This is a genomic window from Methylovorus menthalis (assembly GCF_020523625.1).
Lineage (GTDB): Bacteria > Pseudomonadota > Gammaproteobacteria > Burkholderiales > Methylophilaceae > Methylovorus > Methylovorus menthalis.
On sequence record NZ_JAJAQH010000006.1, the window covers coordinates 627,662 to 858,347 of the forward strand.

203 protein-coding genes, 3 tRNA genes and 1 other RNA gene (2 of these 207 cut by a window edge) are annotated in these 230,686 nt (G+C 54.0%); 151 read left to right on the plus strand and 56 right to left on the minus strand.

The genetic code is table 11. The annotated features are described in order from the left end of the window. The 5 genes from LG204_RS08825 to tilS all read left to right on the plus strand — a co-directional run. A protein-coding gene (locus LG204_RS08825; protein WP_230336926.1) for a methyl-accepting chemotaxis protein crosses the window boundary here: on the plus strand, positions 1–1,199 show its 3' portion. 487 nt of this gene lie to the left of the window's left edge; the window shows 1,199 of its 1,686 coding nt (coding positions 488–1,686); the start codon falls outside the window, past its left edge; the stop codon is at positions 1,197–1,199. Positions 1,200–1,224: 25 nt separating this feature from the next. Next, on the plus strand, positions 1,225–6,528 hold the full coding sequence (locus LG204_RS08830) for a hybrid sensor histidine kinase/response regulator (protein ID WP_230336927.1): 5,304 nt from the start codon (positions 1,225–1,227) through the stop codon (positions 6,526–6,528). Positions 6,529–6,718: 190 nt separating this feature from the next. Continuing rightward, on the plus strand, positions 6,719–10,168 hold the full coding sequence (dnaE, locus tag LG204_RS08835) for a DNA polymerase III subunit alpha (RefSeq protein WP_230336928.1): 3,450 nt from the start codon (positions 6,719–6,721) through the stop codon (positions 10,166–10,168). Positions 10,169–10,207: 39 nt separating this feature from the next. Next, complete coding sequence (locus LG204_RS08840; RefSeq protein ID WP_230336929.1) at positions 10,208–11,176, plus strand: acetyl-CoA carboxylase carboxyltransferase subunit alpha; 969 nt, start codon at positions 10,208–10,210, stop codon at positions 11,174–11,176. 20 nt (positions 11,177–11,196) lie between these two features. Beyond that, positions 11,197–12,567, plus strand: coding sequence for a tRNA lysidine(34) synthetase TilS (gene tilS, locus LG204_RS08845; protein WP_230336930.1), 1,371 nt, complete (start codon positions 11,197–11,199; stop codon positions 12,565–12,567). Here the strand turns inward: tilS and LG204_RS08850 are convergent. Beyond that, on the minus strand, positions 12,564–13,205 hold the full coding sequence (locus LG204_RS08850; protein WP_230336931.1) for an arylesterase: 642 nt from the start codon (positions 13,203–13,205) through the stop codon (positions 12,564–12,566). The genes tilS and LG204_RS08850 overlap by 4 nt on opposite strands. Between LG204_RS08850 and LG204_RS08855 the strand changes: the two genes are divergently transcribed. The 6 genes from LG204_RS08855 to LG204_RS08880 all read left to right on the plus strand — a co-directional run bounded on the left by LG204_RS08855 (position 13,204) and on the right by LG204_RS08880 (position 22,153). After that, positions 13,204–13,893 (plus strand): ABC transporter ATP-binding protein, encoded by a 690-nt coding sequence (locus tag LG204_RS08855; RefSeq protein WP_230336932.1) that lies wholly within the window; start codon positions 13,204–13,206, stop codon positions 13,891–13,893. The genes LG204_RS08850 and LG204_RS08855 overlap by 2 nt on opposite strands. After that, positions 13,890–16,379 (plus strand): ABC transporter permease, encoded by a 2,490-nt coding sequence (locus tag LG204_RS08860; RefSeq protein ID WP_230336933.1) that lies wholly within the window; start codon positions 13,890–13,892, stop codon positions 16,377–16,379. The genes LG204_RS08855 and LG204_RS08860 overlap by 4 nt, the downstream gene beginning before the upstream one ends. Positions 16,380–16,581: 202 nt before the next feature. After that, positions 16,582–18,996: a TonB-dependent receptor gene (locus LG204_RS08865; protein ID WP_230336934.1), complete on the plus strand. Its 2,415-nt coding sequence runs from the start codon at positions 16,582–16,584 to the stop codon at positions 18,994–18,996. A gap of 13 nt (positions 18,997–19,009) precedes the next feature. Further along, positions 19,010–20,443, plus strand: a complete 1,434-nt coding sequence (locus LG204_RS08870; protein WP_230336935.1) for a sigma-54-dependent transcriptional regulator — start codon at positions 19,010–19,012, stop codon at positions 20,441–20,443. Between the two features lie 97 nt (positions 20,444–20,540). Next, positions 20,541–21,740, plus strand: a complete 1,200-nt coding sequence (gene purT / locus LG204_RS08875; protein WP_230336936.1) for a formate-dependent phosphoribosylglycinamide formyltransferase — start codon at positions 20,541–20,543, stop codon at positions 21,738–21,740. After that, a complete protein-coding gene (locus LG204_RS08880) occupies positions 21,740–22,153 on the plus strand; it encodes a group II truncated hemoglobin (RefSeq protein ID WP_230337873.1) in 414 nt (137 codons plus the stop codon). The genes purT and LG204_RS08880 overlap by 1 nt, the downstream gene beginning before the upstream one ends. Before the next feature lie 76 nt (positions 22,154–22,229). Here LG204_RS08880 and LG204_RS08885 read toward each other — a convergent pair whose 3' ends face one another. Together LG204_RS08885 and LG204_RS08890 are read right to left on the minus strand one after the other, a co-directional pair. Then, complete coding sequence (locus LG204_RS08885) at positions 22,230–23,609, minus strand: DEAD/DEAH box helicase (RefSeq protein ID WP_230336937.1); 1,380 nt, start codon at positions 23,607–23,609, stop codon at positions 22,230–22,232. Positions 23,610–23,647: 38 nt separating this feature from the next. Further along, entirely contained in the window at positions 23,648–25,054 is a 1,407-nt protein-coding gene (locus tag LG204_RS08890) for a DEAD/DEAH box helicase (RefSeq protein WP_230336938.1), read from the minus strand. A 341-nt stretch (positions 25,055–25,395) separates the two neighbouring features. Between LG204_RS08890 and typA the strand changes: the two genes are divergently transcribed. Continuing rightward, positions 25,396–27,204, plus strand: coding sequence for a translational GTPase TypA (gene typA / locus LG204_RS08895; protein ID WP_230336939.1), 1,809 nt, complete (start codon positions 25,396–25,398; stop codon positions 27,202–27,204). A gap of 87 nt (positions 27,205–27,291) precedes the next feature. Here the strand turns inward: typA and LG204_RS08900 are convergent, their stop codons facing one another. The 3 genes from LG204_RS08900 to LG204_RS08910 are packed head-to-tail and all read right to left on the minus strand — an operon-like array spanning position 27,292 to position 30,425. Further along, the gene (locus LG204_RS08900; protein ID WP_230336940.1) at positions 27,292–28,188 is read right to left on the minus strand and encodes a M48 family metallopeptidase; all 897 of its coding nucleotides are present in this window, start codon (positions 28,186–28,188) and stop codon (positions 27,292–27,294) included. Beyond that, a complete protein-coding gene (locus LG204_RS08905) occupies positions 28,185–28,694 on the minus strand; it encodes an SH3 domain-containing protein (RefSeq protein ID WP_230336941.1) in 510 nt (169 codons plus the stop codon). Before LG204_RS08905 ends, LG204_RS08900 begins: the two co-directional genes overlap by 4 nt. A 3-nt stretch (positions 28,695–28,697) precedes the next feature. Then, positions 28,698–30,425, minus strand: coding sequence for a CHASE2 domain-containing protein (locus tag LG204_RS08910; RefSeq protein WP_230336942.1), 1,728 nt, complete (start codon positions 30,423–30,425; stop codon positions 28,698–28,700). A gap of 114 nt (positions 30,426–30,539) precedes the next feature. On the opposite strand from LG204_RS08910, the gene rmuC reads away from it, so the two are divergent. From rmuC to LG204_RS08940, 6 genes are read left to right on the plus strand one after another with little or no spacing between them, the layout of a single operon-like run. Next, a complete protein-coding gene (rmuC, locus tag LG204_RS08915; protein WP_230336943.1) occupies positions 30,540–31,895 on the plus strand; it encodes a DNA recombination protein RmuC in 1,356 nt (451 codons plus the stop codon). Between the two features lie 28 nt (positions 31,896–31,923). Further along, complete coding sequence (locus LG204_RS08920) at positions 31,924–32,100, plus strand: hypothetical protein (RefSeq protein WP_013442507.1); 177 nt, start codon at positions 31,924–31,926, stop codon at positions 32,098–32,100. Then, positions 32,097–32,348: a molybdopterin converting factor subunit 1 gene (gene moaD, locus LG204_RS08925; protein WP_230336944.1), complete on the plus strand. Its 252-nt coding sequence runs from the start codon at positions 32,097–32,099 to the stop codon at positions 32,346–32,348. The genes LG204_RS08920 and moaD overlap by 4 nt, the downstream gene beginning before the upstream one ends. A gap of 6 nt (positions 32,349–32,354) precedes the next feature. Then, entirely contained in the window at positions 32,355–32,810 is a 456-nt protein-coding gene (gene moaE / locus LG204_RS08930; protein ID WP_230336945.1) for a molybdopterin synthase catalytic subunit MoaE, read from the plus strand. A gap of 48 nt (positions 32,811–32,858) precedes the next feature. Continuing rightward, positions 32,859–35,012: a Lon protease family protein gene (locus LG204_RS08935; protein ID WP_230336946.1), complete on the plus strand. Its 2,154-nt coding sequence runs from the start codon at positions 32,859–32,861 to the stop codon at positions 35,010–35,012. Then, positions 35,009–35,407 (plus strand): RNA-binding S4 domain-containing protein, encoded by a 399-nt coding sequence (locus tag LG204_RS08940; protein WP_230336947.1) that lies wholly within the window; start codon positions 35,009–35,011, stop codon positions 35,405–35,407. Before LG204_RS08935 ends, LG204_RS08940 begins: the two co-directional genes overlap by 4 nt. 79 nt (positions 35,408–35,486) lie before the next feature. On the opposite strand, the gene LG204_RS08945 is transcribed toward LG204_RS08940, so the two are convergent. Both LG204_RS08945 and LG204_RS08950 read right to left on the minus strand, forming a co-directional pair. Then, positions 35,487–36,629 carry a PA0069 family radical SAM protein gene (locus tag LG204_RS08945; RefSeq protein ID WP_230336948.1) on the minus strand — a complete coding sequence of 381 codons (1,143 nt, stop codon included), beginning with the start codon at positions 36,627–36,629 and terminating at the stop codon, positions 35,487–35,489. Next, positions 36,604–37,302, minus strand: coding sequence for an SDR family oxidoreductase (locus tag LG204_RS08950; protein ID WP_230336949.1), 699 nt, complete (start codon positions 37,300–37,302; stop codon positions 36,604–36,606). The genes LG204_RS08945 and LG204_RS08950 overlap by 26 nt, the downstream gene beginning before the upstream one ends. Before the next feature lie 415 nt (positions 37,303–37,717). Here LG204_RS08950 and LG204_RS08955 point away from each other — a divergent pair, with 415 nt between their 5' ends. The 5 genes from LG204_RS08955 to LG204_RS08975 all read left to right on the plus strand — a co-directional run bounded on the left by LG204_RS08955 (position 37,718) and on the right by LG204_RS08975 (position 43,881). Next, positions 37,718–38,884, plus strand: a complete 1,167-nt coding sequence (locus LG204_RS08955; RefSeq protein WP_230336950.1) for a nucleotide sugar dehydrogenase — start codon at positions 37,718–37,720, stop codon at positions 38,882–38,884. Positions 38,885–39,074: 190 nt separating this feature from the next. Further along, the gene (locus tag LG204_RS08960) at positions 39,075–41,009 is read left to right on the plus strand and encodes a polysaccharide biosynthesis protein (RefSeq protein ID WP_230336951.1); all 1,935 of its coding nucleotides are present in this window, start codon (positions 39,075–39,077) and stop codon (positions 41,007–41,009) included. Between the two features lie 68 nt (positions 41,010–41,077). After that, positions 41,078–41,629: a hypoxanthine-guanine phosphoribosyltransferase gene (locus tag LG204_RS08965; RefSeq protein ID WP_230336952.1), complete on the plus strand. Its 552-nt coding sequence runs from the start codon at positions 41,078–41,080 to the stop codon at positions 41,627–41,629. Between the two features lie 73 nt (positions 41,630–41,702). Further along, on the plus strand, positions 41,703–42,911 hold the full coding sequence (locus tag LG204_RS08970; RefSeq protein ID WP_230336953.1) for an O-antigen ligase family protein: 1,209 nt from the start codon (positions 41,703–41,705) through the stop codon (positions 42,909–42,911). After that, on the plus strand, positions 42,904–43,881 hold the full coding sequence (locus LG204_RS08975; RefSeq protein WP_230336954.1) for a glycosyltransferase family 2 protein: 978 nt from the start codon (positions 42,904–42,906) through the stop codon (positions 43,879–43,881). Before LG204_RS08970 ends, LG204_RS08975 begins: the two co-directional genes overlap by 8 nt. 203 nt (positions 43,882–44,084) lie before the next feature. Here LG204_RS08975 and LG204_RS08980 read toward each other — a convergent pair. Continuing rightward, positions 44,085–44,169 (minus strand) — tRNA-Leu (locus tag LG204_RS08980). 76 nt (positions 44,170–44,245) lie between these two features. On the opposite strand from LG204_RS08980, the gene rnr reads away from it, so the two are divergent. The 13 genes from rnr (at position 44,246) to der (ending at position 58,468) form a co-directional block, all read left to right on the plus strand. Beyond that, entirely contained in the window at positions 44,246–46,696 is a 2,451-nt protein-coding gene (gene rnr / locus LG204_RS08985; protein ID WP_230336955.1) for a ribonuclease R, read from the plus strand. Positions 46,697–46,702: 6 nt separating this feature from the next. Then, positions 46,703–47,452 (plus strand): 23S rRNA (guanosine(2251)-2'-O)-methyltransferase RlmB, encoded by a 750-nt coding sequence (rlmB, locus tag LG204_RS08990; RefSeq protein WP_159355434.1) that lies wholly within the window; start codon positions 46,703–46,705, stop codon positions 47,450–47,452. A 126-nt stretch (positions 47,453–47,578) separates the two neighbouring features. Beyond that, positions 47,579–48,004 carry a nucleoside-diphosphate kinase gene (gene ndk / locus LG204_RS08995; protein ID WP_230336956.1) on the plus strand — a complete coding sequence of 142 codons (426 nt, stop codon included), beginning with the start codon at positions 47,579–47,581 and terminating at the stop codon, positions 48,002–48,004. A gap of 6 nt (positions 48,005–48,010) precedes the next feature. Beyond that, positions 48,011–49,114 carry a 23S rRNA (adenine(2503)-C(2))-methyltransferase RlmN gene (gene rlmN / locus LG204_RS09000; protein WP_230336957.1) on the plus strand — a complete coding sequence of 368 codons (1,104 nt, stop codon included), beginning with the start codon at positions 48,011–48,013 and terminating at the stop codon, positions 49,112–49,114. Then, entirely contained in the window at positions 49,111–49,866 is a 756-nt protein-coding gene (gene pilW, locus LG204_RS09005) for a type IV pilus biogenesis/stability protein PilW (protein ID WP_407664203.1), read from the plus strand. Before rlmN ends, pilW begins: the two co-directional genes overlap by 4 nt. Continuing rightward, entirely contained in the window at positions 49,863–50,837 is a 975-nt protein-coding gene (locus LG204_RS09010; RefSeq protein WP_230336958.1) for a RodZ domain-containing protein, read from the plus strand. Before pilW ends, LG204_RS09010 begins: the two co-directional genes overlap by 4 nt. 2 nt (positions 50,838–50,839) lie before the next feature. Then, positions 50,840–52,126: a flavodoxin-dependent (E)-4-hydroxy-3-methylbut-2-enyl-diphosphate synthase gene (gene ispG / locus LG204_RS09015; RefSeq protein ID WP_268868029.1), complete on the plus strand. Its 1,287-nt coding sequence runs from the start codon at positions 50,840–50,842 to the stop codon at positions 52,124–52,126. Between the two features lie 15 nt (positions 52,127–52,141). Then, positions 52,142–53,398, plus strand: a complete 1,257-nt coding sequence (gene hisS / locus LG204_RS09020; RefSeq protein ID WP_230336959.1) for a histidine--tRNA ligase — start codon at positions 52,142–52,144, stop codon at positions 53,396–53,398. Between the two features lie 4 nt (positions 53,399–53,402). Continuing rightward, positions 53,403–54,239: an ATP-binding cassette domain-containing protein gene (locus LG204_RS09025; protein ID WP_230336960.1), complete on the plus strand. Its 837-nt coding sequence runs from the start codon at positions 53,403–53,405 to the stop codon at positions 54,237–54,239. Further along, a complete protein-coding gene (locus LG204_RS09030) occupies positions 54,236–55,075 on the plus strand; it encodes an ABC transporter ATP-binding protein (protein ID WP_230336961.1) in 840 nt (279 codons plus the stop codon). The genes LG204_RS09025 and LG204_RS09030 overlap by 4 nt, the downstream gene beginning before the upstream one ends. A gap of 22 nt (positions 55,076–55,097) precedes the next feature. Next, entirely contained in the window at positions 55,098–55,724 is a 627-nt protein-coding gene (locus LG204_RS09035; protein ID WP_230336962.1) for a tetratricopeptide repeat protein, read from the plus strand. Positions 55,725–55,726: 2 nt separating this feature from the next. Continuing rightward, entirely contained in the window at positions 55,727–56,893 is a 1,167-nt protein-coding gene (bamB, locus tag LG204_RS09040; protein ID WP_230336963.1) for an outer membrane protein assembly factor BamB, read from the plus strand. A 3-nt stretch (positions 56,894–56,896) separates the two neighbouring features. Then, positions 56,897–58,468 (plus strand): ribosome biogenesis GTPase Der, encoded by a 1,572-nt coding sequence (der, locus tag LG204_RS09045; RefSeq protein ID WP_230336964.1) that lies wholly within the window; start codon positions 56,897–56,899, stop codon positions 58,466–58,468. Positions 58,469–58,492: 24 nt separating this feature from the next. On the opposite strand, the gene LG204_RS09050 is transcribed toward der, so the two are convergent. Then, positions 58,493–59,299, minus strand: coding sequence for an outer membrane protein assembly factor BamD (locus tag LG204_RS09050; RefSeq protein ID WP_230336965.1), 807 nt, complete (start codon positions 59,297–59,299; stop codon positions 58,493–58,495). A gap of 40 nt (positions 59,300–59,339) precedes the next feature. Here LG204_RS09050 and rluD point away from each other — a divergent pair, with 40 nt between their 5' ends. After that, a complete protein-coding gene (gene rluD, locus LG204_RS09055) occupies positions 59,340–60,404 on the plus strand; it encodes a 23S rRNA pseudouridine(1911/1915/1917) synthase RluD (RefSeq protein WP_230336966.1) in 1,065 nt (354 codons plus the stop codon). Then, positions 60,391–61,131: a peptidoglycan editing factor PgeF gene (pgeF, locus tag LG204_RS09060; RefSeq protein ID WP_230336967.1), complete on the plus strand. Its 741-nt coding sequence runs from the start codon at positions 60,391–60,393 to the stop codon at positions 61,129–61,131. The genes rluD and pgeF overlap by 14 nt, the downstream gene beginning before the upstream one ends. Before the next feature lie 19 nt (positions 61,132–61,150). Here pgeF and LG204_RS09065 read toward each other — a convergent pair whose 3' ends face one another. The 3 genes from LG204_RS09065 to LG204_RS09075 form a co-directional block, all read right to left on the minus strand. Beyond that, complete coding sequence (locus LG204_RS09065; RefSeq protein WP_230336968.1) at positions 61,151–63,301, minus strand: TonB-dependent receptor plug domain-containing protein; 2,151 nt, start codon at positions 63,299–63,301, stop codon at positions 61,151–61,153. A 166-nt stretch (positions 63,302–63,467) separates the two neighbouring features. Continuing rightward, a complete protein-coding gene (locus LG204_RS09070) occupies positions 63,468–64,148 on the minus strand; it encodes a PEP-CTERM sorting domain-containing protein (RefSeq protein WP_230336969.1) in 681 nt (226 codons plus the stop codon). Positions 64,149–64,279: 131 nt separating this feature from the next. Continuing rightward, positions 64,280–64,504, minus strand: coding sequence for a hypothetical protein (locus tag LG204_RS09075; protein ID WP_230336970.1), 225 nt, complete (start codon positions 64,502–64,504; stop codon positions 64,280–64,282). Between the two features lie 132 nt (positions 64,505–64,636). Between LG204_RS09075 and LG204_RS09080 the strand changes: the two genes are divergently transcribed. Next, positions 64,637–65,425 (plus strand): ZIP family metal transporter, encoded by a 789-nt coding sequence (locus LG204_RS09080; protein WP_230336971.1) that lies wholly within the window; start codon positions 64,637–64,639, stop codon positions 65,423–65,425. Here LG204_RS09080 and LG204_RS09085 read toward each other — a convergent pair. Further along, entirely contained in the window at positions 65,369–65,605 is a 237-nt protein-coding gene (locus LG204_RS09085; RefSeq protein ID WP_230336972.1) for a hypothetical protein, read from the minus strand. The genes LG204_RS09080 and LG204_RS09085 overlap by 57 nt on opposite strands. Before the next feature lie 60 nt (positions 65,606–65,665). Here LG204_RS09085 and rimO point away from each other — a divergent pair, with 60 nt between their 5' ends. Next, on the plus strand, positions 65,666–66,991 hold the full coding sequence (rimO, locus tag LG204_RS09090; protein ID WP_230336973.1) for a 30S ribosomal protein S12 methylthiotransferase RimO: 1,326 nt from the start codon (positions 65,666–65,668) through the stop codon (positions 66,989–66,991). A 5-nt stretch (positions 66,992–66,996) separates the two neighbouring features. Here the strand turns inward: rimO and LG204_RS09095 are convergent, their stop codons facing one another. From LG204_RS09095 to LG204_RS09105, 3 genes are all read right to left on the minus strand, one after another. Further along, positions 66,997–67,338, minus strand: coding sequence for a hypothetical protein (locus LG204_RS09095; protein WP_230336974.1), 342 nt, complete (start codon positions 67,336–67,338; stop codon positions 66,997–66,999). 48 nt (positions 67,339–67,386) lie between these two features. Continuing rightward, on the minus strand, positions 67,387–69,426 hold the full coding sequence (locus LG204_RS09100; protein ID WP_230337876.1) for a putative bifunctional diguanylate cyclase/phosphodiesterase: 2,040 nt from the start codon (positions 69,424–69,426) through the stop codon (positions 67,387–67,389). Between the two features lie 313 nt (positions 69,427–69,739). After that, positions 69,740–70,375, minus strand: coding sequence for a TetR family transcriptional regulator (locus tag LG204_RS09105; RefSeq protein WP_230336975.1), 636 nt, complete (start codon positions 70,373–70,375; stop codon positions 69,740–69,742). 118 nt (positions 70,376–70,493) lie between these two features. Between LG204_RS09105 and LG204_RS09110 the strand changes: the two genes are divergently transcribed. Genes LG204_RS09110 through LG204_RS09120 form a run of 3 tightly spaced genes read left to right on the plus strand, consistent with a single transcriptional unit; the run spans position 70,494 to position 76,249 of the window. Then, on the plus strand, positions 70,494–71,708 hold the full coding sequence (locus LG204_RS09110) for an efflux RND transporter periplasmic adaptor subunit (protein ID WP_230336976.1): 1,215 nt from the start codon (positions 70,494–70,496) through the stop codon (positions 71,706–71,708). A gap of 12 nt (positions 71,709–71,720) precedes the next feature. Beyond that, positions 71,721–74,834, plus strand: coding sequence for an efflux RND transporter permease subunit (locus LG204_RS09115; RefSeq protein WP_230336977.1), 3,114 nt, complete (start codon positions 71,721–71,723; stop codon positions 74,832–74,834). Then, complete coding sequence (locus LG204_RS09120; RefSeq protein ID WP_230336978.1) at positions 74,831–76,249, plus strand: efflux transporter outer membrane subunit; 1,419 nt, start codon at positions 74,831–74,833, stop codon at positions 76,247–76,249. The genes LG204_RS09115 and LG204_RS09120 overlap by 4 nt, the downstream gene beginning before the upstream one ends. Before the next feature lie 8 nt (positions 76,250–76,257). Here the strand turns inward: LG204_RS09120 and LG204_RS09125 are convergent, their stop codons facing one another. Next, the gene (locus LG204_RS09125; protein ID WP_230336979.1) at positions 76,258–77,898 is read right to left on the minus strand and encodes a hypothetical protein; all 1,641 of its coding nucleotides are present in this window, start codon (positions 77,896–77,898) and stop codon (positions 76,258–76,260) included. A gap of 273 nt (positions 77,899–78,171) precedes the next feature. Here LG204_RS09125 and gltX point away from each other — a divergent pair, with 273 nt between their 5' ends. From gltX to LG204_RS09205, 16 genes are all read left to right on the plus strand, one after another. Next, complete coding sequence (gene gltX / locus LG204_RS09130) at positions 78,172–79,581, plus strand: glutamate--tRNA ligase (RefSeq protein WP_230336980.1); 1,410 nt, start codon at positions 78,172–78,174, stop codon at positions 79,579–79,581. 238 nt (positions 79,582–79,819) lie between these two features. After that, a complete protein-coding gene (gene hfq / locus LG204_RS09135) occupies positions 79,820–80,062 on the plus strand; it encodes an RNA chaperone Hfq (protein WP_013442468.1) in 243 nt (80 codons plus the stop codon). 24 nt (positions 80,063–80,086) lie between these two features. After that, positions 80,087–81,226 carry a ribosome rescue GTPase HflX gene (hflX, locus tag LG204_RS09140; protein WP_230336981.1) on the plus strand — a complete coding sequence of 380 codons (1,140 nt, stop codon included), beginning with the start codon at positions 80,087–80,089 and terminating at the stop codon, positions 81,224–81,226. A gap of 27 nt (positions 81,227–81,253) precedes the next feature. After that, entirely contained in the window at positions 81,254–82,438 is a 1,185-nt protein-coding gene (gene hflK, locus LG204_RS09145) for an FtsH protease activity modulator HflK (RefSeq protein WP_230336982.1), read from the plus strand. A gap of 15 nt (positions 82,439–82,453) precedes the next feature. Further along, complete coding sequence (hflC, locus tag LG204_RS09150; protein ID WP_230336983.1) at positions 82,454–83,326, plus strand: protease modulator HflC; 873 nt, start codon at positions 82,454–82,456, stop codon at positions 83,324–83,326. 3 nt (positions 83,327–83,329) lie between these two features. After that, positions 83,330–83,518 carry a DUF2065 domain-containing protein gene (locus LG204_RS09155; protein ID WP_230336984.1) on the plus strand — a complete coding sequence of 63 codons (189 nt, stop codon included), beginning with the start codon at positions 83,330–83,332 and terminating at the stop codon, positions 83,516–83,518. A 186-nt stretch (positions 83,519–83,704) separates the two neighbouring features. Continuing rightward, entirely contained in the window at positions 83,705–84,874 is a 1,170-nt protein-coding gene (locus LG204_RS09160; protein ID WP_230336985.1) for an ATP phosphoribosyltransferase regulatory subunit, read from the plus strand. Positions 84,875–84,938: 64 nt separating this feature from the next. Beyond that, positions 84,939–86,255, plus strand: coding sequence for an adenylosuccinate synthase (locus LG204_RS09165; protein WP_230337877.1), 1,317 nt, complete (start codon positions 84,939–84,941; stop codon positions 86,253–86,255). 2 nt (positions 86,256–86,257) lie between these two features. Next, positions 86,258–86,806, plus strand: a complete 549-nt coding sequence (locus LG204_RS09170) for a flavoprotein (protein WP_230336986.1) — start codon at positions 86,258–86,260, stop codon at positions 86,804–86,806. Continuing rightward, complete coding sequence (locus LG204_RS09175) at positions 86,782–88,182, plus strand: DUF6513 domain-containing protein (RefSeq protein WP_230336987.1); 1,401 nt, start codon at positions 86,782–86,784, stop codon at positions 88,180–88,182. The genes LG204_RS09170 and LG204_RS09175 overlap by 25 nt, the downstream gene beginning before the upstream one ends. A gap of 44 nt (positions 88,183–88,226) precedes the next feature. Beyond that, positions 88,227–88,802 (plus strand): DUF447 domain-containing protein, encoded by a 576-nt coding sequence (locus tag LG204_RS09180; RefSeq protein WP_230337878.1) that lies wholly within the window; start codon positions 88,227–88,229, stop codon positions 88,800–88,802. Beyond that, positions 88,799–89,503 carry a (5-formylfuran-3-yl)methyl phosphate synthase gene (locus tag LG204_RS09185; RefSeq protein WP_230336988.1) on the plus strand — a complete coding sequence of 235 codons (705 nt, stop codon included), beginning with the start codon at positions 88,799–88,801 and terminating at the stop codon, positions 89,501–89,503. Before LG204_RS09180 ends, LG204_RS09185 begins: the two co-directional genes overlap by 4 nt. 83 nt (positions 89,504–89,586) lie before the next feature. Further along, positions 89,587–90,657 (plus strand): OmpA family protein, encoded by a 1,071-nt coding sequence (locus tag LG204_RS09190; RefSeq protein WP_230336989.1) that lies wholly within the window; start codon positions 89,587–89,589, stop codon positions 90,655–90,657. Positions 90,658–90,712: 55 nt separating this feature from the next. Then, positions 90,713–92,044 carry a TRZ/ATZ family hydrolase gene (locus tag LG204_RS09195; RefSeq protein ID WP_230336990.1) on the plus strand — a complete coding sequence of 444 codons (1,332 nt, stop codon included), beginning with the start codon at positions 90,713–90,715 and terminating at the stop codon, positions 92,042–92,044. Then, positions 92,011–92,730: a bifunctional 2-polyprenyl-6-hydroxyphenol methylase/3-demethylubiquinol 3-O-methyltransferase UbiG gene (ubiG, locus tag LG204_RS09200; RefSeq protein ID WP_230336991.1), complete on the plus strand. Its 720-nt coding sequence runs from the start codon at positions 92,011–92,013 to the stop codon at positions 92,728–92,730. Before LG204_RS09195 ends, ubiG begins: the two co-directional genes overlap by 34 nt. Before the next feature lie 2 nt (positions 92,731–92,732). Next, positions 92,733–93,383, plus strand: coding sequence for an HAD family hydrolase (locus LG204_RS09205; protein WP_230336992.1), 651 nt, complete (start codon positions 92,733–92,735; stop codon positions 93,381–93,383). 120 nt (positions 93,384–93,503) lie between these two features. Here the strand turns inward: LG204_RS09205 and recR are convergent, their stop codons facing one another. The 4 genes from recR to ffs form a co-directional block, all read right to left on the minus strand. Beyond that, the gene (recR, locus tag LG204_RS09210) at positions 93,504–94,103 is read right to left on the minus strand and encodes a recombination mediator RecR (protein ID WP_230336993.1); all 600 of its coding nucleotides are present in this window, start codon (positions 94,101–94,103) and stop codon (positions 93,504–93,506) included. A gap of 26 nt (positions 94,104–94,129) precedes the next feature. Beyond that, the gene (locus LG204_RS09215) at positions 94,130–94,438 is read right to left on the minus strand and encodes a YbaB/EbfC family nucleoid-associated protein (RefSeq protein ID WP_202943926.1); all 309 of its coding nucleotides are present in this window, start codon (positions 94,436–94,438) and stop codon (positions 94,130–94,132) included. Between the two features lie 24 nt (positions 94,439–94,462). Further along, entirely contained in the window at positions 94,463–96,304 is a 1,842-nt protein-coding gene (gene dnaX, locus LG204_RS09220) for a DNA polymerase III subunit gamma/tau (RefSeq protein WP_230336994.1), read from the minus strand. A 117-nt stretch (positions 96,305–96,421) separates the two neighbouring features. Further along, positions 96,422–96,519: signal recognition particle sRNA small type (gene ffs / locus LG204_RS09225), an RNA gene on the minus strand. A 142-nt stretch (positions 96,520–96,661) separates the two neighbouring features. Here ffs and LG204_RS09230 point away from each other — a divergent pair. The 4 genes from LG204_RS09230 (at position 96,662) to LG204_RS09245 (ending at position 99,332) form a co-directional block, all read left to right on the plus strand. Next, positions 96,662–97,933, plus strand: coding sequence for an adenylate/guanylate cyclase domain-containing protein (locus tag LG204_RS09230; protein ID WP_230336995.1), 1,272 nt, complete (start codon positions 96,662–96,664; stop codon positions 97,931–97,933). Positions 97,934–97,979: 46 nt separating this feature from the next. After that, positions 97,980–98,070, plus strand: a tRNA-Ser gene (locus LG204_RS09235). Positions 98,071–98,391: 321 nt separating this feature from the next. Then, entirely contained in the window at positions 98,392–98,949 is a 558-nt protein-coding gene (locus LG204_RS09240; RefSeq protein ID WP_328442014.1) for a tyrosine-type recombinase/integrase, read from the plus strand. A gap of 140 nt (positions 98,950–99,089) precedes the next feature. Further along, positions 99,090–99,332: a hypothetical protein gene (locus LG204_RS09245; RefSeq protein ID WP_230336997.1), complete on the plus strand. Its 243-nt coding sequence runs from the start codon at positions 99,090–99,092 to the stop codon at positions 99,330–99,332. A 106-nt stretch (positions 99,333–99,438) separates the two neighbouring features. Here LG204_RS09245 and LG204_RS09250 read toward each other — a convergent pair whose 3' ends face one another. After that, positions 99,439–99,810, minus strand: a complete 372-nt coding sequence (locus tag LG204_RS09250; protein WP_230336998.1) for a hypothetical protein — start codon at positions 99,808–99,810, stop codon at positions 99,439–99,441. A gap of 608 nt (positions 99,811–100,418) precedes the next feature. Here LG204_RS09250 and LG204_RS09255 point away from each other — a divergent pair. The 5 genes from LG204_RS09255 (at position 100,419) to LG204_RS09275 (ending at position 106,401) form a co-directional block, all read left to right on the plus strand. Further along, positions 100,419–100,949, plus strand: coding sequence for a glutathione peroxidase (locus tag LG204_RS09255; protein ID WP_230336999.1), 531 nt, complete (start codon positions 100,419–100,421; stop codon positions 100,947–100,949). A 167-nt stretch (positions 100,950–101,116) separates the two neighbouring features. Beyond that, the gene (locus LG204_RS09260) at positions 101,117–102,142 is read left to right on the plus strand and encodes a serine/threonine protein kinase (protein WP_230337000.1); all 1,026 of its coding nucleotides are present in this window, start codon (positions 101,117–101,119) and stop codon (positions 102,140–102,142) included. Positions 102,143–102,330: 188 nt separating this feature from the next. Next, positions 102,331–104,634 (plus strand): FdhF/YdeP family oxidoreductase, encoded by a 2,304-nt coding sequence (locus LG204_RS09265; protein WP_230337001.1) that lies wholly within the window; start codon positions 102,331–102,333, stop codon positions 104,632–104,634. Continuing rightward, the gene (locus LG204_RS09270) at positions 104,621–104,893 is read left to right on the plus strand and encodes a hypothetical protein (protein ID WP_230337002.1); all 273 of its coding nucleotides are present in this window, start codon (positions 104,621–104,623) and stop codon (positions 104,891–104,893) included. Before LG204_RS09265 ends, LG204_RS09270 begins: the two co-directional genes overlap by 14 nt. A 92-nt stretch (positions 104,894–104,985) precedes the next feature. Beyond that, a complete protein-coding gene (locus tag LG204_RS09275) occupies positions 104,986–106,401 on the plus strand; it encodes an aminotransferase-like domain-containing protein (protein ID WP_230337003.1) in 1,416 nt (471 codons plus the stop codon). A gap of 21 nt (positions 106,402–106,422) precedes the next feature. Here the strand turns inward: LG204_RS09275 and LG204_RS09280 are convergent, their stop codons facing one another. Further along, positions 106,423–109,161 (minus strand): bifunctional diguanylate cyclase/phosphodiesterase, encoded by a 2,739-nt coding sequence (locus tag LG204_RS09280; protein ID WP_230337004.1) that lies wholly within the window; start codon positions 109,159–109,161, stop codon positions 106,423–106,425. A gap of 379 nt (positions 109,162–109,540) precedes the next feature. Here LG204_RS09280 and LG204_RS09285 point away from each other — a divergent pair, with 379 nt between their 5' ends. From LG204_RS09285 to LG204_RS09320, 8 genes are all read left to right on the plus strand, one after another. Further along, complete coding sequence (locus tag LG204_RS09285) at positions 109,541–110,878, plus strand: PQQ-dependent sugar dehydrogenase (protein ID WP_230337005.1); 1,338 nt, start codon at positions 109,541–109,543, stop codon at positions 110,876–110,878. Positions 110,879–110,924: 46 nt separating this feature from the next. Continuing rightward, positions 110,925–111,068, plus strand: a complete 144-nt coding sequence (locus LG204_RS09290; protein WP_013442439.1) for a DUF3096 domain-containing protein — start codon at positions 110,925–110,927, stop codon at positions 111,066–111,068. Between the two features lie 256 nt (positions 111,069–111,324). Then, a complete protein-coding gene (locus LG204_RS09295) occupies positions 111,325–111,741 on the plus strand; it encodes a hypothetical protein (RefSeq protein ID WP_230337006.1) in 417 nt (138 codons plus the stop codon). 417 nt (positions 111,742–112,158) lie between these two features. Continuing rightward, positions 112,159–112,932 carry an alpha/beta hydrolase gene (locus LG204_RS09300; protein WP_230337007.1) on the plus strand — a complete coding sequence of 258 codons (774 nt, stop codon included), beginning with the start codon at positions 112,159–112,161 and terminating at the stop codon, positions 112,930–112,932. Between the two features lie 195 nt (positions 112,933–113,127). Beyond that, positions 113,128–113,715 carry a biliverdin-producing heme oxygenase gene (locus LG204_RS09305; RefSeq protein ID WP_230337008.1) on the plus strand — a complete coding sequence of 196 codons (588 nt, stop codon included), beginning with the start codon at positions 113,128–113,130 and terminating at the stop codon, positions 113,713–113,715. Beyond that, entirely contained in the window at positions 113,705–115,897 is a 2,193-nt protein-coding gene (locus LG204_RS09310; protein WP_230337009.1) for an ATP-binding protein, read from the plus strand. The genes LG204_RS09305 and LG204_RS09310 overlap by 11 nt, the downstream gene beginning before the upstream one ends. Before the next feature lie 55 nt (positions 115,898–115,952). After that, a complete protein-coding gene (locus LG204_RS09315) occupies positions 115,953–116,315 on the plus strand; it encodes a response regulator (protein WP_230337010.1) in 363 nt (120 codons plus the stop codon). Between the two features lie 29 nt (positions 116,316–116,344). After that, positions 116,345–117,025 (plus strand): hypothetical protein, encoded by a 681-nt coding sequence (locus LG204_RS09320; protein ID WP_230337011.1) that lies wholly within the window; start codon positions 116,345–116,347, stop codon positions 117,023–117,025. Between the two features lie 47 nt (positions 117,026–117,072). Here LG204_RS09320 and LG204_RS09325 read toward each other — a convergent pair whose 3' ends face one another. From LG204_RS09325 to LG204_RS09335, 3 genes are all read right to left on the minus strand, one after another. Continuing rightward, entirely contained in the window at positions 117,073–117,798 is a 726-nt protein-coding gene (locus LG204_RS09325) for a Crp/Fnr family transcriptional regulator (RefSeq protein WP_230337012.1), read from the minus strand. An 87-nt stretch (positions 117,799–117,885) separates the two neighbouring features. Continuing rightward, positions 117,886–119,454, minus strand: coding sequence for a peptide chain release factor 3 (locus LG204_RS09330; protein ID WP_230337013.1), 1,569 nt, complete (start codon positions 119,452–119,454; stop codon positions 117,886–117,888). 52 nt (positions 119,455–119,506) lie between these two features. Further along, the gene (locus tag LG204_RS09335; RefSeq protein ID WP_230337014.1) at positions 119,507–120,202 is read right to left on the minus strand and encodes an MBL fold metallo-hydrolase; all 696 of its coding nucleotides are present in this window, start codon (positions 120,200–120,202) and stop codon (positions 119,507–119,509) included. 102 nt (positions 120,203–120,304) lie between these two features. Between LG204_RS09335 and LG204_RS09340 the strand changes: the two genes are divergently transcribed. The 8 genes from LG204_RS09340 to LG204_RS09375 all read left to right on the plus strand — a co-directional run bounded on the left by LG204_RS09340 (position 120,305) and on the right by LG204_RS09375 (position 129,597). Continuing rightward, the gene (locus tag LG204_RS09340; RefSeq protein WP_230337015.1) at positions 120,305–120,619 is read left to right on the plus strand and encodes an ArsR/SmtB family transcription factor; all 315 of its coding nucleotides are present in this window, start codon (positions 120,305–120,307) and stop codon (positions 120,617–120,619) included. A 49-nt stretch (positions 120,620–120,668) separates the two neighbouring features. Beyond that, positions 120,669–120,923 (plus strand): beta-lactamase hydrolase domain-containing protein, encoded by a 255-nt coding sequence (locus LG204_RS09345; protein WP_230337016.1) that lies wholly within the window; start codon positions 120,669–120,671, stop codon positions 120,921–120,923. Positions 120,924–121,126: 203 nt separating this feature from the next. Next, a complete protein-coding gene (locus tag LG204_RS09350; protein ID WP_230337017.1) occupies positions 121,127–121,918 on the plus strand; it encodes a sulfite exporter TauE/SafE family protein in 792 nt (263 codons plus the stop codon). Between the two features lie 117 nt (positions 121,919–122,035). Next, positions 122,036–122,542: a sigma-70 family RNA polymerase sigma factor gene (locus LG204_RS09355; RefSeq protein WP_230337018.1), complete on the plus strand. Its 507-nt coding sequence runs from the start codon at positions 122,036–122,038 to the stop codon at positions 122,540–122,542. Further along, positions 122,542–123,534 (plus strand): FecR domain-containing protein, encoded by a 993-nt coding sequence (locus LG204_RS09360; RefSeq protein WP_230337019.1) that lies wholly within the window; start codon positions 122,542–122,544, stop codon positions 123,532–123,534. The genes LG204_RS09355 and LG204_RS09360 overlap by 1 nt, the downstream gene beginning before the upstream one ends. Positions 123,535–123,579: 45 nt before the next feature. Further along, on the plus strand, positions 123,580–125,739 hold the full coding sequence (locus LG204_RS09365) for a TonB-dependent siderophore receptor (RefSeq protein WP_230337020.1): 2,160 nt from the start codon (positions 123,580–123,582) through the stop codon (positions 125,737–125,739). Positions 125,740–125,899: 160 nt separating this feature from the next. Further along, complete coding sequence (locus LG204_RS09370) at positions 125,900–128,386, plus strand: TonB-dependent siderophore receptor (protein WP_230337021.1); 2,487 nt, start codon at positions 125,900–125,902, stop codon at positions 128,384–128,386. After that, positions 128,386–129,597, plus strand: a complete 1,212-nt coding sequence (locus LG204_RS09375; protein ID WP_230337022.1) for a PepSY-associated TM helix domain-containing protein — start codon at positions 128,386–128,388, stop codon at positions 129,595–129,597. Before LG204_RS09370 ends, LG204_RS09375 begins: the two co-directional genes overlap by 1 nt. 141 nt (positions 129,598–129,738) lie before the next feature. On the opposite strand, the gene acs is transcribed toward LG204_RS09375, so the two are convergent. Further along, a complete protein-coding gene (gene acs, locus LG204_RS09380) occupies positions 129,739–131,700 on the minus strand; it encodes an acetate--CoA ligase (protein ID WP_230337023.1) in 1,962 nt (653 codons plus the stop codon). A gap of 174 nt (positions 131,701–131,874) precedes the next feature. On the opposite strand from acs, the gene glnE reads away from it, so the two are divergent. Next, positions 131,875–134,610, plus strand: coding sequence for a bifunctional [glutamate--ammonia ligase]-adenylyl-L-tyrosine phosphorylase/[glutamate--ammonia-ligase] adenylyltransferase (gene glnE, locus LG204_RS09385; RefSeq protein ID WP_230337024.1), 2,736 nt, complete (start codon positions 131,875–131,877; stop codon positions 134,608–134,610). A 68-nt stretch (positions 134,611–134,678) separates the two neighbouring features. Here glnE and LG204_RS09390 read toward each other — a convergent pair whose 3' ends face one another. From LG204_RS09390 to LG204_RS14100, 4 genes are all read right to left on the minus strand, one after another. Continuing rightward, the gene (locus tag LG204_RS09390; protein WP_230337025.1) at positions 134,679–135,425 is read right to left on the minus strand and encodes a TerC family protein; all 747 of its coding nucleotides are present in this window, start codon (positions 135,423–135,425) and stop codon (positions 134,679–134,681) included. Positions 135,426–135,515: 90 nt separating this feature from the next. Beyond that, complete coding sequence (locus LG204_RS09395; protein ID WP_230337026.1) at positions 135,516–136,025, minus strand: HPP family protein; 510 nt, start codon at positions 136,023–136,025, stop codon at positions 135,516–135,518. Positions 136,026–136,052: 27 nt separating this feature from the next. Further along, the gene (locus LG204_RS09400) at positions 136,053–136,454 is read right to left on the minus strand and encodes a hypothetical protein (protein WP_230337027.1); all 402 of its coding nucleotides are present in this window, start codon (positions 136,452–136,454) and stop codon (positions 136,053–136,055) included. A gap of 116 nt (positions 136,455–136,570) precedes the next feature. Then, complete coding sequence (locus LG204_RS14100) at positions 136,571–139,606, minus strand: methyl-accepting chemotaxis protein (RefSeq protein ID WP_328441584.1); 3,036 nt, start codon at positions 139,604–139,606, stop codon at positions 136,571–136,573. Between the two features lie 883 nt (positions 139,607–140,489). Here LG204_RS14100 and LG204_RS09415 point away from each other — a divergent pair. The 4 genes from LG204_RS09415 (at position 140,490) to LG204_RS09430 (ending at position 144,280) form a co-directional block, all read left to right on the plus strand. Continuing rightward, a complete protein-coding gene (locus LG204_RS09415; RefSeq protein WP_230337028.1) occupies positions 140,490–140,786 on the plus strand; it encodes a hypothetical protein in 297 nt (98 codons plus the stop codon). A 375-nt stretch (positions 140,787–141,161) separates the two neighbouring features. Next, on the plus strand, positions 141,162–141,425 hold the full coding sequence (locus LG204_RS09420; protein ID WP_230337029.1) for a hypothetical protein: 264 nt from the start codon (positions 141,162–141,164) through the stop codon (positions 141,423–141,425). 498 nt (positions 141,426–141,923) lie between these two features. After that, complete coding sequence (locus LG204_RS09425; protein WP_230337030.1) at positions 141,924–143,642, plus strand: PAS domain S-box protein; 1,719 nt, start codon at positions 141,924–141,926, stop codon at positions 143,640–143,642. Next, positions 143,639–144,280 carry a response regulator gene (locus tag LG204_RS09430; RefSeq protein ID WP_230337031.1) on the plus strand — a complete coding sequence of 214 codons (642 nt, stop codon included), beginning with the start codon at positions 143,639–143,641 and terminating at the stop codon, positions 144,278–144,280. The genes LG204_RS09425 and LG204_RS09430 overlap by 4 nt, the downstream gene beginning before the upstream one ends. 6 nt (positions 144,281–144,286) lie before the next feature. Here LG204_RS09430 and LG204_RS09435 read toward each other — a convergent pair whose 3' ends face one another. The 3 genes from LG204_RS09435 to LG204_RS09445 form a co-directional block, all read right to left on the minus strand. Then, positions 144,287–144,940, minus strand: coding sequence for a hypothetical protein (locus LG204_RS09435; RefSeq protein ID WP_230337032.1), 654 nt, complete (start codon positions 144,938–144,940; stop codon positions 144,287–144,289). A 100-nt stretch (positions 144,941–145,040) separates the two neighbouring features. After that, on the minus strand, positions 145,041–145,922 hold the full coding sequence (locus tag LG204_RS09440; protein ID WP_328441588.1) for a DMT family transporter: 882 nt from the start codon (positions 145,920–145,922) through the stop codon (positions 145,041–145,043). Then, positions 145,919–147,022, minus strand: coding sequence for an aromatic ring-hydroxylating oxygenase subunit alpha (locus LG204_RS09445; RefSeq protein ID WP_230337034.1), 1,104 nt, complete (start codon positions 147,020–147,022; stop codon positions 145,919–145,921). Before LG204_RS09445 ends, LG204_RS09440 begins: the two co-directional genes overlap by 4 nt. A 361-nt stretch (positions 147,023–147,383) precedes the next feature. Between LG204_RS09445 and LG204_RS09450 the strand changes: the two genes are divergently transcribed. From LG204_RS09450 to LG204_RS09575, 26 genes are all read left to right on the plus strand, one after another. Continuing rightward, positions 147,384–147,875, plus strand: coding sequence for a urate hydroxylase PuuD (locus tag LG204_RS09450; RefSeq protein WP_230337035.1), 492 nt, complete (start codon positions 147,384–147,386; stop codon positions 147,873–147,875). A 66-nt stretch (positions 147,876–147,941) separates the two neighbouring features. Further along, complete coding sequence (locus LG204_RS09455; protein ID WP_230337036.1) at positions 147,942–149,123, plus strand: aspartate aminotransferase family protein; 1,182 nt, start codon at positions 147,942–147,944, stop codon at positions 149,121–149,123. A gap of 16 nt (positions 149,124–149,139) precedes the next feature. After that, complete coding sequence (gene argF, locus LG204_RS09460) at positions 149,140–150,057, plus strand: ornithine carbamoyltransferase (RefSeq protein ID WP_230337037.1); 918 nt, start codon at positions 149,140–149,142, stop codon at positions 150,055–150,057. Between the two features lie 12 nt (positions 150,058–150,069). After that, positions 150,070–150,381: a hypothetical protein gene (locus LG204_RS09465; RefSeq protein ID WP_230337038.1), complete on the plus strand. Its 312-nt coding sequence runs from the start codon at positions 150,070–150,072 to the stop codon at positions 150,379–150,381. 43 nt (positions 150,382–150,424) lie between these two features. Then, positions 150,425–151,648, plus strand: a complete 1,224-nt coding sequence (locus LG204_RS09470) for an argininosuccinate synthase (protein ID WP_230337039.1) — start codon at positions 150,425–150,427, stop codon at positions 151,646–151,648. 13 nt (positions 151,649–151,661) lie between these two features. Further along, the gene (ppnP, locus tag LG204_RS09475) at positions 151,662–151,973 is read left to right on the plus strand and encodes a pyrimidine/purine nucleoside phosphorylase (protein ID WP_230337040.1); all 312 of its coding nucleotides are present in this window, start codon (positions 151,662–151,664) and stop codon (positions 151,971–151,973) included. Between the two features lie 3 nt (positions 151,974–151,976). Then, positions 151,977–152,471 (plus strand): DinB family protein, encoded by a 495-nt coding sequence (locus tag LG204_RS09480; protein ID WP_230337041.1) that lies wholly within the window; start codon positions 151,977–151,979, stop codon positions 152,469–152,471. 18 nt (positions 152,472–152,489) lie between these two features. Next, positions 152,490–152,984, plus strand: a complete 495-nt coding sequence (locus LG204_RS09485) for a YajQ family cyclic di-GMP-binding protein (RefSeq protein ID WP_230337042.1) — start codon at positions 152,490–152,492, stop codon at positions 152,982–152,984. Positions 152,985–153,064: 80 nt separating this feature from the next. After that, a complete protein-coding gene (leuC, locus tag LG204_RS09490) occupies positions 153,065–154,465 on the plus strand; it encodes a 3-isopropylmalate dehydratase large subunit (protein ID WP_230337043.1) in 1,401 nt (466 codons plus the stop codon). 94 nt (positions 154,466–154,559) lie between these two features. Further along, positions 154,560–154,682, plus strand: coding sequence for an entericidin A/B family lipoprotein (locus tag LG204_RS09495; protein WP_013442395.1), 123 nt, complete (start codon positions 154,560–154,562; stop codon positions 154,680–154,682). Then, entirely contained in the window at positions 154,682–155,320 is a 639-nt protein-coding gene (gene leuD, locus LG204_RS09500; protein ID WP_230337044.1) for a 3-isopropylmalate dehydratase small subunit, read from the plus strand. Before LG204_RS09495 ends, leuD begins: the two co-directional genes overlap by 1 nt. Positions 155,321–155,355: 35 nt before the next feature. Next, entirely contained in the window at positions 155,356–156,411 is a 1,056-nt protein-coding gene (leuB, locus tag LG204_RS09505) for a 3-isopropylmalate dehydrogenase (protein ID WP_230337045.1), read from the plus strand. Between the two features lie 61 nt (positions 156,412–156,472). After that, positions 156,473–157,585 carry an aspartate-semialdehyde dehydrogenase gene (gene asd / locus LG204_RS09510; RefSeq protein ID WP_230337046.1) on the plus strand — a complete coding sequence of 371 codons (1,113 nt, stop codon included), beginning with the start codon at positions 156,473–156,475 and terminating at the stop codon, positions 157,583–157,585. Between the two features lie 143 nt (positions 157,586–157,728). Beyond that, a complete protein-coding gene (locus tag LG204_RS09515) occupies positions 157,729–160,932 on the plus strand; it encodes a FimV/HubP family polar landmark protein (protein ID WP_230337047.1) in 3,204 nt (1,067 codons plus the stop codon). 110 nt (positions 160,933–161,042) lie between these two features. Further along, positions 161,043–161,828, plus strand: a complete 786-nt coding sequence (gene truA / locus LG204_RS09520) for a tRNA pseudouridine(38-40) synthase TruA (protein ID WP_230337048.1) — start codon at positions 161,043–161,045, stop codon at positions 161,826–161,828. A gap of 96 nt (positions 161,829–161,924) precedes the next feature. Next, entirely contained in the window at positions 161,925–162,548 is a 624-nt protein-coding gene (locus LG204_RS09525; RefSeq protein ID WP_230337049.1) for a phosphoribosylanthranilate isomerase, read from the plus strand. Further along, complete coding sequence (gene trpB / locus LG204_RS09530) at positions 162,535–163,737, plus strand: tryptophan synthase subunit beta (protein WP_013442388.1); 1,203 nt, start codon at positions 162,535–162,537, stop codon at positions 163,735–163,737. The genes LG204_RS09525 and trpB overlap by 14 nt, the downstream gene beginning before the upstream one ends. A 26-nt stretch (positions 163,738–163,763) precedes the next feature. After that, positions 163,764–164,564, plus strand: a complete 801-nt coding sequence (gene trpA, locus LG204_RS09535; RefSeq protein ID WP_230337050.1) for a tryptophan synthase subunit alpha — start codon at positions 163,764–163,766, stop codon at positions 164,562–164,564. 12 nt (positions 164,565–164,576) lie between these two features. Beyond that, positions 164,577–165,443, plus strand: coding sequence for an acetyl-CoA carboxylase, carboxyltransferase subunit beta (gene accD, locus LG204_RS09540; RefSeq protein ID WP_230337051.1), 867 nt, complete (start codon positions 164,577–164,579; stop codon positions 165,441–165,443). Positions 165,444–165,455: 12 nt separating this feature from the next. After that, positions 165,456–166,748, plus strand: coding sequence for a bifunctional tetrahydrofolate synthase/dihydrofolate synthase (gene folC, locus LG204_RS09545; RefSeq protein ID WP_230337052.1), 1,293 nt, complete (start codon positions 165,456–165,458; stop codon positions 166,746–166,748). Between the two features lie 12 nt (positions 166,749–166,760). Further along, positions 166,761–167,495, plus strand: coding sequence for an SPOR domain-containing protein (locus LG204_RS09550; RefSeq protein WP_230337053.1), 735 nt, complete (start codon positions 166,761–166,763; stop codon positions 167,493–167,495). Positions 167,496–167,508: 13 nt separating this feature from the next. Then, the gene (locus LG204_RS09555) at positions 167,509–168,000 is read left to right on the plus strand and encodes a CvpA family protein (protein WP_230337054.1); all 492 of its coding nucleotides are present in this window, start codon (positions 167,509–167,511) and stop codon (positions 167,998–168,000) included. A 70-nt stretch (positions 168,001–168,070) separates the two neighbouring features. Then, positions 168,071–169,609, plus strand: a complete 1,539-nt coding sequence (gene purF, locus LG204_RS09560) for an amidophosphoribosyltransferase (protein WP_230337055.1) — start codon at positions 168,071–168,073, stop codon at positions 169,607–169,609. 211 nt (positions 169,610–169,820) lie between these two features. Continuing rightward, on the plus strand, positions 169,821–170,990 hold the full coding sequence (locus LG204_RS09565) for an O-succinylhomoserine sulfhydrylase (RefSeq protein WP_230337056.1): 1,170 nt from the start codon (positions 169,821–169,823) through the stop codon (positions 170,988–170,990). A gap of 107 nt (positions 170,991–171,097) precedes the next feature. After that, positions 171,098–171,382, plus strand: a complete 285-nt coding sequence (locus LG204_RS09570; protein WP_230337057.1) for a sll1863 family stress response protein — start codon at positions 171,098–171,100, stop codon at positions 171,380–171,382. A 40-nt stretch (positions 171,383–171,422) separates the two neighbouring features. Next, positions 171,423–171,644, plus strand: a complete 222-nt coding sequence (locus LG204_RS09575) for a hypothetical protein (RefSeq protein ID WP_013442379.1) — start codon at positions 171,423–171,425, stop codon at positions 171,642–171,644. Between the two features lie 102 nt (positions 171,645–171,746). Here LG204_RS09575 and LG204_RS09580 read toward each other — a convergent pair whose 3' ends face one another. Further along, entirely contained in the window at positions 171,747–172,349 is a 603-nt protein-coding gene (locus tag LG204_RS09580; protein ID WP_230337058.1) for a peroxiredoxin, read from the minus strand. A gap of 198 nt (positions 172,350–172,547) precedes the next feature. Here LG204_RS09580 and gyrA point away from each other — a divergent pair, with 198 nt between their 5' ends. The 12 genes from gyrA to LG204_RS09640 all read left to right on the plus strand — a co-directional run bounded on the left by gyrA (position 172,548) and on the right by LG204_RS09640 (position 185,652). After that, the gene (gene gyrA, locus LG204_RS09585; RefSeq protein WP_230337059.1) at positions 172,548–175,094 is read left to right on the plus strand and encodes a DNA gyrase subunit A; all 2,547 of its coding nucleotides are present in this window, start codon (positions 172,548–172,550) and stop codon (positions 175,092–175,094) included. Between the two features lie 21 nt (positions 175,095–175,115). Beyond that, entirely contained in the window at positions 175,116–176,198 is a 1,083-nt protein-coding gene (serC, locus tag LG204_RS09590) for a 3-phosphoserine/phosphohydroxythreonine transaminase (RefSeq protein ID WP_230337060.1), read from the plus strand. A gap of 9 nt (positions 176,199–176,207) precedes the next feature. Then, positions 176,208–177,284 (plus strand): prephenate dehydratase, encoded by a 1,077-nt coding sequence (gene pheA, locus LG204_RS09595; protein WP_230337061.1) that lies wholly within the window; start codon positions 176,208–176,210, stop codon positions 177,282–177,284. A 131-nt stretch (positions 177,285–177,415) separates the two neighbouring features. Then, positions 177,416–178,483, plus strand: coding sequence for a GGDEF domain-containing protein (locus tag LG204_RS09600; RefSeq protein WP_230337062.1), 1,068 nt, complete (start codon positions 177,416–177,418; stop codon positions 178,481–178,483). Between the two features lie 86 nt (positions 178,484–178,569). Further along, positions 178,570–179,664: a histidinol-phosphate transaminase gene (gene hisC / locus LG204_RS09605; RefSeq protein ID WP_230337879.1), complete on the plus strand. Its 1,095-nt coding sequence runs from the start codon at positions 178,570–178,572 to the stop codon at positions 179,662–179,664. Between the two features lie 32 nt (positions 179,665–179,696). Next, on the plus strand, positions 179,697–180,716 hold the full coding sequence (gene aroF / locus LG204_RS09610) for a 3-deoxy-7-phosphoheptulonate synthase (protein ID WP_230337063.1): 1,020 nt from the start codon (positions 179,697–179,699) through the stop codon (positions 180,714–180,716). A 186-nt stretch (positions 180,717–180,902) separates the two neighbouring features. Beyond that, positions 180,903–180,974, plus strand: coding sequence for a pyrroloquinoline quinone precursor peptide PqqA (gene pqqA / locus LG204_RS09615; protein WP_013440845.1), 72 nt, complete (start codon positions 180,903–180,905; stop codon positions 180,972–180,974). Between the two features lie 162 nt (positions 180,975–181,136). Then, positions 181,137–182,054 carry a pyrroloquinoline quinone biosynthesis protein PqqB gene (gene pqqB, locus LG204_RS09620; RefSeq protein ID WP_230337064.1) on the plus strand — a complete coding sequence of 306 codons (918 nt, stop codon included), beginning with the start codon at positions 181,137–181,139 and terminating at the stop codon, positions 182,052–182,054. Positions 182,055–182,095: 41 nt separating this feature from the next. After that, entirely contained in the window at positions 182,096–182,827 is a 732-nt protein-coding gene (gene pqqC / locus LG204_RS09625) for a pyrroloquinoline-quinone synthase PqqC (RefSeq protein WP_230337065.1), read from the plus strand. Beyond that, positions 182,802–183,086 (plus strand): pyrroloquinoline quinone biosynthesis peptide chaperone PqqD, encoded by a 285-nt coding sequence (pqqD, locus tag LG204_RS09630; protein ID WP_230337066.1) that lies wholly within the window; start codon positions 182,802–182,804, stop codon positions 183,084–183,086. Before pqqC ends, pqqD begins: the two co-directional genes overlap by 26 nt. A 48-nt stretch (positions 183,087–183,134) precedes the next feature. Further along, complete coding sequence (gene pqqE / locus LG204_RS09635; RefSeq protein ID WP_230337067.1) at positions 183,135–184,322, plus strand: pyrroloquinoline quinone biosynthesis protein PqqE; 1,188 nt, start codon at positions 183,135–183,137, stop codon at positions 184,320–184,322. Positions 184,323–184,443: 121 nt separating this feature from the next. Then, complete coding sequence (locus LG204_RS09640) at positions 184,444–185,652, plus strand: multidrug effflux MFS transporter (protein WP_230337068.1); 1,209 nt, start codon at positions 184,444–184,446, stop codon at positions 185,650–185,652. A gap of 93 nt (positions 185,653–185,745) precedes the next feature. Here the strand turns inward: LG204_RS09640 and recQ are convergent, their stop codons facing one another. The 8 genes from recQ to LG204_RS09680 form a co-directional block, all read right to left on the minus strand. Then, a complete protein-coding gene (recQ, locus tag LG204_RS09645) occupies positions 185,746–187,575 on the minus strand; it encodes a DNA helicase RecQ (RefSeq protein ID WP_230337069.1) in 1,830 nt (609 codons plus the stop codon). Positions 187,576–187,749: 174 nt separating this feature from the next. Beyond that, positions 187,750–188,073: a ferredoxin FdxA gene (gene fdxA / locus LG204_RS09650; RefSeq protein ID WP_230337070.1), complete on the minus strand. Its 324-nt coding sequence runs from the start codon at positions 188,071–188,073 to the stop codon at positions 187,750–187,752. Positions 188,074–188,184: 111 nt separating this feature from the next. Further along, the gene (gene cysN, locus LG204_RS09655) at positions 188,185–189,483 is read right to left on the minus strand and encodes a sulfate adenylyltransferase subunit CysN (RefSeq protein WP_328441607.1); all 1,299 of its coding nucleotides are present in this window, start codon (positions 189,481–189,483) and stop codon (positions 188,185–188,187) included. A 72-nt stretch (positions 189,484–189,555) separates the two neighbouring features. Beyond that, the gene (cysD, locus tag LG204_RS09660; protein WP_230337072.1) at positions 189,556–190,491 is read right to left on the minus strand and encodes a sulfate adenylyltransferase subunit CysD; all 936 of its coding nucleotides are present in this window, start codon (positions 190,489–190,491) and stop codon (positions 189,556–189,558) included. Between the two features lie 17 nt (positions 190,492–190,508). Beyond that, on the minus strand, positions 190,509–191,279 hold the full coding sequence (locus LG204_RS09665; RefSeq protein ID WP_230337073.1) for a phosphoadenylyl-sulfate reductase: 771 nt from the start codon (positions 191,277–191,279) through the stop codon (positions 190,509–190,511). Continuing rightward, positions 191,276–191,896, minus strand: coding sequence for a DUF934 domain-containing protein (locus LG204_RS09670; protein WP_230337074.1), 621 nt, complete (start codon positions 191,894–191,896; stop codon positions 191,276–191,278). Before LG204_RS09670 ends, LG204_RS09665 begins: the two co-directional genes overlap by 4 nt. Next, complete coding sequence (locus tag LG204_RS09675; RefSeq protein ID WP_230337075.1) at positions 191,889–193,559, minus strand: nitrite/sulfite reductase; 1,671 nt, start codon at positions 193,557–193,559, stop codon at positions 191,889–191,891. Before LG204_RS09675 ends, LG204_RS09670 begins: the two co-directional genes overlap by 8 nt. Positions 193,560–193,575: 16 nt before the next feature. After that, on the minus strand, positions 193,576–194,370 hold the full coding sequence (locus LG204_RS09680) for a sulfite exporter TauE/SafE family protein (RefSeq protein ID WP_230337076.1): 795 nt from the start codon (positions 194,368–194,370) through the stop codon (positions 193,576–193,578). 147 nt (positions 194,371–194,517) lie between these two features. Between LG204_RS09680 and LG204_RS09685 the strand changes: the two genes are divergently transcribed. Genes LG204_RS09685 through LG204_RS09695 form a run of 3 tightly spaced genes read left to right on the plus strand, consistent with a single transcriptional unit; the run spans position 194,518 to position 197,475 of the window. After that, entirely contained in the window at positions 194,518–195,453 is a 936-nt protein-coding gene (locus LG204_RS09685) for a CysB family HTH-type transcriptional regulator (protein WP_230337077.1), read from the plus strand. A 34-nt stretch (positions 195,454–195,487) separates the two neighbouring features. Further along, a complete protein-coding gene (locus tag LG204_RS09690) occupies positions 195,488–195,967 on the plus strand; it encodes a DUF302 domain-containing protein (RefSeq protein ID WP_230337078.1) in 480 nt (159 codons plus the stop codon). An 11-nt stretch (positions 195,968–195,978) separates the two neighbouring features. Continuing rightward, positions 195,979–197,475, plus strand: a complete 1,497-nt coding sequence (locus LG204_RS09695; RefSeq protein WP_230337079.1) for a helicase HerA-like domain-containing protein — start codon at positions 195,979–195,981, stop codon at positions 197,473–197,475. Between the two features lie 10 nt (positions 197,476–197,485). On the opposite strand, the gene LG204_RS09700 is transcribed toward LG204_RS09695, so the two are convergent. Then, positions 197,486–198,106 carry a DUF4124 domain-containing protein gene (locus LG204_RS09700; protein WP_230337080.1) on the minus strand — a complete coding sequence of 207 codons (621 nt, stop codon included), beginning with the start codon at positions 198,104–198,106 and terminating at the stop codon, positions 197,486–197,488. A gap of 103 nt (positions 198,107–198,209) precedes the next feature. Here LG204_RS09700 and LG204_RS09705 point away from each other — a divergent pair, with 103 nt between their 5' ends. Next, positions 198,210–198,776, plus strand: coding sequence for an IMPACT family protein (locus tag LG204_RS09705; protein ID WP_230337081.1), 567 nt, complete (start codon positions 198,210–198,212; stop codon positions 198,774–198,776). A gap of 60 nt (positions 198,777–198,836) precedes the next feature. On the opposite strand, the gene LG204_RS09710 is transcribed toward LG204_RS09705, so the two are convergent. From LG204_RS09710 to LG204_RS09730, 5 genes are all read right to left on the minus strand, one after another. Then, positions 198,837–199,505 (minus strand): OmpA family protein, encoded by a 669-nt coding sequence (locus LG204_RS09710; RefSeq protein WP_230337082.1) that lies wholly within the window; start codon positions 199,503–199,505, stop codon positions 198,837–198,839. A gap of 139 nt (positions 199,506–199,644) precedes the next feature. Then, positions 199,645–200,451 (minus strand): formylmethanofuran dehydrogenase subunit C, encoded by an 807-nt coding sequence (locus tag LG204_RS09715; RefSeq protein ID WP_230337083.1) that lies wholly within the window; start codon positions 200,449–200,451, stop codon positions 199,645–199,647. Beyond that, positions 200,448–201,356: a formylmethanofuran--tetrahydromethanopterin N-formyltransferase gene (gene fhcD / locus LG204_RS09720; RefSeq protein WP_230337084.1), complete on the minus strand. Its 909-nt coding sequence runs from the start codon at positions 201,354–201,356 to the stop codon at positions 200,448–200,450. Before fhcD ends, LG204_RS09715 begins: the two co-directional genes overlap by 4 nt. Continuing rightward, complete coding sequence (locus LG204_RS09725; protein ID WP_013442348.1) at positions 201,353–203,032, minus strand: formylmethanofuran dehydrogenase subunit A; 1,680 nt, start codon at positions 203,030–203,032, stop codon at positions 201,353–201,355. Before LG204_RS09725 ends, fhcD begins: the two co-directional genes overlap by 4 nt. Positions 203,033–203,058: 26 nt before the next feature. Next, the gene (locus LG204_RS09730) at positions 203,059–204,357 is read right to left on the minus strand and encodes a formylmethanofuran dehydrogenase subunit B (protein WP_230337085.1); all 1,299 of its coding nucleotides are present in this window, start codon (positions 204,355–204,357) and stop codon (positions 203,059–203,061) included. Positions 204,358–204,699: 342 nt separating this feature from the next. On the opposite strand from LG204_RS09730, the gene LG204_RS09735 reads away from it, so the two are divergent. From LG204_RS09735 to fae (LG204_RS09785), 11 genes are all read left to right on the plus strand, one after another. Further along, positions 204,700–205,710 (plus strand): beta-ribofuranosylaminobenzene 5'-phosphate synthase family protein, encoded by a 1,011-nt coding sequence (locus LG204_RS09735; protein ID WP_230337086.1) that lies wholly within the window; start codon positions 204,700–204,702, stop codon positions 205,708–205,710. Between the two features lie 116 nt (positions 205,711–205,826). Continuing rightward, positions 205,827–206,738, plus strand: coding sequence for an NAD(P)-dependent methylenetetrahydromethanopterin dehydrogenase (locus LG204_RS09740; protein WP_230337087.1), 912 nt, complete (start codon positions 205,827–205,829; stop codon positions 206,736–206,738). 27 nt (positions 206,739–206,765) lie between these two features. Further along, positions 206,766–207,932 (plus strand): ATP-grasp domain-containing protein, encoded by a 1,167-nt coding sequence (locus LG204_RS09745; RefSeq protein WP_230337088.1) that lies wholly within the window; start codon positions 206,766–206,768, stop codon positions 207,930–207,932. Beyond that, the gene (gene mch / locus LG204_RS09750; protein WP_230337089.1) at positions 207,895–208,878 is read left to right on the plus strand and encodes a methenyltetrahydromethanopterin cyclohydrolase; all 984 of its coding nucleotides are present in this window, start codon (positions 207,895–207,897) and stop codon (positions 208,876–208,878) included. Before LG204_RS09745 ends, mch begins: the two co-directional genes overlap by 38 nt. A gap of 21 nt (positions 208,879–208,899) precedes the next feature. Continuing rightward, complete coding sequence (locus LG204_RS09755; RefSeq protein ID WP_230337090.1) at positions 208,900–209,820, plus strand: ATP-grasp domain-containing protein; 921 nt, start codon at positions 208,900–208,902, stop codon at positions 209,818–209,820. Further along, on the plus strand, positions 209,821–210,663 hold the full coding sequence (locus tag LG204_RS09760; RefSeq protein ID WP_230337091.1) for a triphosphoribosyl-dephospho-CoA synthase: 843 nt from the start codon (positions 209,821–209,823) through the stop codon (positions 210,661–210,663). A 352-nt stretch (positions 210,664–211,015) separates the two neighbouring features. After that, the gene (gene tal / locus LG204_RS09765; protein WP_230337092.1) at positions 211,016–211,969 is read left to right on the plus strand and encodes a transaldolase; all 954 of its coding nucleotides are present in this window, start codon (positions 211,016–211,018) and stop codon (positions 211,967–211,969) included. Between the two features lie 182 nt (positions 211,970–212,151). Next, a complete protein-coding gene (hxlA, locus tag LG204_RS09770) occupies positions 212,152–212,781 on the plus strand; it encodes a 3-hexulose-6-phosphate synthase (protein ID WP_230337093.1) in 630 nt (209 codons plus the stop codon). Between the two features lie 119 nt (positions 212,782–212,900). After that, positions 212,901–213,437 carry a 6-phospho-3-hexuloisomerase gene (gene hxlB / locus LG204_RS09775; RefSeq protein ID WP_230337094.1) on the plus strand — a complete coding sequence of 179 codons (537 nt, stop codon included), beginning with the start codon at positions 212,901–212,903 and terminating at the stop codon, positions 213,435–213,437. 276 nt (positions 213,438–213,713) lie between these two features. Next, positions 213,714–214,250, plus strand: a complete 537-nt coding sequence (gene fae / locus LG204_RS09780; RefSeq protein WP_015830180.1) for a formaldehyde-activating enzyme — start codon at positions 213,714–213,716, stop codon at positions 214,248–214,250. Positions 214,251–214,349: 99 nt separating this feature from the next. Next, positions 214,350–214,931, plus strand: a complete 582-nt coding sequence (gene fae / locus LG204_RS09785) for a formaldehyde-activating enzyme (RefSeq protein ID WP_407664204.1) — start codon at positions 214,350–214,352, stop codon at positions 214,929–214,931. A 71-nt stretch (positions 214,932–215,002) separates the two neighbouring features. Here the strand turns inward: fae (LG204_RS09785) and LG204_RS09790 are convergent, their stop codons facing one another. Further along, the gene (locus LG204_RS09790; RefSeq protein WP_230337095.1) at positions 215,003–215,701 is read right to left on the minus strand and encodes a HisA/HisF-related TIM barrel protein; all 699 of its coding nucleotides are present in this window, start codon (positions 215,699–215,701) and stop codon (positions 215,003–215,005) included. An 18-nt stretch (positions 215,702–215,719) separates the two neighbouring features. Between LG204_RS09790 and LG204_RS09795 the strand changes: the two genes are divergently transcribed. Genes LG204_RS09795 through LG204_RS09815 form a run of 5 tightly spaced genes read left to right on the plus strand, consistent with a single transcriptional unit; the run spans position 215,720 to position 220,196 of the window. Then, positions 215,720–216,709, plus strand: coding sequence for an ATP-grasp domain-containing protein (locus tag LG204_RS09795; protein ID WP_230337096.1), 990 nt, complete (start codon positions 215,720–215,722; stop codon positions 216,707–216,709). Next, entirely contained in the window at positions 216,702–217,760 is a 1,059-nt protein-coding gene (locus LG204_RS09800) for a hydantoinase/oxoprolinase family protein (RefSeq protein WP_230337097.1), read from the plus strand. Before LG204_RS09795 ends, LG204_RS09800 begins: the two co-directional genes overlap by 8 nt. Continuing rightward, on the plus strand, positions 217,753–219,123 hold the full coding sequence (gene pabB, locus LG204_RS09805; protein WP_230337098.1) for an aminodeoxychorismate synthase component I: 1,371 nt from the start codon (positions 217,753–217,755) through the stop codon (positions 219,121–219,123). Before LG204_RS09800 ends, pabB begins: the two co-directional genes overlap by 8 nt. A gap of 1 nt (position 219,124) precedes the next feature. Further along, a complete protein-coding gene (locus LG204_RS09810; RefSeq protein ID WP_230337099.1) occupies positions 219,125–219,751 on the plus strand; it encodes an amino acid kinase family protein in 627 nt (208 codons plus the stop codon). Positions 219,752–219,800: 49 nt separating this feature from the next. Further along, positions 219,801–220,196, plus strand: a complete 396-nt coding sequence (locus LG204_RS09815; protein WP_230337100.1) for a 4a-hydroxytetrahydrobiopterin dehydratase — start codon at positions 219,801–219,803, stop codon at positions 220,194–220,196. Here LG204_RS09815 and LG204_RS09820 read toward each other — a convergent pair. The 5 genes from LG204_RS09820 to LG204_RS09840 all read right to left on the minus strand — a co-directional run bounded on the left by LG204_RS09820 (position 220,193) and on the right by LG204_RS09840 (position 227,781). Then, a complete protein-coding gene (locus LG204_RS09820; RefSeq protein ID WP_230337101.1) occupies positions 220,193–221,704 on the minus strand; it encodes a diguanylate cyclase domain-containing protein in 1,512 nt (503 codons plus the stop codon). The two genes, LG204_RS09815 and LG204_RS09820, sit on opposite strands and share 4 nt — an antisense overlap. 28 nt (positions 221,705–221,732) lie before the next feature. Then, complete coding sequence (locus LG204_RS09825; RefSeq protein ID WP_230337102.1) at positions 221,733–224,852, minus strand: efflux RND transporter permease subunit; 3,120 nt, start codon at positions 224,850–224,852, stop codon at positions 221,733–221,735. 82 nt (positions 224,853–224,934) lie between these two features. Further along, positions 224,935–225,993, minus strand: coding sequence for an efflux RND transporter periplasmic adaptor subunit (locus LG204_RS09830; RefSeq protein WP_230337103.1), 1,059 nt, complete (start codon positions 225,991–225,993; stop codon positions 224,935–224,937). A 25-nt stretch (positions 225,994–226,018) separates the two neighbouring features. Continuing rightward, positions 226,019–227,410 (minus strand): TolC family protein, encoded by a 1,392-nt coding sequence (locus LG204_RS09835; protein WP_230337104.1) that lies wholly within the window; start codon positions 227,408–227,410, stop codon positions 226,019–226,021. 122 nt (positions 227,411–227,532) lie between these two features. Next, positions 227,533–227,781, minus strand: a complete 249-nt coding sequence (locus LG204_RS09840; RefSeq protein WP_230337105.1) for a hypothetical protein — start codon at positions 227,779–227,781, stop codon at positions 227,533–227,535. A gap of 298 nt (positions 227,782–228,079) precedes the next feature. Here LG204_RS09840 and LG204_RS09845 point away from each other — a divergent pair. From LG204_RS09845 to clpX, 4 genes are all read left to right on the plus strand, one after another. Then, positions 228,080–228,164: transfer RNA gene (locus tag LG204_RS09845), tRNA-Leu, on the plus strand. A gap of 31 nt (positions 228,165–228,195) precedes the next feature. Then, positions 228,196–229,497 (plus strand): trigger factor, encoded by a 1,302-nt coding sequence (gene tig, locus LG204_RS09850; protein ID WP_230337106.1) that lies wholly within the window; start codon positions 228,196–228,198, stop codon positions 229,495–229,497. Beyond that, positions 229,497–230,123 (plus strand): ATP-dependent Clp endopeptidase proteolytic subunit ClpP, encoded by a 627-nt coding sequence (gene clpP, locus LG204_RS09855; RefSeq protein ID WP_013442317.1) that lies wholly within the window; start codon positions 229,497–229,499, stop codon positions 230,121–230,123. Before tig ends, clpP begins: the two co-directional genes overlap by 1 nt. Positions 230,124–230,157: 34 nt before the next feature. Continuing rightward, positions 230,158–230,686, plus strand: partial view of an ATP-dependent Clp protease ATP-binding subunit ClpX gene (clpX, locus tag LG204_RS09860; RefSeq protein WP_230337107.1) — the beginning only. The gene runs 743 nt beyond the window's last position; 529 of the gene's 1,272 nt are visible here — the first part of the coding sequence; the start codon lies at positions 230,158–230,160; its stop codon lies off the right edge, out of view.

Here is a 230,686-nt window from a genome sequence, read left to right on the forward strand (position 1 = left end):
AGCTCATCAGCATCGTGAATACCAGTGATGAGATTGTTGCCACCGCCCGGCGCATGGTGGATCAATACAAGCAGCAAGGACGTGCCAACCTGTTCCTGATTCTCTCGGTATTGTCCGGGCTGCTGGCTTTGCTGATGTTGATTGTGGTGGGCTATCGCCAGGTGCTGTCGGCGCGCCGCCAGTTTCTGGACATCGAACAGACCAACCTCGGCAATCAGGAGGCCATTCTGCACTTGCTGGATGAAATGGGCGACCTGGCCGATGGTGACCTCACGGTCAAGGCGCAAGTGTCGGAAAACATTACTGGCGCGATTGCCGATTCCATCAACTACACGATCGACAGCCTGCGTGACCTGGTGGCCGAGATCAACCGCGCGACCGAGCAGGTGAACCAGGCCACGGCGCAAACCCGTACCACTTCCGATTATCTGTTGAAAGCGACCGAAGAGCAGTCCAAGCAGATTGGCGAAACCAGTGACGCCATCAACAACATGACGCGTTCTATCCTGCATGTGTCCAGCAACGCCGGGCAGGCCTCGCAAGTGGCGCAACGCTCGCTGCAAGCTGCCACCCAGGGCGCCAAGGCGGTGCAGAACACCATCTCCGGCATGAATGAAATCCGCACGCAGATTCAGGAAACCTCCAAGCGTATCAAGCGCCTGGGTGAAAGCTCGCAGGAAATTAGCGAAATCGTGGAGCTGATTTCCGACATTACCGAGCAGACCAATATTCTGGCGCTGAATGCCGCGATTCAGGCCGCCTCGGCGGGTGAAGCCGGACGTGGCTTCACCGTGGTGGCGGAAGAAGTGCAGCGACTGGCTGAGCGTTCATCCGAAGCGACCAAGCAGATCAGCGCCATTGTGAAAACCATTCAGACTGATACCAACAGTGCCGTGGTGGCGATGGAAAAAAGCACCGAGGGTGTGGTCGATGGGGCTCGCCTCTCCGATGCTGCCGGTCAGGCCCTGAATGAAATTGAAACGGTGAGTACCAACCTGGCGCGCCTGATCCAGGCGATTTCTGAAGCGACGGTGGCCCAGACCGAAGTGGCGTCTACCGTCAGCCGCAACATGCAGAAGATCCAGAACATCACCTCGCAAACCACGGAGGGCACCAAGCTGACCGCACAATCGGTGGAACAGCTTGCCACGCTTGCCGAAGAACTCCGCGCCTCGGTGGCCGGCTTCAAGTTGTCCTGATGGTCGGGCCGCACAGGAGCTAGCCGTGGTTGACGATTTCGACATAGGGCCTCTTAACTGGGTCAAGGGCGAGATAGACCAGGCGCTGAAAAGCGTGCTGGAGAATCTGGCTACTCTGCAGCAAACTCCGGAAGATGCCGCCAGCCTGAAGTTTTCGCAAACCCATCTCTACCAGGTGAGCGGTGCGCTCGACATGGTTGGGCTGGAGGGTTGCAAGCGATTCTGTGCCGAGATCGAACATGTGGCCGCGGGGCTGCAAAAGGGCGAGATTGCCATGAGCCCCGTCGCACTGGGGGCTATGATGGACGCCGTCCAGGCCTTGAGTCGTTATCTGCAGGCGCTGGTGGATGGCGCGTCGGATCGTCCTCTGTTGTTATTTCCCGCTTTTGCTGCGTTGCAAGCCCTGCATGGCGAAGAGGCTGAAGAAAGCGAACTGTTTTTCCCCGATACCGATGTGCGGGCGCCGCGTGATTTGCCCACACAATCCCTGCCGGATGATGCTTTGGGCGCTTTCTTTGCCGAGCAGCGCACGGCATTCCAGAAAGGCCTGCTGACCTGGCTGAAATCGCAAGGTGCCGAGGGCCAGGACATCTTGCGTGCCGCGCTGCAGCAAGTGCAGCAGGTACAAAAGCAGGGTGGTCAGAAAACACTGTGGTGGGTCGCCAGTGTGTTTGTCGATATCCTGCAGCAACCCGAGCATGCGGCCAATGCAAGCATCAAGAAGCTCTGCCGCCGCATAGACCAGCAACTGCGCAGCCTGTATGACGGCGCTACCCGCGCCAGTGGCAATCTGTTGCGTGACCTCTTGTATTTCATCGCCATCAGCCCGGCTGAGTCCGCCGCCCTGCAGCAGGTGCAGACGGCATTTGAGCTGGAGGCCTATCTGCCCGAACCGCCCCGTACGGCGCAGGACGTGAAGGTCGAGAGCGATGATCGCGAGCTGGCAAAGCGCATGCTGGCATTGCTGCGGGCCTTGCAGGATGCCTGGGCAGCCTATGAGGAATACAAATTCAAGGCGCTGCTGGAGCAGTTCAGCATCCAGCTGCGCGATAGCCTGGTCAAGCAGACGTTTCGCTACGATAGCCTGAACGCCTTGCTACAAGCCTTGCAGCGCATGAATATGCGCGTGCTGGCAGGCGCGGATGTCGTCAGCAATTCGGCCATGCTGGAGGTCGCCTCCACCCTGGCGCTGCTGGAAGAAACCTTTCACCATTATGTGGACTTGAGCGATGCGCTGATCCAGCGCCAGCATCAGCAGGCTGCCCGCCTGCAGGAGCTGGCCGAGGGGCGTCAGCCCTCGCCGGGAGCCGATCTCAGCGGAACGCCGCTGTCTTCTGACTTGCTGGCGACCATGGGCAAGCATATCCACCAGGTGCTGGAAACCATCGAGCCCTTGCTGGATGGCTATTTCCGCAAACCGGACCAGCGCGATGCGGTGCTGCCATGTCAGCCACTGTTGACCCAGGTTACCGGCGCGTTTGATTTGCTGGATCTCACGCTGCCAGCTACCTTGTCGCGCTTCACTGAGGCTACCCTCGAAAGCTTGCAGCATGATGCGGTTGCACCTTCTACCGGGATTTTTGAGGCACTGGCCGAAGCGCTGAGCGCCATGGATTTTTATGTGAGCGGCTTCCCGCGGTTGCGCCCCGAGGCCGAGACCGCCATGCGGGTGGCGCTGGAAATGCTACAGGCCCAGATGTCGCCCGATGCGCTGGCCGATGACGCTGAAGATGATATGCATGCGCTGGTGGAAGACCATGTCCCCACGCTGCAGGAAAGCTTTGCTGCGGCAAATGAAGCAGCCGCCAGCGCCGCACAGGAGGAAGAGGCCCCTGAACCCGAGCCCGCTCTGGTGCCAGATCGTGCCCACGATGCCGAGCTGCTGGATGTGTTCCTGACCGAATCCGAAGAAGTGCTCGCCAGCATTGCGCAGCAGCAGCAAGCCCTGCGCGTCAATGCCACCGACCGTCGCGCCATGATGGATTTGCGGCGCGGCTTTCATACGCTGAAAGGCAGTGGCCGCACCATAGGCCTGGCGAATCTCGGTGAAGTTGGCTGGGCGGTGGAAAAACTGCTGAATCGCGTGATTGATAGCCGCGTGGTGCCCAGCCCCAACCAGCTGGCGTTTACCGAATCCGCTGCCAGTGCCTTTGCCGGATGGGCCGATACCCTGCGCCAGAGCGCTGAAGTCACCATAGACCCAGCCCCCTGGCTTGCCCAGGCCGCCGAACTCGAAGACGAGTGCGCCAGCCAGCCCGGCCTCAGCAGCGCAGCCGAAGTCATTATTGGCGGCACCCGCAAGCTCAGCCGTGCGCTGTTTGATATTTTCATGGGCGAAGCCAATCAGCATCTCGCCATGCTCAAGGCCTGGGTGGATGGCCTACCGGAAAAAGACGAAGCCCCGCCCGAGGCGAGCCGCCGCGCTGCCCACACGCTAGCCAGCAATGCCGGCACCGCAGGCTTCAAAGCCATTGCCGATCTCGCTCGTGCCCTGGAGCATTGGCTGGATGTGCAAGGCGCCGAATGGACGCCACAGCAGCGCAAGCTGGCCGACAACGTGGTATCGGTATTGGCCGATATGCTGCGCAAGGCAGGTCAGTTCCGCCAGCCACGCCAGAACATGGGCCTGCTTGCCGCCCTGCGCGAGGCCATTGAGGCAGCCAATGCCCCAGCAGAAGCTGATGTTGGGGTCGCAGAAGAGGTGCAAGCTGAGCTCGAGGAAGATGTCGACGCCGAGGTACAAGCCGGCAGCGATATCGAGACCGAGGCTTTCCCATCCGATGTGACGGCAGTTGCCCAAGAGCTGGATACAGAAGAGCTTGCTGAAGAAGAACCAGAGGCTGAAGAGGAACCAGAGGAAAGCACGACTGAAGATCAGTCGGACTCTGGCCCGTCCGATGTAGCCACGGGCGCAGCGGCTAAAGTGATCGAACTGTTCAAGGATATTGATTTCGGGCCAGAGCCAGAGCCAGAGCCAGAGCCAGAGCCAGAGCCAGAGCCAGAGCCAGAGCCAGAGCCAGAGCCAGAGCCAGAGCCAGAGCCAGAGCCAGAGCCAGAGCCAGAGCCAGAGCCAGAGCCAGAGCCAGAGCCAGAGCCAGAGCCAGAGCCAGAGCCAGAGCCAGAGCCAGAGCCAGAGCCAGAGCCAGAGCCAGAGCCAGAGCTGTCTATCGAGAGTGAGTTGCATGGCATCTTCATGATCGAAGCGCATGAGCTGGTGCCGCGCATCGGTTCCGAGTTGCGCGCCTGGCGTCACGCACCGGAGGTCAATGAACACCCTGAAGAGCTGCAGCGCGCGCTGCATACCCTGAAGGGCAGTGCCCGCATGGCGGGCCAGATGGCCCTGGCCGATGTGGTACACGATATGGAAGACACCATCGTGCGTGCCCGCAAGCAGGATGGACAGGCGCTGGATTTTGAGCATTTGTTCAATGATCTGGACCAGATTGGCAGCCTGCTGGAAGCCGCCGAGCAAGGTCCGGTGGCGGCCGATGCGCTGCCTGCAGCCTCCGGCATGCCTGCCGAGCATCAGGCGCAATACCTGCGCTTGCGTGGCGATGTGCTGGACAGGCTGATCAACGAAGCCGGGGAAATCAGTATTGCCCGTTCGCGCATGGAGCGCGAGATGCTGGCATTCAAGCAATACTCGCAGGATCTGACCGAGAGCGTGGCACGTTTGCGCAACCAGTTGCGTGAAATGGAAATCGAGGCCGAAAGCCAGATGCAGTCGCGCATGGCGCATCTGCAGGAAACCAGCGAGACCTTTGACCCGCTGGAGTTTGACCGCTTTACCCGCCTGCAGGAACTGACCCGCATGATGGCGGAGAGCGTGAACGACGTTTCCACCATTCAGCATGGCCTGCTCGGCAATCTGGGCGAGACCGAATCCGCGCTGCAGCAGCAGGCACGCATGAACCGTGAGCTGCAATATGGCCTCATGGATGTGCGCATGGTGCCGTTTTCCATGATCACCGAGCGGCTGCAACGCATTGTGCGGCAGACAGCCCGTACGCTGGGCAAGCCCGCCGAACTGCAGATCGAGGGCGAAACAGTGCAGATTGATCGTACCGTGCTGGACAAGATAGGGGCGCCGCTGGAGCACCTGTTGCGCAATGCGGTCGCGCATGGCCTTGAGTCCATGCCGGAGCGCAGGGCGACCGGCAAGCCCGAGGCGGGCACCATACAGTTGCACGTCAAGAGTGAAAACGATGAAATCACCCTCACCGTGACCGATGATGGCGCGGGCATTCCACTGGCGCAGGTGCGGAAAAAAGCCATAGAGCGCGGTTTGCTGGTGGCGGATCAAAAGCTTAGCGATGCGGCTTTGCTGGCGGTGATTTTCGAGCCTGGATTTTCGACGGCCGATAACGTCACGCAGATTGCAGGCCGAGGCGTGGGGCTGGATTCCGTGCGCAGTGATATTACCGGTCTGGGCGGGCGCATTGATATCGCCAACCAGGCCGGGCAGGGTGCAACCTTCAGTATTTACCTGCCAGTGACGCTATCAGTGGCGCAGGTGGTGATGGTGCGTGCTGGTCAGCATGTGTTTGCCTTGCCTGCAGTCATGGTAGAGCAAGTGCAGAAGCTGAAGCCCGATGCGCTGGCCCAAGCCAAGTCCGAGGGGCTGCTTACGTGGGCCGAGCAGTCTTACGGGCTGTATTACCTCGCGCAGCTGATTGGCGACAACGCGACACAGCCGCAAGACCAGCGCTATACGCCGGTGATTTTGCTGCGCAGCGGCAGTTACCACATTGCGCTGCATGTGGATGAGGTGCTGGGCAATGTCGAAGTGGTCATGAAGCCGATAGGCCCGCAACTGGCGCGGGTGCCGGGCATGGCCGGAGCCAGTGTGATGGGCGATGGCAATATCGTGCTCATCATCAATCCGGTGCAGCTCGCTAACCGTGAAGCGCTGGCCGTGGGCAGCGTGCAGGTGGTCAATGTGGAAGCCGTGCCGCCACGTGCGCCCGAAATCATGGTGGTGGATGACTCGCTGACCATGCGCAAGGTGCTGAGCCGTCTCCTGGAGCGCGAAGGCTATCGGGTGGTGGTCGCCAAGGATGGCATGGATGCCCTGCAACTATTGCAGGATAGCCTGCCCGACCTGATTCTGAGTGACATTGAAATGCCGCGCATGGATGGCTTTGAGCTGGTGCGCAATATCCGGGGCGATAGTCGTACAGCCAATATTCCGCTCTTGATCATCAGCTCGCGCACGGCAGAAAAGCATCGCAGCCTCGCCCGTGAGCTGGGGGTTAATGCGTATCTCGGCAAACCCGTGCAGGATGACGAGTTGCTGGCGCAAGTGAAGGTGCTGTTGGCCGCCCAGTAGCACCTTCATGATGGTGGGCTGCCAGGCCCGCGGTTGCATGCTTGCCCTTGGCTCGTGCCGGGTGAGCGCCGCTTTGCCATTATTCGGTCCCCGGTGCTCCCGTAACGGCGGCCAAAGTCAAGTTAGATCTCTCGTTTTTTGTGCACGCGCAGGGCGGAAAAAGCGCCCCGAATCGGGTAAAATTGAGCCCATGTCACAACCCACTTTCATACACCTGCGTTGCCACAGTGAATACTCCGTGGTGGATGGCACGGTGCGCATTGGCGACTATGTCAAGGCGGCCGCGGCTGACCGCATGCCAGCGCTGGCGCTGACCGATCTCAGCAATCTCTTTGGTGCCGTCAAGTTTTACAAATCCGCCCGCGGTAAAGGCCTGAAACCCGTGCTGGGCTGCGATCTGTGGCTGGAAAATGAAACCAACCGTGACCAGCCGTATCGATTGCTGCTGCTGTGCCAGACGCACGCAGGCTATCTCAAGTTATGTGAATTACTCAGTCGTGCCTATCTGGAAAACCAGCACCGCGGCCGCGCCGAAATCAAACGCCAGTGGCTGGTAGAGGCAGGCAGTGATGGCCTGATCATGCTTTCTGGCGCCATGGCGGGCGATGTTGGTCAGGCGATATTGCAAGGCAATCAGCAGGCTGCGCTCGCCCTGGCCCAGCAATGGGCAACGCTATTCCCCAACCGTTTTTATATCGAGCTGCAACGTGCAGGCCATGCCCACCAGGAGTTTTATATTGCTCGCGCGCTGGCGCTGGCAGGAGAGCTGGATCTGCCAGTGGTGGCCACGCATCCTGTGCAGTTCATGCAGGCGGATGACTTCAAGGCACATGAGGCCCGCGTCTGTATCGCTGAAGGCTATGTGCTGGCCGATAACCGTCGTCCCAAGCATTTCACGCCAGAGCAGTTTTTCAAGACCCAGGCCGAGATGGCGGCCCTGTTTGCCGATGTGCCGCAGGCATTGGCCAATAGCGTGGAAATCGCCAAGCGCTGCAACCTGACGCTGACGCTGGGCAAAAACTATCTGCCGCAGTTCCCTACGCCGAATGGCGAAAGTCTGGATGAATATCTGGTGGTGCAGGCCAAGCTGGGGCTGGAGAAGCGCCTGCAGGTACTGTATCCGGATGAGGCCGTACGCGATGAAAAACGCCCTGTCTACCTTACCCGGCTGGAGTTCGAGACCAATATCATCATCCAGATGGGGTTCCCCGGCTATTTCCTCATCGTGGCCGACTTTATCAACTGGGCCAAGAACAATGGCGTGCCAGTGGGGCCGGGCCGGGGTTCCGGTGCGGGCTCCGTCGTGGCCTACAGCCTGGGCATTACCGATCTGGATCCGCTGCAATATGCCTTGCTGTTTGAGCGCTTCCTGAATCCTGAGCGGGTTTCCATGCCCGACTTCGATATCGACTTCTGCCAGGAAGGCCGCGATCGCGTCATTGATTACGTAAAGCACAAATACGGCCTGGCATCGGTATCGCAAATCGCCACTTTCGGGACCATGGCCGCCAAGGCCGTGATCCGCGACGTGGGCCGGGTGCTGGACCTGCCGTTCAACTTTGTCGATGGCATTGCCAAGCTGATTCCCAATGAGCTGGGTATTACCTTGTCCGATGCGCTGGAAAAAGAGCCGCAACTCAAGGAGCGGCGCGAGCAGGAAGAAGAGGTCAACGAACTGCTGGAGCTGGCGCTCAGGCTGGAAGGCCTGACCCGCAATATCGGCATGCACGCTGGCGGGGTGCTAATCTCGCCCGGCAAGATATCTGATTTTTCGCCTGTGTATTGCCAGCAGAATGGCGAAAGCCTGGTCAGCCAGTACGACAAGGATGATGTGGAAGCCGTCGGCCTGGTGAAGTTCGACTTTCTGGGCTTGCGCACGCTGACCATTCTGGCGATGGCACTGGAGAATGCCAACGCCCAGCGCGCGCTCAAAGAGCTGCCGCCACTGGATTTCGAGACCTTGCCGATCAACGACAGGCCGACCTACCAGTTGCTGAAGTCTGCCAATACCACGGCCGTGTTCCAGCTGGAATCGCGCGGCATGAAGGACATGCTTAAGCAGGCCAAGCCGGATTGCTTTGAGGACATCATCGCGCTGGTGGCGCTGTATCGTCCGGGCCCGATGGACCTGATCCCCGATTTCTGCCGCCGCAAACACGGCCAGCAGCGGGTGGAATATCCACACCCGGCGACTGAGCCCATCCTGAAAGAAACCTACGGCATCATGGTGTATCAGGAACAGGTGATGCAGATTGCCCAGGTGGTGGCGGGTTACAGCCTCGGTGGCGCCGACTTGCTGCGCCGCGCCATGGGTAAAAAGAAAAAAGAGGAAATGGACGCGCAGCGTGCCGTTTTCGTCGAGGGTGCAGTTAAAAATGGCACGCCGGAAAAGCAGGCGGCCGAGCTGTTTGACCTGATGGAGAAGTTTGCCAGCTACGGCTTCAACAAGTCGCACGCGGCAGCTTATGCCTTGGTGGCGTACCACACGGCTTATCTCAAAGCGCATTACCCGGCGGCTTTCCTCGCTGCCACCATGTCGGCGGACATGAACAATACCGACAGCGTGCACATCTTTTACGATGATTGCGCGGCAAATGGCGTGGAAGTGCTGGCGCCGGATATTAACCAGAGCGAATTCCGCTTCAAGCCAATCAGCGACAAGCAGGTGCTGTATGGCCTGGGTGCCGTCAAAGGCACTGGCTGGGCGGCGATTGAGGTGATCCTCGCCGCACGCGAAGCCGAGGGGCCATTCAAGGACCTGTTCGATTTCTGCCGCCGTCTGGATCTGCGCAAGGTCAACCGCCGCGTGATCGAGTCGCTAATCCGCGCTGGCGCATTCGATAAGCTGGAACCCAATCGCGCCGCCTTGCTGGCCGGCGTCAGCCTTGCCATCAGCGCGGCGGAGCAGAGCGGTGCGGCCAGTGGGCAGGATAGTCTGTTTGGGGAAATGTCGGATAGCGTGGCGCACACCCTGCCCAAGGTCAATGCCTGGACTGAGCAGGAAAAACTGCAACAGGAAAAGTCAGCCCTGGGCTTCTACTTCAGTGGCCACCCGTATGAAGGCTACAAGCGTGAGCTGGCAACCTTTGTCCGCACCACGCTGGGCAACCTCAAGCCGCAGGATCAGCCACAGCTGCTGGCTGGCGTGGTGATGGGTATCCGCATCCGCATGACGCAACGCGGCAAGATGGCGATTGTGACGCTTGATGATGCGACATCGCGCATAGAAATCGTGGTAGGTAATGAGTTGCTCAACCAGAGCCAACACCTGTTGAAGGAAGATGCGCTGGTGATCGTGGAAGGGCGCGTTAGCAATGATGACTTCTCTGGCGGTTTACGCGTGAATGCGCGCAAGGTCTACGATCTGGCGGCCGCCCGTAGCGCCAATGCCAGCCTGCTCAAGATTTCGTGCAATGGTCAGGCCGATGCCGGACGCCTGCGCGAGATTCTGGCGCCATACTGCCGCCAGGGCGGCGAAGAAGAGCGCCGCCATTGCGCCGTGAAGATCGAATATCACAACGGCAGTGCCCGCGTGGAGCTCATGCTGGGCGAGCAATGGCGGGTGGAATTGCATGACGAGCTGTTAAGCAATCTTAAGGGCTGGTTAAGCGAAGATAATGTTAAAATCCTTTATAATTAAACCAGTTTAGAAAACGGTAGAGTTTGCATGGCCAAAGATATGAAAACGAGTTTCCTGGAATTTGAGCAGCCGATTGCCGAGCTGGAAGGCAAGATCGAAGAGCTGCGTTACGTTCAGGATGACTCTGCGCTGGATATTTCGGAAGAAATTGACCGCTTGCAGCAAAAAAACCAGACCCTGACCAAGGAAATCTACAGCAAGCTCAATGCCTGGCAGATTTCCCAGGTGGCACGCCATCCGCAGCGCCCCTACACCCTGGATTACATTCAGGGCATGTTTACCGATTTTGAAGAATTGCACGGTGACCGCGCATTTGCCGATGATCCTGCGATTGTTGGCGGCCTGGCCCGGTTTGAAGGCCAGCCCGTGGTCGTGATCGGCCATCAAAAAGGCCGTGATGTGAAAGAGCGGCAATACCGCAACTTTGGCATGCCGCGGCCTGAAGGCTATCGCAAGGCGCTACGTCTTTATCGCCTGGCCGAGAAATTCAGCCTGCCCATTATTACCCTGATTGATACCCCGGGCGCTTATCCCGGAATTGGCGCGGAAGAGCGCGGCCAGTCCGAAGCCATTGCACGCAACCTGTTCGTCATGGCTGAGCTGAAGACCCCTATCATCGGTGTCATTATCGGTGAGGGTGGCTCTGGCGGCGCACTGGCACTGGGCGTGGTCGATCATCTCATGATGCTGCAATACTCCACTTATTCCGTAATCTCACCTGAAGGCTGTGCTTCCATTCTGTGGAAAAGCGCGGACAAGGCATCGGTTGCTGCTGAAACACTCGGAATTACCGCTACCCGTCTCAAGACTGCGGGCCTGGTGGACCGTATCGTCAGTGAACCCATGGGCGGCGCACACCGCAATCCCGAAGTCATGATGCAGAATTTGCGTCGTGCCATTGGTGAAGAGCTCCTGCGCTTGCAGGCCGTGCCTGTTGATCAGTTGCTTTCGATTCGTTATGACCGCCTGATGAGCTACGGTGAGTTCAAGGAAGTTACTCTCAAATAGACAAATCGCCGCCTCCGTCGATGTCACATCCTGCCGCCCCGGGTTCTGCCGGGGCGCTTGCTTCCTCCCGCTTGCAGCAACACCTGCAGCAATTCATTACCCATCACTCTATTGAAGGTCATTTGCTCATCGCACTTAGCGGTGGTCTGGATTCCTGCGTTTTGCTGCATCTGTTCGCGGCTTTTCACAATAGCCCCGGCATCCGGCTGTCCGCCATGCATGTGCATCATGGCTTGAGTCCGCATGCCGATCAGTGGGCGGAGCATTGCCGGCGCCTATGCGCCAGCCATGCTATCCCCTTGCAAGTCGTGCGTGTGCATGTGCCGTGCGATAGTGGGCAGGGGCTGGAAGCTGCTGCGCGGCATTTGCGTTATGAAGCCCTGCGGGGGGCGCAAGCCGATTATGTGGTGCTGGCCCATCATCAGGATGACCAGGCGGAAACTGTCATGCTGCAGCTGCTGCGCGGGGCGGGCATGCGCGGTCTTGCCGCCATGGCGAGCCATGATGCCCAGCAACGTCTGCTGCGCCCCTTGCTGGATATTTCACGCGCGCAGCTGGCCGCTTACGCAGCTGAGCATCAGCTGGGATGGGTGGAGGATGAAAGCAATCACGACACCCATTACGACCGCAATTTTTGCCGTCAGCAAGTGTTGCCCATGCTGGAGCAACGATTTCCTGGCGCACGCAAGGCGCTGGCGCGCAGTGCGCTGCATGCGGCTGAAGCCGAGAGCCTGCAGATGGCGCTGGCGGAGCTGGATGCGGCGGAGGCCTTGCGCGGGGATGCTTTGAACGTCGCCAGCTTGCAGGCGCTGGGCGAGGTGCGTGCGCGCAATCTGCTGCGCTGGTGGCTATCGTCCCGCTTGCGTTACCTGCCGCACCGCGAGCATCTGCAGGAAATGCTGCGGCAATTGCTAACAGCAGCAGACGATGCCAAGCTCGCCTTGCTGCTGGATGGCGAGCTTGGGCTGTGGCTACGCCGTTACCGCGGGTATGCCCATGTGGTAGTCGACCTCAAGACCGCAACCATGGATATTGCATGGGATCAACAGCCTGTCGTCGCCTTGCCCGACGGCAGTCAGCTTTACTTTGAACAACGGCGCGGTGTCGGATTGGCGCTTGATCGCCTGTCCGGTAAAACCCTCCGTATTCGTCACCGGCAAGGCGGCGAGCATTTCAAGCCCCATGCCAATCGGCCAGGCCGATCACTCAAGCATTGGCTGCAGGACGCTGCGATGCCTCCGTGGCAGCGCGAGCAGTTACCGCTGGTGTTTGGTGATGATGAACTGATCTGGGTGCCGGGTATCGGCATGGCGAGCCATTTGCAGGCGGAAGCACATGAAGACGGGCTGGTCATCCGCTGGAGCGGCAACCCTTGGATGGACTCGAATTAAGGCGTGATTTTCAGCGCGGGCGCCAGCACTTTCCATACATTATCCAGCAGTCGCTCCTGGGCTTCGGCACGCGGGTGCAGGCCATCATCCTGATTCAGACTGGCATTGCCTGCTATGCCTTCCAGCAGAAATGGCACTAGCGGCAATTTATGCGCTTCAGCCAACTCGCGAAAACTGGCATTGAACGATTGCGTATAACGAGGGCCATAGTTGGGGGGAATCATCATGCCGATCAGGATAGTCTTGGCCTTGGCAGCCTCGTTGGTGGCGATGATCTTGTTGAGGTTTTGCTGCATCTGCTCGACGGGAAGCCCGCGCAGGCCATCATTGGCGCCAAGTTCCACCAGTACCAGGGAAGGTTGATGCGTGCGCACGGCCTCGGCGATGCGGCTCAGCCCACCGCTGGTCGTTTCGCCGCTGATGCTGGCATTGACGACGCGATGTGGCAGCCCGCGTTGTTGCAGGCGCTGTTGCATAAGGCTTACCCAGCCCGATTCACGCGGAATCCCATAGCCAGCCGACAGGCTGTCACCGAACACCAGAATGACGGGTGCAGTATTGCTGGATGGCGGAGCCGCCAGTGCGGTGAGCGCCATGCAACACGAAAAAAACGTAATGATCAGTAAACGGAAAATCATGCAGAAACCTTTGGCAGTTGAAGCAGTAAAACTCGATAAACATGTTAACAGCAATGGTAATCCGCTGGTCATCCTGAGCGGATTAGACCTGGTGATTGCGGCAGGTGAGCGGATTGCCATTGTGGGCAGTTCCGGCTCTGGCAAATCGACCTTGCTGGGCTTGCTCGCCGGGTTGGACAATCCCAGCCAGGGGAAAGTGCTGATTCAGGGGCAGGATATCGCCCCGCTGGATGAAGATGGTCGCGCTGCCTTGCGCGCACGCTGTATGGGCTTTGTCTTTCAGTCGTTTCAGCTCTTGCCTACGCTGACGGCGCTGGAAAATGTCATGCTGCCCTTGCAGTTGGCTGGTCGTAACGATGCAAAATCACAGGCCACGGCTGCCCTGGAGCGTGTCGGGCTAGCGCATCGCCTCTCGCATTATCCACGCCATCTATCAGGTGGCGAGCAGCAGCGCGTCGCCATCGCGCGGGCATTTGCTCCGCGGCCTGCCATCCTGTTTGCCGATGAGCCAACAGGCAATCTGGATGCGGCCACCGGCGAAAACATCATCGAGCTCTTGTTCGCGCTCAATGCGGAATTCGGCACCACGCTGGTACTGGTGACGCATGATCTCAAGCTGGCGAATCGGTGCGGCCGGGTGCTGAGCCTGCAACAGGGCCGTATTGTTGAGCTGGCAGGTGTGGCATGAGTCTGGCATTCAATCTGGCCTGGCGTCAGCTTCGCAGCCAGTGGGCAGCAGGCGAAATACGGGTACTGCTGCTGGCCCTGATCATGGCGGTGGCGGCGACCACCTCCGTTGGTTTTTTTACTGACCGTATTCAATCTACCTTGGCGCGGCAGGGCGCCATGCTGCTAGGCGCAGATGCCGTGATCGCGGCCGATCACCCAATTCCTCCTCGCTTTGCCGAAGAGGCCAGGCAGGCGAATATACAGATCAGCAATACGCTGGAATTCCCCAGCATGGTCTTGAGTGGTGACCGCAGCCAATTAAGTGAAATCAAGGCGCTGGGCGCAGGCTTTCCTTTACGTGGCTCGTTGATGATTCAGCAGGGCGGTGGCGATGCGCATGAGGCACAAGGGATTCCCTCTCCGGGCACGGTATGGATAGGACCCCGGCTGGCGAATAGCCTGCAATTGCAGGAGGGGGATAGCCTTGAGCTTGGCAATAGTCATTTCAAGGTGAGCGCTATTCTTTATAGCGAGGCATCCCGTGGGGGCGATATGTTCAGCTTTGCCCCCAGGGTGATGATGAACGCGGCGGATGTGCAGGCGACGGGTCTTGTCCAGTTTGGCAGTCGGGTGAAATACCAGCTGCTGCTGGCAGCCGATGCCGGTGCCATGAAAGCCTATACCGACTGGGCGCAGCCGCAGCTGGCACGCGGTGAACGGTTGCAGGATCTGGCGACAGCCCGGCCGGAAATCCGCAATGCCCTGGAGAAAACCCAGCAATTCCTGGGTCTGGCCGCCATGGTGAGCGTGGTGTTGGCGATGGTAGCGATGTTTCTGGCGGCCATGCCGTATGTGCAGAGCAGTCAGGATAGCTATGCGCTGATGCGTTGCTTTGGCGCATCCGGCCAGCTGATCTCCCGAATACTTTTGTTACAGACGCTGATGCTGGCTGTGATCGGCAGTGCGCTGGGCAGCCTGCTCGGGTTTGTCGGGCAGCTCGGCCTGGGCTGGCTGGCGGGCAAGCTGTTTGTGGAAACGCTGCCAGCGCCGAGCTGGCAACCTGCACTTGCTGGATTTGTTGTCGGCTTTGCTACCTTGCTGGCGGTGATGTGGCCCAGCCTGCTGCGTTTGCGCAACGTTCCTGCCTTGCATATCCTGCGGCAGGATATCGCTTTGCCCTCATGGTCCGCGCTCTGGCAATACGCCCCCAGCGTGTTGCTGGCCTTTGGTCTGATCGCCTGGCATGCCGGGGATGTCAAGCTCGCTCTGGCTGCAATTGGTGGTTTCTCGGCTCTGGTTGTCGCAGTACTGGGATTAACCCGATTGTTGCGGCGCTTGCTGCTCGCATTGCCGCAACAGCAATCTGGCGCAGTGCAACTGGGTCTTGCCGCCATACGGCGTCGGCCGCGGCTATTCATGGCGCAGGTGCTGGGTTTCAGCTTGGGCATGGCGGCGCTGATGCTGCTCGCTCTGATACGCGGCGATTTGTTGCACAACTGGCAATCGTCACTGCCACCAGATGCGCCAAACAGGTTTGTGATCAATATTCAGGCAAACCAGCTGGATGCGATCAAGGCATTTTTCAAGCAGGAAGGCATGCCTGCGCCGGAGCTGCATCCCATGGTTCGCGCACGCCTGACGGCGATTAACGGCAAGCCGCTGGATATTGCCAGCTACAAGGATGAGCGGGCCAAGCGGCTGGCAGAACGCGAATTCAATTTATCTTGGGCTGCTGACATGCAAGACGATAATCGCTTGCTGGCAGGGGAATGGTGGACGCCAGGACAGGCGGGCCAACCGTTACTTTCTCTTGAACAAGGTATCGCCGATATGCTGCATGTGAAGCTAGGTGACCATCTGAGTTATGACGTCGCCGGGCAACCGCTGGAGCTGACGGTCAGCAGTTTGCGCAAGGTGGAGTGGGACACCATGCGGGCGAATTTCTTTGCCCTGACACCGCCGGGTGTGCTGGATGCCATGCCGGCCAATTACCTGACCAGCCTGCATGTACCGCGAGATCAGGAAAACATGCTTAACCGACTAGTGCAGCAATTTACCAATCTGACCGTAATTGATGTGGCGGCAGTGCTGGAGCAGGTGCAGGCGATCATCGACAAAATGACGAGCGCTCTGCAGTATATTTTTGCCTTTAGCGTATTGGCAGGTTTGACCGTGCTCTATGCTGCCTTGATAGCGACACGCCGAGAGCGCGTGAAAGAGGCGACCCTGTTGCGGGTGCTGGGCGCCTCCACCCGGCAGATCCGGCAAAGTGTATGGGTTGAGTATCTTGCAGTGGGCTTGATGGCGGCTTTGGTTGCCAGCCTGATTGCCAATGGCCTGGCTTTTTATATCAGTCGGCAGGTGCTTAACATTGCTTTCAGCTTTAACTGGCAGACCAGCCTTTTCACTATTGGCTTGGCGATGCTATTGATTCCGATGGCGTCCTGGTGGGTGTTGCGGCGCTTTTTGCGCTTTTCGCCACGCGAAATTCTGCATAGTACCTAACCACCAAAATGGTTGTAATTGGTTGTATATAGCCAATATGGTGGTTATATACAACCAATTTGGTTGTAGAATGCAGCCATGTCATCCGTGCTGAATTTTATTTCCATGTTTAGTATTAAAGGCTTATCTCTTTCCCTTGTTCACTGGCATGAAACTTGTGTAACAGCTAACGTTTTTAACAGTGGAAATTAGTGGAGAGACCATGAATCAAACAACCAAATTCCGCCTAAACGCGGGAGCGGTGATAGTGGCCAGTTTGTTTGCCCTGCCGCATTTTGCGGTGGCGGAAACAACAACGCAATCTGCCGAAGAGCAGAAAGCCGACACGCTCAAAGTCAAAAAGCTGGAAGTTGTCAGCACGACGCCCCTTCCTTCTATCGGTTTGCCGCTTGAGCAAGTGCCTGCCAATATCCAGATCGTCAAAGGCGAGGATATGCGCAATCAAGGCAGCCTGACCATTGCCGACTACATGAACCAGAACCTGGCCGGTGTAAACGTCAATGACACCCAGAACAATCCTTTCCAGCCAGATATCAACTTCCGTGGTTATTCTGCCTCTCCATTGCTTGGCACGCCGCAAGGTCTGTCTGTATTTGTCGATGGCGTGCGTGTGAATGAGCCCTTTGGTGACGTTGTCAGCTGGGATCTGATCCCGATGAATGCCATTCAGGGCATGTCGCTGATCCCCGGTTCCAATCCATTATTTGGTTTGAATACCCTGGGCGGTGCTATTTCTATCCAGACCAAGAGCGGTCGTACCAACCCGGGTGGTGCAGTGGAAGCCTATACCGGCTCCTGGGGTCGCAAGGCAGCTTCCGCCGAATACGGCGGTGTGTCCAAGGATGGTTCGGTGGATTACTTCTTCTCCGCCAACTCCTTCACGGAAGACGGCTGGCGTAATTACTCCCCCACCGATGTTCGCCAGGTATTTGGCAAGGTGGGCTGGCAGAATGAAACTACCCAGATCAACCTCAGTTACACCGGTGCTGACAATGACATGATCGGTAACGGCCTGACGCCCAACAACATGTTGCGCACATTGGGTCGCGATACCATCCTGACCCGTCCTGACCAGACCCGTAACACCATGTCCATGCTGAATCTGAATGGTGCACACTGGTTCAGCGACGATGTGATGCTGAGCGGCAATGCCTATTTCCGTCATGCCAAGACCAAAACACTGAATGGTGATGGTAATGATGATGTGGTATCCGAGGATAATGCTACCGAAGATAATGGAGGTGTTACTCCGACTAGCGGATTTTTCGGTGATGGAACTTGTGTTGCTGGCGCAGATGGCGAAGATGCTGAAAAGTCCTGTGCTGGTGCTCTTAATCGCAGCAAGTCAAAGAAAAACAGCTACGGCTTTACCACTCAGCTGACATTCAACCAAGATTGGTTGCAGAAAAAGAACCAATTCATTGTCGGTTTTGGATATGACTACAGTAAGACACGTTTTAGCCAGTCGACAGAATATGGCAACCTGAATGGGTCACGTGGCATTGACGGCCTTGGTATTCTGTCCGAGGAAGCGGCCGTCAATCTGACCGGCAAGACCAAAACCTGGAGCGTATTTGCGACCGATACCCTGTCGCTGAATGAGTTCTGGCATCTGACTGGTTCTGCCCGTTACAACCACACCAAGGTTGAAAACACGGACCATCTGATCCCAACTGGTGAAGAGTCCTTGTCCGGTGACCATAGTTTCAATCGTATCAATCCAGCAGTGGGCATCAACTTTACGCCTACACGTGATCTGACGGTTTATGGTTCCTACAACGAAGGTAGTCGTGCGCCAACCGCGATTGAACTTGGCTGCGCCAATCCTGCTCAGCCCTGCAAATTGCCCAATGCCATGGCGGGTGATCCACCACTCAAGCAAGTCGTTGCCAAGACATATGAAGCAGGTATGCGTGGTAACCTGACGCAAGATGTGCGCTGGAACGCCAGTGTATACCGTGCGCAGAACACGGATGATATCCAGTTCATCTACGCTAACTCTACTGGTCTTGGTTATTTTGATAACGTAGGCAAGACCCGTCGTATTGGTTTGGATACCGGTTTGAGTGGTCGATATGGTGCATTTGACTGGAACGTGGGTTATAGCTATATCAAGGCCACCTATGAAAGCGACTTCACGATTGCCAATGAAGTGAATACCTCTTCTGATGGTGACTCGATCCAAGTACGCAAGGGCGATAACATGGTAGGTATCCCACGTCATCAGTTCAAGCTCCGTGGTCAATACTCCATCACACCTAAGTGGGTGGTTGGTACCAATATTGTGACCTTCTCTGACCAGTATGCCCGTGGTAACGAAAACAACCAGGACGAAGGTGAAGGCGCCAAAATCGGCGGTTACACCATTGTCAACCTGGATACCCGTTACAACATCGGCAAGGGCTGGAGTGTGTTTGCCAAGGCAATCAATGTCTTTGATCGTGAATACAGCAATGGCGGCATGATCGGAGAAACGTTCTTTGGCGCCAATGGTGCTTATTTGGCGGGCGAAGATGAACGTGCAAGCCTGCGTTCTCCTGGCGCTCCTCGTGCTGGCTGGATCGGCGTACGTTGGGAATTTGGCGGTGCCAAGCCTAGTGTTGCAGATGCCAACTAAAAGCTGATTCCTCATGCAAGCAATGATCATGGACGAACCTGGTGCAATGAATGCAAGTGTGAAGCCAAGAATGCGGATATTGCTTGTAGAGGATGAAGCAGTATTTGCTCGTGCCGTAGCTAAACGTCTGCAAAAGGCGGGCTACGAGTGCGAGCATGCTGAGTCGATAGCAGACGGTCGTGCATTGGCACGGCAGTTTGCTCCCGACCTGGCATTGCTTGATATGCGATTGCCGGATGGAAACGGACTTGAACTGCTTTCTGATCTGGTAGCAAAAGGTGTTGCCGTGATTGTGCTCACGGCCCATGGCGATGTGATGGATGCCGTCAATGCCATGAAGCAAGGGGCGACCGATTATATTAAGAAACCGGTGGACCTTGAAGAACTACTCTTGGCGATAGAGAAAGCTGAAAACGCGACGCATCTCAAACGCCAGCTGGACTACTCGCGCCAGCGCAATTCCCACGAAACTGAAAATATCGAAATGCTGGGGGAAAGTGCCCCCATACAAGCTATCCGAACACAGGTGGAGCGCATTGCCCAATTGGTTTCTGTTGAGGCCGCTCCGCCTACCATCCTGATTTCCGGCGAAACCGGTACCGGAAAGGACGTGGTGGCACGCCTGCTACACCAGTCCTGCAAGAATAGTGATCGCCCGTTTGTGCATGTGGATTGTGCATCCTTGCCGAGCGAGCTGATCGAAAACGAATTGTTTGGTCATGAGAAGGGCGCATTCACCAGTGCGCAGAATGCGCGTTGTGGCCTGATTGAGGCCGCGGAAGATGGCACGCTTTTTCTGGATGAAATTGGCGAGTTGCCATTGACCCTGCAAGCCAAGTTGCTGAATGTGCTGGAGCGGCGCGTGGTGCGCCGCATCGGCTCTACCAAAGAGCGCCCGGTGATGGCGCGCTTTATTGCCGCCACCAACCGTGACTTGCAGCAGATGGTGATTGATGGGCGCTTTCGCTCCGATTTGTTTTATCGTTTGAATGTCTTATCCCTTAGCATGCCGCCTCTGCGTGAGCGTGGCGGTGATGTGCTTTTGCTCGCACAGCATTTTGCGACGCAGACCGAGCGCCGGTATGGTCTTGAGAAGCGGGTGTTTTCGCCCGAAGTGACCGATATGCTGATGCGCTATCGCTGGCCTGGCAATGTGCGCGAGTTGCGCCATCAGATCAGCCGAGCAGTACTGCTCAGCAAGACGGCACAGGTCAGGATTCAGGATGTGGCGCTGCCCGTCGAACTGGTGGCGAACGTCAAACTGACGACCACCGCAACGGAAGACGTTGCTGCGGCTACCCGCATGACACTGGATGCCGCCGAAAAGCTCATGATAGAAAAAACCCTGGAACAAACGCATTTCAATATTTCCGAAGCGGCACGTCAGCTCGGCATTACCCGCATGGCGATGCGCTACCGCATGGAAAAACATGGCATTCGTGCCTGATCCATCCCCGATCTCCTAATCAAAACACGCTTCACGCGGCATAGGTGAAGCACCTGCCCGCATGATAAAATGCACGCTTCATTCCGCCGGAGCGATCATGAATATTGGTACCCCCCTCACGCCCAGTGCAACCCGCGTCATGCTGCTTGGCAGCGGTGAGCTAGGCAAGGAAGTCATTATCGCCTTGCAGCGCCTTGGCGTTGAAGTGATCGCCGTTGATCGTTATGCAAATGCGCCTGGACATCAGGTTGCCCATCGCAGCCATGTGATCGACATGACCGATGCCGATGCCCTGCAAGCGCTGGTCGCCCTGGAAAAGCCCCATCTGATCGTTCCCGAAATCGAGGCCTTGAATACCGAGATACTCGCTCGCATTGAGGAGCAAGGCCTGTCAACGGTGGTGCCCACCGTGAAAGCGGTGCAGCTCACCATGAATCGTGAGGGCATACGCCGTCTTGCCGCTGAAACCTTAAGCCTGCCTACTTCCCCTTATTCCTTTGCCCGTAGCGAGCAGGAGCTGCAGGCGGCGATTGACAACGGTATCGGCTATCCCTGTTTTGTGAAACCGACCATGTCATCCTCCGGCAAGGGGCAATCGCGCATTACCTCGCCAGATCAGGTTGCAAAGGCCTGGGATTACGCTGCCAGTGCAGGGCGGGTCAATCAGGGGGTCGTGATTGTGGAAGGCCAAATTGATTTTGATTTTGAAATTACCCTGCTGACCTTGCGTGCTAAAGACTCTACCGGTGCTACCCAGACCTATTTTTGCGAGCCGATCGGCCATCGCCAGGAAAGTGGCGATTACGTGGAAAGCTGGCAGCCGCAGGCCATGACGCCTCAGGCCTTGGTCGAAGCGCAGCGTATTGCCAAAGCCGTGACCGATAGCCTGGGAGGGCTGGGCTTGTTTGGGGTGGAGCTATTTATCAAAGGTGACCATGTCTGGTTCTCCGAAGTCAGCCCGCGTCCGCATGATACCGGCATGGTGACTATGGCCAGCCAGCGCTTTAACGAATTTGAACTGCATGCCCGCGCCATTCTGGGCTTGCCGGTTGATACGCGCATGCTGGCACCAGGGGCCAGTGCCGTTATCTATGGTGGTGTAGATAGCGATGCCCTGGTGTATGAAGGACTGGACGCCGCCTTGCGCGTACCAGAGGCTGATATTCGTCTGTTTGGCAAGCCCGAGTCATTTGTACGTCGCCGCATGGGGGTAGCACTGGCAACAGCACCTGGCGTGGACGAAGCGCGCGCCCGAGCCCACCTCGCCGCCTCCTTGGTCAAACCCAGGGCGGCATGATGCTGGACAAGATAGGCGAACCCGGCAGCAGCAAGGCCACGTTTTTTGAATTGTTGGGTGGTGTGGAGCAGATTCGGGCGCTGGTGGAGCGTTTTTACGATGTAATGGACAGCGACCCCAAGGCCGCCAATCTCCGCGCTATCCACGCGGCTGACCTCACCGAAGCGCGTGAGAAGTTATTCATGTTCCTGACGGGCTGGACTGGTGGTCCACAGCTTTATATCGAGCGCTATGGTCATCCATTTTTGCGTCGTCGCCATATGCCCTTTGAGATTGGCGAAGAGCAGCGCGATCAATGGATGTACTGCATGGTGCGTGCCATGCACGATATAGGCGTGGAAGAAGAGGTTATGCGCAAACTGGCAGAGGCCTTGTGGGGCGTGGCCGATTTTATGCGGAATAAGCCTGGTTGATTTAACGGGCAATTGAATAAAGAAAAGGCCGCGAATGCGGCCTTTTAATTTTTACATCATGATGCTCTGCTGAGTGCTAGTCGCGTTTCAGCAAGCCACCAAGCAATGCTGCCACTTCTTTCTTCTGCTTGTTGCGTGCCAGGCCCATGGATTGTTTCACCTCGGCATTGCCGGAAGGTTCATAGGGCTTGTCAAACCAGGGGTCCTGATTTTTGCGTGGGGCAGGTGAGCGCGGAGCGGCGGGTTTGCGATCTGTGGATTCGGCGCGTGGCTCACGGGCTTCTCTTGCGCGCTCGCGAGGCCTTTCTGCTACCACAGCAGTTTCCCGGGGAATCTCGCGCTTGATCAGCTTTTCGATTTCCTTCAGGTATTTTTCTTCTTCAGGGCATACCAGCGAAATTGCCGTGCCTGAAGCGCCAGCCCGGCCAGTACGACCAATGCGATGCACATAGTCTTCTGGCGCGCTTGGCAGTTCAAAGTTGATCACCATGGGCAGCTGGTCAATATCCAGTCCGCGTGCAGCAACATCCGTTGCTACCAAGGTGGTTACCTTGCCCTGCTTGAAGGCTTCCAGTGCCTGCATGCGTTCCTGCTGACTTTTGTCGCCATGGATCGCATCTGCTGCAATGCCTTCGCGTACCAGTTGCCGCGCCAGACGACTCGCCGTCAGCTTGGTTTTGGTGAATACGATGGTTTGCTCGCTGTTGCTTTCCAGCAGCAGCTTGGCCAGGAAGCTATCCTTGCCATCTTTGTCGAGCTGATACACCTTCTGCGTCACTTTGTCAGACGCTGCATTGCTGCGAGCGACTTCGATCAGCTTGGGGTTGGTCAGAAACTCTTCGGACAGTTTTTTGATGTCGTTGGAGAAGGTGGCCGAGAACATCAGGTTTTGCCGCTTTTTAGGCAGCAGCGCCAGAATGCGCTTGAGGTCAGGCATAAAGCCCATGTCCAGCATACGGTCCGCTTCATCCAGAATCAGGATCTGCACTTGCCCCAGTTGCACGGTGCGTTGTTCCACGTGGTCCAGCAAGCGACCAGGGGTCGCTACCAGAATTTCCACGCCCTTCATCAGGCTGGGAGTTTGCGTCTTGATATCAACGCCGCCGAATACCACCAGCGAGCGCAAGGCCGTATGCTTGGCATACACCTTGACGCTTTCCTCTACCTGAATGGCGAGCTCCCGTGTAGGCGTCAGTATCAACGCCCGCACCGGATGGCGGGCTGGCGATGCACTGCTGCTCGCCTGCGGCAATAGCTTTTGCAGCAAGGGCAGTGAAAAAGCGGCTGTTTTACCAGTACCGGTCTGAGCACCGGCCATCAGGTCGTGCCCTTGTAGCACGACGGGAATGGCCTGCGCCTGAATCGGCGTTGGTACGGTGTAGCCAAATTCTTCCAGCGCCTTGAGAATTTCAGGCGCCAACCCCAGGTCTGCGAAACGAATGTTTTCTGTACTCAATGTAGTCTATGGGCTTTATTGTTGGTTAACAGGGCATTTTACGCAAAATTGCGTGGACGGCGAGGCGCATCAGCACGCTTCTGGCCACCGAACTTGTCATTGCCACGGTTGCCTTCGCTGCGATTACCTTCGCTACGGCCACCAAAGCCACGATTGCCTTCGGAATTGCCTGTGCCGGACGCGGAGCGTGGGTTGTTGCCAGCATAGCCACCTTGACCGCGTGGCTTGAAGCCACTCTTGCTGCCAGGATTGCCGCTGCGTGGACGACCATTGCTGCCGCGGTCATCGGTACGAGGAGCCGGACGCTTGGGTTCAAAGCCTTCGATCACCGTGATTTCAATGCGCTGACCAGTATATTGCTCAATTTTGCGTAATTGATGACGGTCTGCATGCGAAGCAAAAGAAACCGCGACACCGGTGTTGCCAGCGCGGCCAGTACGGCCGATGCGGTGAACGTAGTCTTCTGCAAATTTAGGCAGATCGTAATTGATGACGTGGGTGATGCCTTGTACGTCAATACCGCGGGCTGCCACATCGGTGGCTACCAGTACGCGTACATCGCCATGACGCAGCTTGGTCAGGGTGCGGTTGCGCGCGCCCTGAGTCATGTCGCCATGCAATGCCGCAGACTTGTGGCCGGCAGCATACAGATCTTCAGCCAGCAGGTCAGCGTGACGCTTGGTGGAGGTGAATACAATAGCCTGGTTAACATCAGGAGCGATCAAGAGATGTTCCAGCAGTTTGTTCTTGTGGTTCATGTCGTCCACAAAATGCAGGCGCTGTTCGATATTGGCGTGCTTTTCTTTTTGTGCGGCGATCTGGATGACTTTCGGATCCTTCAGCAGCGTTTTGGCGATGTTGGCGATCGGGCCTTCAAAGGTTGCCGAGAACATCAGGGTCTGACGCTCGCGTGGCAGGGCTTCGTTGATGCGTTCGATATCGGGCATGAAACCCATGTCCAGCATACGATCCGCTTCATCCAGGATCAGCATTTGCAGACGGGACATATCAATGCGGCCGCGTTCCATATGGTCTAGCAGGCGGCCTGGAGTAGCTACCAGAATATCCAGTGGCTGCGACAGCAGCTTGTTTTGCAGTGGGTAAGGCATGCCACCGACGATGCTGACGGTACGGGCACGCATGAACTTGCCATATTTGCGGGCAGCATCATTCACTTGGGCTGCCAGTTCGCGGGTTGGGGTCAATACCAGAATACGTGGGCCACGGCTCTTGGACGGATGGATGTCGGCCAGGAGGTTCAGGGCTGGCAGCGTGAACGCTGCGGTTTTGCCAGTGCCGGTCTGGGCAGAGGCCATCAGATCGTGACCAGCCAGGACTTCAGGAATTGCCTGAGCCTGAATAGGAGTAGGGGTGGAATAGCCAGCTTCCTCCAGCGCACGCAGGATGGAAGGATGCAGATTCAAAGTTTCAAAAGTTACGGACACAATTTTCCCTTAAGGTGAATTACTAAAACAAAGGGCGCAAGCAGGACGCGATCAGCTACACAACAGAGTTGTAAGCAACGTTAGGCGCAATACACTAAATTTGGAGGTGTATTTCTACCGGCGCACGGGCATAGCCACTAACCGGTAAAAAACTGGAGAGCCACAAATACAGCAATGGGCTTCGAGAGGGCTAGGGCGATGAATTACCGAAATATTTGCAGAACAGGCCTTTGAGGGCTACGCTACAAATTCATCGAAGGCCGAAGTATATAGATAGTCATCAGTTTGTCAAAGCTTTTGTGTTAAAATCGCGCCCTTTCTAATGGACTGGCTCAAAACACATGTCGCGCAATCTTCGTAATATCGCCATCATCGCTCACGTTGACCATGGCAAAACCACTATGGTGGACAAGCTCCTGCAGCAGGCAGGCACATTCGCATCGCATCAGCAGGTATCTGAACGCGTGATGGATTCCAACGATCTGGAAAAAGAGCGCGGCATTACCATTCTTGCCAAGAACACCGCTGTTAACTATGAAGGCACCCACATCAATATCGTGGATACGCCAGGGCACGCCGACTTCGGCGGCGAAGTTGAGCGCGTTCTCGGTATGGTGGATGGTGTGGTGCTGCTGGTTGACGCAGTTGAAGGTCCCATGCCTCAAACCCGTTTCGTGACCAAGAAGGCACTTGCCCTGGGTCTGCGTCCTATCGTGGTCATTAATAAGGTGGACCGCCCAGGCGCACGTACTGACTGGGTGATCAACCAGACCTTTGATCTGTTTGCCAATCTGGGTGCTACGGATGAACAGCTGGATTTTCCGGTGGTTTATGCTTCCGCGCTGAATGGTTTTGCGACGCTGGACCTCAAGAACGAGTCGGACAATATGCGTCCGCTGTTCGAAACCATCCTGAGCCACGTACACCCTCCACAAGGCGATAGCAATGCGCCTCTGCAATTGCAGGTTTCTGCGCTGGATTACTCCAGCTACACCGGTCGTCTGGGCGTTGGCCGAGTGCTGAATGGCCGTATCAAACCAGGCCAGGTCGTCGTTGTCATGAATGGCGATACCCAAACCGGTCAGGGCCGTATCAATCAGGTGCTGGGTTTCCGCGGCCTTGAGCGTGTGCCAGTGGAAGAAGCCGAAGCTGGCGACATCGTGATCATCTCTGGTATTGAAGAAATCGGTATTGGCGTGACCATTGCTGACCGCGAAAAGCCGGTTGGCCTGCCGATTCTGGGTGTGGATGAGCCTACCCTGACCATGGACTTCATGGTGAACTCCTCTCCATTGGCCGGTACTGAAGGCAAGTTCATCACCAGCCGCCAGATTCGTGACCGCCTGACCAAGGAGCTGCTGGTTAACGTGGCGCTGCGCGTTGAAGATACTGCTGATGCTGACGTATTCCGCGTTTCCGGTCGTGGTGAGTTGCACCTGACCATTCTGCTGGAAAACATGCGCCGTGAAGGTTTCGAAATCGCCGTGGGCAAGCCACGCGTGGTATACCGTGAAATCGACGGCCAAAAGTGCGAGCCTTATGAAATCCTGACCGTGGACCTGGAAGATGATACCCAGGGCGCCGTGATGGAAGAACTGGGTCGTCGTCGTGGCGAACTGCAGAACATGGAATCGGATGGCAATGGCCGTACCCGTCTGGAATACAAGATTCCTGCACGTGGCCTGATCGGTTTCCAGAGCGAGTTCCTGACCTTGACCCGCGGTACTGGTCTGATGGCGCATATTTTTGATGAATACGCACCGGTAAAAGCCGACATGCCAGGTCGTCGCAATGGTGTGCTGATTTCTTCCGAGCAGGGTGAAGCTGTTGCCTACGCATTGTGGAAACTGCAAGACCGTGGCCGTATGTTCTCCGTGCCCGGTGATCGCCTGTACGAAGGCATGGTGATCGGTATCCATAGCCGCGACAATGATCTGGTGGTTAACCCAATCAAGGGCAAGCAGCTGACCAACGTGCGTGCTTCCGGCACTGACGAAGCAGTCCGTCTGGTTCCTGCCGTGCAGTTAACGCTGGAATCCGCAGTGGAGTTTATCGATGATGATGAACTGGTTGAATTGACACCTAAGTCCATCCGTATCCGCAAGCGCTACCTGCAAGAACATGAGCGTAAGCGCGCATCTAAGGACTAAGTTCCAAGGGTTACACGGTTCCTGACAAGGGATAAAAAAAGGCACTGCGTTGGCAGTGCCTTTTTTATTGCCTGAATGTCACTGAAGCTATGGTAGCGGTAGCAAGCGTTTTTCCAGGGTCTTGCCCGTGGGCAGGTTGCCGGATCTTGCCGTAGCCGCACCCAGTGCCGTCAGGCGCTCTTCAGGTGCCGGGTGTGTCTTGAACAGCAAGGCGATGCTGCCATCATTGCTGCTGATATCTGCCAGCCCGCTTAACACCTCTGGCAAGCCATAAGGGTCATAACCTGCGCGTGCTGCCAATATCAGCCCCATGCGGTCAGCTTCGTATTCGGCATCTTTGTCCAGGCTGCGTGCGCTGATTTCGGCGCCACGGCCGATGACTTTCTCGATAGCCTGATTGCCTTTGGCAACCTTGCCGCTAAGCAGGCCTGCACCCAAGCTGAGCAATTGCTGTTTTTGCAGTACCTTAAGCTGATGTTTTTGCACGATGTGGGCTATTTCATGCCCTAGCACACCGGCCAGCTGGGCTTCGTTTTGCAGGCGTTTATACAAGCCTTTGGTAATCAAGACATAGCCGCCAGGTGCGGCAAAGGCATTGATATCGTCGCTATCAATCACGCCAAAGTGCCATGGCAGATCGCTGCGTTCACTCTGGCTGGCCACCCAGCGACCTACGCGGTTGACGTATTGTTGCAGTGCCGGATTTTTCACCAGAGGCGCGGCGCCCAGCAGATTGCCTGCAATTTCACGCCCGAGTTTGATTTCTTCGTCCTTGGTCGGACTTTTCCAATTGATGTTGGCAAGGCTGTTGGCTTCCGGCTTGGCTTGCGTGGTATCGGCGTCGTTCGAGTTCTTGTTGTTGATCAGGTCGCCCGCGTTGTTTTCCACGGCATCTTTCAGCGCCCCCCCAAGGTCAAACGCCATTGCCTGTGGTGGCAAGCTCAAGAGCGAGGTGAGGAGGCATGCCCATGCAGGATTTCTCATGGATTTTCTCCCTGCGTTGCCACAGGCTTGGGTAAGTAACCCAGCTTGACAGGTTTGAGGCTGGCCGCCTTGGCATATTGCGCGCCATCGGCTGCCGATACGCTGTAGCTTTCCAGCAGCTTGATTTCTGGCTCGCTGAATTGCGCCTGCTTAAGTTCATCTTCCGTCAAACCACGTACTCCGGTGGTGGCGACTACCTGGCCAGTGCCTGCACGGCCACTGGCGACACTCAGAACTCCAGCGGCCTGATTGCCGGTGCTGGAGGCACGCTTGACCGAGAGTAACCTCACCCAGCCAGAAGCTTTGGGTGATTTGACTTGTAGCCAGGCGCCTTGTTTTCTGACGATATCGACCTTGTCGCCACGCTTCAGCTGGCCGCTGGTTTTTGCGTCGTTATAGGGTTCCTTGCGCAAGGTGTCGTTTTTGAGCGCAGTGCCGCTTTCGGCCTGTGCCAGACCGCTGGCGAGCAAGACGGCTGCCAGGCTGGCGGACAGAAAATATCGCATATCTTAAAGCTCCGGAGATGATGTCGGGGTGTTGTTATTGGCAGGGGCTGCCTCGGACTGCACAGCCTCAAGTTGTAACAGCGCGGCGGCAAAGGCGCTGCGCCATTGCCTGCCGAGCGGCATTTTTGCATTCAACCTGTTCTCATATAGTGTGTGGATAGGCTTGAGTTTGCCTGGAACCTCCAGGCTGGCCAGGATTCGTGGCAGTTGGCTGGCAATCAGCTGCGCATCCTTGTGCGCTTCGCTGGCATATTCCTGGCGGCCTTCGGCAAAGGTCCAGCTCACCACGGTCAACTCGCCAAACAGGCCCCAGATGCCGGATTGCACGCCCTTGAGAATATCCACGCTGCTTGGCGTGCGGCTGGTCAGCTCAATCTGGCGCTTCAGCTTCTTCATGATGCTGTCACCCAGCGGCTCATCGCTTTCAACCAGGATTGGCATGATCAATACGTGGGTGTCGCTGGCGCCTTCTTTGACGCCATAGGCCAGCCAGCGTTGCAGGGCGCGGTCTGTCGCCAGGGCGTATATCTTGGCAATACTGAAGTAAAACAACGCCCAGGTAATCGGCCCGGTAAAGTCGAGGTAGAAGTTGCTCAGGTTGATGCCAATATAAGACAGCACCAGCAGCCCGATCTGACTGAAACTGAACAGCTTGTTGAAGCGGTCGCGGTCGGCATTGAGGTAAAACGCCAGGGTGGTGAGCCAGATCAGCAACAGGCTGATCAGTATATAGGGCGTGGCGCCGCGCCAGACTTTCAGATAATCCTGATGTTTGACGTTGTCGATTGCCGTTGCCAGAATTTCCACTCCGGGATGCGCCTTGGCCATGGCGGTTGCCTTGAGGTCAAACAGGCTGGGCGCGGTGGAACCGATGATGACGATTTTGTCGGTGAACTCGTTCTGTGGTCGCTTTTTGTCTTTGCTGCCCATGTCCTGCATGACATCGCTAAACGACACATACTGATAGCTGAATGGCTTGCCGCGCCAGTTGAGCAGAATGTTCTGATCTGGCGGCAGTGTGTAACCAAGCTTGCCTCCCACCGTCATGGGCAGCGAAGGCAGGCGCCAGCCGTAATCATCCTGATACAGCTGGTATTCACGGACAATGCCATCCTTGTCCGGATAGATATTGTGCGTGCCCAGCCGCCCCGAATTCAACGCAGCATCAAAGTGCGGCAACACCACCGCGATCGTTGCCTGCATATCGCCCTGGCTGGGCTGGCTTTCGCTGATACCGGCAATCATGCTGGGTTTGACCTGGCTCAGCTTATCGCTCGATTCTGGCAGGCGTAGAAACGGGAAGAAGGTGTTGTCCGTGCCACTAATCACGTCATTGAAGTACGTGTCGCTATCCGGGTTATAGACATCGGCATCGCTGAACAGGATATCGAAGATCACCGCCTTGGGGTGCTGGGCTTCAATGCTTTCAAGGAATTCACCGAATACCTGGCGTGGCCAGGGCCAGCGGCCATACTCCTTGGCCATGGCGGCCAGGCTGGCCTCATTGACATCCACGATCACGATGTCTTTGTCAGGCGCGGGCGCCAGCACACGGCTGCGCACCATGAAATCAAACGCTTTTTGTCGCATGTTTTCGCCCACATGAAACAGGCCTGCGTCCAGCAGCACAAAGACGGTAAGCAATGCTGCAAGGTAAATATAGAAATTGTTGCGCAAGCGTCGGGTAACGTTGGCCAGCCATTGCCCCATGAGCAGTTTGAGTCGGATCACCGGAGGGCTCCTGCGTTTTGAAGAGCCTGAGTGTGGCATAAATGCGGCGGGTTTTAAAGGCTGATCCCGGCGGTGGGCGGGGATATCGCCAGCGCTTCAGGTATAATTTCACGCATGATGCAAATTGTGATTTTAGTGCTTGTGATTGCCTGCCTGCTGGCATTGATCGTGTTGTTGATACGTCAATCCAGAACCCCGGATGCTGCCAGCGAGCTGCTGGCGCAGCTTATGCCGCAGTTTGAGGAAAAGCACCGCGCCATGCTGCGCGACCTGCATGACGGCCTCAATAAACTCGGCGACCGCTTGAGTCTGTCTTCAGTGGATAGCAGCGAGCGTCTGCGGCAAGCCGTCGCACAGGAGCTGAAGGAAACGCGCGATGCCATGCAGGCCTTGCAGGCCGCGCAAACCAACAGCCTTGCCCAGACCCGTGAAACCGTGCTGGAAAAATTGCATACCACCCTGGCCGAGCAGGGCAAGGCCGAGCAAACCCTGATTCAGGACACCATGCTGAAAGCCACCTCGCAACTGACCGCCAGCATTGAAACGCTGACCAAGGCCGTGGATGCCCGTCTGGAAGAAATCGGCGGCAAGGTGTCGGAGCGCCTGGATGAAGGCTTCAAGAAAACTAACGACACCTTTGTGCGCGTGATGGAGCGTCTGGCGACTATCGACGAGGCGCAGAAAAAGATCGATGGCCTGACCACCAATGTGGTCAGCCTGCAAGAGCTACTGGGTGACAAGCGTTCGCGCGGTGCCTTTGGCGAGGTGCAGCTGGAAGCACTGGTGCGTAATGTCATGCCCAATGCCAGCTTTGCCATGCAGTACGTATTGCCGAACGGTACGCGCGTGGATTGTGCCTTGTTTCTGCCCGAGCCTACCGGCATGGTGGCGGTGGATTCCAAATTCCCGCTCGAGAATTATCACCGCATGCTGGAAAGTGGTATTTCGGAAGTCGAGCGTGCCCTGGCGCAACGGCAGTTCAAGGCCGATGTCAAAAAACACGTGGATGACATTGCCAGCAAGTACATTATTCCCGATGTCACTTCCGATGGTGCGGTGATGTTTATCCCGGCTGAAGCGGTGTTTGCCGAGATTCACGCCTATCACCCCGATGTGGTCGATTACGCCATGGCCAAACGGGTGTGGGTGGTGTCACCGACCACGCTGATGGCGGTGCTGAATACCGCGCGTGCAGTTTTGAAAGATGTGGAAACCCGCAAGCAGGTGCATATCATCAAGGATGAGCTGGGCAAGCTGGGCAAGGAGTTCAGTCGCTTTGATGTCCGCATGAAGAAGCTGGCCGATCATATTCGCCAAGCCCATGAAGATGCGCTGGATGTGCATACCACCAGCCAGAAGATTTCGCGGCGTTTTGCCCAGATCGAGCGGGTAGAGTTGCAGGGTGATGCCGAGGCAGCTTTGGCCTTGCCAGATTTACCGGACGATATACTCGCAGACGACAACCAGTAAGACGATTTGCCGGAATGAAAGGAACACCATGAGCGACGAATCCACCATGATCATGCTGGTGCAGCAATACGCTGCCCGGTTTGGCATTACCTTTAGCTCCAGCCTGATGGCCGACGAGCAGCACAAGGCACGCGTCATCACGCTGATGGCCGAAGCCCTGAGCGGCAAGCGCGGCGCATTTACTGACGAAGATGTGCTGCAATGATACGACTCCTGTATTTCGCACGTTTGCGCGAAGCATTGGGGTCCGCCGGTGAGGAGCTTGCCGTGGCCGGTGGCATTACCGTGGAGGCGCTCATGCAGCAGCTGGCGGCGCGCGGTGGTGTCTGGGCCGAGGAATTCGCCGGTGACAAATCCCTGCGCGCGGCCGTTAACCAGACGCTCGCTCCGGTGACTGCCGAGATTCGGGATGGCGACGAGGTGGCGTTCTTTCCACCTGTGACGGGCGGTTAGGCACGCATGACCATCCGTGTGCAAACTGAGGATTTTGATGCGGGGGCAGAAATAAACCGCCTGCGCCTGCAACGCCCCGATATTGGTGCCGTGGCGGCATTTATCGGTCAGGTGCGCGATCTGAACCAGGGCGATGCAGTGGCTGGCATGACGCTGGAGCATTATCCCGGCATGACCGAAAAAGCGCTGGAAGCCATTGTGCAGCAAGCCAGTAACCGCTGGGATATCATGGATGCCCTGGTCATTCATCGTATCGGCAGCCTCAAACCATCTGATCAGATTGTGCTGGTGGCAGTAGCAGGCGCCCATCGCGGCGAGGCATTCCATGCCTGCGAATTCATCATGGATTACCTGAAAACCGAAGCACCATTCTGGAAAAAAGAGCAGACCACGAACGGCGAGCGCTGGGTGGATGCCCGGGCCAGTGACGATGCGGCGCGGGCGCGCTGGCACAAGGCTTAAGCCATCTTCTCTCTTATTCATTTACCCTTTAAAGCAAGCTAATCCCACATGCTACACAGGCTTAACTCTTCTTCTCTTACTGCCACAGTGATCCCGCAATCGCTAGGGTTTGATGACACCTCCCAGCTGGATGGACAGGCCGATGCCACTTGGCTGGGGCAGTCGGATGCCCAGCGCGCGGCCGAGTTCGGGCTGGGCATGCGTGCCCCCGGATTCAATTTGCTGGTACTCGGCGAGCCGGGCAGTGGCCGCACCGTATTGATGCAAACCGCCATGCAGGCGGCGGCTGCGCAATGGCCGGTTGCGCCCGATCTGGTTTTGCTGATGAATATCGAGCAGGCGGACCAACCCATTAACCTTTACTTGCCTGCTGGCTTGGGTGTGCGCTTGCGTCAGGCCATGGAGCAGTATCTTCGCCAGTTGGGCAAGGGATTGCCTCAATTGCTGGGCGAGCTGGATACTGCCGCCAATGCGGGTGATAAGACTCTGCAGGATAAAGGGCGTCAGGATGCCGCAGCCTGGGTAGACCAGCAGCAAGCAGCACTGCGTGAGGTGCTGGCGGATGTTGAGCACGATAGCGCGCTGTTTGAACAGTATTTGCAAAGCCTCAAGCGCGATACGCTGGAAAATCTGGAGGTGTTTGTCCCGGTGCAGACCAGCGAAAACGAAGGTTTGCTGGAAAGCTTTCTGAATCGTTACCGGGTTAACCTGCTGGTAGACAATCGCCAGCTGCAGATGGCGCCCGTCATTTATGACAATGACCCGACCTTCCACTCCTTGTTCGGTGGTTTTGATGCGGGTATGGATAGTGCGACCACGCCTGACTTCCTGCGTTTGCGCGCAGGTAATCTGCTGCGTGCTCATGGCGGCATGCTGATGCTGCATTTGCGTGATCTGGCTTCTGACCAGCAAAGCGGTAGCCAGATTGTCGAGAAGCTTTTCCGATTCTTGCGCAATGGCCAGGTACTGATTGAGGACTCGAATGGCAGCAGTGGACATGGCGGCTCAGGTCATTTCTGCCCGCAACCGCTGGCGGCTGATGTAAAGCTGGTATTGATTGCCACGCCGGAAGAGTATTACGAGCTACATGACGAGATGCCGGGCCTGGCGCGTTATTTCCCGGTCAAGGTGGATTTTGTCGATAGCTTTGCGGCGACGCCAGAGGCTTACGCTGCCATGGCCAGATTTATTGCCTACCAGACGCGCGAGCTGCGTTTGCCAACATTCAGCGCAGCTGCCGTAACCGCCCTGATACGTGCCATGCACAGACGTGTGGAGGATCAGGCACGCATCAGCACCCAATATGCTGCTCTCAGTACCTTGATGCAGGAGAGCGCTTCGTTCATGCGCAAGGCACCATCTGCCGCTACCTCACATGGCATTGTGCAGCCTGAGCATGTACGCGCGGCGCAACAAGCCCGCTTGGCACGGCACCAGATACCGGAGCAGCAGCTGCGCGATTCGATTGCGGAAGGCGAACTCATGTTGCGCCTGCATGGCAGCGCGGTAGGGCAAATCAACGGTCTTAGCCATATTGATCTGGGCGATGCCAGCTTTGGCTCGCCGATTCGTATCTCGGCACGCTGCTTTGCCGGGGCGCAAGGCCTCATCAATATCGACCGCGAGGTCAAGATGAGCGGCCCTAACCACGATAAGGGCGTGTTCATTCTGCAAAGCTGGCTGTCTGCCAGCTTCCCCATGCTGACGCCACTCTCATTAGCGGCTTCCATGGTGTTTGAGCAGGAATACCATGGGGTTGAAGGGGATTCTGCATCTTGTGCCGAACTATTTGTGCTGCTTTCGGCCTTGTCTGGACTGCCCATTTCGCAAGGCATTGCCGTGACCGGAGCGCTGAACCAGCATGGCGAGGTGACGGCGATTGGTGGCGTGAATGAAAAGATCGAAGGCTATTTCCGTGTCTGCCAGCGTGTCGGTCTGGATGGCAGCCAAGGCGTGGTGATTCCCAAAGCCAATATGCGGCATTTGATACTGGATGACGATGTGGTGGCCGCTGTGGAGCAGGGCCGTTTCCATTTATATGCGATTGAGCATGTGCTGGAAGGCATGGCGCTCCTGACCGGCATGGAGGCTGGTAACGTGATTCACGAGGGCGAATATCCGGCGGGTAGCATCATGGGGCGAGTACAGCAAAGTCTGGAGGCCTTCCGTCAGTATTACTTCAACAATACGCCATCACGATGAACATGCAGGAAGACAACAAGTGCCGGTTGGACAAGTGGCTGTGGGCAGCACGCTTTTTCAAGACACGCAGCCTGGCGACTGATGCCATTGATGGTGGCAAGGTGCATGTGGATGGAGACAGGGCGAAGCCAGCCAAAGAGGTGCGGATAGGGCAGCACATTTATATCCGCCGCAAAGAGCTGGAAATGGAAGTGGAAGTGATGGCTTTGTCTAATCAGCGGCGCGGCGCTCCCGAAGCGGCCTTGCTGTATCAGGAAACCCCGGAAAGCGCCCGCAAGCGTGAGGATGCTGCCGTCACGCGGGAAGCCGACCATGGCAAGCGCGAACGCGGTGCCGGACGTCCCACCAAGCGTCAGTTGCGCGATATCAAACGGTTTACTGGCGGAAGCTGGTAAACATTCATTATTAGGCTTGGCCGCATGCAGTAAATGTTGCGGGCCTGCTCAGCTTCCCACGCGATATTCCAACGCTGTACTACTCGAAGAGATCGCCTTGCGGTGAGGGTTGTTTAGCCTTCATGTTTGCAGTGCGGGCAGGTGGCCGGAATAGCGTGGTATTCAAGGGGCTGCGTTCCTGCATGAAACCAAGCTTGCTGGCGGCCAGGCGGAAGCGTTGCGCCAGCAAGTCGGCAAATATGCCTTGCCCGCGCATGCGCTGATGGAACTGGGCATCGTAAGCCTTGCCACCACGCGATTGCCGGATGATGCTCATGACATGCGCTGCCTTGAGCGGGAAGTGATGCTGCAGCCATTCTTCAAATAGCGGAGCTACTTCCAAAGGCAAGCGCAACAGTACATAGCCAGCGTAGCGAGCTCCAGCGTCATGCGCATGCTGCAGGATACTTTCCATCTCTGCATCGTTCAGGGCAGGGATCATGGGGGCGGTCATCACTCCGCACGGAATACCGGCTTGCGCCAGTTTTTCCAGGGTTTGCAATCGACGTTGAGGGGCGGCGGCGCGTGGCTCCATGACGCGACTGAGATGACGATCCAGGGTGGTGATCGAAATGAATACGCGGGCCAGATTCTGGGCCGCCATGGGCGCCAGCAGATCGATATCACGCTCCACCATGGCCGATTTGGTGACGATGGTGAGGGGATGCTGGTGCTCTGCCAATACTTCAATGATCTGGCGCGTAATGCGCTGCTGGCGTTCCAATGGTTGATAGGGGTCGGTGTTGGTGCCCATGGCGATTGGCTGGCAGACATAGGCTGGCTTTGACAGCGCCTGATGCAGCAGGGCAGCGGCATCGGGTTTTACCAGTATGCGGCTTTCAAAATCCAGCCCGGCAGAAAAGCCAAGATAGGTATGGCTGGGGCGGGCATAGCAGTAGGTGCAGCCATGCTCGCAACCGCGATAGGGGTTGATGGAGCGGTCAAACGGGATATCAGGCGAGTCGTTGTAATGCAAGATGCTGCGGCTGTTGTCGTGGATGATCTCGGTGATCAGGCGTGGCGTTTCGGTTTCGGATTCCTCCTGTGCCCAGCCATCATCAAAGGCTTCGCGCTGTAATCGCTCGAAACGTCCGCTTTGATTGCTGGTACTGCCGCGGCCCTTGAATATCAAGGGCCTGACCGGCAGCTCGGCATCATCACCAGGGAATGGATTGTCCGTCATACGCGCTAAATTGCCCGCTTTGCTTGACGCTCAGTTTGGCGATCACTTGCCGCATGCCGCTGACACTCTGCTCAGCGTTGATCAGCCCATTGGGGCCACCCATATCGGTTTGCACCCAGCCTGGGTGCAAGGCCAGCACGCTGATGCCCTGGGGAGCCAGATCAATCGCCAGACTTTTTGTGACGCTATTCAGGGCGGTTTTGCTGGAGCGGTAAATGTAGCTGCCACCGCTGCCATTGTCGGCAATACTGCCCATCTTGCTGGTGATGTTGATGATTTTCTTCTCGGTACTTTTTGCGACCAAGGGCGCAAAGGTCTGTGCTATTTTTAACGGAGACATGCTGTTGATACGGAATGCCATCAGCCAGGCTTCGTAATCAGCCTCGCTTAGGCGGCTTCCCGCATGGTCGGGGTAAACGCCTGCATTATTGAGCAGTACATCAATCGGTGTATCGCCGAGAGTCTCGGCCAAGGCATCAATCTGTTTGAAATCGGCGACATCCAGCTTGTGCAGGGTAATGCGGTCAAGGTGAGCAATATGCAGCGCCTTGAGCGCGGTACTGTCTTCGGGGTTGCGACTGCAGGCATGTACCTGCCAGCCAGCCTCGGCATATTGGCGGGTAAACTCCAGGCCCAGGCCACGATTGGCGCCTGTAACAAGTAATGTTGGCATTGGGTATGGTCTCCATGGACTATTGCGGTGGGTTACTTGGAATTATATAACTTGTGGCATCACAAATAATCTTGATTACTTGCTAAGACTGTCGGTGGTGGTGGACAGTTGCAGTCAGGCGCCGGTGTATCCGATGTAAACCAACACACAGCTTTTGCAGTTGAATATCACTGACAAATTATGAGCGAACTAAATTGTGGCGGGGCTAGGCAGCGGATTACAATGTGACAGGCGCATACGTTGCGTGCCACACCCAAAAAAACAAAATTCCTCAATCTGGAAAAAAGAGATGGCAAACGATTCTTTACAGCCAGCAGCGTATGACATGGGATTTTTCCCTGGCTGTCACGATTTTTGCTTAGCAGATTATGTCATTGATGACCTTAATAAATTCCACAGACTCAGGAGTCACTAGATGAAGATAGCAATTGCCGGTACCGGCTACGTAGGACTTTCCATGGCAGTGTTGCTGGCCCAGAAAAACGAAGTGGTCGCGCTGGATATCGTGCCAGAGAAGGTGGAGATGCTTAACCGCAAGCAGTCACCGATTGCCGATGCCGAGATTGAAGAGTATCTCGCCACCAAGACCCTGAACTTCAAGGCCACCATGGACAAGAAGGCGGCTTATGAAGGCGCCGACTATGTCATCATCGCTACCCCAACGGATTACGACCCTGAGACCAACTACTTCAACACGGGCTCGGTAGAGGCCGTGATTCGCGATGTCATCACCTACGCGCCGAATGCGGTGATGATCATCAAATCCACCATCCCTGTCGGCTTTACCGTCGGAGCCCGTGAAAAATATCAGACCAATAACCTGATCTTCTCGCCAGAATTCCTGCGCGAAGGCAAAGCGCTTTACGACAATCTCTATCCTTCCCGTATTGTGGTGGGCGAAAAGTCGGCCCGTGCCGAAACCTTTGCCCGTCTGCTGCAAGAAGGTGCACTGAAAGAGAATATCCCGCTGCTGTTTACCGATAGCTCTGAAGCCGAAGCCATCAAGCTGTTTGCCAACACCTATCTCGCCATGCGCGTCGCCTATTTTAACGAGCTGGACAGCTATGCCCTGACCCATGGTCTGGACACCAAGCAGATTATCCAGGGCGTGGGTCTCGACCCCCGTATCGGCAGCCACTACAACAACCCTTCGTTTGGCTATGGTGGCTACTGCCTGCCAAAGGACACCAAGCAATTGCTGGCGAATTTTAACAATGTGCCGCAAACCCTGATCAACGCCATTGTGCAATCCAACACCACCCGCAAGGACTTCGTGGCGGACAGCATCATCCGTCGCAAACCAAATGTCGTGGGCATCTACCGCCTGATCATGAAGAGCGGTTCAGATAACTTCCGCGCCTCCAGTATTCAGGGCATCATGAAGCGGATCAAAGCCAAGGGCATTGAAGTCATCGTGTATGAACCCGTACTTACCGAGTCCGAGTTCTTCCGCTCCAAAGTGGTTAATGATCTGGAAGCTTTCAAGCAACAGGCGGATGTGATCGTTTCCAACCGCATGGCCAAGGAACTGGCTGATGTGGCCGACAAGGTGTTTACACGGGATCTGTTTGGTAGCGATTAATGCCATTTAGTGGTGAGCTTCATAGCGGACACAGGTGTGAACCCTGGCCACGAAGCTTGCCGCTCGCCAGGCGGAGGAGGCATGCTGAAAATGCACGCGGGATGTTCTTCTTTGAAGGTGGAATACCTAAAAGTTTTCGCTTCCCGGCAAGGTTCAGTAGAATGGCAATACTTTTACAGTGCGGTATCTTATGCTAGGTTTTAAAAATAAATTGCGTGACCACATGCCATCCTATCGGCGTATGGCAAATCCTCGTACGGGGTCTGCGATAACACATGATGTTTTGGTGGCCGTGACTGCCTGGTATTTTGCCTTTGCTCTGCGCTTCAATTTCCAGATTCCTCCCTCCTTCCAGCAGTCCATGCTGCAGTCCATGTGGTGGGTCGTGCTCCTGCAGTTTGTCTTTTTTGTTAATTTCGGTCTCTATCGTGGAGTGTGGCGTTTTGCCAGCCTGCCTGATCTCAAACGAATTCTGTTTGCCGTAGCGACTGCTGCCGCTACCGTAGTGGCTGTGATTTTCATGACCAAGCCGCATGGTGTGATTCCGCGCTCGGTGCTGATTCTCGACCCGATGTTGCTGGTATTGGGGATGGGGGGGAGCCGCTTCCTCTACCGCTACTGGAAAGAACATCTGCTGTACGGCGCTTTTCAATCCCAGGGGCAGCCCGTTATTCTGCTAGGGGCGGGTACTTTGGCGATCAATCTGCTCAAGGACTTGACGCGCAGCCAGGAGTGGCGTGTGGTCGGGATGCTGGATGATGATGAGGCCATGCATGGCCGCCAGCTGCTGGGCGTAAAAGTGCTGGGCAATATTGAAGATATCGGCTATTTTGCGCGCCGCTATCAGGTCAACCATGTGATTGTGGCTATGCCCTCCGCTTCGCATCAGCAGAGAAGGGCTGCTGTGGAAAAAGCTAATGTTCATGCCTTGACCATCCTCACCGTACCTTCGGTGGAAGATCTGATGAATGGCAAGGTCAGCATTTCACAGATACGTCGCGTGGAGGTGGAAGACCTGCTGGGACGGGAGCCCGTGCAACTGGATACCGAAGGCATGCATGCCCTCTTGCAGGCGCAAGTGGTCATGGTGAGCGGCGCCGGTGGTTCCATCGGTTCAGAATTGTGCCGTCAGATACTGGCTTTCAAACCAGCCAAGCTGATCTGTCTTGATATATCCGAGTTTGCTTTATATAAGCTTGAGCAGGAGTTCTCGGCGATGAGTAACATGCCTGCCGATATTGAATATGTGGTGGGTGATGTGAAGAACGCAGAGCGTCTGCGTCATCTATTAAAGCAGGCTAGGCCTGCCGTGATCTTTCATGCGGCCGCCTACAAGCATGTGCCTATGATGGAAACGGGCAATGTGTCAGAAGCGCTACATAACAATGTTCTTGGCACCTATACGCTGGCAAGTCTTGCCAAAGAAACGGGAGTGGCCAAGTTCGTGCTGATCTCGACCGATAAAGCCGTGAATCCCACGAACGTGATGGGTGCCAGTAAACGATTGGCCGAAATGGTTTGCCAAGGCTTGCAGGAGAGTCACGGTACGCGGTTTGTCATTGTCCGCTTTGGCAATGTATTGGGTAGCAGCGGCAGTGTTATTCCCAAATTCCGTGAGCAGATTGCGAAGGGTGGTCCGGTCACGGTGACCCATCCCGACATCACCCGCTATTTCATGTCTATTCCCGAGGCTACGCAGCTTGTCATGCAAGCGGGTTTGATGGGCAAGGGGAGTGAGATTTTTGTTCTGGATATGGGAGAGTCCGTGAAGATTGCTGATTTGGCGCGCGACATGATCAAGCTGTCAGGCTTGCAGGATGATGAAATCGAAATCGTCTTCACCGGCTTGCGCCCTGGCGAGAAGTTATATGAAGAGTTGCTCGCCGACGATGAACACACATTACCGACACCTCATGAGAAGCTGCGTATTGCCATTGCGCGCTCGGCTGACATTACCTGGGTGCATGCCTTGCTGAAATGGGTGGCCAGCACGTTGAATACGGATGAGGCTACTATCAAGCAAGAGCTCAAGCTTTGGGTGCAGGAGTATCAGCATCAAGACATAAATAAAGTCGGTGCCGAAACCAAACGCGCACTAGGGCCGCAGTCGTCTACTCTTCATTAGGGGGCATAACTAAGCATTTATGCGGATATGTGGTATTTTGTCGAAAAGTAATCAACAAAGGGGCATGTGTGGCAAATCGATCCGTTAATCCAGAGCAAATTCTTCAACAGTCAGAGATTATTTATACTGAAGAGGATGTCAGGAATGCGATTGCTGTTCTTGCTAAGAAGATATCAGCACGTATCGCTGGTACCGAGCCTCTTGTGATGTGCGTGATGGGTGGTGCTGTCGTGTTTTCAGGCCAGCTTTTGCCCCAGCTGGGCTTTCCTCTGGAGTTCGATTACGTACAAGCCAGTCGTTATCACGAAAAAACCGAAGGTGAACAATTGGTCTGGACTGTCGAGCCGCGGGATAATGTGCGTGGCAAGACAGTATTGTTGCTGGATGACATCCTGGATGAAGGCCAAACCCTGGCAGCCATACGTGAAAAGTGTCTGGCTCACGGGGCTGCCGAAGTGGTGATTGCTGTATTGGTTGAAAAAGAGCTCGAACGTGTCAAACCAATTCAAGCGGATTATGTGGGCTTGTCGGTACCAAATCGTTATGTCTTCGGCTGTGGTATGGATGTGTATGGCTGGTGGCGTAATCTTCCAGCTATTTATGCGCTGAATGTGAATTAAGCGGATACGAGTCGTAAGGATTTATGGATTTTGGTTGTGAAGCGTTTTGAAGTGGTCGACTTGGGTTATTAGCATGAAATTTTCACCAAGACGGTTAGGTACAGTATGGAGCTGGCAGGCAGCTTTGCATGGCATTTTAGGTACCACTTTTCTCCTTTTCTTTCTCGGTGCATCAGAAGCCTATCGCGCTCTTGGCTACTGTCTCGTCATTGTTGCTTTATATTTATGGTTCAAATCTCCGTATAAGCTCATGTTTTCCAGGTTAAGTCTGGACATGATGTTTGTCGTAACTCTCCCTATCGCTCTTATTCTTATGCATATGATGGCTGTGGGAGAGATTGAGTTCGTCAAACCCATGCGACATATGATGATTGCCGTCGCTTTTGCATATGCCATGTATCTTAGTCTCAAGATCCCCCACTCTGAGCAGAGTCACTATCTGGGTTATATGCTGGGCGTGGTTTTTTTGTATGTTGCCTTACAGATGATGTGGATATATGGGATACATCATAAATTTGGTACAACCAAAAATCCCCACTATCTGGCGCAAGGATGCATGCTTTTATTGCTCTTGCTTGGATATTGCTGGCACATTATGAAAACGTACCAGAAATGGTTAACTGGTGCATTGTCTCTCTGTCTCTTCTGGCTATTGATAATTACGCTATCAAGACCAGCCTGGATTGGATTTGTGGTGGGGTTGGCTGTAATGCTTGTATTTTTGTCATTCCGGCAAAAAATGATACTTGCCAGTAGTTTTATTCTTGTTTCAACCTTTTTGTTTTATACCAATCTTGGGCATTTTGCGGACAGGGTTTGTGATTTATACTTAAATGTATCTACAGAAGAGCGTGTCCTCATTTGGCACAACATGTGGCAGATGCTGAGTGCCAATTCGCCGAGCGAATGGATTATTGGACAGGGCATGAGCCAATTCAGTGAACATTTCAAGTCTTATTCCGAATACCATTTGCGAGGAGTTGACTTCAACAGCCCGCATAATTTCATTCTTGAGCTTTTGTATATGCATGGGGCCCTGGGGCTGCTGCTTTGCTTAGGATTTATCCTGACTATCTATATCAAGCTCGTCAGATTGTACCGGCTGCAAGTGGAACAACGATTGACGCTATTGATGCTGGTAATGCTCAGTGCCAACATTGCATTTACATCGATTACTTTACCGTTTTACACGGCGTATAACCTTAATATCATCGCGATTGTTGTTGGAGTGATGTTTGCTTTGAATGATCGTGCAGAAAGAGTGCAATCCCATCATGTCTGATTTGACTATCGTTATCCCTAATTACAATGGTGCCCATCTCTTAAGACGTAACCTACCTTCGGTGTTGCAGGCCGCCGTAGCATATGGGACTGGGACTGAGGTGGTGGTGGTTGATGACGGCTCTAAAGATGATAGCGTTGATGTTTTGGAAAAAGAGTTTCCGGAGGTGCGATGTGTCCGACATCTGGAAAATCAAGGCTTTTCCGAAGCAGTGCTAACTGGGGTGAAAGCCGCAAAAACGCGCTTACTTTTTTTGCTTAACTCGGATGTTGAGATGCAGGTTGATTGCTTGCGACCTCTCGCGGCCTATTTCTCTGATGAGTCCACTTTTTCGGTTAACCCCTTGATGCTGGATGAAGATGGTACCGTGAATCGACATTCCTGGAATCTGCGCAGTATGCAAAGAGGCTATCTCAAGCTGGATGACTGGACAATCGATCAAGCAAGAGAGCTGCGCCAGTCACGAAAACTATCCTCCTTGTACGCATGTGGCGGATGCATGATGGTGGAGAAAGAGAAATTCATGGCTCTGGGAGGATTTCATCCGATATTCAAGCCGTTTTATGGCGAAGATTATGATCTGGGAATCCGCGGCTGGTATCGGGGCTGGAAAACCTATTTTGAGCCAAATGTCACGGTTATCCATCAATCGCAGGGCTCTATCAAGGACAACGTCAAGCGCGCACGCGTTAAGCAGATTAGGCGCAGAAATCGTTATTTTCTAGAATGGCTTCATATGTCTCGCGGTCAATTGCTGCTTAGTACCTTGCCGCAATCATTGTTTCAGCTTCTGGGGGAAATCTTGATACTGGATAAAACGAATGTTAAAGGATTCTTTACAGCGCTGGGGGCCTTGCCACAAGTCCTTGCCGAGCGAAAATCCATTCTTAAGGGACAGGTGATGACCCTGGATGAAATAATTCGTGAAATTCACGCCTTTGATTCACATGTCAAAAAAGAGAAACCTTAGTCGTTGACTATCTATCTCATGGTAATGAATTGCCGCACCGTGCTTAAGCAGCCCAGCCTTTTAAATTCACGGGCTTGAATGTGTCGTACAATGCAAAGTGGTGTTCTTGCGGAGACTTACTTGATAGCAAGAATTGATGTTCTGGAGGCTGAAAACAAAAACGCACCGACATCTAAAAATGTACAGTGCGTTTTGTTTGTATCTGGTGCCCAGAAGAGGACTCGAACCTCCACACCCGAAGGCACATGGACCTGAACCATGCGCGTCTACCAATTCCGCCATCTGGGCTTTCTTGATGCTTGTGCATCGAAAGAGCCGAGATTTTATATCAACAAAAAAGTTTGTCAAATGGAATATTTAGAGAATGAAAAAGAAATCGCGTAATGCAGGTATAAGCCATGTACGTAAAGCCGATCCTTATGCCAAGCGCGAAGCAGAAAATTATGCCAACCCGTTGCCGAGTCGCGAGCTCATCCTTGAAGTGATGACGGAGCAGGGGGTACCGGTAAGTGTTGAACAGCTGTATGAGCTGGTCGGTATCTCGGAAGAAGAGCGGGAGATTTTTAATCGCCGTCTGAATGCGATGGAACGCGATGGTCAAATCATGCGTAATCGCAAGGGCGCGTTGTGTATTGCCGAGAAGCTGAATCTGATTGCCGGCCGTGTGGTCGGGCATGCAGATGGTTTTGGCTTTCTGGTACCCGACCATGGCGGGGATGATCTGTTTTTGAGTCCGCGTGAAATGTCGCAAGTCATGCACGGTGATCGTGTCATGGTGCGCCCTGCAGGCTTTGATCGCCGCGGACGTCCTGAGGGCAAGATTGTGGAAGTGCTGGAGCGCTCCACCAAAAAGCTGGTAGGCCGTCTAATCCGCGAGCAGGGTGTGACCTTTGTTGCCGCTGAAGACAAGCGGGTGAATCAGGATATCCTGGTGCCGCCCGGGCAGGACATGAATGCAGGGGCGGGCCAGGTGGTGATGGTGGAGCTTATTGAGCAGCCATCCGCCTATGCCAAGCCTATTGGCAAGGTGGTCGAGGTGCTGGGCAACTATGCCGACTCCGGCATGGAGATCGAAATCGCGTTGCGTAAGCACCAGCTGCCGTATGAGTTTTCTGCAGAAGCAGAAAAACAGGCGGCCAAGTATCCCAAGCAGGTGCGTCCTGCGGATTACAAGGGCCGTATTGATTTGCGTGACATGCCATTGATCACCATTGATGGTGAAACGGCACGAGACTTTGATGATGCAGTATATTGCGAGCCGCAAGGCAAGGGCTGGCGCCTGGTGGTGGCGATTGCCGATGTCAGTTTTTACGTCAAGTCTGGCGATGCGCTGGACAAGGATGCGTACGACCGTGGCAACTCGGTTTACTTCCCTCGTCGCGTGATTCCCATGTTGCCGGAAGCCCTTTCCAATGGCCTGTGTTCGCTCAACCCGGATGTGGAGCGTCTGTGCATGGTCTGCGATATGCAGATTGATGCACTGGGCAAGATCAAGCGCTATGAGTTCTACCCATCCGTGATGCGCTCCAAGGCGCGCATGACCTATACCAAGGTGTTTGACATCATCAGCCATCCAGATGGCGAGTTGGCAAAAGAGTATGCATGGCTGGTGCCGCATATTGACCACCTTTACAGCCTTTACAAGATATTGCTCAAGGCCAGAGAAAAACGTGGTGCGATTGAGTTCGAAAGCACCGAAACCCTCATGATTTTTAACGATAACGGCAAGATTGACCGCATTGAAGCTGTGACGCGCAATGAGGCTCATCGGTTGATTGAAGAGTGCATGCTGGCGGCCAATGTCTGCTCCGCTGACTTTTTGATACAGCACGAGCAACCTGGTCTTTATCGTATTCATGAAGGCCCTACCCCCGAAAAACTGGAAGCGTTACGCACGTTCCTGGGCGAATTCGGCTTTGGCGTAGGCGGTGGCGATACTCCGCATGCCAAGGATTACGGCAAGGTCATCTCCCGCATCAAGGGGCGTCCCGATGAGCAACTTTTGCAAACCGTTCTCCTGCGTTCCATGCAGCAGGCGGTTTACAGTCCGGATAATGTCGGCCATTTCGGCCTGGCATATGAGGCATATACGCACTTCACGTCACCTATCCGCCGCTATCCTGACTTGCTGGTGCATCGTGCCATCAAGGCGGTGCTGAATGGCGAACGCTACAAGGCGGGCGATTGGCAAGCGCTGGGGCAGCATTGCTCGATGACCGAGCGGCGTGCGGATGATGCCACCCGTGATGTGCAGGCCTGGCTCAAGTGCTATTACATGCAGGATAAAATCGGCGAGGAGTTTGCCGGTACCGTGGCTGGTGTGACCAGTTTCGGTTTGTTCGTAGCACTGGATGGCATTTTTGTCGAAGGCCTGTTGCATGTGACCGAACTCGGCAACGACTACTTCATTTACGACAAGACCCGCCACGAAATGGCCGGTGAACGTACTGGCGTCAAATACCGTCTCGGCGATCGCTTGCGCGTCAAGATAAGCCGGGTTGATCTGGAGGTCAGCCGTATCGATTTTGTGCTGGCTTCTGCTGACAAGGCAAAAAATACCCTGCCGGATGAAGCCTTTGCACAAGAGGGTGGGGCAGATGGTGATACAATTCGCCTCGCCAAGCCGCGCCGTTCTGCCGATAGAAAGCCTGCAGCCAGCGCTGGTGCACGGCCTCGCACGGCTTCGGCATCCAAGCCGTCGCGCAGCAAGTCAGCAGCCAAACCTGCTGCCAAGCCCAGAAAGAGCAGCGCATCCAAGCCTGGAGCAAAATCAGGCGCCAAGGTGTCCTCCCGTAAAACCAGTAAAAGGTCATAAGTTGTAATGAGTGATAGCCGTATATTGTTTGGATTTCACGCCGTTTTGAGCCGCTTGCGTCAGCATGCGGCCAGCGTGCAGGAAATCCTGATCGACAAAGATCGTGTGGACGCCCGCATGAAGGACCTGATCAACCTGGCGGAAGGCGCCTCTGTGCGCCTGATGCAGGTGGAGCGTTCCCGTCTGGATGGGATGGCAGGCGCTAACGGTCGGCATCAGGGTGTGATTGCCCGCGTGGTGGATACGCCGATTCCTTACAAGGATATCCACGATATCCTGGAGTCGGATCTGACCGAGCCCCCGTTTTTCCTGGTGCTGGATGGGGTGGAAGACCCTCATAACCTGGGCGCCTGCCTGCGCGTGGCGGATGCCATGGGTGTGCATGCGGTGATTGCCCCCAAGGATAGGGCCGCAGGTCTGAATGCGACCGTGCGCAAAGTCGCGTGCGGTGCAGCCGAAACCATCCCTTTCATCGCGGTGACCAATTTGGCGCGTACCCTGCGCGAGTTGCAGGAGGCTGGCGTGTTTGTGGTTGGCGCTGCGGCCGACGCACCGGGCAATCTCTTCACCACCAAGCTGGATGGACCGTTGGCACTGGTGCTCGGGGCTGAAGGTGCGGGTTTGCGTCGTCTCACTGCTGAAACCTGCGATACGCTGGTGAGCATTCCCATGTTCGGCTCGGTAGAAAGCTTGAATGTGTCGGTAGCGAGTGGCATTTGCCTTTACGAGGCAAGACGCCAGCGTAACGCGCTTTAAGCTTGCTTATCCTGTAAACAAGAGTCTCCCGCCCGGCAAGGCTGGATTTTGCCGCGTGGGTTTATTTTAAACTGCTAAAATGCTATTTTAGTCGGTTTTTCGTAGTGTTAATTTTTTGGAGCTATCATGGCTGTTGAACGTACCCTTTCCATTATCAAACCCGATGCTGTTGCCAAGAATGTTATCGGCAAGATCTACACCCGCTTTGAAGATGCTGGCCTGAAGATTGTTGCTTCGCGCCTGGCACAACTGTCACAAGCTGAAGCTGAAGGCTTCTACGCTGTGCACAAAGAGCGTCCTTTCTTTGCTGACCTGGTCAAGTTCATGATCTCCGGTCCTGTGGTTATTCAAGTGCTGGAAGGCGAAAACGCTGTTCTGGCACATCGTGACCTGATGGGCGCGACTGATCCAAAGAAGGCAGAACCAGGCACCATCCGCGCTGACTTCGCTGAAAGCATTGATGCCAACGCCGTCCACGGTAGTGATTCCGTTGAGAATGCAGCGATTGAAATCGCTTACTTCTTCCCGGCTTCGCAAGTTCACAGCCGCTAAGTTGCAATGACCGTTAATCTGCTCAATTACAGCCAGCCTCAACTCGCCGAGTACTTTCACGGCCTGGGCGAAAAACCTTTTCGCGCCAAACAGTTGATGCGCTGGATGCATCACTTCGGGGTGCATGATTTTGATCAGATGACGGATATTGCCAAATCGCTGCGCGACAAGCTGAAAGACCAGGCGGAAATCACCCCGCCTGGAATCAAGCTTGAGCAGATTTCTGAAGATGGCACCCGTAAATGGCTGATTGATGCTGGTACCGGGAATGGAGTGGAAACCGTATTCATCCCCGAAGCCGAGCGTGGTACGCTGTGTGTCTCTTCACAAGTCGGTTGTGCGCTGGAATGTACATTCTGTTCGACAGGTCGCCAGGGCTTTAATCGCAATTTGAGCGTGTCTGAAATCATCGGCCAGTTGTGGGTCGCCAACAAGGCGCTGGGGCGTGACCCCAAGGGCGATCGCATCATCAGCAATGTGGTGATGATGGGCATGGGTGAGCCCTTGGCCAATTTCGATAATGTAGTCACAGCCCTCAATATCATGCTGGATGACTCTGCTTATGGCCTGAGTCGTCGACGTGTCACCGTCTCCACCTCCGGCATGGTGCCTGCCATGGATCGACTGCGCGAAGCATGTCCGGTGGCACTCGCCGTGTCATTGCATGCACCAAACGATGCCCTGCGCGATGTGATTGTGCCTATCAACAAAAAATACCCGATCAAGGAGCTGATGGCAGCTTGCCAGCGCTATCTTGAAAAAGCCCCGCGCGACTTCGTGACGTTTGAATATGTGATGTTGGATGGGGTGAACGACAGTGTGGAGCACGCTCGCCAGTTACTGGATATCGTGCGTGACGTGCCATGCAAATTCAACCTCATTCCATTCAATCCATTCCCCAATAGTGGCTATGACACATCCAAGCCAGAGGCGATTCGTCGTTTTCGCGATGTGTTGATGCAAGCGGATTACGTCGTCACGACGCGCAGAACACGCGGTGATGATATTGATGCTGCCTGCGGTCAACTGGCGGGCAAGGTCCAGGATAAAACGCGGCGGACTGAACGCCATAAAGTCATGCAGGTTATTCCGGTGGAGAAAACAGTTTGAAACGTTGGCTGATGGTAGTGTTGATCGGCCTGGCTGGATGTGCTGAGCAACAGGCTCAGCCTTACAGTGCTGGTGAAACGAGCGCACGTGAACGCGCCCGTGTGCATACCGAGCTTGGGGCTGGTTATTTTGCGCAAAACCAGATGGCGATTGCGCTTGAAGAGTTTACTGAAGCCATTCGGATTGATGGTAACTACGCCATGGCATATAACGGGCTAGGCTTGGTCTATGGTGCGTTACGGGAAGATGCCAAGGCCGATAGCAACTTCAAGCGTTCCTTGCAGATTGAGCCCAACAACTCGGAGTCGCGCAATAATTACGGCTCCTTCCTGTGCTCTCGTAATCGTATCGATGAATCCATCGTGCAATTTACCGAGGCGGTTAAAAATCCGCTATATGCCACTCCCGGCGTGGCATATATGAATGCTGGCATTTGCGCCCTCAAGAAAAAAGACGAAAAAGCTGCCGAAGGGTACCTTGAAAAAGCCCTGCAGGCGCAACCTCTGCTACAAACAGCTGCCTATCAGTTGGCAACGATTCAGTTTAACCGCGGCCAGGTTGGTATTGCGCGCAATACCTTGAAAAATGCATTGATCAACAACCCCGGCCCAGATACTTTATGGCTGGGTATTCGCATCGAACGCATTCTTGGTGATCGTGATGCCGAAGCAAGCTATGCGCTGCTGTTGCGTAAAAAATACCCGAACTCCGAGCAAACCAAGGCACTTCTCTCAGGGCAACAATCGCAATGACGGAAACCACACCAGTAGCAACTGACATTCAGGCCGACGCAAGTAGCGCGTCTTTCAATGCATCATCCATTGGCGCCACCTTGCGTGCCGCCCGCGAGCAGAAGGGCTTGTCTGTCATCGACATTCATACCCGCTTGCGTATCAGTGAGCGCCAGATACATGCGTTGGAAACGGATGATTTTTCATTGCTGCCTGAGCCCACCATCACGCGTGGCTTCATACGCAATTACGCCAAATTCCTGGAGATTGATGCCGAGCCTCTGCTGGCTGCTTACCGTGCTCAAACGCCATCGGAAGAGCATAAAAACATCAGTATTCCATCGGCGAATATTCCTATTTCCCAATCACGTACCAAGGATTGGAAAAAGTACATCTATGCTAGCGTTCTGGTCTTATTGGGCGCTGGATTATGGTTGATGTATGACGAACAGCTGATCCCTCAGCTGCCTGACTTGCATCTGGGAAGCTCTAGCAGTGAGGTGAGCCAAGACAACATGGAAAGCCTGCCTCAAGTGGCTTTGCCTGCTGCAGAACGCGAGCCTGAGCCTGCACAAACCCCATCGGAGGGAGAGGCACTAACGCTGCCGCCCGAGCAAGCGAGTGTAGCGCCAACTGCTGAGCCGACGGCATCCACCATAGCCACGCCAACTGCTGCGCAGGCCGTGACGCTAGCCCCTGCTGCGACACCTGCTCCCGCTAACACGAATGCAGACACTCCTGCATCTTCAGCTGCGCTGCACAAGGTACGCCTGATTTTCACGGAAGATAGCTGGGTCAGCATCATTGATCGCCATGGCAAAGAGATTTTCAATAAAACCAAGCGCGCAGGCAGTGATGATGCGGTCGAAGGCGAGCCACCCTTGAAGGTGACCATCGGCAACGCTGCTGGTAGCCAATTGATTTATGACGATAAACCGGTGGATACCGCGCCATACAACCGGCTTAACGTCGTCCGTATTACACTGGAGTAATCTTGAGTCAGCAACAAGCCTTGAAACGCCGCCCCTGCAATCTGGTGATGGTGGGCCATGTTCCCGTTGGTGGCAGTGCCCCGGTGGTCGTGCAGTCCATGACCAATACGGATACCGCTGATGCTGCTGCTACTGTCCAACAGGTGTTTGAGCTTTGGCAGGCAGGTTCCGAGCTGGTGCGCATCACCGTTAACTCCCCCGAAGCTGCCGCACAGGTGAGCACCATCCGGCGCGAGCTGGATGCCTTGGGTTGCAATGTTCCATTGGTGGGCGACTTTCACTACAACGGACACAAGCTGCTGGCGCAATATCCCGATTGCGCTGAAGCTTTGGCCAAATACCGTATCAATCCAGGTAACGTGGGCAAGGGCAGCAAGCGAGACGAGCAGTTTGCCGCCATGATCGAAGCTGCCATCCATTACCAGAAGCCCGTACGTATTGGCGTGAACTGGGGCAGTCTGGATCAGGAGAAAATGGCACGCATGATGGATGAAAATGCCAAGCGTGCGGAGCCATTGTCAGCCGATGCGTTGATGCGTGAGGCCCTTATTCAATCTGCACTGGAAAGTGCTGCCCAAGCCGAAGTGCTTGGTCTCCCATCTAAATTCATTACCATTTCCTGCAAGGTGAGCGATGTGCAGGATCTGGTGACCGTATACCGTGATCTTGCTTCCCGTTGTAGTTATCCCTTGCATCTTGGGTTGACCGAGGCGGGCATGGGGTCCAAAGGCATTGTCGCCTCTACAGCGGCTCTGGCGCTGTTGTTGCAGGAGGGCATAGGCGACACCATTCGTGTATCGCTAACGCCTGAGCCGGGGGAGGCCCGCACCAGGGAAGTCGTGGTGGCGCAAGAAATTCTGCAGGTCATGGGGATACGCTCCTTTACGCCCTTGGTAACAGCTTGCCCTGGTTGTGGCCGTACTACCTCTACCTTCTTCCAGGAGCTTGCTCAAAAAATCCAGCGCTATCTGCGCGAACAAATGCCGATATGGCGCAGTCAGTATCCGGGTGTGGAAACCATGAGCGTGGCTGTCATGGGTTGTGTCGTCAATGGCCCTGGTGAATCCAAGCTTGCGAATATTGGCATCAGCCTGCCCGGCACGGGTGAGGTGCCTGTCGCCCCTGTATTTGTCGATGGTCAGAAAACCGTCACCCTTAAAGGCGACGCGATCGCGGAAGAGTTTCAGACGATAGTGGAAGACTACGTACAAAAGAATTACGCCGAAGGTGGCAAGCTGCGTCAGTCGCTGCCATTGCAGCAAAAGACCATTCCGCTCAAGGCAATATAAAAAGCAATTAATAACATGGCTGATAAATTTCAAAGCATCAAAGGTTTTTACGACATCCTGCCCGAGCAAACAGCGCTTTGGCAAAAGCTGGAAGACACGGCCAGGCAGGTGCTTGGCCAATATGGCTATCGCAATATACGCATGCCCATTGTTGAACCTACCGATCTTTTTATTCGTAGCGTGGGCGAGCATACCGACATCGTGGAAAAAGAGATGTATTCCTGGGTTGATGCGCTGAATGGTGACAAGCTGACCCTGCGGCCAGAAGGCACGGCCGGCTGCGTGCGGGCAGTGGTAGAGCACAGTCTTACCTACAATGGCCCGCAGCGCTTGTGGTACATGGGCCCAATGTTCCGGCACGAAAATGTTCAGAAAGGCCGCCAGCGTCAGTTCCATCAGATTGGCGTGGAAGCATTCGGTTATGCCCAACCTGAAGTGGATGCCGAACAGATCATGCTGCTGGCGCGCTTGTGGCGCGCACTGGGGTTGACCGATGTCGAGCTGCAACTGAATACCATTGGGGATGCCGATGAGCGGGCGGAATACCGTCAGGTACTTATTGCCTATTTCGAGCAGCATGCGGATTTGCTGGATGAAGATGCCAAGCGGCGCCTGCATACCAATCCGTTGCGTATTCTGGATAGCAAGAATCCCCGCATGCAGGCCATGATAGAAGGTGCGCCGCGCTTGCTGGATACCCTGGGTGGGGAAAGCCGTGCTCACTTTGATGCGGTATGTGCATTGTTAAAAGCAGCGAATATTCCTTTTGGGCTGAATACCCGTCTGGTGCGTGGCCTGGATTATTACAACCGCACGGTGTTTGAATGGGTGACCACCCGCCTGGGCAGCCAGGGCACGATTGCTGGCGGTGGTCGCTACGATACCCTGGTAGAGCGATTGGGTGGCGATGCCACTCCGGCGTGTGGCTTTGGTATTGGCCTTGAGCGAGTCTTCTTGCTGATGCAGGAATACGGTATTGAGGCCACGCAAGGATTAGACGGTTATCTGGTGAATCTGGGCGAGCATGCCGAACGCTTGGCTCCGCAGGTTGCCGAGCAGTTGCGTGAGGCGGGAGTTTCTGTTGCGCTGCATGCAGGTGGTGGCAGCTTCAAGTCGCAAATGAAAAAAGCCGATCGTAGCGGCGCTCGGTTTGCTTTGATTCTCGGCGATGATGAAGCCCAGGCTGGCGAGATTACCCTCAAGCCCATGAAGGGTGGGGGCGAGCAACAGCGGCTCGATTTGCTACAGGCGATACAACACTTGAAGGAGTGAGCTCATGACTGCCTTGCTGCGCATGGAAGAACTGACGGTTGTCCCGGTAAAATCGCCCCAGCGCAAGCTGGTCAATCAGGTATCTTTTGTGCTGGAGTCAGGTAAAACTACCTGTGTGGTTGGGGAGTCTGGCAGCGGCAAAAGCCTGACGGCACTCTCTGTCATGGGGCTATTGTCGGAGCAGCTGCAACGCACTCATGGGCGTGTCATTTTCCAGGGGCGCGATCTGGCCTCCCTGAGTACTGAAGAAATCCGTGGCATACGCGGCAAACAGATCGGCATGATTTTTCAGGAGCCGATGACCTCGCTGAATCCCGTGCTGAAGGTGGGTTACCAGATAGGCGAGAGCCTGACGGAACACCTTGGCCTGCGCGGGAAAGCCTTGCGAGCACGCGTTGGCAGCCTGCTTGAGCAGGTCGGCATTCCTGCCGAGCGCGCCGACAGTTATCCTGATGAGCTTTCTGGTGGGCAACGCCAGCGTGTGATGATCGCCATGAGTATTGCCTGCGAGCCCGCCATGCTGATTGCGGATGAGCCCACCACCGCGCTGGATGTGACGGTGCAGGCGCAGATACTCAAGTTGCTGGACGAACTCAAAACCCGCATGAACATGGGCATGCTGTTTATTACCCATGATTTTGGCGTGGTGGCGGATATTGCTGATGATGTCGTGGTGATGTTCCGTGGCGAGATTGTCGAATCCGGCCCGGTGGCCGATGTGCTCGGCAATCCCCAGCACCCATATACCAGGGCCTTGCTGGATTGCGTCCCGGATGCGGACGGCAAGAAACCATTGAAGCCGATTGATTATGCCTGGCTAACAAATGGAGTCGATCCATGAGCGAACCTATTCTGGTAGCGCGTCATCTGGTTAAAACTTACCCGCAACGCGGTGGCTTGTTTGGTCTCGGTCAGCAAAAGGTCAAGGCGCTGGATGATGTCAGCATAGAGCTGAATGCTGGAGAAACCCTGGCCGTGGTTGGTGAGTCTGGTAGTGGCAAGTCCACCCTGGCCCGATGTCTGTTACAATTGCTGCCCCTGGATAGTGGCGAAGTGCAATTTCAAGGCCATGATCTTGCCAAGCTTACGGGCAAGGAATTGCGCGCGGTACGCCGGGATCTGCAAATGGTGTTTCAGGACCCGTTTGCCTCATTGAATCCGCGCATGCGCGTGGGCGAAATCATAGGCGAAGGCTTGCTGATTCATGATATTGGCAATGCTGCCGAGCAGCAGCGCAAGGTCGCCCACATGATAAAGCGCGTTGGCTTGAGCGAGTCTGATTTTCAGAAATATCCGCATGAGTTTTCTGGTGGTCAGCGTCAGCGTATTGGTATCGCCCGTGCCCTGGTGCTTGAGCCCAAGGTGGTGGTCTGCGATGAACCGGTTTCTGCACTGGATGTTTCCATTCAAGCGCAGATATTGCTGCTCTTGCGCGAACTGCAGCAGGAGATGCAGCTCAGTTATCTCTTTATCACACATGATTTACGTGTGGTGCGTCATATTGCGGATCAGGTGGCGGTCATGTACAAGGGGAGGGTGGTTGAGCAGGGTGATGTGGACTCCCTGTATCAAGCCCCGCAGCAGGAATATACCCGGAATCTGCTAAATGCGATTCCAGGACGTCGGCAGTTGGCTGGTTTGGCAACGCAGGCTAATCAAGTGCAAGTTGATAATTAACCTCGAATTTTAGGATGGCGTAATGGCATACGATTTGGAAGAACAAGAACAGTTGGACACGCTGAAAAGCTGGTGGAAAACCAACGGTAAATATGTTCAGGCGCTGCTGATTGCAGTCGTCATTGCTCTGGCAGGTTACAAGGGCTGGAATTACTACCTTAACCAGCAGGCGATCAAGGCTTCGGCCAAGTATCAGGCAATGACCCAGCTGGATATCAAGGATACTCCGGCAATTCAGGCTGCTGCCGGCGAGCTCATGGATAACTTTGCCTCTACGCCTTACGCTGCGCGTGCCGCGATTGCTGCTGCGAAAGTGAGCTATACCAGCAAGGACCTGGCAAGTGCCAAGCGTCAGTTGGCATGGGCAGCCGAGCATGCCAAGGAGGCCCAGGTGGCGGCTGTTGCCATGTTGCAACTCGCAGGTATCCAGTTTGAAGAAAAAGACAATGAAGCTGCCTTGAAAACGCTGGCACAAAAGCATGATGCCGCGTTTGATGGCTTGTTTGCCGATTTGAAGGGCGACATTCTGCTGGCACAAGGCAAAAAAGCCGAGGCCAAGCAGGCCTATCAGGAAGCATTGCTCAAGCTGGACGAACAAGGGCGCTATCGTCGCTTCACTGAGCATAAACTGGAATCCTTGGGGAGCTAACCTTGCGTCAGATTTCATTAGCCGTGCTGATTGCACTGGCGATAAGCGGTTGCTCCACTATCGGCGACATGAAGACCGATATTTCGGAGCGCATGTTTGGTCGTGAGCTGAGTGATCCGCCTGCTGAGCTGGTGGATTTTAAGGCCAGCATGACGCCCAAAATCATGTGGCGTGCCAGTCTTGGTGCAGCGGATGATTACGATTTCACACCAGCGTCGATCAATGGTCAGGTGTTTGCTGCCAATGCGTCGGGTGATATCTTCAAGTTTGATGCCATCAAGGGTACACAGGTGTGGAAGGTTAACGCTGGTCAGCGTTTATCCGGTGGCGTTGGCGTAGGCAGTGATCTGGTACTGGTTGGTACGGCCACAGGCTATGTTGTTGCCTATGACCAGGCAGGCAAAATGCTATGGAAATCCAAGGTGAGCAGCGAAGTGCTGAGCGCTCCGCAAGTGAATAACGGTGTGGTTGTCGTTCGTTGTGGCGATAGCCGTATCTTTGGCTTGAACGCGGTAGATGGCGCTCGCAAGTGGGTATATGAGCGCGCTACCCCGGCATTGAGCCTGCGCAGCAGCGCAGGCGTGGCCGTGGATGGTGGCGCGGCTTATGCCGGGTTTGCCGGTGGCAAGCTGATTGCCTTGCGCGTGGAAGATGGCAAGGTCATCTGGGAAGCCTCCGTTGCCCAACCCAAGGGTACAACTGAAATCGAACGTATCGCAGACATTACCAGTCTGCCCGTGGTGGATGGTCCTTTGGTCTATGCCGTGGCATACCAGGGCAAGATCGCCGCAGTTGACCGTGCGACTGGCCGTGTGAGCTGGGGTCGTGATATTTCCAGCTATACCGGCCTAAATTCAGAAGATGCGCGCGTGTATGTTTCCCATGCGATTGGCTCGGTCTACGCGCTGGAATATTCCAGCGGCAAGACGTTCTGGCGTCAGGGCGACCTCAAAAATCGTCAGCTCAGCGCACCGTTGCCCATGGGCGGCGTGGTGGCGGTGGGCGATATTCAAGGCTATGTGCATTTCCTCGGGCGTGAAGATGGCGCTTTTGAAGGCCGTATCCGCACCGAAGATAGTCCCGTCATGCCACAAATGCTCGCTCTGGGCACCAACGGTATTCTGGTCCAAACCCGCAAGGGCGGGCTTTACGCAATCTCACTGAAATAATCCATGCTACCCACCATCGTACTGGTCGGCCGTCCCAATGTCGGCAAATCCACGCTTTTTAACCGGCTGACCAAGAGCCGGGATGCGCTGGTGGCCGATCTGCCCGGCCTGACACGCGACCGCCACTATGGACGTGGGATAGGTGGCGACAAGCCATTTCTGGTGGTGGATACCGGCGGGTTTGAGCCGCTGGTAGACAGTGGCATTCTGAAAGAAATGGCCAAGCAAACATTGCTGGCGATTGATGAAGCCGATGTCGTGATCTTTATGGTCGATGGGCGGAATGGCCTGGCACCGCAGGATAAGGTGATCGCAGATCGCCTGCGCAAAAGCCAGCGCCCGGTATTGCTTGCCGTTAACAAGACAGAGGGCATGCAGCGTGCGATTGTCAGTGCAGAATTTCATGAGCTGGGCCTGGGTGATCCGCTCTCCATCTCTTCTGCCCACGGCGAAGGGGTGCGCGACCTGGTGGAACTCGCGCTTGCCGACTTCCCAGAGCCTGAGCCTGAAGAGGAAAATGATGGCAGCCGCACGCCCAAAGTGGCGATTGTCGGTCGGCCGAATGTGGGCAAATCCACGCTGGTCAATGCCTTGCTGGGGCAGGAGCGCGTGATCGCGTTTGACCAGCCGGGTACTACGCGCGATTCGATCCATATTGATCTTGAGCGCAACGGCAAGCATTACACGATTATCGATACCGCTGGTGTGCGCAAGCGCGGCAAGGTATTTGAGGCAATCGAAAAATTCTCCGTCATCAAAACCATACAGGCGATTGAAGAAGCCAATGTGGCGATTCTGGTGGTAGATGCCCAGGAAGGCATTACTGAGCAGGATGCCCATGTGGCGGCTTATATTCTTGAGGCAGGTCGTGCTCTGGTGGTTGCCATCAATAAATGGGATGGCCTGAAAGAGGATGAGCGCGACTGGATCAAGCGCGAAATTGATCGCAAGCTGCAGTTTCTGGATTTTGCCAAATTCCACTATATTTCCGCTCTTCGCAAGAAGGGCTTGCCGGAGTTATTTACCTCGGTAGATGGCGCTTACAAGGCGGCCATGGCCAAGCTCTCCACACCGCAACTGACCCGCGTGCTGGAAGATGCCATCATTCAGCATCAACCCCCCATCAGCAAAGGCATCCGCCCCAAACTGCGTTACGCGCACCAGGGGGGCAGCAATCCGCCGATTGTGGTAATCCACGGCAACCATGTGGATGGCGTGAAAGACAGCTATAAGCGTTATCTGGAGGGGGTTTTCCGTAAAGCCTTCCAACTGACCGGTACGCCATTGCGCGTGCAATTCAATCAGGGTGCCAATCCGTTTGCCGAGCCAGAAGACAAGCGCAAGGCAGGCGAGGGTATCGTCAGCATGCGCCGTCGCAAAACGGCGCAGCGTGCTGAGCTGAATGCCAAGAGTCGTGCTGAAAAAGAAGCGTTGGCCCAGCCTGCAGGTACCAAGCTTAATGCGGCTGTAAAACCAAAAGCCGCGGTCAAGCCTAAAGCCCCAGCCAAGCCCAGAAATGCAACAGGCACCAAAAAGGCGCCTGCGGCAAGTAAAGGGCGCGCCAGCAAGAAGTAACGCTGGCGCGGTTTTAAGCGTGTATCAAGACGCGTAGAGCCCTTCCCAGAACTTCCACCATACACGCTCTTCTGGAACACCCTTTTTCAGCATTTTGCTGTCTGGATAGTTGGTTTGAAGCACGCGCAGTGTGTCCTGCTTCAAATCGTCCATGCCCATGAGGTCGTAGGCACTGATCATGATCACCAGCGCTTCTTCAACCGAAGGAGAGTCAGGGTAGGTTTCCAGCACGAACTTGCAGCGATTGACCGAGGCCAGATAGGCTTGACGTTTCATGTAGTAGCGCGCCACGTGCAGTTCATGGTTAGCCAGCATATCCACCAGGTAAGTCATGCGCAGCGTGGCATCCTTGACATAGCGACTGTTGGGGTAGCGGGTGACCAGCTCTTTGAGTGACAGGAAGGATTCGCGCAACGACTTGGGGTCGCGATCACTGATTTGTTGTTTGGTCAGTTTTTCAACCACGCCGCGTTCGTTGAATGTCGCTAGGCCTTTCATGTAGTAGGCATAGTCGATATTGGGATGATCTGGATGCAGCTTGATGAAGCGATCAGCAGAGGCAATGGTGGAAATCGGGTCATTACGCTTGTAGTAGGCGTAGATTTTGTCCATTTGTGCTTGGGTGGCGAAGCGGCCATGCGGATAGCGAGACTCTAGCGTTTCAAAATATTTGATGGCTTTTTCGTAATCGCGTGAGCGCATTTTTTCGTCGGCTTCGGTGTAAATGCGTTGCGCCGACCAGCCTTTGGTCTCGTCTAACTCAGTTGGTGCGCCGAAGATCGCGCAACCAGACAGCCAGAGTACCGCAATAAACGCTAAACTATGCTTCATTTAAAAATATCCAGATTAAAAGTCTTGTAGATTATAACCGATGACCCAAACCACTCCTATCACTCTCATTATTCCACAAGACCTTGGCGGCTTGCGACTGGATCAGGCACTGCAAAAGCTATTGCCCGAGCATTCGCGCTCGCGTTTGCAGCAATGGATCAAGGACGGCCTGGTAACGCTGGAACCCCCACAGACCGTGACGGCCAAGACCAAAGTGTGGGGCGGTGAGCGCCTGCAGGTGCAAGTGCAGCCATCGCCCGACGAACATGCCTTTGAGGCCGAGGATATTCCGCTGGATGTGCAGTATGAAGATGAGCACATTCTGGTCATCAACAAACCTGCGGGCCTGGTGGTGCACCCCGCGGCGGGTAACTGGAGCGGCACGTTGCTGAATGCCTTGCTGCATCATGCGCCGGTGGTAAAAGACCTGCCACGGGCCGGGATTGTGCACCGCCTTGATAAAGATACCAGCGGCTTGCTGGTTGTCGCCAAGACACTCACCGCCCAGACCAGCCTGGTGCGCCAGTTGCAGGCGCGCACCGTCAAACGCGAATACCGCGCCATTGTGTGGGGGCAGGTGTGGCAAAACGGACGTATCGACCAGCCAGTAGGCCGCCATCCGCATGCCCGAACCAAAATGGCGATCAACCGCAATGGCAAGCCTGCCGTTACCCGCTATGAAGTGCTGGAGCGTTTTGCGGTACACACCTATCTGCGGTGTAACCTGGAAACAGGCCGGACTCACCAGATCCGTGTCCATATGCAGCATTTGAAGGCGCCATTGGTGGGCGACCCTGTCTATGGATTGGGAGGCATCGTACCTTTGCGCATGATGCCGCAGTCTTTGCGCGATACCGTTCTCAACTTTGGCCGCCAGGCTTTGCATGCCGTCAAGCTGGGCTTGATTCATCCTGCTAGTGGCGAATTCATGGAGTGGCAGGTGGAGTTGCCCGCCGATATGAAGTCACTGCTGGAAGCCATGCGTCTGGTGCCAGTGGACGAAGTCGATCTTCCATTCGAATTTGAGGGTGATATGGATGACGATGATCTGGACGACGCGTATCCCGATGACGACTTGCTGGATGACGAAGATGACATTGACTGATGCCTCCCTGATTGTGCCGGATTGGCCAGCGCCGCCCAATGTGCATGTGGTGCAAACCACGCGCCTGGGGGGCCTGAGTCGGGCGCCGTATGACAGCCTGAATCTGGGGACAAATGTCGGAGATAATCCTCTGCATGTAGCGGAAAATCGGCAGCGACTGAGTGATGTGCTGCCATCCGAACCGATATGGATGGATCAGGTGCATGGCACCATCGTGCAGGACGCGGCGTTGGCTTCTTGCCAGCCACAAGCCGATGCTGCAGTAGCGCGGCATGTGAATACCGTGTGTACCGTCATGACGGCGGATTGCCTGCCGGTGTTGTTATGCGATGCATACGGTACGGTAGTCGCTGCCGCCCATGCAGGCTGGCGCGGCCTCAGTCAGGGCGTGATTGAGCGCACGGTCCAGAGTATGCAGGTGCCTGGAGATCAGTTACTGGCATGGCTGGGGCCCGCCATTGGCCCGAAAGCTTTTGAAGTCGGTGATGATGTCCGTGAGGTATTTGTCAATCAGGATGCGCAGGCTTCGGAGGCTTTTGAAGCGACGGAGCACGGGAAATGGCTGGCGGATATTTATCTGCTTGCCCGTCAACGCCTTGCTGCGTTAGGGGTGACGCGAGTCTATGGCGGGGAATATTGCACATTCCATGATGCAAGCCGCTTTTTCTCCTATCGCCGCGATGGCGCATGTGGCCGCATGGCCAGCATGATCTGGCTGGGCCGATAGTTCGCCAGATTAACTAAATCTAGTAAATAAACTCCGCCATAATACGTACATTCCGACCGGGAGCAATATTACCTATTGTTCCCCCAAACGCACCATCCAGCCGATACTCCTTGTTGTTCAGGTTTTCACCAATCAAGCGGAATCCCACATTCTTGGTTGCAGCCCAGTGTATGCCTGCGTTAAACACTTCATAGCGATCCTGGGTACCAAATACCAATGGTGTAAAGCCACCGCCAGCGGTGACCACAGTACGCTCGGAAACCCGGCGGTAACTGACATTTACGTCCACTTTTGCACTCAGATTGCCGCCAACCGTAATGTTGAATGCATTGCCGGGTACGGTATAGAGCGGAACATATTCTTCACCATCAAACAGTTTGCCGGTAATGCGTGAGTAAGACATCCGGCCATATAGCCGACGTGTCGACATTGTGCTTTCAAATTCAACGCCATTTCGACGCTCCCATCCATCCTGAACAATCTCCCCGGCATCGTTCTGGCGCAAAGACGTCAGCAGGTGGCTGGTGCGTATATGGAAAAAATTCAGCTTGGATGTTAACTGGATATCGCTACCGAACAATCTCGGTGTCTGGTAACTGATGCCTGCTTCAGTGGATTCCGAGGTCTGGGGGCGATAAAGATCACCACAAATCTGCGAGTCCGGGCCATTGGACATAAAAAAGCTGAGACAACGACTGAATACCCCTTGCGTGAAATACTCATCCACCAATGGCGGACGAAACCCCTGTCCATAATTGCTATAGAGGGTGAGTTGCTGGTTTGAAGCTTGCGGTAACAAAGCATAGGCAAGACCCAGGCTGTAGCTTTCCTGGCGAAATTTGATGGTAGATGCCTGATCGTACTGCTCAAGCAGGCCCAAGGTGCCGCCTGCGGCATCGACCTGATAAAAGTCTTTGCGGAATCCGGGCATGATGCTTAATCGTCCCACTGTCAGCTTGGGTTGCAGGTAATAAGCAACGTAAGACTTGGTGCCCGGGGGCGCCGAGGCATTGAAGCCATCTGGATAGAAGGTCTGGCTATAAGCAGTATTGTCGAAATAGCGGCTCACCTCACGCTTGTTTTTGTTGTATTGCAGGCCCAGCAAAAGCTCCAGGTTCCAGTCCTTGTTTTCGATTATGCGTGAACGGTTGCTGAGGTCGATATTGGTCGTTTCATAACGATAGTAGTCATTCAGGCTGCCGCGACAAAGTGCGGGGGAGCAGGCCGGGTTGATGCTCGACATGCCGGGGTAGATCAAATCATGCAGGTCCGTGTAGCCTTTGCCAAATATGGCTTTGAAATCCACCCAGCGGTTGTCAGGGCGGTAATGCAGGGTTTCTGACCAGGTCAGGTCTTCAATGCTGCGGATGACATTGCCGAAAGTACCTGGTTGGCCGCCAGTGGCATCATAAGGTTGCAGGCCGCTGTCTTCAAAACTGACGATGGAGGTTGTCAGCTGCACGCTTTCGCTTGGGAAAACACTGACTTTAAGCAGTTTGGAAATGGAGTTGATCGCCGAGCTTTCCAGCCTGATACCTCCTGGCTGCATGATGTCGTTGGACTGACGATTGGAGTAATTGAAGAGAATATCAATCCGGTCATCCGGCCGCCCATACACCATATATGAGCGGGAATATTCGTCGTTGTTATTGGCATAGCCGAATTTGGCGCGCGCACCATAGCGCTGGCCAGGCTGCAGCAGGTCGGCGGCATCTTTGGTGGTGGCGATAATGGTGCCGCCCAGTGAGCCCGAGCCACTGGTAATTTGCGGCCCGCGCTGTACTTCGACGCTTTTAAGCAGTTCAGGCTCCAGAAAGGTGCCGCCCATGCGGTATTTCTCAAACCCCTTGGGAATGCCGTCCACTTTTACTGCGACATCTTCATTGTCGGCATATCCGCGTATGTTGAATGACATCCCGCTTGGGCGAGGCCCACCGTTGATCGCCACACTTGGCACATCGCGTATGGCATCAAACAGCGTGGCGGGTTGCAGGCGTTCCAGATCTTCGCTGGTGATAGTGGTGATGGCGCGTGTTGTGTCGATGCGTTCATCTTCAATATGGCGTGCACTTACGCTGACTTCTGGCAGTGTTTGCTCATTCGAATCGGTGGGGGCAGCCTTTATGCTGCTATTCACTGCAGTATCTGTTGTCGGGTTTTCGTTATCCACAAGTTCAGCTTGAGCAGGAGCCGATAGCGTGTTAAATGCGACAACGAAAATAATCATTAGCCGTCGCGCGTCATGCGGACGGATTCCGGCGGGCGGAATAAACATGAGAGGGGCTCGGATCAGGACAGAAAAAGCCCCGGCCATGGATTTGGCCGGGGCGTAAGACTTATGCCAGGTTGTAGCGGTTTTTACTGCGGCGTCGACCCATGAAGCCAATCAAGCCCAGGCCCGCAGCCATCATGCCGTAGGTTTCAGGCTCAGGAACCGGTGAGGTCGCAATCGGTGCCGATGGTCGGGCAACGGTTGCCAGCGCCAGTTGATCCAGGCTCATGCTGGATGTGGTTGAGTTGAAGGCAAAGGTATACAGCGAAGAAGCTGCTACATTACTCCATAGCCAGTATTGCTCTTGTTCTGCAGTGGCGCCGCCCATGACGGTACCTTGGTCTTCATGAAATGCCAGCGTGGATGTAGCGGCAACGCCATTCAGCGTTGCGGTGGTGTTGGCCAGCGTACCCAAGGTGCCAATACGCATATATACATCAAAGAAGCCTGTAGTTGCGCTGCTGACCAGGGTTGAAACGAAGCTGGTCGCGGTTGCAAAGCTGTAGATGTTGCCGCCGCTGGTGACAAAAGAAGTACCGCTGGTTTCGCGTACAGTGCCACCGGAGCCGTAGTCAGCAGAGTTGTCGGTCGTGCCGCCAAAGTTGTCCCAGGCGGCGAAATCGGTCAGGGTAGCGCTGCCCCATGGAGTAGCCGAATCCCAGACATTGGTGGTAGCGAAAGCCGAGCCGCTGAAAGCAGCGCCCAGCACTAGGGTAAGTGCGGATAGTTTTGTAGATAACGTCATGATAGTCCTCGTGAATATGCCGTTGACCCTTCCTCTCGAAGGCGCTGTTAGGCGATTGGCTCAACATTACAAATCCACGGTCCCACACCGTCGGATGAATACAACAACCGGCCTTGGCCGGGGGTAAATCACTATTCCAGAAGCGTTGCTATTTCGGGTGTGTGGTTGGCTTCAACACCCTTGGGCTGAAAATCCACCACGAAGCGATATTGCTTGCCGCAATCGATAATGACTTCCTTCTGACCGCGGCGCAGGATGCGCATTTCGACTTTCAGATTGCCAAAGCCATCATGCCCGATCAGCTCATCGAAGAGTGACAGCAGGCATTTTTTTGCGAATGATGAAGTAGTGGACATCGTGCAGTGCTTCCCTAGTTATCGTAATTTTTATCAATGATAATGATTATCATTTGAAAGATCAAGCGTCATATGTGCTTTGTCCTATTTCTGCATCGTGGGCTTCAGGGATATCCCGTATAATGCGGGGCTATGTCGACATTATCAGCCATCATCTTTACTAATCTGGCCGGTGGCGTACTCAGTATTCTGTGTGCAGCACTATTTGTTTTAAAAGCTCGTCCGGCCTGGATTCCCATGCTGGTCAGTTATGCCATTGGTGCATTGCTAGGCGCAGCATTCCTTGAAATATTGCCACATGCATTGCACGAAGCCTCCAGCGTGGAGGCGATGGCGATGACGGTGCTGTTTGGTATCCTGCTGTTTTTTATACTGGAAAAGCTGGTGTTGTGGCGACACTGCCACGGCAATGAATGCGAGGCCCATAGTGGCCATGAACCTGCACCATCCGCGCACGATCACGGGCATGACCATGGCCGCAGCGGCATGATGATCATGGTGGGCGACACCTTTCATAATTTTGTGGATGGCATATTGATTGCCGCGGCTTTTCTGGTGGATATGAAACTGGGCATGGTGACCGCCTTGGCGATCATTGCCCATGAGATTCCGCAGGAAGTAGGGGATTTCCTGATCCTGTTACATTCGGGATATACCAAACGTCAGGCCATTTTGCTGAATCTGCTTTCCAGCCTGGCGACATTGGGCGGCGGTTTGCTCGCCTACTTTGCATTACAAACGGTACAAAGCTGGATTCCGTATATTCTGGGCTTGGCTGCCGCCAGCATGATTTATGTTGCGGTCGCAGATTTGATTCCCGGTTTGCACAAACGTACAGAACTAAGGGCGACGGTTCAGCAGGTGCTATTGATCATGCTTGGCATTGCTTCTATCTGGCTCACCAAGTTTTTCCTGGAGTAGGGCCGCTTTTTCCTGCGCCAGCTTGCTGCGCCGACGTTGAGGCGTACCAAATAGCCAGAGCAGTAGCGCGCATGGCAGCAAGCCATAAAACATGAAGGTCAGAATGCCAGCCACCAGGCTGGGTTCGGTGGCTGCCATCAGTACGGTAACGTACAGCCAGGCGATGGCAACAATATACATAAGGGCTTTTCAGAAACATCAGGTGATGTGAGTGCCCAGATTTTAATTGAGAATATACGTATGAACCAATCCATTCCAAAAGTAGGCTTTGTTTCCTTAGGCTGCCCCAAGGCATCTTCGGATTCAGAGCGCATTCTTACCCAGCTGCGCGCCGAGGGTTACAGCATTTCTGGCTCCTATCAGGACTCCGATCTGGTGGTCGTTAATACCTGCGGTTTTATTGATAGCGCAGTGCAGGAGTCGCTGGATGCGATTGGCGAAGCCTTGGCAGAAAATGGCAAAGTAATTGTCACCGGCTGTCTTGGCGCCAAGGCTGATGTGGTGCAGACAGCCCATCCTAGTGTGCTGGCGGTGACTGGCCCACATGCGCTGGAGGAAGTCATGACGGCCGTGCATGCGAATCTGCCGAAGCCACATGACCCCTACACTGACCTGGTGCCGCCGCAAGGCGTGCGCTTAACGCCTAAGCATTACGCTTATCTCAAGATATCGGAAGGCTGTAATCATCGTTGCAGCTTCTGCATTATTCCTTCCATGCGCGGCGACTTGGTCAGCCGGCCCATCGGGGAGGTGATGCAAGAGGCGGAAAATCTGGTTAATGCCGGTGTTTCCGAATTGCTGGTTATCTCGCAAGATACCAGTGCGTATGGTGTCGATGTCAAATACCGCACAGGTTTCTGGAATGGCCGCCCGATCAAGACGCGCATGACGGAGTTGGCACGGGGTCTGGGTGATCTTGGCGTGTGGGTGCGCATGCATTATGTCTACCCTTATCCGCATGTGGATGAAATCATCCCGCTGATGGCAGACGGATTGATCCTGCCTTACCTGGATGTACCGTTCCAGCATGCAAGCCCGCGCATTCTCAAGGCGATGAAGCGTCCGGCCAGCAGTGAAAATAATCTTGCCCGTATCAAGGCATGGCGAGACATCTGTCCGGATATCACTGTTCGTAGCACGTTCATTACAGGCTTCCCTGGGGAAACCGAAGAGGACTTCCAGATGTTGCTGGATTTCCTGCAGGAAGCGCAATTGGATCGCGTGGGCTGCTTTGCTTATTCGGCGGTAGATGGGGCTGCGGCTAATGCCTTGCCTGACGCCGTGCCTGAAGAGCTGAAACAGGAACGTCTGGCGCGGTTTATGGAAGTGCAGGAAGCGATCAGTGCAGAGAAGTTACAACGCCGGGTAGGGCGTCTTGAAACGGTGCTGGTGGATGAGGTTAATGGCGACGAAGCCATTGCTCGTACCATGTCTGATGCGCCGGAAATTGACGGGGTGGTTTATCTGGCTGATGCGGAGGGCCTGAACCCGGGTGATCTGGTTGAAGTGCAGATCACCGATTCGGATGGACACGACTTGTGGGGTGGACCTCCCGACTTGGTGTAAGCCTCTCAGCTACCGTCAAACAAATCCGGCATGATGGGTTGCGGGCGTTGCGAATCTGCCCGCTCCTCCAGAAAATCCAGCGTATAAGGGCAGCGCGTAGGTTGCTTGATAGCCTTGCGTTTTTTGCCGGTTTTTTCGGTATTGACGTAAGGGGTTTGGCTCACACGAATATAACCTGCGGCCAAAAGTTTTTGCGTGGTGGTTTCGAACAGGCTGAGAGGGTTGTCGATGTTTTGCAGGGTGATGTTGTTTTTGCTCACCTTGAGCACGTTATACATCACGAATTTGCTGGATGTCTGCTTGCCGTAGATTTCACCCTTGCAAATCTGGCCAGTCTGAAAATCCATAATCGTTCCTGAAGTGCTATTGAACGCATGATAACGGCATTGTCAGGCCTACACAAGCTTGTCTTGCGCCTGTAGCAGCTTCCCGGCCTGGTCAAATGGGAGTGGTTGGCTGAACAAAAACCCCTGCATTTCATCACAACCTATGCTTAGCAGAAAATCGCGTTGTCGTTCGGTTTCTACGCCTTCTGCTACCAAATTAATACCCAGGTTATGACCCAGCGCGACAATCGCCTTCAGGATCGCCTGATTGGCTGTATCGCTTTCCAGTCCCATGACAAAACTTCGATCTATCTTGAGATTATCAATCGGAAAATGCTTGAGGTACCCCAGGCTTGAGTAACCTGTACCAAAATCATCAATCGCCAGCTTTACACCCAATTCTTTCAACTGGTGCAGTACCTTGATGAACTGAGGCGAGGTGTCTGCCAGCGTACCTTCTGTAATCTCGAGTTCCAGTAGAGCCGGCTTCAGCCCTGTTTCCTGCAATACACGTGCAATATTGCCAACCAGATCGCTCTGCTGAAACTGGCGCGGGGACACATTCACCGAGACCGGTACTTCGTAACCGGAAAGTCTCGACAGGGCGATGCTTTCCATACAGGCTTTCTCTAAAACCCAGGAGCCGATTTGCTCAATCAGGCTGCTTTCTTCTGCAATCGGAATAAAACGATTAGGCGAGATCAGCCCTTGTCGAGGGTTGTGCCAGCGAATGAGGGCCTCAACCCCCGTAATGCGTTGTGTCCGCAAATTGAGCTTGGGTTGGTAATGCAGATGAAATTCATTGTGTCCCAGAGCGTTGCGCATCTGGTATTCCATCTCCAGCCGTTCGACCAGGATGGAGTTCAGCTCGCGGGTATAAAACTGGAAATTATTCTTTCCTTCCTGCTTGGCCTTGTACATGGCGGTGTCTGCATTTTTCAGCAGGCTCTCGCTGGTCTTGCCATCGTCCGGGTAAAGGCTGATGCCGATGCTGCTGGTGACGGTGAAATCCTTGCCCTCAATGCTGCAGGGTTCAGAAGTCAGTGCCAGTACGCGTTGCAGTGTCTGACTGAGGGCATCCGTGCCGTGAATGTTGGAAAGTAGCAGCACAAACTCATCCCCACCCGGGCGTGCAACGGTATCGCTGTCGCGGATACAGCTTTCCAGGCGGCGGGCCATGGCGATCAACAGCTGATCCCCGATAAAGTGCCCCATGCTATCGTTGATGTCTTTAAATTTATCCAGATCAACAAATACCACGGCAAGCTTGGAGGTTGTGCGGTCTGCGTAACTGATCGCTTGCAGAAGCCTGTCCTGCATCAGGGTGCGGTTGGGTAGACCCGTCAGGTCATCATGCGTGGCTTGATACTCGATCAGGGCGTTATAGCTTTTACGCTCGGTAATGTCTTCTACCGTGCCTTCAAAATAAATAAGCTTGCCTTCGTCGTTGCGCACAGCGCGGGCATTTTCCGATATCCAGATAGTGCTGCCGTCGCGGCGATATATTTGCGACTCGAAGTTAACCACGCGGTCTTCAAGTTGCATCAGCGTGAGGAAGGTCTGGCGGCTTTCAGGTTGCACATAGAGTTGCTGGGCAATATTGTTCAGGTTTTGAATCAGCTCTTCCGGACTCTCATAACCATAAATTCTGGCGAGGGCGGGGTTCGCATTGATGTACTGGCCATCATGGCTGGTCTGGAAAATGCCTTCGATTGAATTCTCGAAGATGTTGCGATATCGGCGCTCAGCTTCTTGTAGCGCTTGTTCGTTCAGTTTGCGCTGTGTGATGTCCTGAATAAACCCTTCCAGCGCCTCGACTTGGCCTTGCGGATTGAAAATCCCGGTTCCCCGCTCATTCACCCAGCGGATATCGCCATCGATCGTCATGATCCGGTATTCGATTTCAAAACGCTCACGCCGGGATAAGGCATCTTCTACAATGCCGCGTATTCGCGCGCGGTCCTCAACCAATGTCAGCTCTTCAAAACTGGTACGACCATTGTGCAGCAGTTCGTCAGGGCGATAGCCTGTCAGCTCAAGACATCCGTCACTGATGAAAAGCATGGTCCAATGCTCATCCATCAGGCAGCAATAGGCCATGCCCTCCATGTTTTTCAACAGAGAGTCCAGTATGTGCTCCCGATGCTGGAGCCAGTTGCGTATGAATGCACTCACGCTGGTAGTATAGTCTTCGACTTTACTGTGATGAGCTAAGCTGAGTCGCATGGTCTTGATTAGTCATGGTCTTGATAGTTTGCAGAATGCCAATAAGTCTTAATAACAGCATAGCTTTTAGCAAGGATCAGGCCAGAGGGTATGGCACTGATATGAGGCGTTCTTGTTGAGCTTATTTCTGGTAGTGCACATGATTTGCCATATTTCGGTGCGCGAAAACCTATGGCTGCACTCAAACAATGCTTGCTTACGCTGTTTTCGTTTTTCGGCGCAACCTTATATGGCTACGAATAAAGCTGGTTGTTTGTTGCCGGCGCTCGCTATTTTCCGGATCTTTTATCCACATATGGAGAAGGCCGCTGAAGAAGAGGTAGGTATCCATGGCGTACTCTTCTGGCGTGCAACTTGCATCCAGTAGATCAAGCTCTTGCGCACGTTGATAAGCTCGCTTGATATTCAGGGATATGTTGGAACAATTGTTGGCTATTTGTTGCAAAACCTCAGCGAATTCATCAACATACTCACATTTGATCATCATGATCTCGTACGTCTGTCTTGTCTCGCTACTGTCATTTAGCACTTGTATGGTTTCGGTCAGGAAACGCTCTATATTAAGCAAGGGGTCTTCTGCACCCTCAGCAGCTTTAAGCAAGGTGTCATCCATGCGGTCTATCAGGGGGAGAAACACGCGCTCACGCAATGCCAGCAAAATTTCCGTTTTACTGTCAAAGTGCCAGTAAATCGCCCCGCGTGTCAGGCCCGCCTGAGCAGCAATCTGTTCCATGCTGGTTCTGCTAACACCTCGAACAAGAAACACATCTCGCGCAGCATCTATGATGCGTTGACGAGTAATAGCAGCATCTTCTTTGGTTTTGCGTACCATAGACTTAAGCTTATAACCTTATAAAAATGGGGTTTACATACAATCATGTTTGTATATAATATACATACATTCACGTATGTAAGTCAAGAATCTTTGTATATTAGACATGGAGTTACAGATGGCAGCGTTCAATTTTGATCGGGGCAGTAAGCGTATTGGCAGTAAGTTCCAAGCACCTTTACTGCTTGCGCTTATCGCAGGGGTAGCAGTAAGTGCATGTGGCAAGAACGGCCAAAGTGCTGCGCAGCATCAAGGTGGCGCCATGCCAGTCAGTGTGATTGAAGTCCAGCCGACAACAGTCCCTATTACAGCCGAAGCGGTTGCACAGACCGAGGGTGCCAAAGAGGTTGAAGTGCGTCCGCGTGTAGGCGGTATCCTGCTCAAGCGTCTCTACCAGGAAGGCCAGTCGATAAAAGCGGGGCAGCCTATGTTCCTGATTGACCCGGTTCCATACCAAATTGCTTTGCAGCAAAGCCGTGCTGAACTGGCGCAGCAAAAAGCCAGGATTGAACAAACACGTCGCGAAGAAGCGCGGTTGCAAAATCTGCTATCAACGCAATCTGTCAGTCAGCGTGAATATGATAATGCCGTCTCTGACAACGCGGTTGCCAATGCCAACCTGCTGGCCGCCGAAGCTGCCGTGCGCCAGGCAGAGCTTAATCTTTCGTATACGACAGTGACAGCTCCCGTCAATGGCGTTTCCGGTCGCTTTCAGTTCTCTGAGGGCGCACTCGTGGAAGCCAACTCCAGCCTGTTGACGACGTTGGTGCAACTTTCTCCCATTTGGGTACGTTTTAGCTTCTCCGATAACGAACTGGCGCAATTGGGCGGTCGTTTGACAGAGAAAAACGTAAAGCAAGTCACGGTTCTGTTGCCGGATGGCAGCGAGTATCAACAAAAAGGCAAGCTTAACTTTGCTGCCAGCCAGATTGATCCGACATTGGGAACGCAGCAATTGCGTGCCACCTTTGAGAATGAAGATCAGCGCCTGTTGCCTGGTCAGTTTGTTCGTGCGCGAGTCACGACTGGTCAGCGCGATGGCGTATTTATCGTGCCACAAGTTGCCGTGGTGAATATGCAGCAAGGCAAGTTTGTCTATGTGGTCAATGAAAAAAATGAGGCGACCGTGCGGCCGATTGTCACCGGCGGCTGGCAAGGACAGGGTTGGGTCGTGCTTAAAGGGCTGAATGCCGGCGACAAGGTTGCTGTCGACAACATTATCAAGCTGCGTCCAGGTGCGCCAGTCAGCCCACATCCCCAAGAAGCCGCACCGGCTGGTGCGTCTGGGGATGCTCCTGCTGCTGAGGCTCAACAAAAACCCAAGCAATCATAAGCGGGAGACGTCATGACCAGATTTTTCATTACGCGCCCGATCTTTGCGTCGGTGCTCTCGATCATCATTGTGCTGGCTGGCTTGGCCGCCGCCATGAAGTTGCCAATTGCACAGTATCCGCAAATTGCGCCGCCTACGGTTATCGTAACGGCAACTTACCCCGGTGCCAGTGCCGAGACCTTATCCAAAACCGTCGCTGCGCCTATTGAAGAGCAGCTGAGTGGGGTGGAGGGACTGTTGTACTTTCAGTCCAGCGCTGATTCCAGCGGTACTCTGACGATTACAGCCACCTTTGAAACCGGCACGGAAGTTGACCAAGCGACCTTTAACGTAAGTAACCGGGTGAATATTGCCTTGCCGCGTTTGCCAGAAGATGTGCGCAGAACCGGCGTTGTCGTGCAGAAGCGCTCTAACGATATTCTGATGGCGTTGATGCTGATTTCGCCCAGTAAAAAATACGATCCGCTATTCCTCAGCAATTACGCCACCCTCAATGTGGTGGATGAGCTAAAGCGTATCAAAGGCGTTGGTGACGTCACCATTTTTGGTTCTCAGGACTACTCCATGCGTATCTGGCTGAAGCCTGACCGCATGGCCCAGCTTGGCGTCACGACGACCGACATTTCAACCGCGATACAGGCACAAAATGCCCAGTACGCCGCTGGCAAGATCGGCCAGGAGCCGGTCGTGGGCCAGCAACAGCTTGTTTATACCGTTACCGCCAAAGGGCGGCTGGTGGAGCCTGAGCAATTTGCGGACATTATTGTGCGGTCCAATGGCCCACGCGGCACATTGCGTCTCAAGGATGTAGCCACTATTGAGCTGGGCGCCCAGATGTACAACGTGCGCACTTCACTGGATGGCCAGCCAGGTGTCGGTATCCCGGTGTTCCTGCAGACGGGCGCTAATGCGCTTGATACTGCAAACGCCATCAAGGCCAGAATGGAAGAGCTCAAACAGCGTTTTCCTGAGGGCGTGGACTATGCCATTCCTTATGACACCAGTGATTTCGTGAAAGCGTCTATTGAAGAGGTGGTTAAGACGCTGGGTGAAGCCATGGTGCTGGTAGTGCTAGTGGTGTTCCTGTTCCTGCAAAACTGGCGCGCGACGCTGATTCCTATCATTGCGGTGCCAATTTCCCTGGTAGGCACATTTGCTGGCTTATGGGTATTTGGCTTCTCCATCAATACGTTGACGCTGTTTGCCATGGTGCTTTCGATTGGTATCGTGGTGGATGATGCGATTGTTGTGCTGGAGAATATTGAACGCTTGATGAGCGAGGAAAAACTCTCGCCAGTCAATGCAGCGATCAAGTCCATGCAACAGGTATCAGGCGCGGTGGTCGCGATTGTGCTGGTGTTATGTGCGGTATTCGTTCCTGTGGCATTCATGGGCGGTATCGCCGGTGAGCTTTACCGTCAGTTTGCAGTAACTGTGGCTGTTGCCGTGGTGATCTCGGGCATTGTGGCGCTGACGCTGACGCCAGCCTTGTGCTCGCTGATATTGAAGTCTGTGCATGAAGAGTCGCGTTTCTTCCGTCCGTTTAATCGCGGATTTGAAAAGCTGACCAACTTCTATACCGGTACGGTAAATCTGACCCTGCGCCATACCATCATCGGTGCCATCGTGTTTGCAGGCATCGTGGGTGGTGCGGCTTACCTCTTGTACAAGGTGCCTGGCAGCTTTGTGCCGCCGGAAGATCAAGGCTATGTGATCGCAGCAACTATCCTGCCGGATGGCGCGACGCTGACCCGCACCAGTAACACCACTGAAGCAGTGCGTGCGGCGATTGCCAAGGATCCTGCTGTACGCAGTGAGTTTGCGATTAATGGTTTCGACCTCATCGGTGGCGGTAACAAGACCAGCTCAGGTACCATGTTTGTTCGTCTTAAAGACTGGGATGCACGTACCACCACGGCGGATGACATTGTCGGCAAGCTGATTGGCATAGGCATGATGCAGCCAGACGGCCTTGCCATCGCGTTTAACCCACCGGCAATTCGCGGCTTGGGCAACTCGGGCAGCATGGAGCTTTATATTCAGAGTCGTGGCGATTCAGACCCATTGCATTTGTCCGCAGTGGTAAACAACCTGATTGATGAGCTGAAAAAAGAGCCGCGCCTTGCGGGTATCAATACCTTCTTCCGTCCAACCGTGCCACAGCTCTTTGTTGAGGTGGATGAAGCCAAGGCAATCAGCCAAGGTGTGCCGATTGCGGATGTTTACGCGACGCTGCAAAGCACCATGGGTTCGCTCTATGTGAATGACTTCAACCGTAGCGGACGTACCTATCGCGTGCAATTGCAGGCAGAAGCAGCTTACCGTATGAAGCCTGAAGATCTCGGTCGTGTGTATGTACGCTCTAATGACGGCAAGATGATTCCACTTTCGGCATTAAGTACAACCAGGGAAATCGTCGGTGCAGAGCAGCTGGAACGCTATAACGGTCTCTTGGCAGCCAAGGTGCTGGCAGGCGGTGCGCCTGGTGTAAGTTCGGGCGATGCCATCAAACTGGTGGAAAAAATCTCGGCAGAAAGCCTGCCGGATGGCTACCAGATGACATGGACTGGCCAGGCTTATCAGGAAAAACGCACAGGTTCAGCCGCGATTTACGCATTCAGTTTTGCCATTATTATGGTGTTCCTGATTCTGGCAGCGCAGTTTGAAACCTGGGCATTGCCCCTGGCTGTGATCATGGCGGTGCCGTTTGCCCTGGCCGGTGCCTTGCTGGCTGTGCTGGTGCGTGGCATGCCAAATGACATTTACTTCCAGATCGGTTTGGTAACACTGGTCGGCCTGGCGGCGAAGAACGCGATTCTGATCGTGGAATTCGCCAGCCAAAAACTGGAAGAGGGCTTGCCCGTGGCACAAGCTGCGGTTGAAGCCGCACGCTTGCGGTTCCGTCCTATCGTGATGACGTCCATGGCCTTTGTGCTGGGGATTGTGCCTCTGGTATTTGCCAGTGGTGCTGGTGCCGCTGCGCGGCGCTCCATGGGGACGGGCGTATTTGGCGGCATGCTGCTGGCCACTTTTGTCGCTACCGTATTTATCCCCTTGTTTTTCACTTGGTTGACAGGAACGCAGAAGCGAAACGCTTCTGCACAAGAACAGAAGGAAATTGCATGATGCCACGCTTGAAATTGACTTATATCGCTGTATTGGCAGCCGTGTTGCTGCCAGGGTGCGCCATGATGGGCCCTGACTATCAGCGGCCTGAGACACCCGTTCCAGCCAAATTTACTGAGCTGGCGGATGCGGCAGCAACCCAGGCTGAAATATCACGTACCTGGTGGCAGCTCTACAATGATCCGATATTGAATGATCTGGTGGCGAAAGCGCAGGCCAGTAATACGGATATCAAGCTGGCGGTTGCCCGGGTTGAAGAAGCAGATGCGTATCTGCGTGAAGTGGGTGCGGCGCTTTTCCCACAGATTGACCTTAACTCCAGTGCTGCCCGTTCGCGGATCACTCAGCTTGGGGCGACCCCTTTGCCTTCAGGCGTGAACCCAATCCGCGAAAACTACAATATTCGTCTTGGCACTTCGTTTGAGCTGGATTTCTGGGGCAAGCTGCGCCGTGCAAAAGAATCTGCCCGTGCGCAAGCCATGGCGACGCATTACGCTCGTGATACGGTAGATTTGTCATTGCAAGGCCTGGTGGCTAGCAATTACTTGTTGTTGCGCAGCCTGGAATCGCAAATTGCGTTATCAAAAGACAGTCTGCATAGTCGGGAAGAAAGCCTGGCATTAACGCAGCGTCGACTGGAGGGCGGTGTGTCTTCTGCGCTGGACGTACATCAGGCGCAGGTATCCACTTCCAATCTGACTGCGCAACTGGCTGATCTGGTACGGCAGCGCGCCGTGGTTGAGCATCAGCTTGCCGTATTAACGGGTGATCTGGGCCTGACTATTCCCATAGCCGATTTTAATCAGCTGCCTACGCCGCCTATGCCTCCTGTCGGGTTGCCATCCAGTTTGCTGGAGTCCAGGCCGGATATACGCCAGGCTGAGCAGAGCATGGTCGCCGCAAATGCCAATATTGGCGTAGCCAAGGCCGCGTTGTTCCCGACTATTTCGTTAACCGCGAATTATGGTGGTGAAAGTGCCGAACTGGGCGATATCCTGAAATCAGCCGCCCGTATCTGGACCGGTGGCCTCAGTCTTAATCTGCCTATTTTTGATTCAGGTCGCCTTAATTCGCGCGTAGATCAGGCTACCGCACAGCAGAAACAAACCTTGGCATCGTATGAGGCCGCTATTCAAACGGCCTTCAAAGAAGTAAATGATGCGCTGGTGAATCTCCGTCAGCAGTCCGAGCGTGAAGCGGCGCTGGAAGCCAGCAGGGAATCATCCAAGAAGGCATTGGATATTGCGGAAAACCGCTACAAGGCCGGCTACTCGGGGTATCTGGATGTGCTGGATTCGCAACGGGTCTACAACGATGCAGCACTGGCCTATGTACAAAGCCGCCAGGCAAGACTGACAGCCAGTGTGGACTTGTTCAAGGCGCTGGGCGGTGGATGGAAAGCCGCAGAAAAGTAGTTGGTGCTTTAAGCCAGGCTAGTACAGCCTACACGTAACCAGTCGTGACGTCCTTCCAGTACGGTGACCAACCGCTGGAAGGATTTTTCATTGAGGCTGCGGATGCGGTAGTTGATATCCGGCAGGAAACGACTACGCGGCACCAGCAGTGTCGGCTCTTCTGCCAAGCCTTCCTCCGGTGGCAGGTAGAGGCTGGAAAACTCAGGCCCGTTTTCGGGCGCGGTTCCACTGCTGATGGTCGGGGTGGTTTCCTGAATCGTGCTGAGTGAAACCCAGCGTGCCTTCCTCGAGAGAATTTCAACGCCAATATGCTTTTTGCCAGAAGCCAGTGCGCTGACATTCTTGATGATGCCAACGATCGCCGCATCTTTTTGATCTTCCATGAGCAGAATCACGATCATCCCGGGTGATAGGGGCGTCTCGGTATCTTTCTCCAAGGTCGCCCCATATCCTTTGGTGCTCATGTCTGTCACGGTCCAGCGCAGGTTTTTAAGGTTGGGCTCCGGGGCTGAAAACCTCACGCTGTGCTTGGACAAACGCTCTTCCAGCGGCATGGCATTCTCCGTCAGATGCGCATTTTGCAATGCCTGTTTGTCAGCTTTTGTACGCAGGTGAACGCAGATGGCATCCAGCCCCAGGATTACCCTGGTGCCCAGTAGTGTTGATTGACGGTCCTCTTTGCGGCGTTGACGTCGATAGCCGCTTTTTGACCAATCAAATTGCAGCTGCTGGAGCAATGAGCTCAGGTGTGGATTATTGGAAAACTCTGCGAGCCCCAGCTTGAGCATGGCTTGCGGCAGATTTTGAGTATTGCTGAGCAGCTCGATTTTCATCGACAGGTCATCTGTCGACCAGTAGCGATACTCCGGGGAGGGTTCCAGGGTGCGCATGCGGCGTGCGCCCCGGTCCTTGCGCAGATCAATGAAGTAGAAATGATGTTGTTCTTCGTAGTGATCTACCACCTGCACATTGCGAAGAAGCTTGGTCAGTAATTGCCAGGTGAGCTCAATTTGTACCCGGTTCATGCTGGATTGGTTGATGGAATCGAGCATGCATATCTGGGCAAACATGGTGGCCAGAGATTTTTCCGGACAATCTGCGTAAATCGATAATGGCGTGGAGGTTAGTCCAAGTCGCTCCGCAAGCCGATATACCTGAAACATTTGATGCCAGGCCGCTGCCGGCACCGCTTGTTGCTGAAAGTAGCGCAGTTTGATCATGCATAGGCCTGCATGCAATGCCCGACCACACATCAAGCTTATCTGGTAAGGGGAGGATTCGGGTGGTGACGTGTTACTGGGCGTTAATTTTAGCTGCTGAAGTTCAATTTGCTGAACATAGCTCAGGAAAATCTGACGCTGATAATAATAGCTGCCTTCGGCGATGCGGTTTTCAAGCTCGGGCCGCAACTTGTCAAACTTTGCATATTGATCAAGCAGTTTTTCCAGACGTGGATGGTTGGCTTCGTCAATATGCAGTAGCGCCAGTTGTGACGCTCGATCCGTCTCGCTATACCCCGAAAGAAAACGGGTACTTGCTTCCAGCGCGGCAATGTCATCCAACGCATGCAGCTCACTTAGAAACTGACGATGTCCTGCGTTTGATGCGGCTTCTTTTTTTGTGATCAGTCTTCTAATGATGGACTTCATTCACTGTGCCTACCCTGAGTTATAGCCGTGCAATATGGATTTACATGCCATTCGTGTTTTATTGTAGCCATAAATGCGGCTAAATAATACCAAGGCGGGATTTATTTCCGGTACCTGTGCCGGGGGAATGAAAATGCCGTTATTCAACCCTCTAAGTCCTTGCCTTATCTTGCTTATCCCTTATCCATCTTGGGTTTTGTGGAGTGCAGATAAGGGGAATTTAAAATGTCAGCCATGATAAAATCGCGCTTTTCATTTGATTGATCGTTTTCCATGACAGTACGTACCCGTTTCGCCCCCAGTCCTACCGGTTTTCTGCATATTGGCGGTGCCCGCACAGCCCTGTTTTCATGGGCCTATGCGCGCAAGCATGGCGGCAGTTTTATTCTGCGAATCGAAGATACCGATGTGGCACGATCTACACCAGAAGCTGTTCAAGCGATTCTTGATGGCATGACCTGGCTGGGCCTGAGCTGGGATGAAGGTCCGTTTTACCAGATGCAGCGCATGGATCGCTACAAGGAAGTGATTCAGCAGTTGCTGGACAGTGGCGATGCGTATTACTGCTATTGCAGCAAGGAAGAGCTGGATGCGTTGCGTGAGCAGCAGATGCAGCAGGGCATCAAGCCGCGCTACGATGGTCGCTGGCGGCCTGAGGCGGGCAAGGTGTTGCCAGAGCCTCCCGCAGGCGTGCCTCCTGTCGTGCGTTTCAAAAATCCGCAAACAGGGGCCGTGGTCTGGAATGATCTGGTCAAAGGTGAAATCCGCATTTCCAATGAAGAGCTGGATGATTTGATTATTGCCCGTGCTGATGGTACCCCGACCTATAACTTCTGTGTGGTGGTGGATGACTGGGAGATGGGCATTACCCAGGTGATTCGTGGCGATGACCATGTCAACAATACGCCGCGTCAGATCAATATGCTGCACGCCCTGGGCGCGCAGATTCCCCAGTACGCACACTTGTCCATGATTCTTGGTGATGATGGACAAAAATTGTCCAAACGGCATGGTGCGGTCAGCGTGATGCAGTACCATGAAGATGGTTATTTGCCAGAAGCGGTATTGAACTATCTGGCTCGTCTGGGCTGGTCGCATGGCGATGATGAAGTATTCAGCATGGCGCAGTTTTGTGCATGGTTTGACCTTGATCACATCACGCCTTCTGCCGCCCAGTTCAATACGGAAAAGCTTAACTGGCTCAATGCGCATTACATCAAGCAGGCAGATATCAACGTGCTGGCAGCCGATATTCAGCAGCGGCTTGTCGCTCTTGGTGTCAACACGGAAAATGGGCCTGACTTGTCAGGTGTGATTGCGCTGTATCGTGAGCGCAGCAATACCCTGAATGATCTGGCTGCCAGCATTGCTTATTTCTACCGCAAGCCGGTGATTGACACTGTGGCTGCGGAAAAGCATTTAACAGTTGATGTGTTGCCTGTGCTCGCCGGCATGGCAGCAAAGCTTGAAAATACTACTTGGACCACGGAAAGCATTCATGACGTGATTCAGGCGACGGTAACGGATAACGGCCTCAAGTTCCCCAAGATTGCCATGCCTTTGCGGGTGATGGTGACGGGCGGGGCGCAGTCGCCAAGTATCGATGCCGTTATGGCGCTGCTGGGTAGGGATGAAACACTGTCCCGTATCCGGGAAAGTCTCATGGCAAGCGGCAAATTTTAAATTTCTGAGAACAATTTGACTGCCTCGCAGTCGTAAGGCCATGGTCGGCAAAGTAGATAAAATTAAGCGAAATTTCTACAGCCTACTTGTAGGTGTGAAAAACATCCCCAACTAGACATACTGAAACCTGGATTTCGAACCCAGGTTTCACTAGATTAGCTAATTTTTTTCACGTAGAGTTTGCTTGAATAATTAAACTCCCGCCGACTACAAAATTAAAAGGAAAAGGAGCAAAAAAATGAACGCTAAAGGGCAAATGCTACAAGATCCATTCTTGAATACCTTGCGCAAGGAACATGTGCCTGTATCGATATATCTGGTTAACGGTATCAAACTGCAAGGCCAGGTGGACTCGTTTGATCAGTACGTCATCCTGCTTAAAAACACGGTTACCCAGATGGTATACAAACACGCTATTTCTACCATCGTTCCCGCCCGCGCAGTCAGCATTCCATCAGCCCACGCTACTCCCGCCGAGTAACAGGAAGCGTAGTGACCTTTAGCAATGTTTGATCGCCCCAGCGGCGGAGATGCCGCAGTTCTCGTCAGTGTTGATTTTGGCGATTCAGGATATGAAGAAAGTTTGCAGGAATTAAGGCAGCTTGCCCTCAGTGCTGGCATGAATATTCGAGCCACCATTGAAGGCAGGCGCCCCAAGCCGGATGCCAAGTTTTTTGTTGGGTCCGGTAAGGCAGGCGAGCTGGCTGAATCCCTGAAATCCAATGAGGCACAAGTGGCCGTTTTCAACCACGACCTGAGCCCCTCCCAGCAGCGCAATCTTGAACGTTTGCTCGAAAGCCGTGTAGTGGATCGCACGGGCTTGATTCTGGATATTTTTGCCCAGCGCGCCCAAAGTCACGAAGGTAAGCTGCAAGTCGAGCTTGCTCAACTGGAGCATTTGTCTACACGACTCGTGCGTGGCTGGACTCACCTGGAACGCCAAAAAGGTGGTATTGGTGTGCGAGGCGGCCCAGGGGAAACGCAGCTTGAGCTGGATAGGCGCATGTTGCGCATACGTGTGAAACAATTGCGTGAAAAACTCGCCAAGCTCAAGCAGCAGCGCGGCATGCAGCGCCGCTCGCGCAAACGCTCGCTGGTGATGTCGGTATCGCTGGTTGGATATACCAACGCTGGAAAATCAACGTTGTTCAACCGTCTTACCCAATCTGGTGTTTATGCGGCGGATCAGCTGTTTGCCACGCTGGATACGACTTCACGCAAGTTATTCATTCCCGATGGCGGCCCGGTGGTGCTTTCCGATACGGTAGGATTTATCAAGCATTTGCCACATGCCTTGGTCGAAGCGTTTGGCGCTACGCTGGAGGAAGCCGTTCAGGCAGACTTGCTTTTGCATATCGTGGATGCGGCAAGTCCCGTGCGGGATGATCAGATTGCGCAAGTGAACAAGGTGCTGGAGGAAATTGGTGCAGAGTATGTGCACCAGGTGCTGGTTCTGAACCAGATTGATCGGGCAGGGCTTGAGCCGGGATTGGAGCGGGATGAGTATGGTAGAATTTGCCGCATTCGTATTTCTGCCAAGACCGGTGAAGGGCTGGAGCTGGTACGCCAGTGTTTGCGCGAACATCAGCAAATGCTGTTTGCACATCAGCTTGAAGCCAGCTCGCCGGATGTAGTACCCACATAAACGATTTTTTGATTTTCGGAGTAACTCATGGCTAACGATCCCGGTTGGGGCAACCGCAATAATGACGGCCCGCCCGATTTGGACGAGGTGTTGCGCCAGTTCAGCCGCAAGCTGAATGGCCTGTTTGGCAGATCCCCCAAAGGCGGTCAGTCGCCACAGACCGAGGGCAGCGGTATTCCTGTGCTGCCTATCGTGGGCTTGATTGCCGTGATCTGGTTTGCTACCGGCTTTTATATCGTCGACCAGGGGTCTCGCGGCGTGGTATTGCGATTCGGCAAGCATGTGGAAACCACATTGCCCGGTCCGCGCTGGCACATGCCTTACCCTGTTGAAAGTGTCGATGTCATCAATATGGAGCAGGTGCGTACCATTGAAGTGGGTTACCGCTCGGCTGAAGGCGGTTCAGGCCGCAGCAAGGAATTGCGCGAATCCCTTATGCTGACGGATGACGAGAACATTATTGATCTGCAGTTTGCGGTGCAGTACAACCTCAAGAATGTGGAAGAAGCGTTGTTCAACAACCGCTCTGCCGAAGAGTCTGTGCGCGGGATTGCCGAGACAGCGATTCGTGAAATCGTTGGCAAGAGCAAGATGGACTTTGCCTTATACGAAGGCCGTGAGGAAGTAGCTGTTGAAGCCAAGAAGCTGATGCAGGAAATCCTGGATCGCTACAATACCGGTATTAATGTGGTGAATGTCACCATGCAGAATGCGCAACCTCCCGAGCAGGTGCAGGCTGCGTTTGATGATGCGGTGAAAGCCGGCCAGGATCTGGAGCGTCAGAAAAACGAAGGCCAGGCGTATGCCAACGATATCATTCCAAAAGCGCGTGGTACCGCCTCGCGTCTCTTGGAGGAAGCGGCTGGTTACAAGCTGCGCGTTGAGAACGAAGCCCAAGGTAATGCCAGCCGGTTTGAGCAGGTGTTAACCCAATATCAGCGTGCACCCGAAGTCACTCGCCAGCGTCTTTATCTGGATGCCCAGGAGCAGATTCTCTCCAACGTAAGCAAGGTGGTCGTTGACCAAAAGGGCGGTAACAGCCTGTTGTACTTGCCACTGGACAAGCTTCTTGCCAACACAGGCGGCACAGCCACGGCGGCGCCCTCATTGAATGCGCCAACGACAACGCCTGCCAGCACCTTGCCTGAAATTGACCTGAACAATCTGCGTTCACGCGACAGCTTCCGTAGTCGTGATCGTGAAAGCCGATAAGGGACAGCAATGAACATGAAAAACTTAAGCACAGTGTTAATTGGCCTGATTGCAGCGCTGCTGTTGGTCAGTTTGTCTGCCTTTACCGTTGATCAGCGTGAATACGCCCTGGTATTCCGTCTGGGTGAAATCGTTTCGGTCAAAAAAGAGCCTGGTCTGTATTTCAAGATGCCATTTGTCGAGAATGTGCGGTACTTCGACAAGCGCATCCTGACCCTTAACTGGGTAGAGCCTGACCGCTTTCTGACCAGCGAGAAAAAGAACGTGCTGGTGGATTCCTTCGTTAAATGGCGCATTGTTGATCCTGCCAAATACTACGTGTCGGTGAAGGGTGATGAGTTGCAGGCCGAACGTCGTCTCTCTCAAACCGTAAACGATGGTTTGCGTGCTGAGTTTGGTAAGCGCACGATTCACGACGTGGTGTCCGGTGAGCGTGGCCAGATCATGGAAATCCTGCGTCAGCGTGCTGATCGCGATGCCAAGGAATACGGCATTCAGGTATTGGATGTGCGTCTGCGTCGTGTTGACCTGCCTCAGGAAGTCAGTGAGTCCGTGTACCAGCGTATGGAAGCGGAGCGTAAGCGCGTTGCCAACGAATTGCGCTCACAAGGTGCCGGTGCTGCCGAAAAAATTCGTGCAGATGCTGACCGCCAGCGTGAGGTCATCATTGCAGAGGCCTTCCGTGAAGCGCAGCGCATCAAGGGTGAGGGTGATGCCAAAGCCTCTGAAGTCTATACGCAGGCCTATGGTAAAAATCCTGAGTTCTATGCGTTCTATCGCAGCCTGGATGCTTACCGCAATAGCTTCAAGAGCAAGAATGACGTGATGGTTCTGGAGCCTGATTCTGACTTCTTCAAGTATCTGCGCAGCCCGTCTGTCCGGAAGTAAACCTTGGGTTCTACCTTGTTAACCGCGCTGGGTCTCATGTTGGTGCTGGAAGGGGTGCTGCCCCTGCTGGCCCCACAAGCCTGGCGCGATACGTTTAAGCGCATGGTGGAATTGAAAGATGGCCAGTTACGCTTTGTCGGCCTTGTTTCAATGGGCGTTGGCCTGTTGCTTCTTTTGTTTTTCAAGAATTAAAGCCACGACTTGTCCAGGTCGTGGCCTGATTTTCCCTTCATTCGAACCTCAAGCGGCGAGCTTCAGTTTCGCAAGCTGCCGCGAGTGGTTTACAATATAGGCCTTCCTGTTGCGGGTATGGTCGTTCCACCACTCCAGTCACAGCATGTAATGTCCGTTAACACGCCTCAACACTAAAGAATCATTATGCGTAACTGGCTTTTACCAGAATACATAGAAGATGTGCTGCCTGCAGAAGCGGCACGCATGGAAAATTTGCGTCGGCAATTGCTGGACCTGTTTGCCGTGCATGGCTATCAATTCGTGATTCCACCATTGCTGGAATATCTGGAGTCTCTGATTACTGGCGTTGGTCATGATCTGGACCTTGCTACTTTCAAAGTGGTGGACCAGCTGACCGGGCGCCTTATGGGTGTGCGCGCTGATACCACGCCGCAAGCGGCACGTATCGATGCGCACATGCTGAATAACCAGGGTGTCTCGCGCTTGTGTTATGCCGGTAGCGTGCTGCGCACGACACCCAGTGGCTTGGCGCAAACCCGCGAACCCTTGCAGCTGGGCGCTGAGCTGTTCGGCCATGCCGGGGTGGAAAGCGATATTGAGGTTCAGCGTCTCATGGTGAAAGCCTTGAAGCTGGCAGGCGTGACGCAGCTGCATCTGGATTTCAGTCATGTGGGTATTTTTCGGCACCTGATTCGGCTGGCTGGCGTTACTCCCGAACTTGAGCAGGCCTTATATGCTGCCTTGCAAAGCAAGGATCAGGCGGAGGTCCGCAGTCTGACGGCTGGCCTGGATGCTGCAACCTCTGCCGCGCTGTGTGTGCTGACAGAGCTGAATGGTGGTGCAGACGTCCTGGAGCGTGCCGCCCAGGTATTGCCAGCGACATCCGCAATTGCAGCGGCATTGGCTGATTTGAAGCAAGTTGCACAACAATTGCAGGATCTGGACGTCAACGTCTGCTTTGATCTTGCCGAATTGCGCGGTTATCACTACCACAGTGGCATGGTGTTCGCAGCATATGCACAAGGCTATGCTGGCCCCTTGGCATTGGGTGGCCGCTACGATGAGGTCGGCTCGGCGTTTGGTCGTGCTCGTCCTGCCACTGGGTTCAGCCTGGACTTGCGTGGTCTGGTCACGGCATTGCCGCCCGCTGAAATCGCACAGGCTATTTTTGCACCGTATGATCACGACTCTGCGCTTACCGCGAAAGTCGATGCATTGCGCGCAGAAGGACAGATTGTCATTCAGGAATTGCCTGGGCACGAGTCTCATCGAAATGAATTGCAGTGTGACCGCCAGCTGGTAAAGCAGGGTGGAAGCTGGGAAGTGCAGGCTGTGTCAGCGACTGGCTTGTAATTCACGGTTGCCGTCACTTCAGCATTAACGAATTTTAAATTTACCTTATTTGGCAGAACGCATGATGAACAAGAATGTAGTCGTTATTGGTACCCAGTGGGGCGACGAAGGCAAGGGCAAGATCGTGGATTGGTTAACCGATCATGCCCAGGGCGTGGTGCGCTTTCAGGGCGGCCACAATGCCGGGCATACGTTGGTAATTGGCCAGGGTGCCGCACAGCGTGAGTACAAGCTCAATCTGGTGCCATCCGGCATTGTGCGTGAGGGCATCAAATGCTACATCGGCAATGGTGTGGTGCTGGATGTCGCGCACTTGCTGGAGGAAATCAAGGGCCTGGAATCGGTAGGTGTGGAAGTCCGCAGCCGCCTGATGGTCAGCCCTGGCTGCCCGCTCATCATGGGTTATCACGTGGCGATGGATAAAGCGCGTGAAGCTGCCCGAAACATCAAGATCGGTACTACCGGCAAGGGCATTGGTCCCACCTATGAGGACAAAGTGGCGCGTCGTGCGCTCCGCGTTTACGACTTGTTCTACCCCGAGCGTTTTGCTGAAAAGCTGCGCGAAGTGATGGAATACCATAACTTTGTGCTGACCAAATACCTGGGCGTGGCTGCCGTGGATTACCAGTCTGAACTGGACCAGGCATTAAGCCGCGTGGACCAACTGAGCCCGATGGTGGGTGATGTGTCCGCTGCTTTGTATGCTGCCAATAAAGCGGGTGACAAATTGTTGTTTGAAGGCGCCCAAGGCACCTTGCTGGATATTGATCACGGTACTTATCCTTACGTGACCTCTTCTAATTGCGTGGCTGGTCAAGCGGCAGCAGGTACGGGTGTCGGTCCGCAGGTTCTTGACTATGTGCTGGGTATTACCAAGGCATACTGTACGCGTGTTGGTGGCGGCCCATTCCCCAGCGAACTCGATATTGAAACGCAGGATACCCCAGGCTTCCAGATGTCGGACAAAGGCCGCGAAATCGGTACCGTCACCAAGCGCAAGCGTCGTTGTGGCTGGTTTGACGCCGCTGCGCTGCGCCGCTCTGCACGCATCAATGGCCTGACAGGCTTGTGCATTACCAAGCTGGATGTACTGGATGGTATTCCTGACCTGGAAATCTGCACCGGCTACAAGCTGGATGGCAAGATGATTGATCTCTTGCCCGTGGGCGCAGATGACCTGGCACGTTGCGAGCCGATCTATGAGCGCATGCCCGGCTGGACTGAAAACACATTCGGTATCAACACTTGGGAAGGGTTGCCGCTCAATGCGCGCAACTACTTGAAGCGCCTGGAAACCCTGTGCGAAGTGCCGGTGGCGATTGTTTCCACGGGTCCTGAGCGCGACCAGACCATTGTGCTGCGCCACCCATTCGGAGGCTAGGCTTGAAACCAATACACGAGCAGCGTCTGGCGTGGGCCATTACGGGCTCCGGGCATTATCTTCGCGAGTGCATTGATATCCTCAATACGCTGGATCAGGTGGATTTGTTTCTTAGCAAGGCCGCTGCCGAAATATTGAAGCAATACGGTTACGAGCATAACGTCGGACGTGTCTATCAGGACAAAACCGCGAGTTCTGTGCCAGTAGAGCTGTTTTATCATGGTGCTTACCACACGGTCGTGGTCGCACCTGCTACCTCCAATACCGTTGCCAAGATGGTCTACGGTATTTCGGATAATCTGGTTACCAATATTTTTGCGCAGGCTGGCAAGTGCCGTGTACCCAGCATTGTATTTGCCTGCGATACGGAGCCGGAGCTCGAGTCCGAGGCACCCCGCGAGCATATGGTCAAAGTCTATCCGCGTCGTATTGATCTTGAAAACATGGAAAAGCTGAAGACCTTTGACGACACCACAGTGGCAGGCGATATCGCCCAGTTACAAGCAGCAATCCAGACGCGGTTGGCATGGCTGAGAGACTCCTCTTCCTGACCGGCAAGCTGGCTGAAAAAAGCCTGCACAAGGTGCTGGAAGCCATGCAGCCTACCGATTTCAAATACCGCATCGCCCAGATCGGCGTTTCTGTCGCGGCATTGATGACCCCTGAACTTATCGTGCGCCGCTTGCCGGATGCCGGTGATGCTGATCGCATGCTGATTCCCGGACTCTGTCGTGGTGACTTGCGCATTCTGGAGGAAAAGTATGGCATTCCTGTGGAGCGCGGACCGGAAGACCTGAAAGACTTGCCTCAATTTTTTGGCCACGGCGGAAAAGCGCCTGATCTCTCGCAACAAAGTGTCCGTATTTTCGCCGAGATTGTGGAGGCTCCCCAGCTTACTGTCGAAGGTATTGTGGCGCGTGCTACTTATTTTCGTGAGCAGGGAGCCGATGTTATCGACCTCGGCTGCCTGCCCAATACGCCTTTTCCGCATCTTGCGGATGCCATACAGGCGCTGAAGTCTGAAGGATTTTCAGTCAGCGTTGACTCATTGAATCATGATGATTTACTGCTGGCGGGCAAGGCGGGTGCGGATTATCTGTTAAGCCTGACAGAGCATAGCCTGTGGATAGCCGATGAAGTAGCGGCCACTCCGGTGCTGATCCCAGCAAAGTCTGGTAGTTTACCTTCGCTTTATCGCGCGATTGACGGCATGCTGAAAAAAGGCCGCCCCTTTATTGCCGATGCCATTCTTGATCCCATCCCGTTTGGTCTGACAGACTCGATTGTGCGCTATCAGCGCTTGCGTAAAAAATACCCAAAAATTGACATCATGATGGGGGTAGGTAACCTCACCGAGCTGACTGATGCTGACACCACAGGGATCAATGCCATTCTGTTTGGCATCATTACCGAGTTGAATGTAAATGCGGTGCTGGCGACTTCCGTGAGCCCTCACGCGACCAATGCGGTGGCAGAGGCCGATGTCGCACGCCGCGTCATGCATGCCGCTCGTGAGGACAGGCGCTTGCCACGAGATTACAGCAATGGCTTGCTGGGCCTGCATGATCGCCGACCATTTGGCTATAGCGCTGAGGAAATCGCTGAGCTGGCTGCCCAGATCAAAGACCCCAGTTTCCGCATCCAGGTGAGCGAGCAGGGTGTGCATATTTATAATCGCGATGGCATGTTCACCGCGACTGATCCGTTCACGCTTTATCCAGACCTGAAGGTAGATGATGACGCTTCGCACGCTTTTTATCTTGGCGTTGAGCTGGCCCGGGCACAAATTGCCTGGCAGTTGAAAAAACGCTATAGCCAGGACGAAGAGCTGGAGTGGGGCGTCAACACAGTCCGAAAAGCACCAGAGGCCCGAGTGGCACATCGGGATGCCTCTCTTAAGGAAAAACGCAGCAAGGACAAGTCCTGACATTCATGAATATCCAAGGCTACCAGCAAGTGAAATCGGGAGAGATGATCCATGAAACCATCGTCATCAGCACCGACGCGCAAGGCTCTCCGCACATTGCACCTTTTGGGGTAAGGGAGCGGGATGGCTTGATCCTGATCGCGCCATTTCGTCCATCTGCCAGCCTTGATAATCTTCTGGCCCGTCGCACGGCTGTCTTAAACCTGACCGATGATGTACGCATATTTGCGGGTGCTCTCAGTGGCCGAAGAGAATGGCCGGTACGAAAGGCAAGCTATGTGGAAGGCTATGTGCTCGAAGCCGCATTGGCGCACAGAGAACTGGTGCTGGAGGAGGTGGTGGAAGATGCCGAGCGCCCATTGCTTTATTTCCGTGTCGTGCATGAAGAAGTACATGCGGCATTTCGTGGCTTTAACCGTGCTCAGGCCGCGGTGGTTGAGCTTGCGGTCTTGGTCAGCCGCCTGCATATGTTGCCTGTAGAAAAAATTGAAGCCGAAATGAAGTATCTGAAAATTGCCATCGAAAAAACAGCGGGCCCGCGCGAGCATGAGGCATGGCAATGGCTGGTGGAGCGTGTTGCCCAACATCTGGCCGCCGGTGAGAAAAAGGGGCAGGCATGAACAAGTTTCTGGCTAGCGTCAGCAGTCTGCAGGAGGCCGAGATGATGTTGCCCCATGCTGACATTATTGATCTTAAGAATCCGTCGATGGGTGCGCTGGGGGCGTTGCCTGTTGATGTGATTGAACAAATTGTGCGTTATGTAGATGGTCGCAAACCCATCAGCGCTACCATAGGCGACCTGCCGATGGAACCAAAACCGGTAGTGGCTGCCATACAGGCGGTCGCCGCCACAGGCGTCGATATTGTTAAGGTTGGAATGTTCGCAGGTGATCAACTGGCTTGTGTCGAGGCTATAAAGCCAATGGCCAGATCGGGAATCAAAGTTGTAGCCGTGTTATTTGCTGATAGCCCGCAAAAATCACTGCCTCTGGATGTATTTACTCAGGCAGGATTTTATGGCGTGATGCAGGATACCGCTATCAAAAATGGTTCCAGCCTTCTGGATCATCAAGACTTACTTCAGTTGCGAGCGTTTGTGCAAGAAGCGAGAGGTAATGATCTCATCTGCGGCTTGGCAGGTTCTTTGGGGGTGTTTCACATAGAGCCCTTGGCAGCACTTGAGCCTGACTATCTTGGCTTTAGAAGTGCGTTATGTCACAAAAGCAATCGCACGACGACAATATCAGCGACGGGCGTAGCAGCCGTGAAAGAGATGTTGTTTAAATGCAACACAGCCTTGAAAGGCGCGCTGGCTGTGTAGTTTATGCAGTTAAGCATTTGCAAGCACAGTTGGCTTTAAAGTATAGTAAGCCTTAAATCTACAGTCACCGGGAGTTAAACCATATGAAGAAAAATCTGATCAGCATCGCAGTTGCTGGCGTTTTGGGTCTTGCTGCATTGCATGCGAGCGCAGAAGAAGCTTATCAAGGTTCTTGGTACGCTCTGCCAGGTATCAATGTCATGAATGCTGACAATGACCTGAAAGCAGAAAACACCAGCGTAGGTGGGTTCCTGAAATTCGGTAAGGAGCTGAGCGAGCACTGGGATGTGCAAGTTGGCCTGAGCCATAACCGTGCTGATGAAGACTCCAGTCAGTTTACAGGTGGCAAGTACAAGCAAACCCTGCTGGGTGTTGATGCTTTGTACCTGTTCAGCCGCGAAAAATTCCGTCCATTCCTGCTTGCTGGTCTGGGCGCTGCACGTAACAACGTTGATTACAAGCCAAGTGCTGCTGGTTACGATGACAGCAATACGTCCTGGATGGCCAATGCTGGTCTGGGTTTCCAATACCTGTTCACAGAACGTCTGGGCTTCCAGGCTGACCTGCGTCATGTATGGAGCCGTGCTGAGATTCAAGGCGACAAGGAAACCATTGGTAACAACTACCTGAACCTGGGTCTGATCTGGAAATTTGGCGCTGCTGAAAAGGTAGCTGCTGTTGAGCCAACTCCAGTGGCAGCTCCTGAGCCAGCTCCAGCTCCAGCACCTGTTGTTGCTGAGCCAGAGCCAGTCGGTCCAGCTCCAGCTGCTTTCGACAAGGTTACCTTGCAATCTGAAGTGCTGTTCGGCTTCGACAAGGACAACCTGAAAGAAGAAGGCAAGAAGGTTCTGAACGCTGACGTGGTTGAAAAGATGAAGGCTCATCCTGAAGTTGAGCTGGTGCTGATCACTGGTCACACTGACCGTATCGGCGATGAAGCTTACAACCAGAAGCTGTCTGAGCGTCGTGCCAATGCAGTTAAGAAGTACCTGGTAAGCCAAGGTATTGAAGCTAGCCGTCTGCATGCAGTAGGCAAGGGTGAAGCTGAGCCAGTGGCTGATTGCCAAGGCGTACGCGGCAAGAAGGCAATTGCTTGCTTGCAACCTAACCGCCGTGTTGTTGTAGAAATCGAAGTACAACGCGCAGGTAACTAAGGTTATCTTCGTAGTGAAAAGCCCCGCTTTGCGGGGCTTTTTTATGGGCTGAACCATGAATACAACCGAAGTAGAGCTGGCGATAGAAGCGCGCTGGGTCATTCCAGTTATCCCGCAAGGGCTGGTGCTTGAAAACACCTCTGTCATGATTGATGGCGAGGGCCATATCCATGCCATCTTGCCGACGGCAGAAGCCAGAGCCACTTTTCATCCTGCACGAGTGATTCGACTGGAACACCATGCGCTAATTCCGGGCCTGATAAACCTGCATACGCACGCGGCCATGACCCTGATGCGCGGCATGGCCGATGATTTGCCATTGATGGACTGGCTGCAGAATCACATTTGGCCTGCAGAGCGAGCCGCCGTTACTCCCCGTTTTGTGCGGGATGGTACCTTACTGGCGAGTGCCGAAATGCTGGCAGGTGGTACCACCTGTTTCAATGATATGTATTTTTACCCCGACGCAGCTGCAGAGGCTGTTACTCAGGCTGGCATACGAGCCCATCTTGGCATGGTTGTGATGGATTTCCCTTCTGCTTATGCCACAGATGCCGATGATTACCTGTTGAAAGGGCTGGAGGCGCGAGATGGATGGCGCGGGAATCCACTTATCAGCAGCAGCCTTGCGCCGCATGCCCCTTACACCATGAGTGACCGCAGCTTTGAGCAGGTGATGACCTACGCCGAGCAATTGGGGCTGGGAATCCATACGCATCTGCATGAAACGCGCGCCGAACTTGAGCAAAGTTTCACTCAATATGGGGTGCGGCCAATCCGACGAATGGCTGATTTGGGTATACTGGGCCCTAGCTTGGTGGCAGCCCATGCAGTGCATCTGGATGACACGGAGCGTGCACTGCTCAAGGAGTTTGGTTGTCATGTCGCGCATTGCCCCACCTCCAACCTGAAGCTGGGCAGTGGCATCGCTAATGTCTCTGCCATGCTGGAGCGTGGTATTAACGTTGGCCTGGGCACGGATGGTGCCGCCAGCAATAACCGCCTCGACATGTTTGCCGAAATGCATCTGGCAGCATTGCTCGCCAAAGGAGCGGGTGAGGATGCAGCTGTGGTCCCCGCCACCAAAGCCCTGGAAATGGCGACGATTAATGGTGCACGGGCATTAGGGCTCGACGATAAAATAGGTACTATCGAGTCAGGTAAGCTGGCTGACCTGGTGGCGGTTGATATGGATAGTGCCATTTGCAATCCATGTTTTGATCCCGTTTCCCATCTGGTCTACGTTGCCGGGCGCGAGCATGTGACGCATACCTGGATTGCAGGTGAACTCTGCTATCAAGAGGGCATCTATGCTCATGTTGAACCTGCCGAATTAAAGGAAATAACGACACAATGGTATCCCAAACTCAGTCCGTTTCGGGCATGAATGCCGACCCTGCAGAACTGCAGAAATTTGCCACACTGGCTCACCGTTGGTGGGATCCCAATAGCGAATTCAAGCCTTTGCATGACATCAACCCCCTGCGCTTGCAACTCATAGACGACCTCGCGGGATTGCAAGGTAAAACCGTGCTGGATGTCGGCTGTGGTGGTGGCATTCTTTCAGAATCCATGAGTGCACGCGGTGCCGATGTGACGGGCATTGATCTTGGTGAGAAAGCCTTGAAAGTAGCAGAGCTGCACAGACTTGAAAGCGGCGCCAAGGTGAATTACCGTCTGATCGAGGTCGAGGCGCTTGCCAAAGAGCAGCCAGCCTCATTCGATGTTGTGACTTGCATGGAAATGCTGGAGCATGTGCCCGACCCCGCTGCGGTAGTACGTGCATGCGCTACCTTGGCAAAGCCGGGCGGGCATGTGTTTTTTTCTACCTTGAATCGCAATCCAAAATCCTATCTGTTTGCCGTTATCGGTGCCGAATATGTGCTGAATATGCTGCCCAAGGGCACGCATGAGTACGCCAAGTTCATTAAGCCATCCGAGCTGGCAGAGTGGGCAAGGGAATCCGGCCTGACGGTTGGTGGAATGCGGGGCATGAGCTATAACCCGCTGCGCAAGCATTACTCGCTGGGAACGGATGTCTCAGTCAATTACATCATGCATACGGTGAAGTAAGCGTGGCTGATGTGATCCTGTTTGATCTGGACGGTACCCTGGTGGATACCGCGCCAGACCTTGCTTATGCACTTAATCTGCAACGCGAGCGGCATGGACTTGCGGCCTTGCCGCTGGACGATATCCGGCCATTTGCGTCGCATGGCAGCCGTGGCTTGTTGCATAAAGGCTTTGGCCTCACGATGGATGATTCGGAGTTTGAGACCATGCGTAATGAGTATCTGGCGATTTATGATGAAGTCTTTGCTCGATCCCCGGTGCTTTTTTCTGGCATGGCTGAGGTGTTGGCCCATATAGAAAGTCAGAGCCTGCGCTGGGGCGTGGTGACCAACAAGCCCCGTCGCTTTACCGAGCCCATGATGCAGGTGATGGGGTTGAGCAGGCGGGCTGCCTGTGTCGTTAGCGGCGATGATGCTGCGCGTGCGAAGCCATATCCGGATACGTTATTGCTGGCTTGCGCCCAGATGGCCGTCAAGCCTCAGCAATGTCTCTACATCGGCGATGCTGAGCGGGATATCGAGGCGGGACGTACAGCAGGCATGAAAACGGTGCTGGCCATGTATGGCTATTTGGATGATCAGGACCAAACAGAGCAATGGGGCGCGGATGCCATGATTGACCAACCTCTGGATTTGATCGCGTTAATCCACTGAAATAGTAGGTATTCTCATGCCTAAAAGCATGTTTACCGCTACTGATTATGATCAGGTTGCCGAGTTGGCTGTCTGGGCATTGAGGGACGGCTAGCCCTACCAACCGATGAACAGACTCAACTAGCGAACGCTGCGCCGCTCCATTAAGGCCTGAGCCAGTGTTCCGCTATCTACATGTTCGATTTCGCCGCCCATGGGCAATCCACGGGCAATGCGGCTCACCTTGAGCCCGCGCGAGCGCAACAGCTCGCTGATATAGTGCGCCGTCGCTTCGCCTTCCACGGTGTAATTGGTGGCGAGCACCACCTCTTCTACCACACCGTCCTGTGCACGTTTCAGCAGTTTTTCCAGGTGAATTTCTTTGGGGCCTATGCCATCCAGCGGCGATAGCTTACCCATCAATACAAAATAACGGCCCTGAAACACGCGTGTCTGTTCCAGCATCATCAGATCGGTGGGCATTTCAACCACGCAGAGCAGGGTGGGGTCGCGATTATCAGCCGCACACAAAGGGCAGACAATATCTTCGCTGAAGGTGTTGCATAGGCTGCAATGGGTGACGACTTGCAATGCGTTATGCAAGGCCTGGGCGAGGCCGCCGGCGCCGCTACGGTCGCGTTGCAAAAGATGGTATGCCATGCGCAATGCGGATTTTGGCCCGACGCCTGGCAGGCAACGCAGAGACTCAACAAGCTGCTCCAGGGCGGGTGGGTTGCGCATGGCTTTGAGGTGTTTTTTCGCTAAGACTAAAAAGGCAGCTTCATGCCGGCAGGCATCAAACCGCTCATGCGCTGCTGCGAGGTGGCTTCTGCCTTGCGCACGGCATCGTTGAGTGCCGTGACGATCAGGTCTTCCAGCATTTCCTTGTCATCGCTCATCAGGCTGGGGTCGATATGCAATCGCTTGACCTCATTACGACAGGTGATGGTGACTTTAACCATGCCGGAACCCGCTTGGCCCTCAACTTCCACCTGCGCCAGTTCTTCCTGGGCGCGTTTCATGTTTTCCTGCATTTGCTGGGCCTGTTTCATCAGGTTGCCCAAGCCGCCTTTCATCATGGGATGCTCCTTAGTCTGCGGTTATTGTAGGGGTTTGATACTGGAAGGGATGATCTGTGCGCCAAAGTCACGCACTAATGCCTGCACAAAGCCATCTTGCTTGATGGAGGATTCCGCTTGGGATTGCAGTTCGGCTTTTTCCTGACTGATGTGGTGGGCGGGCGTATTGTTGCCGCCGCCTATGCTGAACTGCAAGTGCATCTTGCGGCCGAAGTGGGCCTCAATCGCGGCTTTCAGCTTTTCTTGGTAGTTAGGGTCCAGCAAATGTTTGTGGGCTTCCGGCACTTGTAGCTCAAGGCGGTCTGCCGTATGGCTGGTCAACTCGCAATGCTGGGCCAGAGCCCTTGCCAAACCAAGTTTCAACTTGTCTACCAAGAGACGCCAATTGCCATCAAACTCTTCCTGCAGGCTGTTTTCTGCAGAGGATGAAGGCATCGTAGATTCAGAAAAGGGCGCGTAGGTGGGTTCAGGCGACGCAACCTGAGAAGCCTGCTCTTTTGAAGAGCTTACCTGAGCTTCAGGCTCGATCACCACTGGAGCGGTGGCGGTAGTGGATTCAAGGATGGCGCCAGCACCAGTGTTTGTTGCAGGTGTGATAGATTCAGTCATGGGCTTTGCCTGCGATGGCTGGTTAAGCCCGGCCGCAGCGGACTGTGCCGCTATAGTTGATTTTGCCATGGTTGCGGCGGCGAGCGCACTGGCGGCACCGCCTGCCATCTGAGCGACGGGCCGATCGCTACCGGATGGGGCCGGAGTCGCAGGCGAAGGTTTGTTAGTGCTTTCGTTTGTGAAAGCCAGCATGCGCAACAGGCACATGGTGAAGCCTGCAAACTCATCTGGAGCCAAACCAAGGTCGCGGCGGCCCAGCAGGGTAATTTGATAATAAAGCTGCACTTTATCGGCAGGGAGTTTGCCGGCGAGGTCCAGCAGGGCCGTGCGCTCGGGCAGGTCCATTGGAATACTTTCCGGTACGGTCTGTGCCACGGCCAGCTGATGGAGCAACTGGGCCAGATCCGCCAGGGCGGTATCAAACGACAAGCTGCGTTCTTCCATGCTTTTGGCTTGCGCCATCAGGCTCGGGCCATCCTGGACAATCAGGGCATCCAGCAGGCCATACAGGTAGCTCTGGTCGATGGCGCCGAGCATGGCGCGCACTTCGCTTTCATTTACGCGATTGCCACCGTAGGCAATGGCTTGATCCAGCAGGGAAAGCGCATCACGCATGCTGCCGTTGGCAGCGCGGCTAATCAGTTGCAGCGCAACACTGTCGGAGGGAATATTTTCCTTGGCCAGCACTTCTTGCAAGTGGCTGGTAATCGAGGGTGTGGACATCTGGCGCAAATTGAATTGCAGGCAGCGCGAAAGGACAGTGACCGGCATCTTTTGCGGGTCAGTCGTCGCCAGGATGAACTTGACGTGCGCAGGTGGCTCTTCCAGCGTTTTCAACATGGCATTGAAGGCTGAGCGCGACAGCATGTGCACTTCATCGATGATATAGACCTTGAAGCGGCCAACTGTCGGGGCATATTGCGCGTTATCCAGCAGCTCGCGCATGCTGTCTACCTGCGTGTTTGATGCCGCATCCACTTCCAGCATATCGACAAAGCGGCCGCGGTCGATGTCGACGCAGGCCGAACAGACGCCGCATGGGTGAGCGGTAATGCCGGTTTCACAATTGAGCGATTTGGCGAGGATACGAGCCAGCGTGGTCTTGCCAACCCCGCGTGTACCGGTAAAAAGATACGCGTGATGCAGACGCTGTTGCTCAAGGGCATTGGTCAGTGCGCGCACCACGTGTTCCTGTCCGACCAGCGCTTCGAACAGCTTGGGGCGCCATTTCCGGGCAAGAACTTGATAACTCATAAGGCAGGCGTTTACTTAGATTAGCGAGACTACAACTTTAGTCCAAAAAGCGCATTCGCGTAAGAGCGGAGATTTGATCCTGATTGTTGAGCGGTCATGATCAAACCTTGGGAAATCGGTGGCGAGCCCAGCCCCCGGCACTTGCTTCAATAACTGTGGCTGCTTCCTTCCGGACCTGACCAGGTTCGCTACTTTGCAATGCGGGGAGGCCCGCCGGAAATAATTCTAGCGCAAAACGCCTGGATTCCCTAATTGAAATAGATCGGTCGTTGCAGGTTAGCCAACTAGATAATGCCTAATCCATGCGCTATAGTGCGGAGATAAATCAATGAAATAAATAATAATCTCAAGGGTTAAGTGCGCGAAAAATCTGGCATGTTCAGCATTCAGCAACCATGGCAAGGGCGTCTTAAGGGAATGTGGTTTACGCTGCAAAGCCCGACCGCCAACTTGCTGGGACAGGCTATTCTTTTTTTCTTGGTGCTGGCAGAAAGCCTGATCTGCATCTTCTGGATTTATACGCTCTCCGGCTTGGGCGACGGTTATGCTCTCATGGCGGCGGTGCCGTACGTCTACCTCGTGTTTTCATACGCCAGCCTGCTGTTGTTTTATCGCATGCAGCGCTTCGATTATTTTGTCTTTACGCAGCTAGTCATGCTGCTGGTCATGCCCTTTTTCATGCAATGGATTATCGGCGGCTTTGAAGCGTCCAGTGGCATGGCGATCTGGGCCTTGCTTTCCCCGGTGGGCGCCATGATGATTCTGGGCGCGACGCAGTCCACGCAATGGTTTGCCCTTTTTCTTATTCTGGCAGGGGTTTCCTGGCAGCTCAACAGCCTGTTTGCGGGCTATGCGCTTCCTATCCCTGCAACAACCAAAAGCATCTTCTTTCTGATCAATCTGGCTGGTGTTGCCAGCATTCTTTATACCGTTCTGCGCTATTTTCAATCGCAGAAAGCCAGGCTGATGGAAGCCTTATCCTACGAGCAGGCGCGCTCGGAGAAGCTTTTGCTCAGCCTGTTGCCGGTGTCCATTGCCGAGCGCTTGAAAGCCGGCGAAGTGAAAATAGCGGACCGGTATCAAAATGTCACCATCCTGTTTGCTGATCTGGTGGACTTCACCAGATTGTCTTTGCATATGTCACCGGAAGCATTGCTTGATCTGTTGAATGAGGTGTTTTCCGGGTTTGACCGCCTGGCCGCCAAGCATGGTCTTGAGAAGATCAAGACGATAGGGGATGCTTATATGCTGGTCTCCGGAGCGCCGATCGAGCGGCCTGATCATGCCGAGGCGGTGGCGGATATGGCATTGGAAGTGCAGGCCTTGCTGCAGAAGATATCTATACAGGTCGGCACGCCCTTGTCCATGCGCATAGGCATCAATAGCGGCCCGGTGGTGGCAGGCGTTATTGGACACTCAAAATTCAGTTACGACCTTTGGGGTGACGCTGTTAATCTTGCACGCCGCATGGAGCAATATGGGATACCCGGCGATATACAGGTGTCAGAGGCGACGTATCAGCTATTGCGTGAACATTATGTCATGGAGCGTCGTGGGACGATTCTGGTTAAAGGGCATGACGAGCAGGTAGCCGCCTACCTGTTGAAATCCAAGCGAACTGCATTTTAGGTTTGGACTGCCGCCGGACTTGATATATAATCCGGCTCCACGTTACGGAAGGGTGGATGAGTGGTTTAAGTCGCACGCCTGGAAAGCGTGTTTAGGCTAATAGCCTAACGCGGGTTCGAATCCCGCCCCTTCCGCCAATAACGAGTTTGATTCGATCCATTCCAGTTCGATATAGTCCATGAAAGCCAGACCTAGTCTGGCTTTTTTGCATTTCAGCAGTCCATTCTAATCCGTTGCAATCCGGGCAGTTTGCGGGGTAATTTTCGAATGACTTACCACATTCACCATAAAAGTTACCACACGCCATGGCAAAGAATTTGACGGATTTGGCTTGCCGAGAAGCCACCTTTGAAGGCAAAACCCTCTCAAAGCTGAGCGATGGCGGCGGCCTCTATCTATGGGTGTCCCGCCCGGCCTGAAAAGGCCTGATCCCAAACGTTGCCAAGAATCAACCGGCCATCAGACCTGAAGAGCTGCCAAAGCTCATGGCGGACATTACCGATTATCACAGGCTTGGCGAAATGAATATCCAGCTGGGCTTGAAATTGCTGGCGCACGTATGGCTTAGGACGCGCGAGCTGACGTATGGTCGATGGGATGAGCTGGACTATGACGCAAATCTCTGGCGCGTGCCCGGCGAACGCATGAAAATGGACCGCGATCACCTTAGCCCCTTAACTCCCCAGGTTAAAGTGATCCTAGAGCGATTGCGCGTGCTTGCGAAGGGTAGTGAATACATTCTGCCGGGCCGAAACCATTTGGCACCTGTGAGCAACAATACGTTGCTCTATGCACGGTACCGAATGGATTACAAAAGCCAGATGCATGGCCATGGCTTCTGTTCTGTGGCTTTAACCATTCTGAACGAGAGCGGATTCAATCCAGATGCCACCGAGAGGCAACTGGCCCACGTCCCGGAAAATGCTGTGCGTGCAGCATATAACCGGGCTGAATACATCGATGAGCGCAGCAAGATGATGTTGTTGTTGTGGTCTGATTACCTTTGTAAGAGGTAACTCCAAAAATATTCTGGGCGAATAATTAGTTTTTTCATAAAAATTCCCCCTGAGCTGGGATTGTTGGATTGATTGAAGTCGCGGGAGAAAGGGCGCAAGATGGGCTTCCAGCATGAGCTGGAAATAACTATAAAGGTGGAATGAACGTGAAAAAGGGCGAACTATACAAAACCGTCAAAGTCGATAGTGAGCAATTCGAACTTCGCAAATGGCGCGTAGGCACTACAAATTTCATGGTGGCCGTAAACGAAAGCGACGAGTTTGCATTTGAGCCTGTTGAGGCCTCAGATGAAGTCCTTCAGGACGCTAAGAAGCAGCTTGGCGTTAACGGCGATGAGTTTCTCGCGAGCGTTTTAATTTACGAGTTGCAGAGAAATGCTTGACTTTATCCGCGCCGAGTACCGAATAATCCGCCTCATTCGATATTCTGAATAGCTGTACCCATACAAACCCGCATGTGCCACGCACTGCGGGTTTTTGCATTTCTGGCTACTTGATAACTGCAATCGCGCTGTCCGTTATTCGGAAGGTTTTAGTTCCAAAGTTCACCATGGCCCCACAGCTTGCGTTGAGTGAACGGGCATTGCCGAAAGAGACTTTTACAAAACACGTTCCGTTACCTTCTGCGAGAAACTTAACTGACGATGTCTTATTTAGCGCTGGGATAGGAGCTTCGATAAATAAGGTCCTATCTAAGCTAGTGTAAGAGAGCTTTATTGAAGTTATTTCCTTGCTGGCAAGATTTTCAAAACTGATCGTTTCAATGGGCAACATGAGTCCATACATTGATGCGGTAAGAGCGCCAGCTCCAAATGCGATCATGCAGAAAAAAATAACAACAATTTTAAATTGAATTTTCATCCAAGATCCAATTTTGTCTAGATTTATCAGTTATTTATCTACTATCTTTGGAGATCTCAACTTTTTCAATGTGAATTCACATAAATGCTTGAATTTATTTTATAAATCAGCGCAGGCTCGGCTTAGTAGAGTCATGACCGCCTAAAGCACGCCGGATGCTATAACCGGCGATCACCATCAGCGTTTTCCGCAAGCTATGAGTGCGCCAACCATAGCAGACTGATATGTGGAATCTCCTTTCCCGCGAAGGTTCCTAAACTCCCGGCTTTAGAGAAGGGCGGTCTAGCTCCAAGCCGCGACTTTGGTGAAAAAATGCTGGACTATCGAAATAGGGAATGTGAAGCGCGTTCTGCTCTTGATGAATTCTTTTCAGAGCAGTTTGGATAAAAAAGTAGCCGAAGCTCCTAGAACCGCTATCCCGCTAGATTCCTCAGCTACGCTGTAACTCTTATCCTTGGTCGCAGGCTTGTAGGGGCCATAGTGTATGGGTTGCCATGGCTTATGCCATAATCCTGCAAGGTGTAACAGAACAAACGTCAGAATATGCAGTCACAAGATTAAGTGCAGCAAGGCTGATTGAGCCGGTTTATGAATCCAGTGAGAGAAAAATGAAATATCTAGTGGCGGTTTTTTTATGGGTGGCGAGCAATATGGCATATGCAGGAGGATGTAACGAGCTTTACAACCACCAGTTCAATACCTTGCAAGGTGAAAAAATCAACCTGTGTGACTATCAGGACAAGCCTATTCTGGTGGTGAACACGGCTAGCAAGTGCGGCTTTACTCCCCAGTTTGAAAAGCTGGAGTCCATGTACAAGCATTACAAATCCCACGGTTTGCTTGTGATTGGCTTCCCCTCCAATGACTTTAAGCAGGAATTGAGCAGTAACAAGGAGATAGGTGACTTTTGCAAGCAGACCTATGCGGTGCAGTTCCCCATGGTAGGCAAGACCTCTGTCGTGGGGCCGCAAGCGCATCTCTTCTACAAGCAACTGGCGGCGATTACCAAAGAGCCTCCCATGTGGAATTTTTACAAATACCTGATATTGCCGAATGCTGAGCAGGTTTATGCCTATAGCAGCGATGTTGAGCCTGAGGCCAGCCAGATCATGAGCAAGCTGAAGCCTTACCTGAAGTAACGATTCAATAGTTAGCTGTAATGACAAAAGAGGGGCTTGTTTCAAGCCCCTCTTTTTATGGGTGAATGGTCTTTATTTCTTCTGTATTCAATTACTTATTGGTAGCTCTTCGTTTTTAAGGCGCAGACTTAAACCCTTAAGTGTGGCCGGGGATGTAAAATGCGGATATGACTGATTCATTAACGCCTTCCAACGAACCATTTTCCGAGCCGTTTTCTGAGCTGAGTCCAGACCTGGTTCTGGATGCCTTGGAAAGCCAAGGCTTGATGACCGATGGGCGACAATTGGCGCTCAATAGTTACGAAAACCGCGTTTATCAGGTGGGCATAGAAGATGGTCAGCCAGTGGTGGCCAAGTTTTACCGCCCCAAGCGTTGGGATGATGCGCAGATAGGGGAAGAGCATGCGTTTCTGTGCTCTCTGGCAGAGGCCGAAATTCCTGCCGTACCGCCTATGCAGATCAATGGCAAAACGCTGTTTGAATACCGCGGTTATCGCTTTGCGGTATTTGCGCGTCGAGGTGGCCGCTCACCAGAGCTTGATCAACCGGATGTGCTGAAATGGATGGGGCGTTTTATCGGGCGCATTCATGCGCTGGGTGCGCAACAGCCATATGTGCATCGCCCCACGCTCAATATTGAAAGTTTTGGCACGGCTCCCAGTGATTATCTTCTTGAGCATGGCTTTATTCCGGCAGACCTGGAGCAGCCTTACCGTGCCGTTATCCAGCTCGCGCTGCAAGGTGTAGCCGAATGTTTTGAGCGGGCGGGCAGGGTGGAGCATATTCGTCTGCATGGGGATTGCCATATGGGCAATGTGCTGTGGACGGATGCCGGTCCCCATTTTGTCGACTTCGATGACAGCCGCATGGGACCTGCCATTCAGGATTTATGGATGATGTTGTCCGGCAGTCAGGACGATATGCGTCGTCAGTTGCAATCCTTGCTGGATGGCTATGAAGATTTTTATGATTTCAATCCGACGGAAGTACATCTGATCGAAGCATTGCGTACCCTGAGGCTGATCCACTACGCGGGCTGGCTGGCCATGCGCTGGACCGATCCTGCATTTCCCCGCGTATTCAGCTGGTTCAATACCCAGCAATACTGGCAAGACCGCATCCTGGAGCTGCGTGAGCAGGTTGCGTTGATGCAAGAACCTCCCATCCTCATCCAGCGCGGTGGCAATTTCTAGCCGTCCACCGGTAGCGTGGCACTCCGAAGCAGTGAGTGGCGTATCTGTGCTGACAACTGTACTGTAAAAATTTCCCTTATCTGTGTCTGCCAATCCTGATGCGATGATCATAGGATAACCCTATCCCAATCCGGCTGCCGGCTTTGCCCGCGACGGAATCATCGAGTTAACAGGAAGTTTGCCCGCTTATGTCAGATAACAAGGTTGTTCGCCATTATCCACACCCGGCTGCTGGTTGGGGCGCATTGAAAAATGTGGCTTTTCAGCTGGTAAATCAACGCATTCCGGCAAAAGGCGTGATTACCCTGTTGTCGCAAAACCAGCCAGATGGTTTTGACTGCCCAGGATGTGCATGGCCTGACAAAGAGCATACTTCCACCTTTGAATTTTGTGAAAACGGCGTTAAGGCAGTGGCTGCCGAAGCCACTGCCAAGCGTGTCACCCCTGAGTTCTTTGCCAAGCACACTGTCGCCGAACTCATGGAGTGGAGCGATTTCAAGCTGGAAGACCAGGGTCGCCTCACTAACCCCATGCGCTACGATAGCGCTACGGACAAATACGTACCGCTGGAGTGGGACGAAGCCTATGCCATGATTGGCCGTCAGCTGAACACGATTTCTCATGCAGATCAGGCCGTGTTTTACACGTCTGGCCGTGCTAGCAACGAAGCGGCTTTCCTCTATCAGCTGTTTGGCCGTGAATTCGGTACCAATAACTTCCCCGATTGCTCGAACATGTGTCATGAGTCTACCAGCGTCGGCCTGCCGGAAATGGTGGGCATCGGCAAAGGCAGCGTGACGCTGGAGGACTTTGAGCATACCGACACCTTGTTGCTGTTTGGGCATAACCCAGCCACCAATCATCCTCGCATGCTGGGCGAACTGCGCGAGTGTGCTCGCCGTGGCGCCAAGATCGTTTCCATCAATCCATTGCGTGAGCGCGGCCTGGAAAAGTTTGCTGATCCACAAAGCCTGCTTGAAATGGTCACCTTTGGTGGCACCAAGATCAGTGAAGTGTATATCCAGCCCAAGCTGGGCGGCGACTTGGCCTTTGTCAAAGGCCTTATCAAATACCTGATCGAGTGGGATGACCAGGCCCAAGCCACGGGCAGCAAGCGTGTGCTTGATGTCGATTTCCTGGATGAACATACCCATGGGTTTGACAGTTTTGCTGCCGATATTCGTGCAGAAAGCTGGGAGCCTATCCTGGAAGAGTCTGGTGTCAGTCGAGAGCATATCGAATCCGTTGCGAATATCTATGCGGCCGGTGAACGTGTCATTGCTACCTGGGGCATGGGCATTACCCAGCACAAGCATTCGGTTGCCACCATTCAGATGATCACTAACCTGATGCTGCTGCGCGGCAATATCGGCAAGCCCGGTGCTGGCCTGTGTCCGATGCGCGGCCATAGCAATGTGCAGGGCAATCGCACCATTGGTATCTACGAAAAGCCATCCAACGCTTTCCTGGATAGCCTGGGCACGGTGTACAACTTTGAGCCGCCACGCAAGCACGGCCACGATGTGGTGAGTGCCATTCGCGGCATGCTGGATGGTGACGTCAAGATATTCATCAGCTTGGGCGGCAATTTCTCGATTGCGACCCCGGATACTGATCGCACCTGGCAAGGTCTGCGCAACTGCGACCTGACTGTACAGATTTCTACCAAGCTCAATCGTACCAACCTGGTGCACGGCAAAGATGCGCTGATACTGCCATGCCTGGGCCGTACCGAGGTCGATATGCAGGCTGCTGGCGCGCAAGGCGTGACGGTAGAAGACTCCATGAGCATGGTGCACATCTCCTATGGCATGAACAAGCCAGCTTCGCCGCATATCAAGTCCGAGCCTGCGATTGTGGCGGGCATTGCCCATGCCACCCTGAAGAACAGCAAAACCCCATGGCTTTGGTATGTGGAAGATTACAGCCGCATTCGCAATGACATTGAGCGTGTGCTGCCTGATTTTGCCCAGTACAACCAACGCATCAAGGAGCCAGGCGGCTTCCGTCTGCCAGTGCCTTCTTATGACCGTGTCTGGCGTACCGCCACTGGCAAGGCCGAGTTCCGCGTACATGCCATTCCCCGCGACCTGCCTATCCACAAGGCACGTGAGCAGTTTGGCAGCAAGGTATTCAACCTGATGACCACGCGTTCGCATGACCAGTACAACACCACGATTTACGGGCTGGATGATCGCTATCGCGGTATTTTTGGCGAACGTCGCGTCGTCTTCGTCAATAAGGAAGATCTGGTTGAGCATGGCCTGAAGGCAGGTGAGTATGTTGATCTGGTCAGTGTCTGGCAGGATGGTATTACCCGCCGGGCAGACCGCTTCCTGCTGGTGGAATATGACATTCCACGTGGTTGCCTGGGTGGTTATTACCCAGAGACCAACAATCTGGTGCCATTGGAAAGCGTGGCGGATATTTCGCATACCCCCACCTCCAAATCGGTACCGGTGCTGATGGAGCCGCATCGTGCAGCCGCTTAGGGTAGAAACGGCCCAGGAAGTCGAGTTTTTCCTGAGCGCATTGCTTGGCGACATGCTGGCTGAGACGCAGCGCGGTCGCAAGACTATCCCCATGGCTGCCTTGTGCAAGCGCTTGAGTGTTCGCATGAGCACCTTGCAGCGCCATCTCACCAGTCTTGCCGAGCATGGTGTGGTGACGGTGCATTGCGATGATGCCGGTCGCTGGACCACAGAACTTACTGCTTATGGCATGAGCTTGTTCGACCAACTCGCTGCCTGAGCAAGGCAGCGCAAGCTGCACGGCGTAAAAATCCCTGCCGGGCGGGCAGGGACTAGGGTATATTAAGCCGTCCCCGGCCACCCTATATACCCATGAAGTTATACGTCACCGTCGCTACTCGCATTCGTGCATTAATCGATGAGAGCGTGCTGCGCCCTGGCGACAAAGTCTTTTCGGTGCGTGAGGCGAGCCTGAAATACAAGGTCAGCATCAGCACGGTCATCAAGGCCTACGAGCTGCTGGAGCAAGAAGGCGTGATCTATAGCCATCCGCAGTCTGGCTATTATGTATCCCAGCGTCAGCCATCATCACGTAAACCAAATGCGGCTGCCGCACCCGCACGACAGCTCACTCAAGTAGAGCTGGTGCTGTCCACGCTGCGCTCCATTCGTGAGTCCGGCACCATTCCCTTGGGCTCCCCTTTTCCTGATGCCCAGCTGTTCCCCGTCAAGAAAATCCGCCAGTACGAAAACGCCCTGAATGCCGATAATGGCGACTGGGGTGTGCTGAATGATCTGCCGCCTGGCAATGAAGGCCTGCGGCAACAGATTGCCAAGCGCTATCTGGATGTCGGTATGGATGTCTCGCCGCGCGATATCGTGATTACCCACGGGGCGACGGAAGCGATCAGCCTTTGCCTGCAGGCCGTCGCCAAGGCGGGCGATACCATTGCGGTAGAGGCACCCGGTTATTACGCGCTGGCCAATGCCGTGGAGCGCATGGGCATGAAAGTGGCTGAGGTACGCACGCATCCGGAGGAGGGCATGGAGCTGGATGCCTTGCAGGCGCTGATGGAAAACGTGCAGATTGCCGCCGTGTTGCTGACCGCCAACTTCCAGAATCCACAAGGTTCGGTGATGCCGGATGCCAAGAAGCAGGCCCTGGTCAATCTGCTGGCGGCGAAGCGCATTCCGCTGATTGAAGATGACGTTTATCAGGAGCTGTATTTTGGCGATGCGCCACCGTTACCGATCAAGGCTTATGATAGGGAAGGGCTGGTGCTGCATTGCGCTTCGTTTTCCAAGTCTCTCGCCCCGGGCTATCAGGTAGGCTGGACGCTGCCGGGGCTATACCGCGAGAAAGTGGAAAAGCTGATGTTCCTCAATAGCCTGTCCATTCCCTCCGCCCCGCAGATCGCGATTGCCAAATTCATGAAGCGCAGCAGCCATGCCATGCATTTGCGGCATTTGCGGCACATGCTGAAATCCAACTACGTGCTGATCAAGGCGGCGATTGAAGCGCACTTTCCTGCGGGCACCCGTATCTCTCACCCCGGGGGTGGCTATGTTGTCTGGCTGGAATTGCCTGTGGGCGTGGATGCCCTGGATCTGTACGGCTTATGTATTGCGAAGGGAATATCCATTGCCCCCGGCGCCTTGTTTAGCCGCCGGGGGGAGTTGCGCAACTTTATTCGGCTTAACTTCAGTCACCCCTGGACGCCGACGATAGAGATGGCGGTGAAAGAGGTAGGCGCACTGGCGTGCGGACTGCTGGCGGCCCAGCCTTAAACGTCACTCTTGCATCCGCCCTTAAAACGCCAGTGTTTCAAATTTGTCTGCAGGCACGGCGGGCGAGAACCAGTAGCCTTGTCCGTAATCGCAACCAGCCGCTTTCAGCAGGGCGCATTGCTCTTCCGTTTCTATCCCTTCTGCAATCACGCTTAAGCCCAGCTTGTGTGCCATGGCAATGATGGATTCACACAAGGCAAGATCATCTGGCTGCGTGGAGATATTGCGCACAAAGGATTGGTCGATCTTGATGTAATCAATATCAAACCGGCGCAGATAAGCCAATGAGGAATAGCCGGTGCCAAAGTCATCCAGCGCGACCTGAATCCCGGCATCGCGAAACGCCAGCAGCTTTTTGGAGACATTATGGCTGGTATCCAGCAGCAGCCCCTCGGTGATTTCGACTACCAGACTTTGCCCAGCCAACCCCAGTTGTTTCATGTAATCCAGCCAGTGATCGTGCGTGGAACTATCGTTCTTGAACTGGACGGGCGATTTGTTAACGCTGATCTGGAAATGCGAGCCGCGTTGCAATTGCCATTTCTTGACCTGCAGCATGGATTGCTCAAACACCCAGTCACCTATCTCCATGATCAGGCCGGTTTCTTCGGCGATAGGGATGAATTCGGCAGGGCTGACCATGCCGCGCTGGGGATGATGCCAGCGCAATAGCGCCTCGGCTTTTTCGATGGTGCCGCTGGCGAGGTGAATGATGGGCTGGTAGTGCACTTGGAGCTGCTTGTCCTGCAGGGCCAGTCGCAGGTCATTGGTGATTAGCATTTTCTGGTGGGCGGCCTGCTGCATGGAGGGCGTAAAGTAGCTGATGCGGTTTCTGCCACTGGCTTTGGCAGAGTACATCGCCTGGTCCACATTTTTGAGCAGGTTGTCTATGCTGTTGGCGTCCGTGGGGTAGAGCGTTATGCCCATGCTGGCAGAAACAAAGGCAATGTCTTCTCCCAGTTTGAATGATTCACTGAGCTTGCCCAGGATGCCTTGGGCAATCCGGTCAATGCTGTTCAAGTCTTCCAGTTCGCTCAGAATGACAATGAACTCATCCCCACCGAGCCGCGCCACGGTATCGGTGTCACGTACGCAATGATTTATACGGCGGGCGGCTTCCTGCAGCAGCTGGTCACCTTTGTCATGCCCCAGAGTATCGTTGACCTCCTTGAAATGATCCAGATCCAGAAAAAGCAGGGCGAGAGGGTGGTCAAGGCGATTGGATTTCTTGATTTCTTGCGCGAGCCTGTCATAAAACATCCGGCGGTTGGGAAGCTCGGTAAGTTGATCAAAGTTAGCCTGCCTCCAGACCAGGTTTTCTGACTCCTTCAGCTTGCTGATGTCGGTATGCGTGCCCACCATACGCAACGGTCGGCCATCGGCAGCCCAATCGACCACCATGCCACGCGCCAGTATCCATTTCCAGCTGCCATCTTTGCATAACAGGCGATGCTCATTGATATATTGCGAGGTTTCCCCATTCATGTATTTTTCCAGGTCAGTGACGACCCGGTATACATCTTCCGGGTGAATCCGTTCTTTCCAGGCTTCCAATTCCGGGCCCAATTCCCAGTCTTCCAGCCCCAGCATGCTTTTCAAGCGCGATGAGCGTATTACCTCATTTTTTTCGATATCCCAATCCCAGACGCCATCGCCGGAGCCCTCCAGTGCAAATTTCCAGCGCTGCTCGCTCAAGGTGAGTTCCTTGTGCATCACTCGCATGGTTTTCAGCGTCTGCGTACGATAGGCAAACAGGCGGCTCAGCAAATAAAGCAGCACGCTGAGCGCCAGACCCGCACCAGCGATCAGGCTGGAGCGATGCCTATCCAGTGCTGCCTCGAAGTCCGGCTTGGAGGCAATGTGGACGTTCCACACGCGACCATGTATTTCCAGATGTCTGGAAGACTCATATTGAGGGGTTTTTACTTTATCCGCCCCGGGGTTCTGATATACAGGCAGCGTGGTCACAGCGTCCGAAATATCGGTAATGCGGATCGCAAGTTGCGAAACTTCCTGCTGAAATATTTCCCCCATCAGGGTTGCAATATCAAAACTGGAAAATACCCAGCCTTCGATATTGTGTTCACGTTCCTCAAGAGACTGACCTCGCATCCTGTTGGAATAGACGGGCAAGATCATGTCCAGCGTGGCGATATTGGAGGCGCGGTTTTGCCGCATGATGGGCTGGGTCAGGTGGGTATTGGCATCCCTTAGTGCTCGCGTGAAAGCATTAAATCGGCTGGCTGGGGCTTTAATATCCTGTCGGATGCATGGATCACTGCCAGAAAAGGGCTGACTGTATACCACCGGAATGTGGAGTGCTTCATCATGATGTTGGGTAATGGGCTCTGATAGTGCCTTGCGCGAGCGTGTTGATGGCGTTGGTGTACGCTCAATCCGCGCAAATGCAACACATAGCAAACCTTGATGATTATCCAGATTCTTCAGGCTTTCCGTGTAGGCAAGAAACTCTTCTTCCTCTACGGAGTTGGACGCCATGAAAAGGCTTTGGACACCGCGCAGCATGCGATCCTGCACGGCAAGATATTGTTCAAGCTGATTCACCACCAACTGAGACTTCAAGCCAAACTCCGCCTCAAGCTTGAGGGATTCCTGCTCTCTGGATTGATGCCATAGCTGATAGGTCACGCCGAGACCAATCAGCAAGATCAGCCATGGCCAGAGTTTCCCATCTCCGCCCCAGGGTTTGATTTTGCTGACTTTGTGAAGCAGTGACTTGTCTGACGGTTGTGTGCCCATGCCAGTAAGCGGCCTTCCCTCTTCTCAGTATCCAGCTTTGTATATTGCTATATCGGCAATTTTGTTCTTGTCTTAATGCTGGTAGTTTTTATATGGGCATTTGCTTCGCGCGCCTAGAGCAGCAGCTCTTGATGCAAATTCGAACTGTGCGCAATTATTATCATGCCTGCAATATAACGCTATATTTTGGGGAGAGGAATAGCGTACCCTGCGGTATAGCTTAGCCATGATTTTTTTGCATAGGGTTTGTGTATGCGCCCTGAGCGTCACCAAGTGTCGGACGATTCCTACATGCGTCAGTTGGGCTCGCTGACAGGCTGGAATGCCATACGCGCATATACTGATTCAACGTTTTATTTTGTAGCGTGAAGGATGATGAATGTCTGCACTAAAGATTTTACCCATTAGTCTGTTTGCTGTAGTACTCGCCGGATGCGGCGATACGGCGAACCTCCCGGTAGCCGATGGCATGGGCGCAAAGCCTGTATTGCCAGCACCAAAATCCACCTTTCTGCCGACGGTCAATGTAGCCAAGGCGGTGGGCTGGGATGGCAGTGCAAAACCCGTCGCGGCGGAAGGTCTGGAGGTCCGGCGCTTTGCCAGTGGTCTGGATCATCCACGCTGGCTATATACCTTGCCCAATGGCGATCTCCTGGTTGCGGAAAGCAATGCCCCGCAAAAAGATGACCAGAAATTCAGTCTGCGTGGCTGGATTGCTGGCTGGTTCATGCAGCGTGCCGGCGCTGGCGTGAAGAGCCCTGATCGTATCACCTTGCTGCGCGATACGGATGGCGATGGCGTCGCGGACTATCGCAAGGTGTTCATCGAGGCCCTGCATTCACCGTTTGGCATGGCCCTGGTCGGGAATGTCTTTTATGTGGCCAATGCCGATGCTTTGGTCAAGTTTCCGTATACACCAGGCGCTGACCATATTGAGGCTGCAGGTGAAAAGGTGGTGGATTTGCCCGCCGGAATCAACCATCACTGGACCAAGAATGTGATAGCCAGTGCAGATGGCAGCAAGCTGTATGTCACGGTGGGCTCGAATAGCAATGTCGCCGAAAATGGCATGGATATCGAAAAAGACCGCGCAGCCATTCTCGAAGTCAATCCGGAGAATGGTCAATATCGCATATTTGCTTCTGGCTTGCGCAACCCGAATGGAATGGCGTGGGAGCCAAAAACCGGTGCTTTGTGGACAGTGGTGAATGAGCGCGATGAAATCGGCAGCGATCTGGTACCGGACTACCTGACCTCGGTGAAAGATAACGCTTTTTATGGCTGGCCATACAGCTATTACGGACAACATGTGGATACTCGCGTGCAGCCACAGGATGCCGATAAGGTCAGCAAAGCCATTGCTCCTGATTATGCATTGGGGCCACATACTGCATCGCTCGGCTTGCTCGCAGCCAAGGGCAATACCCTGCCGGCAGCCTATGCAGAAGGTATGTTCATCGGCCAGCACGGCTCATGGAATCGCAATCCGAAAAGCGGGTACAAAGTGATTTTTGTGCCGTTTGCGGATGGTAAGCCAGCAGAGCCTTCGCAGGATGTGCTGACCGGTTTTCTAAATGCCAAAGAAGAGGCGCAGGGGCGTCCGGTAGGATTAACGCTGGATCAGCATGGTGCGCTATTAGTAGCGGACGATGTGGGCAATACCATCTGGCGCGTGACCCCTAAATTTGTCACGGCATCTCAGGATGCTAAACCTTGATCATTTATCTTAGCTGTTCAACCCTCATGACTGACAGGAGCGTGCGATGAATCTTCACCTAACCCTTGGCCCGATTGTGTCTTTGATAGCAGGCATTCTGATTCTCGTCATGCCTCGCCTGCTTAACTATATTGTGGCTTTGTATCTGATCATCATCGGCCTGATCGGTTTGCTGGGCACTCCGCTTTAGTAAGCAAGCACGACAAAAAACCAGCTCATCAATTGTTTGATGGGCTGGTTTTTTATTTGCATGCGAATTTGATTTAACGGGGCATATGAAAAATGACGGAATACCGACACTAATGACGATGTGTCATGCTCTATGAAAGGTTTGTTTTAAATAAATACTTTTTAAAACAGATGGTTGCATTATTTTTTTACACCAGGTCTCCCGGTATGAATCCTGCAGGGGTATAGCTGTTAACTCTTAGTGATCTGATTACCCCATGAAAGAAATTCTGTTGGCTTACTGTTATATTGTTGAAGCCAAAAATGTAGATTTGACGCACATCGGCAACGAAATACGCACGTATAGACGTTTTTTTATTGAGCAACAAATACGCGGCACCATGATTTATGACGGTGAATATTTTATCCATCTTCTGGTGGGTAGCCCTTTAAGCATCGTTAAGGCGGAACACACGATGGATGCTTTGCAAAAGGGCATTCATAAAGAAATTCTGTATTACGGCAAGCTGGGCGAGGCGGTGGATGGCTTGAATCCGCTTTGGCAGGTTGGCTATATCCTCAATGATCAGGCAGAAGCGCCTGGCTATCTTGAAACTTTACGCGGCAGCAAGGGCAATATTGACGCCATCATTACCTGTTTTCAGCAGTTGCAGGCTATCAGCGATACCGTTTGACTCCCACGCATTAACCCGCGCATTGCTTCTGTCATGCCATGCCAATTGACATGGCTTATCGCTTCTCACCCTTAGTTTAAGTCTTTAAACATGGTCATCTACCTTCGGTGTGATATGCCAAACGTGCATTCTGGCTTTGTTGTGACCATAGACACAGCAATAAATGGGGACGACGTTAATATGGAGTCTCTTCCCTGTTGTTGGATACCCCCCCAACAATATTTCGGGCCTGCATCTGCAGGCCCATTTTTTTTGCCTGAATTTTCCAGGGCAAATCCATCATGAATCTGTATTCGCCTTCTTTGCGTATATAGCGCAACTTCCTGAATTCTCTTCATGCCGATCCACTCGATGATAAAACGTACTTTTTTTGCCTTTATCGCGCTGCTTTGCAGCGCTTGCTCGCCTGTCAGGTGGATGAACGCCTTGATTCCATCGGATGGTTATCGTGCCTATCTGGATATTGTTTATCAGCAGAACACTGGCAATGCGCTGGATGTTTATGTACCCGCCCAAAAGCCGAGCCGTGCTGTGGTGGTGTTTTTTTACGGCGGAAGCTGGGAGTCCGGACGACGAGAGGATTATCGCTTTGCTGCCGAGGCATTGACGGCGCAAGGATACAGCGTGGTGGTGCCGGATTATCGAAAATACCCTGAGGTGGTTTTTCCGACATTTGTTGAAGATGCCGCTGCGGCAGTCGCATGGGTGCATCTCCATATTGCAGAGTATGGAGGCGACCCTGGCCGTATATTTGTCGCAGGCCATTCTGCCGGGGCGCATATTACAGCCTTGCTGGTCCTTGATCCTAAGTATCTCAAGACGCAGGGCATGTCGCCGATGGATCTGCGAGGCATGATAGGGCTGGCGGGTCCTTATGATTTTCTGCCTTTGCAAACGGCCAGGCTAAATGCCATTTTCCCGGGCGATCGCCTGCAGTTTTTAGCGCAGCCAGTGAATGTATTGCAAGCGCCCAATCCGCCCGTGCAATTGCTTGTTGGTTTAAAGGATAAAACCGTACTTCCCCGTAATAGTGAAAGCCTGGCACAGCGGATTAAAAAAACAGGGGGCAGGGTGGAGCTGCGCTACTTTATGGATTATGGGCATATCGACATGGTGCTGCGACTGGCACGACCCTTCAGAGGGGATGGTAGTCTGGTGCAGGCGATAGGGGATTTTATTGATCGTCAGTAAGCGGATTGATCGTCCGGATTCCGCTTCTGTATTGAAATCCAGCACTGTGGTTAGTCAGAATGCACTATGTCAAATGACATATCGGACGATTCCTACTTTCCCTATAATTATCCAAAAAATAACAATGCCAAAAAACCAGGAAAGGCTACATGCTTGACGGTCTCTGCCCGCAGTAAGAATGGAGTCTCTCAGCTGATGCAACGTCTGCGCATTGCTACGCAGCCATTGCATCGCGAGTTGGATGCTCGCCTCCGCATATCGGCTCCTCATGCTGAATATGCCGATGTGCTGGCTCATCTCGGCCTTTTGCATGCGTGGTTGCAGCAGATATTGCCAATCATTCACACGTTGCATGATCCACTGCATGCCCAGGTAGTTGAACCCAATTTGCTAAGGTTTCAAGCCCTTAGCCTTGATCTTGATCTCGTAACCCCTTGCTACATGGACATTCATCCGCACTCTGCTGCCGTAGCCGAGATGGCGAATCTGCGCTCCGGTTATCGCTGGGGCATGCAATATGTGATTGAAGGCTCCATGCTGGGGGCGATCTCCCTGTTGCCGCGGGTAGCGCAACTTAGTCCGACTCGCAAAGCACCTCACTTTTTCACTCTGGCGGCTATGCATGGCCGCATCCCATGGCAGGCATTTGCCAGCGCGCTGGAGCGCGAATGTCCTGATGAGGCGGCACAAATGGCCGCTGAGCAGGGGGCCCGAGATGCCTTCGCACTATGTTTGCAGACATATCACTTATCTCCCAGCGCCCAGGCCAGCCATGCAAATTAGCGTTAATTTGCAGAATTGCGATCAGGAGCCTATTCATCTGGCAGGCGCCATTCAATCCTATGGCGCTCTACTTGCCTTTGATCTTGAGGGCAAGTTGCACTATTGCAGCGAGAATGTCGCAGATTTTTTTGGCAGTGCGCCTATGCTGGGCCAGACGCTGGAGGTCCACCATCTTGAAAAGCTGAATGGCGCGGCTGGGCTCATATCGGAATATCTGGCGTCGCCGCATAATAGTCTGGTGAGCCACATCGCCACGCCTGATGGCATGTTTGAGCTAATGCTGCATATCGCTGCCGGAGATATCGTAGTCGCCGAAGTTGAGCCCGTTGTATCCAGCGCGGATAAACATGCTTTTTTCTCCACTTATTTTCAGCAGCTATTGAATGATCTGCGTGACCAGACCCATATCGAAAGCCTCTTGCAGTGCGTCACCGATCATTACCGCGAGTTAACCGGGTTTGACCGGGTCATGGCTTACCGTTTCCGGGCGGATGGTAGTGGTGAGGTGGTAGCAGAGTCACGTCATTTGAACCTGGAGGATTGGCGTGGTCGGCGATATCCAGCAGCGGATATCCCGCAGCAGGCCAGGCGCCTGTATTTGCTGAATACCTTGCGTTTGATTGCCGACGTTGAGCAGCCACCGATCACGCTGCTGCAATTGCCAGGCATGCCGCCGCTGGACATGAGCTTTTGCCAGCTTCGTAGCGTTTCGCCCATCCATATCGAATATTTGCAGAACATGGGCGTTGCTGCCTCCATGAGCATTTCGATTGTGATTGATGGCCAGCTCTGGGGCATGATTGCCTGCCACCATATGCAGCCACATCGTATCGGCCGGGAAGAGCGCATGACCTGCCATATGCTGGGCACGATACTTTCTTCCGAGATACAGCGCCTGCAAGCGATTGAGGCACAAATGCGCCGGCAGCAGGTTGCCGAAATGCGCATAAACCTCTTGCCAGCACTGATGGCCGCCGAAGATTTTGGTAACCAGTTGCGTAGCGCGGTTGATGAGATTGCGACATTGATTCCATCGGATGCGGCCGTGATCAGCTACGATGGTAAAAGCGCCGTCGCGGGCAATGTTTCCGAAGCATTCATACGCTCATGGCTATTCTGGCTGAATCAGTCGCTGCCGGATGTGTATACGACCCATAAGGTGGATGATGTCCCCGTGAGCTTGCGTCCGGTCATGGGCGATATCTGCGGTGTCATGGCGATTTCGATTGATAAGGTCCACAAGAGCTGGCTGCTGTTCATCCGGCGAGAGCTTATCCAAACCATACGCTGGGGTGGCAAGCCGGAGAAACAATACAAGATTGGGCCGCTGGGCCCCAGATTAACGCCGCGTGGCTCGTTTGCGGAATGGAAAGAGACCGTGCAAGGGCAATCCGAGGCCTGGAGTCCTCTCGATGTGTCCATGGCCCAGGAATTGCATATGGATTTACTGAAAACCTGCAATGCACACAATGCCCGCAACGAGCGTCACCGTATCCAGCTCATGGCCATGCTGGGGCACGATTTGCGCGATCCGCTCAACTCCATCACCATGGCGGCGCAAATGCTGGAAATGCAGGATGGGGCGAATTCGAACAAGCTGGGCGAGCGTATCAAGAATTCCAGCATGCGCATGCAACGACTGGTGCATCAGGTGCTGGACATGAGCCGCTTGCAAGCGGGCCTTGGTTTGCCGCTGGATATACAGCCTACGGACATTTCATTGCTGGTGCGTGACCTGCTTGCCGAGCATGTCACGGCGTATCCCGATATTCAGGTGCACGCCGATATTCCGGACAGTATTGAAGCGCAGGTGGATGCTGACCGCATTGCACAGGTGCTGTCGAACTTGCTTAGCAATGCACGCCACCATGGCGTGGCAGGGGATCCCGTGCGAGTATTGTTGAGTCGGGAGGTGGAGAAGATTTGCCTGCGTGTTAAAAATGCAGGCCCGGAAATTCCGGCTGAGACTGTCGGTGTATTATTTGATCCATTCAAGCGCAGGCAGGGGGTAAGTGAACTTAATAAGTCAGGCCTGGGGCTGGGCCTGTATATTGCACACCAGATCATCGCTGCCCATCAGGGGGATATCCGCTATGAACATGCGGAAGGGTATGTGAGTTTTATTGTGCATTTGCCATGCACGATTCTTGGAAATGAGTCAGCCAAAAGAATTTCGCACTAAATTAGAAATATAAAATATATATAAAATCAAACGACTAGAATAGAAGTGCAGGGTCATGAAAAAAAGTATTCTGATTGTGGAAGATTACCTGGAAGCAGGGGCCACCTTTAAAGAGTTATTGGAACTCTTGGGGCATGAGGTGGCGTGGGTAGTGAATGGACAATCGGCCATGCAGAAACTGCATGAGGGGACATTCGATCTGGTATTCATGGATCTGAATCTGCCAGATATGCATGGGCTTGTCTTGTTGAAGCAGGTGCAGGATAAAGGACTGGGGCCAAACACGCGATTTATCGCCGTCAGCGGACACTCAGCAAAAGATGTGGCAGCCGTTGAGGCGATCAAGGTGTTTGATCATTATCTGGAAAAACCGATTGATCTTGCCGTGCTGAACCGCATCCTGAGCTCTACCGCTTAACCGCGGACTTTAAGACGAAGGGAATAATAATGACGACAAAACAAGAGTCAGTATCGTCACATACCCACTGGCAGTTGGCGGGCATACGGCATCATGTATTCCTGAAGGTATTTTCGGTGCTACGCCATAATCTGCTGGGGCCGATTTCCGTCACCCGCATGAACCACTCCATCATGCGGCGAAATCTGGAAAAGGATGTGCTTGATAAAGGCAAGACTCTGGAGCGCCTGAACAAGATAGATATGCAGCTGGAAGAAGCTGTATTTGGCATTCGTGCCCTGAGTGTCTGGGATGAAACGAGTGATAACGAGGCGTTGCCGGAAGCGATTGTGAGCGCAGGCCTCAAACTCATGTCGGGATTTCTGACCCTGCGCAATATTTCGGTAGAGCGACTACCGGAGGATTCCGGTGTGGATTACGCAGTGGTGCGCGAGTCGCCATTTTTGTATGCGTGGCTGGGCTTGTTGTGCCACATCGAAGACCATGCCCAGCAGCCTATCGACCTGCATATCCATTTTCAGAATCCCACACGCCTGGAGATCGTCATCACCCAGCCGCTTTATGATGTTAATGCACAACCTGCGGTTGATGATGCGCCGCATGCCATCATTGATCGTGCTGCCCTGCAGCTACTGGCGGATGACGCGGATGTTCAGTTTGACATCAGTCCACAAAGCATCACCATGTCCTGGCTGACTAAAAAAGCCTAGCCATGACTTAATGCGGGGGCGCTGGCATGGCCCCCGGACTTATCCCATTAGCAGATCAGCGGCCGCGGCGTGATCGGTGATTCGAAGTAATCTGCCACGGTCGCCAGCGCTTTTTCATTCAGGATGGTGAGTTTGCCTTCCTGAATTCTATGCAAGCCCAGCTTCTCCAGCTTTTTCAGTGATTTATTGGTATGTGCCAGCGAAAGACCCAGCGCGTCGGCCACATCCTGCTGGTTAAGTGGGAAGGGAATGACTTTGCCCGTTTCGGGATAGAGCGCCCGGTAACGCTTGAACACATGCAAAATCAGCATGGCAATTTTTTCCACAGCTGAGCGCGCCCCGACATTCAGCAGATTGTCATCCACGATCTGTTCTTCGTGCGCGCAGATCCAGGTAATGTCATAGGCGAGCGACGGGAACGACTGGTAGAGCAGCCACAGCTTGTTTTTGTCCAGTTCGCACAGTTCGACTTCCGTAATCGCCTCCACACTGCTGGTGCTTTCGTCCAGCAGGTTTTGCTGCAGGCCAATCAGATCGCCCGGGAACATGATGTTGAGTATCTGACGACGGCCATTCTTGAGGGTTTTGTGGCGGATGGCCCAGCCCTCAAGCAAGGTGTAGAGCTGGGCGGTGGATGCCCGCTCGTTGACGATGGTTTTACCCGCCGGGAACTTGACGTTCCGCACGCGAAGACTTTGCATGAATTCCAGCTCTTGCGCGGTGTTGGGTTTGAAAATATCCAGTTCGCGCAATCGGCACTTGTCTGCACACATGGTAAATCCCCCTGATAATCTCTCGTATTGGTCGAGAGTTGAACGATTATCCTGCTAAAACTTTAATGCTCAGCTAGCGTTCTGACATCAGAAAATTTCGCGGGTTTCCAAAAACTGTATGTCCGGATAACGCTCTTGTGCCATCTGCAGATTGACGCGATTAGGCGCCAGATAAACATACTCGTTCGCTCCATCCAGTGCAACGTTAAACCCGTATTTATCGGCAATCGCCTTGAGGTCGGCATCGGATCCGCGCAGCCAGCGTGCGGTAGAGCAGTCGTAGCTTTCAAATACCACATCTACACCGTATTCATGCTCAAGACGGTGGGCAACGACATCAAATTGCAACGTACCTACAGCGCCCAGAATCAGATCGTTGCTCATCAGTGGACGGAATAATTGCGAAGCGCCTTCTTCCGCCAGCTGCTGCAGGCCTTTTTGCAATTGCTTCATCTTGAGTGGGTTCTTCAGTCGGGCACGACGGAAAAACTCCGGGGCAAACGATGGGATGCCGGTGAACTTGAGGTCTTCACCCTCAGTGAAGGTATCGCCCAGCTTGACCGTGCCGTGATTCGGAATGCCGATAATATCGCCTGCCCAAGCTTCATCCGTGGTGTTGCGGTCTTGCGCCATGAAGGTAATGGCATTATTCACCGCCAGCATCTTGCCACTGGCTACCTGCTTGATTTTCATGCCGCGTTCAAAGCGGCCGGAGCATACGCGCAAGAAGGCGATGCGGTCGCGATGCTTGGGGTCCATATTGGCTTGTATCTTGAACACAAAGCCCGAGAACTTGGCGTCGCCCGGCGCCACTTCACGGCTGGCCGTATTGCGGGGGAGGGGCGAGGGTGATAGCTCAACCACGGCATCCAGCAGCGATTGCACACCAAAGTTGTTAATGGCAGAGCCAAAAAACACCGGCGTTTGCTTGCCGGAAAGATAGGCGTCTTTATCAAAGGTGCTGGAGGCCCCCCGCACCAGTTCTACATCAATGCGCAACTCGGCGGCTTGCGAGCCAATCAGCTCGTCCAGACGCGGGTTATCCAGCCCCTTAATGGTTTCCGATGTGCCTTTTTCGGCATGTGGATCAAAGAAGGAAATGCTGTCGTTATACAGGTGATACACCCCACGGAAGCTCTTGCCCATGCCGATGGGCCAGGTCATGGGCGCGCATTGCATGCCCAGCGTGGACTCGATTTCATCCAGCAGCTCAATCGGGGCGCGGCTTTCGCGGTCCAGCTTGTTGATGAAGGTGAGGATAGGCGTATCGCGCATGCGGCATACATTCAGCAGCTTGATGGTCTGCGCTTCCACGCCGTTTACCGAGTCGATCACCATGACGGCCGAATCGACGGCGGTGAGGGTGCGATAGGTATCTTCCGAAAAGTCATCGTGGCCGGGAGTGTCCAGCAGATTGATCATGTGCTCGCGATAGGGGAACTGCATGACCGACGATGTCACCGAGATGCCACGTTGCTTTTCCAGTTCCATCCAATCGGAGGTGGCATGGCGTGCGGCTTTGCGGCCACGTACTTCACCGGCCACCTGAATGGCGCCACCGAACCACAGCAGTTTTTCGGTGAGGGTGGTTTTACCCGCATCCGGGTGGGAAATAATGGCAAAGGTGCGGCGGCGTTGAATCTCGGACTGGCTCATGACAAGGGCAAAAGGCGTGAAGAAAGATCGCTATTATACCCTGTCTTGCTGCTCAGCCCTGCGGTGCGACTTCTTCATCGACCCCGCAACGGCGGTTGGCAGGCACGGCGATATCGATCAGGCGTGGTTTGGGCAGATCCAGCGATGCCATGATCTGGATGAATGCATCACGAGACTTGCCAGCCAGCCGGGGATTGATGGTTTTCTCCTGCCCGATGCAACTGACGCGGCGTCCCTGGTAATCATGCCCTGGATAGACTAGCGTTTCGTCTGGCAAGCTGAAAAGGCGCTGGGTAATGCTGTCATATTGAGTGCCAGCATCGCCGCCCTGAAAGTCGGTGCGTCCGCAGCCATTGATGAGCAACGCATCCCCGGTAAAAACGCGATCTTTCCATAAAAAAGACAGGCTGCCCGGCGTATGCCCGGGCGTGGCAATCACCTGAATCCTTTTGCTCCCGAGTTCTACGGTGTCGCCATCCTCCAGCTGCCGGTCTGCTGCACTGGCACCACATAAAGCCGCGACAGCGCTGCGCGAACCTATGCGCTGCCGCAACTCACCGCCTGCCGTGATGTGATCCGCATGGACATGGGTTTCCAGCGTCCATGCCAGATGCAGTTGATGCTCAGCCAGCAGGGCGAGGTAAATATCAATTTCGGTAATGACAGGGTCGATCAGCAGGGCTTCATCGCCATCGGTAATCAGGTAGGTATAGGTAGAGGAGGTTGGCTCGAATAGCTGGCGGAACATGGCGGATCTCCGGATAGGCTTGGTTAAAATATATTATCATATAATATATAAAAATGTATAATGATTAAATCAAGTTGACCATACGCATGAAAGCCGCCTCACATGACTGTCGCAATTGATCTTCAAACCATGCATCAATCCGCCGAGGCTGCCAGCCGCCTGATGCGGGTGCTCGCGAATGCAGATCGCCTGATGCTGCTTTGCCAGCTTACCCAACACGAGCTTTGTGTGAGTGAGCTGGAAGAGAGGCTGGATATCCGTCAGCCGACCCTCTCGCAGCAGCTGACCGTGTTGCGGGAAGAGGGGCTGGTCAGCACCAGGCGGGATGGCAAGAAAATTTACTACCAGATTGTGCCCGGCCCGGCGCTGGCGGTCATGCAGGTGTTGTATCAGCAGTTTTGCGGGGCGGAAGCGTAAATGTGCCTCCTGCACAACCCCGGCGTATTACTCATTTGAGGAGACAAGTATGGCAATTAATCCAGTCAAGATAGACGATGCGTTCAGCTACTGCACTCAAGTCGCGGAGGGGGATATTCCTGCGATTGTCGCGGCCGGGTATAAGACCCTGATAAATAATCGGCCGGATGCGGAAGATGGCGCTGGGCAACCGACAACGCCAGCACTGCGGGCTGCTGCTGAGGCAGCAGGCTTGTATTTCATTGCCTTGCCGGTGATTCCTAACCAGATCAGTGCCGGGCAGGTGGCGGAGACAAGCGCCTGATTGACAGTGCACCTCGTCCCATGCTTGGCTTCTGCCGCAGTGGCAATCGCGCCAGCACCTTGTATCAGCGCGCTCAGGCGCTCTATCAGGAGGGAAGTGCGCAGACGCAGGAGGCTGGCTGGAGTGCCATGTGCCAATGGTTCAAGAGCAAATGCTTGATACGCCGATTGTGGCGGAAGTTTAAAAGCCGTTAGGCCCGTGGCATGGAATCCTGGGGTGTTGCCCTAACCGGGGCGATAGTTGGCCTGCTGCTTGCCCTGACCGGCGCTGGGGGCAGCATGCTGGCTGGCCCCATGCTGATTGTGTTGTTCGGACTGGATGTCCGCCATGCTGCCCCCGTTGCTTTGCTGGCCGTTGCCCTCGCGAGCGGTACTGGAAGCATGCTTGGCTTGCGACAAGGGCAGGTGAGATATCGTGCCGCCATGCTCATCGCGACCACAGGCATCATGGTCATGCCATTGGGCTTATGGCTGGCGCAGGTGACTCCTGATCGGGTATTGCTGGTGGTTTCCTCTGGGCTGTTGTTATGGGTGGGCTGGCGCAAATGGTTTGTTGCTTCTGAGCGTGCGCTACAGAATGCTCAGCCTTGCCTGGTACATCCTGTAGGGGACAGGTTCATGTGGAATGTGCCTTGTGTTTACAGTCTTGCCGGTTCGGGCGGCCTGGCCGGTTTTCTGTCAGGTTTGCTTGGCCTGGGTGGAGGTTTTGTGGTGTTGCCAGCGTTGCAGCACTTTTCAAATTTAAGGTATCCCGCCATCATTGCTACCACGCTATCGGCCCTGGCGCTTATTTCACTGACCACCCTGGCGTTCTCGGCGGGCAACGGCTTGCTTGATCTGCATGTTGCGTTGCCTTTTGCGCTGGGTGCCATCGCGGGCATGGTGGTGGGTATGCGTATGCTGCCCACCATGCCCAAGCTCCTGATGCAAAGACTCTTTTCATTACTCGCGGCAATCGCTTCTATAAGCTTGCTATGGCGTGCCTGGGCAGCTTGATTTGATTGCATGACAAGTTTTTAAACAAAGCCAGTGATCTCCAGCGTAAAGCCGATTTTGACTTTGCCGAGCGCAGGCCATATTATGATAATAATTCTCATTTGATAAATTATTGTCATGTCTTCAGGTCTGGTTTCCGAAACCGTTCATGCGTTGTATAGCGATCATCATGGCTGGCTTTCCGGCTGGTTACGCCGAAAGCTGGGCTGTACCCATCAGGCGGCGGATCTCGCGCAGGATGTCTTTGTGCGCATCATGTCATCGCCTTCGCAACACACAATACGTGAACCGCGCGCCTATTTGACGCATGTGGCACATGGTTTGGTGGTTAACCACTGGCGTCGCCGGGAAGTCGAGCAGGCTTATCTGGATGCCTTGATGCATCTGCCGCCATCCATGGTGCCTTCAGTGGAGCAGCGCCTGATGGTGCTGGAGACCTTGTTCGAGATTGAGCGCATGTTGTCCGGTCTGCCTGTCAAGGTCAGGCAAGCATTCCTGCTGTCGCAGATGGATGGCATGAAGTATGCCGATATTGCCACTGAGCTCCACGTCTCTGAACGCATGGTGAAAAAATACATGGCACAAGCCATGCTGGCGTGCCTGACACTGGGTAGGGCAGTGTGATGGAAGCGCTGGTGGACAACAACCACATTGCCGCGAATCCCTCATACGCCACGCTGCAGCAAGCCGCGGAATGGTTCGCCATGTTGCACGCAGGGGAGTTTGATACTGAGGAGCGTGCGGCCTTGCAGGCCTGGCTGGAGCAGGACAATGCGCATCGCCTGGCCTGGCAGCAAGTGGAAAACGTCATGCGCAAATTTCAACACATGGGAGATGACGCCGCGCGCCAAACTCTGCACACCCTGAGCCAGGGTCGTCGCCGGGTAGTCAAATCCATCTTGGCCCTCTGCCTGATAAGTGCAGGCGGCTGGAGCATCGCACGGCAGCCTGCTGTGCAGCAATGGTCAGGAATCTTGATGGCACAACATACCACCCGCATTGGCGAACGTCGCCGCATGCAATTGGCGGATGGCAGCATCCTCTGGCTCAACACCGCGAGCGCGGTCAACATTGATTACAGTGCCAGTCAGCGCCACATTCAACTGGTTGCTGGAGAAGTCTGGGTGCAGACCGCCACCGACACCATGCAGCCGGGTCGCCCCTTCATTGTCTCCACCCGACATGGACAACTGCAGGCGCTCGGTACTCGTTTCAATGTGCTCGACGACGGCCAGCGCTCCCACGTGGCGGTTTTTGAAGGTGCTGTCGCCATACGCCTGCAGCAGGCCGACCAGCCTGGTCTGATCGTGCAAGCGGGCGAGCAAAGCAGCTTTGATGGCATATCCATCCAGCCTGCCCACGAAGCAGACCCCGCCATGGAGTCCTGGACACGTGGCATGCTCGTCGCAGATAACTTGCCGCTCCCGGAGTTTGTCGCCCGACTTGAACGTTATCGTCGCGGCCACCTTGGTTACGATCCCGCCTTGTCTCATTTGCGCATCGTCGGCGCATTCCCGCTGCAAGACACCGACCGGGCACTCCATCTGCTCGAGCAAACCTTGCCCGTGCGTGTGCATCGTCTGCTGCCGTGGTGGGTGACGCTCGAGTCCACCTAACTCGCTTTGCTTTCTTGATTAACTAACTAAGGGAGATAAATACTCATGCATTCGCTGCATTCGTTTTTCTTTTTTCCATGGTTGCCGATGCTGATTGCCATGTTGACCATGACTTTGCTGCCTTCCCTGGCACGCGCGGCAGATGTTGAGCCTGCACAGCTGCCAGAAGTCAGTGTGACGGCCAATAAGGAGAAAGAGACTGCCACCGGACCAGTCAGCGGCTATGTGGCAAAGCGTGCTATTAGCGCTACCAAGACTGACACTTCGATTCTGGAAACGCCGCAATCCATTTCGGTGATCACTGCCGATCAGATAGCCGACCAGAAGGCCATGTCTATTCAGGAAGCATTGCGATACAGCGCCGGTGTCGTTGCTGATCAGTACGGCTCAGACTCACGTTCAGATGGCTATTCGATTCGAGGTATGGAAGCCGTGCAATATCTTGATGGCCTGCGCCAGATCAATACCTACTATTCAGAAAGCATACGCCCTGACCCTTACATGATGGAGCGCATAGAGGTTCTGCGAGGTCCTTCTTCCACGCTTTATGGGCAGGGCGGCGTGGGTGGCATCGTCAATCTGATCAGCAAGCGGCCCTTGACTGAAACCAGGCGAGAGATAGGCGTGTCGCTGGGAAATTACAATTTCAAGCAGATTCAGGCTGACTTCACAGGCCCTATCGCTGATAGCGATACCTTGTTTTATCGTCTGGTCATGCTGGGCAAAGACACGGATACCCAGGTTGATCATGCATACAGCCAGCGCACCTTGTTCGCACCTACCTTAACCTGGAAGCCTGATGACAAAACCAATCTCACGCTGATGGCCCGCTATCAACTGGATGATGGTCTGCCCACCCCCCAGTTTCTTCCTGTATACGGGGTATTGAGAGCCAACCCGAATGGCCGCATTCCCTATGACAACTATCTGGGGGAGCCTGGACTGGACCGCTATACCAGTGAATCCACCCATCTTGGGTGGGCGTTCGAGCATGCCTTGAATGATACCTGGACCATCCGCCAGAACCTGCGTTGGACCAAGAGCCGCAATAACTACAGCTCCTTTTATGTGAACTCGTTCACATTTGATCCTGACGTCAATCCATTTCCAACAGCTGATCAACGCACCTTGGCCCGCTACAACGATATTTCAAAAACGCATTCCTTCACACTGAATATCGATACCAATGCCCAGGCCAAGTTTGAAACTGGCCCCTTGTCGCACACGGTATTGATGGGGCTTGATTATGCGCGTTTTCGCAAGACTGGCTGGGCGGGTTTTGATAGTGGCACTGGCAATCTGATTAATATCTACAATCCGGTATATGGCAATGTGGATTCTATTGCCACCTTGAGTCCGCTGCCTGAAGCACGCCTGATGCAAACCGGTCTCTATGTACAAGATCAGGTGAAATTCGATCGGAATTGGGTACTCACTGCCGGGTTGCGTCGTGACAAGGCCGAGAACAAGAATGAAGGGTCTGAGCGTCAGGAAAGCAACAAAACAACGGGGCGATATGGCCTTAGCTATGTATTCGATAATGGCTGGGCGCCTTATGTTTCCTATTCAGAATCCTTTATCCCGCTGTCGAACATGTCCGTGGATGGGGGCTACCTGAAGCCGCAAGAAGGCAAGCAGTGGGAGCTGGGCTTGAAATACATGCCAGTAGGCGGCCGTACCCGCTTTACTGCTGCTGTCTATGATCTGGTGGATGAGAATCGCCCCATCTATGTTGCCAATAACATGTATACCCAGAAAGGCACCATTTATTCGAGAGGGCTGGAACTGGAAGCTGGTACCAGCTTTGGTGACCGCTGGGACCTGATCGCGGCCTACAGCTTTACTCGTGCGACCTATGGCACAACAGATAACCCCGCCGAAAAAGGCCAGCAAGTTGAAACCATCCCCAAATACCTTGCGTCCGGCTGGCTGACCAAGCGTTTCTCGATAGGTAATGTCGATGGCTTTAGAGCGGGGCTGGGGGTGCGTTATATAGGCGAGTCCTGGAATTCTACCCATATCGTCAAAACACCGGATGTGACGCTGTTCGACGCGATGTTGGGTTTTGACCATGGCAATTGGCGTTATACCTTGAACGCCAGCAATCTGGCTGACAAGGAGTATGTCTCCACCTGCATTACCCGTGGTGATTGCTGGATAGGTGCACGCCGGGCTGCCATTGCCAGTGCAACGTATACCTGGTAACCCTGATACCAGTAGCGCTCGGCGTGATCACGGAAATGCCTTGTTTGATGAGACAGGACATTTTTTTTATTCAGATCACCAAAAGAGGGTTCCCTTTTTCTGATTTCGATTGGCAATACAGATGAAGCATTGCCGAATCAATTTCATTAAAGGGGAATTCATGCAACATCATCATGCCCATGGGCGTTTCTTCAAAAAACGCATCGTGAAAGCCGTTCAGCTGACATTGCTGGCGGTACCATTAAGCCTTGCCATTCCGCATATCATCAATAATAGTCAGGCGGCGGAGCAGCAGGCTTCCAGTGCGCGCCAGTACCAGATTCCGGCTGGATCGTTGAGCAGGGTGTTGAGCCAGTTTGCTGCCGAGGCCGGGATTGCGCTCTCGGTGGATGGGGCGCTCACCGAGGGGCGACAAAGTGCAGGCCTGCAAGGTCGCTACACAGTAACTGCAGGCTTGTCTGCATTGCTGGCGAATACCGGGCTGGAGGCCGCGACGGTCAGCGATGGCGGATACACACTGCGCAAGGCAGAAGTGCAACCCCAACCTTCTTCCAAAGCCGAGCAACTGCCTGAGGTGAAAGTCAGTGCAGCGGCGGAGCAGGAGAGCCCAACCGGCCCTGCCAAGGGCTATGTGGCAAAGCGCAGCTTGACCGCGACCAAGACCGATACTGCAGTAATCGAGTCGCCGCAATCGATTGCGATTGTGACGCGTGAGCAGATGGATGCGCAGGGCGTGCAGTCTGTCAGCGACGCTTTGCGCTACACGGCCGGGGTGCTGGCGGAAGCCAATGGTCCAGACCCGCGCGCGGATAGCATCTCCATTCGTGGCTTTGATTCCAATGGCCGCGATCAGTATCGCGATGGCTTGCGCTCTTATGCTTTCAATAATCAGGGCGGCACGGTGATTGAGCCTTATGGTCTGGAGCGGGTGGAAATTCTGCGTGGCCCATCTTCCATTCTGTATGGGCAAGGTGGCCCAGGTGGCCTGATCAACCTGGTCAGCAAGCGGCCTACCGATAAACCGTTGCACGAGGTGCAAGTGCAGTTGGGAAGTTACGACCGCAAGCAGTTGGCGGGAGATTTTGGTGGATTGCTCACCGATGATGGGACCTTATCTTATCGCCTCACCGCGCTGGTGCGTGATAGCGAGAGCCAGATTGACTATGTCAAGGATGACCGGGTATTTATTGCCCCCGCCATCACCTGGCGCCCCAGCGATTTTACGACGCTGACTGTGCTTGCCGATTACCAGAAAAACGAGCGTGGGCAAGGCTATCAGGCCTGGCCGCGCGTAGGGACGCTCTACAGTAGCGCCTACGGCAAGATATCCACCAGCCGGTTTGTCGGCGAGCCAGGGGTAGATAAATTCAATCAGGAGCGCTATTCGCTGGGTTACCAGTTTGAGCATATTTTTAACGACAACGTGCTGTTCCGGCAGAACCTGCGTTACCAGAACATGAAGAGCACCACCATCTCCACCTACATGACCGGCTTGCAGAGCGACCAGCGCACCGTGGGACGCTTTTCCGGCGGTAGCTGGGACGATGTGGATAATCTCTCGATCGACAACCATGTGCAATTGAAATGGGGCCAGGGGCAAGACATTGAGCATACGGCGCTGATTGGCCTGGACGCTCAAAAAATGAAAAGCCATGTGGACGAAACCTTTGCCACAGTGTCCAGCCTCGATCTTTATAACCCGGTTTATGGGACGGCTTCGCCCAATTTTTCTGTCACCGGTGATGCCACCCAGCGCCTGCGGCAGACAGGCTTTTATTTGCAGGATCAAATCAAGATCGCTCAGAAATGGGTCGTGACCCTGGGAGGCCGTCGCGATTGGGCCAGAACCTCTACCCGCGATTATCTGGATGACAGCAATTCTGACCACCAGAATGACAGCGCCAATACCTGGCGTACAGGCGTGGTGTATCTGGCGGACAATGGTTGGGCGCCGTATGCCAGCTATACAGAGTCGTTTTTGCCTGTGATCGGACGGACTTCTGAAGCGCGCGGGAGCACGCCTTTCAAGCCTGAAACTGGCAAGCAATATGAAGTGGGTGCGCGTTTCCAGCCAGCAGGGCAGCGCACCATGCTGACTTTTTCGCTGTTTGACCTGACCCGCCAGAACGTGACAACGGATGACCCACTGGATACTGGCAACAAGATGATTCAGCGTGGGGAAGTGCAGTCGCGTGGGTTTGAGGCGGAAGCGAAATCGCAACTCGATAACGGCCTGGATCTGGTGGCGAGCTACACCTACACGTTGCTGGAGATCACCAAAAGTAATGATGGGGTGAAGGGAAATACGCCTAGCGGCCTGCCCAAACACGCCGCGGCATTATGGGCTAATTATCGTCTGCCAGAGTCTATCCTGGCGGGCTTAACCGTGGGTGGCGGCTTGCGCTATATCGGCTCGACTTACGGTACCGATGAGAATACCTACAAGTTGCCGTCTTACACGCTGGTGGATGCTACGCTGCGTTACGACCTTGCCAGCCTGGGCGATCAATGGAAAGGCTGGAAATTCGCCCTCAATGCCAGCAATCTGTTCGACAAAGAGTATGTAGCAACCTGTGGCTACTATGGTGATGGCTGCAAATGGGGTTACCGCCGCAATGTGATGGGCACGCTGACCTATAGCTGGTAATGCGCGCTTATCTTGTTGTCTGGCATCGCTGGGTGGGCCTCACTATGGCGGGTTTTCTGGTGGTGGCCGGGTTTACCGGGGCGATCATTGCTTTTGAGGAGGAGGTCGACGGCTGGCTGAATCCTCACTTGCTGCATCCGGCATGGCAGGCGGGGGGCGCGCCGCTGAATGCCTATGCACTGCGCGAGGCTGCCCAGCGGCAGGCGCCCGCTGGCATGCTGGTGGATGAGCTGCTGTTGCATGTGGAAGCTGGTGAATCCGCTGCGTTCCGGTTGACCCCAGGCCCGTCTGTGGATGGCAAAGCCCCACCATTGCTGGCGGATGAGATGTTCGTGCATCCGCAAACCGCCGCCATGCTGGGGATGCGCTTGCGTGGCGAGAGTCTGTTTGAGCGCGAAACGCTGGTGGGCTTTCTCTATAAATTGCATTACTCGCTGGCCTTGCCGGGCAATAGCGGACGCTTGATTTTTGGCATCATCGCCGTCCTGTGGACGCTGGATAGCGTGATCGCTTTTTATCTCACCTTGCCGCGACGGCAGCAGGCAGCCAAGGCATCCTATCTGAGTCGATGGAAACCGGCCTGGCTGATCAAGTGGCAGGCCGGTGCTACCCGCATCAACTTTGATCTGCATCGGGCGTTTGGCTTGTGGCTATGCCTGGTATTGCTGATGTTTGCCTGGTCCAGTGTCATGTTCAATCTGCGTGAGCAGGTGTATATGCCGATGATGAAAACCATGTTTGCCTTTGATCTTTCATGGCGCGCCATTCCGCCGCTGGCACAGCCTCTCTCCCGTGAGCCCATGCCGTGGCCTCATGCGCACGCCATGGCACGCCATGCCATGCAGCGTTTCAGTGCCGAGCGTGGGCTCAAGGTGGATTTTGAAGACCGCTTGCGGCTGGACAGGCAGCGCGGGCTGTATGCGTATTTTGTGCATAGCAATGCCGATCTGCGGAGTGATCGTGGTAACACCGCGATTCTGATTGACGCTGCGACGGGCGAGATCAAAGGCTGGTGGCTGCCCACGGGCGACAAGGCCGGGAATACCGTCAGCAACTGGCTGGGCGCGCTGCACATGGGGCAGGTGTTTGGGCTGCCTTACCGCATATTTGTGAGTTTCTGCGGCCTGGCGCTGGTGCTGGTCTCCGTGACGGGGGTACTGATCTGGTGGAAAAAGCGCCATGGCAAGCAATCACGACGCGTTGCCAGATAGCCTGATAAAAACGTTATTTATCGTAGCTTCAATAGGGAAACACACATATTCAAGGCAATCAAAATCAGGCCAATAAAAAAGCCGCAGATGTCTGCGGCTTTTTTATGCATGACGTTTACGTCAGCCTGTGATGGCGGCTTATCAGGAAACAGGCTGCTTCAGCTGTTCCAGAATGGCCGGATTATCCAGCGTGGAAATATCCGAGGTGATCTCCTCGCCCTTGGCCAGCGAACGCAGCAGGCGGCGCATGATCTTGCCGGAGCGGGTCTTGGGCAGGTTATCGCCAAAGCGGATTTCATCGGGCTTGGCGATGGGGCCGATTTCTTTGCCGACCCAGTCACGCAGTTGCGCCACGATCTGTTTTGCCTCATCGCCTTCTGGACGGGCGCCTTTCAGCACCACATAGGCGACGATGGATTCGCCCTTGATCTCATGCGGCTTGCCAACCACGGCAGCCTCCGCCACCAGCGGATGGGCCACCAGCGCGGATTCGATTTCCATGGTGCCGAGGCGGTGGCCGGAGACATTCAGCACATCGTCAATACGTCCCATGATCCAGAAGTAGCCATCGTCGTCACGGTGGGCAGAGTCACCGGCCAGGTAAACGCCTTTCAGCTCTTCAGGGAAATACGATTTCTTGAAGCGCTCCGGGTCGTTCCAGATGGTGCGTATCATGGATGGCCATGGTTTCTTGACTACCAGCAGACCACCGCCGGTGCCATCAATATGGCTGCCATCTTCATTGACGATATCCATCATGATGCCGGGCAGGGGGCGGGTGCAGGAGCCAGGCTTGGCATTGATGGCGCCGGGTAGCGGGGCAATCATGTGGGCGCCGGTTTCGGTTTGCCACCAGGTATCCACAATCGGGCAGCGCTCGCGGCCCACGGTTTTGTGATACCACATCCAGGCTTCGGGGTTGATGGGCTCGCCCACCGTGCCCAACAGGCGCAGGCTGGAAAGATCGTAATTATTGGGTAAATCGCCGCCCAGCTTAATCAGCGAACGAATCGCCGTGGGCGCGGTGTAAAACACGCTGACCTTGTGTTTTTCGATCATCTGCCAGAAGCGACCAGCATCGGGATAAGTCGGCACGCCTTCAAACACGACTTGCGTGCTGCCCAGCGCCAGTGGGCCATAGGCCACATAGCTGTGGCCGGTAATCCAGCCCACATCGGCCGTGCACCAGAAAATATCCGTGGCTTTATGGTCAAACACCCATTTCATGCTCATGACCGCGCCCAGCAGATAACCGCCGGTGGAATGCTGCACGCCCTTGGGTTTGCCGGTGGAGCCCGAGGTATAGAGAATGAACAGCGGATGCTCGGCATTGACCCAGGTCGGCTCGCAGTAATCGGATTCTGCGCTTTCCAGATCATGCCACCACAGGTCACGCGCATTCCAGGTGACATCGCCGCCGGTGCGTTGGTACACAATCACGCCGGTCACGGCTTCGCAACCACCAAAGCTCAAGGCTTCGTCCACGGCGGGTTTCAGCGGCATGGCACGACCGCCACGCATCTGGCCGTCCGCGGTGATCACCAGCTTGGCACCCACATCGGTGATGCGCTCGTGCAGGCTTTTGGAGGAGAAGCCGCCAAACACCACGGAGTGAATGGCACCAATACGCGCGCAGGCTTGCATGGCGATAATCGCTTCTACGCTCATGGGCAGGTAGATGATCACGCGATCGCCTTTGCCTACCCCCTGTTTTTTCAGGGCATTGGCAAAGCGGCAAACACGCTGATGCAGCTGGCGATAGGTGACGTTGGTGACCGTACCGTCGTCGGCTTCAAAAATCAGGGCAGCTTTGTCGCCACGGGTAGAGAGATGACGGTCCAGGCTATTGTAGGAAGCATTGAGTTCGCCATCGTGGAACCAGCGGTAGAAAGGCGCATTGGCTTCATCCAGCACGGCGGTAAACGGCTTGTGCCAATCCAGCTCCTTTTGCGCGAGCGCAGCCCAGAAGCCTGGGTAATCCTGCTCGGCCTGCTGGCAGAGCGCGGTATATTGTTCCAGACCTGAAATGGTGGCTGCCTGCTTGAAGGCCTCCTGTGGGGGGAAAACGCGGGTTTCGGTCAGAACGGTTTCAATCGATGACATTCAGAGATCTCCAGCAAGCACTTATCGTTGTGTTATCAGTGGCCTGGTGATGAGGTTGGCTTGACCTGATGGTCGCTAACCCCAGCCCGGCCTGATTTTGGGTTATTCTTCAGCTGTTACAAAAGGTAACGAAAAAAATCTTCCACATAATACCACCAGCCAAGCTGATTTTTGATGCAAACACTCTCGCAAATTCTCTCTGATGAACATGATGGCAGCCAGACCACGCAATGGGTGCGCCATACCGTGTGCTGCAGCCCGTTTTGCCAGCGTCTGTTAACCCGATACCCTGAGCTCTTGCAGGAGCTCGATGCCGAAATCATGCTGCCGTGGCGGGCCGATTACATGCGGCTCTATCTCGCCAAGTGCACGGTAACCGATGAGGCCAGCCTCAAGCGCGCCTTGCGCGGCCTGCGGCAGCGCGTGATGCTGCGCGTGATTGCGCGGGATCTGAATGATCTTGCCGACCTCGATGAGGTGATGCAGACCATGAGCGCACTGGCGGAGGTGGCGGTGCGTTTTGCCCTGCAGCATCTTACGCCATGGCTGGAAGCCCAGTACGGTGAACCCATGGGTGAGCGCGGCGACAAGCAGTCGCTGATCGTGGTGGGCATGGGCAAGCTGGGTGGATATGAGCTGAATGTGTCGTCGGATATCGACCTGATTTTTGCCTTTGAGCAGGATGGCGAGACTACGGGTGAAAACTCCCTCAGCAACAATGAATTCTTCGCGCGCCTGGGCAAAAAGCTGATCGCCGCGATTGATGACGTGACAGAGGATGGCTTTGTTTTTCGCGTGGACATGCGCTTGCGGCCCTATGGCTCGGAAGGGCCGCTGGCCTGCAGCCTGAATTTTCTGGAGGAGTATTACCAGAATCAGGGGCGTGAATGGGAGCGCTATGCCTGGATCAAGGGCCGGGTAATTGCCGGGCCGGAGCAGGTACTGGCCGATTTGCTGCGGCCGTTTGTCTACCGCAAATACCTGGACTATGGCGCGTTTGCCTCCATGCGCGATCTCAAGGTGCAGATACAGCGCGATGTGAATCGGCGTGACATGCACGACAACATAAAACTGGGGCGCGGCGGTATTCGCGAGATTGAATTTATCGCGCAGGTGTTTCAGCTGATACGCGGCGGGCGTGATGCCAGCCTGCAGATACGCCCGACGCTGGCGGTGCTGCAGCGCTTGCAGGAAAAGCAGATTCTGCCGGAGCGTACCGTGCGCGAGTTGCGCGAGGCCTATGTCTTTTTGCGTGACCTGGAGCATAGACTGCAATATGTGGAAGACGCCCAGACCCAAGAGCTGCCCACCACGCCGGAAGCCCAGCAACGCATTGCCACCAGCATGCATTTTGCGCATTGGGATTTGCTGCGCAAGGCGCTGGAAACCCATCGCAGCCTGGTCGAGGTGCATTTCAGCGAAGTGTTTAGCGATGTAGCGGTGGGGCGCCAGGATAACAATCTGCAAACCTTGAAGCCCATAAACGATATCTGGCAAGGCGCCGTGCAAGAGGGCGAAGCGGTGCGCCGCCTGCGTGAAGCGGGGTATGAAGATGCCGAAGATACCCTGCGGCGCTTGCATGTGCTGCATGCCGGTAGCCGCTATCGCAATCTGCCTGAGCTGAGCCGTCAGCGACTGGATATTCTGATGCCGACGGTGATTCAGCTGTCTGCACAGGAAGGGCGGCCCCAGGTGACGCTGACACGGGCGTTGGATCTGCTGGAAAGCATCTGCCGCCGCGCCAGTTATCTCGCGCTGCTGGCCGAGTACCCGGCCGTACTAAGTCTGCTGGTGAAGCTGGTGGCCGCCAGCCCATGGCTGGCGCAATACCTGACCCAGCACCCCATTTTGCTCGATGAGTTGCTGGATACGCGCAGCCTGTATGCCGAGCCGGATTTTGATGCCATGCGCCAGGACCTGCAGCGCCGTCTGGCCGAGGTGGAAGGCGACGTCGAGCGGCAGATGGATACCATGCGCCATTTCAAACATGCCGCTGTTTTCCGGTTTGCCGCGCAGGATATTGCCGGTGAGCTTCCACTGCAAACCTTGTCGGATTACCTGAGCGCGCTGGCGAACCTGGTCTTGCAGGCCACCATGGATACCATCTGGCCCACCTTGCGCGGCAAGCATCGCGAAACGCCCAAGTTTGCCATCATCGGCTATGGCAAGCTGGGCGGGCGCGAGCTGGGTTATGCCTCTGATCTTGATATCATTTTTCTGTATGACGATGATGCCCCCGAGGCACGCGATACCTATGCGCGTTTTGGCCAGCGCATCAATACATGGCTTAACAGCCTGACCTCAGCCGGCTTGCTCTACGAAACCGACTTGCAGTTACGGCCGGATGGCGCCAGTGGTTTGCTGGTCAGCTCACTGGAGGCGTTTGAGGATTACCAGCGCAATAAAGCCTGGGTATGGGAACACCAGGCGCTCACCCGCGCACGCTTCAGTGCGGGCGATGAAGCGATAGGCGCGGCATTCAGCCGCATACGCGAAGAGGTGATCTGCCAGCCACGCGATGTGGCCAAGCTGCGCGAGGAGGTGCTCAACATGCGCCGCCGCATGCGCGAAAGCCATAGCGTGCCAGCGACAGAGTTTGATCTCAAGCAAAGTGAAGGCGGTATTATTGATGTGGAATTTATGGTGCAGTATCTGGTGCTGGCGCACGCTGCCGAGCACCTGGAACTGACGGAAAACCTGGGCAATATCAGCTTGCTGGGCAAGCTGGGAAGTCTGGGTTTGATTGATGCCGCGCTGGCGACAGCCGCCGCTGAAGCATATAGGCGTTATCGCAGCTTGCAGCACGCCAGCCGCTTGCAGGAGCAGACCAAATCGCGCGTGCCTTTATCGGCGGTAGCCGCCGATGCCGAGGCGGTGCGCAGCCTGTGGAAGCAGGTATTCAACGATTAGGGTTATGGTTGTCAGTCAGCTCCGTCCACCATGCAGGCTGGGCGGAGCTGACTGACCTTGCTTAGGTATCAGGGCTGGCTTTTATTCAGCTTGCGCACGGTGTCGGACTTTTTGCGCATGCGGATATTGATCATCTCGACCACCACCGAGAAGGCCATGGCGAAGTAGATATACCCCTTGGGTACATGGAATTCCAGACCTTCCGCCACCAGGGTCATCCCCACCAGTATCAGGAAAGACAAGGCGAGTATCTTGATGGTAGGGTGATTATCAACAAAGTCGCCGATAGATTTTGCCGCAAACAGCATGACGCCAACCGCCAGAATGATGGCAATCGCCATGATGGAGACATGATCCGCCAGGCCTACGGCGGTGATGACGGAGTCCAGCGAGAACACCACATCAAGCAGCGCAATCTGCACCAGGCTCATGCCAAACGAGGCTTTGGCCACCGCTATGCCGCTGGCTTCCTCTGCTTCTCCTTCCAGGCTGTTGTGAATTTCATGCGTGGCTTTTGCCAGCAGAAACAAGCCACCGCCAATCAGAATAATGTCGCGTCCAGATACTGGTTGCGAGAGCACGGTGAACCACGGTTCGGTCAGGCTCATGACCCACGAGATAGAAAACAGTAGTGCCAGCCGGGTGAGCATCGCCAGACTGAGCCCGAGCTTGCGTGCCAGTGCCCGCTGGTGGGTGGGCAGGCGACCGACCAGGATGGATATGAAAATAATGTTATCAATGCCAAGCACGATCTCCAGTGCGGTCAGGGTGCCCAGGGCGATCCAGGCTTCAGGGCTTGCCAGCCATTCAAACATGCGGTTCTCCGTTTTTTATGTCGGTTGGTTAATCAATATGCAGTAAGTACAGGGGTCTTGCATCCGCGGGTGTTCAGCGTTTAATCAGGCTTACCAGTATTTTGGGTAATTCCCGGGCCGTGTTGCATTGTTATATAGCAATGCTACCAGCGTTAGAATCAGGGCGCCTGTCAGCGTAGGCAATAACAGAAAGCTCCAGCCCGGTTGCAGCAGAAACACGATCACCGGATTGGAGCCTGCGGGAGGGTGAACAGTTCGCGTGACCATCATCAATGCGATGGCAGTCCCCGCCGCCAGCGCCATGGCCCACCAATGGGGGCCGCACAAGGTGAGGAAGAGCAGGCCAGTGGCGGTGCTGATGCCATGCCCCAGAATAATGTTGCGAGGCTGTGAAAATGGCACATCAGGGTAGCCAAATACCAGCACGCAACTCGCACCAAACGAGCCCAGCACCAATGCCAGTGACCAGTGGTCCGCCAGACCTGCAATCACGCCAATTGCTAGAAATCCGCCCAGCCAGGCCAGAAGAATGGCTTTGGCCGGTGCGCGGGGTGGCAGTGCGGCGTGGTCGCCTTTTAGTTTGCTGAACCAGTGTTGCATGACGTCTCCTTTGGCGTTGTATAAAGACTAGACAGTGCGTAACTCGCAGGCGAGGGCGCTTTGCAGCGGTAATGCCGCTGCGGTAAAGAATTGCATCATCGTGTCTGCTGACCATGCATCCAGGATGATCTGCACCGTGCCATCGACAGTTGTCTGGATCGGTTGGGCTTGAATGGTTGTCATGGCCTGGTCGAGCAAATCCAGCGATGTGGCTACCGAATCCGCTTTTGGTAGAAGCACAACACTCAAGCTGCACGGCCTTTGGGCAAACGCTGAGACGTTGATGTTTCTTAGCTCCCGCGGTTGATAAATATGCCATGGAAAAAGATAAAGCCCGAGGCTTTGCTCGGGCCGGCCACTGATAACAGGGCAGGGCAACTGACTTGCCAGCAGCGATTGCAGGGCATCCAGGCTGTGCGTGAGTGACATGATGTGACCTCATCCATCGGGAATGTGTGCAGCATACCCGATTCGGCAAGCATCGCGCCTCTCCAAATAACAAGACCTCCGCGCGGGAGGTCTTGTCTATGGATTAAATCTATGGGTTAAAACTCTTCCCAGTCGCCGTCGTCAGGGGCTTTGATAGCGACGCGCAAAGGGGCTGCGGGTCGTCCGCCACTCTCAGCACGGAATGGTTTAGGGCTGGACAGGCGCGCAGGTGGTGCGCTCGCCCGGCCAGTGTCGTTCTCGGAGGTTTTGAACTGACGGATGGATTCCACCAGATTATTGGCTTGCTCCATCAGCGACTCCGCAGCGGCAGCAGCTTCTTCCACCAATGCCGCATTCTGCTGGGTGACTTCGTCCATTTGCGTGACCGCTTTGTTGACCTGATCAATGCCCGAGCTTTGCTCGATGGAGGCTGCGGTGATTTCACCGACAATATTCGACACGCGTTTTACCGAGTTGACGATTTCTTCCATGGTCTTGCCAGCATTTTCCACTTGACGCGTACCTTCGGTGGTTTTGCCGACAGAATCTGCGATGAGTTCCTTGATCTCCTTGGCGGCGACAGCGGAGCGTTGCGCCAGATTGCGAACTTCGCCTGCTACCACGGCAAAGCCGCGCCCTTGTTCGCCGGCCCTAGCGGCTTCGACCGCTGCATTCAACGCTAGAATATTGGTCTGGAAGGCAATGCCATCAATGACGGAAATGATATCTTCGATCTTGCGGGAGCTGTCGTTGATGGCGGCCATGGTATTCACCACATCGGAGACGACTTCGCCGCCACGCTCCGCAATGCTGGTGGCGGTCATGGCCAGCTGGTTAGCCTGCTTGGCATTCTCGGCGTTCTGCTTCACGGTTGAGGCGAGCTGTTCCATGCTGGATGCGGTTTCTTCCAGCGATGAAGCTTGCTCTTCCGTGCGTTGCGACAGATCGATATTGCCCTTGGAGATTTCATTGGCGGCCGTATTGATGGTCTCTGCGGCTTCTTTTACCGTGACGATAGGGGTGGCGATCATTTCCAATGTCTCGTTCACGCCCTCGACGATCTTGCGGAAATCTCCCTGGTGATTGGTCGCATCGGCACGCACATATATCCGGCCATCGCGGGCGGCATCTGCCAGCATGCTGGCATCCTGCACTAGCGCGTTGATCGCGCTGATACAGGTGTTCAGATTCTGGCGTATGGTATTGAAGTCGCCTTGATATTCCTCAGTAATCGCCGGTGGTATATGCCCTTGCGAGATGCGCTTGACGCAATCGGCGGCTACATTTAGCGGGCCAATCACGGCATCCAGGGTGTTGTTGACACCTTCCACAATCTTGCGGAAATCCCCCTTGTGACGACTGGCGTCAGCACGGGTTGAGAGCAGGCCTTGTGCACCGGCGTCGGCCAGCATGGCAGTGTCTGCCACCATGGCGTTGATGGCGTCTATACACTGGTTGAGGTTGTTTTTAAGTGTATTGAAGTCGCCACTGTATTCATCGGTGATTTTGGCAGGGATGTTGCCTTTGGATATGGCGTCCACGTATTGCGCAGCAACATTGAGTGGTCCGATCACGGCATCCAGCGTGTTGTTGACGCCCTCGACGATCTTGCGGAAATCCCCTTGGTGGCGGCTGGCATCGGCGCGCGTGGAAAGATTTCCGGCAATCGCGGCCTGCGCGAGTATGTCTGCATCGGCAATCAGGCTCTTCAGATTGCTGCGCACTTGCTCAATGGTGTGGTTGATCTCGGCTTTTTTGCCGGGGAATTGCTCAAGGGGGGCCTCAAAGTTGCCTTCACCAAAGGCCTTCACTACCTGCATGGCCTTGTTATTGAGTTCGATATGGCCATTCACCATGGTGTTGACGCCGTATGCCAGATCGCGGAATGCACCTTCGAAGTTGCTTTCGGTGACTCGCGCATCCGTATCCCCTCTATCATGTGCCTCGCTCATCACCGTCATCTGGGAGATCAGCGTTTGGATATTGCTGCCTAACTGCGCCATGGAGCCATTGAGCGCCGCCATTTCATCACTGCCCTTTACCGTAATCTTGGCTGACAGATCACCCTTGGACAGGCGCTTGATGGTGCCGACGCTCTCCTGCAGCGGACTGATGACCATGCGATTGAGAAAGAAATACAGGATACCGACCAGCACAATCACCGATACGATACCCACCACAATCGCGATATTGCGGATGGCGTGGATCTGCGCCATCACCACATCCATGGGTACGGTCAACACTAGTGACCATGGCGTGACACTATCGCCCACCTTGATGGGCGCATAGGTGCGGTATACCGGCATGCCCGAGGCATCCTTATCCATGTGGCTAAACGCAGTGCCTGCCTGGATTTTTTGCAACACAGCTTTCGTATCACCATGCAGCGTGAAGGGTTTGCCTATGTCTTCAGGTTTGGCGCTGGCGACATAATTGCCGCCATAGGTAATCAGTTCTGCATAGCTGCCGTCATAGGGCTTGATGGCGCTGACGATGGTTTGCATGCCCGATAGCGGGATGTCAAAACCAGTTGCCGCCACAACCCCTCCGTTGTGCTGAATAGGGATGCTAATGGTGGTAATGAGCGTGTCTTTGCCGGCAATCTTGTACATATAGGGCTCAAGCAGTGTTTCTTTACCTGAGTTCTTGGCCAGCAGATAGTAATCACCGGCGCCTGGCACAGTGTAATCCACCAAGGCTTCGAGGATGACAGAGCCACTACCGCTATTCCAGTAAGGAATATAACGGCCAGTGGAATCGTGACCAGCCGTGTTTATAAATTCCTTATCTCGGCCATCAAAGGCATTGGGTTCCCACAGCGTCCATGCCCCGACCAGATCCTGATTTTGCCTGAGGGAGCTCGCCAATAGGCTATCCACCGCGGCACGGCTTTCCTGATGAGCATACTTCATTGCCAGCATGGTACGGGCGTTCGATCTTGCCATCACCATGGCCCTATCCAGAATCTCTTGCGCCTGTTCCCGGCCAACTAATGCCGATTCATCGACAAGCTTCAGCGCCGTTTTCTTTTCCACCTCAATCGATTTGCTGATGATGGTGGCAATGGTGACGGTAAAACCGATCATGGCCACCACCGTCACAATCAAGGCGATTTTTAAACGTATGCTCATGTTGGATAGTGCGGATTTCATAGAACCTCATCAAAAAACATATGGAATTCGGTACTGGATTGGGCAGTAGGTATGAAGGAGCTACTGCAAAAAATCCCATTGGGTCAAACGGGCAATTGCCATGTATTCAAACGAAACAGTTACTTTTATTACGACGACTTGGGGCGAAAGTTGAGGCTTGGCGTGAAGTTTTAGTGAAATAGCCAGCCCGCGGCAGTGGGAGTTAGGAGACTTCCTATACTTTATCAGAGAAAAAATTCATAAGTAACGATTGCTCAACCAAGTGATAAATCGCTCGTAATTCGTCTTGATTTTAAGCCGAAAATGGCTGCCCCTAAGGGTAATTACTCCTATCTGATCAATCCACTACTATCTAGCTCAGCAATCAGAGGTTCATCATCTTGCTTTGCTTTATACCGCTCGTATCTCTTCAACAGGCAGTGTGTTTCTTTAATGAGATACACAGCATTAAGGTGATTACGTAAAAAACAGTATTTTTTAGTACCGGGAACAGATCAACAGGACAAAGTTGCTCATCCCGAAGATGGGCTGACGTAAACAACCTGACGGCCGTTGCTTTGAGTGCGAGATTTCAATCACTAGGGGGATAGTAATGAATTTATATGTCGTGTTGGTTTACCTGGTCGGAAGTGTTAATGCCCATCTCACAGAGCCTATGATTATTGATGGTATTGAATCTGAGGCTATATGCGCAACTCTGGCAGATAAAATATCCAGTACCGGTGTCATGAAGGCGCAATGTTACTTGTCGACAAGCAAAACACTAGCATTCGACCGCAAAGAACCTGGCAGAAAAAATTAGATTGGCCGGAACTTATTGAGCTTAGGTTATTTGAACTTGGATTATTTGTTGTAAATCGTGGTATTTCGCAGGAGTCAATAATTGGACTACGATAATTTCAGGCTTTTTGATCATTTGGCGGAGCTTGTCTGCTGCATTGATGAGTGCAAGTATAATCCACGCGAGCGAGAGTTATTTCCCTTCTATTATTTGGAGGCAATCCAGATTATTGATCGGGTGGAATCTAAAGGCTATAGCTCCTCAAAGTTAAGGCTCTACCTTAATCAAATCAATGAATATTTTAAAATCAATGATGTATTGATGAAGACAATCGACGATACGCATAATGAAATTGCGCAAATAATGGGCGAAGAATCAAAATATCTTTACGGGGAGTGAGCGTATCTATTTTCATAGGATGAGTTCGAGTCGGAGTGAGCTATCGCGCGAGCGGATAATCTCAATTCAGCCTTTCGTAATTGTGTTTATCTTTTTATATTTCAATATAAATCATAGCGTTGTAAAAGGTTTTTTGACATCTTAGAATAAGCTTAATCTATTACTTATTATTGATCGATTGCTTATTTTTCGATTGATATTCCTTAAAATTCTGCTTGGTAATATCCGTTTTATAATGGGTAAAGCCTGTTCAAGCTTGATTAAAAAGAAAAGAAAGATCATTATTCCTCTCTTGAGTGGAACCTGTTATTCATACAGTGATCCACATAAAGTCAGTTTTAATGTCTTTCCTACCAAATAACCAAGGAGAATTTGATGGCCAATTATAAACGCCGAACAAAAGAAGAAATGATTAAAGATCTTGAAGAAAAACTAAATAAGCTTAAAAATGCAGTACCCAAGAATGAAAAGCCAGAACTTAGCATGGCTAGCGAAGGTCTGAGCGCTGTTGCGGATGCGGTAGATTTTGCAGCCAAAACCAACAAGGTCAAAGTCGCTGACATTCTCATTTTGATTGCCAAAGCCAAACGTACCGGCCTGGTTATCGAAGGTGGTCGTCGTTCACGCAAGTTGGTTTAATCCATCATTCATTGCATTCAGCGATGTCCTCATTCTCGGTTGTATTACCCATCACCAGTATGGCATCGAGCTTGCATCAGAGGCGAGGGATCATTAGTGATGATATGCGTCATATCTAAGATTGCTCGCCTCAACTTCTGATTGTTGCACCGATCTCATCTTTCAGTACCAAGATTATATAATGTTACTGTTCGGCTTCTGTTCGTAGAAGCAAGCTACTTTCCTACTATTGGTATGTTTTTCTTCATTTCATTTTTCCTCTCCATTTATTTCTTATACGCTGGCTGTTTACCCAATCTTTGATTTAAAGATGTTGTGGGTATGGGTTTTAATGAGTGGTATTCCAGATCGGCATGATTTTATAAGGTGGCTGTGGGCTTTCTGTACGGCATGCTCCAACGCAGGATCATCCCCAAAAGACAAGGTCTGTGGCATGATTTGTCTCCTTTGTAAGAAACACGTGTGTGCGCCAGACGCACAACCCGGCATGGATTATTTATGAGTCTACGATTTCGATTGAATCTGCTGATTACCCTGCTCTTGCTGGTCTTTATGAGCGTAGTGGGGTTTGTCATTATTCGGGGCATGAAAGCTTCTACGCAGGAAGGCGTCGAGGCTGCGACGCGCGTTACTGTACAGTTGCTGGATACGGTCATTCTGAGTTCGTATCAGAACCCAGAATGGGGCTATACCCATGAGGTGATGCATCGCTTTTTACTTTCCTTGGGACACGTACGCAGTAATGAAATCATTCTCTATGATTTGCATGGCAATCTGCTATTCAAGTCACCTCCATCCAAATATCGGTCGGATGAAAATCCCCCGCGCTGGTTCGTTAAGCTGATTGAACCTGAGCAGGAAGTAGTGATGCGTCGCATCCGGTTTGGCATGCTGGTGGTGGTTTCTAATCCTGGCGGGGCTATTCGTGAGGCATGGAGCCGTTTGAGCAATCTGTTCTGGATTAACCTGGGCTTTTTTGTGGTTCTGAATGCCATGGTCTACTGGATGCTAGGGCGCTGGCTACGACCAGTCGAGCCTATGCTCAAAGCCATCAACCAGATGGAGCAAGGGGATTTGACCGTGCGCTTGCCCGAATTCAAACTCCCGGAGTTTTCCAAGATTGCCCATAACTTTAACCAGATGGGCGAGTCGCTGCTGGCGCGTACCGATGAAAGCCTTCGATTGGCCTTGATTGTCAAGCAGACAGCGGATGCCATCATGATCCATGATCTGGATGGCAATATTTCATTCTGGAATGCGGCAGCGCAGCGCATGTTTGGCTATGCGCCTGAAGACATCATCGGACAGTCGGCCGCGATTCTTATCCCGCCTGGCTATGAGGCCGAGTTGGAGTCGAATTTTGCTGCCATCAAGCAAATGCAGAAAGTAGAAAACCACGATACGCAGCGGGTGGCACGTGATGGCAAGTTGAGGGATATTTCGCTAACGGCGGCGCCGTTGGTCGATCCGCATTCTGGCGAAGTGATAGGCGAGATATGCAGTATGCGGGACATTACCGAACGCAAGCAGGCCGAAGAAGCCGCGCTGCGTCTGGAGGAAAACCGTCAGCTCACGCAGCTGATCCAGCACCATATTGAAGACGAGCGGCGCAGCCTTGCACGCGAGCTGCACGATGAGCTGGGGCAATATGTCACGGCGATCAAGACCTTCGCAGTGGGTATTTCTAACAAAACCACGGATGTCATGCCAGATATTGCTGCCAACGCGCAAACGATTGTGGCTGCTGCCAATCATATCTATGATGGCATGCACAATATCATTCGTCAGTTGCGGCCAGGCTCGCTGGATAACCTTGGCTTGTCGGAAACCTTGCGCGACGCGATTACCAATTGGCAGGGGCAGCACCCGGATGTACGCTTCACGTTGAACTTATCAGGTTCGCTGGATGACTTAGGGGAAACGCTGAATATTAATCTTTTCCGTATTGTGCAAGAGTCGGTGACCAATGCGTTGCGGCATGCGCAGGCAACCCAGATTAATATACGCTTGATAAAAACAACGGAAGGCGCATTGCAGCTTTCCATACAGGATAATGGTGTGGGTATGAATATTTGTAATGTGGATCAATCCAAGCATTTTGGTTTGCTTGGCATGCGTGAGCGTGTGCAGGCTCTGCATGGCACGTTTAGCGTGGACTCGCTGATGGAGCAGGGGACCCAGATCATGGTGACCATTCCCGCGCGGGGTGCCGCATGAGCGAGCCTATCAAGGTCATGCTGGTTGATGACCATGCCGTGGTGCGCATGGGATTCAAGATGCTGCTGGAGTCGGCGTCCGATATTAAAGTGATTGCCGAAGCCGAAAACGGCGAGCAGGGCATCAAGCTCTATATGGAGCACCATCCGGATGTCGTTGTGATGGATATTACAATGCCTGGGATTGGTGGTCTCGAAGCGATTGAGCGCATCATGGCGAAGGATAGCTCGGCCAAGGTGTTGGTGTTATCGGCCCATGAAGACTCTGTACATCCCAAACGCGTGCTGAATGCCGGTGCCATGGGCTATCTCACCAAGCGTAGCGCTGCCGAGGAGCTGATTAAGGCAATACGCACGGTAGCGGCCAACAAGCGCTATCTGGAAGCGACAGTCGCCCAGCAGATGGCGATTCAGCAACTATCTGGCGAGGCAAACCCGGTGGATGTGCTTTCTGACCGGGAGTTTGAAGTATTCATTGCCTTGGCCAAAGGGAAAACAACGAATGATATTGCCGAGACTCTTAGCCTTTCGCCGCGTACGGTGGGCACGCATCTCTACAACATCAAACAAAAGCTGAATGCCAATAACTCGGCTGAAATTGCCTTGATTGCCATGCGCTCTGGCCTGATTGACCCTTAAGTAAACTTAATGGCTGGCGTAGCGTGCGACATTCAGTTCGCCAGCGCCAGCCACTTCCACCACGGCATAGTCACCGCTCTTCATACGTCCGAAATCGGGTGGAATCAGGAAGGTGATTGGCTGATGATGATCTCCTACGGGGGCACCAGTTGCCAGCTGCCAATGCGGCCACTCGGTGGTTGGCGGAACGCCTTCTGCTCCCATGAGTCGGGCTTTTTCCAGAATGGATCGCTTTTCATCGCCGATCAGCAGGTTCCATAACTCCACACGCACCAGTTTGCTTTGCACCAGCGCGGCTTGCGTTTTGCCATCGAGCTCTGCAGTCGTAGCCTCATATGCGGCAGCTTGGTCTGGCGAGGATGGCGTTTTGATGGAGGCTTGCCGATAGTCCGGCAAAGGTTCTTTAACCGTTTCTACCGTTGAAAAGCCGGAGGTAACAAAGCTCGCCCAGTATTCATCCGGTTCCGTATCTTTGAGAGGCAGGCTACGGCTGGCTTCATCCTGCTTAAGCAAGTAGTTGTCGTATGCGTCAGATGTTGTTTTGTCGAGGCCACGCATGGCGATTGACTGGGCTATCTGCTGCGCGATAGGCCCACCCATGCAACCTGTGAGTAGCAAAGCGAGGCCTGGCAAGATCAGTTTGCCTGCAAGACGACCCATGCTTTTACGATCAGATGGCAAGGTTGAGAAACCCGGTTGGTATATTGGGGTGAAGACTAATCTTTCTTCAAGTGCTTGTCCAGCTTGAGTAAACGCGTTTTTAGCCCTTACTTTGTGGTTTGAGCGATGTGACGCTTATCACACCGCTCAGCACGATGATGGCGACTGCAAACCAACGGTCTGCGGAAAGGGTTTCTCCCCAAATAAGGATGCCGAACAAGCTGGCGAGGACGACGGTACTATAGGCCAAACTGCCGACGATCAATGGATTGCCAGTGCGATAAGCCCGCGTCAATGCAAGCTGGGCTATCGTCGCCGAAACCCCGAGACCAGTGAGTAACAGAAGATCTCCCCAGCCAATACGGTGAAAGTCATGTATCAGCATCCATAAACCGCCGCCCAGCGTGCAAACTAGTGTGAAATAAAATACAGTGCGCCAGTCGGGTTCGCCCGCGCGCGCAAGCTGGGTTACATGGATGTAAACAATTCCGGCTAGCGCTCCGGATAGCAGGCCCAGCGCACCCGCAATCAATTCGTCTGCATGAATGCTGGGCTTGAGCAGCAGGGAGACACCGACAAACCCCAGTGCGATGGCAAAGAACAGGGTTTTACGGAATTTTTCTCCTAGATAAAACGGAGCGAGTGCCGCCATGAAAAGCGGTGATGTGTAATTCAGTGTAGTGGCCGTGGCCAGAGGTAGCTCGCTGATTGCGTAGAAGAAAAGGAGTAATGAGATAAAACCTAGCACCGCCCGCCACATATGTTTGCTGAGCAAGGGAGTGGCGAGGGATTGATTGCGTATGCGAGTCAGGCCGTAAATAAAGACGAGGCCGAAGAACGAGCGGTAGAACACGAGTTCAGCACTACTGAATTTTTGAGCTCCCAGCTTGACCAGGACACCCATGATGGCAAAGAAAAACGCAGCCACCAGCATCCATAGGCTACCCAGCCGCCATTGCCTGATCAGGCTGAAAAGATTCACAGATGGGGGTCTAACTGTTTACGCATCCAGAGGTGGAAGTGCTCAAGACCAGTTTCCATAGGGTGCTGATAAGGGCCGTGCTCATCCAAGCCCTGAACAAACAGGGCGCGGCGACCATCGTGCATCCGCTGACAGATTTCCTGATCCTCAATCGCGGTTTCATTGTAGGCCGCCTGCTGGGCTTCTACGTACTCGCGTTCAAACAGGGCGATGTCTTCCGGGTAGTAAAACTCCACCACGTTGGTGCATGCGTCCACACCTCGAGGAATCAGGTGAGATATCACGAGCACATTGGGGTACCACTCGATCATCAGGAAGGGGTAATACACCATCCAGATAGCGCCATACTTGGGGGCGGATTGTTCGCCATACTGCAACACCTGCTCTTGCCAGCGCTGATAGATGGGGGAGCCGGATTTTTGCAGCGAATGTTTTACGCCGACGGTTTGTACGCTATACCAGTCACCAAATTCCCAATTGAGCTGCTCGCAATCCACAAACTTGTCCAGCCCGGGGTGAAAAGGCCCGACATGGTAGTCTTCAAGATAAACCTCGATAAAGGTTTTCCAGTTAAAAGCATATTCTTCCACCATCACGCGGTCCAGCATGTAGCCCGTAAAATCAAAATCCTGCTTGCAGCCTAATTGGCGCAAGTCACGGGCAATATCCCTAGGGCTGTCAAATAACAGGCCCTGCCATTGCTGCAGCGAGGTTTTGTCCAAATGCAAGCACGGGTTATCAGAAAAATGTGGCGCGCCAAGCAACTCGCCCTTGAGATTGTATGTCCAGCGGTGCAAGGGGCAGACAATATGCTGCGTGTTGCCACGGCCATTCAGCATGATGGCCTGCCGGTGGCGACATACATTGCTGATCAGTTCAATTCCGTTCTGATTGTGAATCAGGGCGCGCCCTTCATGCATCCAGCCCAGGGTGTGATAGTCGCCAGGATGTGGCGCCATGAGCTCATGCCCTACATATTGGGGAGCATGTGCAAACAATACCTTTTGTTCTAGCTTGTAAATCTCGGGGTCGGTATACCAGGCAATCGGCAGCTGGGAAACAGTAGGCCGGGGCAAATTGACGGAGACAAGGGAAGCCATAGGTTGCGAACACTGATTGGAAGTGACTGATTGAATGCGAAATGCAGATAAAACGGCGGACTTGGAATTTTGCCCGAATGGGATATTTTTTCAAGCAGAATTTTACTTCCGGGGCAGATTGGGAGAGGTGATTTTTCTATGGTAAAGATGCTGGTGCAAAGGCTCGGATGAGGCGTCAAATGTTGCTTAATCGGCTGTTTTGCGCTAACCTCAACACTCTTGATGTGCAACGATTTTTTACAGAGAAACGGCCAATGAAAAATCCCCTGGATTCGATTTCCGGCACCCTGATTTCAGGCGTGATCCTGACGCTGGTGCTGTATGTTTTTCTTAAAAACTTCATATTGGCCGGGGTGTGAGCATGGATTTGTTGCCGGGGTTCGCACGCTGGATACATGTATGGGCAGGCATTACCTGGGTCGGCCTGCTTTACTACTTTAATTTTGTGCAGGTGCCTGCGTTGAAAGACGCTACTGCGGATGGCACCGCAGCGGGTATCAGCAAGCATGTGGCGCCGCGAGCACTGCTCTGGTTTCGATGGGCGGCTGTCGTGACATGGGTTGCAGGCGCAGCGCTGCTTGGCAAGGCTTTTGTTCCTGCTTTTGCATTGCAGGCCGAATACGCGGCGATTGGATTGGGTGCATGGCTGGGCACCATCATGCTGCTTAACGTCTGGGTGCTGATCTGGCCTAACCAGAAAAAAATTCTGGGGCTCGTCCCAGCGGATGATGCAGCTAAGGCGCGAGCCCGACGTGTTGCCTTTTTGGCGTCACGAACCAACACTATGCTGTCTGTCCCCATGATTTTTTTCATGACGAATGGACTGACGCACCGAGCTATTTTCGGGCTTTAGGATTTTTATATTGCTGCAAACGGCGGCATAGGCCGCCGTTTGTTTTTTTATAGATAGAGTTAAACAATGTCTCAACATTTGATGAATACCTATGCCAGACAACCTGTCACCTTTGTGAAAGGGGAGGGCATCTGGTTATACGATGCGCAAGGTAACCGTTATCTAGATGGTCTGGCAGGCGTGGCGGTGAATGGCTTGGGCCATGCCCATCCTCGGCTGGTCGCTGCCATCAGCGAGCAGGCAGGCAAGCTGATCCATGTATCCAATATCTACAATATTGCCGAGCAGGCCGCGCTGGCCGACAAGGTATGCGAGATTTCCGGCATGGATCGCGTCTTTTTCTGCAATTCCGGTTGTGAAGCCAATGAGGCTGCCATCAAACTGGCGCGTCTGCACGGACACAACAGTGGAATTGAAAACCCGGAAATCATCGTCATGGACAAGGCTTTCCATGGTCGTACGCTCGCGACACTGTCTGCTACGGGCAATCGCAAAACCCAGGCGGGCTTTGAGCCACTGGTGAGTGGTTTTGTGCGTGTACCGTTTGACGACCTCGACGCCGTGCGGCAAGTGGCAGAGCACAACCCCAATGTGGTTGCTATCCTGGTTGAGCCCGTGCAGGGCGAAGGTGGCATTAATGTGCCGCGCGATGGCAAGGCCTATCTCGAAGGCCTGCGTGCGTTGTGTGATGAGCATGGCTGGCTCTTGATGCTGGATGAAGTGCAGAGCGGCATAGGCCGTACCGGTACCTGGTTTGCATTCCAGCATACCAATATTCAGCCGGATGTCATGACCCTGGCCAAGGGCTTGGGTTCTGGTGTGCCGATTGGCGCATGTGTGGCACGGGGTGCCGCTGCCGAGGTGTTTACCTACGGTAAGCACGGTTCCACCTTTGGTGGCAATCCATTGGCAACGGCTGCCGGTCTGGCCACGCTGAATATTATTGAGCAAGATGGTTTGTGCGCCCATGCTGAAGCAATGGGTAACTGGATTTGCGATGCTTTCCGCGCAGAGTTTGCGGGCGTGAAGGGGATAACCACCATACGCAATGCCGGTCTGATGATTGGTATTGAGCTTGATCGTCCTTGTGGCGAATTGGTCAAGCAAGCTCTGGAGCAACGTTTGCTGATCAATGTCACGGCAGAAAAGGTGGTGCGCTTGTTGCCGCCGCTGATCATTAATCAAGATGAAGCTCAGCAACTGGTCAGCCAGCTCTCTGCTCTGATCAAGACCTTTTTAGGCCAATAAATAAAGAATTAAACTTATGGCAATCAAACACTTTTTGCAATTCAAGGACTTGAACCGGCAGGAACTGGATCATATCTTTGAACGTACGCGCTGGATCAAGCAGCAGTTCAAGGCTTATCAGCAATACTGGCCCTTGTCTGACCGTACGCTGGTCATGATTTTTGAAAAGGCCAGCACCCGTACACGTTTGTCGTTTGAGGCTGGCATGCAGCAACTCGGCGGTTCGGCGATTTACCTTAACACCCGTGATTCCCAGCTGGGACGCGGTGAGCCGGTGGAGGATGCGGCGCAGGTCATCTCGCGCATGAGCGATATTGTGATGATCCGTACGTTTGAGCAGGAGATTATTGAGCGGTTTGCGGCTAATTCCCGCGTGCCGGTGATCAATGGCCTGACTAACGAGTACCACCCATGCCAGATACTGGCCGATATTTTTACTTTTATTGAGCATCGTGGGCCTATCCAAGGCAAGACCGTAGCTTGGATAGGCGATTCCAACAATGTCTGCAATACCTGGCTGCAGGCTGCTGAAGTGCTGGATTTCAATGTGCATGTCTCTACGCCGCCGGGCTATGAAGTTGAGCCCGAGCGCGCTGGCCTTTATGGGCATGAGCATTACGAGGAATTTACCGATCCGATGGAAGCTGCACGTGGGGCTGACCTGGTGACGACCGATGTCTGGACCTCCATGGGCTTTGAGGCCGAAAACGAAGAGCGCATGCGCGACTTTGCTGATTGGCAAGTGGATGCCGACATGATGCGTGTGGCCAAGTTAGATGCCTTGTTCATGCATTGCTTGCCAGCACATCGTGGTGAAGAGGTGGCTGCAGACGTGATTGATGGTCCTCACTCGGTGGTTTGGGATGAAGCGGAGAATCGCCTGCACGTGCAAAAGGCCTTGATGGAATATCTTCTGCTGGGCAAGGTGGCCTGACAGTAACGCGGTATGGATAACAACAAGCCTGTCGAGCTTTCCAGTCATATCCTGCCGGTAGCTTCCACCATGGTGGGAGTGTGTGTCACGGTTATCTCTGTCATCCAGATTGCACCAGACAAGGCCATATCCAGTTGGGCGGACAAGCTGTTGGCAGTAGACAGCCTGGCATTCATGGCGAGCACGATGCTGTCGTATTGGTCCATTCGACATAAGGATCATCTGCAGCGTATCGAACGCTATGCCGATCGGCTGTTTTTGCTGGGGATGGCACTGATGGTATTTGTCAGCTTCCTGGTGGCGTTTGAGCTGTTCACTGACTAGTTTAAGATTTGCATAAGTAACTAAAAGATAACAGGAAAAAGTAATGAGTGATGTGAAAAAAGTAGTGTTGGCCTACTCGGGTGGATTGGATACCTCCGTCATCCTTAAATGGCTGCAAGATACCTACCAATGTGAGGTGGTGACCTTTACCGCTGACTTGGGCCAAGGCGAAGAGCTGGAACCGGCACGCGAAAAAGCCAAGAAATTCGGCGTCAAGGAAATCTATATTGATGACCTGCGCGAAGAGTTTGTGCGCGATTTCGTATTCCCCATGTTCCGCGCCAATACCGTATACGAAGGTGAATATCTGCTCGGTACCTCCATCGCTCGTCCACTGATTGCCAAGCGCCTTATCGACATTGCCAATGAGACCGGTGCGGATGCCATTTCGCATGGTGCGACGGGTAAGGGCAATGACCAGGTACGTTTTGAGTTGGGTGCTTATGCGCTCAAGCCTGGTGTTAAGGTCATCGCGCCATGGCGCGAGTGGGATTTGCTGTCCCGCGAAAAGCTGCTGGCCTATGCAGAGCAGCACGGTATCCCGGTAGAAATGAAACACAAGCAGGGGGGTAGCCCCTACTCCATGGATGCCAATCTGTTGCATATCTCTTATGAAGGCCGTCATCTGGAAAATCCAGCTGCCGAAGCCGAAGAAGATATGTGGCGCTGGACGGTGAGCCCAGAAAAGGCCCCCGATCTGGCCGAGTATCTGGATGTGGAATATGAGCACGGCGATATCGTGGCGCTCAATGGCAAGCGTCTGAAGGCGCATGAAGTCCTGGCTGAGCTTAACCGCCTGGGTGGTCTGCACGGTATTGGCCGTCTGGATCTGGTGGAAAACCGCTATGTGGGCATGAAGTCCCGTGGCTGCTATGAAACGCCAGGCGGTACCATCATGCTGAAGGCGCACCGCGCGATTGAGTCGATTACACTGGACCGCGAAGTGGCGCATTTGAAGGATGACCTGATGCCGCGTTACGCCAGCCTGATCTACAACGGCTACTGGTGGAGCCCTGAGCGTATTGCATTGCAAACCCTGATTGATCATACACAGCTGAATGTGAATGGCTGGGTGCGCCTCAAACTCTACAAGGGCAACGTCATCGTGGTGGGCCGTGACAGCAAGACGGATTCACTGTTTGATTCCACGATTGCCACGTTTGAAGACGATGCAGGCGCCTATGACCAGAAGGATGCCGGTGGTTTCATCAAGCTGAATGCATTGCGCATGCGTATTGCTGCCAATTTACACAACAAGAAAAAGTAAACAGGAGAGTCTCATGGCCCAGTTCGATAATGTAAGCGTCAAGAAAAAAGCCAATATCTATTTCGATGGCAAATGCGTCAGCCACACTGTGCTGTTCCCTAACGGAACGCGTTGTACGGTAGGGGTGATTTTTCCTAGTACGCTGACTTTCAATACCGGCTCGCCGGAACTGATGGAAATCAATGCCGGCGTGTGCAAGGTGCGTCTCAAGGGTGAAGAAGCCTGGAACACTTACCAGGCAGGTGAAAAATTCACCGTGCCAGGCAATTCAAGCTTTGATATTGAAACTGTCGAAACGCTGGATTACGTCTGCCACTTTGAGTAAGCCATGATAGACCGCGATTATGTGCGCCTGATGGCGCGCTATAACCGCTGGATGAACGAGAAACTGTTTGCGGCGGCGGCTGGTCTTAGCGAAGAACAGCGGCAGCAGGACAAAGGTGCCTTTTTCAAATCCCTGCATGGCACGCTGATTCATCTGCTCTGGGCGGATGACATTTGGCTGTCAAGGTTTGAAGCGGGTGCCCGCCGTTATGAGGATAAACCCGGTGATTTTGCCGGTTTAAGCGAGCGCCGGCTGATACTGGATAATGCGATCGTCGCGTGGTCCATGGGGGTCAGCAATAACTGGCTGCAAGAAGATCTGTACTGGTATAGCGGTATACAGCAAGAAACCTTGCAGCGTCCAGCCTGGGTTGCGGTAACGCATTTCTTTAATCACCAGACACATCATCGCGGTCAGGCCACGACCCTGCTCATGCAGTCTGGTATTGATCCGGGCGTGACTGATCTCGCTTTTATGGATATCACGGAAACACAGTAAACAACAGGAACACAGATCATGCCTACATTTGATATTTCTTCTGAAGTCGATATGGTTGCCTTGAAAAACGCCATTGATGTGGCCGGACGCCAGATCACGAATCGCTATGATTTCAAGGGTACCAGTGCCGCTGCGGAGCTGAATGAGAAAGACAACCTCATCACGCTGCATGGGGACTCCGACTTTCAGCTGGATCAGATCAAAGATATTTTGCTGCCCGCCATGGAAAAGAAAGAAGCGGACAGTGCCAAACGTCTGGATCATCAGGATGTGCAGAAAGTATCGGGCAACAAGGTCAAGCAGGTACTGAAAATCAAGGCCGGCATTGATACCGAGCTGGCGAAGAAAATCGTCAAGCTGCTGAAGGATAGCGGCCTCAAAGTGCAAGCCAGCATACAGGGCGATACGGTACGCGTGACCGGAGCAAAGCGCGACGTGCTGCAAGATGCCATTGCCTTTGTCAAAAAGTCGGTCACCGATTTCCCCTTGCAATTTGGTAACTTCAGGGATTAATACCGCATTTGCGGTGACAGGAATTTAGATAGCCAACCGTGGTCCGTGAGCCCGGTTCAGCAAATGGAAAGTATAAGCAAATGGCAAAAACCCTTTACGATAAATTGTTCGACTCCCATGTGGTGCGTGAGGAAAACGGCACCGCATTGCTGTATATCGACCGCCACCTCGTGCATGAAGTGACGAGCCCGCAAGCCTTTGAAGGATTGAAAATCGCTGGGCGCAAACTCTGGCGTATCAGCTCGGTGCTGGCCGTGCCTGACCACAATGTGCCGACGACGGATCGTTCACAGGGGATTGCAGACCCGATTTCGCGCTTGCAGGTTGAGACTCTGGACCAGAACTGTGTCGATTTTGGCGTGACTGAATTCAAGATGAATGACAAGCGCCAGGGGATTGTGCACGTTATCGGGCCTGAGCAGGGCGCTACTTTGCCTGGCATGACCGTGGTCTGTGGTGATTCGCATACCAGCACCCATGGTGCATTTGGCGCATTGGCGCATGGCATCGGCACATCAGAGGTTGAGCACGTCATGGCAACCCAATGCCTGGTGCAGAAAAAATCCAAGGCCATGCAGATTCTGGTGGAAGGCGAGCTTGGCCGTGGCGTGACCGCGAAAGATGTTGCGCTGGCCGTGATCGGGCGTATCGGTACCGCTGGTGGTACGGGTTACGCCATTGAGTTTGCGGGTTCCGCTATTCGTTCGCTCAGCATGGAAGGTCGCATGACCTTGTGCAATATGGCAATTGAAGCGGGTGCACGGGCCGGTATGGTGGGGGTGGATGACATCACCATCAATTACCTTAAAGGCCGTCCTTATGCACCAACTGAAGCGCAGTGGGATGCCGCTGTCGTCTATTGGAAAACCTTGCATAGTGATGCTGGCGCTAGCTTTGATGCGGTGGTTGAACTCAAGGCAGAAGATATTCAGCCGCAAGTAACCTGGGGTACCTCGCCAGAGATGGTCACCGCCATTAATGGCCGCGTGCCTGATCCAGAGCAGGAATCTGATCCTACCAAGCGTGGCGGGATTGAGCGTGCCCTGCAATACATGGGGCTGGAAGCCAATACCCCCATTGAGGCGATCAATATCGACAAGGTATTCATTGGTTCATGCACCAATTCGCGAATTGAAGATTTGCGTGCGGCTGCCATGGTGGCCAAGGGTAAGCGTGTGGCTTCAAATGTGAAGCTGGCCATGGTGGTGCCAGGCTCTGGCTTGGTGAAGGCGCAGGCTGAGCAGGAAGGCTTGGATCGTATTTTCCTGGATGCCGGATTTGAATGGCGCGAGCCGGGGTGTTCCATGTGCCTCGCCATGAATGCAGATCGTCTTGAACCCGGTGAGCGCTGTGCTTCTACCTCCAACCGCAATTTTGAAGGTCGTCAGGGTCAGGGTGGGCGTACCCATCTGGTGAGCCCGGAAATGGCAGCAGCTGCAGCTGTGGCAGGGCATTTTGTTGATGTCAGGACAATGCTATAAAGCAACGCCTGAAGCATGCGCGCATGCATTAAAGAGTTGGGCAGGCGTGGCCTGCGTTTTCATCGTATGTAATTGAGAGCATAGGGGAACAGATATGAAATGGATGACATGCATGGTCATGTTGGCATTGTTGAGTCTCACGGCCTGTAATACTGTAGAAGGCATGGGCAAGGATATTGAAAAGGCTGGCGAAGCCATCCAGAAAACGAGCAAGTAATGCAAGCATTCACCCAGTTGAATGGAATCGTGGCACCGCTGGATCGCGCTAACGTCGACACCGATGCCATCATTCCCAAGCAGTTTCTGAAATCCATCAAGCGCTCGGGTTTTGGCCCCAATGCCTTTGATGAATGGCGCTATCTCGACCATGGCGAGCCAGGAATAGACAACAGCAAGCGTCAGATTAACCCCGACTTCGTGCTCAACAAGCCACGTTACAAGGGCGCGAGCATCTTGCTGACGCGTGAAAACTTTGGTTGCGGCTCTAGCCGTGAGCATGCGCCTTGGGCGCTACTTGATTATGGCTTCCGTGCCATTATCGCGCCGAGTTATGCGGATATCTTTTTCAATAACTGCTTCAAGAACGGCATTTTGCCCATTATCTTGAACGCCGATGTAGTGGATGGCCTGTTTCAGGCAGTGGAAGCCGATGAAGGCTACAAACTCACGGTGGATCTTGCCACGCAGACGGTGAATACGCCGGATGGCCAATCCTATGCGTTTGAGGTGGATGCATTCCGCAAGCATTGCCTGCTAAATGGACTGGATGATATTGGCCTGACCTTGCAGCATGTTGACGATATCAAGACGTTTGAAATCAAGCACAAAGCAGCGCAACCCTGGCTGTTTAACTAACTTCTCATTAAAGAATATTCAGGAAATCGCGGTATATGAAAATAGCAGTTTTGCCGGGTGACGGCATCGGTCCCGAAATTGTGGCGCAAGCGGTCAAGGTATTGAATGCCTTGAATATTGGCATTGAAATGCAGGAGGCACCCATCGGCGGCGCTGGCTATGAAGCGGCTGGGGATCCATTGCCAGAAGCTACATTGGCACTGGCAAAGTCTTCGGATGCTGTTTTGCTCGGCGCTGTGGGCGACTGGAAATATGACAAGCTGGAGCGTCATTTGCGTCCTGAGCGTGGCCTGTTGCGTATCCGCAAGGAGCTGAACCTGTTTGCCAATCTGCGTCCGGCATTGCTGTATCCCGAACTGGCATCCGCTTCTACATTGAAGCCTGAAGTGGTAGCCGGGCTGGACCTCATGATTGTGCGTGAGTTGACCGGGGATATCTACTTTGGTCAGCCGCGTGGCATTACAACTCTGGAAAACGGCGAGCGTGAGGGTGTCAATACCATGCGCTACAGCGAATCCGAAATCCGCCGTATTGCCCACGTTGCCTTCGGCATTGCCATGAAGCGTAATAAAAAGGTGTGTTCGGTGGACAAGGCGAATGTACTTGAGACCACCGAGTTATGGCGCCAAGTCATGATTGAAGTGGCAAAGGAATACCCTGAAGTCGAGCTTAGCCATATGTATGTGGATAACGCCGCCATGCAGCTGATTCGCGCGCCCAAGCAGTTTGATGTGATGGTAACGGGTAATATTTTTGGTGACATTCTCTCTGACGAAGCGTCCATGTTGACCGGCTCCATTGGCATGTTGCCATCGGCATCGCTGGATCAGAACAACAAGGGGATGTATGAGCCAAGTCATGGCTCTGCGCCTGATATCGCCGGTAAGGACATTGCCAATCCTCTGGCGACGATTTTGTCGGCAGCGATGATGTTGCGTTATAGCTTCAACGATGAGGCCAATGCCACGCGTATCGAAAACGCTGTTAAAAAAGCGCTGGCTGAAGGCTACCGTACAGCGGATATCTACACTGAAGGATGCCGTAAGGTTGGCTGTGCTGCCATGGGCGATGCCGTGGTTGCTGCCTTGTAAACAGATCAAAAGCGGAAATTAGCGGTTAATAAGGCTGCTTTTTCGCCATAAGGAAATGCACATGTTAAGAGTAGGATTTGTCGGTTGGCGTGGCATGGTGGGTTCCGTGCTGATGCAGCGAATGCGTGAAGAGCGCGACTTTGATCATATCGATCCCGTGTTTTTTACTACCTCCCAAACAGGAGGACTGGGCCCGGATATCGGCAAGGATGTGCCGCTGTTGAAGGATGCCCGTGCCGTGGATGAGTTAAAGGCCATGGATGTGATCGTTTCCTGCCAGGGTGGCGACTATACGACCGAGATTTTCCCGAAATTACGTAACAGTGGCTGGAGTGGCCACTGGATTGACGCGGCATCGACCCTGCGCATGGAGCAGGATGCCGTCATTGTGCTCGACCCGGTGAATCTTGATGTGATCAAGAGTGCCTTGGTGAGCGGTGGCAAGAACTGGATTGGTGGTAACTGTACTGTCTCGCTGATGCTGATGGCGCTGAATGGTTTGTTCCGCGAAAATCTGGTGGAATGGGCTACTTCCATGACCTATCAGGCGGCGAGTGGAGCAGGCGCACAAAATATGCGCGAATTACTCAAGCAGATGGGCGAGGCGCATCGTGTAGCCAGTGACCTGCTGAATAATCCGGCCTCGGCCATTCTCGATATCGATCGGGAAGTCGCGGGCATTCTGCGCGATGACCGTTTTCCTACCGATCATTTCGGAGTTCCGCTTGCTGGCAGCCTGATTCCCTGGATCGACAAGGATCTTGGCAATGGTCAGAGCAAGGAGGAATGGAAGGGGCAGGCTGAAACCAACAAGATATTAGGGCGGGAGGCAACGCCAGTTCCTATTGATGGCCTTTGTGTGCGAATCGGCGCCATGCGCTGTCATTCACAGGCGCTGACCATCAAGCTGAAAAAAGATGTGCCCTTGGATGATGTCGTGGGGCTGCTTGATGGCGCGAACCCTTGGGCAAGCGTAATCCCTAATGAGCGTGATATCACTATTCGTCAACTGACGCCTGCCGCTATTACCGGCACCTTGAAGACGCCTGTTGGCCGTTTGCGCAAGATGAGCATGGGCAACGAATATTTGTCGGCATTCACCGTGGGTGACCAGCTCTTGTGGGGCGCTGCCGAACCTTTGCGTCGTATGCTGCGAATTCTGGTTGAGCATTAATCTTTTAAGTGCTCTGCTTGCTCAGCAGGATGGACCATTTTTGACAGTTAAAATTAGCGTGCAAATGTGATGTGAGCTGTCAGCTTGCATCTGTAAATGATTGATGTTAGCTTACAAACCAATACTGCAATAAGGGTGGAATAGTGCATAAGTCTAAACTAAAACGGATTTCGCTCGCGGTTTGCCTGGCGATGATGCCATGGGCTGCAGATGCTGCCGGCTTGGGAAGATTGACGGTTGCATCTGGCCTGGGTGAACCATTAAGTGCCGAAATCGAGTTGCTTGGAACTACTCCGGATGAACTCGAGTCTCTCTCGGCTGCAATTGCTCCAGAAGCCGCTTATGCTGTGCAAGGTGTTGAGCGCAGCCCTATTCAGAATGCCATTCAGATCAATATCAGCAGAAAATCCAACGGCACTGCTGTTCTCAAGCTAAGCAGTAATCAACCCATTACGGATCCCTTTGTAGATATGCTGATCCAGGTTGAATGGGCTACTGGTCGGCTGGTGCGTGAGTACACCATGTTGCTGGATCCTCCCGGCTACGCTACACCTAATCCCAATAGCAATCTTCCACAGGCTGTTGCGCCCGCGACCGGCGCATCTCAGCCAGCGAGTCAATCTCCGATAGCTTCGGGAGCGGTGCAGTCCGGCTCTAATAGCTCGAATGCATCAACACCCAATATCTCAAAACCTAATAGCCGCAAACCTGCAGCTGCTATTAATAAGCCGAAGCCGCTTGAGAGCGATGGCACCGGGCAAACCCACACCACAAGTCGTGGCGATACCTTAAGTGCTATCGCCCGGAATGTTGATGCGGAAGGTATTAGCCTCGATCAGATGCTGGTTGGTATATATCGCGCGAACAAGAGTGCTTTTGCCGATAACAACATGAATCGTCTGAAGGTGGGGCAAATACTGCGTATTCCGCCAGCCCATGAAGTGCAAGACATTAGCAATGCCGAGGCTCGTCAGGAGATTCAGCTGCAGGCTGCAGATTGGAATGCCTACCGCAAACGTCTTGGAGAGTCCGTTGCTACTTCAGCCGCGGGCCGTGAAGGTGAAGGCAGTCAGTCTGCCAGTGGCAAACTTACCTCTGCGGCACAGGATAAGGCCGCGCAGTCACAGTCTGGTTCACGTGATGTTGTTCGCTTGTCTAAAGGCGACGCACCGGATGGTGCTGCTGCCCGGTCTGCGCAAGAAAAGCTTAATACTTTGCAGGAAGAGGCCATTGCAAAAGAAAAAGCCTTGCAAGAAGCAAACGAGCGTGCTGCCGCCCTGGAGAAGCAAGTCCAGGATATGCAGAAGCTGCTCGCGATCAAAAATCAGGCGATGGCCGTGCTGAAAGACAATGCGGCCGCTCAGTTGCAGCCGAATAGTCATGATGCTGACCAGAAAGTTGAGCCGGACTCGAGGCAAGTGCCAGCTGAATCTACTCAGTCGGTCAAAACGGATAAAAATGCTGTCAAGCCGGAAGAGAAAGCCCCTGCAAGAGTCGAACCCAAATCGGCCGTGACCCCTGCTTCTGTTCCTGTGCCAGCTGCCGAGCTGATTGATGGTGTTGATAATGAAAAGCTGATGCTGTGGGGTGGTGCAGGCGCTGCGTTACTTCTGCTGCTTGGTGGCTGGTTATATTTGCGTAACAAGCGCAAACGTAACTTGGATACTTTTGAGAAGGCGATCCTCACCTCAAGTGGCTTGAAGGCAAACACGGTATTTGGTAGCACCTTAAGCAGCAAAGTTGATTCAGGTGACACTTCATTCCTGACAGATTTTTCGCAGACTGGTGGTGGCATGATCGATACGCATGATGTCGATCCTATTGCCGAGGCCGAGGTGTATATGGCTTACGGGCGCGATGCCCAGGCCGAAGAGATTCTGCGAGATGCCATAGCCAAGGACCCTAAGCGTTACGAATTGCATCACAAGCTCTTGGAGATGTATGCCGCTCGTAAAGATACCTCTGCATTTGAAACCTTGGCGGGTGAAATATATGCCACGATAGGGGCAAGTGATCCTCAGTGGCGCAAGGTGGCGGAGTTAGGTCGCAAGCTAGATGGTCAGAATCCCATTTACCAGGGTGGTGAGGATGGCTTAGGTCTGGATGATGATCTGGGTTTGGATGACGTGCCTTCAAGAGCTAATGCTGACATCGCGAGTGCCATGGATTTCTCCTTGGACGACAATCTGGATGAGGAAACTTTTTCTACGGCTGACCCCTTAGTAGACACGTCCTCTGATCTGGATTTTGGTCTTGGTGATGATAAGCCAGCAGAGACTTCTGTCGCGGCAGATGATAGCAATGCTCTTGATTTCGTCGGGTTTGATGTTAATGCTACGGACCAGGATGATGATCTAGGGAATAGAAAAGGCGGGTTGGAAGGGGCCTTGGCTGCAGAATCGATGATGGCACCTACCATCATCGATGAGTTGCCTGAGCGCTATTCGGCCGATGATCAAGTCGGAGCATCTGCTGATAGTCAGAACTCCGATTCCAATGATATTGATTTCCAGCTTGATTTGCCGGAATCCCCAGCAGCTAGCACCATACAGATGGATATAGGTGATTTCGGTAATACATTGCCTGGCCTGCCTGAGGAAGATGAGGGGTTGACATCGGAGACTGCGAAGGGTGCTCTCCCATCCGGGTTTGATTTGAATCTGCCCATGTCCGAAACGGATAATGGTGATTTCCCCGACCTTGACCTTTCCGCTTCGACGTCATTTGAACCTGAATCCAAGCCGCTTGATGTGGCGGATGAAAAAGAAGTTGTATTTGGTACAAGTGATGCGGTTTTTGACGAGGCAGAGCCTGTCAATAGTTTTATAAGTGAAACTCCATTTTCCGAACCAAATGAACGTATTCCAGATGTTAGTCTGGACTTTGATACACCATTTGGCGCTGAGGATAAAAGCATACCGAACTCTGAAATAGAGTCTGCTGCTAATCTGCCTGACGCATTTAATGAGGACCCGGTAGAGGAAATCGTTTTTGAATCACCCACGAATAGCGATGTCGATCTGGACTTTAATCTTGATAGTCTTAGTAGCGCGGATGAGGATGACGCCTTGCCTGATCTGAATGCAAGCGACTCCGAGCCGATCACGCCAGCTGAAGTCGATTTTTCTGATATCAGTCTTGATCTGAATGGCACTGCCGAAGAACCTCTGCCGGAAGCCATCGCAGCGGAGTCCGCTGAGGTTGATACCAAGCTGGATTTGGTGACAGCCTACATGGATATGGGGGATAACGAAGGCGCCAAAGAGTTGCTTGATGAAGTGCTTAGCGAGGGCGGTCCGCAACAGCGGGCGCGAGCGCAGGCTATTATGAACAGTCTGGGTGCCTAGCTAGGCTACGCAATTCAGAAGTTAGAAAAAGCCGGATTATTTTGATCCGGCTTTTTTCTTAAAGATGATGAGAAAACCTGACAGAAGGTATTCGTAATGTTGAGGTTTAAATGAGAGTTGCCCTGGGGCTAGAGTACGACGGTGCCCATTTTTGTGGTTGGCAGAGCCAGCCAGGCGGCTGCGGCGTTCAGGATGCGCTGGAGAGAGAGCTTGCCCGCATGGCCTGTCATCCGGTGCGTGTCATTGCCGCAGGTCGAACTGACACGGGTGTTCACGCCTTGGTGCAGGTCGTACATTTTGAAACAATGACCGATCGACCACTGAGCGCCTGGGTCCGTGGAGTCAATGCGGGCCTACCCCCCAGCGTGCGAGTGTTATGGGCGCAGCAAATGGCAGACGATTTCCATGCGCGGTTTTCTGCCCGGCAACGATACTATCAATATCTCTTGTTTGATCAAGCTGTCGCGCCGGCCATTTTGGCTGGTAAGGTTGGCTGGTTTCATCAACCTCTTGATGTGGCTGCCATGGCAGAAGCCGCCACACATTTAATCGGTGAGCATGATTTCAGCGCATTCCGTGCCGCTGAATGCCAGGCTAAATCTCCGATACGTACATTGCAGCAAGCCGAGGTGTGTCGTGAGGGACAGGCGATTCTGTTTGAATTTAGCGGTAATGCTTTTTTACATCATCAGGTACGGAATATGGTCGGCGCCTTGGTATATGTTGGCAAAGGCAGTCAGCCACCGGTTTTTATTCATGAGCTTCTGCAAAGCAAGGATCGTCGTCTGGCGCCGCCCACGTTTTCCCCGGATGGCTTGTATCTGAGTGGAGTTGGCTATGAATCGCGCTGGGGCTTGCCAGATACTCGTCGATTCGTGCATTTGTCACTCGCCTGAGCTTGGTTATTCGCTTTGTCCCCATGTGACATGCAAGAACGTTTCAGTTAACCTAGCGATCTCAATTTAATTCCGACTTCACCAAAGAGCTTAATTTTGCGCACCAGGGTCAAAATATGCGGGATCACCCGGGCAAAAGATGCCATCGCTGCTGTGCAGCAGGGGGCTGATGCCATTGGTCTCGTTTTTGTTGAGGCTAGCCCGCGTCACGTCAGTATTGCGCAGGCCAAAGATGCTATTCGTAGCCTGCCGCCATTTGTGACGGTTGTCGGTTTGTTTGTTAATGCCGACCCAGCGTATGTTGAACAGGTGCTGAATGAGGTACGCCTGGATATATTGCAGTTTCATGGGGATGAATCCCCTGAAGAATGCCAGCGTTATGCTCGACCTTATATGAAGGCAATACGCGTCAGGCCTGACACAAATTTGCTACAATACGCCCTCGATTACTATCATGCCCGTGCGCTGCTGCTGGATGCCTATGTTGACGGGGTTGCTGGCGGTACTGGCCAGCGATTTGACTGGACACTGATACCATCAAACTTGCCTCTGCCAATTGTACTGGCGGGGGGGCTTGATGCGGACAATGTGGCAGATGCGATAAAGCAGGTTAGACCCTACGCTGTGGATGTCAGTGGTGGTGTCGAGGCCCAAAAAGGAATTAAGGATGCTGGCAAAATTGCCGCATTCATGCGAGGAGTTACAGATGCAGCTTTATGATATGCCTGACGACAGAGGCCATTTTGGTCCTTACGGCGGGATTTTTGTCGCAGAAACTCTGGTGGAAGCCCTGGAAGAATTGCGTGTCATGTATGAGCGCTTTCGCCATGACCCTGAATTTCTGGCCGAATTTGCACATGATCTGAAGTATTTCGTTGGCCGCCCCAGTCCCATCTACTATGCCAAGCGCTGGTCTGAACGGGTAGGTGGCGCTCGCATTTATCTCAAGCGGGAAGATCTCAACCACACTGGTGCTCACAAGGTGAATAACACCGTAGGGCAGGCATTGCTGGCAAAACGGATGGGCAAGCCGCGCGTGATTGCCGAGACGGGCGCAGGGCAACATGGGGTGGCTACAGCAACCATTGCGGCGCGTATGGGGCTGGAATGTGTGGTTTACATGGGCTCTGAGGATGTTAAGCGCCAGGCGCCTAATGTTTATCGCATGAAGCTCCTTGGCGCAACAGTTGTGCCAGTAGAAAGCGGCTCAAAAACCCTCAAGGATGCGCTGAATGAAGCCATGCGCGACTGGGTAACCAACATCTCCAACACGTTTTATATTATTGGCACTGTGGCTGGTCCGCATCCTTACCCCATGATGGTACGCGACTTCCAGGCCGTGATTGGCGTAGAAGCCAAGCAGCAAATGCAGGAAATGATCGGGCGCCAGCCAGATGCGGTCGTGGCTTGTGTGGGCGGCGGGTCCAATGCCATGGGTATTTTCTACCCTTATATCAATGAAGAGAATGTTCGCCTGATTGGCGTTGAAGCTGCTGGACTTGGCTTGGCCACCGGCAAGCACGCGGCGCCATTGACAGCCAATAGCTCAGTAGGTGTGTTGCATGGCAACCGTACTTACCTGATGCAAGATGAGGACGGCCAGATCATCGAAACGCATTCGATCTCGGCTGGCTTGGATTATCCAGGGGTAGGGCCTGAGCACGCCTGGCTGAAAGATAGTAAGCGTGCTGAATATGTGGCCATTACCGACGACGAAGCCATGGCTGCTTTCCATAGCCTTTGCCGTACCGAGGGTATTATTCCGGCGCTGGAGTCCAGCCATGCGTTGGCCTACGCCGAAAAGATGGCGGCGACCATGTCCCCCGACCAAGTCATTCTGGTGAATCTCTCCGGTCGTGGCGATAAAGATATCAATACCGTGGCTGGTCTGTCCGGCATCACCCTCTAATACTTACCGTTATTAAGATCCCATTCATGTCTCGCATAAAAACCACGTTCGATCAGCTCAAGCAGCAGGGGAAAAAGGCACTCGTCCCTTACATTACCGCTGGAGATCCGCACCCCGACCTTACCGTAAAGTTGTTGCACGCCATGGTGGCGAACGGTGCCGATATGATTGAGCTTGGGGTGCCTTTTTCAGATCCGATGGCGGATGGCCCCGTTATCCAGCGCGCCAGCGAACGAGCCCTGGTCCATCACGTAGGATTGAGCCGCGTGCTGGAGATGGTGCGCGAGTTCCGTCAGCAGGATAATGTGACGCCTATCATTCTGATGGGCTACGCTAACCCGGTTGAAGCCATGGGGCAGGAAAAGTTTTCCGATCGTGCCCAGGTAGCTGGAGTGGATGGCGTGCTGACGGTGGATTATCCGCCAGAAGAGTGCAAGGAGTTTACAGCATTGCTGCAGGCACGGGGCATTGATCCCATTTTTCTGTTATCACCAACAACCGAGCCTGCTCGCGTTGAGGTGATTGTGAATCAGGCAAGCGGTTTCGTTTACTATGTCTCACTCAAGGGTGTGACGGGCGCTAAAAACCTCGATATTGAAGAGGTGGCGCAAAAAGTGGCTGAAATTCGAACCCTGACGGATTTGCCAGTGGGTGTGGGCTTTGGTGTGCGTGATGCTGCGACCGCAACGGCGGTTGCTGCCATTGGCGATGCAGTGGTGGTGGGCAGCCGTATGGTGCAGGCTGTGGAACAATCCAATGATCAAAATCTCGTCGATAACGTGGCTGCGTTGATGAAAGAATTGCGCATCGCGGTAGACGCTGCTTAAAAAGGACATGCCATGAGCTGGTTACAAAAACTACTTCCTCCCAAGATCAATCGCCCCACGGGCATTAATAAAAAAACAGTACCAGAAGGTCTCTGGAGCAAATGCCCCTCATGTGAATCCGTGCTTTACCGTACGGATCTCGAAAAGAATGCGGAAGTTTGTCCCAAGTGCGGCTATCACAACCGTATTTCAGCGCGTGCCCGTTTGGCCATGCTGCTGGATGAAGAAGGGCGCTCCGAAATTGGCGCCGAAGTGCAGCCAGTAGATCCGCTGAAATTCAAGGACAGCAAACGCTACGCAGACCGCATCAAGTCTTCGCAGGCCGATGTTGGTGAAACCGATTCGCTGATCGTTTTGCAAGGCAGTATCAAGGCTGTTCCCGTCGTGGCGGCTGCTTTTGAGTTCAAGTTCATGGGTGGCTCCATGGGCTCTGTTGTCGGTGAGCGTTTCGTTCGCGGTGTCAATGCGGCCATTGAGCGTCGTTCGGCCTTTGTGTGTATTTCCGCCAGCGGCGGGGCACGTATGCAAGAAGGCCTTTTTTCGCTGATGCAGATGGCGAAAACCAGCGCCGCATTAACTGCCCTCGGTCGTGCCGGTTTGCCGTATATTTCCGTGCTGACTGATCCAACCATGGGTGGCGTTTCTGCCAGTTTTGCCATGCTTGGTGATGTGATTGTCGCTGAACCGCAGGCGCTGATTGGCTTTGCTGGCCCACGTGTGATTGAACAGACAGTTCGCGAAACTTTGCCGGAAGGTTTTCAGCGTGCTGAGTTCTTACTAGAGCACGGCGCGGTGGATATCATTGTTGATCGTCGTGAAATGCGCGACAAGCTGGCCAACCTGATCAGTAACATGACCAAATTACCTGCCGTTGCCTGATTCCCTCGTATTGTGACTGATCTTTCAACGCCGCCTGACACGTTGCAGGGCTGGCTGCAATACATTGAAGCGCTTCATCCCAAGTCTATCGCGATGGGATTGGAGCGTGTGCAGGCAGTAAAGCAGCGTCTTGATCTAACCCCCGATTTTATCGTTATTACCGTTGCAGGTACCAATGGCAAAGGCTCAACCTGTGCCATGCTTGAGCAGATATATCTGCAAGCAGGATATCGGGTAGGCTGTTATACATCTCCCCACATTCTGCGCTACAACGAGCGCGTTCGTATCATGGGCCGTGAGGCTGCTGATGCTGATCTTTGTGATGCCTTTGCCCGGGTCGAAGCAGCGCGTGGCGATACGGCATTGACTTACTTTGAATTCGGCACCCTGGCAGCGTTATGCTGCTTTTGTCAGCAGGCGCTTGATGTGGTGATCCTTGAGGTCGGCCTGGGTGGTCGGCTCGATGCGGTGAATGTTGTCGATCCTGATGTCGCGATCATCACCAGTATTGATCTTGATCATATGGATTATCTTGGCGACAACCGTGAAAGCATAGGCTTCGAAAAAGCCGGGGTTTATCGTGGTAACCGTCCTGCTATCTGTGCAGATGCATCTCCGCCACAATCCCTGCTGAAGCACGCGGAAACCATTAAAGCCGAGTTGCTCTGCATCAATCGTGATTTTTACTGCCATGCAAAATCTGGGCGCTGGCAATACAAGTGGGCAGGTTACATATTGCATGATTTGCCTTTGCCGGCTTTGGCTGGAGATTTTCAGCTCGCTAATGCCTCCGCTGTATTGACCGCGATTCATTCTCTGCATGAACAATTACCGGTAAGCGAGCAGGCGGTTCATGCAGGTTTGCAAGGGGTTAATCTGGCCGGACGTTTTGATGTGCGTCAGTCAACACCTTGGGTGGTGCTCGACGTGGCGCATAATCCGCACGCAGCAGCAGCATTAGCCACTAATTTAAAGGCACAGGCCAATGCTGGGCGTACCTTGGCGGTGTTCGCTATGCTGGCGGATAAGGATATACGAGGGGTGGTCGCTGCAGTCCACACTGCCGTGCATGCATGGTATCTGGCGGACATTACGCAAGTGCGAGGTGCCAAGGCCACGCAGCTGCAAGAGGCAGTATCCGAGATTGCCCCAGAGACCACTGTGCATTCATACCCCAATGTGGCAGAAGCTTACAGGCAAGCCTGTATAGATGCAGGCGAAAATGATAGAATTATCGTATTCGGATCATTTTTCACCGTGGCTGATGTCATGCAGCTTTTACCCGCGTCACCTGATAACCACTAGGATGTTTTACCCATGGCCTCTGATAACTTGAACGAGCAGGAAATTCAATTCAAGAAGCGTGCTCGTAGACGGCTGGTTGGTGCAGTGGCACTGGTGTTGCTGATGGTCACCGTGTTGCCTATGCTGCTTGATGATCGCGCCAGCAAAGCGCCACAACAAGAAATCGCCATTTCCATTCCTAGTCAGGATAGCGAGTTCAACTCCAAGATTGTACCGGTCAAGCCCGAAGCATCTGAGTCTTCAACGCAGACTGGTTCAGCCATTCCCGAGGATCAGCCTGTCACCGAGCCCCAGGCGGGCGCAACTGACGAAATCATGCCGCTGACGCCTCCTGTCGAGTCTCGTTCGGAACCTGTGGCGCAACCTAAACCAGCGCCAGTCAAGCCTGCTACCGTCCCCGCTCCTGTTAAAACGGTGCCTTCAGCTCCGGTGGCCAAACCTTCTGAGTCTGCTAAGCCGGTCGAAAGCAAGCCGACGGTTGCTGATGCCACCAAAAAAGATAGTGCTGAAAAAGCTGCAGGATTTCTGGTGCAAGTAGGCGTATTTTCAGACCCAGATAACGTCAAGCAACTGCAACAAAAGCTGGCAGGTCTGGGCATTAAATCCAATACTGAAAAGCTGGATACCCCTAAAGGTCCTAAAATCCGCTTGCGCAGTCAGTTATATTCCACACGTCCGCAAGCCGAGCAGGCATTGGACAAGATCAAGGGTGCTGGCCTGACCGGCATGGTGGTCACCAGCAAGTGAGGGGTTGTCCCTGATGACAGTATTTGACTATGCCGTGCTGGGCATACTGGGGCTTTCGGTATTATTAAGCGTCATGCGCGGTTTCGTACGCGAAGTGCTGGCACTTGCTGGATGGGTAGCGGCTTTTTTCATTGCCAAGCTGTATACCATGGAACTGGCACCTTTATTACCTGAGGCAATTCCGTCAGAGGCCTTGCGTTTTCTGGCAGCGTTCCTCATATTGTTTTTAGCAACCTTGTTGTTATGCAGTCTGTTGGCGATCGTGCTGGGGCAGTTGTTCAAGACCGTCGGCCTGGGTTGGCTGGATCGCGCACTTGGCGCGATATTTGGTTTGTTACGCGGTGTGCTGATATTGCTGGTGCTGGTTTTTCTGGCCGGCCTGACCAGCGTGCCCAAGGATGAAAGATGGCGCAATGCAATGTTCAGTGCGCCATTGGAAGCGATGGTGGTCAGTTTATTGCCATGGCTTCCGCAAGATATTACTAAGCATGTTAAGTACGACTGACGAACCATTTGCGGTACAGACAGTCGTACGCGCTTCATCGGAATTCTCGTTTTTTTAAGGTGCTCACTCCATGTGTGGAATCATAGGCGTTGTCGGTAAAAACCCGGTCAATCAGTTGCTCTACGACGGATTGCTGGTTCTGCAACACCGCGGGCAGGATGCGGCGGGTATTGTCACTTGCGATGGCAATACGTTCTACATGCACAAGAATAACGGCCTTGTGCAGGACGTTTTCCAGACACGTCACATGCGCAGCCTGCAGGGTACTGCCGGGATCGCCCATGTGCGCTACCCCACGGCCGGTTCTTCCTCTGCCGCAGAGGCCCAGCCTTTCTATGTGAACTCTCCTTTTGGTATTGTGCTTGGTCACAACGGTAACTTGACCAACTCCACGCAACTAAAAGAAGAAATGTTCCGCCAGGATCTGCGTCACATCAATACGAGTTCCGATTCAGAAGTGCTGCTTAATGTGCTCGCCCATGAAATTGAGCAGACTGCCCACAGTGCCGTGCTGAATAGCGACATGATCTTTGAAGCCGTTGCCGGGGTTCACAAGCGTTGCCTGGGCGCTTATGCCGTCGTGGCGATGGTGGCCAATTTTGGTCTGCTGGCTTTCCGTGATCCAAACGGTATTCGGCCTCTGGTCATCGGCAAATCCGAAACAGAGAAGGGTGTTGAATATATCGTTGCCTCTGAAAGCGTGGCGCTGGATGTGCTTGGATTCAAACTGGTGCGTGATGTTGAGCCGGGTGAGGCCATTTTCATCGATATGGATGGCAATTTCTTCTCCCGCCAATGCGCTGAAAACCCCAAGTTGTCCCCTTGTATTTTTGAATATGTTTATCTGGCTCGCCCTGACTCGGTTATCGATAAGGTATCTGTCTACCAGACCCGCCTGCATATGGGCGTTAGCCTCGCCAAAAAGATCGCCAAGGAATGGGGTGATCTGCATATTGACGTGGTGATTCCAATTCCGGATACTAGTCGCCCCAGTGCCCTGCAATTGGCAAATGCCTTGAATCTCACCTATAGAGAAGGCTTTATCAAGAATCGCTATATTGGCCGTACCTTCATCATGCCTGGTCAGGCATTGCGCAAAAAATCCGTACGCCAGAAGCTGAATCCGATCGGAATGGAGTTCAAGGGCAAGAATGTGTTGCTCGTCGACGATTCCATTGTGCGTGGTACCACGTCCAAGCAGATCGTGCAGATGGCCCGCGATGCGGGTGCCAATAAAGTGTATTTTGCCTCTGCTGCACCACCTGTCCGTTTCCCTAACGTGTATGGCATTGATATGCCAACTCGCGATGAGTTGCTTGCCACTGGCCGTACCGATCAGCAGATCTGTGAAGAAATTGGTGCTGATGCATTGATCTATCAGGATCTGGATGCGTTGATCGAAGCCGTGCAGTTGAGCAATCCGGACATCAAGATGTTTGATTGCTCCTGTTTTGATGGAAATTATGTCACCGGGGATATCGACGAAACGTACCTCAACAATGTTGAAAGTGCCCGCGGCGATAAGCTGGGTCACAAAAAACCCGCTAACTCCAGCACCCAGTTGGACCTGAATCTCGTCACCATCAAGGAATACGAGGAAGCTTTATAAACATGAGTCCTGCAGCGGTGTTGGTCTTGACCAGTGCCGCCTGCAGGCTTATCATGAATTTGCGCCGATTTGAGATTAATTCATTTAACTCAGCTTGCGGGCGCCTTATAAATTCAGCTAAAGCGAGTGCATAAACCCGTTTTAGCGCCAGCTATCACGGGTTTTTTTATGCTCGGCGCTGGTTTGTTCTTGGCGTAGAAAGGAAATAACAATGACACAAGATTGGCATGCGGAGACTCTGGGGGTTCGTGCAGGTAGCGAGCATACCGAGTTCGGCGAGAATTCCGAGGCGATGTTTCTAACCTCCAGCTTTGTTTTTGAAAATGCAGCACAGGCGGCGGCCCGCTTCGGTGGGCAAGAGCCAGGCAATATCTATTCGCGTTTTACCAACCCGACAGTCACCATGTTTCAGAACAAGCTAGCAGCGCTGGAAGGCGCCGAGTTTTGCGTAGCGACCTCATCTGGCATGGCAGCTATCCTGGCAACAGTCATGGGCTTATGCTCGGCGGGCGATCATGTCGTGGCGTCACGCAGCATTTTTGGCACCTCGGTGCAATTGTTCAGCAATATTCTGAAGCGCTGGGGGCTGGAGACCACGTTTGTTTCCTTGACTGACCCCGATGAATGGTGTGCTGCCGTCAAGCCAAACACCAAATTGTTTTTTGTGGAAACGCCGTCCAATCCGCTGACGGAAGTATGCGATATTCCTCTGCTGGCCGGGATCGCCCATGAAGCCGGTGCCTTGCTGGCGGTGGATAATTGCTTTTGTACCCCCGCCTTGCAGAAGCCTTTGGCGCTTGGGGCTGACATCGTGATTCACTCTGCCACTAAATACATTGATGGGCAGGGGCGATGCCTGGGGGGCGCAGTTCTGGGGCGCCGTGATGTACTTGAGCCCGTATATGGTTTCTTGCGTACTGCCGGGCCAACCATGAGTGCATTTAATGCCTGGGTGTTTCTGAAAGGCCTGGAAACCCTGCATGTGCGCATGGCGGCTCATGTGCAAAATGCCTTAGCACTCGCCACTTGGCTTGAGCAGCAACCGGCGGTTGCCCGGGTGTATTACCCCGGGTTGCCATCACATCCGCAGCATGCGCTGGCTATGCGCCAACAAAGCGGCGGTGGGGCCATTGTTTCCTTTGATCTTAAAGGCGGCAAAGATGCAGCCTGGAGCTTGATCGATGCCACACGTCTTATTTCCATTACCGCTAATCTGGGGGATGCGAAGAGCACCATCACACACCCGGGAACGACGACCCATAGCCGGGTGAGTCCAGAAGCCAGGGCCGCTGCAGGCATCGGCGATGGGCTGGTGCGCATTGCCGTAGGGCTCGAACATATTGAGGACTTGAAGGCAGATCTGTTATTGCTGACGCGTTAGTAGTGGCGTGAATATTGGCAAATAGCCGAGCTGGCCAGCACTTTTTTTATTACCGTTAGTCACACAGTAGTAAGTTGGTATCCAATAACAATATGGGAGTCATTAGCATGAGTTTGAAAGATGAGTATTTGGAAAAGCTGAAGCTGCAACTGGACGAATGGTCAGCTGATATTGATGTGCTGGAAGTCAAGGCACGCAAGGCTGAAGCGGAATTACGGCTCAAATATGAGCAGCAGATCGAAGCCTTGAAGGCAAAGCGTGAAGAAGCCAAAGTGCGCGTCGGTGAGGTCAAGGAGTCTGCAGGTGAAGCCTGGCAGGAGCTGAAAAAAGGCGGCGATGCCGCGTGGGAAAACATACGCAACGCCTTTGAAGAAGCCCGCAAGAAGTTTTAAAGCAAGTTATTCCACGTTTAATTAGAAGAAGGGAATCCAGATGAAATCCTCTGTTGTCGTTGGACTGATACTGATTGCATTGGGCGCAGCGGCGCTGGTGTATAAAAACATCAGCTACTCGTCGGAAGAAACCGTGATGCAGATCGGCCCTGTGAAGGCCACGGCCGAAACTGAAAAGAACATCCCCATCCCGAATGTGCTGGGGATTGTGGCGATTGTGGCGGGGGTTGTAGTCATTGCAGTGGGTGGTCGCGGCAAGTAAGTCCGACAATCACGCGAAGTCATGTTGTAAAAGCAAAAAGGGGCAGTTGCCCCTTTTTGCTTTTATGGCACACGCCATATTGCCTGCTGATGTTGCTGCGGCTTACAGCGATGCTGCGTTATCTGCCAGGTATTTCGCTACGCCTTCAGGGGAAGCATCCATGCCTGCCTTGCCCTTTTTCCAGCCAGCAGGGCAGACTTCGCCGTGCTCTTCAAAGAACTGCAGGGCGTCAGCAATGCGCAGGGTTTCATCAATGTCGCGGCCCAGAGGCAGATCGTTCACCACCTGATTCACCACAATGCCTTGTTTGTTAATGAGGAAGGTGCCACGGTAAGCAACGCCACCATCAGCCTCTACATCGTAAGCTTTGGCAATTTCATGCTTGATGTCAGCCACCATGGGGTAGCCAACCTTGCCGATGCCGCCTTTTTCCACAGGGGTGTTTTTCCATGCCAGATGGGTGAAGTGGGAGTCGATGGAAACACCGATCACCTCAATACCACGTTTCTTGAATTCATCCAGACGGTGATCAAACGCAATCAGCTCGGAAGGGCAGACGAAGGTAAAGTCGAGTGGCCAGAAGAAAATGACTGCGGCCTTGCCCTTGATGTAGCTAGCCAGATTGAAGTCTTCCTTGATCGTATTGTCACCCAGCACGGCAGCAGCAGTAAAATCGGGGGCAGATTTGCCAACAAGTACGGCCATATTGATCTCCTTTTTGATGAATAAATAAAAAATTCTAACAGCGTGCCAGACTACACCGCAAATGAAGAATTGAATAGCGCCGGACCTTGTCTGGTAAAGGCTGGATGCTGTGACGTGCGTGGCTCAAAGAGGCATGCCCTGCGTGGCTTATCGTGTTAAAATCGGGGTCTTTACAGCCACTTTACGCCGATAGCCCACATGGATCAGTTCGCAAAAGAAACCCTCCCTATCAGCCTCGAAGACGAGATGCGCCGCTCATACCTCGATTACGCCATGAGCGTGATCGTGGGACGTGCCTTGCCAGATGTTCGTGACGGTCTCAAGCCCGTGCATCGTCGTGTGCTTTTTGCCATGCACGAGCTGAATAACGACTGGAATCGTCCTTACAAAAAATCTGCCCGTATCGTTGGCGATGTCATTGGTAAATATCACCCGCACGGTGATACCGCTGTTTACGACACCATTGTTCGTATGGCGCAGGATTTCTCGTTGCGCTACATGCTGGTCGATGGTCAGGGTAACTTTGGTTCTGTGGATGGCGATAATGCCGCTGCCATGCGGTATACCGAAATCCGGATGGCGAAGATTGCCCATGAATTGCTTGCCGATATCGACAAGGAAACGGTCGACTTCGGCCCCAACTATGACGGCTCCGAGCACGAACCGCTGATCATGCCTGCCCGTATCCCGAATCTGCTGATCAATGGCAGCTCCGGTATTGCCGTGGGTATGGCAACCAACATCCCGCCGCACAACCTGAATGAAGTGGTCGATGCCTGTCTGGTGCTGCTGAAAAATCCTGAAACCACGGTAGATGAACTGATTGATATCATCCCCGCGCCGGATTTTCCGACCGCAGGCATTATCTACGGCACGCTGGGTGTCAAGGAGGGCTACCGTACAGGCCGTGGCCGTGTGGTCATGCGCGGCCGCACCCATGTTGAAGACATGGAAAAGGGCAACCGTCAGGCGCTGATCATTGATGAACTGCCTTACCAGGTCAATAAAAAGACCCTGATCGAAAAAATTGCCGAGCTAGTCAACGACAAGAAGATTGAAGGCATTTCCGATCTTCGTGACGAATCTGACAAGTCCGGCATGCGCGTGGTGATTGAGCTGAAGCGCGGTGAGGTTCCTGAAGTTATCCTGAATAATCTCTACAAGCAGACCCAGCTGCAAGACACCTTTGGCATGAATATGGTGGCATTGCTGGATGGTCAGCCGCGCTTGCTGAACCTGAAGCAGATGCTGGAAGCCTTCTTGCGCCATCGTCGAGAAGTCATTACCCGCCGTACCGTTTACGAATTGCGCAAGGCCCGTGAGCGTGGCCATGTGCTGGAAGGCCTTGCGGTTGCACTGGCCAACGTGGATGAAATGATTGCCTTGATCAAGGCAGCACCTACGCCGCCAGAAGCCAAGAAGTCCCTGATGGCACGTACCTGGGTTTCGCCTGTGGTGGAAGAAATGCTGAAGCGTGCTGCCATGGAAGCCTCGCGTCCTGATGGCTTGTCGGTCGACTTCGGCATGACACCGAATGGTTATCGCCTGTCGGATGTTCAAGCCCAGGAAATCCTGCAGATGCGTCTGCAACGCCTGACCGGTCTGGAGCAGGACAAGATTGTCAACGAATACAAGGAGGTGATGGATGTCATTGCTGACTTGCTCGATATCCTGGCCAAGCCAGAGCGTGTGACGCAAATGATTGTGGATGAGCTGGCGGCTATCCGTCAGCAGTTTGGCGATGAGCGCCGCAGCGAGATTGTGCACAACGCGCAGGATTTATCGCTGGAAGATCTGATTACCCCGCAGGATGTGGTGGTGACACTGTCGCATACGGGCTATGTGAAGTCCCAACCGCTGGATGAGTATCGTGCCCAGCGTCGTGGTGGTCGTGGCAAGCAGGCCACCGCTACCAAGGAAGACGATTTCATCGACAAGATGTTCGTGGCCAATACGCATGATTACATTCTGTGCTTCTCCAGCCGTGGTCGCGTCTACTGGCTCAAGGTTTACGAAGTGCCACAAGGCAGCCGCATCAGCCGTGGCAAGCCTATCGTCAATCTGTTCCCGCTGGAGGATGGCGAGAAGATCAATGCCATCCTGCCAGTGAAAGAGTTTGATGAAAATCACTTTATCTTCATGGCAACGGCTCAAGGTACCGTGAAAAAGACCGCGCTGGTCGAATTCTCCAATCCACGTCGCGCCGGCATTATCGCGATCAATCTGGATGATGGCGATTATCTGATTGGTGCTGAGGTGACCAACGGTGCCAACGATATCGTGCTGGTATCCAATGGCGGCAAGGCCGTATGGTTCGACGAAGAAGATGTGCGGGCCATGGGCCGCAACACCCGTGGCGTACGCGGCATGAAGCTGATGTCCAAGCAGCGCGTGATCTCGCTCCTGATTGCCGAGGATGACAAGCAAACCGTACTGGTTGCCACCGAAAACGGTTATGGCAAACGTACCGTGCTGTCCGACTTCCGTCACTCTGGTCGCGGTACGCAGGGCGTCAAGGCGATTGCTACCAGCGAGCGCAATGGCAGTGTAGTGGCCGCGCGTCTGGTGAATGATGAAGATGAAATCATGCTGATCACCACCGGTGGCGTGCTTATCCGTACCCGCGTCAAGGAAATCCGTGAGCTGGGCCGTGCCACACAAGGCGTTACCCTGATCAACTTGGGTGAAAATGAAAAACTGTCTGGCCTCGAAAAAGTGGTCGAGACTGATGATGCCGATGAATAACTAAAAAGCTGGGGGCGGGGAATGACGCAGATCTATAATTTTTCGGCAGGGCCTGCGGTATTGCCCAAGGAAGTGCTGCAGCAAGCCGCAGACGAAATGCTGGACTGGCACGGTTCCGGCATGTCCGTCATGGAAATGTCGCACCGCGGCAAGGAGTTCATGTCCATCGCGGCGGAAGCGGAAGCTGATTTACGTGAATTACTCGCCATTCCTGCCAATTACAAGGTGCTGTTTTTGCAGGGTGGGGCACATGCGCAGTTTTCCATGATCCCGCTCAATCTGCTGAAAAACAAGAAAGCGGCAGATTACATTGACACTGGCATCTGGTCGCAAAAAGCCATTGCAGAAGCCCGCAAGTATTGCGAGGTCAATGTGGCGGCTTCTTCGGCTGACCGCAATTACACCTATGCCCCCGAGCAGGGTGCATGGAAGCTGGATGCGGATGCGGCTTACGTGCATTACACTTCCAATGAAACCATTGGTGGTGTTGAAATATTCTGGACTCCCGAGACCGGAGATGTCCCTCTCGTTTGCGATATGTCCTCGCATATTCTTTCCCGCCCGATTGATGTCAGCCGTTATGGCTTGATCTATGCTGGCGCACAAAAAAACATCGGGCCTGCCGGGCTGACCATTGTCATCGTGCGCGACGACCTGATTGGTGAAACCTTGCGAGGCACGCCCACGATGTTTGACTATAAGATTCACGCTGACAACGACTCCATGTACAACACGCCGCCCACCTATGGTATCTACATAGCAGGTCTGGTGTTCAAATGGCTGAAAGCCAATGGTGGTCTCGCCGCCATGGAAGCACTGAATGTCCGCAAGGCTGCGATGCTGTACGATTACATTGCGGGCTCCAGCCTGTATGTTTCTCCGATTGCGCCTGATAACCGCTCGCGCATGAATGTGCCATTCACTCTGCGCAATAGTGCGCTGGATGCTGAGTTCCTTAAACAGGCACAGCAGCGCGGCCTCTTGCAATTGAAGGGCCACAAGCTGGTAGGTGGAATGCGGGCGTCGATATACAACGCCATGCCCATTGAAGGCGTGCAGGCGCTAGTAAGTTTTATGCAGGAATTTGAGCGTGCGCAAGGCTAGGAAATATTCATGAGCGACCAACTCAAACAATGTCGTGACCAGATTGATGCCATTGACCTCCAGTTGCTGGAGCTGGTGAATGCCCGTGCACGTCTGGCGCGTGAAATCGGTACCCTGAAAAACGGGGGGCCCATCTATCGCCCTGAACGTGAGGCGCAGGTGTTGCGCCGTCTGCTGGATGCCAATCAGGGGCCATTATCAGCGGAGGCCGTTACCGCTATTTTTCGCGGTGTGATGTCCAATTGCCGTGCGCTGGAAAAAGAACTGACCGTGGCTTTTCTCGGGCCAGTAGGCACCTTCAGCGAAGAAGCTGCCAACAAGCAGTTTGGCGGCCTGACCTCGCCCATGGAATGTGTTTCGATTGATGAAGTCTTCCGCATGGTGGAGTCTGGTGCGGCAGATTACGGCGTGGTGCCGGTAGAAAACTCTACCGAAGGCGCGGTTGGCCGCACGCTTGATTTACTGATGGCGACCAGCCTAAACATCTGTGGCGAGATTGAGCTGCCTGTGCATCACAATCTGCTGTCGACCACCGCCGAGCTGAAAGACGTTCAAATCGTCTACTCCCATGCACAATCGCTGGGGCAGTGCCACGAGTGGCTTAACCGCTATCTGCCACACGCGGAGCGCCAGGCAGTGATCAGTAACGCCGAGGCCGCCAGACTGGCAAAACAGGCGCCTGCTGACAAGCATGTCGCCGCGATTGCCAGTCGTCGTGCCGCCGAATTGTTCGAGTTGCAGGTGCTGGCTGCCAGCATTGAGGACGACCCACGCAATACCACCCGTTTTCTTATTCTTGCTAGCCACGATGTCGCGCCATCGGGTCGGGACAAGACTTCGCTGGTCATTGCAGCCAAGAATATTCCAGGTGCGGTGGTCTCTCTGTTGGCTCCGCTTGCGGAATATCAGGTCAGCATGACCAAATTTGAATCCCGTCCATCGAAAATCGGCATGTGGGAGTACGTGTTTTTTGTTGATATTGAAGGGCACCATCTCGATGCATCAGTGTCACAAGCCTTGGAAGAGCTTAAAAAACGGGCATCCATGCTCAAGGTATTAGGTTCTTATCCCGTTGCAGTAATATGATGTAATCATCAACCAAACACGATTAGAGGCCTATGCTTATCAGTCGAGACATTTTGCGATCTGCAAGCCTGCACCCGTGGTCCCTAAGTTTCATCAACAAACGGCTTGAAACGCTATATCTGCACTACCTGATGCCCTCGGTCAAAGGTCAGGCCCGCATGGGTCTGCTGCTCGGGGCGGTCATGTATGGCCTGTATGGCTTTCTGGATGTGCTGTTTGTCACGCCAGAGGCCGTGATCAAGGTCTGGTATGTGCGCACCATGGTGCTCATGATCGGCTTTGCCGTGTTTGCCATCAGCTTCACCAAAAAATTCACCCGTTATCACCAGCAGTTAATAGGCATCACCGGCTTGTTCGCCGGTATCGGCCTGTTTGCCAAGATGAGCTACCTGCCGCCCAATGCCATCAATTTTTATTACGCTGGCCTGATCATCATTACCTTCTGGTGCCATACCTTCTCCGGCTTGCGTTTTGTCTACGCCACCGGTGTTTCGGTCCTGCTGTTGCTCATTTTCAATATGCTGTTCTGGGGCTTGCGCGGCATGCCAAGCCTGGATATGACCAGTTATGACTTTTTCATTATCTCGGCCAATATCATCGGCGCTTTTGCCAGCTATATGAATGAAAAGCAAAGCCGCCTGCTGTTTCTGCGCGAAAAGGAGCTGGATAACGAGCGCTACCTGCAGCAGGAGCGCGCGCTTCACGACCGGCTGACGGGCTTGCCCAATCGCGAACTTCTGCATGACCGCATCGAGCAGGCTATCCACTATGCTTCACGTAACAGTCAGGTGTGCGCCGGATTGTTTATAGATCTGGACAAGTTCAAGCCTATCAACGATACCTACGGTCATGCAGTGGGTGATATGGTGTTGAAAGAGGTGTCTGCCCGTTTCAAGAATGTCATGCGCGAGGCAGATACACTGGCACGACTGGGCGGTGATGAGTTTTTTGTGCTTGCCAAAGATATCCAGACACAGGAGGAAGCGGAGGCCTTTGCTCACAAATTGTTGCAGCAGCTGCGCATACCGCTCACTTCCATCAATGCCTTCAATAGCAATTCGGTGTCTGCGAGTATCGGGATCTGCATGTTTCCATACCCGCATGCCACGGCAATTGATGTTGTGCGCCGTGCTGACCAGGCCATGTATCATGTCAAACGCATGAACAAGGATGGCATAGCGGTAGCAGCCATGGATTAAGACGGGCTCGCTAAAGGCATGCAAGCAGCGGCCTGGCCGCTTTTTTATTTTTTTGACCAACAAGCAAGAGGTTTATCGTGACTAGGATGTGCGATCTCGCCCCCCCTTATATTCGCTCCATTGCCCCATACCAGCCGGGCAAGCCCATCAGTGACTTGGCGCGGGAAATGGGCCTGCAGCCCGAAAATATCATCAAGCTCGCCTCCAATGAAAACCCCCTGGGTGTCGGTCCCAAGGCGCGCATGGCGATGGAGGAAGCCTTGCACGACATTCCCCGCTATCCGGATGGCAACAGTTTTGCGCTGCGTGATGCAGTCTGCAGCAAATTTGGCGTCAAGCCCGATCAGTTGGTCTTCGGCAACGGCTCCAATGATATTTTGGAGCTGGCGGCCCGTGCATTCCTGCATGAGGGGACTGAAGCTGTGTATTCGCAGCACGCGTTTGCCGTGTATGCACTGGTGACGCAAGCGGTCGGTGCAAAAGGCATTGCAGTACCTGCAGTAAATTTTGGTCACGATCTTGCTGCTATGCGGGCAGCGGTGACGCCTCGCACCCGTATCGTGTTTATTGCCAATCCGAATAACCCGACCGGTACGCTGCTGGGCAAGCAGGCGCTGCACGACTTTATCGCCAGTTTGCCACGCGAGGTGCTGGTCGTGCTGGATGAAGCCTACGATGAATACCTTGCGCTTGAGCACAAGTCAGAGGCCATCAACTGGCTGGGCAAGTTTGAAAACCTGATTATTTCGCGCACCTTTTCCAAGGCCTATGGCCTTGCCGGGCTGCGCATCGGCTTTGGCATGGCGTCGCCTGATGTGGCCGACATGATGAACCGCGTGCGCCAGCCATTTAACGTCAATAGCATTGCCCAGGCGGCTGCCGTGGCGGCGCTGGATGATGAAGAGTTTGTACTGCGCAGTTTTGCCCTGAATCAGGCCGGCATGGCGCAAATCACGCAGGGGCTGCATGCCTTGGGCCTGGAATACATTCCATCGCATGGCAACTTTGTCAGCTTCAAGATTGCCGAGGCTGGCAAGGTCTATCAACAGCTCTTGCAGAAAGGGGTGATCTTGCGGCCGATTGCAGCTTACGAAATGCCGGATTACCTGCGCGTCAGTATCGGCCTGTTTGACGAGAATGCCCGCTTCTTGCAAGTGCTGGAATCGATTTACCGTGGCTGATTGCCAGAGAGTGATCTCATGAGGAAAACCCGATGATTATCGTCATGCACCGGGATGCGACTGATCGCGATGTGGCCGCCATTGTTGCCCGCATTGAAGAGCAGGGCCTGGGCGTCAATGTTTCGCGCGGTACCGAGCGTACCGTGATTGGCGCTATCGGTGATGAGCGCAAGCTGGATCAGGTCATGTTTGAGACCATGGCCGGTGTCGAGCAAGCGCTGCATATCCTCAAGCCCTATAAAATCGTCGCGCGAGAATGGCATCCTGAAGATACGGTCATCAACATCCGTGGGATTCCGCTAGGTGGGCCGCAAGTGCAAGTCATCGCGGGGCCTTGCTCGGTGGAAACGCCCGAACAGATGGCGGCATCTGCCAGCGCCGTGAAGGCTGCAGGTGTCAGACTGATGCGCGGCGGCGCATTCAAACCCCGTACCAGCCCGTATACCTTTCAAGGCGCCGGGGTGGAAGGGCTGGAGATGTTCCGGCAGGCTGCCGATGCGGAGAATCTGCCTATCGTGACCGAACTCATGGATGCGCGGCAATTGCCCATGTTCATGGACTATGGCGTCGATGTCATTCAGATTGGTACGCGCAATATGCAGAATTTTGATCTGCTGAAAGAGGTGGGGCGTATCAATGTCCCGGTTATCCTCAAGCGTGGCATGTCGGCCACCATCAGCGAATGGCTGATGGCCGCTGAATATATTGCCGCCGGTGGCAATCACAATATTATTTTCTGCGAGCGCGGCATACGCACGTTCGAGACGGCATACCGCAATGTGCTGGATGTGACGGCGATTCCCGTGCTTAAAAAGGAAACCCATTTGCCGGTGATTGTCGACCCGTCACATGCGGGCGGCAAGGCATGGATGGTGCCAGCCTTATCCCGGGCGGCTATCGCGGCAGGGGCCGATGGCTTGCTGGTCGAGATGCACCCCAGCCCGTGTGATGCATGGTGCGATGCCGACCAGGCGCTGAACCCGCAAGAGTTGCAAACACTGATGCATGAGCTACGCGGCATCGCTGGCATTCTTGGGCGCCAGATCGCCTGAATGCCGCACCCATAGTCGCATGCGCCATGTGAACAACGTTCAGCTTCATGATTATCATGAGCCCGCTTTGGTTGTTTTTGCCCTGTTGCCTCAAGTGAGAGGGATGCACAATGGCTACACATCAACGCAAGCAGACAAGATGCTGTTGATGCCAGTGTTTCAAACCCATAATTAAGGAGAATCAACATGTGGACCAAACCAGAAGCTACTGAAATGCGTTTCGGCTTTGAAGTAACCATGTACGTTTGCAATCGTTAATTCGATTGCTTGCAGGTTACGCAAATCGGGCCGGGATTCCGGCCCGATTTGTACTGAATGATGCCTGAGTGCTGTCATATGAGAGTATTCAGGCATCATCCAACGGGGATCTGGACATTAAAATAAAGACCCCGAATCCAGTTTTGAGAGAGAAGAACAAGCATGCAAATACATGTACTAGGCGCTGGCGCTGGCGGCGGCTTTCCGCAGTGGAACTGCAACTGTCCCAATTGTGATGGCTTGCGCAAAGGCACGATCAAGGCCAAACGTCGTACCCAATCTTCCATCTGCGTGAGTGGTGATGGCATCAACTGGGTATTGTTCAATACCTCCCCCGATATTCTGCAGCAAATCCAGGAATTCCCGCCTTTGCAGCCTGCCCGCGCAATTCGCGATAGCGGCATTGTGGGCATTGTGCTGATCGACGCACAGATTGACCACACCACGGGCTTGCTGATGTTGCGCGAGGGCCAGGTGAAGCGTGAAATCTGGTGTACCGACATGGTGTACCAGGATCTGACCACGGGTAATCCTTTGCTGAATATCCTGGGGCATTACTGCGGCGTCAATCATCATCCGATTGCGGTGGATGGCCAAACTACCTTTGAAATCCCTGGCGCTGCCAACCTGCGCTTTACTGCGGTCGCCCTCAAAAGTGCGGCACCACCTTATTCCCCGCATCGCAACGATCCGCACCCGGGTGACACCATCGGTGTGCTGATCGAAGATACGAAAACTGGCAAGAAGTGCTGGTATTCCCCCGGTCTGGGCGAGATTGAGCCGCACCTGCCTCCGTTGCTGGAACAGGCCGACTGCATCATGGTGGATGGCACATTCTGGACCAACACCGAAATGATCGACATGGGCCTGATGACCAAGACAGCCCGCAGCATCGGCCACCTGCCACAGTCAGGCGAGGGCGGCATGATGGAAGCCTTGTCACCCTACAAAAAATCCCGCAAGGTGCTGATTCACATCAACAATACCAACCCGATTCTGCGTGAGGACTCCGTCGAGCGGGCCGAGCTGGAACGTCACGGCATTGAAGTTGCCTACGACGGTATGGATATCCTTTTATAAAACATCAGGCTATAAAAATACCAAGATAGACGGAGATCATCATGAGTGCACCATGGAGTCGTGAAGAGTTTGAGGAAAAACTGCGTGAAAAGGGCAAGGGGTACCATATTTACCATCCTTTCCACGTGATGATGTATGAAGGCAAGCTCACCCGTGAGCAGCTGCAATGCTGGGTGGCCAACCGCTTTTACTATCAGATCGGAATTCCGCAAAAAGACGCGGCCATCATGTCCAACTGCCCGGACAAGGAAATCCGCAAAGGCTGGATACAGCGCATCATCGACCATGATGGTGATGGCACCGCCGAAGGCGGCATTGAAGCCTGGATCAAGCTGGGCGAGGCCGTTGGCCTGACGCGTGAGGACGTGACCTCGCTGCGCCTGGTCAGTCCTGGCGTGCGCTTTGCCGTGGATGCCTATATCAATTTTGCCCGTCAGCGCCCATGGCAGGAATCGGTGTGTTCATCGCTGACCGAGCTATTTGCACCGCACATCCATCAGCAACGCATCAGTTCCTGGCCCAGCATGTATCCTTGGGTGAAGGAAGAAGGCCTGATCTATTTCAAGAAGCGTCTGACCGAAGCCCGTCGCGATGTGGAGCAGGGCCTGGCGGTGACGCTGGACTACTTCAGCCAGACGCGCGAAATGCAGGAAAAGGCGCTGGATATTCTCCAATTCAAGCTGGACGTGCTGTGGGTCATTGCTGACGCCATCATGCTGGCCTCTACTGATATTAAGGTTGAAGACCGTGACTACCTCCGTCAACCCCGCTGATATTTACAGTCTGGCCCGCCACTACCGCTTCCAGTGGGAAGAGGCGCAGCAATGCTATGTGCTGTTGTTCCCTGAGGGCATGATCAAGCTTAACGGCGGTGCCGGTGAGGTGATCAAGCGGGTCGATGGCAGCAAAACGGTGAGTGATATTGTTGCCGAACTGCAGCAGGCCTTCCCGGATGCACCGGATATTGAATCTGACATTCTCGCCATGCTCCAGCTGGCGCTTGAAAAAGCCTGGCTGGAAAAACGCAACTAATGTTTAAAAACTTAAGGTTGCAAAACTAAGGTTGCAAGGAGCGTTATCATGACCACCATAGGCAATAACGGCGTCGCCGCCTCCAAAACCAATACCCAGCCTTTGTGGCTGCTGGCCGAAGTCACTTATCGCTGCCCGCTGCATTGCGCGTTTTGCTATAACCCGACCGACTACGACAAGCATACCCAGAACGAGCTGACCACCGAACAGTGGATACAGGCGCTGCGCGATGCCCGCAAAATGGGGGCGCTGCAACTGGGTATCTCTGGTGGGGAGCCCCTGTTGCGCGATGATATTGAAGACATCGTGCGCGAGGCACGCCAGCTGGGCTATTACAGCAACCTGATCACCTCGGGTGTGGGCCTCACGGAAAAACGCATACAGGAATTCAAAGAGGGCGGGCTGGATCATATCCAGCTCTCCATGCATGACATTACCGAAGAGATCAATAACTTCATCACCAACACCAAAACCTTTGAGCTGAAGAAAAAGGTGGCGGCCATGATCAAGGGCCACGGCTACCCCATGGTGCTGAATGTGGTGATCCATCGCTACAACATCGGGCACATAAAAGAGATTCTGGAGATGGCTGAAGCGCTGGGCGCGGATTATGTCGAGCTTGCCAATACGCAGTACTACGGCTGGTCGTTGATCAACCGCAGCCAGCTGATGCCGACCAAGGAACAGATTGATCATGCCGAGATGATCACCAATGAGTTCCGCCAGAAGGTCGGCAACAAGATGAAGATTTTCTTCGTGGTGCCGGATTACTTCTCGGATCGCCCCAAGAAATGCATGAACGGATGGGGTGAGGTATTCATGATCGTGACTGCCAATGGCGATGTCTTGCCTTGCCATTCGGCCCGCGTATTACCGGGCATGGCATTCCCCAATGTGCGCGAGCATGGCCTTGAGTGGGCATGGAAAGAGTCGCCCGCCTTCAATAAATACCGTGGCGATGACTGGATGAAAGAGCCATGCCGCAGTTGCCCGGAAAAAGAGAAGGATCTGGGCGGTTGCCGTTGTCAGGCATTCCTGCTGTCAGGCGATGCAGAGAGCGCCGACCCGGTATGTACGCTGTCTCCCAATCACCATCTGATTGAAAAAGCGATTGAGGATGCCAAGAACCCGCAATTGCAGGCGCAGCCGATTGTCTTCCGCAACGACAAGAACTCGCGGCGCATTGCGGCTGGCGAAGCCCCCGAACTGGTCAAGGAGTTTCATGCCTTGCCATAACACCATGGCGAGTCACGATTGGTAATCGTCTGGGTCAGCATGGCCAGTCAAAAAAGCGCGTTGCTCCCCAACGCGCTTTTTTGTGCGCCACTGATGTCATTCCCCTCATATAATTGCCCACATGCATAAAGCCTCTGCTCTTACATTGTCATTCCTGCTGGCTGGCCTGGCTGCGCTGGCGCCATTTACCATTGATACCTACCTGCCAGCATTTCATACGCTGGCACAGGATTTTCATACCGACAATCTGGCCATTCAGCAGAGCCTGACGGCCTATCTGCTGCCGTATGCCTTGATGACCCTCTGGCATGGCGCCATTTCAGATGCGATTGGTCGCTTGCGGACGATTTATATCGGGCTGGGTATCTTTACGCTGGCATCTATCGGCTGTGCGTTTGCCACCAATGTGGAAACCCTATGGTTTTTCCGGGTGATACAAGGGCTATCCGCGGGCGCTGGCAATGTGGTGGCGCGGGCCATGGTGCGCGATCTGTTTGAAGGCGTGATGGCGCAGCGGGTGATGGCGCAATTGCAGATGATGTTTGGCCTGGCGCCTGCAATCGCGCCCATCATGGGGGGCTGGCTGCTGGGTATCCACTGGCAGGCCATTTTTGTGTTTCTGGCTTTGTATGCGGTGCTCGCCATGCTGTGTGTGCAGCGCTGGCTACCGGAAACCATGCCGCCCGAAAAGCGCCGTCCACTCTCTGTGCGGGCGGTTTGGCAGGGCTATTCTCAGGTATTTGGTGATATGGAATATCTGAAACTGGTCGTCGCTGTAGGCGCCAATTTTGCTGGTTTTTTTGTCTATGTGCTGGCGGCGCCGGTATTTCTGGTCGAGCACCTTGGTCTTGGGCCGCAGCAGTTTGGCTGGATGTTCATCCCTACTGTTTGCGGCATGATGCTGGGCTCTTACCTGGCCCGCCACAGCGCTGGTCGCTACAGTGCGCATCGCATCGTTTGTCTGGGATATGGCTGGATGGCGATGGCCGCCATCTTGAATCTGCTGGTGTGCTGGCTGCTGCCGCCGCAGCCTTTATGGAATATCGCCCCCATTGTGCTCTACAACATTGGCTCGGCACTGGTGTTGCCTAACCTGTCGATTGCCGCGCTGGACCGCATGCCCAAATTGCGCGGCACAGCATCGTCTGGCCAGGCATTCATGCAGATGTTGCTGGCAACCGTCTCTGCCGGATTGCTCATCCCCTTGCTTTGGCATCATCCTGCCGGGTTGGCCTTGGGCATGGCTGGCTATCTGCTGCTTGGGTTCCTGGCCGCGCGCGCCAGCCTGGTTTGGTCTCCACCGGACAACCCCCTCAATCAGGCGAAGTAGCCTGTTCTCGCCAAGGTTTATCTGGCGTTTACGTCACGAGTGTAGCTAATGATTGGTATGCCAATAACGCCGGAGGATAGGCATACCGGATGCTTAGGCGTTGTCTTCCAGCACTTTCAGGAAGTCGTCTCCGTAGCGTGCCAGCTTGGCTTGTCCCACGCCGCCTATCTGCCCCAGTTCGGTCAGGCTCTGCGGTTTGCGGTTGAGAATTTCCAGCAAGGTGCTGTCGTGAAAAATGACATAAGGCGGCACGCCTTGCTCCTTCGCAAGTTCCATGCGCTTGGCGCGCAGTGCTTGCCATAAGGGATCATCCTGCGCGCCCGCAAAGGCTTCCTTGGCCCGGGAGCTGCGCTCGGCCTTGCTCATGCGGTTGCCTGCGGGCGTCGGGTCCTGACGTTGCCAGACTTCACATTCACCGCGCAATACGGGTCGCGCTGCCTCGGTGAGGCGCAGGCCGCCATAAGCGGCAATATCCACCTCGAGCAGGCCACTGGCTGCCAGCTGCCGAAATACGCTGCTCCATTGCGCCACGCTGTATTGCTTGCCTATGCCAAAGGTACTGACTTGCTGATGGTTGAATCTTTGTACTTGCGGTGTCACTTTGCCAATCAGGATGTCAATCAGGTGGCCCGTGCCAAAGCGCTGCCCGGTGCGATACACGCAGGAAAGCGCCATGCGGGCAGCTTCGGTGGCATTCCAGGTGTCAGGGGGCGTCAGGCAGTTGTCGCACTGGGCACAATCGCCAAGGTGCGCTTCGCCAAAGTAGCGCAATATGCCCTGGTGGCGGCAGCCGGTAGCTTCGCAAAAGCCGAGCAGGGCATCCAGTTTCTGCCGTTCCACGCGTTTGCGTTCTTCCGGCGCATCGCCCGAGTCCAACATTTGCCGCATGGAGACCACATCGCCCAGCCCATAGGCCATCCAGGCATTGGCTTGCAGGCCATCGCGCCCGGCGCGGCCGGTTTCCTGGTAATAGCTTTCCATGCTTTTCGGCAGGTCCAGGTGCGCCACGAAGCGCACATTGGGCTTGTCTATGCCCATGCCAAAGGCGATGGTCGCCACCATGATGATGCCTTCTTCGCGTAGGAACTGGCGTTGATGCTTTTCTCGCGTCGCGGCATCGAGGCCAGCATGGTAAGGCAGGGCATTCCAGCCGCGGCTTTGCAGCCAGGCGGCGGTTTCATCCACCTTGCGACGCGAAAGGCAATATACAATCCCTGCGTCATTGGGGTGCTCGGTTTCGAGGAATTGCTCCAGCTGCTGGCGCGCATTGTTTTTCAGCACGATGCGGTAGCGAATATTCGGCCGGTCAAAGCTGGAGATGAACTGGCGGGCATGCTCAAGGTTAAGCCGCTCGATGATTTCGGCGCGGGTAGGGGCGTCGGCCGTGGCGGTGAGCGCTACCCGTGGCACATCGGGGAATCGCTCATGCAATATCGTGAGCTGGCGATATTCCGGACGGAAATCATGCCCCCATTGCGATACGCAATGCGCTTCATCAATGGCAAATAGCGCAAGGCCGATGTGCGCCTGCACTTCGTCCAGCAATGACAGAAAGCTGCCGAGCATCAGGCGTTCCGGAGCGACATACAGAATCTTGATATCGCCCGAAAGGATGCGCTGCTGCAGTTGATAGGCGGCATCCGCCTGCAGGCTGGAGTTGAGAAAAGCAGCCTCTACGCCAAGCTGCTGCAATGCCTCGACCTGATTTTGCATGAGCGCGATCAGCGGCGAGACGACAATCGCCAGGCCGGTACGCAACAGCGCTGGAATCTGATAACACAGCGACTTGCCGCCACCTGTGGGCATCAATACCAGCGCATCGCCACCTTGTGCCAGATGTTCAACGACGTCTTGCTGGGGGCCTCGGAACTGGTTGTAGCCGAAGATGCTTTCCAGTACCTCTTGGGCGTTTTGATTACTCATGAGGGCACTATCCGTGATGTTGCGGGTGTCATGCGTAAACGGGTAAGCGGCGACGAATTATACCTGGCTGGCTTGGTGACGCTTGCCCAAGGTGGCGTGCCAAAAGCAAAAGCCCCAACAGGGGCTTGGCTTTTTTGGCCATGACGGGCAAGGCCTGAAACATCCGGGCTGAAACTATTCGACCAGCAGATCGCGCTTGCCAGCTTTGCCGTTATTGCTGTCAGCGTCAGGCAGTGGGTCCTTGCGGCCAGTGATGGTGGGCCATACGGCAGACAGACGGGCATTCAGGGCGATAAATTCCTGCTGGTCGGCAGGCACATCATCTTCCGCGTAAATCGCTTCCGCAGGGCACTCTGCTACGCACAGCGTGCAATCAATGCATTCGTCAGGGTTGATTGCCAGAAAGTTGGGGCCTTCTACAAAGCAATCGACCGGGCAAACATCCACGCAGTCGGTGTATTTGCATTGAATACAATTTTCAGTGACAACATAAGCCATTCAAACAATCCTCTCAAAATCCCGGCGCTTTTAGACAGACGCCATTATAGTCGATATAAAACGTTATTTTTATTGATAATGCTGATAAGGCAATTCCAGTGAATCGATAAGTTAGCCGGTGATCATGCCAGCGCCCACCGTGTTATTGGTGGACTCATCAATGACGATAAATGCCCCGGTAGCGCGATTGCGGTTGTAGGCATCCACCATCAGCGGCTGCGCCAGGCGGAAACTGATGCGGGCGATATCGTTCATGGCCAGCCCTTGGGTTGGCAGCTCTTCCAGGGTATTCACGTCTACCTTGTAGGCGATTTCGCCGACCTTGGCTTTGGATTCACGCGTGGTGTGGCGAATGATATAGGTGCGGGCAGCTGAGAGCGGGGTTTCCGACAGCCAGCAGACAAAGGCGTCAATCTGCTTGACGGGCTCTGGCGCTGCGCCTGTCTTCACAATCATGTCACCACGGGAAATATCAATTTCATCTTCCAGCAGCAGGGTTACGGATTGCTCAGTAATGGCGGTTGGCAATTGCTCGACGCCTAGCTGGATGGCTTTTACCGTGGAGGTCTGACCGGAGGGCAGGGCGGTGACGGCATCGCCCACGGCGATTTCACCGGATTCCACCTTGCCCATGAAACCGCGGAAATCATGCAATTCAGGATCATCAGAAGCATGCGGACGGCAGACAAACTGTACCGGGAAGCGGAAATCTTCTGATTGTTCAGAGTGAGCAGCAGGCACGGATTCGAGCAAGTCGATCAGTGTCGGGCCGGTATACCAATCCAGGCCTTCGCCACGGTCCACAATCATGTCGCCATTGAGCGCGGAAAGCGGGATGAAGGTGATGTCGTGCCCAGCGCGTTGCAGGCCGATCTGCTCGGCAAATGCCAGGTAATCAGCACGGATACGCTCAAAGACGGCCTGATCGTAATCCACCAGATCCATTTTATTCACCGCGACCACGATGTGTGGAATGCCCACCAGATGCGCCAGATAAGAGTGGCGACGGGTTTGCGTCAGCACGCCTTTGCGCGCATCGATCAGGATGATGGCCAGGTTGGCGGTTGAAGCCGCTGTCACCATGTTACGTGTGTATTGCTCATGGCCGGGCGCATCGGCAATGATGTATTTGCGGGTGCCGGTGCTGAAGTAGCGGTAGGCTACGTCAATGGTAATGCCTTGCTCGCGCTCGGCTTGCAGGCCGTCCGTCAGCAGCGAAAGATCGACCGCACCCATGCCACGTTTCTTAGAGGTTTTTTCCATCTGGGTGAGCGTGTCAGCCAGAATGGTTTTGGTGTCGAACAGCAGGCGACCAATCAGGGTGCTTTTGCCGTCATCTACACTGCCGCATGTCATGAAGCGCAGCAAGGAGTCGTTATGTTGTGGTGTTGTCATGATGTCTACCGTCATTAATTCAGTGATCCGCTAACCAGCCCATATCGGGGCAGTCTCTTGGGGATAGCGCAGGCTATTGCCGCCAGCCTAGAAGTAACCTTCCTTTTTGCGCTGCTCCATCGAGGCATCCGATGTCTGGTCATCCAGGCGGGTGGCTCCGCGCTCGGTGATGGTGGTGGTGGCGGTTTCCAGCACAATCTTGGAAACATCGTCAGCATCACTGATCACGGGGGCCGTGCAGGTGATGTCGCCTACGGTTCTGAAGCGCACCTGCATGGTGATCACTTCTTCGCCAGCCTTGGGCTGGTTGATGACTTCACCCGTGGTCAATGGCACATTGACCGGGAAAATGGAGCCATTGCGCATGACCACGTTACGCTGATGCGCAAAGTAGATGCTGGGCAGCTGCAGTTGCTCGCGCTCAATGTATTGCCAGACATCCATTTCGGTCCAGTTTGAAATGGGGAAGGCACGAATGTTTTCACCCTTGTGGCTGCGGGCGTTATACAGATTCCACAGTTCGGGACGCTGGTTCTTGGGGTCCCATTGGCCGAATTCATCACGGAAACTCATGATGCGCTCTTTGGCACGGGCTTTTTCCTCGTCACGACGGGCGCCACCGATGCAGCAATCAAATCCAAACTCTTCAATGGCTTCCAGCAGCGTCACGGACTGATGCTTGTTGCGTGACTCATCTTCCGATTTCAGCACGACAGTGCCGCGTTTCATGGAGTCTTCCACCGAGCGCACGATCAGGCGTTCGCCCAGCTCGGCAGCGCGCTGGTCACGGAAGTTGACGACCTCTTGGTAATTGTGGCCTGTATCAATATGCATCAACGGGAAGGGGAAGCGGCCTGGGCGGAAGGCTTTTTCGGCCAGGCGCAAGATGCACAACGAATCCTTGCCGCCAGAGAACAGCAGCACCGGATTGGAGCATTGCCCGGCAACTTCGCGCAGGATATGAATGGCTTCGGATTCCAGCCAGTCCAGATGACTCAGGGTTTTCTTGTTCAAGTTTGACATAGTAGTTTCAGTAAGAATTATTTCTTGACGTGCAGGCCGCATTCCTTGGAGGTAGGGTCTTCCCACCACCAGCGGCCAGCGCGGACATCTTCACCCAATGCAACCGAGCGCGTGCAGGGCGCGCAGCCGATGCTAGGGTAGAACTGGTCATGCAGCTTGTTGTAGGGCACTTCATGCAGGCGGATATAGGCCCACACTTCTTTTTCGGTCCAGTCGGTCAGCGGATTGAATTTTTCCAGCTTGTTGCCAGCATCAAACTCACGCAGTGGCAGATCGGTACGGGTGGCAGATTGCTGCGCACGCATGCCGGTGATCCATGCTTTCTTGCCTTGCAGCGCGCGGCCCAGCGGCTCGACCTTGCGCATGTGGCAGCAGGCCTTGCGCAGCTCAATGGATTCGTAAAAGGCATTCATGCCATTGGTCTGCACGTAACGCTCTACGGTTTCAAAACGGGGAAACAGAATCTTGAGCTTGGTGGTGTAGGTGCTTTCCACTTCGGCGATCAGGTCATAGGTTTCAACAGGCAGGCGACCGGTATCCAGCGAGAAAATCTCAATAGGCAAATGCTCGCGGAGAATGATGTCAGTCAACACCATGTCTTCTGCGCCCATGCTGTTGGCAAATGTGACTTCGTGCTGGTCACCAAATTCGGCAACAACCTGCTGCAATTGGCTAAGCAGTACCGCACGCTTGGCGGCCACTGTGGCAGTCAGCTCGTCGGTCAATGCCGGGCGAGTGGCTGGGTTGCTGGCCGCGACGCGCAGCACGGAAAACTCACCGCCGCTCATGGCTGCGAAGCCGGCTGCCGACTAACGCGACGCCATACCGGCTGCTTGTCGTCCACGGCGCCCTGGTAAGGCTGGCTAAAGTCTTTCAGGCTGGCCAAGGCATCTTCTGCCGAACGATCAGCACGAATCAGGTAGCTGTCAAAACCGCAACGCTTGAGGAAGAACAGCTGGTCGCGCAGCACATCGCCAAACGCGCGCAGGGTGTTTTTGTAGCCATGACGGGTACGCAGCAGATTGCCAATCGAGAATATGCGGCCATCGGCAAAACGCTCGACATGCACCGCAATCAGCGGTAGCTGGTTGATATCGTCAAAGGCGCTGACGAGGTCTGCCAGCACTTCGTGCGTGTCCAGCCAGATGGCCAGCTCACCTGCAGTCAGACGCGATTCCAGCTCGGCCCGGCGGGCGATCCACAATGAGAGGGGAACCAGTATCTTGCCAGTGGCTGGAATGACGGTAGCGGCAATCTGCTCTTCGCTGTAGGTTTTTTCGCCAGTCAGCTTGAATAGCACCACTTTGCCAGCCTGCTTGCGCACGGTTTCTTCACCGAGCACGGGCAGTTTGACCAGATTCCATTCGTCTTCAACGATGGAGGTGCCGAGGATGAGATTAGACATGAGCGGCCTCCTTCTTGGCATAAACATGGGCTTTGAACGGTGCCACGCCGATACGGCGCACGGTATCGATAAATCGCTCTTCTTCTGTACGCTCTTGCAGATAGACGTCAATCAGGCGCTGCACGACGCCAGGCATTTCTTCGGCCGCAAACGATGGCCCAATGACGGTGCCAATGCTGGCGTCATTGCCTTGTTTGCCGCCAATGGTGACCTGGTACCATTCGGAGCCATCCTTATCTACCCCCAGAATGCCGATGTGGCCGATATGGTGGTGACCGCACGCATTCATGCATCCAGAGATATTGAGCTCGATATCGCCGATGTCGTGCAGATAATCCAGATTATCAAACTGCTGCTGAATGGCTTCCGCAATGGGAATGCTCTTGGCATTGGCCAGCGAGCAAAAGTCACCGCCTGGGCAGCAAATGATATCGGTCAGCAGGCCAATGTTAGGCGTGGCAAGGCCAGCAGCACGGGCTTGCTCCCAGATGCTGAACAAATCAGACAGCTTCACGTCAGCCAGAATCAGGTTTTGCTCATGCGATACACGCAACTCGCCAAAGCTGTAATTTTCGGCCAGATCGGCCACCACATGCATTTGCTCGGACGTGGCATCGCCTGGCGCGCGGCCATGCGGTTTCAGCGATAGGGTTACCGCACGGTAGCCTGGCTGCTGATGCGCATGCACGCTGCGCTTAACCCAGGCAGCAAAGGCTGGATTGCTGGCAATCGCGCTATCGAAGGAAGCATCATGCGCAGGCAGGGTGTCGTATGGCATCTTGGTGAAATACTGTGCTACACGCTGCAACTCGGCTTCGGTAATGGTGTTAGGGCTGTCTTTCAGGTAGGCCCATTCGGCCTCTACCTGCTTGCGGAATTCGTCGATGCCCAGTGCCTTCACCAGAATCTTGATGCGCGCCTTGTAGGCGTTGTCGCGACGGCCATGCAGGTTGTAGACGCGGATGATGGCTTCGCAATAGGTCAATACATGTTGCCATTCCAGATGTTCACGGATCACCGAACCCAGGATAGGGGTACGGCCCAGGCCGCCACCGACCCATACCTTGATCGCCATCTTGTTCTGGTCATCACGATAGAACTCAAGGCCGATATCGTGCGCCTGCACGATCGCGCGATCCTGCTTGGTGCCGGATACTGCAATCTTGAACTTGCGTGGCAAGAGGGCGAACTCGGGGTGGAACGTACTCCATTGGCGCATGATTTCCGCCACGGCGCGTGGATCAATGATCTCATCGGATGCAATGCCAGCGAACTGATCGGTGGTGATATTGCGGATGCAATTGCCGGAGGTTTGAATCGCATGCATCTGTACGGTCGCCAGTTCGGCCAGGATATCCGGCACGTCTTCCAGCTTGGGCCAGTTCAACTGCAGGTTCTGGCGGGTGCTGAAGTGGCCATAGCCACGGTCATAGCGTGCTGCAATATCGGCCAATTTGTGCAGTTGGCGCGCGGAAAGCATGCCGTAAGGCACGGCAATACGCAGCATGGGCGCGTGGCGCTGGATATAGAGGCCATTCTGCAGGCGTAGCGGACGAAACTCTTCATCAGTGAGTTCACCGGCTAAGTAGCGGCGCGTCTGGTCGCGATACTGCGCAACACGTTCGTCTACGATGGCTTGGTCAATTTCGTCGTATTTATACATGTGATACGGCTTGCCTTTATGCTAAAACAAATTTTAAACCGATAATCAGCAACAGCGTTGCCAATACTGGGCGTAATACTTTTTCTGGAATGCGCGCGCTGATGTGGCTGCCTATCCAGATGCCAGGCAGTGAGCCAATCAGCAGACTTCCCAGCAAGGTAAAGTCTACGTGACCTAGCGACCAATGACCGATACCGGCAACAGCGGTCAGCGGAATGGCATGTGCCAGGTCTGTTCCCACCACCTTGAGCGTACTCATCTTGGGGAACAGGAACAGGATGGCGATGGTTCCCAAAGCCCCAGCGCCTACTGATGACAGCGTCACCAGTACCCCCAGAATGGCGCCTGTCAGAATGGTCGCCGGAATCTGCATTTGTTGGAACCGACCTGTGCTGACAACGACATCTTCAATCTCGCGCGTATGCTGCCGCATCAACACGCTTCTGATCAGCAGCGCACAGGCGGTGAGTATCAACGCAATACCAAGCGAATAGGTGATAAGCCCGGTGGTTTCCTTGCCTATCGACATTAGATGCTTGATGACATAAATGGTGCCAACCGCGAAAGGCAGGCTGCCCATGGATAGCCAACTCACCACTTTCCAGTCGACGGATTTATGCGTGCCATGATGCACCCATACACCACCCGTTTTGGTAATCGCTGCAAATAACAAATCGGTGCCCACGGCGACGGCAGGTTTAAAACCAAACAAAAATACCAGCAGTGGTGTCATCAGGGAGCCGCCACCTACGCCGGTGATGCCTACCAGCAAACCTACGGCGAATCCTGAAGCAATGTAGCCAAAATCCATATTGTCAATTCGTTATTTTATATAGGGTTTTTCAAAAAGCAGTTTTTTCGGAAAAGCTTTTTATTTTATCAGTAAATCGAGTGCCTATTCATAATATGTTATTCTATGAATATCTGATTTGGTTATAAGGCTGGAGCAGGATACGTCATGAAGCTTCATCAATTGCGCTATGTACATGAGGTTGCCAAACAGGGGATGAACATCTCCCAGGCGGCAGAAACCTTGCATACCTCACAGCCTGGTGTCAGCAAGCAAATTCAACTGCTGGAAGAAGAGCTCCAACTGCAGATATTCCTGCGGAATGGTAAGCGCTTGGTCGGCGTGACTGAACCGGGCAAGATTATACTGGACTTGGCCGATCGCGTCATGCGCGAGATGAATAACATCAAGCGCGTAGGCGAAGACTTCACCCAGAAACAAGCCGGTACCCTGGTCATAGCCACGACGCACACGCAGGCACGCTATCGTCTGCCGGTCGCCGTCAAGGCATTTACCGAACAATATCCTGACGTCAAACTCACCATTCATCAGGGCAACCCCTCCCAAGTCGCCGAGCAGGTAGCCAGTGGTGAGGCGGATATCGGTATTGCGACCGAAGCGATCAGCAAGGAAGATAAATTGGTGGCCTTGCCTTGCTATGACTGGAACCGTTGCGTTGTCGTCCCGCATGGACATCCTCTGCTGACGGATACACCCCTTACCCTGAAGAAAATCGCACAGTATCCGCTGATCACCTACGATTTCGGTGTGACTGGCGGCTCTGTGGTCAGCCATGTCTTTGAGAAAGAAAACCTGACGCCTAATGTCGTGCTGACGGCGATTGATGCCGACGTCATTAAAACCTATGTCGGTCTTGGCATGGGCATCGGGCTGATGGCGAGCATGGCGTACGACAAGGAGAGGGATAGTGGGCTGGCGATGCTGGATGCCAGCCATTTATTCCCCGTCAGTACCACCTACCTTGGCTTTAGACGCGATACTTTCTTGCGAGGCTATATTTATGGGTTTATCCAATTGCTGGCGCCGCATCTGGACAAAAAAACCGTCAATGCTGCTATTCAGTCTGCCAATCCCACGCCCTAGTTCCATGAATGTTGCATGCCTGGTTCTGCGGGTAATGCTAGTGGGGTTTCTCTGGAACGCCGCACAGGCAATCGCTGCCAGCCCTATGCCTCCGGTAGACCCCAATAACGCCATTTATGAAGTGCCAGTGGAACCGGGCGTCAGCTATGACGATGTGGTGACCAGCCTAAAGGTAGTGTCCGAAGGCGAGAACTTTGTTAATCCCGCCAATTTCCCGATTGGTGAGCACATGAAAAAGCGCGGACAGGATCCCCATGGCGTGCTGGAAGTGCGCGCATTTTGCAATCTAGGTCTGGGCGCTGAGATTATGCTGGATCATCCCGAGTTTGTTGTATTCGCCCCTTGCCGCATTGCCTTGTATGAAAAAGCCGGAAAGCTGTTTTTGGGACTGGACCGGCCAACCTTTGATTTGAAAAACATCAAGAACCCAACACCGCGTGCTCAACAAGCCGCGCGCGAACTCGAAGACACATTGATCAACATCATTGATAAAGCCCGTAAGGGCGACATTTGAACGAGGAATCCATGAGCACATCGATGCTGATAGCGAAAAGCGAAGAATTCATTTATCTATTGCCACGCATGGCCAATCGCCATGGCTTGATTGCCGGCGCAACAGGCACAGGTAAAACCGTTACGCTGCAGAGCATGGCGGAGGGTTTTTCGCGTCTGGGGGTTCCTGTATTCATGGCAGATGTGAAGGGCGACCTTTCCGGGATGGCCTATGCAGGCGGTAATAACTCGAAAGTGCAGGCGCGTGTCGAGCAGCTTGGCTTGGAAAATTTTGCCTTGGCGGCGTGTCCGGTAACCTTCTGGGATGTGTTTGGCGCCAAGGGGCACCCGATACGCACCACCGTGGCAGAGATGGGGCCATTGCTGTTATCGCGCATGATGAACCTTAACGAGGTGCAAAGCGGCGTGCTGACGGCGATCTTCAAGATTGCGGATGATCAGGGCTGGTTGCTGCTGGATCTGAAAGACTTGCGTGCCATGATCCAGCACACGTCGGAGCATGCTGCCGAATACACCGCGCAATACGGCAATATCTCCACCGCCAGTGTGGGCGCCATTCAGCGTGCGCTACTGCAGCTTGAGCATGAAGGCGCCGACCAGCTGTTCGGTGAGCCCGCGCTCAATCTCGACGATTTCATGCAGACTGATGCCCAAGGGCGAGGTGTCATCAATATTCTGGCCGCCGATACGCTCTACAACTCGCCGCGTGTCTATGCCACCTTGCTGTTGTGGCTGCTGTCCGAGCTGTTTGAAAAAATGCCGGAAGTGGGGGATCTGGATAAGCCCAAGTTGGTGTTTTTCTTTGATGAAGCGCATTTGCTGTTTAATGAAGCGCCAAGTGCGCTGATGTACAAGATTGAACAAGTCGTGCGACTGATACGCTCCAAGGGTGTAGGCGTGTATTTTGTCAGCCAGAACCCGCTGGATATCCCAGATGTGGTGCTGGGGCAGTTGGGTAACCGGGTGCAGCATGCCTTGCGTGCCTTTACGCCGCGTGATCAAAAGGCCGTCAAGGCGGCTGCCGAGACCTTCCGTGCCAATCCAGGGGTGGATGTTACCCGGGTGATTACCGAGCTGGGGGTGGGGGAGGCTCTGGTTTCTTTGCTAGATGAGAAAGGCAGCCCTGCGCCGGTAGAGCGTGCCTTTGTTTGCCCGCCAGGCAGCCGCATTGGGCCTGCTACCGATGCCGAGCGCGACGCCATTATCAAGGCCTCGCTCTTGTATGGGCATTATGAAAAAAGCGTGGACCGGCTATCTGCTTATGAGGTCTTGAAGGGACGGGCCGCAGCCTCTGAAGAAACGCCGAAGGAAGCGGATAGCGGTGGTTTTGACTGGGGCACTTTGTTTGGCGGAGATACGCCCGCTTCTGGTAAGAAACCATCTGGCCGACAGCCCGACGGAATTCTGGAAACCGTGACCAAAACAGCCGCCCGCACCATAGGCGCCGAGCTGGGGCGCCAGATTATCCGCGGTGTGCTGGGTTCCTTGCTGGGCAATAAACGCAAATAAGTGACATGGCTTAGTTGGCGCGGCCGCCCATAGGGCTGACTTTTGCGCCTCCAGGCTGCGTATTGCCTTGCGTGTATGGGAAGCCGAAGCCTGGTCTGTATAAATTACGTGTGCGCTGGGTATACGTAGGGTCTACATCCGAACTACCGCATGCAGCTTGCACGGCGCTAATCTGTTTATCCAGCACTTCGGGGTCTCCTGCCGTGCTATCGCTTGCTTCATAAGAGGCCTGCAGGCTTTTGCGCGCGGCGATACATTCACTGGAGGTGCTTTTGTCCGCCACCTGGGCCTTGCCGGTATCGTTGTTGCGCAACTTGGCTTGGCGGATCAGATCGCGTTGCTCCGCCGTGATCGCCAGCCGTTCAGCCTTGGCGATATCATTAGCGGCCAGTGCCGCTTTTACTGCCTCATCCAGCTGTTGCACATAGCGATTCTTGTCTGTGGCGGCAGCACCTTCTTGCGTGGGAGCCGGATCAGCCTGAATGTCCAGCTTGGTTTGACCGGATTTGGAAGCGCAGGGCGTATCCGAGTACACCACGCCCTGACTGCTTTCGCATTTATATACCTGTGCCATGGCTGGCGTTGCTATCGCCAGCAGAACCAGGCTGAATAAGCATGTGGCATTTTTCATCAATACGGTTCTTCCCATTTGGTTTTGTTATGACCGCCGCAGAGTGCGATAATTCGCCCGCAGGCAGCCACTGCCACTTCATTTTTAGATCAGGCATTTTGATTTGCAAAGAATTTTAACATCGGCCCATGCCGAACAGACCATTAATAAATCGCGCTTCATTGCGGCAGTCGATTATTGCGAAAACGAGCGCGCCGTTGCGGCAGCGTTGCGCAAGCTGGCATCGCAACACCAGGGCGCCTCGCATCTTGCCTATGCCTTTCGCCTGAAAACCGAGCAAGGCATTGTGCAGCGCTTCAGCGATGCCGGTGAGCCATCGGGCACGGCGGGCAAGCCCATCCTGCAGTTTCTCGAGGGGCGCGATCTCATCAATGTCTGCGTGGGCGTGATTCGTTATTACGGCGGCATCAATCTCGGAACTGGCGGCCTGGCCCGTGCTTATGGGGGTACCGCCAAGATGGCGTTGGAAGCCGCACGTACCGGGCCGTATGTTGAAATGCGGCAGTATCGTCTGCAGCTTAACTATAACAAGCTGGATCAGTTTGTACGGGAGTTGCAGCAACGGCATGGCGAGGTGCGTGACAAGCAGTTTGGCGAATATGTGCAGCTTGAGATTACGCTGCCATTGTCAGAAGAAGAGTGGCTGATCGGGCGTTACGGTACGCCCTGATCCCGCTACGATAAGACATTGCCAGGGGCGTTCACCACCTGGCAATGCGGGAATGGTGAGTTATTGTGGGGTCGTTGCTGCGGCTTGCGGCTCGGCAACAAAAATTTCTACACGACGATTCTTGGCTCGATTGGCATCACTGTTGTTTTCTACCAGCGGCTCATGTGAACCACGACCTTCCGTGGTGAATCGGCTAGCAGCCGCACCGCGCGTGACCAGATAGTCCCGGGCGTGGGCAGCGCGGTTCAGCGACAGCGGGTTGTTCACGGCATCCGTGCCTGTATTATCGGTATGGCCGACGATCGTCACCTTGGTCGCTGGATTGGCTGTCAGGCTCTGGGCAAAACTATCCAGCACTGGACGGAAGTTTGGCTTGATATCTGACTTGCCACTATCAAAAGAAATATCGCTTGGAATATCCAGTTTCAGCCGATTATCCGCGGTTTGACTTACCTGCACACCCGTGCCCGCAGTGGCTTGTTCCATTTGCTGTTTCTGCTCTTCCATGCGGCGTGACCAGACATTGCCACCGATGGCACCTGCACCGGCGCCAACCGCGGCGCCGATCGCTGCACCCTTGCCACCACCTGCCAATGCGCCGACTACTGCGCCAACCCCAGCACCTATGCCCGCACCTTTGGCGGTCCCTTTCTGAGTTTCTGTCATATTGGCACAGCCGGTTACAGCCAGTGCCAGCAATAAGGAGGAGGTGATCAGGGGTGATTTCATATTGTGTTTCTTTCTCGGGTTTAATGATATGTATTGGGCAGGTGGCAGGGAGCTAAGTTCTGGCAGTGCGAACAAGTAGGCAATAAAAAACCCGACATGAATGCTCCATGTCGGGCATCGCTTCCTGTTAATGCTAATCTTATTTGAATACTAGGATTTCGCCTTTGCCGTCGTTGGCAATATCGCCTGCATAGCGTTGCACACGATTACGATTGATAGCGGCAAACTTGGTGGGCAGATCGCGGAATGACTTGAACATCAGGCTCAGGAACGGCAGCGTATGCGAGCCGCAATCCTGAATCGTGGCATGCAGCTTGGGGGCATTGTTGAGCAGCACAGTGCCGCGGCGCATGCCATAGGCCAGATACTCGCCAGTAGTGCCCATGACGCCGATGGTGCCAGCAATCATGCGCGAAGCGCAGTAGCTACCGACATTACCTTCGATCAGCACCAGTCCGCGGCGCATTTGGTCACCTGCACGCTCGCCAGCATTGCCGGTAATGATCACGGTACCGCCTTTCATGCCACGGCGCTCGCCGATAATGGCAGACGCCAGGAAGTCGCCGACATTGCCATGCACATGCAACAAGCCCCCCGCCATGCCGCTGGCAGCAAAGTCGCCGGCATTGCCCTGCAGTACGATCTCGCCTTTGCGCAGCTTGAATGCCAGATAGGAGCCGACATTGCCATGAATGGTAATGCGGCCGCTACGCATGCCATGCCCGATGTAGTCCAAACGGTCGGTGGCATTTTTAATGACGATATCGGTGGCATCGTCACCGGAGATATCAAACAGGGCGTCAACACGCGGTTGCTCATGGCCGCTGGGCAGTGCGATTGCGGCGATGTCAGCCAGCGATTTGCCAGCCAGCGCATCCGGCGTCAGTGCGCTCAAGTCCACGCGTTGCTGCGGGGCGTTTTTCAGGGTAAAGGTAAGAGCGCTCATGCGTAGTCTCCGCTCATGATGTCGCGTAGTTTGAACAGGAATGGCCCCAACTTGCCACCGTAATTACCGGCAGAAATGCGCTTGATGCCATTGGCGGCACCTAGCTCACAGGCAGCGGCAATCCCGACATACATCGCTTTGTTGATATCCTCTGCCGTCAGGCCATCGATCACGATTTCCATTACTGACTCGATTTCCGGTGAAAGCTCGGTCTTGGTGATGCCTTTGAGGGTGGGGCAGAACGCATCATTGGTGGACGCAATCAGCGTCTTGTACTTGGAGCCCACCTTGGAGCCCGAGCGCACGACGCCCCCTGGGAAAGGCATGATCACATTCGGGATTTTCTTCATGGCTTCAATGGCTGCTTCGCAGGCAGCCAGGGCCTGTGGTTGCGATTCGGCAAGGATCAGGAAGTTGCCACCGCCCACGGCACGCACCATGCCCGTGGTTTCTTCCGTCATGAATTCACCATCCATTACCGGCACACGCCAGTAGCGCTTGCCGCCAAAGACCTTGGAGGTCTGGAAGCCATCGCCAAAGAAGCGCAGGTTTTTGCCGAGGTTGATCCGGTCGCCGCCTTCCAGGCCGGAGAATGCTGCAGCCGTGGGGCAGGTTAGTACACATTGCCCCATGCGGGTTTCCAGTTGCTTCATCAGCACGGCGCTCCCCATGGCAAACATCAGGACGGAGACGCCTGGACGGCCATCCGGCGTTTCTTCCGGCGTAAGCTCGCGCTCAATCCCGGCTTCTACGCCACAGGCAATCACCGAGGTGGCAAAACCGGTCATGGCTTGCGCGGCGTTGTAAGCCCATTTCAGATTCTGGGCGGTGATGATGACGCGAGTCCCGCGCATGCCGAAGGCTTCGGCAAAGGTATCGTCTATCGATACTCCATTGATAATCATGCAGTTTTCTCCCGTCTGCCCTTGCATTCCTGAACGATGACACGGCTATGGCCGCCTTCGCTGATTTCATCGGCCGACACTTTGAAGTGTTCCATATTCATGGTGTGGTAGGTGTCGAAATACTTTTTCAGGTCTTTTTCGATACCGGCACGGTCAAATTCCGGCTTGACCGTGTGCGTGCTGCCCCAAGTAACCTTGACCACTTCACCATTGCGCACCACCAGTTCGCCATCCTTGAATACATAGTCCGGCTTGGCAAACATGGCTTCGCGGTCAGGGTTGTCGGTGTAGACGGTAATGTCGGCACCGGCGCCCACGCCCAGATGGCCGCGATCATGCAGGCCGACCAGGCGCGCAGCGCCGGCACGGGTCATGATGGCGATTTCATACAGGCTGTATTCGCGCTCGATGCTGTTCAAGGTGCTCATGGCCTGCGCATCCAGGTTCAGCTTGGTGAACATGTCATTGCGGAAGCTCTTGTCCATCAGCAGCTTGATCAGGTGCGGATAGCTGGTAAATGGCGCGCCATTCGGGTGGTCGGTTGTCAGGAAAATGCGCCATGGATCTTCGGTCAGCAGGAATATTTCCAGGCCGATCGCCCATTGCAGGGCATTTACGAAATTCTGATCCTTGTACTTGAATGGCACTACACCGCAGCCCGCATCGCACTCGATGTCCATGATCACTGACTTCTTGGGGCTGGCATGACTGGCATTGGCAAACTGGCGCATATTGTCGCCAGAGGCGGTGACGGTCTGGCCAAACAGAATCTGGCCGACGTCAGCAGAGACGTTCTTGTGCTTGTTCAGTGCCTCGGCAATGGCGGCCGCGCCGGACGAAAACTTGCGATCGCCTTCGGTGCCGTAGCTGTGGAACTGGATGTGCGTGAGGTGAACCGGGAAGCCTTCCACCGCGCCCATGGTCTTGAGCGTGGTTTCGACGTTGCCAGGTACGCCCAGGTTGTTGCCATGCACATGCAACGGGTGAGGCACACCCAGCTCATGCACGGCGCGGCTGAGCGCCTTCAGCACTTCACGCGGAGAGATCTGATAGTGGGCATGTTGCTCATCCAGATCCAGCGCACGCTGATTGAACTTGAACGCGCTGATGCCGCCGGGATTCACGACCTTGATGCCAATCGCCTGACTGGCGTGCATGATCCACGCGACGTAATCGTTGATGGCATTCTGGTCCTGTTTGGCCGCCAACATGCGCAGGAAGAAGTCATCGCTGCCTATCATGGCGTAGCCGCCCTTGTCGATAATGGGCGTATCGCACATTTCAAGGTGGGACTGACGTGCATTGACGGGCAACAGGGCAGGCTCGAAACCGGCGGTGTAGCCCATTTCGGCATAGCGATAGCCGGTGGTCAGGGTGGAAGGTGCCGCATGGCCACAGCCTGAACGGCAGAATTCGGTATGCACCGTCGGGTCAATACGGTGATCTTCGGGCAACATGGTGCGGGCGATATTCACCTTGCCGCCGCCGATGTGCGTATGCATGTCAATGGCACCTGCCATGACAACCTTGCCACGCAAATCGTATTCCTGACTCACGGGTTCGCCATCTCTTGGGCGTTCCACAATGCGGCCGTCACGCACATAAATGTCCATGACCTTGCCATCAATCTGATGTGCGGGGTCGTAGACCGTGCCTCCGGTAAGTTTAATCAACATAGCGTATTCCTTAAGTCAGATGCGGCCTAGAGGCCGGCTTCGATAGCGGAGAGAACGTCGCCCAGGGTGGGCAGGTCGGTCGCACGCAATTGTTTGAGTGGCAGTGCCACCGAGCTGTCGCTGCGGAATTGAATGCCTTTGGTTTCAATGCCGGGTACCGCCACCGGAATAAAGATATCTGGCTCGGTTTCAAGCTCCAGGTTGGGGTGGCCGATCACGATATTGGCGATCTTGCTCGCCGGTGGCAGTCGTGCCGGATTGAAGCTGCTGATCCACACTATGGCATCTACCTGGCCTTCCGCCAGCAGACGGTCGGTTGCATAGTGATGCGGTTCGTAATCGGGGTAGTCATTGCGGTAGGACATGCGGAATGGGTAGCCGCTGATCCATGAGCTGGTGTTATACGCGCCAACATCGCCTTCGCTGCCACTCAGTGGCAGACCGGAGGAGCGGGTCGTGGCATTCAGTTTGTCGACAATGCCGACGATGTTCTGGATGGCCAGTTCGGCATGCGGAAAGTCGAGGGCGCTGGCGGTCCAGGCGACCACGCTGTATTTGGCGGCCTGCAGGCGCTCGGCCAGCTTGGCAAGATCAGCTACCTGTATGCCAGCGACTTCGGTTGCAATGACTTTTTTGCCTAGCAGAATGGCCCGCAGCACGCCCAGCACTTCTGGCAATTGCGCTACATCGCAGGGCAGCACGGTAGGCTTTACGCCTTTGGGCGATACGCCATGGCTGGTATCCAGATCGCGGCCACCCAGATAAACCACTTCGCGGCTGGAGGTATCCTGACCGAACATGCTTTCCGGATTCCAGATGTTGCGCTCAAAAAAGCGCGAGAAATAACTGACGATATCAGTACCCACCACCAGCAAGAGATCAACCCGGTTTTTCACTTCGGTTAGCGTCGTGATCTGCCAGCCTGAGTTCTGCATCACCAGCAGATTACGCATTGAGCTTTTGCCATTCATGTGGTCTATGGTCGCGCCTGATTTCTCGGCCAGATTCATGACGGCACGCATGCCCTGAATATCGGTGCCCAGGCCGCTCAGCAATGGATGCTTGGCTCCGCCCAGGATTTCGGTGGCTTTGGCAATCGCGGCTTGCAGGTCAGCTGGCTTGCCGTTGATGCGCGCCTGGGTTGTCTTTGGAATGTACTGGAAAAACTTGACGCCCTTGGCACATGGGTTTTTGACAACTTTCAATGCACCATCCGCATGTCGTTCCACGCTGAGATCGTCGCAGAGCAGCCCGCAGGCCGGGCAGGTGACGGCTTCAATGGTACCGGGGCTGGATAGATCGATTGCTTGAGAGAGATGCTCCATGCGAAACCTTATCGTGTAAGCGGGTACCGGAGTGCCCTAGTGATGATTTCCCTGTTATTTTTTAGTGTGCGCTCGGGAGTGACGGCTGCGCATCTGTTGAATCACGGCCTTGAGCGGCCTTGACCTTGCTAACTGCAAGGATTATGCAGCTTAACAAAAGCCAGCGTCAAGATTGAGTTTGCTCGCGCCAGCACGCGCATTGGCTGGCTAGTCAGGATTGATTCTTATCTACACTCTGACCTCCCGGTATTGGCTGGCCGAGATTGTCTTTTACGGGATATAAAAAACGGCCATGCTGGGCTACAATAAGCCGCTTTTGCAGCCCCCAACAAGCGATTAACGATGTCTAGCAGTTACACCCATCCCTCAGTCAACACGCCACCTGGTATTGCCAGTGTGCATGTGAAAACCTCTGCCAGATTGCACATGGGGTTTTTTGATCTGAATGGAGACCTCGGGCGTCGTTTCGGCAGCCTGGGTGTATCGCTCGATAAGCCATCCACGGCTCTGACGGCTTATCCTGCTGCTACCATTACGGCAGAAGGTCCCGGCGCCAAGCGCGCATTGAAAACTGCACAGCGCATTGCCGATGCCCTCAATCTGCAGGCTGGTGTGCACATCGTCCTTTCAGAAGCTATTCCTGAACATGCCGGGCTTGGGTCCGGTACTCAAATGTCCCTGGCGGTAGGTACTGCCATCAGCCGACTCTATGGCCTCAATCTCAGTTTGCGCGATATTGCGGTTCTTACGGCACGAGGTGCCCGCTCTGGTATCGGACTCGGCACATTTGCTACCGGAGGCGTAATCGTTGACGGTGGTCGCAGCAGTGAAACTGATGTGCCGCCAGTGATTGCACATGCCGATTTTCCTGATCAATGGCGCATTCTGTTGATATTTGACCATGGTCGTACCGGGGTTCATGGCACCCAGGAGGTCGACGCATTCCGTCAGCTTCCCCCGTTTCCCGCGCAGAGTGCAGCAGAGCTTTGCCGTTATGTACTGATGCAGGCATTGCCTGCGCTGGCTGAGCATGATTTGCCAGCCTTTGGTCGAGCCATCCGCGAATTGCAGGAGCGCACCGGGGATCATTTTGCGCCAGCCCAGGGCGGCCGCTATGCGAGTCCGAAAGTGGCAGAAATATTGGATTTTTTGGCCGGGCTGGGCGTGGAATGTTTGGGACAAAGTTCCTGGGGGCCTACAGGTTTTGCAGTTTTTGCCGATGTTGAAGGTGCGGAGCGTATGCTGGAAGCGTTACAATCCCGCTATACTGATGAGCAAGGCATTGAATTCCTGTTATGCAAGGGCGGCAATGCCGGGGCTGAAGTAAGCGTAGTTCAGGAAGGCCTGGCTTAGAAAAAGAATTACAGACTTTTTATGCGAGTAGTGCAGTTTCAAGTAGTTAAGCAGTGAGCGGGCTGGCAACAGCCTGAATATTTAAAAACAGAACCACCTTTGCGAGGGCAAGCGACATGGAAGGGACCAAAGTGGAAAAGCCGTACGTATTACATTTTATTACACCAGCTAAGAATGCCAGCCCGTTTGACGTCAATATGGCGTATGACGCTGGTTACGATGCCATCGCGCAATATACCAATGTACAACTGAGTGAAGTAACCGGCCTTGTGCAGGATGCTATTTTCTCGCGTGGCCCTCGTGGCGTATGGCGCACCGGCATGCTGATTGGCGGCCGTGATGTTGACTTGGCCATGGATATGCTGGAAACAGCCAAGAAGTCGATGGTGCCGCCATTCGAAATTTCCGTGTTTGCCGATCCTTCCGGCGCTTTCACTACCTCTGCTGCCATGATGGCGCGCGTGGAACAGCTGTTGACCAAGTATTACGGCGGTACGTTGCAAGGCCGCAAGGTCAGCATTTTTGGTGCAACCGGCCCAGTGGGTGGTTGTACAGCCGTGATTGCATCCAAGTACGGTGCAACGGTTGAAATGGTGGCCCACCGCGCGCTATCCGATGTAGTGGAAAAAGCCGAAGCCTATAACAAGCGTTACGGTACCAATATCCAGTGTGTGGATGGCAGCACCGATGAACTGAAGACCAAGATTCTGGCTACCAGCGATGTTGCGCTGTGCTGTGCCGCTGCAGGCGTGCGCGTGCTGACCATCGACCAGATGAAGACCTCCAAGACGCTGAAGGTTGTGGCTGACGTGAATGCCGTTCCACCTACCGGTGCTGAAGGCGTGGGCGTGATGGCCGACGGCGTGCTGATCGAAGGCACTGAAATTTACGGTATTGGTGCCCTGGCGATCGGCAACATCAAATACCAAACCCAGCAACGTCTGTTCAAGAAAATGCTGGAAGGTCAGAGCCACGTCTACATCGACTTCATTACCGCCTTTGAACTGGCGCGTAAAGATCTCGTATAGGTAGCTCTGAAACACCAGATTGCCATAGTGGCGGCGAGTGCCCGCCCTTATGTCGCAGCAGCATCGGCAGCGGGGTATCACGTACTCGCTGCCGATGTTTTTGGTGATGAGGAAACGCGCGCTGCCAGTACTGCCTTGCTGGTGTTGCCATACTGCGATGGTGGGTTTACCGAGGATGCGATACGCCGTACGTTGATCCCGGCCTTGTCTGTGCATCAGGTTCAGTATCTGTTGTATGGCAGTGGTTTTGAAACCAGGCCATCTTTGCTTGATCTTCTCTCCGGGCATGTTCAGGTATTGGGGAACACCGCCGTCACTGTCTCACGCTGCAAGTCGCCCCAGGATTTTTACGCCAGCTGTCTTGCCCTCGATATTCCCGTACCTGATACCCTGTTTGCGCTTGACTCACTCATGGATGAGGCGCCCGATGCATGGTTATGCAAGCGGGCAGGGCACGCCGGTGGCATGCATATCACGCCTTTGTCTGCGGGCATGCCCGAACCGCCAGCGGATGTCTATTTTCAGCGCAAGATCGCAGGTCATCCAGTCTCGCTACTCTTTCTGGCGCATGAGGAGAATGTGCATATTGTCGGCTTTCAGCGCCAGCTTGTGTGTCCTTATGGCAACTTGCCATACCGCTATGCCGGACTGGTCGGCCCTCTGATGCTGGCATCAGGTATACAAGATGTGCTTGTGCAGGCGGCGAGTCGATTGACCAGGCATTATGGTTTGCGAGGTCTCAACAGTCTGGATGCTGTCATGACGGAGGATGCGGTTTTTGTGCTGGAAATAAACCCACGTTTGAGCGCGAGTCTGGCGCTTTATGAACATCAGGCGTTGTGGTTGCAAACGCATGTGGCGACATGCCTGGGGGAGTCCCAAGTGAATATTCCTGCTGGGGCGCCATCTGGGGTGGGACAGGTGAGGGCGAATCTGGTATGTTATTCCCCCATTGACCTTGAGGTGCCGGCTGGCTTTGCATGGCCGTCGTGGGTGGTTGACCGGCCTGCGGAGGGCACACGCATTGATCGACACATGCCACTTTGTACTATTGTGGCAACGGCAGGCGATGATCTGAAAGCAGAACAACAAGCACGCCAGCGTGCGCAAGCATTAAACGCATTACTGAATAATATCGAACAATCAGGAGAATCACATGAGTCAAGCAGCTTTGGATGTCAGTCGTTGGCCTAGCGTTAACAAACTCACCGCGCCCTTGGTGCAATATATTCTGGATAACGCAGATGCGCTGCGTGTTGGCGTTGAAAAACATGCGACAGGTGCCACCATTGTGGATGCCGGTATCAAATCCCCAGGTGGACTGGAAGTTGGCCGCCTGATTGCAGAAATCTGTATGGGTGGCCTGGGTCATGTCAGCCTGCACAATTCAGCTACGTTTGCCCATTGGCCATGGATGCTGTCTGTGCATTCAAACAATCCTATCCTGTCCTGCCTGGGCAGCCAGTACGCTGGCTGGAGCCTGTCCCACGAAAAGTTCTTCTCCCTGGGCTCTGGTCCTGGCCGCGCATTGGCCGGTCGTGAAGAGCTCTACAAGGAACTTGGGTATCAGGACAAGTTTGATTCTGCCTGCCTGGTGCTGGAGAGCGACAAGGCGCCACCAACGGAAGTGATTGAAAAGGTAGCCCGCGATACCGGGGTTGCTGCAGACAAGCTGACATTTATCCTGACACCTACCCGCAGTCTGGCGGGTACCGTGCAAATCGTTGCCCGTGTGCTGGAAGTCGCCATGCACAAGATTCATACGCTGCATTTCCCGCTCGATCACGTAGTGGATGGCATGGCGAGTGCGCCAGTGCCGCCACCTGCGCCTGATTTCCTGATCGGTATGGGCCGTACCAACGATGCCATCCTTTTCGGCGGCCATGCGCACATCTTCGTGAAGGGCAGCGATGAAGCCGCCGCCAAGTTGGCGCAAGATCTGCCAAGCAGTTCATCTCGTGATTATGGTCGTCCTTTTGCTGAGGTATTCAAGAGCGTGAACATGGACTTCTACAAGATCGATCCTATGCTGTTCAGCCCGGCTGCTGTTACGGTAACGGCCGTTGACTCTGGCAAGAGTTTTGTCGGTGGCAAACTGGATCAGGCATTGCTGGATCAGTCGTTCGGCTATCCCGCTTAATTTTCTTTGCGAGTATCCCTTTTGAATCCGCGCATCCCGGTCTTCACCGATGATCCGGGCTGGCATGGCAAACGCTTGCGTGAAGCGTTTGCTGCACGCGGCCTGGAGGCGGTGTTTGTTTCGCTGAAAGATTGTCGTCTGGATATCACCCAGGGCCATGCCGGTGTGGTGATTCCAGGCTTTGATCGTTTGCCCGATTGCGCATTTGTGCGTGGGGTGCCGGGCGGCACGCTGCAGCAGGTTATCGTACGGCTGGATGTATTGCATGCCCTGCAAATGCTGGGCGTGCGCGTCTATAACGATGGCCGCGCCGTCGAGCGCACGGTAGATAAAGCCATGACCAGCTTTCTGCTACACCGGCATCAGGTGGCTACGCCCGCTACCTGGGTGTGCGAGTCCCGGGCGCAGGCGCATGAGATCATTCAGCGCGAGCTTGCCGCAGGTCAGCATCTGGTGATCAAGCCTTTATTCGGCTCCCAAGGCATGGGTGTACGCAAGCTGGTGCCAGGTTCGGCGCTACCGGTGCCTATGGATGAGCATGTTGACGGGCTTTATTATTTGCAACGCTATATTGATAGTGGCGAAGGACGCTGGCACGATCACCGCGTATTTGTCATTAATGGTAAAGCCATCGGCGCTATGGTGCGTCACGGTGCCAGCTGGGTGAATAATGTGGCGCAAGGTGGTCGTTGTGAAGTGCTGCCGCACACTGGTGAAATCGCCGAACTCGCCGAGGCCGCTGCCCGTGCGGTCGATATTGATTACTGTGGTGTTGATATCATTCGTGATCGTCATGGCAAGCTGTTTGTGCTGGAAGTGAACAGCATCCCGGCCTGGAAGGGCTTGCAAGGGGTGGTTGAATTGAATGTTGCCGATGCGTTGGTGGATGATCTGCTGGCAAAACTGACAACTGAGCCTCAACTGAGTCTGGCAAGTTCCTGAATGACCATCTCAGCTAGCGAATTGGCCGGCCTGTACAAAGAGGCATGCCTGGCGGAATTAAGCGCGTTGAAGCCGGGGAATGTGCATATTTTTGCGGATGGACATGGCATGGTCGTGCAAGACTTCATTGCCAGTGCTGAAGTCTCCGCCCAGCCCTTGTGTGAACCGGGGCTGATAGTGGGGCAGCGCATTCAGCGCGCCATTCAGGCTACATGGTCCGCCGTCAACTGCAATACCAATCTCGGCATCGTTCTTCTCGCCGCTCCCATGATTCAGGCGTCGTTGCAAACGGGTCTGCCTTTGAGCGCGCATGCGTTAAATGAGACGTTGCAGGCGTTAACGGTGGACGATGCCAGGCTTGCCTATGCCGCCATCTTGCAAGCGTCGCCAGCGGGGCTCGGGAGTAGCGATCAACATGATGTGCATGAGGTGCCAACGGTGACCTTGTTGCAAGGCATGGAGCAGGCGCAATCTTACGATCTCGTCGCCCGGCAATATGCCAATGGATATCAGGAAGTGTTGGGCGTGGGGCTTGCCCGTTATCGTGAGGCGCTTGCGCTGTGGCAGCGTGAAGCCTGGGCGGTGACGGCGGTTTACCTTGGCTTTCTGGGCCACTATCCCGATAGTCATATTGCAAGAAAATATGGCGATGCAGCGGCCGAGAAGGTGATGCAGCAAGCGCTGGCACATGAGCATAACCTGATGACGTGCGACAACCCCAAAACCTACCAGCGCTCCCTCATGGCGTTTGATCAGGAATTGAAGCAGGCAAAACTTAATCCGGGTACCACCGCAGACTTGACGGTTGCTACCGTGCTGGCAGCAGCATTGTTGAGGTCCTGACTGGTTCCGGTTGATCAGAACTTATATGTAGTAATTGCCAGAATTCGGTTATACTTGGGCATTAACGCATGGGTCGGTCTAGTGCTTGTTTCGCTGGCTCGTGCTGTGTCAGGCATGTCCGTGCCATGGGCTACAAGCCCTGTATTCACTCTCGAATACCGACGGACACGACAAACCCCGTCGTTTCTGCACCTGAATAGCCACTGAACTCAATGCCGCGGCAATTATCTGCTGGTGGCATTATATTTTCTACTGTCCCTGATGAATTCCAGCGCGGCTGGTGCACAGGGCAAGAATTTTTAAGTTGTATTGTTTGGTTTGCATTATTGAATTCATTTAAAGGAGGAGCAGTATGGCTAATTTGTTAGAGCAGTTGAAAGAGATGACCACTATCGTTGCCGACACCGGTGACGTTGAAGCGATCAAGAGCGTTAAGCCTGTTGATGCCACTACCAACCCATCCCTGCTGCTCAAGGCGAGTACTTTGCCTCAATACGCCCACCTGATTGACGATGCTATTGCTTATGCAAAAGCACAAGGTGGCAGCAAGGAAGTTCAAATTGAAAACGCGGCCGACAAACTGGCTGTGCTGATCGGTATTGAAATCTCCAAGGTTGTTCCTGGCCGTATCTCCACTGAAGTGGATGCACGTCTGTCATTCAACATCGAGAAGATGGTGGCCAAGGGCCGCAAGCTGATGAAGCTGTATGAAGAAGCTGGCGTAGGCAAGGATCGCGTTCTGATCAAGCTGGCATCTACCTGGGAAGGTATCAAGGCTGGTGAAATCCTGGAAAAAGAAGGCATCAACTGTAACCTGACATTGCTGTTCGGTTTCGGCCAAGCCCGTGCCTGCGCTGAAGCTGGCGTATTCCTGATTTCCCCATTCGTTGGTCGTATCCTTGACTGGTACAAGGCCAAGAATCCAGGCACTGAATACACTCAGGAAACCGACCCAGGCGTCGTTTCTGTACGCGCCATCTACGCTTACTACAAAGAACACGGTTACAAAACCGTTGTGATGGGCGCTTCGTTCCGTAACACCGGCGAGCTGATTGCTCTGGCTGGTTGCGACCGTCTGACTGTTTCACCTAATCTGCTGCAAGATCTGGCAGCTACCGAAGGCACCCTGACTCGCGTTCTGAGTGATGCAGGCGCTAAATCAACCCCACCAGCCAAGATGACGGAAGAAGAGTTCCGTTTTGCGCTGAATGAAGATGCCATGGCAACTGAAAAGCTGTCTGAAGGTATCCGTGGTTTCGTTGTAGACCAAAACAAGCTGGAAAAGGCATTGGCTGAAAAGCTGTAATATTGCTGACTTGAATAGCGCTATATAATCAATTTATTAGCGCTATTCACTTTATTCAAGTAGTACATAAGTGCTATTGGATTTACCTACCTTAACGTTGACATCAGCTTTGTTTCCAACTTAAGATAGTTTTTCTAAAAATTAAGCACTTAATTTTTTAAACCAACTGGAGGAAGTACATCGTGGCATTAACTCAAATGGCATTGGATTCACTGGATTTTGACGCAACCGTAGCTCTGGCTACCACTGTTGCCCCACACGTGGACATCCTGGAAATTGGTACCCCATGCATCAAGCATAACGGTATCAAGCTGCTGGAAACTCTGCGCGCTAAGTTCCCAAACAACAAGATCCTGGTTGACCTGAAGACCATGGACGCTGGCTTCTACGAAGCTGAGCCTTTCTACAAGGCTGGCGCTGACATCTGCACCGTTCTGGGTACTGCTGATCTGGGTACTATCAAGGGTGTAATTGACGCTGCTAACAAGTACGGTAAAGAAGCTCAAGTTGATCTGATCAACGTGACTGACAAAGCTGCTCGCACTCAAGAAGCTGCTAAGCTCGGCGCTCACATCATCGGTGTTCACACCGGTCTGGACCAACAAGCTGCTGGTCAAACCCCATTTGCTGACTTGGCTCTGGTAGCTGGTCTGAACCTGGGCGTTAAGATCTCTGTTGCTGGTGGCGTTAAAGCTGCAACCGTAACGCAAGTTAAAGATGCTGGCGCAACCATCATCGTTGCTGGCGCTGCTATCTACGGTGCTGCTGATCCTGCTGCTTCTGCTGCTGAGATCACTTCGCTGGCTCACTAAGCATCAAATTCCCGGGATTAAACCCATATAGGAATTTAATGCAGTGATGAAAAATCCCGACTCAGTAATGCGTCGGGATTTTTTTTAACACCAACGTTTTCAGTCATAAGGATATTCAAATGGATCATCAACAATTTATTCTGGACAAGCTGTCTGGCATTCTCAATGTTACCGACAAAACCAAGGGCGCCGAGCTCTTGAAGCTGGTTGAGGCTGCTGGCCGTACTTTTATCGGTGGTGCTGGCCGCTCTTTGCTGGTTTCCCGTTTCTTTGCCATGCGCCTGGTCCATGCCGGCTACAATGTCAGCATGATCGGTGAAGTGGTTACCCCAGCTATTAAGGCTGGTGATCTGCTGATTTTGGTTTCCGGCTCCGGCGGAACTGAAACCCTGCTGCCATTCGTCAAGAAGGCCAAGTCCGTGGGCGCCAAGCTGGTCGTGGTTTCCATGAAGAAAGCTTCGCCTATGGCGGATGCAGCTGATCTGGTTATCCAGATTGGCCAGGATGACAGTTTCCCATTGACCAAGGGTATGCCTATGGGCTCCCAATTCGAGCTGTCTACTCTGATCTTCCTGGAAGGTGTTATCTCCGAGCTGATTCATGCCAAGGGGCTGACCGAAGAGGGTATGCGTGCTATTCACGCTAACCTGGAGTAATGCTCAGAAGTCTTCCGCGTGCATTTACTTCAAATAATACATGCGGAAAAATAAAGAAAAGCCGCAGTGTGCCGTTAGCAATGGCAACTGCGGTTTTTTTATGATGGCGATTAATATGTGGGAGCCTTCAATTAGCCTGCATCCGGCCGCGCTTTTGTGTATAATTAGCGCAAAATTTTGATGGCTTGACGTTAAACAGACGGTAGGCTAGGTATGGCACCGCTAACCAAGCGATGCTATTTTTGTTTCTGCGGAAACTTTTATTTGGAGAATGAAATGGCTGTTATTGATCGTGTTCTAGTGGGTGAAGCTCTTGTGATTGACAACCGTCCAGACGGTAGCGGACTCGACCTCTTGAATGTTGCCCACATCGACTTGATCATCGGGCCACGTGGTAGCGCTGCAGAAGACGCTTTCTGCCGTACCCTGACCGACCAAAAAGAAGGTGTAAATGGTTTGCTGGCTGTTGTGGCTCCTAACATGATGACCAAGCCAGCTACCGTGATGTTCAACAAAGTGACCATCAAGAACGGCAAGCAAGCTGTTCAAATGTTTGGCCCAGCTCAACGCGGTGTTTCCATGGCCGTGATGGACTGCGTTGCTGACGGCACCATTCCTCAAGACGAAGCTGATGATGTGTTCATCTGCGTTGGCGTATTCATCGATCACAAGGCTGATATCGATGAGCGTATCCAAGAGTGGAACTACCAAGCTACCAAGCAAGCTATCAAGAGCGCTGTCGCTCGCGAGCCTAAGGTAGCTGATGTACTGAAGAACTACAAAGCTTCAGCCCATCCTTTCCAAGCCAAGTAAGTCCAAAAGCGCCCCACACAATGGGGCGTTTTTCATTAAGGCACAGTCGCTCTTGTAGCTTCTGTGCCTTCTCTTTGCCAGTAAAAACAGAGGATTATCATGTCCATACTGGATCGTTTATTTACATTGTTTTCAGCGAAACCCAAGAGCAATGCGCCTGCTGCTCACGTAATTGATCGTGTGCTGGTAGGGGAAGCTCTTTTTATTGAAGACATGGATCTGAAAAACGTGTCCCATATCGAGCTGATTATCGGGCCGCGAGGCAGTGCCGCTGAGCGCGCATTCACCCGTACGCTGACTACGCAACGTCGTGGCATTAATGGTTTGTTGGCCGTAGTGGCACCTAATGTCCGTACCCAGCCAGCTACCGTGATGTACAACAAGGTGACCATCAAGAACGGCAAGCAGGCAGTTCAAATGTTTGGTCCGGCACAACGCGGAGTTGCGATGGCGGTGATGGACTGCGTCACAGAAGGGACTATCCCGGAAAGTGAAGCGGACAATCTCTTTATTTGCGTGGGTGTCTTTATTGATGCCAAAGCAGACGATGACCGGAAAATCCAGGAATGGAATTACCGTGCCACCAAGCTGGCCCTTGAAGGGGCCATCAAGCGTGAGCCTAGCGTGGATTATCTGCTGAAAAACTACCAAGCATCCAGGCATCCATTTCAGGCCAAATAAATCTCAGCTGAATAATACTGTACGGGATGGTTCAGCCCCATCTGGCAACTACAGATTCTCTGAGTTTTTGGCTATTGGCTGATGCGAGCAATATCGTGGCTGCTGATTTGCCCTGAGTGAAGGGCGCTTGCCACCAGAGCGCCTGCGATGCCTTGTTCCTGCAGTCGCTGTAAATCGTTAATGTCCCTTACCCCGCCAGCGGCATAGAGATTGCCATGCTGCGCCATGCCTGTGAGCTGTTGCAAGCGCGCATGGTCTGGCCCTTCATTGCTGCCCACATTGGCAAGCGTCATGCCAATGACTTTCTGTGGCCATAGTCGGGGAGTATTTAGCAATGCTTCCGGCCCCTGATAGCGATCTCCCCGAAAATCAAGCGACAACACATGCGTAACACCATCGCTTATTAATTCCTGATATGCGCCAATATCCGGCAAGCTTTCACTGCCGATGACAGGGGTCACTTCAAGCCCAGACCACGGCAGAAGGTCGCAAGTATGCTTGAAGCCAGCGTCCAGCCAAATCTGCAGTTGAGGATAATGCTGGCGAATAAGTGCGATCTCATCCACATGCGCCGCCTTGCCCTGAATCGCGTTCAAATCGGCAATGTACAGCGTATCAAACGGATATAATTCGAGCAGTGCCCGGCTGATGGCAAGCGGCTCGCTGCTGTTGCACAGGCCTGACTCAATGGGGCGGTAATGTTGCCGCTCCCCACGCTTTGCGTGCACGACGTTGTGCTCAAGAAGATCAATAACAGGGATGATGTTCATGGTGGTGAGGCGCGCTGTTTGAAGATACTGGTATGTGAATATATCACTGGCGGCGGATTATACCGTGCGCCATTGCCCCCGTCGCTGGCAAAGGAAGGCATGATGATGCGTGATGCCTTGCTGGCTGATTTGCTCGCGCTGGCTGACCTGCAGGTTGTGCTCACCTGTGATACCCGTGTTCCTTGTCAGCATGCGGCAGTGGAGGTGCTGTGGGCAAATGATGATCCGTGGCAGGTATGGGAGGCCGCCATGCAGGAGGTTGACGCTGTCTGGGTGATTGCCCCGGAAACGGACGGGATATTGCTTCGCTTGACCTTGATGGCTGAAAAGCTCGGCAAGCGGCTATTAGGCAACCCCAGCAGTGCCATCCAAGTCGCCTCAAGCAAGTCAGCCACCTTGCGTCTCTTGAAAGATGCCGGATTGACCGTGGTGCCCACGCTGAGCAAAGCAGCGCTGACTGCAGAGAGCTTTATCCCCCTGGTAACAAAGCCGGACGATGGGGCAGGCGCCGACGAGACCTATTATTTTGAGAGTTGGCCATCTTACGCCAACTGGATAAAAGATCATCCCTTCCACACTGTTCAAGCGTATGTGGAAGGCGAGGCTGCAAGTTTGTCCATGCTTTGTCTACATGGGCGGGCATGGCTATTGAGTTGTAATCGTCAGCAGATCAGCTTGAAACAGCAGGGCGCCCATGCTGGTTTCGCCTATGCCGGCAGCCTGCTGAATGGCATGGTTGCCCATTGGCATGCCTTTGCTGAGATGGCACAGCAGGTTGCTCACGCCATGCCCGACCTGGCCGGGTATGTGGGGGTGGATATGATCGTTACCCCCACGGGAGCTTTGCACGTACTGGAAGTAAACCCGCGATTGACGACGTCGTATGTGGGGCTGCAAGCCGCCACAGGCCTTAATCCGGCGCGCCTGATCCTGGACTTGTTCTATAATCCTGACTTTAGTTTACCTCCGATCAATCGTCATCTCGTGGAAGTCTCTACTCATGTCTAATCTGGTCGCAGATCGTCCCTTGACACTGGGGTGGGATGTTGGCGGCGCGCACCTCAAGGCAGCCCTCCTGAATGCCGATGGCGTCGCGTTGCGCGTGGTGCAGGTGGCATGCCCCATATGGCAAGGCCTGGACAGATTGTCCGCCGCGGTGCACCAGGTGCTGGACCAGCTGCCTGCTTATCCTCAGCAGCATGTGGTGACCATGACCGGTGAGTTGGCCGATATTTTTCCTGACCGGCTCAGCGGTGTCATGCAAATCGCCGACGTGTTAAGTCAGCAATTGATAGGCAAGCTCAGCTTTTACGCGGGCCGCCAAGGTTTTATTGCCTTGGCTGATGTGTCTTTTTACGCGAATGATGTGGCATCCGCCAACTGGCTTGCCAGTGCTGATTTTGTAGCACGCCGCGTTGAGCATGGGGTGTTTGTGGATATCGGCAGCACAACGGCAGATATTGTCTCGCTGGTCTCTTCAAAACCGGCGCCGCGGGGCTACAGCGATGCCGCCCGCATGCGTGCAGGCGAGCTGGTATATACCGGCGTTGTTCGCACCCCGCTGATGGCCGTGGCGCAACGAATCAGCTTCGGCGGTGAGTATTACGCGCTTGCCGCTGAACATTTTGCAACCACCGCCGATGTTTACCGTCTTACAGGGGATCTGGACGAAGAACACGACATGGCGGCTACCGCCGATGGAGCGGGTAAAACGCCCGCTGACAGCGCCCGACGGCTGGCGCGCATGATAGGTCATGATCTGGGCGATGCAGAAGCCGAAGCTTGGCTGTTGCTGGCGAATGCCTTCAAGCATGCGCAGCTGGATACTTTACGCGAAGCTTTGTTGCGTAGTGCCTCCCTGCATCCGCAAACTGCCTTTGGCGCCATGGTGGGCGCAGGTGCGGGTCGCTTTCTGGTGGCCGAGCTCGCGGCACAATTACACAGGAAATACATTGAAGTGCAGACCTTGATACAAGCGGCGGATGAGGACGTGCAGCGCTGGGCGGCAATTTGTCTGCCAGCCTATGCCGTGGCTTACCTGGCGGTACAGCATGCTTAAGCACGCGATTCCTTATTCGTCCGATAGTGCGGCGCTATTTGCGCGGATTGCGCATGAGCCGTGGGCGGTGTTTCTCGATAGCGGCAAGCCAGGCAGCGCTTATGGGCGTTACGATATTCTGGCAGCAAGACCGTATATCCGAATAACGACCACAGATGGCGTGACGACAATATCCGATGACACTGGCATCCATGCTCATGAAGACGATGCTTTTGCACTGATTAACCAGATATTAGCCACATCGGCCATTGCTTCCGGGCAATTGCCTTTTGAAGGCGGTGCCATTGGCTATTTTGGCTATGACCTGGGACGCACGCTGGAAACCTTACCCTTACTGGCGCAGGATGCCGAGCATATTCCGCAAATGCAGCTGGGCATTTATGACTGGGCTTTGGTGGTGGATCACCGTGAACAGGTGGCATGGCTGGTTTCCCATCAGCACCACCCATCTACCGAGCAAGCATGGCCTGAGCTCTGTCGTTTGTTCGAAGCCCCATTATCAGAGAGTGCATCGGTGTTTGAGGTAAGTAGCGCGTTGCAGTCCAATCTGGATGAAGCGGCTTATGCCCAGGCTTTTGACCGTATCAAGCGCTATATCCACGAAGGCGATTGCTATCAGGTCAACCTTGCGCAGCGCTTCTCGGTGACCGCAAACGGGGATGCCTGGCAGGCCTATCGGTATCTGCGTACGCATAGCCCGGCACCCTTCATGGCGTATTTGAATTTTCCGCAGCTGCAGATATTGTCTGGCTCGCCTGAGCGCTTTTTGCAGGTGAAAGATGGGCATGTGGAAACGCGCCCGATCAAGGGCACCCGGCCCAGAGCCGAAGACCCAGAGCAGGATGCCAGCCATGCATACGACCTGCAGCACAGCCTCAAGGATCGTGCCGAGAATCTGATGATTGTTGATCTCTTGCGCAACGATATCGGCAAGAGCTGCGCCGTGGGTTCTGTGCGGGCAGACAAGCTGTTTGCGCTGGAAAGCTTCTCCAATGTGCATCATCTGGTGAGCACGGTCAGTGGCGAGCTTTCGCCAGGCACCACCGCGGTCGACCTCTTACGCGGGAGTTTTCCAGGCGGTTCCATTACCGGGGCTCCCAAGTTGCGCTCCATGGAAATTATCGAAGAGCTGGAGCCGCATCGCCGGGGTGTTTACTGCGGTGCCATTGGCTATATCGGGTTTGATGGCAATATGGATACCAATATCGCCATCCGTACCGCGGTCTACTCTGAGCACTGTTTGCGCTTCTGGGCGGGAGGCGGCATTGTCGCCGACTCCGTGATGGAAAAAGAGTATCGCGAAACCTGGGACAAGGCGTCTTCCATGTTGCAACTGGTCGCACATTTTCAGAAAGCAGGGTGATATGTGGGTGATTAAACTGGGTGGCAGCCTGCTGGGTTCTCCCGAGCTGCCGCAATGGCTGGAGATGATTGCGCAGCATAGCGATGGCAAGTTCATCATCGTGCCGGGTGGCGGGATTTTTGCCGATGCAGTGCGCAGTGCCCAGACCCAAACTGGTATTCCCGACGCCGTCGCCCATCAGATGGCGGTAATGGCCATGGATCAATATGGCATCTTGCTCACGGGCCTTAACCCTGCCCTGGTGACTGCCAGCAGTGAGCTTGAGATTGCCGAGCGTGGCTGGCAGCATCGTGCCCTGGTCTGGCTGCCGTCGCACATGGTGTGCGCAGATGAGACGATTCCTACCAATTGGGATGTCACTTCAGATAGTCTGGCCGCCTGGCTTGCCAGTCGACTCGGCGCCGAGCATCTGGTGCTGGTCAAATCTGATCGGCCAGAGGCCAGTGAAGTCTCACTGGAGCGTCTGGTCAAGGATGGCTTGGTAGATACGCATCTGGGCGATTATGTGGTTGGCCAGTCCTTCAAGACCTGGGTCGTCCACAAGCAGGATTCCCATGTGTTGCAGCAGGGCGACTCCTTGCAGCAATTGCAACAGGCAGCAGTGGCTGTGCGCTGCGCCTGGAATTAACCCCTACGCAGGTTAGTAGCCGTATTTTTCATATAAAGGAAATTCAATCATGAGTGATCTCGTGGATACACCCAATACCAAAGATCGCGTGTACAGCGAATCTGAAATCCAGGCGAAAATCGCTGCGGAGCTTCCTCACTGGTTTTATGAAGACGGCTGGATTCGCCGCAAGTATAAGACCAGCGGCTGGAAAGGGACCCTGATGGTGGTGAACACCGTGGGGCATCTGGCGGAGGCCGCCTGGCATCATCCTGATTTGACGGTGTCGTATGCCTTTGTCATCGTGAAACTTTGCACACACAGTGCCAAGGGCATTACCGACAAGGACTGGACGCTGGCCGCCAAAATCGAATCCGTGATTCAGTGGCAACCGGGCAAGGAGGGCGGCGCGCTGGAAGGCACGCCGAACGACGACCCGCGCTTCAAGTACATCAAGTACGATTAACTCGTTAACCCTTGGGCCTCAGCGGCATCGATTTCTGAAAAGAAAGCATAGTGCCGCTGACTGTCGCGCTTGGCGAGATACATCGCCTGGTCAGCCTTGTTAACGATAGTGGTTTCATCCTGAGCGTGGTCAGGATAGAGACAAATGCCGATGCTCGCCTCCTGATAGAGCGTGACAGACTCTGTGGAAAAGGGGGCTCGCAAGGCAGCCAGCAGGCTGCGCACGATCTTCTCGCTGTCTTCAATACAATTGATGGAGTTCAGCAGAATCACGAACTCATCTCCGCCGAGTCGCGATACCGTATCTTCTTCGCGTAGCTGACTGCGCAGGCGCGTAGCAATCTCCTTCAGCAGCAGGTCGCCAATCTGATGGCCAAAGCTGTCGTTGACCTCTTTGAATTTATCAAGATCAACAAACAGCACTGCCAGTTTGCTGCCCTGGCGTTTGCAGGCAAATATGCCTTGATGCAAGCGGTCTTCAAACAGTAGTCGGTTGGGTAAGCCGGTGAGTGCGTCGTAGTAGGCCAACTTGTTAAGCGATGCTTCAACCGAGCGTTGCTGGCTGATATCCGAGATAGTCACCACCTTCAGCGGGCTTTCCTCAAGGGGGAAGTCCGACTCCTGCATGGCCGCATAAAAAGTGCCGCTATCTTGCCGCCTGCCCAGCAATTGCTTGTCCCATTCAAACAGCAGATGCGTCTTGCGCAGGCCCAGCATGGCTTGTTTGTCGTCATAGCCAAAGAGCTGCGCTGCTGGCTGGTTGGCTGCATGCACCTTGTCATGCTCGTCCAGGATCAGAATGCCGGCATTGATGGTGTCGATAATTTTGTCCAGCGTTTCCCGTTGCTTGTTGGCGCGTTTCAACTCACTCTTCATCAACAGCATGACCAATAAAAAGCTGAGCAAGGCCATGCTGAGCATCAGGGTTTGCAAGAAATGGACTTCTTTGGTCTTGTTGACGGCATTGGCCTCCAGGCTACCTGTCAGCTGATTCATGAGATTCAGCAATTCGGTATTCTGCTGCAAGGCAAGTGTGACGGCATTAGCCAGTTTTTCATTATCTACATGTGGGGTGGCCAGCAATTCCTCTATTGCCGATCTGTAGGGGGCCCATAAGGTCTCCGCCTGGCTAAGTAGCAGGCGAGCCTTGGGTTGGGTGACCTTGCTGACTTTCTGAGAGAGTCCCTCCGTACCAGTGGTGGTACCCCCCTCGGAAAAACTGCGCAGTGTGGTGTCAAACAAATGGTAGGTGAGTTCCAGCTCTTTCAGGCTAGCCTGTCTGTCGGTTTCGTCAGAAGGGGCACGTTCAAGCTGCAGCAGGCATTTGACCATGCGCTGGGACAGCATGCGCTGGCGCCCGGCAAGGTTGATGACAATCGCATTCTCCTTGACCTGGTCGGACAGCAGAAAGGTGGTGCCCAGCAAGGCCAGATCCAGCAGAAAAAAGGCTGAAATGGCGATGCTGACAGCACGAAAGCGTGCCTGATTTTTTTTAGGGAGAAATTCCATACGTCGTTTTATAAAGCAATATTTGCTCCTATGCCAGGCTGGCTTTTTTGAATCGGCCAAAATGCAGCATGATAGTGGGCAAGATGAGCAGGTTGAGGAGGGTGGAGGTGACTAGGCCGCCGACAATAATGGTGGCCATGGGGCCTTCAATTTCACGTCCGGGCTGACCGCTGCCGGCTGCCAAAGGCAATAGCCCCAATGCAGTCACCAGCGCGGTCATCAGGATAGATGGCAGCCGTTCTGATGCGCCGCGTATGGCGGTTTCCAGCCCCCATACCATGTTTTCTTTATCCACCAGATGCTGGTAATGCGATACCAGCATGATGGCATTGCGCAGGGTAATGCCAAACAGGGTCACAAAGCCTACAAGGGAGCCCAGTGAAATCCACCCGCCCGTCAGAATCACGGCAATTACGCCCCCAATCAGGGCGAAAGGCAGATTGGCAAAGGTCAGCAGCAGGTTACGGAGCTGGCCAAAGGCGATATAAAGCATCAGGAAAATACCCACGACAGCCAGCAGGGAATGCACCATCAGGTCTTCGCGCGATTGCGACTGAGCTTCGGCTTCGCCGGAGAATGCCAGGTAGTTGCCGGGTGATAGTTCGACCTCATCACGTATGCGGGTTTTGACTTCTTCACTGAAGCTTTCAATATCACGGCCGGTCACATTGGCGGTCACGGTTTGTATGCGCTTTGCATCGGCATGCAATATCTTGGAACGCCCGTTTTCTTGGGTAATGTCGGCAATATCGCGCAAGTAAAGCAGGCGGCCTTCGTTATTGATCAGCGGCAGGTTGCCGATCTGCTGGACTTGCTGACGACTTTCAGGTGCAAGCACGATGCTGACCCCGATTACCCGGTTTGCCTGATATACCTGCGAGATGGGCAAGCTTTCATAGGCAAGGCGTATGGTGTCCAGCACATCGGTAGGCGAGAGCCCCCATTGCAGCATGCTCTGAGGCCGCAAGCGGATACTGAGCTGAGGTGTGCTCGGTGGCGCCTGCACCAGCACATCGGTGGCGCCGGATATCTGTGATACCACACTGGCAATGGCTTGGGCGTCGCGGTCCAGAGCGTCGAGGTCGCGTCCATAAACATTGATCACCTGCGCGGCCGCATAGCCGGAAATGGTCTCCTCAATACGCTCCGTAAGAAAAGTATTGATCGCAAAATTGACGCCGACAAAGCCGGGTGGTGCAGGGCCATCGTCGTCATAGCCCGAGATCTTTTCGCGGATATCTTCCAGGATACGGTTTTGTTCTTCGCCGGAGACAGTGCCGATCTCAATTTCGAATTCGCTATAGTGCGTGCCAAAGGTGTCAGCGGCATTTGGCGCGCGCCCAACCCACTGTGCCACCGAGCGTACGCCCTTGATGTTGCTGATGGTTTCGGCGACTTTTTTGCCTATGCGCAATGATTCCTGCTCGGAAGTGCCAGGCACGGCGGTCATGTGCATGATGTAGTGGCCTTCATGCAGATTCGGAATGAACTGGCTTTTGAACAAGGGCAGTATGCCCAGTCCCAGCGCAATGGCAGTTAGTGTAATGAGCAGCACCAGCTTGAAGTGGGCCTCAATACGATAAAGCAGCCTAACATAGTGCCGCTTGATAAAGCGGATCATGGGCGAGTCTTCGGTCTCCAGCTTGGCTTTCCCCAGCAGCATGTAGCAGAGGGCTGGGGTAAGTGTAAGGGCAACGGCGAGTGAAGCGAGGATGGCACTGATGTATGCCAGGCCTAACGGAGCAAACAGCTTGCCTGCGACACCGCTGAGCGTAAGCAAGGGCATGAAGACCAGGGCCACGATAAATGTGGCATACACCACCGAACTACGGACTTCCATGGAGGCCTGAAACACTACGCGGTGGATGGCGCGAGGCTGCGCCAGCAAGCGGTTTTCACGCAGGCGGCGGAAAATGTTTTCAGTATCGATGATGGCATCATCGACCACTTCCCCCAGCGCAATGGCCAGCCCGCCCAGGACCATGATGTTGAGCCCGATATCAAAAAATTGTAACACCACTACGGCGGTCAGCAGCGAAAGCGGAATGGCCGTGGCGGAAATAAAGGCAGTGCGTGCATTGAACAGAAACAGGAACAGCACCGTAATGACAAGCAGCGAGCCAATCAGGATATCGCTCTGCACCCCGTGGATGGCCGTTTCAATAAAGTTGGCTGGTCGGAACAGGGCAGGGTGGAGCGTAACCTGTTCGTGGTTCATGCTGGGCTCTAGCTGGGCAATGGCTTTTTCCAGCGCGCGGCTGACGGCGTAGGTGTTGGCACCCAGCTGCCCTTGCACGGAAAGATAAATGCCGGTCTGCCCGTTGATTTGCGCCGCACTGATGGAGGGGGCTTCTCCCTCCACCACCTTGCCAATGTCACCCAAGCGGATGGTCTGCCCACCGCGATGCAGCAAGGTCACTTGAGCCAGTTGCTCCGGAGTAAAGGATTGTCCCTCGCTATTGATGATGATGCGCTGGTTTTTGTTTTCTATATAACCTGCACCCCGTACGCCCGTGGCTTTGCTCGCCGCCTCCATGACTTGCTGCAGGCCGATGTTGTAGCGGATCAACTGTTGCGGATCTACTTGGATCTGCAATTGCCGCACCTTGCCGCCGAACACATTCACATCTGCCACGCCAGGCACTGCCATCAGGTGGGGGCGTATGGTCCAGTCCACCAGCGTGCGTAGCTCGGTCAGCGTGCGTTTGTCTGAGGTAAGCCCTATGCCTAGCACGGTGCTGGCAGAGGAGGTGAGCGGCGTGATATTGGGTACGATACCATGCGGCAGCTGGCTGGTCAGCGTGCTCAGTCGCTCGGCGACTACCTGACGATTGCGATAGACATCGGTACCGGGTTTGAACAGCACTGTCACAACGGAAAGGCCGGGGATGGATTGCGAGCGTATCTTGTCGACGCCCACTGTCCCGGCAATGGTGTTTTCCAGGGGCTGGGTGACGAGATATTCCACCAGCTTGGCCGACATGCCAGGCGATTCAGTCTGAATGACGAGCTGGGTAGGGGAAAACTCGGGAAAGACATCCAGATTGCTGCGCGACAGGCTATACAAGCCATAGATCACCATCAGGCTGGCAAGGCCAATGATGACGCCATGAAAGCGGATGGAGAAACGGACGAGCGCGGACATCATGGCAGCATCCCCTTCATCGTTGTGGTTCGATAAAAGGGCGGAACAGATAAATCGGGATTAACAGGCGCGAGGCACAAGATGCTCAATCCTCGTTCTCATTTTTGATCTGATAGCGCAGCTCTTCCGACAACAACAGCTGAACCCCGCTGATGACAATTCCACTGTCAGGCTGCAGTACACCGGCCACAAACCAGCCGTTCTCTGCTTCAGCCGCGCCTTCTATCGACAGGCGTTTGAACTTGTCGGCCTCGGTTTGCACATATACCCACGGCTTGCCGCCATACCAGACGACGGCACCGGCAGGTACCAGCATGCCGATATATGCCTGGCTGGTGGATATGCTGGCACTGACGCGCATACCAGATCGCAAGGCGGAGGCACTGGCCCGGTAGAAGTATGTTTTGCCTGTCAGGCCAGCATCGCTGACCGGCGCAATCGAAACAAAGCTGGCTGGAACGGCTTGCCCGCTGCTGCCCGTGGGCGTGAGGCTAAGATGGCTTCCGGCTGAAGGTTCAGGTGCATCAAAAGGCAGCGTGATGCGTATCAGCACTTCGCGGTAATTCAACAAGGCATCAAGCGTGGCGCTGCGATCTTTTGTCGCTTCTGTCGCAAGTGGCCCGCCCCATTGCTGACGAAGTGCATCTTCCGCACTGCGCGCTGCCGTATTGGCTGCCTGCAGTTTTGCCTGGTCGGTCTTGTACAGAGCCTCTGCGGCCATGACAGCTCGTATGGAGACATTCTGGTCGTCTTGATTGAGTTGTTGCAGTCGCTCATATTCCTGCTTGGTATTCTGCAGCGAGGCCTGGGTTTGCAAGGCATCTGCCCGCGCCGCCATGTAGCGGGTACGCAGGTCGATCAGCCCATCAATGGCCAGCACGGTACCCAGTGCTGGCAAACGGGCGGATTGTTGAGCAGGGCGCGCCTTGCCCAGTTGAATGTCGCTTTGCTGGCGGGATTCTGCACTCAGGGTGACGATGGTCGCCCCATGCTCGGTGGTAACGCGGCTGGGGTTCTCGATTTCCTCTTCCTGCTCACGGGTGTATGCCTCGTATTCATCCTTGCCGTAAAACACGATCACCCAGAACATGGTGATGATGAGAATGGCCTGCAGGCTGATGATGGTGATGATTTTACGATTCATGCATAACTCCAGTATTCAGCCTGCATTAGGAATTGGGCCGCGTGAGCAGCAGGTCAAGATTTTCAGGCATGCCATTTTCATCCAGCAGCGGTCGTTGTGCTACCTGCTCAAGTGCGGCCATGGCCTGGTACAGCTTATATTGCACATCAAGCAAATGCTGGCTGGCGAGCAAGGCTTCCAGCTCAGTTGTTCTCAAGCTGAGTCGGTCAGCATACCCATCGGCAAATTGCCTTTGTATCTGCCGAGTCAGTCCTTGGGATGTCGCTACAAACTCGCGGGCGCGAGCCATCTCCTGCAATGATGCAGCATAAGCGGCTTCGGCGCGCTCCAGCTCGGCAATAATGCTGGCTTGCAATACCTGGAATTGCGCGCCCTCAACATCGCGTAGCGCGGTGGCTTCGGCAATCAATCCGCGGTTTTTGTTAATCATGGTCATTAGCGCTGATATGCCCAGCGACCAAATCTTGTCGCCCTGATCATAGCTATAGCCTGGTGTCAGGGTAAGGTCAGGATATTGCCGGGCAATTTCCAGTCTCAGTTTGGCCTCTGCCGCGTCATAGCGAGCCAGAGCCGCACGCAGGTCGAGGCGATTTAGCATGGCAGCGTCGCGCAGGCTATCCAGGGTTGCTTGTGGAAGAGGTGTTTCCTGGCTGAAGCTTGTCGACGCTAGAGGGAGTTGTTTCAATGTCGCAAGGGGAAGGGCACTATTGCTGGCCAGAACGGCTTGTAATTCGGCGAGGCGGCCTTTTTCTGTTTCTATGGCTTGCTGGGTTTTCTGGCGTAACACGCGGAAATTGGCGACTTCAATAGAAGACGCCATGCCCGATTGCAGGCGCTTTTCCAGCATGGTCGTGGTTTCATCGCGCAGCTTCAGCTCTTGTTGCAGCAAACCAAGTAATTGCGAGTGATAGCGGAAATCGAGCCAACTTTGATGCACGCGGCTGCGTACTTGCCAGGCGGTTTGCGCAATATCAATGCGGGCTGCTGTTGAGAGGCTTTCGGCGCGGTCAATACGCGCCTGGCGCTTGCCGCCAGTTTCAATGGGAATATCAATGCTTAAGCCATAGGTCCAGGGCGAAATGCCCCCAGCATGATCGCTATGTTTTTCGCTATCGAGATTGATCCCAGGCAGCGGGCGTTGGGCCGCCGTCAGCTCCGCGCTACGTGCTGCACGCCATTGTGCGCGGGCAAGGTCCAGATCCGGATGGTAAAAGAGTGCGCTAAGGGTAAGTTCACGCATTCCCCATAGGCTGACAGGAATCTGAACCTCGGGGTATCCGCTATCGAGCAGATACTGTCTGAATTCGGGGCTGTCAGGATTGTGGATAAGGTAGCGCTGGGCACTTGCATGTGCATCCAGCGGTTTTGCGTTATAGGTCTGAAAGCCACACCCTGTGATCAGCCACAATCCGGCCATAACAGTAGCGCATGCTGCGGCTTTACTTGTTGTTATTTTATTCAATGCATTGCCCTCTCCACCTCGCAAGATATTACATGGCAAGGCAGAACTGGGCAATTTGCGTCTGGAGTAATCCGTCGTTATTCGACGATGGCGGCGTGAACTGACGCGAGCGCGTCCTGCAGGGTTTCTTCGTTAAGGCTGTTGATGTTTGTTGCCAGCAACTCAGCGGCTTCCACCGTATTTTGCGGCAGGTCATGGCTGTCAAGTTCGGCAATCAGGCCTGCCGCGGCACCGGTGACCTTGAGCAATGCGTGACGCTCGCGCATCAGCAGCTCGAGTTCCGAGCGCAACATATTGATTTCGTCTTGATTGATAGTACTGTGCATGGTGTTGTTTGAATCCTAATATCCGTATGAGTAGTATGCGATCAGTCCCATTATTGAAGAGCAGAACTGCAAGAACGCCTCTGCATCATGCTATTTGTGTCGCAGACTGTCAATGCAAGCCCTGCTGATACTGCACGATGTAGTTTTCTGCGCGGCAGGAGTGAGCTACAATGGCATTCTTTTTGAAATATCGTTTATTCCCCATGCGGGGTTAAACGGTGAAATTTTGATTGCGGGTGCTGCAAAGCCACCCCTCCGGCAAGCAAAGCGCCGGATGCTGCAATCGGCCCAAATCATTGCGAAAGTGGCGGAATTGGTAGACGCACTGGATTTAGGTTCCAGCGCCGCAAGGCGTGAGAGTTCGAGTCTCTCCTTTCGCACCAGACAACTTCTTTAGTTTTTAAGGAATACAGCATGGCAGCAACCGTTGAAACCATCAGCAATCTCGAGCGCCGCATTACCGTTTCGGTGCCACTGAAGCCTATCGAGGAAGAAGTGACTCAGCGGATCAATCGTTTGGCGAGAACTGCCAAGCTGCCGGGCTTCCGCCCAGGTAAAGTGCCGATGAAGCTGGTATATCAGCAATACGGTGCTCAGGTGCGTGATGAGGTGTTTTCGGGTGCCGTTGAGCGTACATTTACCGAGGCTGTTCAAGAGAACAAGCTGCGTGTTGCTGGGTACCCTAATATCGAGCCCAAGCAATCTGAAGGTGGTGAGCATTTTGAATATGTTGCTACCTTTGAAGTCTTCCCTGAATTCGAAATTGGTGACTTGAGCAAGGTTAAGATTGAGCGTCCAGTTCTGGAAGTCGGCGAGGCAGATGTCAAGAAAACGACCGACGTTCTGTTGAAGCAGCGCGCTACTTACGAAGCTGTCAAGCGTGCATCCAAAAAGGGCGATAAAGTGAATATCGCGTTGCGCGCCCTGATTGATGGCAATGAAGTTGAGCGTACTTCCGAGCAGGGTCTTGACCTGATTCTGGGTGAAGGCGGCCGTGTGGCTGAGTTCGACGATCAACTCATCGGTAACAAGGTGGGCAGCCAAAAAACGTTTGATATTGCGTATCCAGCAGAGCACAAGCCGGAACAATTGGCTGGCAAGACGGTCACTTATGAAGTGACCTTTAATACAGTTGAACAAGCCAAGCTACCTGAATTGGATGCTGACTTCGCCCGTGGTCTCGGTGTGGAAGATGGCGATGTTGAAAAGATGAAGGCTGAAATCAAGCAAAGCCTGGAACAGGAAGTTGCCAAGCGTGTGCGTGCCAAGGTGAAGGAACAAGTGTTCCAGGCATTGGTTGAGAATGTTGCCCTTGAATTGCCGAAGGCGATTATTGAAGCCGAAACCAATCGCGTGATGCAGGCAACCCAGAACAATCTCCAACAGCGTGGCGTGGATGTGAGCACTGTGACTCTTGATCCAGCCATGTTTGAAGAGCAAGCCAAGCGTAATGCAAGCTTGCGTCTCATCCTGTCTGAACTGGTGAACAAGAATTCATTGCAGGCCAATGCCGAGCAGGTGCGTGCCATGGTGGACCAGTTTGCCCAGAGCTTTGAGCGTCCTGAAGATGTCGTTCGTTGGTACTACGATGATCCTAAGCGTCTGGATGAGCCAGCTTCTCTGGCTACCGAAGAAAACGTGGTTAACTGGGTGTTGCAATCCGCCAAGGTAAGCGACAAGAAGGTTAAATTTGACGATTTGATGGGGAATGCTTAATGAGCATGCAAAGTCAGTGGGAACCGCAAGGCCTGGGGTATATCCCCATGGTCATCGAGCAAAGTGGGCGTGGTGAGCGTGCATACGACATCTACTCCCGCTTGTTGCGCGAGCGTGTGATTTTTCTGGTAGGGCCGGTAAATGACATGACTGCCAACCTGGTAGTCGCGCAATTGCTGTTTCTGGAAGCGGAAAATCCTGACAAGGATATCTCGCTCTATATCAACTCCCCTGGTGGCTCAGTAACTGCTGGCATGGCCATTTACGATACCATGCAGTTCATCAAGCCAGATGTCAGTACCTTGTGTATTGGTCAGGCTGCCAGCATGGGGGCTTTGCTGCTGACTGCAGGTGCCAAGGACAAGCGTTTTTGCCTGCCCAATTCGCGCGTGATGATTCACCAGCCACTCGGCGGTTTTCAAGGCCAGGCCTCCGATATTGAAATTCACGCAAAAGAAATCCTCTATCTGCGTGAAAAGCTCAACCTGATTCTTGCCAGCCACACTGGCCAGCCAGTTGATGTTATTGAGCGCGATACGGATCGTGATAATTTTATGAGCGCGCAACAGTCCGTCAATTACGGCTTGGTCGACAAGGTGATTGCAAGTCGTACTGATGCCGCTTAAGATGATGTCGTGCGTTTCAGATTAGGATAGTTTCATGACTAAAGAAGCCGAAGGCGAAAAGTTACTATATTGCTCGTTCTGCGGTAAAAGCCAGCACGAAGTCAGAAAGCTCATTGCAGGTCCATCCGTATTCATCTGCGATGAGTGCGTGGATCTTTGCAATGACATCATTCGTGAGGAAGTGCAGGGCGACAGCAGCCTGAAGCCTAATGGCGACCTGCCAACTCCCAAAGAAATCTGCAATATCCTTGATCAGTATGTCATTGGTCAAACTCAGGCCAAGAAAAACCTGGCAGTGGCAGTGTATAACCACTACAAGCGCTTGGACCAGTCCGCGACCAAAGACAAGGATGAGGTCGAGATTGCCAAGAGTAACATTCTGGTCATTGGCCCTACAGGCTCCGGTAAAACCTTGCTGGCTCAAACGCTTGCCCGTCTGCTGGATGTGCCATTTGTCATGGCCGATGCGACCACGCTGACCGAAGCCGGTTATGTGGGTGAAGATGTCGAAAACATCATGCAGAAGCTCTTGCAAAAATGCGACTACGACATCGAAAAAGCCC

What these genes read in the sequence shown, in the direction of transcription:
- dnaE (WP_230336928.1), top strand. Translation starts at nt 6,719, where the DNA reads ATGTCACAACCCACTTTCATACACCTGCGTTGCCACAGTGAATACTCC.
- LG204_RS08840 (WP_230336929.1), top strand. Translation starts at nt 10,208, where the DNA reads ATGAAAACGAGTTTCCTGGAATTTGAGCAGCCGATTGCCGAGCTGGAA.
- tilS (WP_230336930.1), top strand. Translation starts at nt 11,197, where the DNA reads ATGTCACATCCTGCCGCCCCGGGTTCTGCCGGGGCGCTTGCTTCCTCC.
- LG204_RS08855 (WP_230336932.1), top strand. Translation starts at nt 13,204, where the DNA reads ATGCAGAAACCTTTGGCAGTTGAAGCAGTAAAACTCGATAAACATGTT.
- LG204_RS08850 (WP_230336931.1), bottom strand. Translation starts at nt 13,205, where the DNA reads ATGATTTTCCGTTTACTGATCATTACGTTTTTTTCGTGTTGCATGGCG.
- LG204_RS08860 (WP_230336933.1), top strand. Translation starts at nt 13,890, where the DNA reads ATGAGTCTGGCATTCAATCTGGCCTGGCGTCAGCTTCGCAGCCAGTGG.
- LG204_RS08865 (WP_230336934.1), top strand. Translation starts at nt 16,582, where the DNA reads ATGAATCAAACAACCAAATTCCGCCTAAACGCGGGAGCGGTGATAGTG.
- LG204_RS08870 (WP_230336935.1), top strand. Translation starts at nt 19,010, where the DNA reads ATGCAAGCAATGATCATGGACGAACCTGGTGCAATGAATGCAAGTGTG.
- purT (WP_230336936.1), top strand. Translation starts at nt 20,541, where the DNA reads ATGAATATTGGTACCCCCCTCACGCCCAGTGCAACCCGCGTCATGCTG.
- LG204_RS08880 (WP_230337873.1), top strand. Translation starts at nt 21,740, where the DNA reads ATGCTGGACAAGATAGGCGAACCCGGCAGCAGCAAGGCCACGTTTTTT.
- typA (WP_230336939.1), top strand. Translation starts at nt 25,396, where the DNA reads ATGTCGCGCAATCTTCGTAATATCGCCATCATCGCTCACGTTGACCAT.
- LG204_RS08900 (WP_230336940.1), bottom strand. Translation starts at nt 28,188, where the DNA reads ATGAGAAATCCTGCATGGGCATGCCTCCTCACCTCGCTCTTGAGCTTG.
- LG204_RS08905 (WP_230336941.1), bottom strand. Translation starts at nt 28,694, where the DNA reads ATGCGATATTTTCTGTCCGCCAGCCTGGCAGCCGTCTTGCTCGCCAGC.
- rmuC (WP_230336943.1), top strand. Translation starts at nt 30,540, where the DNA reads ATGATGCAAATTGTGATTTTAGTGCTTGTGATTGCCTGCCTGCTGGCA.
- LG204_RS08920 (WP_013442507.1), top strand. Translation starts at nt 31,924, where the DNA reads ATGAGCGACGAATCCACCATGATCATGCTGGTGCAGCAATACGCTGCC.
- moaD (WP_230336944.1), top strand. Translation starts at nt 32,097, where the DNA reads ATGATACGACTCCTGTATTTCGCACGTTTGCGCGAAGCATTGGGGTCC.
- moaE (WP_230336945.1), top strand. Translation starts at nt 32,355, where the DNA reads ATGACCATCCGTGTGCAAACTGAGGATTTTGATGCGGGGGCAGAAATA.
- LG204_RS08935 (WP_230336946.1), top strand. Translation starts at nt 32,859, where the DNA reads ATGCTACACAGGCTTAACTCTTCTTCTCTTACTGCCACAGTGATCCCG.
- LG204_RS08940 (WP_230336947.1), top strand. Translation starts at nt 35,009, where the DNA reads ATGAACATGCAGGAAGACAACAAGTGCCGGTTGGACAAGTGGCTGTGG.
- LG204_RS08945 (WP_230336948.1), bottom strand. Translation starts at nt 36,629, where the DNA reads ATGACGGACAATCCATTCCCTGGTGATGATGCCGAGCTGCCGGTCAGG.
- LG204_RS08950 (WP_230336949.1), bottom strand. Translation starts at nt 37,302, where the DNA reads ATGCCAACATTACTTGTTACAGGCGCCAATCGTGGCCTGGGCCTGGAG.
- LG204_RS08955 (WP_230336950.1), top strand. Translation starts at nt 37,718, where the DNA reads ATGAAGATAGCAATTGCCGGTACCGGCTACGTAGGACTTTCCATGGCA.
- LG204_RS08960 (WP_230336951.1), top strand. Translation starts at nt 39,075, where the DNA reads ATGCTAGGTTTTAAAAATAAATTGCGTGACCACATGCCATCCTATCGG.
- LG204_RS08970 (WP_230336953.1), top strand. Translation starts at nt 41,703, where the DNA reads ATGAAATTTTCACCAAGACGGTTAGGTACAGTATGGAGCTGGCAGGCA.
- LG204_RS08975 (WP_230336954.1), top strand. Translation starts at nt 42,904, where the DNA reads ATGTCTGATTTGACTATCGTTATCCCTAATTACAATGGTGCCCATCTC.
- rnr (WP_230336955.1), top strand. Translation starts at nt 44,246, where the DNA reads ATGAAAAAGAAATCGCGTAATGCAGGTATAAGCCATGTACGTAAAGCC.
- rlmB (WP_159355434.1), top strand. Translation starts at nt 46,703, where the DNA reads ATGAGTGATAGCCGTATATTGTTTGGATTTCACGCCGTTTTGAGCCGC.
- ndk (WP_230336956.1), top strand. Translation starts at nt 47,579, where the DNA reads ATGGCTGTTGAACGTACCCTTTCCATTATCAAACCCGATGCTGTTGCC.
- rlmN (WP_230336957.1), top strand. Translation starts at nt 48,011, where the DNA reads ATGACCGTTAATCTGCTCAATTACAGCCAGCCTCAACTCGCCGAGTAC.
- LG204_RS09010 (WP_230336958.1), top strand. Translation starts at nt 49,863, where the DNA reads ATGACGGAAACCACACCAGTAGCAACTGACATTCAGGCCGACGCAAGT.
- hisS (WP_230336959.1), top strand. Translation starts at nt 52,142, where the DNA reads ATGGCTGATAAATTTCAAAGCATCAAAGGTTTTTACGACATCCTGCCC.
- LG204_RS09025 (WP_230336960.1), top strand. Translation starts at nt 53,403, where the DNA reads ATGACTGCCTTGCTGCGCATGGAAGAACTGACGGTTGTCCCGGTAAAA.
- LG204_RS09030 (WP_230336961.1), top strand. Translation starts at nt 54,236, where the DNA reads ATGAGCGAACCTATTCTGGTAGCGCGTCATCTGGTTAAAACTTACCCG.
- LG204_RS09035 (WP_230336962.1), top strand. Translation starts at nt 55,098, where the DNA reads ATGGCATACGATTTGGAAGAACAAGAACAGTTGGACACGCTGAAAAGC.
- der (WP_230336964.1), top strand. Translation starts at nt 56,897, where the DNA reads ATGCTACCCACCATCGTACTGGTCGGCCGTCCCAATGTCGGCAAATCC.
- LG204_RS09050 (WP_230336965.1), bottom strand. Translation starts at nt 59,299, where the DNA reads ATGAAGCATAGTTTAGCGTTTATTGCGGTACTCTGGCTGTCTGGTTGC.
- rluD (WP_230336966.1), top strand. Translation starts at nt 59,340, where the DNA reads ATGACCCAAACCACTCCTATCACTCTCATTATTCCACAAGACCTTGGC.
- pgeF (WP_230336967.1), top strand. Translation starts at nt 60,391, where the DNA reads ATGACATTGACTGATGCCTCCCTGATTGTGCCGGATTGGCCAGCGCCG.
- LG204_RS09070 (WP_230336969.1), bottom strand. Translation starts at nt 64,148, where the DNA reads ATGACGTTATCTACAAAACTATCCGCACTTACCCTAGTGCTGGGCGCT.
- LG204_RS09075 (WP_230336970.1), bottom strand. Translation starts at nt 64,504, where the DNA reads ATGTCCACTACTTCATCATTCGCAAAAAAATGCCTGCTGTCACTCTTC.
- LG204_RS09080 (WP_230336971.1), top strand. Translation starts at nt 64,637, where the DNA reads ATGTCGACATTATCAGCCATCATCTTTACTAATCTGGCCGGTGGCGTA.
- LG204_RS09085 (WP_230336972.1), bottom strand. Translation starts at nt 65,605, where the DNA reads ATGTATATTGTTGCCATCGCCTGGCTGTACGTTACCGTACTGATGGCA.
- rimO (WP_230336973.1), top strand. Translation starts at nt 65,666, where the DNA reads ATGAACCAATCCATTCCAAAAGTAGGCTTTGTTTCCTTAGGCTGCCCC.
- LG204_RS09095 (WP_230336974.1), bottom strand. Translation starts at nt 67,338, where the DNA reads ATGGATTTTCAGACTGGCCAGATTTGCAAGGGTGAAATCTACGGCAAG.
- LG204_RS09100 (WP_230337876.1), bottom strand. Translation starts at nt 69,426, where the DNA reads ATGGAGGGCATGGCCTATTGCTGCCTGATGGATGAGCATTGGACCATG.
- LG204_RS09105 (WP_230336975.1), bottom strand. Translation starts at nt 70,375, where the DNA reads ATGGTACGCAAAACCAAAGAAGATGCTGCTATTACTCGTCAACGCATC.
- LG204_RS09110 (WP_230336976.1), top strand. Translation starts at nt 70,494, where the DNA reads ATGGCAGCGTTCAATTTTGATCGGGGCAGTAAGCGTATTGGCAGTAAG.
- LG204_RS09115 (WP_230336977.1), top strand. Translation starts at nt 71,721, where the DNA reads ATGACCAGATTTTTCATTACGCGCCCGATCTTTGCGTCGGTGCTCTCG.
- LG204_RS09120 (WP_230336978.1), top strand. Translation starts at nt 74,831, where the DNA reads ATGATGCCACGCTTGAAATTGACTTATATCGCTGTATTGGCAGCCGTG.
- LG204_RS09125 (WP_230336979.1), bottom strand. Translation starts at nt 77,898, where the DNA reads ATGAAGTCCATCATTAGAAGACTGATCACAAAAAAAGAAGCCGCATCA.
- gltX (WP_230336980.1), top strand. Translation starts at nt 78,172, where the DNA reads ATGACAGTACGTACCCGTTTCGCCCCCAGTCCTACCGGTTTTCTGCAT.
- hfq (WP_013442468.1), top strand. Translation starts at nt 79,820, where the DNA reads ATGAACGCTAAAGGGCAAATGCTACAAGATCCATTCTTGAATACCTTG.
- hflX (WP_230336981.1), top strand. Translation starts at nt 80,087, where the DNA reads ATGTTTGATCGCCCCAGCGGCGGAGATGCCGCAGTTCTCGTCAGTGTT.
- hflK (WP_230336982.1), top strand. Translation starts at nt 81,254, where the DNA reads ATGGCTAACGATCCCGGTTGGGGCAACCGCAATAATGACGGCCCGCCC.
- hflC (WP_230336983.1), top strand. Translation starts at nt 82,454, where the DNA reads ATGAAAAACTTAAGCACAGTGTTAATTGGCCTGATTGCAGCGCTGCTG.
- LG204_RS09160 (WP_230336985.1), top strand. Translation starts at nt 83,705, where the DNA reads ATGCGTAACTGGCTTTTACCAGAATACATAGAAGATGTGCTGCCTGCA.
- LG204_RS09165 (WP_230337877.1), top strand. Translation starts at nt 84,939, where the DNA reads ATGAACAAGAATGTAGTCGTTATTGGTACCCAGTGGGGCGACGAAGGC.
- LG204_RS09175 (WP_230336987.1), top strand. Translation starts at nt 86,782, where the DNA reads ATGGCTGAGAGACTCCTCTTCCTGACCGGCAAGCTGGCTGAAAAAAGC.
- LG204_RS09180 (WP_230337878.1), top strand. Translation starts at nt 88,227, where the DNA reads ATGATCCATGAAACCATCGTCATCAGCACCGACGCGCAAGGCTCTCCG.
- LG204_RS09185 (WP_230336988.1), top strand. Translation starts at nt 88,799, where the DNA reads ATGAACAAGTTTCTGGCTAGCGTCAGCAGTCTGCAGGAGGCCGAGATG.
- LG204_RS09190 (WP_230336989.1), top strand. Translation starts at nt 89,587, where the DNA reads ATGAAGAAAAATCTGATCAGCATCGCAGTTGCTGGCGTTTTGGGTCTT.
- LG204_RS09195 (WP_230336990.1), top strand. Translation starts at nt 90,713, where the DNA reads ATGAATACAACCGAAGTAGAGCTGGCGATAGAAGCGCGCTGGGTCATT.
- ubiG (WP_230336991.1), top strand. Translation starts at nt 92,011, where the DNA reads ATGGTATCCCAAACTCAGTCCGTTTCGGGCATGAATGCCGACCCTGCA.
- recR (WP_230336993.1), bottom strand. Translation starts at nt 94,103, where the DNA reads ATGCGCAACCCACCCGCCCTGGAGCAGCTTGTTGAGTCTCTGCGTTGC.
- LG204_RS09215 (WP_202943926.1), bottom strand. Translation starts at nt 94,438, where the DNA reads ATGAAAGGCGGCTTGGGCAACCTGATGAAACAGGCCCAGCAAATGCAG.
- dnaX (WP_230336994.1), bottom strand. Translation starts at nt 96,304, where the DNA reads ATGAGTTATCAAGTTCTTGCCCGGAAATGGCGCCCCAAGCTGTTCGAA.
- LG204_RS09245 (WP_230336997.1), top strand. Translation starts at nt 99,090, where the DNA reads ATGAACGTGAAAAAGGGCGAACTATACAAAACCGTCAAAGTCGATAGT.
- LG204_RS09250 (WP_230336998.1), bottom strand. Translation starts at nt 99,810, where the DNA reads ATGAAAATTCAATTTAAAATTGTTGTTATTTTTTTCTGCATGATCGCA.
- LG204_RS09255 (WP_230336999.1), top strand. Translation starts at nt 100,419, where the DNA reads ATGAAATATCTAGTGGCGGTTTTTTTATGGGTGGCGAGCAATATGGCA.
- LG204_RS09260 (WP_230337000.1), top strand. Translation starts at nt 101,117, where the DNA reads ATGACTGATTCATTAACGCCTTCCAACGAACCATTTTCCGAGCCGTTT.
- LG204_RS09265 (WP_230337001.1), top strand. Translation starts at nt 102,331, where the DNA reads ATGTCAGATAACAAGGTTGTTCGCCATTATCCACACCCGGCTGCTGGT.
- LG204_RS09275 (WP_230337003.1), top strand. Translation starts at nt 104,986, where the DNA reads ATGAAGTTATACGTCACCGTCGCTACTCGCATTCGTGCATTAATCGAT.
- LG204_RS09280 (WP_230337004.1), bottom strand. Translation starts at nt 109,161, where the DNA reads ATGGGCACACAACCGTCAGACAAGTCACTGCTTCACAAAGTCAGCAAA.
- LG204_RS09285 (WP_230337005.1), top strand. Translation starts at nt 109,541, where the DNA reads ATGTCTGCACTAAAGATTTTACCCATTAGTCTGTTTGCTGTAGTACTC.
- LG204_RS09290 (WP_013442439.1), top strand. Translation starts at nt 110,925, where the DNA reads ATGAATCTTCACCTAACCCTTGGCCCGATTGTGTCTTTGATAGCAGGC.
- LG204_RS09295 (WP_230337006.1), top strand. Translation starts at nt 111,325, where the DNA reads ATGAAAGAAATTCTGTTGGCTTACTGTTATATTGTTGAAGCCAAAAAT.
- LG204_RS09300 (WP_230337007.1), top strand. Translation starts at nt 112,159, where the DNA reads ATGAACGCCTTGATTCCATCGGATGGTTATCGTGCCTATCTGGATATT.
- LG204_RS09305 (WP_230337008.1), top strand. Translation starts at nt 113,128, where the DNA reads ATGCAACGTCTGCGCATTGCTACGCAGCCATTGCATCGCGAGTTGGAT.
- LG204_RS09310 (WP_230337009.1), top strand. Translation starts at nt 113,705, where the DNA reads ATGCAAATTAGCGTTAATTTGCAGAATTGCGATCAGGAGCCTATTCAT.
- LG204_RS09315 (WP_230337010.1), top strand. Translation starts at nt 115,953, where the DNA reads ATGAAAAAAAGTATTCTGATTGTGGAAGATTACCTGGAAGCAGGGGCC.
- LG204_RS09320 (WP_230337011.1), top strand. Translation starts at nt 116,345, where the DNA reads ATGACGACAAAACAAGAGTCAGTATCGTCACATACCCACTGGCAGTTG.
- LG204_RS09325 (WP_230337012.1), bottom strand. Translation starts at nt 117,798, where the DNA reads ATGTGTGCAGACAAGTGCCGATTGCGCGAACTGGATATTTTCAAACCC.
- LG204_RS09330 (WP_230337013.1), bottom strand. Translation starts at nt 119,454, where the DNA reads ATGAGCCAGTCCGAGATTCAACGCCGCCGCACCTTTGCCATTATTTCC.
- LG204_RS09335 (WP_230337014.1), bottom strand. Translation starts at nt 120,202, where the DNA reads ATGTTCCGCCAGCTATTCGAGCCAACCTCCTCTACCTATACCTACCTG.
- LG204_RS09340 (WP_230337015.1), top strand. Translation starts at nt 120,305, where the DNA reads ATGACTGTCGCAATTGATCTTCAAACCATGCATCAATCCGCCGAGGCT.
- LG204_RS09345 (WP_230337016.1), top strand. Translation starts at nt 120,669, where the DNA reads ATGGCAATTAATCCAGTCAAGATAGACGATGCGTTCAGCTACTGCACT.
- LG204_RS09350 (WP_230337017.1), top strand. Translation starts at nt 121,127, where the DNA reads ATGGAATCCTGGGGTGTTGCCCTAACCGGGGCGATAGTTGGCCTGCTG.
- LG204_RS09355 (WP_230337018.1), top strand. Translation starts at nt 122,036, where the DNA reads ATGTCTTCAGGTCTGGTTTCCGAAACCGTTCATGCGTTGTATAGCGAT.
- LG204_RS09360 (WP_230337019.1), top strand. Translation starts at nt 122,542, where the DNA reads ATGGAAGCGCTGGTGGACAACAACCACATTGCCGCGAATCCCTCATAC.
- LG204_RS09365 (WP_230337020.1), top strand. Translation starts at nt 123,580, where the DNA reads ATGCATTCGCTGCATTCGTTTTTCTTTTTTCCATGGTTGCCGATGCTG.
- LG204_RS09370 (WP_230337021.1), top strand. Translation starts at nt 125,900, where the DNA reads ATGCAACATCATCATGCCCATGGGCGTTTCTTCAAAAAACGCATCGTG.
- LG204_RS09375 (WP_230337022.1), top strand. Translation starts at nt 128,386, where the DNA reads ATGCGCGCTTATCTTGTTGTCTGGCATCGCTGGGTGGGCCTCACTATG.
- acs (WP_230337023.1), bottom strand. Translation starts at nt 131,700, where the DNA reads ATGTCATCGATTGAAACCGTTCTGACCGAAACCCGCGTTTTCCCCCCA.
- glnE (WP_230337024.1), top strand. Translation starts at nt 131,875, where the DNA reads ATGCAAACACTCTCGCAAATTCTCTCTGATGAACATGATGGCAGCCAG.
- LG204_RS09390 (WP_230337025.1), bottom strand. Translation starts at nt 135,425, where the DNA reads ATGTTTGAATGGCTGGCAAGCCCTGAAGCCTGGATCGCCCTGGGCACC.
- LG204_RS09395 (WP_230337026.1), bottom strand. Translation starts at nt 136,025, where the DNA reads ATGCAACACTGGTTCAGCAAACTAAAAGGCGACCACGCCGCACTGCCA.
- LG204_RS09400 (WP_230337027.1), bottom strand. Translation starts at nt 136,454, where the DNA reads ATGTCACTCACGCACAGCCTGGATGCCCTGCAATCGCTGCTGGCAAGT.
- LG204_RS14100 (WP_328441584.1), bottom strand. Translation starts at nt 139,606, where the DNA reads ATGAAATCCGCACTATCCAACATGAGCATACGTTTAAAAATCGCCTTG.
- LG204_RS09420 (WP_230337029.1), top strand. Translation starts at nt 141,162, where the DNA reads ATGGCCAATTATAAACGCCGAACAAAAGAAGAAATGATTAAAGATCTT.
- LG204_RS09425 (WP_230337030.1), top strand. Translation starts at nt 141,924, where the DNA reads ATGAGTCTACGATTTCGATTGAATCTGCTGATTACCCTGCTCTTGCTG.
- LG204_RS09430 (WP_230337031.1), top strand. Translation starts at nt 143,639, where the DNA reads ATGAGCGAGCCTATCAAGGTCATGCTGGTTGATGACCATGCCGTGGTG.
- LG204_RS09435 (WP_230337032.1), bottom strand. Translation starts at nt 144,940, where the DNA reads ATGGGTCGTCTTGCAGGCAAACTGATCTTGCCAGGCCTCGCTTTGCTA.
- LG204_RS09445 (WP_230337034.1), bottom strand. Translation starts at nt 147,022, where the DNA reads ATGGCTTCCCTTGTCTCCGTCAATTTGCCCCGGCCTACTGTTTCCCAG.
- LG204_RS09450 (WP_230337035.1), top strand. Translation starts at nt 147,384, where the DNA reads ATGGATTTGTTGCCGGGGTTCGCACGCTGGATACATGTATGGGCAGGC.
- LG204_RS09455 (WP_230337036.1), top strand. Translation starts at nt 147,942, where the DNA reads ATGTCTCAACATTTGATGAATACCTATGCCAGACAACCTGTCACCTTT.
- argF (WP_230337037.1), top strand. Translation starts at nt 149,140, where the DNA reads ATGGCAATCAAACACTTTTTGCAATTCAAGGACTTGAACCGGCAGGAA.
- LG204_RS09465 (WP_230337038.1), top strand. Translation starts at nt 150,070, where the DNA reads ATGGATAACAACAAGCCTGTCGAGCTTTCCAGTCATATCCTGCCGGTA.
- LG204_RS09470 (WP_230337039.1), top strand. Translation starts at nt 150,425, where the DNA reads ATGAGTGATGTGAAAAAAGTAGTGTTGGCCTACTCGGGTGGATTGGAT.
- ppnP (WP_230337040.1), top strand. Translation starts at nt 151,662, where the DNA reads ATGGCCCAGTTCGATAATGTAAGCGTCAAGAAAAAAGCCAATATCTAT.
- LG204_RS09480 (WP_230337041.1), top strand. Translation starts at nt 151,977, where the DNA reads ATGATAGACCGCGATTATGTGCGCCTGATGGCGCGCTATAACCGCTGG.
- LG204_RS09485 (WP_230337042.1), top strand. Translation starts at nt 152,490, where the DNA reads ATGCCTACATTTGATATTTCTTCTGAAGTCGATATGGTTGCCTTGAAA.
- leuC (WP_230337043.1), top strand. Translation starts at nt 153,065, where the DNA reads ATGGCAAAAACCCTTTACGATAAATTGTTCGACTCCCATGTGGTGCGT.
- LG204_RS09495 (WP_013442395.1), top strand. Translation starts at nt 154,560, where the DNA reads ATGAAATGGATGACATGCATGGTCATGTTGGCATTGTTGAGTCTCACG.
- leuD (WP_230337044.1), top strand. Translation starts at nt 154,682, where the DNA reads ATGCAAGCATTCACCCAGTTGAATGGAATCGTGGCACCGCTGGATCGC.
- leuB (WP_230337045.1), top strand. Translation starts at nt 155,356, where the DNA reads ATGAAAATAGCAGTTTTGCCGGGTGACGGCATCGGTCCCGAAATTGTG.
- asd (WP_230337046.1), top strand. Translation starts at nt 156,473, where the DNA reads ATGTTAAGAGTAGGATTTGTCGGTTGGCGTGGCATGGTGGGTTCCGTG.
- truA (WP_230337048.1), top strand. Translation starts at nt 161,043, where the DNA reads ATGAGAGTTGCCCTGGGGCTAGAGTACGACGGTGCCCATTTTTGTGGT.
- trpB (WP_013442388.1), top strand. Translation starts at nt 162,535, where the DNA reads ATGCAGCTTTATGATATGCCTGACGACAGAGGCCATTTTGGTCCTTAC.
- trpA (WP_230337050.1), top strand. Translation starts at nt 163,764, where the DNA reads ATGTCTCGCATAAAAACCACGTTCGATCAGCTCAAGCAGCAGGGGAAA.
- accD (WP_230337051.1), top strand. Translation starts at nt 164,577, where the DNA reads ATGAGCTGGTTACAAAAACTACTTCCTCCCAAGATCAATCGCCCCACG.
- LG204_RS09550 (WP_230337053.1), top strand. Translation starts at nt 166,761, where the DNA reads ATGGCCTCTGATAACTTGAACGAGCAGGAAATTCAATTCAAGAAGCGT.
- LG204_RS09555 (WP_230337054.1), top strand. Translation starts at nt 167,509, where the DNA reads ATGACAGTATTTGACTATGCCGTGCTGGGCATACTGGGGCTTTCGGTA.
- purF (WP_230337055.1), top strand. Translation starts at nt 168,071, where the DNA reads ATGTGTGGAATCATAGGCGTTGTCGGTAAAAACCCGGTCAATCAGTTG.
- LG204_RS09565 (WP_230337056.1), top strand. Translation starts at nt 169,821, where the DNA reads ATGACACAAGATTGGCATGCGGAGACTCTGGGGGTTCGTGCAGGTAGC.
- LG204_RS09570 (WP_230337057.1), top strand. Translation starts at nt 171,098, where the DNA reads ATGAGTTTGAAAGATGAGTATTTGGAAAAGCTGAAGCTGCAACTGGAC.
- LG204_RS09575 (WP_013442379.1), top strand. Translation starts at nt 171,423, where the DNA reads ATGAAATCCTCTGTTGTCGTTGGACTGATACTGATTGCATTGGGCGCA.
- LG204_RS09580 (WP_230337058.1), bottom strand. Translation starts at nt 172,349, where the DNA reads ATGGCCGTACTTGTTGGCAAATCTGCCCCCGATTTTACTGCTGCTGCC.
- gyrA (WP_230337059.1), top strand. Translation starts at nt 172,548, where the DNA reads ATGGATCAGTTCGCAAAAGAAACCCTCCCTATCAGCCTCGAAGACGAG.
- serC (WP_230337060.1), top strand. Translation starts at nt 175,116, where the DNA reads ATGACGCAGATCTATAATTTTTCGGCAGGGCCTGCGGTATTGCCCAAG.
- pheA (WP_230337061.1), top strand. Translation starts at nt 176,208, where the DNA reads ATGAGCGACCAACTCAAACAATGTCGTGACCAGATTGATGCCATTGAC.
- LG204_RS09600 (WP_230337062.1), top strand. Translation starts at nt 177,416, where the DNA reads ATGCCCTCGGTCAAAGGTCAGGCCCGCATGGGTCTGCTGCTCGGGGCG.
- hisC (WP_230337879.1), top strand. Translation starts at nt 178,570, where the DNA reads ATGTGCGATCTCGCCCCCCCTTATATTCGCTCCATTGCCCCATACCAG.
- aroF (WP_230337063.1), top strand. Translation starts at nt 179,697, where the DNA reads ATGATTATCGTCATGCACCGGGATGCGACTGATCGCGATGTGGCCGCC.
- pqqB (WP_230337064.1), top strand. Translation starts at nt 181,137, where the DNA reads ATGCAAATACATGTACTAGGCGCTGGCGCTGGCGGCGGCTTTCCGCAG.
- pqqC (WP_230337065.1), top strand. Translation starts at nt 182,096, where the DNA reads ATGAGTGCACCATGGAGTCGTGAAGAGTTTGAGGAAAAACTGCGTGAA.
- pqqE (WP_230337067.1), top strand. Translation starts at nt 183,135, where the DNA reads ATGACCACCATAGGCAATAACGGCGTCGCCGCCTCCAAAACCAATACC.
- LG204_RS09640 (WP_230337068.1), top strand. Translation starts at nt 184,444, where the DNA reads ATGCATAAAGCCTCTGCTCTTACATTGTCATTCCTGCTGGCTGGCCTG.
- recQ (WP_230337069.1), bottom strand. Translation starts at nt 187,575, where the DNA reads ATGAGTAATCAAAACGCCCAAGAGGTACTGGAAAGCATCTTCGGCTAC.
- fdxA (WP_230337070.1), bottom strand. Translation starts at nt 188,073, where the DNA reads ATGGCTTATGTTGTCACTGAAAATTGTATTCAATGCAAATACACCGAC.
- cysN (WP_328441607.1), bottom strand. Translation starts at nt 189,483, where the DNA reads ATGACGGTAGACATCATGACAACACCACAACATAACGACTCCTTGCTG.
- cysD (WP_230337072.1), bottom strand. Translation starts at nt 190,491, where the DNA reads ATGTCAAACTTGAACAAGAAAACCCTGAGTCATCTGGACTGGCTGGAA.
- LG204_RS09665 (WP_230337073.1), bottom strand. Translation starts at nt 191,279, where the DNA reads ATGAGCGGCGGTGAGTTTTCCGTGCTGCGCGTCGCGGCCAGCAACCCA.
- LG204_RS09670 (WP_230337074.1), bottom strand. Translation starts at nt 191,896, where the DNA reads ATGTCTAATCTCATCCTCGGCACCTCCATCGTTGAAGACGAATGGAAT.
- LG204_RS09675 (WP_230337075.1), bottom strand. Translation starts at nt 193,559, where the DNA reads ATGTATAAATACGACGAAATTGACCAAGCCATCGTAGACGAACGTGTT.
- LG204_RS09680 (WP_230337076.1), bottom strand. Translation starts at nt 194,370, where the DNA reads ATGGATTTTGGCTACATTGCTTCAGGATTCGCCGTAGGTTTGCTGGTA.
- LG204_RS09685 (WP_230337077.1), top strand. Translation starts at nt 194,518, where the DNA reads ATGAAGCTTCATCAATTGCGCTATGTACATGAGGTTGCCAAACAGGGG.
- LG204_RS09690 (WP_230337078.1), top strand. Translation starts at nt 195,488, where the DNA reads ATGCTAGTGGGGTTTCTCTGGAACGCCGCACAGGCAATCGCTGCCAGC.
- LG204_RS09695 (WP_230337079.1), top strand. Translation starts at nt 195,979, where the DNA reads ATGAGCACATCGATGCTGATAGCGAAAAGCGAAGAATTCATTTATCTA.
- LG204_RS09700 (WP_230337080.1), bottom strand. Translation starts at nt 198,106, where the DNA reads ATGAAAAATGCCACATGCTTATTCAGCCTGGTTCTGCTGGCGATAGCA.
- LG204_RS09710 (WP_230337082.1), bottom strand. Translation starts at nt 199,505, where the DNA reads ATGAAATCACCCCTGATCACCTCCTCCTTATTGCTGGCACTGGCTGTA.
- LG204_RS09715 (WP_230337083.1), bottom strand. Translation starts at nt 200,451, where the DNA reads ATGAGCGCTCTTACCTTTACCCTGAAAAACGCCCCGCAGCAACGCGTG.
- fhcD (WP_230337084.1), bottom strand. Translation starts at nt 201,356, where the DNA reads ATGATTATCAATGGAGTATCGATAGACGATACCTTTGCCGAAGCCTTC.
- LG204_RS09725 (WP_013442348.1), bottom strand. Translation starts at nt 203,032, where the DNA reads ATGTTGATTAAACTTACCGGAGGCACGGTCTACGACCCCGCACATCAG.
- LG204_RS09730 (WP_230337085.1), bottom strand. Translation starts at nt 204,357, where the DNA reads ATGGAGCATCTCTCTCAAGCAATCGATCTATCCAGCCCCGGTACCATT.
- LG204_RS09735 (WP_230337086.1), top strand. Translation starts at nt 204,700, where the DNA reads ATGTCTAGCAGTTACACCCATCCCTCAGTCAACACGCCACCTGGTATT.
- LG204_RS09740 (WP_230337087.1), top strand. Translation starts at nt 205,827, where the DNA reads ATGGAAGGGACCAAAGTGGAAAAGCCGTACGTATTACATTTTATTACA.
- mch (WP_230337089.1), top strand. Translation starts at nt 207,895, where the DNA reads ATGAGTCAAGCAGCTTTGGATGTCAGTCGTTGGCCTAGCGTTAACAAA.
- LG204_RS09760 (WP_230337091.1), top strand. Translation starts at nt 209,821, where the DNA reads ATGACCATCTCAGCTAGCGAATTGGCCGGCCTGTACAAAGAGGCATGC.
- tal (WP_230337092.1), top strand. Translation starts at nt 211,016, where the DNA reads ATGGCTAATTTGTTAGAGCAGTTGAAAGAGATGACCACTATCGTTGCC.
- hxlB (WP_230337094.1), top strand. Translation starts at nt 212,901, where the DNA reads ATGGATCATCAACAATTTATTCTGGACAAGCTGTCTGGCATTCTCAAT.
- fae (WP_015830180.1), top strand. Translation starts at nt 213,714, where the DNA reads ATGGCTGTTATTGATCGTGTTCTAGTGGGTGAAGCTCTTGTGATTGAC.
- fae (WP_407664204.1), top strand. Translation starts at nt 214,350, where the DNA reads ATGTCCATACTGGATCGTTTATTTACATTGTTTTCAGCGAAACCCAAG.
- LG204_RS09790 (WP_230337095.1), bottom strand. Translation starts at nt 215,701, where the DNA reads ATGAACATCATCCCTGTTATTGATCTTCTTGAGCACAACGTCGTGCAC.
- LG204_RS09800 (WP_230337097.1), top strand. Translation starts at nt 216,702, where the DNA reads ATGTCTAATCTGGTCGCAGATCGTCCCTTGACACTGGGGTGGGATGTT.
- pabB (WP_230337098.1), top strand. Translation starts at nt 217,753, where the DNA reads ATGCTTAAGCACGCGATTCCTTATTCGTCCGATAGTGCGGCGCTATTT.
- LG204_RS09810 (WP_230337099.1), top strand. Translation starts at nt 219,125, where the DNA reads ATGTGGGTGATTAAACTGGGTGGCAGCCTGCTGGGTTCTCCCGAGCTG.
- LG204_RS09815 (WP_230337100.1), top strand. Translation starts at nt 219,801, where the DNA reads ATGAGTGATCTCGTGGATACACCCAATACCAAAGATCGCGTGTACAGC.
- LG204_RS09820 (WP_230337101.1), bottom strand. Translation starts at nt 221,704, where the DNA reads ATGGAATTTCTCCCTAAAAAAAATCAGGCACGCTTTCGTGCTGTCAGC.
- LG204_RS09825 (WP_230337102.1), bottom strand. Translation starts at nt 224,852, where the DNA reads ATGATGTCCGCGCTCGTCCGTTTCTCCATCCGCTTTCATGGCGTCATC.
- LG204_RS09830 (WP_230337103.1), bottom strand. Translation starts at nt 225,993, where the DNA reads ATGAATCGTAAAATCATCACCATCATCAGCCTGCAGGCCATTCTCATC.
- LG204_RS09835 (WP_230337104.1), bottom strand. Translation starts at nt 227,410, where the DNA reads ATGGCCGGATTGTGGCTGATCACAGGGTGTGGCTTTCAGACCTATAAC.
- LG204_RS09840 (WP_230337105.1), bottom strand. Translation starts at nt 227,781, where the DNA reads ATGCACAGTACTATCAATCAAGACGAAATCAATATGTTGCGCTCGGAA.
- tig (WP_230337106.1), top strand. Translation starts at nt 228,196, where the DNA reads ATGGCAGCAACCGTTGAAACCATCAGCAATCTCGAGCGCCGCATTACC.
- clpP (WP_013442317.1), top strand. Translation starts at nt 229,497, where the DNA reads ATGAGCATGCAAAGTCAGTGGGAACCGCAAGGCCTGGGGTATATCCCC.